Below are 182,043 nucleotides of genomic sequence, written 5' to 3'. Positions count from 1 at the left end.
CTATCGGCCCGACCGGCCCGGCTGGTGCAACCGGCGATACGGGTCCGCAGGGAACTATCGGCCCGACCGGCCCGGCTGGTGCAACCGGCGATACGGGTCCGCAGGGACTCATCGGTCCAACCGGCCCAACTGGTGTGACCGGAGATACAGGTCCGCAGGGACTCATCGGTCCAACCGGCCCGACTGGTGCGACCGGAGATACAGGTCCGCAGGGAACTATCGGCCCGACCGGCCCGGCTGGTGCGACCGGAGATACAGGTCCGCAGGGGCTCATCGGTCCAACCGGCCCAACTGGTGCAACCGGCGATACGGGTCCGCAGGGACTCATCGGTCCAACCGGCCCAACTGGTGCAACCGGCGATACAGGTCCGCAGGGACTCATCGGTCCAACCGGCCCGACTGGTGTGACCGGAGATACGGGTCCGCAGGGGCTCATCGGTCCAACCGGCCCGACTGGTGCGACCGGCGATACAGGTCCGCAGGGACTCATCGGTCCAACCGGCCCGGCTGGTGCAACCGGCGATACAGGTCCGCAAGGACTCATCGGTCCAACCGGACCGACTGGTGCGACCGGAGATACGGGTCCGCAGGGACCTATCGGTCCAACTGGTGAAACCGGAGATACGGGTCCGCAAGGACTCATCGGTCCAACTGGACCGACTGGTGCGACCGGAGATACAGGTCCACAGGGACTCATCGGTCCAACCGGCCCGACTGGTGCGACCGGCGATACAGGTCCGCAGGGACTCATCGGTCCAATCGGCCCGACTGGTGAGACCGGCGATACAGGTCCGCAGGGACCTATCGGTCCAATCGGCCCGACTGGTGAAACCGGCGATACAGGTCCTACAGGACCGTCTGGTATCAATGGATTATCAGAATATGCTTATATTTACAATCTGGATGCTCAAGTGGTTGCTTTAGAAGCAGATATACTGTTTAGTACCAATGGGATTATCGTTGGAACAATTGCACATGCCCCCGAAACATCCATCATTCAACTTGGCAGCACAGGAAACTATGCTGTTTGGTTTTATGCGGCGGGCGTTGAACCAAATCAGTTTACTGTCTTTCAAAACGGAGTGCCTGTTGCCGGAGCAGTATATGGATCAGGTGCCGGTACTCAAGCAAATCCGGGGATGGTCATTGTTACCGCAGCTGCGGGGGATGTCTTAACTGTGCGAAATCACACAAGTGCTGCTGCGGTTACACTGCAAACTTTAGCCGGAGGAACACAAATCAATACAAATGCCTCCGTATTGATTCAAAAAATAAGCGCTTAAGATCATGTGATTAATCAAATAGTGCATTAACAGAGAAAAAGCATACCAAACAACACATTAACAGTTCAAGAGGTGAGCCGCCAGAAATCGCTGGCGGCTTCAGCCTGTCGAAAAAGGCGCAGCATAGGCTGTGCTTTTTTGCCGTTAAGATGGTAAAATAGAAGCAGGTGATGAAAGATGTTGGAACGAGGAAAGCTGAACAGAGAGGCAGTGGAATTTGTAAATACAGACCTGCTGGTACCCCAGGCTCATTTGCTGAGAAAGATAGACAGCGGGGTAGACTTTGGGTGCATTTATGAGTTTGTGGAAGGGACGCTATTCCCTCCCTATTTCTCCTTCTTCTGCGTCATTATTTTTCTCCATACGTAAAGAACCCATCCTTCGCTTAGCGCGACGGGTGGGTTCTTCGACAAGCTGAGAGCTCCTTTAATGCAGGGCAAAGGATATGGAGTTGTAAATAGTAGAGGAGAATAATCCTGTCATTAAAAATATATTACAAATAAAATTGAGGCCGTTCAAAAAACAGTTGACAAAATTTGTTTATTCAGATAAACTAAATGCAGATGGTTTATCGCGATAAACAGAGGGGTGCTTGTATGGAAGATTTAAAATTGTATGACGCTGAATTTAAGTTTATGAATATCGTATGGGAATTTGAACCTATTAGTTCTAAAGAGCTTTCTGTTGTTTGCGGGGAACGGCTTGGCTGGAAACGTCCAACAACATATACCGTTATTCGCAAACTGTCAGAACGTGGTTTTGTTAAAAACGAAAACGCCACAGTTACGGCACTTGTCAAGCGAGAGCAGGTGCAACAATATGAAGCCCATAACTTGTTAGATAAAGCATTTGACGGCTCAATACCGTCATTTATTGCAACTTTTCTTAAAGGAAAGTCATTGACCGAAGCAGAAGCCCATGCCTTGCAACAACTGATTGAGGGGGCGAAAGAATGACAGAAATATTGATTAGTGTTCTCAATATGAGTATTGCGGCAAGTATCGTCGCTGTTGCGGTTATGTTAGTGCGTGTACCACTTAAAAAAGCGCCAAAGATATTTTCCTATGTTTTATGGGCTGTTGTTTTTTTGCGCCTAATATGCCCGCTCAAATTTGAAAGCTCGGCAAGTCTCATGCCGATAAATGCTGAAATTATACCACCTACTGTAACGACCACAACAAAACCACAGATAAATAGTGGTATTGTTGCAGTTGACGAAGACGAACAAGTAAATTTATTTATGGAAAGAGCTATGCCACAGGCAGACTACACTGCAAGCGTCAACCCGATACAGATTGTTCTATCAATCAGCGCATATATATGGCTTTGCGGTTTAATAGCATTGGTTATATATGCGATAGTTGGATATATCCGAGTAAAACGACAAGTCTATGACGCTACGATTAAACAGGATAATGTCTTTGAAACAGATAAAATATCCACAGCCTTTGTACTGGGATTCATTCGTCCTAAAATCTATCTTCCCACAATAGTAAGGAACGAACAGCTTGACCACATTCTGAAACATGAGCAAGTCCATATCTCACGAAAAGATTATCTGATTAAGCCTGTCGCTTTTCTTATTCTTACCATACACTGGTTTAATCCGATTGTATGGGTGAGCTATTACCTTATGTCAAAGGACATGGAAATGTCATGTGACGAAGCCGTTTTGCGTAAATCAAGCGAAGATATACACAAATCATACTCAACGTCACTTGTCGCTCTTTATACCCCAAAATCAAAGCTGTTAAGCCCCCTCGCTTTTGGAGAGGGCAGTTATAGGAATAAGAAAGTGAGGATAAAAAACGTGTTGAATTTCAAAAAAGCGCCTAAATGGGCGATTGTGCTTTGCTCTATTCTTTCCGTTCTTTTCATGGTAGGATTTACGACTAATCCACCTCAGATAGCAACAGATAATTTAATAAATTCCAATAATGCCAGAGTAGCAGACCTGACCACAGAATATGCACAATGGAATATTACAATTTCAAATGGAGTTTACTATTATAACGATACCCATATTCGTATATTTTTAGATATGAGGGCAAATAACTCCTTTGAAAGGGCATTTATAGACAAGGACGGAAATACAGATATTCGCTTAATTAGGGATAATAGCGGAAACATTGTAAAACTTGAGTTAATTAGCAGAGATGAAGCTATCGAACTTATGAAAGACTTTGATAGCGGCAGTAGCATTGAGCGTGAAAACAATAAAGAAAAAGGCGGCGAAATTGAAGATGTTAAGCGTTTGGAAGTAGCAGAAGCCCCTAATAATATACAAGCGGCGATTCTTTCCTCTTGCACAGGAAATGGATTTTATATCATCAAGGGAAATGACCGTCAGTATGTTTATTACAATAATCTAACAGGCGGATATGCTTATCAAGTAACAGGTTCCAATGTCAAAATTGTTGACCTAATACGCTTACCGAAATGCCCTATACTTCTGTCACTTCCTGCTAATTTGGATATTAGTCTTGAGTACAATTCCAACACAGTAGTCTACACAGTGATACCAGTACAGCAAGAGGAAACATCAGACAAGCAAACTATTCAGCAGGAACAAAACATCAAAAATCAATATGCTATCTATGAGCCATACGGCCTAACCTATCGTGAGAATGAAGATAAGCTATATTACAAAGACCAAATTGTGCGGTACTTTATTGATAAATATAACAATGGACCAGGCATATTAAATATGTGGGCCTATGACCTTGACGGTACGATTGACCTGCATACCACCCGTAACAATGTAGGCTTACAGGGGATTTTGACAGGAATAGAGGCATATAGTCAAGAAGATTTCAATTTGCGGACAAAAGAAATTGAAGCTGAAAAAAATAATATTCCAAACTATGATGTTCTAACATTCCGGTTCAGAAAAAGCGAAGCCCCGGATAGTTTACAGTTATGGATTAAGGACTGTGAGAGCAATATTTTTGATTTTGCGACCACGGAGCAAAATGGGCGCTATTATATTTATGTGCGTGGTGAAACGGAATTTAACTTTGGCGTTAAGGTTGACGGTGATAAGGCAGTTATGGAAATATCCCATATAAATGGCGTTAAAGGCGAAGGGTATGCTTTATTCTCTGCTCCACTGTACAAACAATTTACTGTTACCTACAATGGTACTACAAAAAGTTTTATTCAATGATGAAAAGTAAAGAATAGCTACCCGCCGCACAAGTGGAAAAGAAAAAAACGTTGCACGGTGGGTGGATAGCTATGCCATAAAACTTAGTACCAATGGACAGCGGTTTTGAAAATCAAAGCCGCTGTCCTCTGCATATAGGGGGCTTTGTTTCATACGCCCTTTTCATAGGACATGGCGGCGGTAGTGTCAAGAGTTATGCGTAAATATCCTCCACACGGCGTACAGACACGCCGGCCAAGTACATCTCGATCAGGGCTTCCTCTACACTGCTCTCCCAGCGGCGGTAGCGCTCAATGATGGCAGTTTCAAAAGAAATCCCTTTGAGCCGCGGTACATGTAGTGTTACATCTCCAGAGGTTGTCGTGAGATTCCGGCTGTAATGTCCGCTGCGGTAGCCCTGGCGTTTCTCGCTACGCTCATATTTGGCTGCCTGTGTCAGCTTTTGTGCTTCTGCCTCCAGCAGGCCATTGAGTGTTTCTTCAACACTCCCACGGACTAATTCCTTGATTACTTCCTCATTTAGCTGTACAATTTTCTCAGACATGGTTTGCTGTCTCCTTTCAGAATGGTGGTGTGGTAACTTCACTCTATCAAAGACTGCAAATCTTGTCTCTTTTTATCCCTTTTTCAATTTGCGCAATTTATTCTACCTTATCCAAACATCACTTTCTTAATATAATACAAAATCAGGTTGAAATAAATGGATAAGGTAGAATAAAAAGACATAACTTCCCCTTGGCGGAAAGCTATGTCTTTTTGATGCGGGTAACAGGACTTGAACCTGCACGGTCTCCCACCAGAACCTAAATCTGGCGCGTCTGCCAATTCCGCCATACCCGCAGACAACAATATAGATAATACCATTGGAAATGGGAATTGTCAATAATGAATCAAGCTAAAGTAACTCAGATGAAGCGGAAATCAAATTAGAAGCAGACAAGGAAATAAAATTCAGATGAAAGCAGGAGAGAAGTGGAACAAAAAAGCGGACTCTGTGATCAAAGTCCGCTTCTTAAATAATGAGACACCGGGGATTCGAACCCCGGACAACTTGATTAAAAGTCAAGTGCTCTACCACCTGAGCTAGTATCCCATACTGGGCTAGTTGGATTTGAACCAACGAATGCAGGAGTCAAAGTCCTGTGCCTTACCGCTTGGCGATAGCCCAATAAAACAATAAAACTCCTGGTAAAAAAAAATTCCCTAAAAGGGAAAGGTGAGTACAGGGATTCGAACCCTGGGCCTCCAGAGCCACAATCTGGCGCGATAACCAACTTCGCCATACCCACCATAATTCCGCATTGTGGTTAAAAATGCGGAATGAGCCTGAAGGGATTTGAACCCCCGACCCACGGCTTAGAAGGCCGTTGCTCTATCCAACTGAGCTACAGACTCAAGAGCGGGTGATGGGAATCGAACCCACGTATCTAGCTTGGAAGGCTAGTGTTCTACCATTGAACTACACCCGCAAAAACAAACAATAGAGATGAGCATGTCTTTGACAGTTTTATCTCAGTCGGGGTGACAGGATTCGAACCTGCGACCTCCTGGTCCCAAACCAGGCGCTCTAGCCAAGCTGAGCCACACCCCGAGGTAATCAGTATTTCTTTTCTTTGTTCGTTTGCTTTTCAGCAACGCAAGAGTTATTATATATGATGGTTATAGTTTTGTCAACAATATTTTAGAAAAAATTTCAAATTCCTTGAAAAGCTTGTATTTACGTGGTTATTTGGAGTTTTTTGTCCAGAAAGGGAGGAACCGGCAGAAACAAAATTGCTGTTCCTGCCGGTTGAGTATGAAAAATAAAAAGTCAATATTAAAAGGGTGGGGTTCCTTTACATTTACTAGTATATCCATTAAATGTGACGGAAGTTTGACCAGCCCATAAACATTTCATAAATATTCGAAAGGAATTATAATGAATGTTTAAAAACAATCGGATGATTGAAGTTTTTATGGTAAAATAGAAGAATCATAAAATTAAATAAAGAGTTGAACCGTTAAAGGACTCACAAAAGAGAAGGGAGAGAAAGAATATGAAGTATTATGATACTTTGGACAGTCCAATCGGAACACTGACAGTGATCTGTGATGAGAAAGCTTTGGTCGGGGTGTATTTTTTTGAATACGAACCAGAAGGTGCAGTAAGAAAAAGGACGGAACTTTTGGAGCAGGTGATGTTTCAGCTGCAGGAATATTTAAAAGGGGAAAGGAAGGAGTTTGATCTTCCGCTGAATCCGGCTGGAACAGAATTTCAAAAAAAGGTCTGGAATGCTCTGTGTGCCATTCCCTATGGGGAAACCAGAAGTTATAAGGATATTGCGGCTGCTGTTGGCAGTCCCAAAGCCTGCAGGGCTGTTGGGATGGCGAATAACCGTAATCCTATCTCCATTGTAATTCCCTGTCACCGGGTGATTGGTGCCAATGGAGGACTGGTGGGTTATGGAGGAGGACTTCCTATTAAGATTCATCTTCTTGAAATGGAAAGCCCGGACAGAAGCTGGAAAATTTATTAAGAATTCTTTGGGATTCTTTCAGTTCCTTTAATCCCCTATACTTTTCTTTTCCTGCGTGCTATAATTCACCTCGTCACCAGTAATGAATCAGATGATAAGGAGTGATTGTTATGAGAAGAAAAAAAATGTTGGCAGTAATTGTTCTTGCCATGACTGTTATGGCAGCAGCTACCGCTTGTGGATCAAAGAAAAATACAAAAGAGCAGGATGCTTCCAAAGAAGCAGCGGCTACTGTAGCAACCAATGAGACAACGAATGCAGAGAGTTCTCTGGCAGAATCAGAGAGCGAAGATGCAGACGAATCAGAAAGCGAAGAAACCACAGCATATGTACAGAAGACTGCTGCTGATTCAGGAAGCATTACATCAGGGGTATTTACCTCCAAATCGGGGAAATACCAGATTACACCTCCGACGAACTGGAGTGTTGATGAAGATGGGGATGAAAGTGTAGCAGCATTTACTTCTCCTGGCGGCAATGACATTTTAGAAGTTACTTATATAGAGGGAGAGGGTGCCAATGATGCCCGTGAAGTCTATCCCGAATCCATGGAAGAGTATAAGAAGCTGGTGAGCAGAGGCGATGATCTGGAATTCGTTCGTTATGAAGTGGAGAACGGAGCCAACGGAAGCCAGAAGTTCCGTTACGCAATCCGCTATACAACTCCTCAGGATGGAGTCCGCTATTATGCAATTACAGGTTCTTATGATGCAGCAGCAAAGAAATATATCAGCGCCTCCGGTTCTGTAGAGTCCGAAGATAAAGCAGTGATTGATCAGATTGAAGCCGCTCTTGATACCTTAAAGTTAAAATAAGATTATGATAAAATGATAAAACAGCCGTTGCAAATGTTGCAGCGGCTGTTTTTATAAGTGGATCAAGGTGCTTTTTAAAAGCGCAGCATCCTCTTTCTGGTGAGTGCTGATGAGGACCAGCTTCTCAATGGAGGATTCTGTAATCTGCTTTATTACTCTGTGTTTTGTTTCTTCATCAAGTCCTGTAAAGGGTTCATCCATTAAGAGAATATCCGAAGGAACCCAGAGTGCTCTTGCAATAGAGACTCTCCGTTTCATGCCTCCGCTTAAGGTGGAGACAGGACGAAGCAGGGATTCTTCCGGTAAAAGCCGTGCAAGCAGTTCTTTTGCCTTTGCCCGGTCCTCCTTTTTGTATCCATGGTTTACCATGATTAAATTATCCACAGGTGTGAATTCCTCACACAGCCTGTTTTCCTGGAAAACAGCACCGATTCTGCTGCCGGAAAGTCCATGGATTTCTCCCTTGTCCGGAGTCACAAGGCCTAATAGAATCTGAAACAAGGTTGTTTTTCCGGACCCGGATGGTCCCATCAGGCAATAAATCTGACCGGAATGAAGGGAAAGGTTTACATCATCTAAAACGTTTAAGTTTCCAAAAGATTTGGACAAATGTTCTATTTTTAATTCCATGTTTCCCTATCACCTTCCTTTTTGATGGTTCTTGGAGATGCCAAGGTTAAAAGTTTTAAAAAGAATGTCTCAAAGATGGCGCTGATGATCAGGATCACCAGTGTCCATGCAAACAAATCGGCTGTGCTTAAATAAATCTTTGCCATATAAAGTTTTTCTCCGATGGAATGGTCTGGTACTCCGATTACTTCTGCGGCAATTCCGGATTTAAAGCTCATGCCCAGTGCCACGCGGCAGCCGCTTATCAGATAAGGGAGAAGGGCGGGGCGATAAATGTAAAAAAGTTTTTTTCCCACTGGCATGGAAAATACCTGTGCCATCTCAAGGAGTTTTCCATCTGCACTGCGGATCCCAGACATGGTGTTAATATAGATCACTGGAAATACAACAATAAATGCAATGAAGACAGATAGATTCTCCGATCCCATCCAGATTAGTGCCAATATGATAAAAGAAGCAACAGGAACGGATTTAAAAAAAGAAATAAGTGGTCTTAGAAGCTCCTCCAGAAGAAGGAACCGGCATGCGGTTCCCCCAATCAGGATTCCAGATAGAAAAGCCAGACAAAACCCCAGACTGATTCTTCCGAAAGAAAACCAGATGGTCCCCCAGAAATCAGCCTTCAACACCTGGGGCAGCAGTGCTTTTATCACTTCTGCAGGTCCTACCAAAATAATGCTGTTGGCAAAAAACAGACTTATGGTCTGCCAGAGAAGAAGCCAGAACAGGATCATACCGGCACGCCTTAAAGGAAAGAGAGAATACTTCATATTAAGGCATATAATAGAAGCTGTCATCAGGCAGTGTACCGCCTACAGAAGCAGCGTCCATCTCGTAGAGAACCTTTAAGTAACCGCTTAAAAGAGATTTCATATGTTCTCCATCCACATAAGTGATGCTGCAATACGGAATGGCTTTTTCTGCAATGAGTGCTTTCTCTATGATTCCTGCAGAAGCAATGGAAACAGCAGCTTCCCCAGGATTGGAATTGACAAATTCAGCAGAAGCTTTATGTTCGGACAAAAATGTGTCAATGGCGTCTTTGTGTTCCTTTAAAACATCATTGCGGCAGATTGTGACACCAGTAACAAGGCTTCCTCCGTCTTCCCCTGCTTTTGCATCCCATTCTTTTGTCATATCTAATACAATGCTTAAGCTGTCATTTTGAGCCAGGGCAACGGTTACAAAAGGCTGTGGGAGCAGTCCGATGGCATCTGGTTTCTCTTTTAAGGTAGAAACCACTTCTGCAGGTTCGGATTTGTATTCTAAAGTCACATCATCGGTTGTCAGGCCATTGGCTTTTAGTACATGGCGCAGGACATAATCCGGTGTGGTTCCTTTTCCAGTAAGGTATACGGTTTTCCCTTTTAAGTCCGAAACGGATTCAATGGATTTGTCGGAAGAGATTCCGTAAAGGACACCCAGAGTGTTAATATCAAGAACTGTGATTTCATGGTTTGTTTTTTCATAAAGAATGGAAGCCATGTTGGCGGGAACCAGTGCGGCATCCAACTCATTTTTCATTATTTTTCCAAGAAGTTCATCTGCACCGGTGACCATGGTAAAGTCATAAGAACCTTTGGATGAACCTTGTCTGGCATTATCCATTAGCGGAACCAGTCCCATGGAAGTAGGACCTTTTAAGGAACCTATTTTTAAAGTGTAGGGTTCTGTTTGCTGGGTGGATGCGGATTCTGCCTGGACCTTCATCTCTTCTGGCGTATCGCCGTTAGAATCCGATGCGGCAGTTCCGGCACAGCCGGCAAGTAATGCAGTTACCATAGCAAAAACTGCACATAATAATCGTGTTTTTTTCATCATAATTCCTCCTTCTAAAAACGCCTTCTTTTAGAAGGCATTGTCTGCCTTAGTATAGCACCGGCAAGAGGGATTTGTCAAAATGTGGATGCAGAGACCGGGGAATTTGTGATATACTGAGAATACCTGTGTTAATTTGAAAAACAGGAATGTGAAGGGAGAAAGAAATCATATGAATCAGGTATATGAAAAATTACAGAATTGTTTAAAAAGTGTCCGGGAAAAGACAGATTTCGTACCGGAAGTTGCACTGATCCTTGGTTCCGGTCTTGGAGAGTATGCAGAAGAGATTGAGGTAGTTTCTACCATTGATTATAAAGAGATAGAAGGATTTCCTGTATCAACCGTAGCCGGACATAAGGGAAGATTTATCTTTGGTTATGTCAATCAGGTTCCGGTTGTGATTATGCAGGGACGGGTTCATTATTATGAGGGATATCCCATGACTGATGTGGTGCTTCCTGCCAGACTGATGGGGCTTTTAGGAGCCAGAGTCTTATTTCTTACCAATGCTTCCGGCGGTGTGAATAAAGATTATAAGCCAGGGGATTTCATGCTGATTAAAGACCAGATTGCAAGCTTTGTCCCTTCTCCTTTAATCGGTGAAAACATAGATGAGCTGGGACCCAGATTTCCTGATATGAGCGATATTTATAACAGGGACCTTCGAAAAATCATCAAAGAAGCTGCCAAAGAAGAAGGCATTGAGATGAAAGAAGGAGTGTACATGCAGCTTTCCGGTCCTGCATATGAATCTCCGTCAGAAGTCCAGATGTGTCGGATTCTGGGTGCCGATGCAGTTGGAATGAGTACTGCATGTGAGGCGCTTGCCGCCAATCACATGGGGATGAAAGTCTGCGGAATCTCCTGTATCACCAATATGGCATGCGGAATTACAAAAGAACCATTAAGCCATACAGAAGTGCAGGAAACAGCAGACCGGGTGGCACCGCTGTTCAAAAAACTGATTACAGCTTCCATTACAAAGCTGGCAAAGAGATAAAAGCAGGGACCGGATGAGATGCCGGTCCTTTTGCATGTTAAAAAGTACACCTAATCGGTGAAAATTTATTGATAACCCAACGTGAATATGCGATAATAGTCGAATAAAGGGATTGTATACACGCCCTGAATGCAACAAATACATGACGGCGCCGGTAAAGGGCGCTTTTTTCGGGGGGCATGGTCAGCTTTCCCGGAAAAATTTACAGGAATACGGGTAAAAGGGTTACAATCACATATTATGAAGTAAGTAGAATATTCACATGCCACAGCAGTGGCAGTAGCAGGAGGAAGATTATGGCAACGAATGACGCAACATTGCAACGTATCACTCATCAGGTATTACTGGAAGTGGCAAAGCTTGTATGGGAGGACAAAATAGAAGAGAACAAAAACGAGATTCCCTATCACATTATTCCTGGTCCCAAGGCTCAGTTTAGATGCTGTATCTATAGAGAACGAGAGATTATCCGGGAAAGGGTAAGACTTGCGGAGGGGATCTGTCCAAGCGGTAAGGACACTCCCAATATTGTTCAGGTTATTAACTCTGCCTGTGAAGGCTGCCCTATTGCCCGTTATGTGGTGACGGACAACTGTCAGCTTTGTATGGGAAAAGCATGTCAGAATTCCTGTAACTTTGGTGCGATTACCATGGGACATGACCGTGCTCATATTGATCCGGAAAAATGTAAGGAATGCGGAAAGTGCTCCCAGGCTTGTCCTTACAATGCAATTGCAGACTTAACACGTCCATGCAGGAAGAGCTGCCCGGTCAATGCCATTACCATGGATGAGAACAGCATTGTTGTAATTGATGAAAAGAAATGTATCCAGTGCGGAGCCTGTGTTACAGGCTGTCCATTCGGCGCAATCGGAACCAAGACCTTTTTAACAGATGTAATTCGTCAGATTCAGGCAGGAAAAAAGGTGGTTGCAATGGTTGCTCCGGCTACAGAAGGACAGTACGGACCGGATATTACCATGGCAAGCTGGAAGACTGCGTTGAAGAAGATCGGATTTGCGGACATGGTTGAGGTTGCTTTGGGCGGTGACTTAACTGCAGCAGCAGAAGCGGCAGAATGGTCAGAAGCTTATAAGGAAGGAAAGAAGATGACCACTTCCTGCTGTCCGGCTTTTGTAAATATGATCAAACAGCATTATCCAACACTTCTTGATAACATGTCCACCACCGTATCTCCGATGTGTGCGGTATCCAGAATGTTAAAGGAACAGGATCCTGAGACAGTAACGGTATTTATCGGACCATGTATTGCAAAGAAGAGTGAGAATCTGGACCCCAATGTAAAGGGCAATGCGGACTTTGTTCTGACACTTGGGGAAGCATATGCCATGATGCAGGCAAAAGGCGTTGATTTAGAGCCGGAAGAGAATACATATCAGCAGGCATCTGTATTTGGAAAACGTTTTGGGAATGGAGGCGGTGTAACCGCGGCTGTTTTGGAATGTTTAAAAGAGACAGAGCAGAATACGGATATTAAGGTAATGAAGTGCAACGGTGCAGCAGAATGTAAGAAAGCACTGATGCTGTTGAAAGTTGGCAAATTGCCGGAAGATTTTGTGGAAGGCATGGTTTGTACCGGAGGCTGTGTAGGCGGTCCTGCAAGATTTAAGAATGAAAATGAGGCAAAAAAGGCCCGTGATCTGTTAATCGGTCAGGCGGACGCCAGAGAAGTACATGAGAATTTAAAGAGTCAGGGACTTGAAACGGTTCCAATGCACAGACATTAAAACAATGGGCTGATTCCTTTCGGGATCAGCCCATTACCATTACATTCCAGCGTACTGATTTTTAACTTTTGTTATTTTCTGCTGTTCTGCCTGTTCTGTGGGATACCATCCCTTTGCGGACATTTTTTTATAAATACTGTCCTGCATGCACAGACTTTCTTTTAAAGCGTTATCAAAAGTCTGGTGCACATTCATGGTAGCGGATTCAATGGTTCCGTGCATATAAAGATCACACACACCTTTGGTGGTGTTAAGCAGGTTTTCCATGATACACTTGTCATCCATTTGCGGTTCCTCCTTACACTAAGTTATAAAAACTGTCAAAGATCTGCTGATGCTTCTGCATGTATTCCTGCACGCATGATTTCAGTTCAGGGTCCTGAAGATTCTGTGCTGCATCCTGGAACTGTGTTTTTAAAAATTTTTCATGTCCGAGAGCATCTTCAATATAGATTAATTCCTTTGGGCTCATGTTCTATCACCTCCAATCTTAGTATGGTGGTTTTCCTATAATCCATGCACTTTTTCCTAATTCTTTCTTAAATTTTTCTTGTAAATCCGAAGATATCCCTTAATACACTTTTCATATTCCATTCTTTCCTGTATAGTAGAATGGAGAGACAGGCAGAGGAGGGAAAGAGAATGAAACGATTTTTACAATGGATCAGTATTTTAATGGCAGTTACGCTTGTGATTGCGTTTGTACCTGCAGTTCCGTTTTCGTCAATGGCAGATGAGACGGCTCCGGCTCCTGATGGAACTGGGATACGAAGCGGCTGGATTGATGAAAATCTGGGGCCTGGAGTTGCAAGGTGGGTAGATGAGAACGGAAATGTTTCCGAGAAGCCAGGTAAGGCGGAAGAGGCGACCAAAGAAGAGAAGGAAACTGCCCAGGAGGAAACTTCTGGAGAAAAGGAAACCACAGAGGAAACAAAGGGGGAACCCCAGGAGACATCTTCTGAGGAAAGCGGACAGGCAGAAACCCAGCCTGCAGGAAGACAGATTGACCCATCAAAACCTATGGTGGCTCTGACCTTTGATGACGGACCTTATGCACCTGTTGGAAATCAGATTATGGATTGTCTGGCACAGTATGGCGGAAAGGCAACCTTTTTTATCGTAGGAAACAGGGCGGCTTCATATAAGACCGAGCTTAACCGCATGGTAGCGGAAGGACATGAGATCGGGAATCATACTTATGAACATAAATATTTAACAAAACTAAGTGCAGCACAGATCCAGAGACAGATTAACCTGTGCAACGATGCAGTATTCGCCGTTACGGGAACAAGACCGGCGCTGGTAAGACTTCCGGGAGGACTTAAGAACAGTACAGTTCTTGCAAATGTAAAACAGCCTATTATTATGTGGAGCATTGATACTTTGGACTGGAAGACGCGGAATGCGCAAAAGAGTGTGCAGGCGGTTATGAGCAAAGTTAAGGATGGAGATATTGTTCTGATGCACGAATTGTATTCCCAGAGCGGAGCGGCTGCTCTTGAGATTATTCCTCGTCTTGCAGAGGCGGGATATCAGATGGTCACGGTCAGTGAGATGGCTCAGTACCGGGGAGGCGTTGTGCCTGGAGGGGTCTATTCGCAATTTCGAAAATAAACAGGTTTAACAAAAAAGGGTTCACACAACGCTCCAGCAGATCTGCATCGGAGCGTTGTGGAATCCTTTTTATTTTTCTTCACAAATCTGGAAGATATAGAATTTTAAATAATAAGAAGTTTCTTCACCTGCCCACAAAATAGGATGGTCGGCTGCCTGGGTACGGTATTCTACCTGACGGAGACGTCTGTGGACGCTTGTGGCGGCTTCCCGTATGGTTTTGGTAAAGAGTTCGGGAGTCATGAAATGGGAGCAGGAACAGGTAGCTAAATAGCCGCCGTCCCGGACCAGCTTCATGCCCCTGAGATTAATCTCCCGGTAACCTTTGACTGCGTTTTTAACGGAATTTCTGGATTTTGTAAAAGCGGGCGGATCCAGAATCACCACATCGAATTGTTCTCCCTTTTTCTCCAGCTCAGGAAGAAGTTCGAATACATCGGCACACTGGAAAGTAACCCGGTCAGACAGGTTATTTATACGGGCATTCTCCATTGCCTGTGCAACACCAAGTTCGGAAGCATCCACGCCAAGAACTTCCTCTGCTCCTGCATATCCGGAATTTAAGGCAAAAGAGCCGGTATGGGTAAAGCAGTCTAAGACCTTTTTCCCTTTGCAGATTCTCTGCATGGCAAGCCGGTTATACTTCTGGTCAAGGAAGAATCCTGTTTTCTGCCCGTCCTGAACATCGACTAAGTATTTAACACCATTCTCTGTAATCTCCACTTTGGTATCAAAGGGTTCTCCAATAAAGCCTTTTACCCGTTCCAGCCCTTCTAAAAGGCGGACTTTGGCGTCACTTCGTTCGTAGATGCCCCGCACATTGATACCGTCTTCTGCCAGAACTTTCTTTAAAATCTCTAAAATAACAGGCTTCATCCGGTCGATTCCAAGCGCAAGGGATTCTACCACCAGTACGTCTGCGAATTTATCAATAACAATCCCGGGAAGAAAGTCAGCTTCCCCAAAGATAATGCGGCAGCTGTCGGTGTCTGTTGTGGTTTTTCGGTATTCCCAGGCATTGCGCACCCGCATTTCCAGAAATGCTTCATTAATCTCTGTATCTTTTTTTCGGGTCATCATGCGGATGGCGATTTTAGAATTGGTATTAATAAAACCTTTTCCCAGGGAATAACCGTCAAAATCTTCTACAGCTATGATATCTCCGTTTGTAAAATCTCCGGTAATGGTATCAATCTCGTTGTCATAAATCCACATACCGCCTGCTTTTAAGGCGCGAGCTTCCCCTTTTTTTACTTTTGCAATTGCTGATTCCATAAATGCTTACTCCTTTTTATGAGTGAATACGTGTTAGTTTGTGAAGAAGCTGGTGCAGAGGCCGAAACAGAATAAGAGCTAAGATAAAATTGCCGGCTCCATGAACCAGGTCAAATAAAATTCCGGCAGTCCACCAGATAAAAGCGGCTTTCGGCCCTGCTGTTACCACATAGGACAGGGAACAGAAAAAGCCGAACAGCATTCCAAATACGCCCGAAAGCAGTGCCACCGAAAAAGGGTTCTTCGTGCCTGCCCGGAAGAAAAAGGAGACCATGGCGATGAGAATTGCCCATACATATAAATAGGAAAACCACCAAAGACCAAATCCATAGACCAGCCCTTCCAAAGCAACAAACACGTACAGGATCAGCCATACGTGTTTTTTAAATACCAATGTGTATACAATTAATAACAGGGAAACCAGTTCCACATTGGCGATTCCTGCAAGACTGATCTGGCTGATAAACAGGATAGCAGCCAGAAGCGCGTCTAAAACCAGTTCCCTGGGGCTTAACCGACGGGAATTGTTCATTGCTTTTTATCCTTAACCGATTCTTTGGTATACTGGAATGTATATCGTTCCCCATCTTTTACCGGCTGCTGGCTGACACCATAGCTGCATGGCTCTCCGTGCAGCAGCAATGCCCAGTAGGCCTGGTCTTTCTGATAATCCGCCATCTTGCCGTTGATGGTTGTAACCATAAGCCCGAATTCCTGGCTGGTGGTTCCTTCCAGTTTCAGATCCGGAATGGATTCCAGTGCTTCCAGAAGAAAATGAGCTTCTGTTGTGGTCTGGTAATGTTCGGTGATTCCGTTTTCATAAACAACATCAATAGAGATGTTTTTTGTGCCTGCCATAGGGACGGGTCTGGTCAGATTATATACGACTAACAGCAGTGCCAGGACTGCAATCGCTGCAAAGAATCCCAGTAAGGGAGAAAGCTTTCTTCTTTTATTCATCATTCACTTACTTCCTTTTATTATGTTAAATCCATTGTTCAGTATACCATAGATTAATAGGACGGGGCAAGAATAGAATTTTTTGTCTTTTCTTACAATCCTCCCTGTTGTATAATAGATAAGGACTTTCAATAAAAGGCGGATAAGATTATGACAAAGAACTGGAATGACAAAATAAAAGAAGAGATAGACTCCTGTGAAAAACTTTTAATTGGAATTGGAGAAGAGTGGGGAGGACAGGATCAGGAGGAAATTAAAGCTCTTTATAATAAGCTTGGAGATATGATCCGTGAAAAGGATTATTTTATAGTTACCACACTGACAGACGGAGAGATCAGGAACTCTCTTTTAGACCAGAGCCGCATTACAGCTCCTTGCGGCAATGTGACCTGGAGGCAGTGCGAAAAATCCTGTACCAAAGATATATGGGAGCCGGGAGAGATACCAGACGACATCTGTCCTCATTGCGGGGCACCGCTGACGGGCAATACCATTGAAGCAGAGAATTATATCGAAGAGGGATATCTTCCCCAGTGGAGGGCATATACAGGCTGGATTGCCGGTACACTCAATAAGAAGCTGCTGATTCTGGAACTTGGAGTGGGATTTAAGACTCCCACAGTAATCCGCTGGCCATTTGAGAAGACTGCGGCATTGAATCATAAGGCGTATCTGTACCGGATACATGGAGAGTTTTACCAGCTTCCTGAGTCGGTAAAAGAGAAGGCTTCTTCTGTTTCAGAGAATTCTTTGGAATTTTTCCGAAATTTATAACCCTTTTTTGCGTTGTGCATGAAAGGGGATTGTGCTAAAATGTTGAAAAAAGGCGAAAGAGGAGACTGCCATGATTGCGATCATAGACTATGATGCGGGTAATTTGAAAAGTGTGGAAAAAGCACTGGTTTCTCTTGGAGAACAACCGGTTATAAGCCGGGATAAGGAAGTGATTCTTGCTGCAGATAAGGTCATTCTTCCAGGGGTAGGTGCCTTTGGTGATGCAATGGAAAAGCTTCATCAATATGGACTGGTGGAGGTGATTCATCAGGTAGTTAAAAACAAAACTCCCTTTCTTGGAATCTGTCTGGGTCTCCAGCTTATGTTTGAAAGCAGTGAGGAATCCCAGGGAATAAAGGGGCTTGGTATTCTTCCTGGAACCATTGTCCGTTTCCCTGATTCCCTTGGAATTAAGGTTCCTCATATGGGGTGGAACAGTCTGACCATTGCACCGGAAGCAAAACTTTTTAAGGGAATTGAATCCGGGGCATATGTTTATTTTGTCCACTCATATTATTTAAAAGCAGGGGAGCAGTCTGATGTGGCGGCAACGTCAGAATATGGTCTGTCCTTTGGTGCCTCCGTGGAACGGGGGAATATTTTTGCCTGCCAGTTCCATCCGGAAAAGAGCAGTGACACAGGACTTAAGATTTTACGAAACTTCATTGAACTTACCTAAGGAGGAGCCGGATGCTTACTAAGAGAATTATACCCTGTCTGGACGTGCATGAGGGACGGGTGGTAAAGGGCGTTAATTTTGTGAATTTAAAGGATGCAGGTGATCCGGTAGAGATTGCTGCCGCATATGATAAGGCTGGAGCAGATGAACTGGTTTTTTTAGATATTACTGCATCATCGGATAACCGGAGTACCGTGGTGGACATGGTCCGCCGGGTAGCGGAAAAAGTATTCATTCCCTTTACCGTAGGCGGAGGAATCCGTACCACAGATGATTTTAAGATGCTTTTAAGAGAAGGAGCGGATAAGATCTCCATTAATTCTTCTGCCCTTAATACTCCCAGACTGATTTCTGATGCGGCTGAAAAGTTCGGCAGACAATGCGTGGTAGTTGCCATTGATGCCAGGCGCAGGGCTGATGGAAGCGGCTGGAATGTATTTAAGAACGGCGGAAGGATTGATACCGGTCTTGATGCCGTGGAATGGGCGAGACAGGCAGATGCGCTTGGAGCAGGGGAGATTCTTCTTACCAGCATGGACTGTGACGGTACAAAGGCAGGTTATGATGATGAATTAAACCGCATCATTGCGGAGACGGTATCTGTGCCTGTGATTGCTTCCGGAGGTGCAGGAACAATGGAACACTTTGGCCATGCGCTTTCAGAGGGAAAGGCAGATGCTGCACTGGCGGCGTCCTTATTCCATTATAAAGAGATGGAGATTATGGATTTAAAACAATATTTAAGAGAATCGGGAATACCGGTTCGGATCTAAAGCAAAGGAGAAAACATGGGAGCAATTGAGAATGACTGGCTGGAACCTTTAAGTGGAGAGTTTAAAAAGCCATATTACAGGGAACTTTATCAAAAGGTGAAACAGGAATATGAAACTGGCAGAGTATTTCCGGAACCGGAGGATGTGTTTAACGCATTTCAGTTCACGCCTCTGTCAAAAGTAAAGGTTGTGATTCTGGGGCAGGACCCTTACCATAATCATGGTCAGGCGCATGGGTTGTGCTTTTCCGTAAAACCAGAAGTAGATATCCCGCCATCCCTTGTGAATATCTATCAGGAATTAAAAGAAGATTTAGGCTGTGAGATCCCAAATCATGGATATTTAAAAAAGTGGTCAGATCAAGGTGTCATGCTGTTAAATACGGTTTTGACGGTTCGTGCCCATGCGGCTAATTCCCATCAGGGAATTGGGTGGGAACAGTTTACAGATGCGGCAATTAAGGTATTAAATGAGCAGGACCGTCCTATGGTTTTCCTTTTATGGGGGCGCCCGGCACAGAGCAAAAAAACCATGCTTCATAATCCGAAACACTTAATTCTGGAGGCACCTCATCCCAGTCCCCTTTCCGCATACAGAGGTTTTTTTGGCTGTAAACATTTCAGCAAAGCAAATGCCTTTCTTGAGTCCAACGGAATGGAGCCTGTTGACTGGCAGATTGAAAATATTAAATAAAGCAGAGGAAATGCAATGAATATTTTAGAGATTTTAAAAGTGATTGTACTTGGGATTGTGGAGGGATTTACCGAATGGCTTCCCATAAGCAGTACCGGACACATGATTCTGGTGGATGAGATTATTCATATGAACCAGCCGCCTTCATTTATGAATATGTTTCTTGTGGTGATCCAGCTTGGAGCTATTTTGGCAGTGGTTGTGCTGTACTTTGATAAGCTGAATCCCTTTTCACTTGGGAAAAAACCGGCTCAGAGAACATCTACACTGGTTTTGTGGAGCAAAATTGTTCTTGCTTGTATTCCTGCGGCAATAATCGGATTTTTGGTTGATGATATTTTAGAAGAATACTTAATGAATGGATATGTGGTGGCAGCCACTCTGATCATCTATGGCGTGCTCTTTCTGGTGATTGAGAACCGGAATAAGAATCAGAATTTTGAAGTTATGAAGGTGGGAGATATCTCCTATCAGACTGCACTTTATATTGGACTATTTCAGCTTCTTGCATTGATTCCCGGTACTTCCAGATCTGGTTCCACCATTCTGGGCGCTATGATTTTAGGCTGTTCCAGAGCGGCATCCGCTGAGTTTTCTTTTTTCCTCGGTATTCCGGTTATGTTCGGTGCCAGTCTTTTAAAGATCGTCAAATACGGCGCTAATTTTAACGGAACTCAGGTGTTTTATCTGATTCTTGGTATGGTAGTGGCGTTTGTAGTTTCTGTTTATGCCATTCGCTTTTTAATGGGCTATATCAGACAGCACGACTTCAAGTTCTTTGGATATTACCGTATTGTTTTGGGAATTATGGTATTCATCTATTTTGGGGTTACAGCAATTCTTGGATTGTAAAAAAAGAACTGATGAGAGATTTTTCTTTCACCAGTTTTTTTTTATCCATTATATCAGTTCTGCAATCTCGTAAAGAAGGCGTTCAGAGTCTTCCCAGCCCAGACATGGGTCTGTGATGGATTTACCGTAACAGCCTTCTCCGACTTTCTGTGCGCCTGGTTCGATGTAGCTTTCGATCATCAGACCTTTTACCAGAGTGTGAATCTCGTCGGAATGTCTCCGGCTGTGAAGGACTTCTTTGGAAATGCGGATCTGTTCCATATATTTTTTGTTGGAATTGGAGTGGTTGGCATCTACGATGCAGGCAGGATTCTCCAGGTTCCGTTTCGCATACATTTCATGAAGAAGGGACAGGTCTTCAAAATGGTAGTTGGGAATGCACTGTCCGTGCTTATTCACTGCACCTCGTAAAATGGTGTGTGCCAGTGGGTTCCCGTCGCTTTTAACTTCACAGCCCCGATAGGTGAAATCGTGAGGCTGCTGAGCGGCAACCACGGAGTTTAGCATAACAGATAAATCTCCGCTGGTGGGATTCTTCATTCCAACCCCCACATCGCATGCGCTGGAGGTTAGACGGTGCTGCTGGTTCTCTACAGAACGGGCACCAATGGCAATATAGGACATAATGTCATCCATATAGCCTAAATTCTCAGGATAAAGCATCTCGTCAGCCGTTGATAATCCGGTCTCTTCAAAAACTTTCATGTGAAGCTTCCTGATTGCAATCAGACCTTCGTGCATGTCCGGTTTTTTTTCAGGGTCTGGCTGATGAAGCATTCCCTTATAGCCTTCGCCTGTTGTTCTTGGCTTGTTGGTATAGATTCTCGGAATCAGAATCAGACGGTCTTTTGTCTTTTCCTGGACTTTTACAAGACGGTTTACATAATCACATACAGATTCTTCATTATCAGCGGAGCAGGGACCAATAATAACAAGAAATTTATCGCTCGCTCCGGTGAGTACATCGCTGATTGCATGATCTCTTTCTATTTTAAGAGCCTTTAATTTCTCCGGAAGGGGAAAGCGTTCCTTGATTTCTTCCGGGCTTGGCAGATTGTTAACGTATTGAAATCCCATAAGTATCCTCCTGTGCATGTGGTTATTCTCGTGTTTTTGCAGTTGATTATATAACAGATCCATAGAAAAATCCAGTAAAGGATGAAATTTTGTCAATGTGTATGGATCTGGGTTTCTTTTTAAGAAAGAATGGTGTATGATGTTTAGGAATAATGAAGAGGAAAGGTGTGGAAACGATGACAAAATACTGGAGCTGGGGAGGAACCTATATCGGCGTGAGACAAAAAGACTATTTGGTAGCCTGTGACGGAACCATTCTGGGGAAATTTTATGGAACAGAACTCTATGACCAGAATGGAAACTACATAGGAGAACTGGGAAGAAATGACCGTCTCATCAAAAACCCCATTAAGGCAAATAACCGCCGTCCGGCTTTTAGCTTTTATGTGAAAGGCACTCTGACCGCCCCGTTTATAGACTGTGCTCCTTATCCCATGATTCAGGGATTTGAAGACTTTTCCTGATGATAGTTTCTGATCTTGCATCACTCCGGCATTGCCGTTATTATACGAATTGGAGAAAGTAACATGAAAGACTTAACAAAAGGGAATCCAACAAAAATTATGCTGCAGTTTGCGGTTCCCGTGGCACTTGGGAATCTCTTTCAGCTTTTTTACAGTCTGGCAGATACCAGGATTGTGGGAAGCGTGCTGGGGGATCAGGCATTGGCAGCAGTAGGTGCCACCACGTCCATCAGCACACTTTTTATCGGATTCCTGTCTGGTCTGACTGCAGGGTTTGCGCTTCTGACTGCAAAAAGCTATGGGGCAGGAAAAGAAGAGGGAGTCCGCAGGTATTCAGCAGGAAGTCTTTTGCTTGGAACGGTAACATCCTTGTTTCTGACGTTGATGTGTATCGCGGGGCTGCCGTTTTTTCTTCGTATTCTTAACGTACCAGAAGAACTTTATAACGATGCAAAAGCATATATCAGACTGCTTTTACTGGGAATGTTTATGACGATGCTCTATAATGGCTGTGCCAATATCCTGCGGTCCGTAGGCGATACAGTTGCTCCTTTAATATTTCTTATGGGTTCCAGCCTTTTTAATATTGTATTGGCGCTTTTGTTTGTCTTAAACCTGAATATGGGAGTCTCCGGTGCGGCGCTTGCCACGGTGATTGCCCAGTCGGTTTCTGCACTTTTGTGCCTTTTTTATATGGTGAAGCGTTATCCTGTTTTTCGGTTCCGGTTAGAGGATTTTAAGATTACATGGGCAGAGGCAAAGGATCTTTATTCCTCAGGGCTGTCCATGGCACTGATGATGTCTCTGGTGTTCTTTGGAACCCTGTCTCTGCAGAGAATGATCAATACGTTTGGTACGGACATTATTGTGGCTCATACGGCTGCCCGGAAGATTACAGAGTTTTTCATGCTTCCTTTTTCTGTTATGGGAGTGACGATGGCGACTTTCTGCGGTCAGAACATGGGAGCCGGCAGGCAGGAACGGATTGTGCTTGGAATACGCAATGCCCTTGCCATTACCTGGGTCTGGTCCGGTGCAATGATTTTATTAAGCTATGCGGCATCTCCTGTTCTCGTATACCTGATTACAGGATCTAAAAGCCCGGAAGTATTAAGTACTGCTTCCCTTTATTTAAAAGTCAATTCTGTCTTTTACATGGTGGCATCCTCCATCACCATATTCCGGAATGCGCTGCAGGGGTGCGGAGATCATAAGACTCCGGTGGTATCCAGCCTCATTGAACTGGCTGGGAAAGTAGCCATAGCCATGTTTCTGGCTCCTGTACTTCAATATATGGGAATTATTGTGGCAGAACCCATTGTATGGGTTCTCATGGTGATTCCTCTGGTTGTAAAGATCAGAAAGATTGGCAGAAAGGAAGGAGAATCTCCTTATGGAAAGTCCTGTAACATTAAAAGAAATGCTCTGCTTCCGTGAGGGAAAAGTGTTTTTGCAGAATCAACTGCGGAATAAACACAAAGAAGCAGTGATCGTAGCACTGGGCATGAATATTCCAGGTCCGACGAAGAGTTCTTCTATTATATCAGAAGCATTTGCAGCAGGAGAAGATGCTTTGCTTCTGGCATTGGAGAAGAATGGTCTTAACATACTGGAAGAAATTGAAGTGAAGAAAAAAGAAGGCTATTTAAAAATTGCGGCGGTAGAAAGTAAAGATGCCACAGCGGTAAAACGGATCACCGTTTCTATCGAAGAGTCCCATCCCCTCGGAAGACTATTTGATATGGATGTTTATGACCAGGAAGGAAAAGGGATCGGAAGGGAAGTGCTTGGTGCACCAGTTCGCTCCTGTCTCTTATGCAAAAAAGAAGCAAAGGTATGTGCAAGAAGCCGGAGCCATACGGTAGAAGAACTGTATCAGTATATTGAAACGATGATAAAAGCATGGCTTCGTGAAAAATAGAGAATGATTCTCCCCCAAAACAAAGAAAGTGCTGTAAGATTGATGTTGTCTGATAAATACATTAATTTTGCGGCACTTTCTGTCTTAACAAATTTTAAGGTTCCTTTTCACCCTGGTTAAGATTGTGCATTTACAATGAAATCATACGAAAACAAAAGGGAGGATATAAGCAAAATGGAGATAAAAAAACCAGCCGTGGCGGGAACATTAGAATCCAGTGATTGTCAGGTAACCGTAGAGCCAGGCGATGGAACCATTGATTTTGTGCTGGAAAGTTCCGTCATCAACCAGTATGGGAATCAGATCCGGAAAGTAGTAATGGAAACGCTTAACCAGTTAGGAATCAGCAGCATTAAAATTGCCGTTGTTGATAAGGGCGCTCTGGATTGCACGATTAAGGCACGGGTGGAAGGCGCAGTCAGCCGTTCCACAGACCATTTTGAAAATCATCTTTGGGGAGGTGCAAAAAGCGATGAATCCAAATAAAAAACGGTTAAGAAGAACCATGATGTTTTTAAATGCACAGAAACCAGGACTTGTTAAGGACCCCTATATCTATAAACCCGATTCTCTGATGCTGGACTTAGAAGATGCAGTTGCAGAGAACCAGAAGGATGTAGCAAGATTCTCGCTTTATCACGCATTAAAGGAGATTGACTATAGAGGCTGTGAACGCGTTGTCCGGATCAATGGTCTGGATACAGAATACTGGAAAGAGGATATCCGCTGTGCTGTTGCAGGAGGCTGTGACGCAATCCGTATTCCAAAGACAGAAAGACCTGAAGAGGTCCGTGCAGTTGAAGCAGAGATCGCAGCGGCAGAAAAAGACTTTGACATTCCCGAAGGAAGAACCCTGATTATGGCGGCGATTGAGTCTGCCAGAGGTGTGATGAAGGCATTGGATGTATGCGAAGCTTCGGAACGTCTCTTTGGTATTGCATTATCCGGTGGAGATTATACCAAGGATTTACAGACCCATATTACAGGAACCGGTGTGGAATTAATGGGCGCAAGACAGAACATGATTATTGCCGCAAGAGCAGCAAAGGTCCAGTGTTTTGATACGGTATTTACAAACCTTGATGATATGGAAGGATTCCGCAAGGAAGTTGAAACCATTCATCTCATGGGCTTTGACGGCAAATCCATTGTAAATCCACGCCAGATCCCGGTTGTTCATGAAATATTTACACCAACCCCTAAAGACATTCTGTTTGCAGAGAAGGTCGTAAAAGAAATTGACGATAAGAAAGAGAAGGGGATTGGTGTATTTACAGTAGATGGAAAAATGATCGACATTGCTTTTTATGACGGAGCGAAAAGAACCATAGAGCTGGCGAAAGCCTCCGGTGTATATAAAGGAGATTTATAAGATGATAAATGCAGTAGGGAGAGATATTCCGGAAGAAATCTTAGAACAGACAGGCAAGAAACCCTTTATGGGGAATCATTATTTTGATGGGTATGAATACAAAAAGGATGGCCCGGTTACCAAGTGCGTAATGAATTCCGGAGGCAGTAAGCTGGTGGAAAGTATTCACGATGTTTTGGTGAAATGTGGAATTAAAGACGGTATGACTCTGGGATTCCATCATCACTTCCGTGAAGGTGACTATGTTGTGAATATGGTTATGGAAGAGATCCACAAGATGGGGATAAAGGATATTACCATCTGTGCCAGTTCTCTTGGAAAAGCCCATGATAAACTGGTTGAGATGATAGAAGATGGAACCATTGTAGGAATCCAGTCCTCTGGTGTAAGAGGAAAAATCGGGCAGGCAATATCCGAAGGAAAACTAAAAGGGCTTGCAGTAATGCGCTCTCACGGAGGAAGAGTCCGTGCGATAGAGACGGGTGAAGTGAGAATTGATATTGCATTTGTTGGTGCGCCTACCTGTGACGATTACGGCAATTGCCGGGGAATCGGTGGCAAATCAAATTGCGGTGTGCTTTCTTACTCGATGGTAGATGCGGATTATGCGGACAAGGTAGTTGCCATAACGGACTGTCTGGTGCCATTCCCCAACTTCCCCGCTCATATCTCCATGACAAAAGTGGATTATGTGGTTGTAGTTGATGAAATCGGCAATCCAGATAAGATTGCAACTGGTGCAGCAAAACCAACCAGCGATATGAGAAAACTGATGATGGCAGATTATTGCACTCAGTTCGTTGTCAATGCACCTTACTTTAAAGACGGATTTTCTTATCAGACAGGAGTTGGGGGTGCATCCATTGCCTCTACGATTTCCCTTGCCAAGATTATGAAAGAACGGAACATCCGTATGCGGTTTGGCGTGGGCGGACTGACCAAACCCATGTGCGATCTCTTGGAGAATGGTCAGGTTGATGCTTTGCTTGATACCCAGGATTTTGATTTAAATGCAGTGGAATCTGTTATGAATCAGAAACATTTCCGCATTAGTGCAGGAGAATATGCGGATCCCTTTAATAAAGGCGCCATTGTGAACAAACTGGATTTTGTAATCCTGGCAGCTTTAGAGGTTGATGTGCACTTTAACTGCAATGTGGTAGTGGGTTCTGACGGTGTGATCACAGGTGCCCAGGGCGGACATCCGGATACGGCAGCAGGTGCAAAATGCACCATCGTGATCTCTCCCCTTCTTCAAGGCAGAATCCCGGCAGTCTGTACCGATGTAACGACAGTAACCACTCCCGGAGAGTCGGTTGATGTTGTAATTACTGATTATGGAATCGCCATCAATCCAAGGAGACAGGATCTGATTGAAGCCATGAAAGGGGTGGATCTTCCTTTCAAAACCATTGAAGAATTAAGAGACATTGCTTATTCTATCGTAGGAGAGCCAGAGCGGGTAGTTTTTGATGATCAGATCGTTGGAATCATTGAAGGACGTGATGGAACTGTGATGGATGTGGTGCGTAAGATCAAGGACTTTGAATTTACAGGAGAGTAAACATGCAATTCTGTTCTGGTTTGGATCAGGAGCAAGGATATGAAGCGGCCCTGAGGATCGGAGATATGGCTTACCGGGCATTATTGGAGGAGGTTTATACCTCCCCAAAGCCGGGGCTGGTTGATTTATATTCCAATGGCGCTCATAGAGACATGGATGTTTTTACATTTGAGCGAAGTGCGGCAGCACTAAAGCCCTATTTTGCGGATATGGCGTTGGAAGGTGTGAAAAGTCCGGAGATTCCAGGACTGTTGTTTTCCAATATCAGGAGACTTGGATTAGCCGCAGAAAATGCCATGTTTCAGGCTACAGATGGGGTAAATACTCACAAGGGACTTATCTTTCATATGGGAATACTCTGTGCGGCTGTGGGGGCATGCATCAGAGCAGATAAAATAGTAACCATAAAAGCTCTGATAGAAATGGAGCAGGCAATGGTACGAAAAACCCTGTTAAAAGAGGTCAGTGAGATGCGTGACTTTACCACCAATGGCGAAAAAAATATGAGAAGATATGGAACCATGGGCGCCAGAGGAGAAGCCATAAGCGGCTATGCTTCCATACGTCAGATCTCCCTTCCGGTTATGCGGAAGGGACTTTTGAAAGGGAAGGACTGGAACAGAATCAAGCTGGAGACTTTATTTGCCCTTATGAGTCAGGTCGATGATTCTAATATTATAGCAAGACATGACATAAAGGTACTGAGAGCGGTTCAGAAAAAAGCAGAAGCATTTTTAAAAGACGGTGGAGCCTATAAAAAAGGGGCTCTTACTGTCTTAAAACGTATGGATGCCGAGTTTATAGAGAAGAATATCAGTGCAGGAGGCTGTGCAGATCTGATGGCAATCACCATTTTTTTAACAGAGCTATTGCAGAAATATGGAAAAAAATAAAAAAGGCAGAGGCCTATGGGACAAACCGGTATCCAAGACCTCTGACTGTTACGATGTGGACCGGCTTCTGCCGGTTTTTTTCGATTTTACTGCGCAGACGATTGATATATACCATAATTGCGTTATCGTCAATGGCAATGCTGTTTCCCCATACATGTTCATAAATCATATCCTTTGTGAATACCTGATTGGGCCGTTTGATAAACAACAGCATCAGACTGCTTTCTTTGGAGGAGAGAACAATCTCTTCCCCATCTTTATAAAAGCGCATGGTAGAGGTGTTATAAGAAAAAGGTCCGCACTCAATCACTTCGGAACTATCAAACATCTGATTCTTATTGCGCCGGATTAAAGCTTTGACTTTGGCGCCCAGGACCAGCGGACGGAATGGTTTTGTAATGTAGTCGTCGGCACCAAGAGAGAGACCGTAAAGCGAATCATAGTCTTCGTTTCTTCCGCTGACAATCATCACCGGAGTCTGGTCACCCTGACTGCGGATTCGTTTGATGACTTCAAAGCCTTCCATATCCCCTAACATGACATCCATAAGAATAACATCATAGGAATGATTCTTTAATAAATTCAGTGCTGCAAGGCCGCTGTCTGCGACCGCGGTTTCCAGATCATTGCTGTGCATGACTTTTTCCAATAGTTTATAGACAGCCGGATCATCGTCCACAATTAATACTTTATCAGACATAGCTTCCCCCAAAATTGAAATTTTTGTAGAAATATATCGATATTACTTATGAAAATATTATAATATTAACCTGGAGACAAGTCAATGAGGAATGGGCAAACAAAGAGGCATTCATGAACATTTTAATAGAAATCAGAAAATACAGAGCTGCATTTTTATCCTTTATGATGGCAATCGTGTTGATTATTTTTTCTTTTCTTGTGTTTGGTATATGGAAAGAGTACAAAGATGCAATTATAGACAATCAGAAAAAACAGATGCTTTTAACAACCCAGAGCATGGGAGATAACTTAAAGGCATTTATTGAGGGATATCAGGCTGATATCAATTCCCTTTGTGCCATGGAAGAGGAAAATTACAAAAAAACAGGAACGAAAAGCTGGAACACTCTGGAGGAATATGTCACGTACCATACCCGATATGTATACGATGCCATTTTAGAAGACAGAAACGGCAATCTCTTAAAAAGCCGTCATGGGTATGCGGTGAAACAGGTGTATTCCATTACGGGAATTGATGAAGAGATGAGTTTCCGCCAGTGCAGGCTGGAAAATGGAGAGATGTATCTGCTGATTCGAAAGGAGCTTCCTGACGGAAATGCGGTTTCCATTGTAATCAATACAAAAAGCTATTATGACTCCCTTGTGTCCAATATCCGGCTTGGAACCAATGGTTATGTGGTGATCAAAGATGCCGAAGGAATGATTTTGGTCCATCCCCAGAAAAGCCAGTGGGGAATCAATGTTATATCAGGGCGTAAGCTGATGTTCCCGGAGACAGACTTGACCAGTCTGGAAAAGATGATTGCAAGGCAGAACCGGGGAGAGACAGGGGTTGCTGAATACTATTCCTACTGGTGGGAAGAGCCCGGTGTGCCTGAGGTGAAAAAAATCAGTGCGTTTTCTCCCGCATTTATCGGAAGAGGATTTCTGGTTGTCAGTGCAGTGATTGACTATAATGATATTTATATTCCGGTTGCATCCGGATTTTTTAAGCTGGGTCTGGTTTCTCTTGGAATTGTTGCAGGAGTTTTGGGAATGGTATTTTATATTGGAGCTTTATGGCTGCAAAAGAGAAAGGACCGGGAGGAAATCGCATACCTTCTGGAACTGAACAAGATATTAGAGGAGATGCACCAGAGCGAAGAAACCATTGCCCATCAGCAGAGACTTCAGATTATGGGTACCATGACTGGAGGAATTGCCCATGAATTTAACAATCTGCTGACACCAATTATGGGATATTCAGAGCTTTTAATGCTGGATTTAGCAGACGAATCAGAAGGGTATGAAAATGCCATGGAGATTTATGAAGCCTCTGTAAAGGCGAAAGAGATCATTCAGCAGATATCTTCCCTCAGCCGCAAGAATATGGAGACTGCATATAAATCCATTCATGCGGTAAAAGTACTACGACGTGCCATCAAAATGGTGAATTCAGTCTGCCCCACCAACGTACAGGTGGAGGAGGAGCTGTTTTTAAACAATGAATGTTTCCTGGGTAATGAAACCCAGATGAACCAGGTGATTTTAAATATCTGCGTCAATGCCATTCATGCCATCGGCCATGCAGAAGGAAAAATACAAATCAGGGCAAGCAAGGTCAGTTCTTCTGATTTAGAGCAGTTTAAGCAAATATCCGCATCAGGAGAGTGGAGTTCCTATATCCGGATTGATATTTCGGACAATGGGGGCGGAATGAATGAAGCGGTATTGAAGCAGATTTTTGACCCATTTTTTACAACAAAGAAAAATGGTGCAGGAACCGGACTGGGACTGTCTCTTGTAGAACAGATCATTCATTCCCACAAAGGCAGTATATTTGCGGAAAGCAGTGTAGGAGAGGGAAGCGTATTCCATATCTTTCTTCCGGTCAGTGAACATAAGCAGGAAGTGGTTTCGTCCGCAGGTGCAAAAAGCAGTGAAACTTTAAAACTTCTTATTATAGATGACAATCCGAAAGTGCTGAAACTACTGGAACGGAATTTCAGCAAATTAAAAGTAACCATATTCTCGTGTATGGATTTTAAAGAAGCAAGGAAAACTTTAAAAGAACAGGAAATTGATGCGGTTGTGACCGAACAGTACGTTGCAGGGAAAAGCGGAACGAATTTCTGTATGTCCCTAAAAGGAACGTATCCCCAATTGATCCGCATAATTATGGCAGACCGGGTGACAAAAGAAATAGTGGAAGCAAAACAGCGCAGGATTATTGATGATTACATTGATAAACCGGTATCTGATTCTGCCATTTTAAAAGCGGTCAAAAATTGCCTGGAAGGGATGGAATAGATGGTACTTATTGACAAAATCTGTAGAAAGATTGTATATTAATGAGAGTATATAAATAATGTCCCAATAGGAGAATGAGATGCAAAAAGAATATTTAATGGAATCAGAGGAAGTCTTAAGTCAGTTGGGGTCATCCCACCAGGGACTTTCTGAATTACAGGTAGAGGAAAGACGGACCAGATATGGTCCTAATAAGTTGACGGAAGGAAAAAAAGAAAGTCTGTTCCACAAGTTTTTGAAAGAACTTGGGAATTTTATGACTATTATTCTGATTGCTGCAGCGTTTATTTCCGGCGCAACCTCTCTTTATGTAGGGGAAAGCATGATTGATACCGTTATCATCCTTTTTGTGGTTGTCATTAATGCCATTCTTGGAGTTTATCAGGAATCAAAAGCAGAGTCTGCCATTGAATCTCTGCAGGAGATGGCTGCCGCTACTTCAAAAGTCATCCGCCATGAAAGACATCTTACCGTTCGTTCGGAAGAGCTGGTTCCTGGTGATGTTATATTATTAGAGGCTGGTGATTCTGTTCCGGCTGATGCAAGAATTTTAGAGTCTGCCAGTCTGAAAGCAGAGGAAGCAGCATTAACCGGTGAGTCTTTGTCTGTATCAAAGACAGCGTCTGTAGTGGGAAAAGACGGGGCAGAGGTAGCTTTGGCTGACCGCAAGAATATGGTATACACCGGTTCTACCATTGTCTATGGAAGAGGAAAGGCTGTGGTCTGCCATACCGGAATGGACACAGAGATCGGTCATATTGCTGATGCGCTGAATGCAGCAAAAGATGAAGAAACACCTCTTCAGATTAAATTAAACCAGTTATCAAAGATTCTTTCCATACTGGTCCTTGTAATCTGCGCCCTCATGTTTGCCATTGATCTTGCAAGACTTGGTTTTTCGGGACAGGGAATACATTTAAGGGAATTAATTGATACCTTCATGGTTGCCGTATCACTGGCAGTGGCAGCAATTCCTGAAGGACTGGCTGCGGTTGTTACCATTCTCTTATCCATTGGTGTTACCAAGATGTCCAGAAAACAGGCTATTATCAGAAAGCTGACAGCCGTGGAAACCCTTGGCTGTACCCAGATTATCTGTTCGGACAAGACAGGAACCCTTACCCAGAATAAGATGACGGTGGTGGAACATGCCTCTGATAACGAGTCCATGCTCATAACAGCGATGACTCTCTGTTCCGATGCGGAACTTGACCCGGATAAGAAAGAAGCAGTAGGCGAACCTACCGAATGTGCTTTGGTTAACGATGGATTTAAGCAGGGTCTTTCCAAGAATGATTTAAAGAAACGTTATGTGCGAATTGGAGAGGCGCCTTTTGATTCTGTAAGAAAGATGATGTCCACCGTTCATAAAAAAGAGGATGGCACACTGGTTCAGTTCACCAAGGGTGCACCGGATGAAGTGTTAAAACGATGCAGCAAGGCATATATAGGCGGAGCAGAAGTGGAAATGACAGAGGATATCCGAAAAGGTATTCTGGAATCCAATAAATCCATGGCGGACAAAGCGCTTCGGGTGCTCTGCGGTGCCATGAGAACGTGGGAAGAAAAACCATCTTCCTATGAGCCGGAGGTACTGGAACAGGATCTGGTGTATTTAGGCCTTTCCGGCATGATTGATCCGGTTCGTCCTGAGGTAAAGGCAGCAATCAAAGAGTGTCAGGAAGCAGGAATCCGCCCGATTATGATCACTGGAGATCACAGGGATACAGCCGTTGCCATTGCAAAAGAACTTGGTATCCTGGAAGGCGACCATATGGCAATTACCGGTGCGGAGCTTTCTAAGATCAGCGATGAGGAGCTTTTGGAAACCATTCAGAATTACTCCGTTTATGCCAGAGTACAGCCGGAGCATAAGGTGCGGATTGTAAAAACCTGGAAAAAGCTTTCTAAAGTCACTGCAATGACTGGGGATGGAGTCAATGATGCTCCTTCCATTAAAGAAGCGGATATTGGTGTGGGAATGGGAATTACGGGAACTGATGTAACAAAGGACGTGGCAGATATGGTTCTTGCTGATGATAACTTTGCGACCATTGTATCAGCAGTTGCAGAAGGACGGCGGATCTATGACAACATTAGAAAAGCCATTCAGTTTCTTCTGTCCTCCAATCTGGCAGAGGTGATTTCCGTGTTTGTTGCCAGTCTCCTTGGATTTACCATCTTAAAACCGGTTCATCTGTTGTGGATCAATTTAATTACAGATTGTTTTCCTGCCATTGGACTTGGAATGGAAGCAGAAGAAGCCGATATTATGAAGAGAAAACCAAGAAATCCCAAGGACGGAATCTTTTCCGATGGGGTTGGCAGGGAGACTCTGTTTCAGGGATTTGTAATTGCACTGCTGACGTTAGCGGCTTACTTTATCGGACATTATATGGAAAGTGGTGTGTGGGAGATTGCAGAAAGTGCGGATGGCATGACCATGGCATTCTTGTCCCTGTCCCTGCTTGAGATGTTCCATTCCTTTAATATGAGGTCCAGGACAGATTCCATTTTCAGACTGAGAACAAGAAATGTCTTTTTAACGGTTTCCCTGTGCTGTTCTTTTCTTTTGACAACGGCTGTGATTTATGTACCGTTTTTAAGAGAAGCTTTTTCTTTTGAGTATATTTCCTTTAAGGAATATGTGGTGGCTGTGCTGATTGCCGTATCGATTATTCCAATTATGGAGATTTTAAAATTAATGAAAAGAAAGAAATCTTAAAATTTTTTAAGTATGTTTTTATTGCCCCTTAAGATAGTCCGTTTAATATGATTACATGATACTTTAAGCATCAATATTAAAAGGGGGATCATTTTTATGATTACTATCTTAGCATGGCTCATGATAATCGTTTTTCTTGGATTAGTCATGACCAAAAGGCTGCACCCGTTTACGGCACTGATCAGTGTCCCGCTGGTGTTTTCCATTGTCGGTGTGTTCACCGGCACAATGAAGGAACCAATTGCCAAATATCTTGAAAAAGATGCTGCAGATTCTTTGTCCATTATGGATCAGATCGTAGCTCTTGGTAAGATGTCCCAGGACGGTCTGGTAAAGAGTTCCAAAACCGCATTCATGCTGCTCTTTGCAATACTATTCTTCTCCATTATGCTGAATGCTGGACTTTTTGACCCGATTGTCAACACAGTTATCCGGATTGCAGGGGGAGATCCGGTTAAGGTTTTAGTGGGAACTGCAATTGTGGCTGCAGCCGTTTCTTTAAACGGTGATGGCACCACAACCACTCTGATCTGCTGTACTGCTTTCATTCCGATTTATAAAAAGCTCAACTTAAAGATGCTTTATCTTGGTGTTCTGGTCATTCTTATGAATACCATCATGAACCTGCTTCCGTGGGGCGGACCAACTGCCCGTGCGATGGCGGTTATGGAAGTGGAAGGCGGTCCGGTGCTTGCAGCTCTTGCGCCAGGTATGGTTATTTCCATTATTTACATGCTGTGTGTTGCAGCCTACCTTGGTCTTAAAGAGAGAAAAAGAGTTGGAATTCAGAAACTTTCCGCAGCCGAACTGGCACAGACCACCCAGTCTGATCCGGAAGCGGAAGCATTAAAACGTCCAAAACTGATCTGGTTCAATGCCATTTTAACCATTGGAACGGTTGCTCTTTTGGTTACGGACAAACTTCCATCCTCTTTTTTATTCCTGGTTGCATTAGTAATTGGTCTTATGGTAAACTACAGACAGATCAAGGAACAGAAAAACCGTATTCAGGATAATGCAGGCGATGCGTTACAGGTAGTTATTCTGGTTATTGGTGCAGGTATGTTTTCCGGTTTATTCGGAAATACAGGTATGAGCGATGCGCTGGCACACAGCATGGTAAGTGCACTTCCTTCTTCTCTTGGAAGATGGTGGGGACTTGTTACTGCAGTGGTTTCCGCACCCGGTACCTTCTTCTTATCAAATGATGCTTACTATTATGGTATTTTACCGGTTTTTGCTGAGGCTGGAGCAAAGTATGGCTACACGGCTCTCAACATGACAGTAGCATCTTTATTAGGTCAGGCATTCCATTTATTGAGCCCGCTGGTAGCTTTCATCTATCTTCTGTTGAACATGACAGGACTTGAGATGGGCGAGTGGCAGAAGGAATCCGCAAAATGGGCACTGGGAATTTTCGTAATTTTCATTGGTGTTGCGGCAATTACTGGAGCTTGTCCATTATTTATTTAAAGAAATTACAGGCAGATTGAGATTGGAGACAAACATGAGCATATTATTAGAAGGGCTACTCTCGTTTACATGGCAGCAGGCAGTGATGATGCTGATTGGCTGCGCCCTCATGTATCTGGGGATCAAAAAAGAGTATGAGCCGACACTTTTGGTCCCCATGGGACTGGGCACGATTTTGGTTAATTTCCCGTTGTCCGGTATTATTACACAGCAAAGCACCGGAGTTGAAGGAGTACTGAATGTGCTTTTTGATGCCGGAATATCGACTGAACTTTTTCCGCTTCTTATTTTTATCGGAATTGGAGCGATGATTGATTTTGGTCCGTTACTGCAAAACCCTTTTATGATGTTGTTTGGTGCTGCTGCGCAGTTCGGTATTTTTGCTACGATTGTTATTATCGTATGCTTTACAGATTTAAGCCTTCCAGAAGCTGCTTCCATGGGTATTATCGCAGCAGCAGATGGTCCTACCAGCATTTTTGTGGCTGGTAAACTGGCGCAGAATCTCCTGGGACCGATTACGGTTGCGGCGTATTCTTACATGGCTCTGGTACCGATCATCCAGCCGCCTGTCATTAAGGCACTGACAACGGAAAAAGAACGTAAGATTCATATGAAATATGAACCAAAGAATGTATCAAAGACAGCAAAGATTCTCTTTCCGTTAATTATTACTTTTGTAGCTGGTTTTGCTGCACCGATGTCCCTTCCATTGATTGGATTTCTGATGTTCGGCAACCTTTTAAGAGAATGTGGTGTATTAGACCGGTTAAGTGATTCTGCACAGAATGAGCTGGTTAATATTATCAGTATTTTACTTGGACTTACGATCTCCTTAAAGATGACAGCAGATGAGTTCTTGAATTTCAAGACTCTGTTAATTATTGCTTTTGGTCTGTTAGGTTTTGTGTTCGATACCGCAGGCGGTGTTATCTTTGCAAAGATTTTAAATGTATTCCGCAAAGAGAAGATCAACCCAATGGTGGGAGCTGCCGGTATTTCTGCATTCCCAATGAGCAGCCGTGTCATTCAGAAGATGGCAACTAAAGAAGACCCGCAGAACTTTATTCTGATGCACGCAGCCGGTGCCAACGTGTCCGGTCAGATTGCGTCAGTAGTGGCTGGTGGACTTTTACTTTCTTTCTTCATGTAAAAGGAACTTCTTTCACATGTAACTGCGCTGTCCCGTAAGGGGGAATGGAGGAAATGATGTCAGATATTTTAGCAAAGGCATTGGAATTAATGGGAGTTGGAATGGGCGGTATTTTCATTGTTATGATCCTGCTCTATGTGATTTCCCAGGTGCTGTTGAAGATGACTGCACCAAAAGAAGAAAAATAAATAAAAATCCTAAGAATAAAATAATTGTGAAAAAAGGTTCCGTATCCGTCCTGGATATGGAACCTTTTTTTTATGATACGGGAGATAATCTTCCGCAGGAAATATCCATGATAAATCCCTGTATGATCACATTGTTTGGAATGAGAGGATGGTCTTTTATCAAGGTGACCGATTGCTTTACTGCAGTTTTGATGCTGTCCATTCCCTGAAGCCAGGAATCCAGATCAAAGCCTTCCTCTTTCAGCTTTTGTATGGTATCCCGCTCAATGCCCCTTTGAACCAGGTGGGTAATCAGAGTTTCCGAAGATATGGTGGCGGACAGACAGTCTGTATGTCCGATCACCATGACTTCTTCCACACCAAATTCTAAAATAGCAATCAGAAGGCTGCGGATGGTGCTGTCGTAAGGATTTATAATTACGCTTCCGGCGGTCTTAATCAGTTTTACGTCTCCGCTATGTACACCCAGTGCAGCCGGAAGAAGCTCTACCAGACGGGTGTCCATACAGGTAATAATAGCCAGCCTTTTCTTCGGGTATTTGTTGGATGAAAAGTGCTTATAAAAGCCGCTGTTCACAAAAGTATCATTGTACTTTAAGATTTGATCAATCATAGTATTCCTCCATTATAATTGAATTATATTTATTATAATTATGGAATCTTAATGTGGTCTTTCATGATGCCTTAAAGATTGTTTAGCTGGTCTGGTTATTCGATGCTAACTATTTTATACTTATATGAGTTGGTAAAATATGCACAAAAATACTTCTGAAAATTAAAGAATTATTTTGTTAAAATAGACATTAAGTTAATAAAAAATAATAAAATAATAGTGATAATTAATAAAAAGAAATGTAATAATTCAATAAAAATTAAGCATATTTCAAACTTTGGTTGAATAATTCCATGGCAGCTTGTAGAATAGACGTGTAAGTGCTTTCACAATAATTTGGGAGGGAACCAGAATGAAAGTTATCTTGAAACGAAGCAGAAAAGCATTAGCACTCTTTCTAGCGGCAACCATGCTGCTTCCGGTTATGATGCCTCAGGGAGGGGCAGCTTATGCAGAACAGCTCATGGGACAAGCAAAGGAGAAGGGGAGTGTGGCAACGCCATCTCAGGCAACGCCATCCCAGGCTGTGATATCCCAGGGGGATGAGAAAGCCTCATCCCAGGTGGTGGTATCCTTAGACAACCTGGCAAGCCCGTCTCAGGCAACGGGAATTTTAGAGGCGGAACCCCGGTTTGACCGGACAAGGGGAAGTCAGGACGTTACCGGGTTAAGAGTTCCAACCCTTGCTTATGATGACACATCTCTTACTCTGGTATGGGAGAAACCGGAGAATTATGAGAGTGTGGCGAATTACAATGTGTACCTGGGTGGGGAAAAAATCGGGGATGCAAGAAGTAATTTTGCCAGACATGCGGACTGGGCAGACACTTATATGAAGTCCTTTTATGACTACTATGAGAGTAAGTCCATTGACATGGTAAAGGTGGACATCCATACATTCCGTGCAGATGGATTAAAGCCAGATACCAGTTATACGTTTTCTGTCATAGCCGTTGACTCTTCCGGCAATGAACTGGGAGAAAGCGCATCAATTACCTGCTCTACAGCTAAAGCTCCGGAAATATTTGACATCAGGGAGTACGGTGCAAAAGCGGTAGAAGAAGGATTTGTCTCTCTTAATGAGGAGCAGGAAGCTTTTGTCAGAGCCAACACAGAAGCGATCCAGGCAGCCATTGACGATTGCAGCGAAGGCGGAAAAGTGGTGATTCCGGAAGGAATCTACATGTCAGGTGCGCTGTATTTAAAGAGCAATATGACATTGGAACTGGAAGAAGGCGCTGTGCTTTTCGGTTCACCCGATGTGAACCATTACGACCAGAACTATCTTTTGTATCCCTATTCCACAGATACCAGATCCTGGGCGCTGATTAATACATACAGTGCAGACGAAAACGGAGGTTTTGAGAATATCCGTATCGTGGGAAAAGGAACTGTCTATGGAAACGGATGGAAGTATGGAACAAAAGGTGATGTGGCTGGAGATGGATATGGAGTTCATCACCAGGAGAGACAAAGCGGAGATCCGGACTGGAAACAGGGAGATCTAAAAAAGTATGCACTGAAACGCTGGGTTGCCGGAAAGAGCGGAAGTGCAACAAATCTGGGAATTCTTGCAAAGAATGCCTATGACAACGGAAGGGCAAAGGGACTCAATGAAACTGGCGCCTATTCCACAAGACCGAATCTGATTGTATTAAGAAACGTAAATGGGGTATATATTGAGGGAATTACAGCAGAAAACCCTGCCATGCACACCATTGCAGTCTTAGACAGCGAAAATGTGGTATCAGAGAATGTAAAATATATTACATACGATGCAAATAACGCAGATGGAATTGAGCTTGGCAATACGCAAAATGCCATGGTCTATAACAACTTTTTTGATACGGGAGATGATGCAATTAATTTCGCAACCGGTATGGGAAAAGGAGTGCAGGACACCGAGCAGAAGCCTTCCAGCGGAATCTGGACATTTAATAACTTCTTAAGAGAATGTCATGGAGGAGCCATTGCGGCAGGAAGCCATACAGGAGCAGGAATCGGCGATATGCTGGTGGAGGATAATGTATTAAACCACAGCGATATGCCTTTCCGTTTCAAAAGTGCACCGGCAAATGGAGGAGGGGTATACAATGTTCTGATTCGTGATTGTGCTGTTGGAGATTCAGAAAAGGTATTTACCTTTAACACCACCTATAGCGATGCCAATCAGTCCACTTCTGTGGAACCGGCGGATAAACCCGCAGAATTCAGCAATATCAGTGCCTATAATATTACGGCTGATACAGTGACAAAGAATACCCTGGATATTATGGCGGATGTAGGTTATGAAAATCCCCATAAGACCTGGCATAATCACCACGATCTGTATTTCCAGGACATTACATTTACAAACATTAATAAGAAATTATCATCTTCCTCAGAAATTATTAATGGGGCTTCCAATGTAACCTTCCACAATGTGGTTATGAACTGGACTGGAATTGAAAAGGAGGAAGATGACGGGGCGGCAACCGGCTATAAAGCCTGGGGAACTATTAACTCCAGCAATGACTTAATGTTTACAGGAACCACAACCCAGTCGGTGAACTCCTATGATGCCATGGCAAAACCTGTATGGCCGGAGAATACGCCAAATCTTGCCAGTGCCTCAGAGGCGGAAAGAGCGGGGGGAGAACATCGTGTAACATTAAAATGGCCGGCAGCTACAGACGGAGAGCAGATATACGGAAAAGGAAAGGTTACCGGTTATATTGTAGAGACTTATGTAGATGATCAGTTGGTTGATGTAACAAAACCAGATCCCTCTACAACCGTTGAGTTAAAAGGGCTGTCCTCCGATACTTCCTATGTATTTGTGGTGTATGCAGTGGATGGACCAGGGAACCGGATTGCTGGACCCAGATATGATTTTGTGACATCTACTGGAGACTCCAAAGAAATTAAGGAACCTTCAAGCGATAAGGTAAGCGTATCCGGAACCGGCTATACCTGGGGAACTGCCAAGTTTAAGTCAGCCAAAGCTGCTGATCCAAGGGTTCGTGGATACCGGGCTTATGTAAACGGAGAACTGACAACAACGGTATATAATTATCAGTTAACAAAACCAGATGCAGAGGACATCTCCATCACTGTGGGACGGATGCTGGAAAATGAAAATGAAGTAGCATTGGAAGCGTTTACCGATGGAGGGGAATGTTACGGATACGAGGAAGTAACCGTAAAAACCACAGCAAACTATGATTTCCATGCACCAGAATGGGGCTCCAACCCATTAAAGGCAAGTCTGGAAGGGGATTCTGTGCGGCTGAGCTGGAAAAAGCCTGCAGATGAATCCGGAATCTATGCTTATCGGATTTATGTTGATGGCAAACCTCTTTATACAACAGAAGGAGATTACTTCAATCATGTAAATGGGACTTATACAACAACGGATATGTCCTTTTTGATAACGGATCTGGATTTAACCATTCCTCATACATTCCGGGTTGAAGCAGCAGACAACTGGTGGAAAGCAAAAAATGGAAGCGGACCTTACCACTGGACTAATAGCGGACCAGAAATTACCTGGGACCGGTCAATGGGAGAACAGCTCTGGAGGTCTTCTGCTTTCGGGCAGTCTACGGATTTGAATTTTAAATCCAACATTCTGCCAGACAAAGTGGGGGTTAACTACACCTGGCCGATTGATTCTGAGATTCCCCTTAATTTAGAGGGAAAACCAGTGGAAGATGTGGTAATTGAATCAAGAGGCGGAAAACTGCAGGCAGGCCACGACGGACTGACTTTTTATTACACAGAAGTTCCTACCAGCAAGAATTTCTCTCTGACTGCAGATGTTACGGTAGAGCAGCTTGGACCGGAGGAAGGCTCTAAGGCAAATCTCCAGGAAGGTGCTGGACTTATGGTTCGTGATGTGGTTGGAAGCCCGAGAAAAGACCCTCTGGAAGAAGGGTATGAAGAATATCCGGCAGCTTCCAACATGGTAATGCTGAGTATTCAGGCAGCTTCCAAAGGGTTAAATGCGGATTTGAATCTTCTGGCAGCAGCCCGCTACGGGGTAAACAGCCCGGCTGGAAACTTAAAATCAGTAAAAACAACCTCCACGTTTGCTCAGTCCGTATCCAAAGCAGATAAAAAATATGCGCCTGCGGATGCTCCTTATATTTCTAATTTTTATGGAACGGAATTAAAACTGAAACTGATGCGGACAGACCAGGGCTTCTTTATGGAATATCTGGATGACCAGGGGAATGTAGTTTCTTTTTATACGTTTAAAGACACAAATGTAACCCCTAATATTGTGTCCCATCTGGATGAGGAAACCATGTATGTAGGCTTTTTCGCAGCGAGAAATGCCAGAGTGGCAGTAAGGAATATTTCACTGGAACTGTCTGATGTGGTAACACCGGACGAATCACCGGCTTATGTGGCACCGGATCGTGAAAACGGATCTGTATATGTGGCTTCTTCGTCTTATAGCAATGACTCTTCCTATACCATACAGGCGCTGACGAATCAGTCCGGAACCATGACTGTCAGCCAGAATGGCAAAATACTGGTATCTGGAAAGCCGGTTACAGCAGGAGTTCAGTTCACTCATCCGGCAGTTGTTGAAGAAAATGAAGCACAATTTGAATTGAAATTTGTTCCATCAGAAGGCGCAGCAGCTGGAAGGGAGCAGACAGAAACCTTTAAGGTTATAAGAGAAGATTATGGAACCGATCTCTATGTGTCTCCAAAAGGAGGTGAGGAAGCTTCTGGAACAAAAGAAGATCCCATGTCCATAGAGGGTGCCATAAAACGTCTGGTGCCAGGAGGAACGATTTATATGGCAGAGGGGACTTATGATTCCTTTACCATTCCTCTTACTTCCTCTGGCAATGAGTCCGGACGGAAAGCTTTAAAGGCACAGGGAGCGGTAAAAGTCACCGGTAATGGAAAGATCTTTGTTCTGGATTCGGATTACTGGGATGTGACAGGTCTTGATGTGGATGGGAAGCAGATCGAAGGAAGCAGAGGAGTGATGATTCACGGAAGCCACAATGTGTTAAAAGACACTCTGATCCATCATACTTCCAGTGATGCAGGACTTACCATTACAAAGAAACGGGGCAGCCGTACATTATGGCCTTCTTACAATCTGGTGGAGAACTGTGAATCATTTAACAATATTGACGGCTCAAGGATCAATGCGGATGGGTTTGCGGCGAAGTCCTGTTCCGGAGACGATAACAAGTTCTTAAACTGTGTATCCCATGATAATGCAGACGATGGCTGGGATACCTATAACACCCTGGCTGACGGACCAAACGGCAGAACCATTATTGAGAACTGTATTGCATACAACAATGGAAATAATGGATTTAAGATGGGGGGAGAGGGCAGAGAAGTACCTCATATTTTAAGAAACAGCATTGCATTCCATAATAATCTGGATGGAATCACAGATAACTTTAATCCGGGAGAATTGCTGATTGAGAATAATACTTCCTTTGACAATGTTCGTTTTAACTTCATCATGCGTCCCAGTCCTTATAAAAAGGATGCAGAGGGCAATCTGACCGCCGATGGAACTGCAAGAAATAACGTTTCTTACCGGACGGACGGCTACAGTGCTTCGCTGAAAAAAGTGTACGATGATAAGATTGCGGCAAAAGTTCTAGAGAATAACTATTTTTATCAGAATGGAACCAATGCAGCAGGACCGGAAAACTTTATTTCCTTAAATCCGGCAGAAAGTTTCTACCGGGAAAATGGAATCATCATGTTTGGCAATTTCCTTCGTCCGGCAAAAGGCAGTATGCTGGAAAAATCTGGTGCAGGAGCGGTCCTGCCGGGAATTGACATTCCAGAACCGGAACCAAACCCAGAACCGGTAAAACCAGAACCAACAGAAAGAGACAGTGATTCTGACCGGGATTACGGTATTCCGTCAGCACCTCAGACCCCGGATACCCCTGGTGACTGGCAGAAAGATTCTTCTGGCTGGCGCTTTAAAAAGAGCAATGGAACAGAAGTGAAGGCAGACTGGGTGAAAAAGAACGGAATCTGGTATTATCTGGCAGAGAATGGATATATAGTAACTGGCTGGAATCAGGTAAACGGAATCTGGTATTATATGGATGAAAGCGGAGCCATGCAGAAAGGCTGGTTCTTAATCAATGGAATCTGGTACTATGCACACCTTGACGGCGCAAGAGCAGTTGGCTGGATTTATGTAAAAGAACACTGGTATTATCTCAACGAAAAGGGAGAGTGTCTTATGGATACAGTCACACCAGATGGATACCAGGTGGATAAAAACGGAGCATGGATCAGGCAGTAACAGCAGTTTTTGGTTTTTCGCAGGTTTGCCCTTGACAAACCTGCGAAAAATCCATATACTAATTTATAACTTCATAATACCATGAAAAGCATTGATAAGAACAAGTAGCAGTACGAAGAACCACACAGAAAGCAGCCGGTTGATGAGAGGCGCGTGGAACTCGGATTGTGAATACATCTTTGAGCTTCACACCCAACGGCAGATGCCAAGTAGGCTGTGACGGATTCCTGCACCCGTTATTGTGCTAGAGTATCAGATCAGGTACTCAAAAAGATAAACAGTGTGAACTGTTTATGAAAAAAGGTGGTAACACGGGATTTCAACCTCGTCCTTTTATTAGGACGGGGTTTTTTGTATTGATCAGAGAGGAGAATTGCAATGACAATTTACGAAGAATTAAAAGCAAGGGGACTGATTGCCCAGGTAACCAATGAAGAAGAGATCAGCAAGATGGTAAATGAGGGAAAAGCTATATTTTACATTGGTTTTGATCCCACAGCCGACAGCCTTCATGTGGGACATTTTATGGCTCTGTGCCTGATGAAACGTCTTCAGGAGGCTGGGAATAAGCCGATCGCTTTAATTGGAGGAGGTACCGGAATGATCGGAGATCCTTCCGGCAGAAGTGATATGCGCCAGATGATGACGGTGGAGATGATACAGCATAACTGCGACTGCTTTAAAAAGCAGATGAGCCGTTTTATTGACTTTTCCGAAGGAAAGGCGATGATGGTCAACAATGCTGACTGGCTTATGGAACTGAATTATATTGAACTTCTTCGTGAAGTAGGCTCTCATTTCTCTGTTAACCGTATGCTGACGGCAGAGTGTTATAAACAGCGTATGGAAAAAGGGCTTAGTTTTCTGGAATTTAACTATATGATCATGCAGAGTTATGATTTCTATGAGTTATTCCGCCGTTATGGATGCAATATGCAGTTTGGCGGAGATGATCAGTGGAGTAATATGCTTGGCGGTACAGAACTGATTCGCCGCAAATTAGGCAAAGATGCCCACGCCATGACCATTACTCTTTTGCTGAATTCAGAAGGTAAAAAGATGGGCAAGACCCAGTCTGGTGCAGTGTGGCTTGATCCGGAAAAGACATCACCTTTTGATTTCTTCCAGTACTGGAGAAATGTGGGAGATGGAGATGTTTTAAAATGCCTTCGTATGCTGACCTTTTTACCTCTTGAGCAGATTGATGAGATGGATCAGTGGGAGGGCAGCCAGTTAAACAAGGCAAAAGAGATTTTGGCATATGAACTGACAAAACTGGTACATGGAGAAGAAGAGGCAGAAAAAGCCCTGAAAGGAGCCAGAGAATTATTTGCCGGCGGCAATGCGGCAAATATGCCTTCCTATGAGCTGGAAGACTCTGATTTTACCGATGGAAGTGTGGATATTCTGACCATTTTACAGAAATCAGGTCTTGCACCAACTCGTTCCGAAGCAAGACGTAACGTGGAACAGGGTGGTGTTTCTGTAGATGGAGATGCAGTAACTGATGTAAAGGCAGTATTTACAAAAGAAGCATTTTCCGGAGAGGGACTTGTTGTAAAACGAGGCAAGAAAAAGTTTGTAAAAGTATCTGCAAAATAGAAAAAAGCTGGTACCCAGGATATTATCCCGGCGGTACCAGCTTTTTTACGGCCAGAAATAAGGCGGATCAGGCACTTTAATGGAAAGGGCAAAGGAAAAGCGTTCTTCACTGGTCCTTAAATTAAGAAAATGGTCATATTCATTCCAGAGCTTTTGATAGACATTTAAAACCGGAAGGCAACGCTTGTCCGTAGTATCTAAAATTCTGTCCAGATTCCAGACTGCCATATCAACTAAAAAGGAATCGAGAAATCCTGCTTTTTTCATATGAACCAGTATGGTTTTAATCTGGTCTCTTGGAAAGGGTTCCTTATAGCTTCTTGTTCCGGTAAGAGCACTGATAATATCTGCAATGGCAACAAGACGTTCTTCTGTGTTTAAGTCCTTTCCCATAAGTCCTTTCGGATATCCGGTGCCGTTAATCTTCTCATGATGCCGCAGAGCAATCCGGGCAATGGGCTCATCAATCATGCCTCCGAATATTTCTTCTGTCAGATCCACATGGGTGCGCATGATGGCCATGTCTTCCTCATTTAGTTTGCCTGGATTTTCCAGGATTTCTACGGGGATTGCGATTTTCCCCAGGTCGTGAAGCAGGGCGCCGCACAGTACCAGATTAAGTTTTTCTTCGCTCAGATTAATCAGTTTTCCCAGTTCATAGCTGATGCTTGTAGTGGTTATGGTATGGGTCACGGTGTAATGGCTTCTAAAATCTATAATAAAAACCAGCATTTTTAAATAGTCTGTGGTGTCTTTCGGGGAAAGAGGGATTCTGGTTAAGAATTCCAGGTAGGCGGAGTCCTGACGCCATTCTTGCTCAATGGAATCCTGAAAGTCCAGATCCGATGCCAGCTTTAAAATATGGGGAGCAAACGCGGAATTGGTCTGATTGTTCAGCATTTTCAGGGTTTGTGCCCAGGTTTTCTTCTCCAGGGAAATGGAAACATCAATCCGGTCTGCCAGGTGAATGAGCTGGGCAATCTCTTTTAACTGCTCGCTTAACTGATCCTGGTCTTTTAGCAGATCCCAGCGGATATGATGCAGAAGAACGGCAGGTGCCAGTTCTTTAAGGGGGGAAAAATAAAGGATAAAGAGGTATCCGTAAAAGGAGTGGTTCCAGATATCATTTGTCTCAAATTTCAGCATCTTGGATACTTCTTCTGTTTTAAAAGCCCCAATGTCATGGAGCTGGGCGGCAAAACAGATGTTGCGCAGTTCTTCTTCTGAATACCTTCCTGTTTTGTGTACCATACAAAAAATAATATAAGCAACGTGGCTGCCGTGTTCGGTGAGCCTTGGGTCTACATAGTTGCAAAAGCGCCGGATAATTCCCAGGATACTTTCGTTGTTAATCGTTTGTGTATATTGGATCTGCATCATGTTCCTCCTCTGGAATCACTGGTCTTAGGATAGTTTACCATAAGGTATAATACTTGAAAAGAAGAAATAAAAAGCCCTGATTGAAATGGTTGAGAATCATACTGGTGAGAGGTATAATTATACTAGGGCGCATATAAAAGTATAGGGGGTATTTACGGATGGAAGAAACTTTGATTTACAGCAATCCTCTTTCCAAAGAGACTGATATCAAAGATTTTATTCTGGAGGGAAAAGCAAAGATCAGTTTTGAAAACGGGTCTATGTGTCTGGAAAATCAATGGAGTGACCGGCTGGGCCAGAGAGCGAATTATGTGCTGTGGTGCCCCAGAGATTTTCCGGAGAATGTGAAGGTTACCTGGGAGTTTAAACCATTAACCGATCACGGTCTTTGTATTTTGTTCTTTGCGGCTTCTGGAAAAGATGGAAAAGACCTTTTTGATGCTTCCCTTTCCAAAAGAACAGGGGAGTATCCCCAGTATCACAGCGGAGATATGAATGGGTATCATGTCTCGTATTTCAGGAGAAAAGAGCCGGAAGAACGTGCCTTTCATACCTGTAATCTAAGGAAGAGTAGAGGGTTTCATCTGGTGTCACAGGGGGCTGATCCCATTCCGGATTCAGAGGATGCCAGAGATTTCTATGAGCTTTCCATAGAAAAATATCAGGATCACATCACGTTTTCTATTAACGGTTTAACGGTGTTTCAGTTTGAGGACGATGGAAAAACCTATGGAGAACCGTTGGCCGGGGGAAAGATTGGGTTTCGTCAGCTGGCTCCGTTGAAGGCGGAGTACCGAAATCTGAATGTGTATCAGTTAGGATAGGAAAAAGAGAAGTCCGGGGGGCAAAGCAGCATTACTATAAAAAAGAAGGACAGAGGAAATTGAAGAAACGTGTAAAATTCGAAAACCGCCTGTTTTTACAATTTCTTTTGCTGGTAACAGTACCTCTGATCGTTATGGGGATTGTTTCTTATGATATTTATATCAAGGGGGAAACCGCAAAAAGCAGACAGGCTCTGGAATCTTATTGTGAAAGTGTAGCAAATGAATATGAAAATGTATTTTCGTCCATTCGGGAGTATTATCTGGACAGCACCGGAAGTACATCGGTGAAATGGCTGGTGAACCAGCAGGAGGTTCCTTATTCCAAGTATAAGGAGCTGAGACAGGCACAGAATCTCCTTCAGGGAAATTACTTTCTTTCCAAATACATCAGTTTCTATAACTTTGTAAATGTAAAGGAAGGCTGGGTGCTCAATAAGTATGGAATGTATTCCATAAAAGATTTAAAGAACAAAAAAGAGCTGGAGCAGTTTATTGGCCAGCAAAAGGATGTACTGCTGTCGTTATACTGGCTGAACCGGACCGATGTGATCGGACCATACCATGGAACCGTAAAGGAATCAGGATTTGTGGATCTGTCGGGAGAGCTTCTTGTTGTAAAAGAGGAATACAGCAGTGTGGGAATGGTATATCTTCTGACGGTACGTCTGAATACGGATCAGCTTTCCCGTCTGTCAGAGCCTTATCAGAAGATGGGGTATGATGTAACGGTTTTAAGCGGAAAAAAGGTGTTAATGGAGACCAATCAGGGTCTTACAGAGACTTATCTGAAAGCCGCAGAGAAAGGAACTTTAAAAAGCGGAATCTATACTTCTCCCGGTGGGAAGAAATACCGGCTAAGTGTAAAGGAATCCGGGGGAAACAATCTTACCTATATTACCGGTATGGATATGGACAAGATGAACCGGGGCGGCATTCCTTATGTGCTGGCATCTGCTGCCATTATTGCTGTATTCGGAATTCTTCTGGTGGGATTGAGATTTGCGGCAGTGGCATTTTCAAAACCAGTTCTGATGTTACAGAAGTTTGCAGACGATCAGAATGTGCAGATCAAGGAGTTATTTTTAACAAATCTTTTGAAAGGCGAACTGAATATGGAAAAGATTCAGGAGACCATGAAAAAGTATGAGATGGAATCCTGGAATTCCTATCGTCTGATTGCCATTGCCTGTAAATTCGAGGAGAAGGGGGAACCCCTGCCTCAGGAGGAAAAGGACCGGATCAATAAAGAGATTATTCTCCATCTGCCTGATTATGTGAAAGAAGCATTCTTTGTTTCAGCAGTTTTATATAACCACATGGCTCTTTTTATGATTGGTGAGAATGATGATGTGGAAGTGGATAACAAAACAGCTCTGGTGTATAAGCAGATCAAAGATCATGTGGTAGACCAATACGGTTATCCGGTTGCCTTTGGCATCAGCCGCACCTTTCATAACTTAACCCATGCGGGGAGGGCTTGTGAGGAGTGTTCCGAGGCGCTTCACAGCAAAAACCATGACCGGAATGAAAACGGTGCTTCTTTGGTTCTTTACGACGATTATTCCCTTATGGATCCTGCTGGGAATATATACGATAAGATTATGGAGGACGAGTTGTCCGGGGCAGTGGATAGCTGCAACGAGGAAGAGGCAAGACGTTTTCTGGAACTGATCGTGGGGAGAATGGAAGTAAAAGGTGCGTCCGGCATGGAACGGACATACTATGTTACCAGATTGCTGACCGCTATTTTAGAGATTCCGGCAAAGGCTTCCATCTCTCTTTCTGATATATTTGGCAATGAACAGTATAATGTTCTGACAAAGGCTGCCAATGTTTATGGGCAGAAAGAACTGGTATCGTATATGATGGACGAGATCCTAAGTCCGGTAATGAACGTTTTAATGGAATCCAGACAGGCAAGTGCTTCGGATATTGTAAAGGAAGTGACCCGGATGATTAAGGAAAGCGGTGGAAATATCAGTCTCAATGAATGTGCAGAGACACTGAGTTATCATCCCAATTATATCAGCCGGGTATTAAAGAAGGAAAAGGGAATTTCTTTTACGGATTTGATCAATGAGGAAAAACTGAAGATTGCCAAATATATGCTCTTAACCACCACCGATTCCATTGCTGTAATTTCTACTAAATTAAACTATAATAATGTACAGAACTTTATTCGATTTTTCAAAAATCAGATTGGAACAACCCCATCTGCTTATAGAAAAGAGCATAAAGAATAGAAATATTCTGGGAATAAAATGATAATTCTGTGGGATATGCCCCGAGGAACCCTTTTGATTATAAGGGAATCGGGGCTTTTTTTATTAGAAAAACAGGTTTGATAATGATTATTTACAAATGCTGGAAGTATGAGGTACGATAACTTCACAAACGGGGAGGAAATAAGAGAACCCAAAACAGTTGAGGAGGAGAGTGCATGAGTCAAAAATCATTATCTGGCGGACAACGGCCAAGAGCAGGAACGATAAAACATGCTGTGCAGGCCCATAAGTGGCTGTATATTATGATTATTCCTGGTGTGATTTATATGCTGGTTTTCAGTTATCTGCCAATGGGCGGGCTGGTTATGGCATTTCAGGAATTCAGCCCTTATAATGGGGACAGCATGTTGGGGGCATTTTTGCACAGTCCATTTGCAGGACTGTCTGTTTTTAGAAAGTTTTTTACAGGACCGGATTTTTTAAAGGTCCTGACCAATACCTTATCCATTTCCATTGCCAACCTGGTTTTTTATTTTCCGGCACCAATCATATTGGCTCTGCTGCTAAATGAAATCAAAAATATGGCATTCCGCAGAGTGGCGCAGACCATGGTATACATTCCGCATTTTATCTCTATGGTAATTGTAGCAGCGTTAACCGCTCAGTTATTCAGCACAACCGATGGATTGGTATATCACTGGCTGGTGGAAATTTTCGGAAGAAACCATGCACCGGATATTATGTCTAATCCCAAATTGTTTGTATCCATGATTGTTGGTCAGAGCATGTGGAAGGAAACCGGTTACGGAACCATTATTTTCCTTGCGGCATTATCCGGGGTTGATGTGCAGCTTTACGAGGCGGCAGAAGTAGACGGGGCAAACCGCTGGCAGAAGATGTGGCATATTACCCTTCCTGCAATCCGTTCTACCATTGTAATCATGCTGATTTTAAGAGTCGGAACAATTTTAAATACCGGATATGAGCAGATTTTTCTGATGCAGAATTCCATGAACCGGGGCGTATCCGATGTTTTTGACACTTATATCTATATGAAAGGTGTTGTAAATGGCAATTATTCTCTGGCAACGGCAGCGGGCATGTTCAAATCCTTAGTCAGCATGATTATGGTGCTTGGAGCTAACAAGCTTGCAAAGATGTTTGGGGAATCGGGATTTTATTGATGGGAGGGGTTTCAATGGCAAAAACGAAGACGTTAAAAATTAAACGAAGTCCTGGAGATCAGGCGGTGCAGGTTATTATTTATATATTTGTGGGTGCGTTTGCGCTGATCACACTGCTTCCTTTTGTATATATTGTTGCAGGTTCCTTTGCAACAGAGCGGGAATTGACGGAGCGGGCATTCTTTTTATTCCCCCGCACCCTTTCCTTAAACGCATATCAGTATATTTTCAAAACAGGTGATGCGATCAAGGGACTGCTCAATTCAGCAATTGTTACGATTGTAGGGGTTATCATTAATATGACTTTATCTGCCACCCTTGCCTATCCCCTTTCCAGACCCTATTTTAAAGGGAGAAGGTTCTTTACCAATATGGTAATTATTACCATGCTGTTTTCTGGAGGAATGGTACCCTCCTATATGCTGGTGGCAAATGTTCTTCATTTAAAAAATACATTCTGGGCATTGTGGCTTCCAGGAGCAATCAATCCCTTTAACATGATTATTATAAAGAATTATTTCCAGGGACTTCCCTCTGAACTTGAAGAGGCTGCCAGAATGGATGGCTGTAATGATGCCCAGACATTTATTAAGATTATTCTGCCTCTTTCCAAGCCGGTTCTTGCCAGCGTTGCTTTATTTTATGCAGTTACCCATTGGAATTCTTATTTCAATGCAATGATGTATATCTCTGACAGTTCCAAGGAAGTGATTCAGATTGTATTAAGAAGAATTATTTTTCTCACATCCAGTGTTGCCAATGACAGTGGATTTGACTGGGGCGCATTTGGAATGCCGCCTCAAAAAGCAGTAAAGATGGCGACAACTGTGGTTGCCACCGTACCGATTCTGCTGATTTACCCTTTTGTTCAGAAGTACTTTACGCAGGGCGTTATGGTTGGCTCTGTAAAAGGATAAATAAAATTGTTAAAGGAGAAGTGTTATGATGAAAAAGGTATGGAAAAAAGCAATGGCAGTCACTCTTGCAGGTTCCATGGTAATTCTTGCGGGGTGCGGGACAAAAACAGGGGGAGCGTCTTCCCAAACGGAATCGGGGGCTTCATCAGGGGCTGGTGATGGAAAACCCACGGTTTCCATTATGGCACCCCAGTTTTATGGGACAGAACTGAAAAATGACCATTCAGATGAAGTAATTAAACGATACGAGGAACATACGGCAACCCATGTGGACTGGAGATGGGAGGCAAACGATACCTATAAAGAAAAGCTGGGGCTTGTTCTGATGGATAAGGACAATATGCCAATGATTGTGACGGGAAGCGGGGATATGACTGCCAATGTAGTGGATGCAGCTAAAAAAGGCGCTTTCTGGGATTTGACAGAATACTTAAAGGACACAGAGAGTTATCCCAATCTGTCAAAGGCTGATCCAAATGTATTAAAGGCAGTAACCGTAGACGGAAAGGTTATTGCATTATACCGGGCAAGAGAGATTGGACGGTATGGTTTTTCCTATCGTACAGACTGGGCGGAAAAAGTGGGGATTACAGAAGAGCCAAAGACCGTTGAGGATGTCTATAACATGCTTTATAAATTTACCTACGAAGATCCTGACGGCAATGGAAAAGACGATACCTATGGCCTTGAGATGACCAAATATGTGGGACCTCTTGATATTATGCAGACCTGGTTTGGAACCGGCAATAAGTGGGTAGAGGAAGATGGGAAACTGATTCCGGTTCATCAGACCAAAGAGTATAAGGAAGCACTAAAATGGATGAAAAAGATCTATGATGACGGTCTGATCCGCAAAGACTGGGCAACCGTAGATTCCGGAACCTTTGGTGATGCAGTGAAAAAAGGGGAAGCAGGTGCATTCATTGATGTTATGGACGGAGGAAAAAGAATCTGGAATTATTATATCCAGAATGATGTAAGGTCTGTTGTAGAGCCGGATAAGATTGCAACCATGACTCTTGTGGGTCCGGTTGAGGGGAAAACTCTTGCAACCAGCGGATTTAACGGCTATTACCTGATCACAAAGGCAGGAGCAAAAACAGAAGAAGATGTGAAGAATTGTCTTCATTTTCTGGATAAAATGTGTGATGATGAAATGCTTGTGTTAGCAGATTATGGTCTTGAGGGTGTTACTTACGATATGTCTGATGCCGGGAAAGTTGTGATGAGAAACCAGTTGGAGGTACAGCAGACACCTCATGTGGGATTGAATTCAGCCATTGCCTATATTCCCAATCTGACTTCCACCAATCCGGAGTTAGATAAACTGGAGAGCACCATTGCCCAGGATGAAGCAATTGCAAGAAATAAAAAAGTGGCAATCTTTAATCCCGCACTGGGCTATCTGGCAAATTCCAGCGTGAATGCAGAGGTAGGTACTGATATCGAACAGATCATTGACGATGCAAGAACCCAGTATATCTGCGGTCAGATTGATGATGCAGGCTTTGAGGCAGCAGCAAAGCAGTGGTTAGACCGGGGCGGTGACAGACTGGTGAAAGAAATCAATGAATTATATCAGCAGGATACTGCGAAGTAGTAAAAAGAAAGGCGGTGCGTACTCTTTGCAGGAGCGGTACCGCCTCTCCTTATTTTCCAACAGCATGAATCAGACAGCGGCATCAGGCGCAGAGGGAGGAAAACGTGAAACTGCATAATCTGGCAGACAGGCAAAAAAAAGGATATACTACATGGGGGTGTATGTGGAAACAGGGGCAGTGCAAGGAGGATACAAAATACATTCTACAGGATAATATGGGGCAGATTGTGCCCATGCAGTCCAGAATCACGGCATACTGGCCGGACAGAACCATAAAATGGACGGCTCATACGGCTTGCGGGGATCATTTGACAGAAGAAATTGAGGTTCTTCCGGTAACGTGCACAGGAGGCAAAGAAAGAGAATCCCGGTTTTCTCTAAAAATAAAGGAAGATGGACCAGGCTATGTGATCGAGGCAGGAACATTAGAAATTCACATTCCAGGTCCCGGAGATTGTCTTTTTGACCGCATTCTATCGGAGGGAAAGGTTCGGGCATCCGGGGGCTGTCCGGTTCTTCTGCTGGAAGAACCAGTGATTGTTGACGGAGCAAAGGCAAAAGTGGAAAAAGAATACCGGGGCATGGTGGAAAAGGTGACTCTGGAAGAAAAAGGACCGCTGCAGGCGGTTGTGAAATACCAGGGCTGTCATATTTCAGACTCAGGGGAAAAGAAGATTCCCTTTATCATCCGCATGAATGTGGGGCTTGACAGCAGGGAACTTTCTTTTACCCATACTTTTTTATATGATGGAGAGGAAGAACGGGATTATTTAAAAGGAATCGGTCTTTTGTTTCGGGTGCCGTTAGCCGGTGCCATGTATAACCGCCATGTAATGTTTGAAGGAGATCATGGGGTGTTTCATGAAACAATGGCAGAACTTTTAACCTGGCGTCCCAGGGTTCCGGAGGAGCTTTATCAGGCGCAGATAAATGGAGTGCCTCTTGAATTAGATGAAAAGGACAGAGAGATTGTAGAAACGGTTATGAAAGATATGCCTTTCTGGGATGAGTATGATCTATGTCAGGATAGTCCCAGCCACTTTCGGATAAAGAAGAAGACCGATTATTCAAGTGGGTGTTATCTGGACTGCCTTCATGGACATCGAACAAAGGGGGGAGCCGCTTTTGGCACGGAAAATGGAAGCGTCGCCTGTTCCATCCGGGATTTCTGGCAGACTTACCCATCAGGCTATACCATAAAAGGACTGACAAAGCAGGAAGCGGAAGCGGTAATCTGGTTATACAGTCCAGGCGGAGAAACCATGGATTTCAGACACTATGCGGACCGGGGCTACAACCAGGTTTATTACGAAGGATATGACTATAAAGGGGCAACTCCTTATGGAATCGCCTCCACCAGCCAGTATTCCATAGCTTTCTTTGATAGTCTGATTCCGTCGGAAGAGGAGCTGCTGCAGTTTTCTGATGGTGTTGAGCATCCGGCGCAGTACGTTGGGACACCTGAATTTTACCATGAAAACCGGGCATTCGGATATTGGTCTTTGCCGGAAGAGAATACGGAAATGGAGCGCTGGCTGGAGCAGCAGCTTAACCAGGCCGTTGATTTTTACAGGGCAGAAGTGGAGCAGAGAAACTGGTATGGTCTTTTTAATTATGGTGATTTCATGCACACTTATGATAAGGTACGCCACCAGTGGCGTTATGATATGGGGGGATATGCCTGGGATAATACGGAACTGGTTCCCACCCTGTGGCTGTGGCTTTCCTTTCTCCGGTCAGGCAGAGCGGATATTTTCTCCCTTGCAGAGCGGCTTACACGTCATGCCTCCGAAGTGGATGTATACCATATGGGGAAATACAAAGGGCTGGGTTCCCGTCATAATGTCCGGCACTGGGGCTGTCCCTGTAAGGAAGCACGCATTGCCATGGCAGCCCATCACCGGTATTATTACTATCTGACAGGAGATCACCGGCTGGAGGATATTTTTGATGAATTAAAAGAGAATGAACAGACTTTTTTCCAGAAAGATCCTCTTGCAGATTTTTACGACAAAAGTGAAATGGTCTATAAAAGTCATGCAAGAAGCGGTCCTGACTGGTCTTCTCTTTGTTCCAACTGGCTGACCCAGTGGGAGAGGTTTCACGATGAAAAATATTTAAAGAAGATGAAAGTAGGAATGGAGGATATAAAAAAGGCTCCGTTAAAACTGATATCCGGTCCTGATTTTGAATTTGATCCGGACACGGTTCATCTCCGCTACATTGGAGAACGAGCGGCTGGAGGAACCCATTTACAGATCTGCATGGGAGCACCGCAGATATTTATGGAAATGGCGGATCTGACGGGAGATGAAGAGTGGAAACAGATGATGGCGGATTATGGCAGATTCTATTATCTTCCCCGGGAACAGCAGGTAAAAGAATCAAGGGGGCTGATTGGAGACCGGGAATTTTCGCTTCCCTTTATGGCAGCAACCATGGGAGCGTACGGTGCCTGGTATAGAAATGATAATAGTCTGGCAAAAACCACCTGGTGCCATCTGATCCATACGCTTCTTTGTGAAGAAAATCACAATGGTTTTCTTCCCTTCATTCAGCAAAATAAGGGAAATAAGAAGGAGCTTTCTGAGATTCCGTGGATCAGTACTAATTTTGCCGCCCAGTGGTGTCTGAATGTGATCTGTGTGCTGGATTTTATCAGAGACCATCTTCCTGAAACATTAGAAGAAGCAGATGAACTGGTTGCAGCCATGCCAAAAGGAAGTTTCCGGAAAGCATAAAGCCAGAAAAGACGGAGGAGAGACATGATTTATATTGTATCCATAAACAGAGAAAGCGTCACCATCGGCTGGGAATTGCCGGAAGATGCCGTTGCAGCAAGAATCTACTGGTCAGACCGGGAAACAGCTTGGGAAAATTACCGTTATCTCGGAGAGATTTCAGAAGAGAAGAAGCAGAAGTTCTGTCTGAAAAAGTCAACCCATATTCCTCATTATCTAAAGGTTGTTTTTGTGGATAAAGAGGAAAAGAAAGTACAGGAAGAGACACTTATATCACCAGTTCATTACATGTTAGAGGAACAGCTGGAGACACTGAACCGGGGGCTGGTGGCAGTAAAAACAAAGCAGGGAATCTTTTTAAGCTGGCGTTTCTTTGTAACAGAAGTAACAGGATTTGATCAGAAGCTGGGTGGACTGACCGGTGTAAACTTTAAGGTATACCGGGATGGAGTGCTGATTGGAATGGTTTCAGACAGTACCAATTATCTGGATAAAGAGGGCAGCGATAAATCTGCATATCAGGTGGCTGCCGTAATTGGAGAAAAAGAGGAATTTGCCTGTGAAGCTGTAAATATCTGGGATCAGGGCTATCTGGACCTTTCTCTGAGAAAACCGGAAGATGGGGTGACTCCAAACGGAGAAGTCTACACGTATTCTGCCAATGACATGTCGGTAGCAGATGTAGATGGAGACGGGGATTATGAGTACTTTGTAAAATGGGATCCGTCAAATTCTCAGGATGTCTCCATAAAAGGTTATACCGGTCCCTGTTATATTGATTGTTATAAACTGGATGGAAGACTGCTGTGGCGTCTGGACATGGGACCTAACATCCGGGCAGGTGCCCATTACACCCAGTTTATGTGCTATGATTTTAACGGAGATGGGAAAGCGGAGATGGCGTTAAAGACAGCTCCCGGAACCCGTATGACAAGGTTTGATGAGGCTGGAAATGTGCGAGATACATATTTTATTACCATGCCGGAAGAGGACTTAAAGAAAGGATACAGCCATAATGATTCCTATGTATCCAGTGCATCTGATTATCGCTCCCATTTAATCAAAATGTTCGGTAACTGGCAGGACCATCCGGAAGTAAAACAAGGGCATTGGCCAAAGACGTTAGAGGAATGTTTTCAGATTCCTGCCATGGCTTCCTACCCTCTCTCAAAAGAAGATGCAGGCAGTCTGGCAGATTATTTTCTTGATGTCTATGCCCCCGGCAAAAGTCCCAGAAACAGACTTCGGGAATTTGACGGATTTATCTATGAGGGCCCGGAATATTTAACCATGTTTTCAGGTGACGGAAAAGAGATGGAAACTATTCCTTTCCCTTTCTTACGGGAAGATGACGGGCTTTTATGGGGAGATTATGCGGGAAAAAGAATCGAACCCTGTAACCGTTCAGATCGGTTTTTATCCGCAGTTGCTTATCTGGATGGAAAGCGTCCTTACCTGGTTGTCTGCCGGGGATATTATACCCGGTCGGCTGTGGCTGCTTACCAGTTTTTTGAGAATCGTTTTCAACAGGTGTGGTCTGCTGACAGTGGATTTGTTCCCATGAATAATCCTTTTAATGATACACTTGGGGCGGAAGATGGAACTGATCCGGTCTATGGTGCACTGGCAGGACAGGGCAATCATTCAGTAGCAATCTGCGATGTAGACGGGGACGGCTGTATGGAGATTATCTACGGCGGTGCCTGCATTGACCATGACGGAAATCTGCTTTACAGTTCCAAAGACAGGCTGCCGGACGGGAGAGAGGCAAAGCTGGGACATGGCGATGCCATGCACGCAGCCGACATTGACCCGGACCGGCCAGGTTATGAGATCTTTAACGTATTTGAAGGCGCAGAGCATGCTCCCTATGGCTATGCACTTCGTGACGGGGAGAGCGGAGCCGTGCTTTTTGGAACGTATGCCGAAACAGATTTAGGACGTTGTATGATTGGAGATATTAACCCTCAGGTAAGAGGATTACAGTGCTGGATCAATGGTGTGGGAACCTATGACTGTCACGGAAATCTGATCAAAAAGGAAACTCTGGGAACCAACATGTCCATTCGGTGGGCAGGAGATTTAACCACTCAGATTACAGATGGTGAGGATTATTTAAAGCAGCATCCCACTGGAGTAATCCGGGATTTTATCCATGGGATTATGCTGACGCCAAAGGATACAAAAACCAATAACGGCACAAAGGGGAATCCCTGTCTGGTGGCAGATATCTTTGGAGATTTCCGGGAAGAAATTCTTCTTCGCACAGAGGACAGTCAGGCTATCCGTATCTATACCAATACGGAGGTCACCGATCATAAACTCTTTACTCTCATGCAGGATGCCCAGTACCGCTGTGGAGTCGCCTGGCAGAATAATTGTTACAACCAGCCCTGTTACCCCAGATTCTATTACGCTTCTGACATGGAATTTGACCGGGTTCTCCCTTATATGAAGAGAAAAATCGTGGTGCATCTGGCAGGAGATTCCATCAGCCAGACCGCATCCAGGGAGGAATCTCCAAGAACCGGACTGGGAGAGAAATTAATAAAGTATCTGGACCCGGGAAACAGGTATCAGATAAAAAAAGAGGAAAATTCTTCTTTTTCCAACCAGGTGCGCTACGAAAGCAGACATCTTGTTGTTAATAACTGTGCCATGGCAGGTCGTTCTTCCAGAAGTTTTATAGAAGAAGGCAGGCTGGAGGAAATGGAAAAGCAGCTAAGATGGGGAGATTATCTTCTGATTCAGTTTGGGCATAACGATGCGTCAAAGGAGAAGCCGGAACGGTATGTACCTGTTTCTGAGTTTTCGTGGTATCTGAACCAGTATGTCCAGGCAGCCAGGAAGCAAGGCTCTATTCCAGTTCTTCTTGCTCCGGTCTGTCTATGTCCCTGCAAGGACAATGAAGAGGGAGAAAAGGGCAGGATAAACCGCCTTCTTCCTGATTATACAGAGGCAATGAGGGCTTATGCCCAAAGGGAACAGGTTCTTTTTGTGGATATGTATGCCATAACAAAGAAATGTTGTGAAAAAGCCGGAGAAAAACAGGCGAGAGAATTTTATCTGGAAGACCTTGTTCATCTTTCGGAAAAAGGTGCGAATAAGTATGCCGGCTTATTGGCAGAACAGCTAAAATCACTTATAATAGAATAAAAATATGGAGGTATAGCAGATGGGGAAGCTTACATTTGACAGAGTGCAGATGGAAGATGCCATAGACCGGATTTTTGAGAGAACCAAGCGGATGGACCTGTCCTGGGACTGGCCATGTGGTGTGGCATATTATGGGCTGGCAGAAGCCTATGAGATCACAAAAAAGAAAGAGTATCTGGATTTCTTAAAAGACCGGGTGGATGAATTAATGGAGCTGGGGCTTCCGGTGTGGACGGTCAATACCTGTGCCATGGGGCATTGCCTGATCACTCTTTATGAAGCTACAGGAGAAGAAAAATACATGGATGTCATTCAATCCAAAGTTGCGTATTTAAGGCAGGAAGCTCTGCGGTTCGCAGATCAGGTGCTCCAGCACACCGTATCTGCTTCCAATGATTTTCCGGAACAGTGCTGGGCTGACACCCTGTTTATGGCTGCATTTTTTCTTCTCCGGGTAGGCGTTATGACCAAAGACGGGGATCTGATTAAAGATGCTTTAAACCAGTATTACTGGCACATCCAGTATCTCCAGAATGAAAAGACCGGGTTGTGGTATCATGGCTATAATCATATGACAAAAGATCATATGTCCGGTTTTTACTGGGGAAGGGCGAATTGCTGGGCGGCCTATACCATGAGTAAGGTGGGGCATATTTTACCAGAGTGCTATCTCTATCCGGAGTATCTGGAAATTGTCGGCAGTTTAAATGAACAGCTTTCTGCTTTAAAGCAATTGCAGACAGAAAACGGTCTGTGGAGAACCATTCTTGATGATGAAGAATCCTATGAGGAATTGTCAGCTTCTGCAGGGATTGCAGCAGCCATGACCATAAAAGGGAATCCCCTTCATATCAAATACATCAATAAGTCTATAAAAGGAGTGCTCTCCCATGTGGATACCGACGGGAGACTGACCGACGTATCCGGCGGAACAGCGGTGATGAAGGACCGGGACGGATACCGGAATATTTCGAAGAAATGGATTCAGGGGTGGGGACAGGGAATGGCTCTGGCATTCTTTGCCGCCGTCTTAAATTTTGAAAATGTTGCAGGAGATGGTGCATTATGACAGATCAATTAAAAAACATATATATCTGTTTTCCAGAGGGAAAACATAAGGTTCTTACCATGAGTTATGATGATGGAAGAGTGGAAGACAGACGGCTGGTAGATATCATGAATGCCAATGGAATCAAGGGTACTTTCCACATTAATTCAGGTCTGTCGGATCTTGAAAACAGGCTGAAGCCAGAGGAGTGGAGTACCGTGTACAAAGGGCATGAGATTTCCTGCCATACCGTGCTTCACCCCACCATTGCCAGGTGTCCTCTCCCCCAGGTGGCGCTGCAGATTTTAGAAGACCGGAGAGCACTGGAACGGGTGGCTGGATATCCGGTCAGAGGAATGTCCTATCCAAACGGTTCTTATACAAAAGAAATTGTGGATATGCTTCCAGGGCTTGGCATTGAATACTGCAGGGTCGTAGGCAGTACCGATGGGTTTGAAATGCCGGAGAATTATCTGGAGTGGAAATCCACCTGTCATCACAACCACAATCTACTGGAAAACGGAAAACGTTTTATTGAGCTGTTTAAAACCCAGTACCTCTATATGATGTATGTGTGGGGACACAGTTTTGAATTTCCAAGAGATAATAACTGGGAATTAATGGAGGAATTCTGCCGAATGGCAGGAGGAAGAGATGATATCTGGTATGCCACCAATATTGAAATCGTGGATTATATGAAGGCAGCGGCCAATTTGAAATTTTCCATTGATAGCTCCATGGTATATAATCCTTCGGCCTCCAGTGTGTGGATCAGTGTAGACAACACCCAGATAGAAATTCCCGGAGGAACGCAGGTAAATCTGCCGGAATGCGGACATTAATTTTCAATCATAAAATAAAAGTAAGATGTTTACATTTCTTCTTTTTTATGGTATACAACTACAAAAGAGTAGAAAGGAGAATGCAAAACAATGAATACAGTTACAACAATTATTTTATGTATAGCAATTATAGCAATTGCGATGTTTGTTTTCAGTCTGTATAGTAAATTGCTTGGCACCATTACCCAGAACAGCATTCGAAAGAGAATTGCAAAGGGAAAGATCAATGACAAGCAGTTGATGAATCTTTATAAAGCCTCCGAGCGGGGACGCAGAAGTAAAATACTGGCAATCTTTATGTATGGAATCTTTTACAGCTCATTTTTAAAGATGCAGGAAGGCACTTATCTGTTATACCGTGATGAGATGGAGCGCAGAGGTTTATTAGAAAAAGCAAGCTGATCGTACATAGAAGGGCAGGCAGTTTTATTTAGCCATGTCCTTCTTTTTTTGTTTCAGGAAACCGGATCAGACCAGAAATTTATTCCCATAACGTCTGTTCCAACAAAATTTTTGTTCCCATCAGTATTAGAATCGCGCCTCCAAAAAATTCAGCCTTTGATTTAAACCGGATGCCAAATAAATTCCCTATCTTTACCCCAAGGACAGAAAAGAGAAACGAAGTAAGACCAATAATAAAAATAGAGGAAATAATGTGAACTTTAAGAAACGAGAAGGTAACCCCTACCGCCAGTGCATCAATGCTGGTAGCGAGGGCGAGCATAATCATCTGTCCCGGCTCCAGGGAACAGTTGACACAGTCTTCCAGGTCAGAACAAAACGATTCTTTCATCATATTGATTCCAATGCCTGCAAGAAGAATGAAAATGATCCACTGGTCAAAGACGGCAATCACATCTTTAAACTGAGAACCTAGAATATATCCGAGAAAAGGCATTGCCGATTGGAAACCGCCAAAGTAAATTCCGATTACCAGTGCATGTTTCCAACTCATTTTTGACAGGCTGAGACCCTTGCATACAGCAACTGCAAAGGCATCCATGGAAACACCGGTGGCGATCAGGAAAAGTTCGATTAAGGTCATGATGAAGATGGACTCCTGGGAGGATTTATTAAGTATATGCTTTTTTTTGAGGGGGTAGAACGAGGGGAGGGGGAGGGAAAAAGGCGGTGGGGAGGAGAGAGGGGAAATGGTTTCGGCAGGGAGGGTTACTAAGAACAAAAGAGCACAGAAAACATGGGATCGGAAACACTTCGTCCGAATTTCTGAAAGAAATTCGCACTCCGGGTTTCCTTGAGGAATTGGCTTGGAAGCCAATCCTCACCCATGTTTTCTGCACCCGTTTGTTCTAAGTAACTCTAACCCTGCCTGCAAAATCTTCCCTCTCTCCTCCCCTCATTTTTTTCCTTTCCCCTTATTTCCCCCCTTTCCCTTATTCAACCGAATCCCTTCCAGATATTCAAACAATTCCGGGTCTACATGATCAAAGAGCCAGTTTTTCTGGGAGGGCATTCGTTCCAGGTGTTCTTTTTTTATCTCGGAATTAGTCTCATCAATCTCTTTTTTTAAATCTCTTGCGGATAGTCTGGTACATCCTTTTCCCAGAATGATAATCTGTTCCAGTTTATCGGAAGTTGCTACCCGTACCTGATATTGTCTGCCGATCTGCTGGCTGACTTTTTCAATATACTGGTCTGCAGTTTCTGCTTCTTTTGTAAAAATTACATGGATGTTATGGTATTCTATAACTGTTCCTGGATTTCCTTTGACTTTATAACCGTCGAAGACCAGAATCACTTTGCATTTTTTATAACCCTGATAATTACAGAGAATATCCTGAAGCTTTGTTCTGGCGGAGTCCATGTTGGTCCCTGCAAGCTCTTTTAATTCAGGCCAGGCAAATATGATGTTGTAGCCATCTACCAGAAGATAATCAAAACCCATTGGACGCTCACCTCAGTCTTATAATTCGTATTAAAAAATTGTAACCGTTTCGACAAGAAAAGTCAACATGGGGGTATTTGGAGAGCATAGTTCATCCTTTTTTTGAAAATAATTCTTGCAGGATAAAAAAGATTGTGATATTATAAGTGAAATTCATTGTGATGAAGTGATAAATTATTTAAAAACAGGGAATCATACATCACAGAATTGAAAATCAGATATAAAAAAGGCAGAGAAGGAGACTCTGGCCTATGGACCTCGACAGGAAGAGGGCGTCACCGACTGAGAGCGCCGTCATGTGGGACTTGGCTATGGGAACACTCCGGAGCCGGTAGATCGAAGCGGCCGGAATTTTATTATTCCGGTGTCATGGGTAGATTTATCCGTAAGCATGCGTTAAATGTCAGAGTGGAGAGATATGTCCTTTTGCATATGTCTCAATGCGGGTGGTACCGCGGGAACTTATAGCCATATAAATCCCGTCCCGGAATATGTAACTGTATTCCGGGACGGGATATTTTTATTGTAAAAATCCTTTTCTCCGGAATCAAAGCAATTACATTTACACACAACCAGGTAAGGAGAAAGAAAGATGGAATTTATCAAAGGTGTGAAACAAAAGGAAACGGTAGGAATTATGGAGATCTGTTCCGGTGATTATGAAGGAAAGACCGTTCAGATGGAAGGCAGTGTCCATACCATCAGGGATATGGGAGATGTGGCATTTGTCATTCTGCGTAAGGCAGAGGGGCTTGTACAGTGTGTGTTTGAAGAAGGAAAGACAGCATTTGATTTAAGTCTTTTGAAAGAAGAATCGGCTATCCGGGTTACCGGAATGGTTTCGAAGGAGGATCGTGCGCCCCGCGGATTTGAACTGCGTCTGACAGCCATTGAAGTATTATCCCAGCCGGCAGAGGTGATGCCCATTGCCATCAGCAAATGGAAATTAAACACCTCACTTGAAACAAAGCTGGCGCTGCGTCCCATTACATTAAGGAATCCCATGGAACGGGCAAAGTTTAAGATTCAGGAGGGAATTGTACGGGGATTTCGGGATTTCCTGCATAAACAGGGATTTACGGAGATTCGCACACCTAAGATTGTAGCACGGGGAGCAGAAGGCGGTTCCAATGTATTCAAACTGGATTATTTTAATAAAAAAGCAGAACTGGGGCAAAGCCCTCAGTTTTATAAACAGACCATGGTCGGAGTCTATGACAGGGTATTTGAGGTGGCACCGGTATTTCGTGCGGAAAAGCATAATACTACAAGACATCTGAATGAATACACCAGTATGGACTTTGAGATGGGATATATTGACGGGTTTGAGGAGATCATGGAAATGGAGGCTGGTATGCTAAAGTATACCTTTGCCTTACTTTCGAAAGAGTATGAACAGGAATTAAAGATGTTAAAAGTGGATCTTCCGGATGTATCTGCGATTCCGGCTGTCCGCTTTGATGAGGCAAAAGAACTGGTTTCCCAAAAGTATGACAGAAAGATTCGTAATCCTTATGATCTGGAGCCGGAAGAGGAAGCGTTGATCGGAAGATATTTTAAAGAGGAATGCGGAAGTGATTTCGTATTTGTTACCCATTATCAGTCGAAAAAACGTCCTTTTTATGCCATGGATGATCCGGCTGATAACAGGTTTACTTTAAGCTTTGATTTACTGTTTAAGGGACTTGAGATTACCACAGGCGGACAGAGAATCCATGATTATGACACCATAATTAAGAAAATGGAGTCAAGAGGTATGAACCCGGAGGATATCTCTTCCTATTTAATGATCTTTCAGTACGGTATGCCTCCTCATGGAGGGCTGGGAATTGGTTTAGAGCGTCTGACCATGCGGCTTCTTGATGAAGCAAATGTAAGGGAAACTACGTTGTTTCCAAGAGATGTAACAAGACTGGAACCATAGAAGGAGGTTAAAGTATGGGACACATAATTGACGATGAAACCATTGAGTACGTTGGAATTCTGGCAAAGCTGGAATTAAAGGAAGAAGAACGGGAAGCTGCCAAGAAAGATATGGGGCGGATGTTAGATTATATTGATAAATTGAATGAGCTGGATACAGACAATGTAAAACCCGTATCCCATGTATTTCCGGTGCACAATGTTTTCCGGGAAGATGTGGTGGAGCATGGTGATGACAGAGAGAACATCTTAAAGAATGCTCCTGAGAAAAAAGACGGAGCCTTTAAGGTACCAAAGACAGTGGAATAGGGGGAAATCAAATGACACAACAGGAAATATTGTCCCTGACCGCAGTAGGTCTTGGAAAGAAAATAAAAGACGGAGCAGTAACCTCTGTGGAAGCGGTAAAGGCTGTACTGGAGCAGATGAAAGCCATGGAGCCGGAACTGAACAGTTTTGTAACCATCGACGAAGCATATGCTCTTGCTCAGGCCAAAGAAGTCCAGAAACGGATTGAAGCCGGAGAGCTTAACGGACCTTTAGCCGGTGTTCCGGTTGCAATAAAAGATAATATCTGCGTGGAAGGAATGAAAACCACCTGCAGTTCTAAGATTCTGGAAGAGTTTGTTCCTACTTATACCGCACAGGCAGTGGAAAATTTGATTCAGGCAGGAGCGGTTATTCTTGGTAAAACCAATATGGATGAATTTGCCATGGGAAGTACGACAGAGACTTCCGCTTTTGGAGTCACAAAAAACCCATGGAATACCAATCATGTTCCGGGAGGCTCATCCGGCGGTTCCTGTACAGCAGTGGCAGGAGCAGAATGTTTTTACGCACTGGGATCTGATACCGGCGGTTCCATCAGACAGCCTGCCTCTTACTGCGGTGTAACAGGGTTAAAGCCAACCTATGGAACCGTTTCCCGTTATGGACTGGTGGCTTATGGATCATCTCTGGATCAGATCGGACCAATCGCAAAGGATGTAACAGACTGTGCGGCAATTTTAGAGGTTTTGGCTTCCTATGACAAAAAGGACAGCACTTCTGTAGAATGTGAAGATTACCAGTTTACCAAAGCTTTGACCGGAGATGTAAAAGGGCTGAGAGTGGGAATTCCAGGTGATTATCTGCGGGAAGGTCTTAATGAGGAAGTGAAGGAAACCATTTTCCGGGCAGCCAGGGTGCTGGAAGAACAAGGGGCTGTTGTAGAAACCTTTGATCTTGGTATGGTAGAGTTTGCCATTCCGGCTTATTATGTGATTGCATCTGCAGAAGCAAGCTCCAACTTATCCCGGTTTGACGGGGTGAAGTACGGTTATCGTGCCAAAGATTACGAAGGACTTCATGGTATGTATAAAAAAACCCGTTCCCAGGGATTTGGACCGGAAGTAAAACGACGGATCATGTTGGGATCTTTTGTGCTTAGTTCTGGCTATTATGATGCTTATTATTTGAAAGCACTGAAGACAAAGGCACTGATTAAAAAGGCATTTGATGATGCCTTTGCAAAATATGATGTAATTCTTGGACCGGTTGCTCCCACAACTGCTCCCAGGCTTTCCGAAAGTCTGACGGATCCGCTTAAGATGTATTTAGGAGATATTTATACCATTTCCGTTAATTTAGCCGGGCTTCCAGGACTTTCTGTGCCATTTGGTAAAGACAGCAAAGGGCTGCCCATCGGTGTACAGTTAATTGGTGACTGTTTCAAAGAAAAGACCATTCTTTCAGCCGGTTATGCGCTGGAGCAGGGAAGATCTTATGAGATGGCGCCCATGGCAATGGATGCGATCTCCGGAAGGGAGGAGAAGTAAATGAGTAAACAATATGAAATCGTTATCGGTCTGGAAGTTCATGTGGAACTTGCCACCAAAACAAAGATCTTCTGCTCCTGTTCCACAGAGTTTGGAGGAGCACCCAATACCCATACCTGTCCGGTATGTACCGGAATGCCCGGGTCCCTGCCTGTTTTAAATAAGCAGGTGGTGGAGTATGCTCTTGCAGTAGGGCTTGCAGCAAATTGTGAGATAAACCAGTACTGCAAGTTTGACCGAAAGAATTATTTCTATCCCGATAATCCACAGAACTATCAGATATCCCAGCTCTATCTTCCGATCTGTCATGACGGATATGTGGAGATTGATACGGCAGCAGGAAAAAAGAAGATTGGTATTCATGAGATTCATATGGAAGAAGATGCGGGAAAGTTGATTCACGACGAATGGGAAGACTGTTCCCTGGTGGATTTTAACCGAAGCGGAGTTCCTTTAATTGAGATCGTTTCCGAGCCGGATATGAGAAGTGCAGAAGAAGTGATTGCTTATCTGGAAAAATTAAGGCTGATCATTCAGTACCTGGGAGCTTCGGACTGTAAGCTTCAGGAAGGTTCCATGAGAGCAGATGTGAACTTATCGGTACGGGAAGCAGGAGCAAAAGAGTTTGGAACCAGAACAGAGATGAAAAACTTAAACTCCTTTAAGGCAATTGCCAGAGCAATTGAAGGGGAGAGAAAGCGTCAGATCGAATTGATTGAGGAAGGAAAACAAATCGTCCAGGAAACCAGAAGATGGGATGATAATAAGGAGTCTTCTTATGCCATGCGTTCCAAAGAAGATGCAAAGGATTACCGTTATTTCCCTGACCCGGACCTGCCGCCGATTGTAATCAGCGATGAGTGGATTGAAACCATCCGCTCCAGACAGCCTGAACTTCGAACGGAGAAGATGAAACGGTATCAGGAGGAATATCTTCTTTCGGAATACGATGCAGACATTATTACTGGTTCCAAGCACATGGCGGATCTTTTTGAGGCGGTTACGGCTCTTGGTGGCAAGGCAAAAGAGGCGGCAAACTGGCTGATGGTGGAAGGGATGCGTCTGTTAAAGGAGCATGAGATGGAACCGGAAAATATGTCTTTTTCCCCGGAAAACCTTGCAAAATTGATTCAGTTAGTGGATAATGGAACCATTAACCGAACCGTGGGAAAAGAAGTGTTTGAGAAGATTTTCTCAGAAGATGTTGATCCGGAGCAGTATGTGGAGGAACATGGACTAAAGGTAGTCAATGATGAAGGTGCACTTCGCACTGCCATTGAAGCCATCGTGAATGCCAATCCTCAGTCTGTGGAAGATTTCCACAATGGAAAAGAAAAGGCAATGGGATTTTTGGTTGGCCAGACCATGCGGTCCATGAAAGGAAAAGCTGATCCGGCGGCAGTCAACCGGATTATAAAGGAACTGCTGGGTTAATGGAGTCTATATGAGGAGGATAAGGTGTCTATGAAACCGTATGTTGAGATGACAAAGGAAGAATTACAGGAGCTGAAAAAAGAACTTTCTGAACAGTATAAGGAGTTTCGGGGAAGAGATTTAAGGCTTGATATGTCAAGAGGAAAGCCTAACACAGAGCAGCTTGACATATCCATGGGTATGATGGATGTGTTAAGCAGCAGTGATGATCTGACCTGTGAGGACGGCATGGACTGCCGTAATTATGGAATTCTTGATGGGATTAAAGAGGCAAAGGAACTTGTTGCCGATATGATGGAAGTAGCGCCTGACCACATTATTATCTATGGAAATTCCAGTTTAAATGTCATGTATGATACGGTTTCCCGCTCCATGACCCATGGAGTAATGGGCAGCACTCCCTGGTGCAAGCTTGACAAGGTGAAGTTTTTATGTCCTGTGCCCGGATATGACAGACATTTTGCCATCACCGAATATTTCGGAATTGAGATGATTAATATTCCCATGACCCCTTCTGGTCCTGATATGGATCTGGTGGAGAAACTGGTGGAAAATGATGATTCCATAAAAGGAATCTGGTGCGTGCCAAAGTATTCCAACCCTTCTGGGATTTCCTATTCTGATGAGACCGTAAGACGGTTTGCCCGCCTGGAACCGGCAGCCAGTGACTTCCGTATTTACTGGGATAATGCCTATAGCATTCATCATCTATATGACCACGACCAGGACCACTTAATTGAGATTCTGGCGGAATGTAAGAGAGCAGGCAATCCGGATCTGGTATATAAGTTTGCATCTACATCCAAGGTGAGTTTTCCAGGCTCTGGAATTGCGGCCATAGCAGCCAGTCAGAATAATCTGGTGGATATTAAAAGGCAGTTAAGGATTCAGACGATTGGACACGACAAAGTAAACCAGCTTCGTCATGTGCGTTTCTTTGGAGATATTCATGGAATGATTGAGCATATGAGAAAACATGCGGACATCATCAGACCGAAGTTTGAAGCGGTCATCCACAGTCTGGAACAGGAACTGGGCGGTCCTTCTATTGGGGAATGGACCAATCCCAAAGGCGGTTATTTCATCTCCTTTGATTCCTTACCTGGCTGCGCAAAGGCGATTGTTGCAAAATGCAAAAAAGCCGGTCTGATTATGACCCCGGCAGGAGCTACTTATCCATATGGCAAAGATCCACAGGATACAAATATCCGTATTGCTCCTTCCTATCCGACTTTAAGCGATCTGCTACTGGCATTGGAACTGTTTACCCTGTGTGTGAAGTTGGTGAGCATAGATAAGATTTTATCAGAGAAAGAATAGCTTGGTTTTGATGTACCTTAAAATGGTTATAAGCTGCCATTTTAAGGTACTTTTTATATAGAATTCCTATTCGAATAAGATCAGGTTAATAAACGCCTGGAATGCTTCTGTCTGGAACTTGTCCTTTTGAAAAACCACATGGTTCATGCAGCTCAGTTCCAGGTCTTTCACTTCAATCTCAACCACATCTCCCTGCTTGATGGATTCGTCAGCGAAAATCCTTGGAACCACACCGATGCCGATATTCTCTTTCACTGCCTGCAAAATCACATCAGAATTGGTGCTGGACCAGAGTGGTTCTGCAGAAAGGTTATTAAGGGCAAGGGCATAATCAAAAGTGTCTCTTAATGTACACCCGGATTCTCTTAAAAGAAGAGGCTCTTTCATCAGTCCGTCCAGAGCAACCGGCTGGGCAGTCCTCTTTGCAAAGGGATGGCAGGGAGCGCAGATAACTGCCATGGGATAGGAAGAAAATGGAATCTTTTCTAACTTATCATCTGAGATTACCCCTTCGATCAGACCGATGTCCAGTTCATTCTTTAGGAGCTTTGCAGTAATTTCCTGTGAGTTGGAGACGGTAACCCGGGTCTGAATATCCGGGTTTGCTGCTGTAAAACGGGAGACTGCACCTGGCAGCAGGTAACTGGCAAGGGTGACACAGGACCCAATGCGCAGAGGTGCCTGGAGGTGAAGCATACCAGAATACTTCTCAAGGTCCTGATAAAGTTCTAAAAGGGGAATAACTTTTGAGAGATAGAATTTTCCGTTTTCGTTAATCACCACTCTTCTGGATACCCGGTCGAATAAGGGGGAACCAACGGTTTCTTCCAGTTCATTGATGGCGTGGGAGACAGCAGGCTGCGTCATGGACAGAGCTTTTGCCGCTCCTGTAATGCTGCCTTCCTCACACACCGTTTTAAAGATAGTAAGATGTCTTAAATTCATGATTGCGATCCTTCCATTACCAACATGACATATGATAATACTCATTATATCATTTTGATAATGAGATGAACAGATATTTTGAGAATAATGTCGAAATTTTTAAACCTTTCTCATCATTAAGTATTCAGAAGCATAGGTTCCGTCTCTGTATTTAAAACACTGTTCTCTGGTTCCGTAAGTGTAAAAACCAAACTTTTCATAAAGGGCAATAGCGCGTTCATTGGTGCATACCACCTCCAGTTCCAACTGTTCAAATCCGATTTCCCTGGCACCGCTTAAGGCGGCAGTCAGCAAATGGGAACCGATTCCAAGTCCCCAGTAATCTTTGCAGATGGAGATGCCGAAGGAAGCCCGATGGGCATACCGTTCGTGCAGTGCAATGGGATTAATCCCCACACTCCCCACCGGATTGCCTTGAATGAATGCGCAGATCATCAGATCTTGTTTGCTTTTTAAACAGTGCTGCAGAAATTGCTGTTCCTGGATTATGGTAATATCAATCTCATCAGGGTATCGGGAGAGGAAGCTGGTTTCCTCTGATGTTGTGTAAAGCATACGGAGTACAGTGGGAGCATCTTCTGGTCCCGGACTTTTTAAGATACAGGAAATACCATTTTTTAGTGTAACCGATTTTGGCTTATATTTCATACATACCTCCTAAAAGAAAAAGAAAGCGGCAGTTATGCGGCTTTCTTTTTTTCAGTGATTAACCGACTGGATTAAAGACGTTTTGCAATAGCTTTGATAAAATCTTCACTATTTAAAACAGTTGGGTTAGAAATAGTGGTAATGATTGCCAGGTCTTTGGTCATCTCACCGCCTTCAATGGTGTCGATGGTGGCTTTTTCCAGTTTGTCAGCAAATGCAGTGAGTTCCGGGTTTTTATCCAGTTCTCCACGTTTCCTTAAAGCACCGGTCCATGCAAAGATTGTGGCTACAGAGTTGGTGGAAGTCTCCTGACCTTTTAAGTGATTGTAGTAATGGCGTTGCACGGTTCCATGTGCTGCTTCGTATTCAAAGTCGCCGGAAGGAGAAACCAGCACAGAGGTCATCATGGCAAGAGAACCAAATGCGGAAGAGATCATATCACTCATTACATCGCCATCATAATTCTTACATGCCCATATGTATCCGCCTTCTGATTTCATAACCCGGGCTACTGCGTCATCAATTAAGGTGTAGAAGTAAGTGATGCCTGCTTCTTCAAATTTGTCTTTAAAATCAGCTTCAAAAATCTCCTGGAAAATGTCCTTAAAGGTGTGGTCGTATTTCTTTGAAATGGTATCCTTTGTGGAGAACCACAGATCCTGTCTGGTGTCCAGCGCATAACGGAAACAGCTTTTTGCAAAGCTTTTAATGGAATCGTTTAAGTTGTGCATACCCTGCACAATTCCGGAACCCTGAAAGTTATGGACCAGCTCTTTTGTCTCTGCTCCGTCCTCTGCAGTATAGACCAGTTCTACCTTTCCGGCCCCGGGAATCTTCATCTCGGAACCCTTATATACATCACCGTAAGCATGTCTTGCAATGGTAATGGGTTTTTTCCAGTTTTTCACACATGGTTCAATTCCTTTGACAACAATGGGAGCACGGAATACGGTTCCATCTAAGATCGCACGGATTGTGCCGTTGGGGCTTTTCCACATCTCCTTTAAATTGTATTCTTTTACACGGTCGGCATTGGGAGTTATGGTAGCACATTTGACAGCAACCTTATATTTCTTTGTGGCATTGGCGGAATCAATGGTTACCTGATCATTGGTTTCTTCCCGGTGGGCAAGACCCAGATCGTAATATTCTGTCTTTAAGTCAATGAAAGGAAGCAGGAGATTATCTTTAATCATCTGCCAGAGAATCCGGGTCATCTCATCGCCATCCATTTCAACGATGGGAGTTGTCATTTTAATCTTATCCATGTGTTTGTCCTCCTGAAATGTTCCTGTTTTGCTCTAGTATACGACATAATCAGAATTCACACAAGTCTGTCTATGCAAATTTATTCAACCATTTTTGTATATTATACACGGTTTCCGGGTCCATGAAATGCTCCACTTTTTCCACCTGTTCCAGCTCGTTGGTATTTTGATTGATATAGCAGAAAAAACGATGAAGCACGTCGTGGCGGAAAAGAAGGTATTCTCCCAGTTCAAGCCCTCCATCCGTAAGGGTGACAGCACCGTATTTTTCAAAATCCACCAGACCCTCTTTTTTTAGATTTCCAGCCATTTTTGAGGCTGATGACGGTTTTACATGGAGACATTCCGCCAGCTCTTTAATCCGTACGGTGTGTCCGTTATGATGAAGCCGGCAGATCATTTCCAGATAATCTTCCATAGAAGAAGTGATTTTTGTCTGCTCCAGAAGAGAATAGCCCTTCAGCGTGTAAAAATTATCTGTCTGAGTCATGGGAATCAGTCTCCTTTCTTTTGCGTAGTCCCTGTTTATTACTATTCTAAAAGCGATGGTTCTATGAGTGGGAGAGGGAAAAAGCTTATTTGATTTTTTTGGAACCTGATTTTTCCTTTCTGCATATGTTAGGATATGGAAACATTGCGGAGGTAATCGAGATGAAGGAAAAAATAAGCTTATCCAATTTAAAGAGAGGCCAGAAGGCAGTCATTTTAAAACTGGCGGCCTATGATGATATGAGAAGACGATTGCAGGACATCGGGCTGATTGAAGGAACTATTGTGGAATGTCTGGGGAAAAGCCCTCTTGGTGATCCAACTGCATTTTTAATAAGAGGTGCAGTTATTGCTCTTAGAAGCGAAGATGCAGGACGTGTTTTAATTCGTGTGGAGGACGAAACAGTGCTGAAGCGCCATTATGAAGAAGAAGTAGCAGCGGCGGCAGTTCCTCAGGAGGAGGAACAATGGGATTAAGCAGAGATTCGGTTGGAATTAAATCTGTAGATATGGGGCTGGAAATTAAAAAGCGAAGTGAAACGGATAAAGTCATTGCTCTGGCAGGAAATCCCAATGTGGGAAAGAGTACCGTGTTTAACCAGCTCACAGGCATGAACCAGCACACGGGAAACTGGCCGGGAAAGACGGTTGCCAATGCCCAGGGCTACTGCAGCGACGGCGGTCAGGGATATGTAATGGTTGACATTCCGGGCTGCTATTCCCTTATGGCTCATTCCACAGAAGAAGAGGTTGCCAGAGATTTTATCTGTTTTGAAAATCCAGATGCAGTGGTGGTAGTCTGTGATGCCACCTGCCTGGAACGGAATCTGAATCTGGTTTTGCAGGTATTGGAGGCCTCTCCTTATTCGGTAGTATGCGTCAATCTGATGGATGAGGCAGAAAAGAAGCAGATCACAGTTCGTCTGGATCTGTTGGAACAGCGCCTTGGAGTTCCGGTGGCAGGTACGGCTGCAAGAAGCAAAAAAGGGCTGGATCAGATTTATACCAGTCTGTCCCGCTGTCTGGAAGAGAAAGAGGAAAAAGCCTTTCGTCCCAGACTGATCAATTATCCGGAATATATTGAAAAAGCCATTGAAAAACTGATTCCCATTGCAGAACCCCTGTCTTCTGATAAAATTAATACCAGATGGCTCTGTGCCAGACTGTTGGACTCCAATGAAAATCTGATGACAGCAGTAAAAACCTATGTAGCGCCGGTTGCAGAATCCCAGGAAGTTATGGCGTGTCTGGAAGAGATCCGCAGCCAGTGGAAGGAAGAAGGCTATGACCAGGAGAGAGTCAGCGATGATATGGCAAATGTATTTATAAAAAAAGCAGAATATTTATGCAAAGATGTTGTGATTTATGAAAATCAGACGTATAACCGGAAAGACCGGAAACTGGATTGGCTTTTTACCAGTAAATCCACTGGCTTTCCCATTATGTTTCTGGTTCTTCTTGGAATTTTCTGGCTGACCATAACTGGTGCCAATTATCCCTCCCAACTGCTTAGCAAGGCATTATTTTCCGTAGAAGACTGGCTGAGCAGTGCTGCAGACTGGGCAGGAGTGCCCTCAATTCTGTCCAATCTTCTCATCCATGGGGTCTACCGGGTTCTTGCCTGGGTAGTATCGGTAATGCTTCCTCCTATGGCAATCTTTTTCCCAATGTTTACTCTTTTGGAAGACTTTGGATACCTTCCCAGAGTAGCATTTAACCTGGATCGCTGCTTTAAGAAGTGCTCTGCCTGCGGGAAGCAGGCACTGACCATGTGACAGAAGAAATTTATGCTTTTCATACTTGACACTTTTTGTCTAAAATGGTATAGTTACACCAATAAAACTGTAACTAAAATTAGTACAGAAGTTTCGGAAAAAGGATACATTTTTCAGTATTTAAAACCAAAAAGGAGGTATAGGAGTGGGTTTTTCCCTAGATATAAGTATTCCTGTTTTAACGGTGTTTTTGCAGGGGATTGTAAGTTTCTTTTCCCCTTGTGTTCTTCCGCTGATCCCTCTTTATATTGGATATTTATCCGGAGGGACCGGTGTTGCAGGAGAAGATGGACAGATCATCTATAACCGCAGAAAGGTCATTATCCACACCATTTGTTTTGTCCTTGGAATCAGCTTTACTTTCTTTTTGCTGGGGCTTGGAGTTACGGCACTTGGAAGCTTTTTCAGATCCCATCAGCTTTTATTTGCCAGAGCAGGCGGTGTGGTGATATTCTTGTTTGGCTTGTATCAACTGGGACTTTTAGGAACATCAACTTTGATTGAACGGGACAGAAGACTTCCTTTTTCCTTTGACAAGCTTGCCATGTCCCCGCTGACTGCACTTTTCATGGGATTTACATTCAGCTTTGCATGGACACCCTGCGTTGGTCCGGCACTTGCAAGTGTACTGCTCATGGCAACCTCCGCCTCATCAGGAACACTCGGATTTCTTTTGATTGGAGTGTATACACTTGGCTTTGTTCTTCCGTTTCTGTTTGTTGGATTTTTCACCACAACGGTGCTGGCATTTTTTAAAGCTCATAGGAATGTAACAAAAAATGCGGTGAAAGCCGGAGGCGCTCTTTTGATTGTAATAGGTGCCTTGATGTTTACAGGAAAGATGAATGGAATCAGCGGGTATTTATCAGTTCTTCCTTCTTCGCCTCAGGCCAGAGAGGAAGCCGGGGAGAAAGAGACAGAAAACATAACCCGGGAAGAAACAGAGACACAAAGGGAAACAGAGTCCCAAGAGGAAACCACGGAAAAGGAACCCCTTCCTGCCATTGATTTTACATTAAAAGATCAGTTTGGGAATACCCATTCTATGTCTGACTATAAAGGAAAAACAATCTTTTTAAACTTCTGGGCTACCTGGTGCCCTCCATGCCGTGCAGAGATGCCGGACATTCAGGAACTATATGAGACACAGGAGACAGACGGAGAAAACGGGGTAATCATTCTGGGAGTGGCAGCTCCTGACTATGGAGATGAAAAAGACGAACAGGGAATTAAGGATTTTCTTAAAGAGAATGGGTATGCTTATCCGGTTTTAATGGATACGAACGCAGAATTATTTGAAGCTTACGGCATCTACTCTTTTCCAACTACCTATATGATAGACCGGGAAGGCAATGTGTTCGGTTATGCAAGCGGACAGTTGACAAAAGACATGATGCACAGCATTATAGAACAAACATTAAAAGGGGAGCGTGATTGATACGATGGATAAAAACAGGATTAGAAGGCGGCGGTCCAGAAGGAGAAGAAGAAAACTGGGAATTGGTGTATTGGCTTTTTCCATCCTGTTATCTGCATGGCTGCTATACTCTAATGTATCGGCTGGCCGCCAGGCAAAATCAGCCAGCTACCAGGAAGGAAAAGGACCGGAACCAACCGGGAAGGAAGTTGATCTGACGAAGAAACTGACTTCTGCCAGAGTTGGAACCACAGATTTAACAGGTCTGACCATAGAAGAAGCAGAAGAGACCATAGAAGAACGGTATCAATGGGGGCTGGCAGCAAGTGATGGTTCGGATTTCGTCTTACTGGATAATCTTTTGGACGGTCAGATTAAGGCGATTAGAAAAAAGCTGGAGGAAACCTCCCCCGAAGAATCCCAGCAGTATGACATTGATTATGAAGCCATGCAGGCGCCATTTGCCGCAAAGGCAGAGGAACTGGCAAAAAAATGGAATCAAAGCCCGGTAGGAGCTGAATTGGAGTCCTTTGATAAAGAAGCAGGAGCATACCATTACACAAACGGGCAGAATGGGCGTACACTGAATCAGGAAAAGCTGGTTGAAGAACTGATGAAGGCAGTGAAAGCAGAGGATTTCCAGTCAGAAATAAAGGCAGAGTTTGAAGAGATACCTCCAGAACGGACCGAAGCACAGGCAAAAGAACTCTATAAGGTGATCGGAACCTTTACCACTACAACCACTGATAATAAAAATAGAAACCAGAATATCAGGCTTGCTGTGGATTCCATCAATGGAATGGTTTTAAAACCAGGACAGGAATTCTCCTTTAATAATGCCACCGGCAACCGGACAAAGGAGAAAGGTTACCAGCCTGCAGGTGCATACCGGAATGGAATTCTCATAGAAGAACCTGGCGGAGGTGTATGTCAGGTGTCCACCACCCTCTACCATGCCATTATTGAAAGTGGCTTTAAGACAACAGAACGTAATTCCCACAGCTTTGCCCCTTCTTATGTAGAAAAGGGACAAGATGCCATGGTCAGCTTTGATGGTTATGCCGGTCCGGATTTAAAATTTAAGAACACAAGTGGAAGTGCCGTTGTGGTCCGTGGGTCCCTGGAAGGCAGAACCCTTAAGATCTCCATCGTTGGAATCCCATTTTTAGAGGCTGGTGAGACTGTGACCATTCGTTCGGAAAAAGTAAGAGATCTGGCTCCGGTAGCCCCAACTTATGAAGAGAATCCCTCCGTTCCATTTGGGACGGAAAAGGTTGTAACTCAGGGAAGCACAGGATCGGTATATAAGAGCTATCGTGTCTTAAAAAAGAACGGTACCGTTATAAAGGAAGAACCGCTGCACAACAGTTCCTACAAGGGAAAGCCTGCAGTTATTCATAGAAACACAACACATAAGCCAGTGGAAACAGAGCCTGAGACAACACCAGAAACCCATTCACAGGCACCTGTGGAGACACAGCCGGCTCCGTCTGTAGATGGACCAGGTGCAGCCATGACAGTGCCTGAGGTCCCTGTTCCTCAGCCTTAATTTCATACAAAAAAAGATCTGATCAGAGACATGGTTCTCTGGCAGGTCTTTTTTTGTGAGAGGCGTATACGGTACGAGCCTTCTGGAATAAGCTTTTTCAGGAGGTGTTTCCAATGAAGACAATCAAACAGACTGCCAGGAAAAGACCACATCCGGACGAAAATGTGAAACGGATCTATGTGGGAGAAAAAACGGTTCTGGAGCTGGTGGTTGAACGGCTGAGAAAGTCCAGGGAAACCGGAGAGCCTTTTCCATGAGAAAGGAGTATCAGGCTGGTTTATATATGAGGTTATCAAAAGACGACGAAGGAGCGGGGGAAAGTGCCAGCATCAGCACCCAAAGAAAGATGCTCCGTTCCTATGCAAAAGAAAATGGGTTCCCCATTTATAGGGAATATGTGGACGATGGGTTCAGCGGAACCAATTTTGAGCGTCCTGCCTGGCAGCAGCTTATTGGGGATATTGAAGCCAAACGGATCAACCTGGTTATTACAAAGGATTTATCCCGTCTGGGAAGAGACTACATATTGACGGGGCAATTGACAGAGCTTTATTTTCCTTCTAAAAAAGTCCGCTATATTGCCATTAATGATGGATATGATTCCGACAACTCCTATAACGATATTGCACCATTTAAAAATATTATGAATGAAATGTATGCCAGAGACACTTCAAAGAAGATTCGAAGTGCATTTCAGACAAAGATACGGGAAGGGGCTTATATTGGAAATTTTGCTCCCTTTGGTTATAAGAAAGATCCCATGGATAAGAACCATCTCCTGGTGGACCCGGTGGCAGCTTCTGTGGTAATTGATATATTTAAAAAGGCACAGGAGGGTAAATCTCCCGGTCAGATCGCCGCAGATTTAAATGAAAGAGAGGTGTTTACTCCTCTGGATTATCGCTTTTTAAGACAACCGGAGCAGACTGCAGAAAGACCAGATCACCAAAGAAAATGGCGGTCCGGTACCATCTGTAAGATACTTGGAAATCCAGTGTATTTAGGTCATGTGGTCCAGGGAAAGACTTCCAAACTTTCATTTAAAAGCAACATCACCCTTTCCATTCCAAGGGCTGAGTGGGTTGTGGTAAAAAATATGCACGAACCCATTATTTCCCAGGAGGTCTTCGACCAGGTAACGAAAAGAAGCGTTCCACGAAAACGTTCCCAGACAGGGAACATGTTTCATCTGTTTTCTGGAATTGCCTTATGCCGGGATTGTGGAAGAAAAATGTCTGTAACAGGAAAACCGGGAAAAATGGAAACATACCGCTTGGTGTGCGGAGGATATAAACAATATGGGACGAGAGTGTGTACCAGTCATTCCATTGGATATTCTTTTTTATATCAGGTAATAGCCGGAGAATTAAACTCTCTTTTGACGTTTACCAGTCGGCAGAAAGAAGAAATTCGTTTATCTCTGGAACAAAAAAATGATAATAGAAGAATCTCCTCCTCAGAACGGACCGAAAAAGCATTAAGAAAAAGAGAGAGAGAACTTTTTCTTATTACCACTCAGCTTTATGAAGATAAAGTCAATGAGAGAATTTCCGAGGAACATTTTTTCCATATGCTGAAAGCTTTTGAGAAAGAAAAAAAGGACATTGAATCCAGGCTTTTGGCAGTCCAGGAAGATAAAACGCTGACAGAGGAAAAGGGGAAGGGGGATGCTCTTTTTGACTGGTTAGAGGATATTGGAAATCAGGAGAAGATCACAGCCGGATTGATGCGTCTTTTGATTGATAAGATTGAAATTGGAGAAAATCAGGAAGTATGGATTTATTTTAAAACCCTTCCGCCGGAAATAGATCAGCAATCAGAACCATAGATTTCTCTTGTCATGTGTATGGGATTTGGATGCAATGCGGCTGGTATCGTGGGCTGCCGTATTATTGATTCTCCACGAGAACGGCTGATTGCCATGATTACCAATAATTTTGTGCCATGTAATGGCAGGTTTCCAACCATGATTGCAATTATTGCCATGTTTTTTGTAGGAGGAGCTACGGGTTTATTTTCCTCTGTTTTGTCTGCGGCAATCCTTTCCGGGGTGATTGTTCTTGGAATCATTATGACACTGGTTATTTCAAAGCTATTATCCGCCACCATATTAAAGGGAATTCCTTCCTCCTTTACCCTGGAACTTCCCCCTTATCGAAGACCGCAGATCGGAAAAGTGATTGTACGTTCTATTTTCGACCGGACCTTATTTGTTCTTGGGCGGGCGATTGTGGTTGCCGCTCCTGCAGGTATGGTTATCTGGCTGATGGCTAATTTAACAATAGGGGATACTACATTGCTTTCCCTATGTTCTGGTTTTTTAGATCCGTTTGCCAGAATGATTGGCATGGATGGGGTGATTTTGCTGGCTTTCATTCTGGGATTTCCGGCAAATGAAATTGTAGTTCCTATTATGATTATGGCGTATATGGCAGAAGGAAAACTCCTGGAGATCAGTGATTTATCTGTTTTAAAGGATCTTTTGGTGAATAACGGCTGGACCTGGATTACAGCCGTCAGCACCCTGTTATTCTCCCTGATGCACTGGCCCTGTTCCACCACCTGTCTAACCATACGCAAAGAGACGCAAAGTGTGAAGTGGACAGCAGTATCCTGGCTGGTACCAACTGCAACCGGAGTGGTTGTGTGCTTTTTATTTACCACTGTTGCCAGACTTTTTCTCTGATTGAAGAACTGATTTTTCAACAATAAGCTGCGTTTTGAACATTATAGTGTCAAAAAACCATGGTACTGTGCTGCCATGGTTTTTTGTGGCTCAGGTTATGAAATTAACAGAATAGCTGGGATTGAGACAATGGCTGAACAGACGTATAATAAAAGCAGGAATGATTTTGGCAAAGGAGAAAGTACATATGAAAGCCTATGAACGTGAAACCGCTATGTGGAATAAAGTCTTCCAGGAATATGAACCTCTTGATTTGAGAGGAGTAAATTTAAAGGTAGAGCCGATGTTTGATGAAGCACTGAACCTATTTTCCAGTATGACAAAACGTGTCCTTGATTTTGGGTGCGGGGCAGGCGATATTTCTTTTCAATACCTGCAATATGAACCGGAGCATCAGGTTGTGGGAGTGGATAAAGCGGAAACTGGTATTCAATTTGCGAAAAAAACTGCCAGATTAAGTCAATATAGGAAAGCTCACTTTTTTGTTGGAGGGGAAGAATTTCTGGACCAGTTTGAGCAGAGTGAATTTGATGGAATAATTGTATCAAATGTTCTGGATGTCATGCCTCGAGAGGTATCTTGTGAGACAATGGACAAATTAAATAAAATATTAAAACCAGGCGGCTGCTGGTTCATTAAAATGAATCCTTATTATTCAAAGGAAGAACTGGATATTCTGGGTTATGAAAAGGTAGGGGAGGACCTTTATGAGGAAGAGGGGATTCTCCGGCTTCGGCAGGAGGATACAAGATACTGGAAAGAACAGTTGTCTGTATTTGGAGAGCTTCTTATTTATCTGGAATTTCAGTATCCCTGGCAGGAAGGAATGAATCGGTTGTTTGTGATTCGGAAATAGGTGGTTTTAGTTGAAGGAAATTTAGGCTAGCGTAAAGTTTTATTCGGATAATGGAAAATAAATAAAAAGAGAACACCACTTTGTGATAAAGTATTTAGCGACAAACTAATACAAAACAAAGGATTGGTGTGCTCTATAATTAATAGGATACGATATTTTGAGGAAGAATGCATCAACAGATTTGAAAAACTCGAAAATAATTTTATAAAAAACCCACTGCAAATGGCAGAGTACGTAATCAGTATGACTGCGGAGCTCCATAATCTGGGACTGCGAATGATACAGGATTCTCTAGAAGCAATGAATTAAACTGAATTAAAATGGACTAAATGTTTATTCGTACCAATAGGTTTTCTGTGTTATGATGGAAGTAACGGTTAGCTACTAAAAAATTAAGCATTATTGAGTATGGAGTAAAGTGAAATGGATGCTGATAGAAAAAAAGTCACATGGAGACATTTGTATTCACACATATATAAATCACAAATTTGGATATTTTGGAAGTACAAAGATTTTAATGAGAAGAATTTATTAGGTAAAAATCAAGCAAGAATTATTAAGCAGGATTTTGATAATAAAAAAGATTTTAAAGAAATTGAGTTTAAAAAAAATATAGTGACATTTTTACGATGTCATGTAATGTAGACTTTACTGTAAAAGATTCGAGTAATATGCATATGTTAAAAAACTTTTTGTTAATGCCTTGTACGGGTGGATTAAATAATGCAAAAGGTCAAAAACGATTCACAGATTTTTTGAGAATTTTGGATCAATATTTTACAGATAAGAAAATAGAGCCATTGTTTAGAAGCATGGGGCGCAAATATAAAGATGAAAAGAGACAAGAAGAAATGACAGAAAGAAAGCGACAATGTTTAATTGATTATTTTGAATTATTTGATGGTATATATGATTACTGTAAAAAAAATATGTTTAATTGGAAATACAGAGTTTATAGATGCAATGATTGGAGATAATATAGACACTGAAAAATATTGCAAGTTAATGAATGAATATTGGAAAATTAATTCCGGTAGAAGAACAGAAATGGATGAAAATTGATATTAATAATATCACGGCAGCACAAGATAAAAATGATTGTTTTCCAGCTATAATGGACTATTAAATTGAAGTCGCTCTAGGGGGCGGTGTTGTTGATATCCAAAAGCAGAGGAAGCCATTTTCCCCTGCTTTTTTGTGCTGTATTTAACTTTCGTTTTCCTTGTATTTTTGATAGTGAATCTTCATATAGTTTTTCATTCGGTCATTAAGAGAAAGATTAAATCTATCAGGAATACGCAATGAGGTTTTTTGCGCGACGCTAATGGAATCTGATATGCAGATATTCCCTGTCTTAGGATTGAAGGAAATGAGATGCCGGTCAAAAAGAGCATCATGATTAGCGCAAAGCAGTAATCCATTTGCAGCATCTATTCGTTCTTCACGTGAGGATTCAGACCATTCTTTTATATGACTTGCACGTAATACGGATGTGGTTGTAACATCGCATAATAGACATTGATGGCGTTCCAAAAGTAGTAATCTACGAAAAGCTCCTTGTGAGATACGTGTTTTAATAAGTTTAGGAATATCCGTTCCAGCAGTAGGGCTATTGATTAATGAGTTTTGTAACATAGACAAATCAACTTCATCATACATAAGATCCTGTGATATTTCATTGAACTGGATTTGTTTTGCGTTTTCTCTATTATAAAAAGGGTTATCAACAGTGACATTTACATTTTGATAGCCATGAGTGTTGGTGATTGAATATAAAATGTCACATAGTTCGAAAGGAATTATAATGGCCAGATAATGAAAATAATCATATTTCAATAAAACTAAAGCGTCGTCTTGAAAGGCCAAATGATGAAATTTGGTAAATATCTCATCTGAATCAGGGATGTTAATCTGAATCTGATCGCCTGTGTGTCCGTATTTTTTGTATGCAGAACTATATATTTTTTTGTTCCATCCAGACAAATGAGGAGGTATAGAAACAGAAGAACGGACAAAGCAGGTGTTTCCATCTGTATCAAAGGACTTTTGTGCAATGTCTATATCGTTAAGGTATTTATAATTTGTTTCAAATAAGTCAATAGCTATGTTCTGAATAGAAGTAGTTTCGTCATTTAAAGATTCAAAGAAAAACAACATACTTTGCCGGCCTGTAATATCAAGATGAGTCTGGTTTACAGTGGAAACAGTAGCTCCTGCGTTTATTCTGCGTTTGTCTTTTATGATATTCTGATTCGACAATTTCTTTACAAATATAGCTTGAAATTCATCTGGATTTACTGGATTATCACTTATATTCAAGCTTCTAAGATAATTATTTAGTTCGTCAATTATTTGTGCGTACATATAAAACCCCTTTCTTGTAATAGTAAGAATATTATATCAAGCGGTTTGGGCAATGTATAGAAATATAATAAAAATATGTTTACACCCTGATAAAAACACTATATAATAAGGGTGTTAAATGGAGGGAAACTAAATGACTGGAAAAAAAAATAGTAACTGTGGAAGGCCGGCAGGTCGAAAAAAAACAGCGAAAATTGAAATTGCGATTGAACCGATGGTTAAAGATGAATTCATGGACTTATTACATAGTGAAGGAAAAAGCGCCTCTGTTGAAATTGGATTATGGATTAGAGAATATATACGTAATAATAGGCTTAAGGAGGAAAAATAAGTGAAAGTCGTATCATTTTTTAGTGGACTCGGGGGCCTTGATAAAGGATTTGTTGAAACGGGATATGAAATCATTTGGGCGAATGATTTTGATAAATATGCGGTGCAAACGTATGAAACTAATTTTGGTAAACATATTGTACATGGAGATATAAATGAAATTCCTTTAGATAAGATTCCAGATTGTGATGTCTTGATAGGTGGATTTCCATGCCAGCCATTTAGTATGATGGGACAGCAAAAAGGATTTGAAGATACCAGGGGAACATTATTTTTCAGAATAGCTGAAATTATTAATGATAAAATTGAAAGAGGTAAAAAACCGAAAGCAGTTATATTAGAAAACGTAAGATCTCTAAGAACACATGATAATGGAAGAACCTATCAAGAAATACAAAGAATTCTGGAAGAAGAATTGGGATATAAAGTATATTGTGATATATTGAACTCGGCGGATTACGGAGTTCCACAGACTAGAAATAGAACATACATAGTTTGTTTTGCGAATGATAGTGCAGATTATAAATTTCCAGAGAAAAGGGAGCTTGATAAAACCTTACAGGATTTATTGGAACAAGAGGTAAATCCAAAGTACTTTTTATCGGACAGGATATTGCCTACAATATTATCTGATGGTACTGGTGGTTATAAGGCAAAGTCTGAAATTGATTTAAAAATAGCGAGACCTTTGTGTGCTACTATGGCTAAAATGCACAGAGCCTGCCAAGACAACTATGTTACGCAAAAAGGTCGAGTGAGACGATTAACACCTCGTGAATGCGCAAGATTACAGGGGTTTGAAGATACATTTAAAATACCTGTATCTGATTCTCAGGCATATAAACAGTTTGGGAATGCAGTAACAGTAAATGTTTCCAGAGAAGTAGCCCAGTCTGTTAAAAATACATTAAAGGAACTTGGAGAGTGGGTAGACTAATGAATTATAAAAATGATAAAACAGAATTTGAAGCATTTGCGGTTTCTGGAATAGGGTTAACTAAGAATGATAATATAGATTTGTGTGTACAACGAGTAACACAAAAAACAGGTGAATATTTTTTAGATAACAGAGCGGAATTCTATAAGAAGGAATTACTAGTTGATTCTGAGTTCGAAAATGCATTTAGGAACATAGCAGCAATATGTAATAGTGAATGTCAGAATTGTAGTGTCTGCACAGTAAGCAAGTATTGCAATACTTATATTATGAATGCAAGAAAGAATGTGCCTGAAAATGCACTTAGGATGATAGATTTATTTTGTGGAGCAGGAGGATTATCACTTGGATTCACTCAGGAAGGTTTTATTACAAGTCTGGCAAATGATATACAGGATTGCTGTGTGGACACGTATGCGCATAATCATCCAGAAACACCAAGAGATCATATTGTATTAGGAGATATCAATGATGTTGTTAATAATCTGAAAGAATTATTAGCTGGTAGAAAAGTTGATGTTGTTGTCGGTGGACCACCTTGTCAAGGATTTAGTATGGCTAATAGACAGCGTTTAATAGATGATCCAAGAAATCATTTATATAAGAGTTATTTGGAAGTTGTAAAAAAAGTGAATCCTAAATTCTTTGTAATGGAAAACGTAAAGGGGATGCTATCAGTTGCGGAACAGGTGAAGGAAGATTTTATAAACATTGGTTATACAGTTGAGTGCCGGATACTTAATGCGAAAGATTACGGAGTACCACAAAATAGAGAGCGTTTGATTTATATTGGAAATCGTATTGGAATAGACAATGAGTTCGTTTTTAAAGAAATATTTGCTTTAAGTAAAAACATTCCAGATTATACTTTGGGGGATGCATTATTTGGACTTAGAGAATTACAGGCCTCAAGAGTCAGAAATTCGACTGAAGAGGGTTCACAAGAATGTGGATATAAAATAGAGAAAAATATGGAGACAGACGCTAATGCGTATATTACTTATATCAATCAAGGACGCATAATAAATACAGTTATTAACCACAAGGCACGTTACAATAATGACAGAGATATAGAAATATATGGAAGAATGGAGCCAGGAGACAGGTCAGATGATCCTAAAATAGCGGATATTATGCCATATGCAAGAAGAAATGATATTTTTAAAGATAAATATTTTAAATTGGAAAATGATAAAATATGTAAAACAATTACTGCACATATGAAGTTTGATTGCAATATGTATATTCATCCAAATCAAGCAAGGGGGCTGACTCCAAGAGAAGCAGCACGTGTTCAGTCGTTTCCAGATGATTATTTCTTTAGAGGGGCATATACAAAGACATATATGCAGATAGGTAATTCAGTTCCTCCTTTATTAGGAAGGGCAATTGCACAGGTTATAAAAAAATATATGAAGGGTGGGAATGAATAATGGAATTTAACGAGGCATTAGAGATAATCCATCATGTAGTAGGTGGGTCAAGTAAAAATGAATATGATGGCATTATTGTAAAGCGTCTTGAAACATCTAATACGTTAGGTGGAGGTCGTACAACCAATCAGACTCATATCGCAATTTCGGGAGAACAAATGAATATGTTTCCCTATCTGAGGGCTGATGGATACTTTGAGTGTGAGTACGATAATCGAGACGAACAATTAAAAAAATATTTTATCACACGGATTCCGCTGTATTTGTATAAAGAAAATACCAATTATCTTGGAGCTGATAATCTTGAAAATATTTATGATGGAAATGAAAGTGTCTGTGTTAACGCAAGTATTGTTAGGAGCAGGAGAAAAGCACAATCGGATCAGGTGCAGTTATCACTTAAAACTATTGACGATGAGTCGTTTGTCGAATTTAGAAAGAATTTGCATACGGGCGATTACTTGGTTTTATTAAAACATAAGGAAAGCCTGGAATATGATTGTATCGGAGTCAAAGCAACAGATGAAACACAAGGTGATTATCATTTATCGAAATTAAATAATAAGTTTTATAAACTTCCAACAAATACAAAGGTTGATATTAAGAAGCTGATTGAAATAAATGATAGTGAAATTACTGATAAAAAATATACATTACAGCAGCTTGGAACAATTCTTAAGGATATGTATGATAATGCAGAAGATAAGATGCGGGTGGCTTCCATACATATTTTCGGAATCAAATATGGAAAGAATATTTTGGAGAAAAATTTTCGTGCGCCTGATATTATCAAGGAATCGGGATTAAATGATTCATATTCAACTGAATTACAAAAAGCCTTAAACATTTATCGTTGCCTAAACAAAAATACATATGGGATTTCTATATTAGGAGAAAATGATAAAATTATGAGCAGTGATTTGGGATCTGCAAAAAGGAAAACAGGAGCAGAGAATATTTTATTATATGGTGTTCCAGGAGCTGGAAAGAGCCATATAATTAAAACAAAATATTGCGCAGATGAAAGATATATAGAAAGGGTAGTTTTTCATCCAGATTACACATATTCTGATTTTGTGGGGCAGATTTTGCCAAGAGTTGAGAAAACAGAAAATGGGGATAAATTAAAATATGTATTTACGCCTGGACCATTTACAAAAATGCTTAAAAAGGCAGTAAATGATCCGATAAATTACTATTATCTCATAATAGAGGAGCTTAACAGGGGAAATTCACCTGCTATATTTGGTGAAATATTTCAATTGTTGGACCGGAAAGATGACGAAGAGGAGTTTTCCACCGAAGAAATAGGGGAAAGTGAGTACGGAATAGCCAATTACGATGTTGCATACGAAGTGTATGGTAATGAAAATCATTTTGTTAAAATTCCATCAAATATGTTTATTCTTGCTACAATGAATACAGCAGATCAGAATGTTTTTACACTAGATACCGCGTTTCAACGAAGATGGAATATGAAACAGATAGAAAACAATTTTGATTCCGCAAATCATTCAAAGTCAATAATTGCTGGGACAGAGTTGAGCTGGGGAGCTTTTGCAACGGTTATTAATGACCTTGTTGTAGATATAAATCTAGATATGGCAAGTTCTGAAGATAAGCGACTTGGTGCATATTTTGCAAAAAAGAAAGAATTGGAAGTAACCCGTTTTCCAGAAAAAGTATTGAAATATCTGTGGGATGATGCTTTCAAAATGGATAAGGTGGCAATATTCAGAGATGAATATAAGTCACTGGAAGATGTAATTACTGCTTATGAAAATTCAACGACAGATAAACTGGCAACAGTTTTGAGATTAGATATATATAATAAAATGATTGCAAAAATGCAGATGGATAAAAAGGAAGGTTTGGATAATTAGGCCAGGTGGTGACGAGATGCAGGAGATTGATATAAGAAGTAAATGTTCTATCAATTCAAATAGAGATATGGATACTTTTGTTGGATTAAAGTGTAACAATGGTGATTTGAGTATCAATTTTCCTCTGGGGTACCATGTGTCAGAAAATGATAAGGATTTAAGAAAAGATATTTTGTTGTTATTTTCAACATTAGGATCTAATACAGAACGTAAAGATTCAGAGATTCTTAACCAAGGGGATAAATTTGATGAAGTAGATTTTCCTATTCAATCCTATATGTTCATAATCCGAGATTATTATGACAGGGGTTATTTCAAAGGACAGGAAATGGTCTATGAAGTATCGAAAACAGGAAAGATAAACTGGGGAAGAACAATTAAGACGCAGCATCCATATGTGCAAGATAATGACATATTTTATCTGGACTTTATGACAAAGAAAAACACGATCAAAGAAAATGAGCTAATAACCTTAATTCACGAGTTGTGCGTGTATGAAAGCTTTGATAAAATTGGATGGCTGTTTACGAAATCAATGCCTAAAAAAGCAAGAGTAAAGAAAAACAAAAAGCTGTTTATCTCAGTTATAAAGACAAGGCTGGCAGATACATTTAATGATCGTAATAGAATTTTATTAAAACATATGATAGCAATTATAAAATTTCAAGGTGACAATGAGGCAGATAAAATTTATAGGTATGGTACATACCGTTTTGAATATGTCTGGGAGAAAATGATAGACAAAGTATTTGGAATTGAAAACAAAGCAGATTATTTCCCGAAAACATCATGGCTTTTACCACAGAAAATATATAATAATGCTTCACTAGAGCCAGATACAATCATGCTGTATGAAAATAATATTTATATTTTAGATGCAAAGTATTATAAATATGGGGTTACTGGGAAGACATGGGATTTGCCGGGATCAACCTCAATTAATAAGCAGATCACATATGGGGAGTACGTAGCTGGGGAAGAAAAAATCAAAAAAATTCATGGAGAAAATATGAGGGTGTTTAATGCCTTTGTCATGCCATTTGATTCTTTGAAAAGTAGATATAAAGAAAATTTGAAAATGATAAAAGCTGGTTGTGCAATTAGTAACTGGAAAGATAATAAAAACGACTTTGAAATGATACAGGGAATCCTTATAGATGTCAAAACACTGATGAACATAAATGTGCGACAGGATGAAAATGAAATTATGAAACTTGCAAAATTAATTGAACGAAAATAGGAGGTGTTTTATGGATGTTTTAACAAAAGAGCAGAGACATAAAAATATGAAAAATATCCATGGAAAAGATACCAAAATAGAAGTGATTCTGAGAAAGGCTTTATGGAAGAAGGGATACCATTATCGTAAAAATTATAAAAAGATACCAGGCTGTCCGGATATTGTTCTAACAAAATATAAAATAGCAATTTTTTGTGATGGTGAGTTTTTTCATGGAAAGGATTGGGAAGTTTTAAAGCTAAAATTAGAAAAAAGCAATAATAGTGAATTCTGGATCAGTAAAATTTCAAGAAATCGTGAAAGAGATGACGCAATCAATAAAAAATTACTGTTCGAAGGCTGGACCGTAATTAGATTCTGGGGTGAGGATATTAAAAAACATACAGATGAGTGTGTAAAGGTAATTGAAGAAGCGATTTTTACTATTTTAATAATGTAAGATACAGGATAGAATTAACAAGATAATGAAATAAGCATGGATTGTTTTTATGCAATATGAAAAGTAGTGATTTTGTACTTAGAGAACATGAAGCAGCAAAATGGTTGACAGTTGAAAATTTATATACTGTACAATGGCTTCCAGCGGATTTAGGGCTTATAGATAAAATTAAAAAAGTTTTAACAAAGCCCGGCCCTACCGTTTAAACACCCTCCCCCATGTCTACAATAGAAGTAGAATAACATGTGGAAAGGAGGGGGGAGCGTGAACCGGAGTTACCACGTTTATGCCTTGTCAGACCGGAAAAAAGCCAGAAATATTGAAACAGAGATTGCCAAGGTCGACGGAGTAGAGGATATTAGGATCTCAAAGGATTTAAAAGAAATGAATATCAAAGTAGAAAATGGAAAGACCGCCGCTGTTATGGAGCGGGTGGTAAATATCTGCAACCGCATCTCTTATGGCTGTGAAGTAAAGTATAAGTTTGTATAAGTAAATTGGGGTAACAAAAAAAGCGTCATAGAAACTGAAAATCCAGGAAGCTATGGCGCTTTTTCATTGCACACTTTCTGCACTCTTTGCTTTTTCGAGCAATTCAGGCAATTAATGAGGTTTCTTTGCATATTCCCCAATTTTCTTATCCATATTGGAAATATGCTTTGTAAGCCAGTCCAGAATCATCTGGTTGGCATTTAAAATTACCAGTAAATTACCGCCAGAAGCATTATAATCACTTTTTAATTTAGTAAGCTGTGAAATAAAAGCGGTATGAGCTTTTTTCTGCTCGTCATATCCCGGATAATGGATACTCAACATATACTTTTCTTCATCAGAAAAATGCTTTTTTGTATAGTCATCCAGAAAGGAAAGAAGTTCCCCTACATATTCTTTGGCTTTGTTATTCTTACCTGCTTCAAAAAGTGCCTCAGCTTTCTCGAACCACATCTTGTGCTGGTCGTCAATCATTGAAATTCCTACGGATAAATTAGATGTCCATGGCATACCTGTTACCTCCTCATTGGTAATAAATCTTGTCTTCTCTTATTATATATCCAGCAATTGGAAAAATCAAATCAATTTGATTATAAGAATAATAAAAATTATTATTGATATTTCCTCTGATATAGATAAAACCTAAGTCTAAAAGCAACGTTTAAAATTGACGTACCCCGTTTGCAATGCTATAATTTTTATCTAGTACACAATAAGGGAGAAAAAATATGGAGGCAGAGGGAATCCGTCTGAATAAATTTTTAAGTGAAGCAGGAATCTGTTCCCGGAGGGAGGCAGACCGTCTTGTTGAAGCAGGAAAGGTCCGGATTAACGGAAGCCTGGCAGTCACAGGGCAAAAGGTTCTGCCGGGGCAGTCTGTTGAGGTAAAGGGCCGGGTTATAACGTCTGCCGGGGAGAATAAAAGCCATAAGGAAAAGCCGGTTCTTTTAGCGGTTCATAAGCCAAAAGGAATCGTATGCACGACATCAGACAAAGACCGTGCCCCTAATATTGTAGATATGGTAGGGTATCCCGTACGCATTTACCCCATTGGACGTCTGGACAAGGACTCCGAGGGATTGATTCTTATGACCAATCAAGGCGATCTGGTGAATAAAATGATGCGCAGCGGAAATGCTCATGAAAAGGAGTATTTGGTAAAAGTAAACCGCCCAGTCACCGATGATTTTATTCGTAAAATAAAAAAAGGAGTTCATCTTTCTGAACTGGATGTGACGACCAGACCCTGTTTTGCAGCTAAGACAGGAGAAAAATCATTCCGTATTGTCTTAACCCAGGGACTGAACCGGCAGATCCGGCGCATGTGCAGTGAATTAGGGTTTGATGTACGGCTTTTAAAACGGATGCGGATTATGAATATTGAACTGGGCGATTTAAAGCCAGGAGCCTACCGGGAACTTTCGAAGAGAGAATACCATCAGATGAAAGAAGCCTTAAAAGGCTCAAGCAGTCTTTCCTATAAAGAACAGAAAAAGGAGTAATCTGATGGATGCGAAACAAAACAGAATGAAGGAACTGATTCAGATACTGAATGAAGCAGGAAAAGCTTACTACCAGGAAAGCCGGGAGATTATGAGCAATCTGGAGTATGACAGCCTTTACGAGGAACTGCAGAAACTGGAGCAGGAGACAGGAATCATCCTTTCCCAGAGTCCAACCCAGAACGTAGGATTTCAGGTGCTTAGTGAACTTCCAAAAGAAGCGCATGAAAGCCCAATGCTTTCCCTGGATAAGACAAAAAGCGTAGATTCCCTTGTTCAATGGCTGGGAAGCCAGAGGGGGCTTTTATCCTGGAAACTGGACGGGCTTACTGTAGTACTGAATTATAATCATGGAACGCTTCAAAAAGCTGTTACAAGAGGGAATGGGGAGATTGGTGAGGTGATAACCAGCAATGCCAGAGTGTTTTCAAACATTCCTCTGCAGATCAGTCATCAGGGAGAACTTGTTCTCCGTGGAGAAGCGGTGATTAAATATTCCGATTTTAACCGGATCAATGAAGAGATTGAAGATGTTGATGCCAAATATAAAAATCCCCGCAACTTATGCAGCGGTTCTGTCCGTCAGCTGAACAACCAGATTACAGCACAGAGAAATGTAAACTTTATGGCTTTCACCCTGGTATCCGCAGAAGGGGTTGATTTCAAAAACTCCAGAGAAGTTCAGTTCCAGTGGTTAAAAGAACAGGGGTTTGATGTGGTTGATTATGAGATGGTTTCGGCGGATACTCTGCCGGCTATGGTGGAAACATTTGCAAAAGCGGTCAGTGACTACGATGTGCCCTCAGACGGACTGGTTTTATTGCTCGATGATATTGCTTATGGAGAGTCTCTTGGACGCACAGCTAAATTCCCCCGGAATGCGATTGCTTTTAAATGGGCAGATGAGATGCGGGAGACAAAGCTTTTAAAGATTCTATGGAGCCCTTCAAGAACCGGACTGATCAATCCAGTTGCCATCTTTGAACCGGTGGAACTGGAAGGGACAACCGTAAGCCGGGCAAGTGTCCACAATTTAAGCATTATGGAAGCCCTTCAACTGGGAGAAGGAGATACCATTACGGTGTATAAAGCGAATATGATTATTCCTCAGATCGCTGATAATTTAACCAGAAGCCACACCATTGAGATTCCAAAGGAATGTCCGGTCTGCCAGGGACAGACGGAGATCAGACAGGTTAATGACGTACGAAGTCTATATTGCATAAATCCTGAATGTCAGGCAAAAAGAATCAAAAGTTTTTCTCTTTTCGTCAGCCGGGATGCGTTAAACATTGACGGACTTTCAGAAGCAACTTTAGAAAAATTCATAGGTGCAGGATTTATTAAGGAATTTGCTGATATATTTCATCTGGAACAATACGGAGAAGTCATTACCCAGATGGAAGGATTTGGAAAAAAATCTTATGATAATTTGATCCAGGCGGTAAAAAAGGCATCGCATACCACACTTCCAAGACTCATCTATGGGCTTGGAATTGCAGGAATTGGTTTGTCCAATGCCAAGATGCTTTGCAAGGAGTTTCGCTATAATTTTGAAAGGATGCGCCATGCGGAGGAAGAAGAACTGATATTAGTATCAGGAATTGGAAAGGTTCTTGCAGATGCCTGGATTAAATATTTTGAACAGGAAGAGAACAATGAGATGGTGGACCGTCTTCTTCGGGAACTTACCATTGAACAGGAAGAAGAAGAAGAAGGAAATAAGAAGCTGGAAGGAAAGGTATTTGTCATCACTGGTTCTTTAGAATACTTTGAAAACCGCAAAGCTCTGGAGGCTGTTATTGAATCCTATGGCGGAAAAACCACTGGTTCCGTTACCTCCAGGACCTCATATCTGATTAATAACGATACCACATCCAATTCTTCTAAAAATAAAAAGGCAAAAGAGCTGGAAGTGCCAATTATTTCGGAGGAAGATTTTAGAAAACTACTGGAGGAATAGATATGCCCATTAAAGTACAAAAGGACCTGCCTGCAAAGGTCATATTGGAAAAAGAGAATATATTTACCATGGATGAGGACCGGGCTCTCAGTCAGGACATCCGGCCTCTGGAAATCCTGATTGTAAATTTAATGCCCATAAAAGAAGAGACGGAAACCCAGCTTTTAAGGGCTCTTTCCAATACACCACTTCAGGTAGACTGTTCTTTTTTGATGTTGGAAAGCCATACATCAAAGAATACCTCCGCCAGTCATCTAAATAAATTCTACAACTACCTGGATGATGTCCGGAATAAAAAATATGATGGAATGATCATCACGGGTGCTCCGGTAGAGAGTATGGAATTTGAGGAGGTCAATTACTGGAACGAACTGGCAAAGATCATGGAATGGAGTAAAACCCATGTCACCAGTACCCTGCACATCTGCTGGGGTTCCCAGGCAGGACTTTACTACCACTATGGAATCAAAAAGTATAAAATGAAAAAGAAACTTTCAGGAATCTACAGCAATAAGATTCTGGACAGAAAGGTTCCGCTTGTGAGAAGTATGGATGACTACATCATGGCACCTCATTCCCGTAATACAGAAGTGCGCAGGGAAGATATTGAAAAGCACCCGGAGCTTAAGATTTTGTCAGAATCGGAAGAGGCAGGAATTTTTCTTGTTATGAGTGAAGATGGTAAACAGATCTTTGTTCAGGGACACCCGGAGTACGACCGTATGACTCTTGACGGAGAATATCACAGAGACATGGAAAAAGGGCTTAATCCTGACATCCCCTGTAATTATTATGAGAACGATGACCCTGCAACAACTCCTGTTTTAAACTGGAGGAATGCAGCAAATACGTTATATGCCAACTGGCTCAATTATTATGTATATCAGGTGACGCCTTATGAGTTGGGAGAAGCAGAACCGGAATACGTGATTTAGCAGAGTTTACAGCGATGAAAGATGATTATAGCAGTAATCTGTGATGCAGGAATCGGTATATGAAATGTATAAAACAGCAGTGTGTTTTTAAGCTGCCCATTATGGGAGGCTTTGGCATGCTGCTATTTATTATACTAAAAATCGTATTTTTATAAAGAAACAATAGATTCTGAATCAAAAATATTATACTAAATTGTAGGGATCATTGATATGAATTTCAACAATAAAAGATTTTAAACAAGAATAATCACCAATTTGTACTTGCTTTTTCAACAAAAAATGGTAAATATTGGCATTCCCATCCATGCGAAATCTGTCGATATATATTAGTAAATTTGTTTTAGATCGAAAGGGGATACATCGTATGGAAGCACAAATAGAACTCCGGTCTCGTGAGTATAAGCAAATCAAAATAGCAACGAAGTTACTTTGGATTTCTGTTATTTTAGGCGTTATATGTAACTATTTTGGAGGGTCGCCTATGAATGTCATTGTTGTTTTATTGACACTGGGCGCTGCAGTAGCAATTATTCTCTCTATTATTACATGGAAAAAAATATTTATATCTTTTACCAAGTATTTTGCTTTTGTTGGTTTAATTGTCCATGCAATAGTCATTACATTGGTTCATCCTAGTCTTGATTCTGTGTTTTTGTTGTTTTTTAATCTGATATTTATCAGCTTATTCCAAAAAAGAGTTTTGATTGTTTTAATTTATTTGTCCAATGTGATTATGCTAATCACGTTTTATTTTGTTTACGGAACTGAAATGTATGTAAATTATGATAATATCCAAGGTATATTAATTATTCTGTTTTATATGCTTCTGGGGTGTATTGTTTTATGTGATTTAGTAAATTTAATTAACAATTTGCAAAAAGAATCTGAGAAACAGATGGAAAAAATTCAGAAAAATAACCAGTCCATTAAAACCTTACTTATAAAAGTGTCAGACTCTGTAAACTTCTTGAAAAGGTTTAGTGAAAAAGTAAAAGGATCTGTTGGTGAAACAGCAGCGGCTTCCAGAGAAATTAATAATTCATTTACCAATGCAGCGGCTATTACAGAGGAACAGGCATCATCAGCAACGTCCATTTATCAATATATGGAAAAGAATTATGAATATACAACTTCTGTTTTTCATGTTTCAGGGGATTTGGAAGAGTTGTCCGCAAAGAATGTAGAAGTCATAAGAGAAGGAGATATCTCCGTTAAATTAATGGCTGATAAGTTTAAAGAATTAGACGGCATTATAGAAGAAACGGCAGTACTGATACAGGCATTTAATAATCAGACCCGTAACATCGAAGATATTCTGCAAAGCATAGACGGCATTGCACAGCAGACCAATTTACTGGCTTTAAATGCAAGCATTGAAGCTGCAAGAGCTGGTGAGAAGGGGAGGGGATTTGCTGTTGTAGCCGAAGAAATCAGGATGCTGGCAGAAAGAAGTGCCGGCAGTGTAGACCGGATTGGTGAGATTTTAAGACCCCTTTTGAACAGTTCCACGATTATTTCAGAAAAAATCAATCATGGACAGGAAGCGATGAAAGAAAGTCTGGTGCGAACAGACGAAACCGTTATGACATTTGCTACGGTACATGATTTTATTGAAAAAGTAGAAAACAGTGTTATTGATATTCATGAGAAGATAAGTGAATTAGAAGAGAATGCCAAGCTGGTAAAAGAACAGACAAAGGAAATTTCCGAATCAACAGATGCGATGTCACAAAATATTACCGAAGTAGCGGTAAAGTCAGACCAGCAGAATACGAATATTCAAAGTATCTATGAAAACTTCTATCATCTGGATGAAAGAATCCATGAACTGTTAGAATTAATATCTCAAATGGAAGAGTAAACAGAGAATAAACAATTGCATTGCAAAAGGGGAATTTATAACATTACGTTATTCCCAATAGAAAGGAGATTATTATGCCAAGAAATATCATAATAAAGTCCACAGGAATTTATCATCCGGAACATAAAGTTTCAAATGAGTATTTTATCAATCACTATTCCAAAATGGATGAAAATCTAGGAACCCGGGTTGAACATTTATTAGCGCACTTAGGCAGAAAAAACAGATTTATCAGCAAAGATAAACAGGAAAATGTATTAACAATGGGAGAAGCAGCAGCAAAAAACGCATTAGAATCTGCTGGTTTATCCCCGTTAGATTTAGATGGCATTATTTTCAGTACAGATACACCGGAATATACCTCCCCTTCCAATGCACTTATGTTATGCAGTGCACTGGGGGCAGAGAATGCACATACTGTCTACGATTTAAATGCCAATTGTGTGGGAATGGTGGTTGCACTGGATCAGGCCCAATCGTTTATGAAAGCAAATCACAGGATCAAACGGTTATTAGTTGTAGGTGCTTCCATGATTCATCACTATGGCTCGCCCTCTGATCCTCTTACCTATGCCTGTGTAGGGGATGCTGCCGCTGCCGCAGTCTTAGAAGTGCAGAATGGGGAAAGCAGGACGGGATTTTTAGATTCCGTATATGCAACCAAAATTGATTTGCGTGATTCCATTCTGATGCCAGAATGTGGTTTGTCAAATGTATATGATGACAGCATTCCAAAGGAAAAGAAAAAGTGGAAATGGCTCCCATTTGATACAACAGAACCAGAAGGCAGATGTGCAAAAATCATTGGTCAGGTGGCATCTGATAATGGACTGGATATGGCTGGAGTCAGGATGGTGTTTATGACACAGTTTTCAGAAGATGCACTGGATCATGTGGCTTCCCAGTTAGCTTATCCAAGAAAGAAAATGAAATATGTTGGAGATATTTATGGTTATACAGGTACAAGCAGTCCCGTTCTTGCGTATAGCCATGCAGTAGAAGACAGAGAAGTGAACCATGGAGATTATTGTATCTTTTGCAGTGTAGGCTCAGGTCTAACGGCTTCCGCCCTGCTATACAAAGCATGATAAAAGAAAAAACAGATTTTAAGTACCGGCTGAGCCGGTACTTTTTTTAGCTTCATAGACCCAAAACCATTGTGGAGAATGTCTTCATAATGGTTTTTTTTATAAAAGCACAAGGCAAATTTATACATTTTAAAAAAGAAAAAATAATATTTACACCACTTTTACCAAAAATACAACTCATAAATATAGAAAAACTTATGTTATACTGATTTCAATAAAACACAAGGAGGATTTAGCAAAAATATATACAAATAAGTTTATTTTGTGAAAATGTTTTGCTACATTTTTCCAGCCGGCGGAAAACTAAATTTTTGTACTATCTAACACTTAGAAATAAAAATCAGACTTTGCCAGAATGAAAACAGGCAGGAAAAAAGGGTTTGAACAATAAGAAAAATAATGTATTCTGCGTCAGGTGGGGGAACAGATTTTAAAAGGAGATGCACAAATGAGTGATAATCAGATAAGACCATTTGGTCTTAGAGATAAGCTGGGGTATATGTTTGGTGATTTTGGTAATGATTTTACGTTTGTATTTGCCAGTTCGTTTTTAATGGTTTTTTTACATGAAGGTTCTGGGAATTCCAGGAGCAGTAGTAGGAACGATGTTCCTTGTAGCCAGAATTGTGGATGCGTTCATGGATATTACCATGGGAAGCATCGTAGATATTTGTAAACCAGGAAAAGACGGTCGTTTCAGACAGTGGATCCGCCGCATGGCAGGACCGGTGGCAATTGCCAGTTTTTTAATGTATCAATCCTCCATGGCAGGTGCTTCCATGACGGTGAAGATTGTTTATATGTATGTAACTTATCTGTTATGGAGCGGTGTATGCTATAGTGGAATCAACATTCCTTACGGTTCCATGGCATCAGTAATTACGGACAAACCAGAAGAACGTACAGAATTATCAACATTTCGTGGAATAGGTGCTAATTTTGCTCAGTTGATTATTGGAGTAATCTCTCCCCTTATTATTTATACAAGCAATGCAGACGGGGTACAGGTGATTCGGAATAATGGACACATTTTTACTCTTGTATCAGGAATATTTTCAATATGTGCGGTTATCTGTTATTTTATTTGTTATAAGTGTACCACAGAGCGTATTAAGATTGAGAAGGATCCCAATGCACCAAAGGTATCACTAGGAAAAACATTTATGACGATTTTCTCCAGCAGAGCGATGCTTGGTATAATTTTTGCAGCATTATTCCTGCTTTTGAGCCAGATGATGATTATGGGCTTAAATACATACCTTTATGCTGATTTCTTTGGAGATATCAAAGCACTTTCCAGCTTTACTTTTATTAACAGTATACTTGCGTTGATTCTGGCAGCATTTGTTGGAAGAATTACAAAAAAAGTTGGAAAAAAAGAATCTGCAATTATTGCAACCATATTTACCGCAATTGTATATGTGGTGTTGTTTTTAATAAAAGTAAGAAATCCCTGGGTTTATATGATTGCAGCAGCAATTGGTTTTCTGGGTACTAACTTTTTCAACCTGGTTATCTGGGCAAACATCACCGATGTAATTGATGATGTAGAGGTAAAGAGCGGCAAAAGAGAAGACGGTAAGATTTACGCAGTGTATTCTTTTGCAAGAAAAGTTGGTCAGGCTCTGGCAGGCGGTTTAAGCGGATATGCACTGTCCGTAATCGGATATGAATCCGCAGCTAAGGTTCAGACACCGGAAGTACTAAATGGTTTGTATACGGTTTCAACCATTGTTCCTGCAATTTTGTTTTTATGTGTTGCCCTGACATTAATGTTTGTGTATCCTCTGGGCAAAAAGAAAGTGCAAGAAAACTCTGAAATTTTAAAAGAGAGACGGCTCAGTAAATAATATGGTCTGAATCTTGTGTAATAAGCGGAATTTCGTGAAAATCAAGGAGGCATAATGAAAAAAAATATAAATATTTCTGGCTTCTCAGACGAAATCTGCAAGGATTTTGTGGAGCAGTTGGAAACAGTGGTCAGGCTTGGGATGGAGTATATTTCCTTGCGGTCAGCAAATGGGAAAGGAATTTCAGATTATACCGTTGATGAAGCAAAGGAGCAGCTTCTTCCAAAACTGAATCAGTTTGGTGTAAAGGTATCTTCTCTGGGTTCCCCCATTGGAAAGGTCCAGATTGAAGATGAAGATGGATATCAGAAGCAGCTTCAGCAACTGGATACGCTTTGTGAAGTCTGTAAAGTTCTGGACTGCAGATATATCCGTATATTCAGCTTCTATATTCCGTCTGGAAAAGATCCGGATGATTACAAAGAACTGGTAATGTCCAGAATGAAAGGCTTTGTGGAAGTTGCAAAGAAACATAAAATCATTCTGATTCATGAAAATGAAAAAGATATCTATGGCGATACAGGAAAACGTTGTAAAACGCTGATGGAGGATTTATCAGACCCCTGCCTTCGCAGTGCATTTGACTTTGCCAATTTTGTACAGTGCAAAGAAAATCCTATGGATTGCTGGAATATGTTAAAAGATTATGTGGCTTACATACACATTAAAGATGCAGTGGAAACAAGTAAAGAGAATGTGGTGTGCGGCACTGGTGAGGGGCAGATTAAGGAGATTCTCAAGCAGGCGATTGAAGAAGAGGGGGATGAAGGATTTTTAACTCTGGAACCTCATCTGGTTCTGTTTGATTCTCTGGCTCAATTAGAACTCGAGGATGCCAAAGAAATTATCAAAGAGAACAAAGCAGAAACAGGTGCAGACGGATACGCAATGCAGTATAATGCGTTGCGCGAAATATTAAAAAAAATAAATTTGGACAAAACAGGAGGAAGATAAAATGGAGAAAAAAGTTCGATACGGATTGATCGGCGTTGGAGTACAGGGCAGTGCTTATGCAGGATTTTTAAATGGCAGTTCCGGTTTTGAAGGAATGCCGGCAGTGGAATGCCCACCTCACTGCACCCTTGGGGCATTATGCGATATTGATCCTGTGAAAGAGGAAGCATGCAAGGAGAAATATCCGGATGTTCCTTTCTATAAAGACTGGAAGGAACTGGTTAACTCCGGAGATGTGGATGCGGTAATCACCACAGTTCCTCATTATCTTCATACTGAAATTGCTATTTATTGTCTGGAGCATGGGATGAATGTACTGGTAGAGAAACCAGCAGGAGTTTTTGCCAAATCAGTTCGTGAGATGAATGAGTGTGCTGCAGCTCACCCGGATGTGGCATTTGGAATCATGTTTAACCAGAGAACTAATAAATTGTACCAGAAGGTAAAAGAACTGGTTTCCTCTGGAGAATTAGGAGAGATCCGCCGTTCAAGCTGGATTATTAATTCCTGGTGGCGTCCAGACAGCTATTACAAACAAAGTGACTGGCGTGCAACCTGGGTCGGAGAAGGCGGAGGTGTTTTAGTGAATCAGGCACCTCATCAGTTGGATCTGTGGCAGTGGATCTGCGGAGTTCCTGAAAAGGTATTTGCAAAATGTATGTACGGCAGCCATAGAGACATTGCTGTGGAAAATGACGTAACGATTGTAACAGAATATAAAAACGGTGCCACAGGCAGCTTTGTTACCTGTACTCATGATCCTATTGGAACCGATCGTCTGGAGATTGACCTGGATGGAGGAAAGATTGTTATAGATAACAGTAAAACCGCCACCGTTTATCGTCTGAAAAAAGATGAAAAAGAAATGAATGCAACCATGAATATGATGGAAGTATACAAACTGACAAGCGGCAATTCTGCTGGTGCAGGAGACATGGTGACAATAGAAACATTTGAAAATACCGATGGCTGGGGATATCAGCATTGTTCCGTTATGGAAAACTTTGCTCTGCACCTGTTAGAGGGAGAACCTCTTCTGGCACCTGGTTCTGACGGAATCAACGGAGTAAATCTGGCAAATGCAGCTCTTCTTTCTTCCTGGCTGGGAACTGAGGTAGAAAATCCTGTTGATGAAGAATTATACATACAGGAATTAAATAAGAAAATTGCTGCAGAAGGGAAATTTGAAACCAGATAATTACAACAAGGAGGCGTTGAGATGAAAAGAGCGGCTGTCATTGGTCTGGGAGATATATCTTCCATTCATATAATGTGTATTCAGAACAATCCTGAGATTACTCTGGTTGCTGTCTGTGATATAGATGAGGGCAGAAGAGATCAGGCGCCAGAGGGAGTACCATTTTACACCAGCTATCAGAATATGATTTCCAGGGAAAAACCAGACGTGGTACATATCTGTCTCCCTCATTACCAGCATGTGCCTGTTTCTATGGCGGCGGCAAAAATGGGAGTTCATGTGTTCTGCGAAAAACCTGTGGCTTTGAATGCAGTACAGGGACAGGAGTTTGTTGACTTTGAAAAAGAGCATCCGGATATTCATATAGGAATCTGCCTGCAGAATCGGCTGAATGAAACGGTGGAGATGCTCAAGACCATGATTGACAGCAAAGAATATGGCAATGTGTGCGGTACGAAAGGAATTGTACCATGGTCAAGACCAAAGGAATATTATGACTGCAAACCATGGCGGGGGAAATGGGATACCGCAGGTGGCGGCTGTATGATCAACCAGTCTGTGCATACGCTGGACCTTTTGTACTATCTTGGCGGACCGGTGTCCGGTGTGAAAGCATCGGTAAGCCAGCTTCTGGATTATGGGATTGAAGTGGAAGATACGGTTACCGCAAGTCTTATTTATGAAAATGGTGCAAGAGGTCTGTTCATGGCAACCAACGCCAACTATAAAAACGAAGCGATCCAGTTATCCATTCAACTGGATCAGGCAGAATTTGCCATTATTGAAAATGTGTTATACCGCATGTTGCCGGATGGAAGCAGAGAGCGCCTGACAGAGGATGCCAGATTGCCTGGTACGAAATTCTATTACGGAGCCAGCCATGGAAAACTGATCAATAAATTCTATGATTCCATTGAAAAAGAGAATCAGGATTATATTCATGTAAAAGACGCTTTCATGAGCATACGTCTGATTGACACCATACAGGAATCAGGGCTTAAAGGTACTTATACTTCATTGCGGTGACAATAAAAATAAAAAAAGATGGGAGAGTTACAGTGAAAAAAGGATTAATTGGAATTCAGATGAGCACCATTAAAAAGAAAGTGGATGAATTAGGGGCATATGAGACATTGAAAGCCTGTGCGGAATTGGGCTATCATTGTGTGGAGATCAGCCAGATTTCCATGACTCCTGAAAATGTCAGTGATATGAAAAGGGCATGTGATGAATACGGCATTAAAGTTGCCGCATGCAGTGCATCTCTCGAACCCATGATGCCGGGGATGCCGGGCGATTATCTGACCACTGATTTTGATAAAGTTGTGGCAGATTGTAAGACATTGAACTGTGATTTGCTGCGTATCGGTATTCTGCCTTTTACCTGTATGGGCAGCCGGGAGAAGGCATTGGATTTTGTGAAAAGGGCGGATGAGGTCGCAGCAAGACTGAAAGAACATGGAATTGATCTATATTACCACAATCATCATGTGGAATTTATAAAATACAATGGACAGTTCTTACTTGATATTATCAAAGATAATACAAAACATATGGGATTTGAACTGGACATTCACTGGATTCAGCGCGGAGGAGAAAATCCCGTGGAATTCGTAAAGAAATATGCAGGCAGAATTCGTTTGCTTCATCTGAAAGATTACCGCATCAGAGAGGTGAAACTTCCGGAAGGTGACTTTGATATGAAAACCTTTATGCAGGCGTTTACTGATACCATTGAATTTGCAGAATTAGGAGAAGGCAGCCTTCCGATTAAAGAATGTATAGAAGCAGGACTTGAAGGCGGAAGTGAGTATTTCTTGATTGAACAGGATGATACTTATGGAAGGGATCCGTTTGAGAGCTTAAGGATCAGCCGGGATCACCTGATTGAGTTAGGTTATGAGGATTGGTTTCATATTTAAATAACTTCTGAGAAGTCGGATTGGTGGAAGAGTGCCTCTTAGAGAAATGGATAAAAGGCTGATTTTCCCTTTTCAGAAGAGCATAGTATGTATTAGTTCATACTATGCTCTTCTTTGTAGTCTTTCTAAAAATATTTTATAGAATAATGCTTGCAACAAAACCAGTTAGCAATTAGACTCTAAATTAAGAAGGGTTATTTTCGGATATCGTCAAAAACATAGAACCGGTTTTCGTAATTTAATATAAAACGTAATCACTCATGCTAAATGGCTGTTTTTAAATCAAAATAATAAGGAAATGGAAGGGAGCTAAAATGTGTATGTTAATTGATTTCTTTGATATATTGAAAAAAATGGCAAAATGCCATAATGTAAATATGACAATTATAAAAAAAGAGATGGAAGAATTTCCTGATTTTGATTTGGGAATTCGTCGCATGATATATGCTCAGGAGGAAGAAAAACGATTTCTCAAGATGATCAGCCAATTAAACAAAAAAGATACGTTATATTATATATTTGATTATTTTGAGACCGAGTATTGCCTGATGCCAATTCCAGAGGAACAGCGGGAAAAAGGGGATTATGTTATTCTTGGACCTTATCGGAATACGATTTTAGAGGAAGGGAAGCTTCAGGAATTGATTGATTCCAGATTGATTCCCCGAAAACATACCGATGATTTCAGGGAATATTATAATGTAATACCGGTGATTTCCAATCTAACCCAATGGAAAGAGATTTGTCTGATCCTTTACCGGATACTGAGTCAGAACGAGATGATACAAACCGAGTATGTCAGCCAGATTGCTCCAGTAAGTGATTTTCAAATGGAGTCTCTGAAAGATGGTCTTACTTTAAAAATAATAGAGGAACGGTATGCCATCGAAGGAGAGCTTATGAAAGCGGTTACCAACGGTGACATAGAAAGTGCGTTTAAAATCAAAAATATTATGGGAGGATACAAACCTGCCAGACGCTATAAAGACCCTGTCAGAGATGGGAGAAATTCTTTGATTATAAGTAACACTCTGTTTAGAAAGGCTGCAGAAAAGGGAGGAGTGAACCCTGTATACCTGGATGCCCTGTCAACTCAGATCGCAAAGCATGTGGAAACAATAAGCAATGATCACGAGCTGGACCGGTTTATGTTTGAGATGCTGAGAAAATACTGTATGCTGGTGAAGAATTACTCCCTGAGAGGATATTCTCCTATTATCCAGAAGGTAGTAAATCATATTAATTTAAATTTAACAGAGGAATTGTCTTTAAAATGCCTGTCAGAAGATTATTCGGTCAATGCCAGCTATTTGTCTACATTATTTAAAAGGGAGATGAAGATTACACTGACGGATTATATCAATCAGCAGCGTATTCGAAAGGCAATCACATTATTGAACTCCACCAATATGCCGATTCAGGATATTGCATCAAAATGCGGTATCTATGATGTGAATTATTTTCGTAAGCTGTTTAAAAAGATCACGGGAATGACACCTACGGAATATGCCAGACAGATACGGAGTCATTGCGCGCTGGACAGCAGCTATTAATTTCTCTTTTAATTATACTGGTCAGCAATCAAGTGCCTGATGGAGTGTTAAGCGTGGGATAATCTGATCACTCATGACACAAAGATTGACAAACAGATTTTGGTATAGTAGTATTTAGTCAGAGAATAATCTCTTAAAAGGAGAAGAAAATGAATTTTTACTTAACCAACGAACTCAAAAGGAAGCTCAGCTCTGTACAATCCGGACCGGTGAAACATTGTGCAGAGTATAGTATATAGATACTACATTAAGATTTCATCGGGAAACAAACGTAGAGGTGCTTATCCGCAGAGAAAGTATGTCTATTATTTGGTTTCCCTATGTATTTTGTGAGTATAAAAGGCTATGGACAATGTTTTGTCTGTAGCCTTTTGTTACTTATGACCGATTACGTCTAAAGGCAGAAGGCATATACCATTGTGTATGAGCTTTCTGCCTTTTTTGATGAAATTTTTAAAGCTTATTTATGAAATAAGAAAAGGAGTTCTTATGAGTTTGTTAGAGATTAAAGAATTAACCCATGGATATGGAGACAATTTACTATATAAAAATGCCCATTTACAGCTTAATAAGGGAGAGCATCTTGGAATTGTAGGTCAGAACGGTACTGGTAAGAGTACACTGATTAAGATCTGCATGGATCAAATCATCCCCGATCAAGGCAATATTGTCTGGCAGCCCAGGATTACCATCGGCTGTCTGGACCAAAACGCTTTTATTGATGGTCGGATGACAATGAGAGAATTTTTAGAGTCCGCTTTTTCTGATTTATATGAGATGGAAAAAAGTTTGAATCAGTGTTATGAGAGATTGGCACAAGGAGAGGAAGGCATTCTTCATATTGCAGCACAATATCAGGAGACTCTGGAGAAAAATGATTTTTATACCATTGATACAAGAATTTCAAAAGTGGTTTCTGGTCTTGGATTGTCAGTCATAGGCCTTGAGCGGCACATTGCCCAGATGAGCGGAGGACAAAGGGCAAAAGTTATACTGGCTAAGCTATTGCTGGAGGAACCGGATGTACTGCTTCTTGATGAACCTACGAATTTCCTGGACAAGGAACACATTGAATGGCTGGAGGAATATCTATTTAACTTTCAAAATGCTTTTATGGTAGTTTCCCACGATTATGATTTTCTGAATAAAGTTGCAAACAAAATAGCAGATATTGATGACAAAAAAATAACGAAGTATTCCGGCACATATAAATGTTTTTTGGAGAAGAAACATCAATTGCGTGAAGATTATGTACGCCAATATTCTGCACAGCAAAAGGAGATTAAAAAAACAAAAGAATTTATTGAAAAAAACATTGCAGGGAGAAAATCAAAAATGGCAAGAGGTCGACAGAAGCAGCTTGAACGAATGGATAAAATGGAGGCTCTTCAAGAAAAAGAGATGAAACCACATTTTCAATTTCAAGAGCTGCCTTCTACCAACACAATTAAACTGTTGGTAAGGCAGCTTTCGGTTGGGTATGAAGATCCGGTGCTTTCCAATCTTAATTTTTCGGTTAAAGGAGGAGAAAAAGTAGTGATTACAGGGTTTAACGGAATTGGAAAGACAACCTTACTAAAGACTTTGGTTGGGCAATTGCCAGCGTTATATGGAACCTTTTTATTTTCGGAACAGACAGTAATTGGATACTTTAAACAGGATTTAACCTGGGAAGATGAAAACAGAACACCAATTGAGATTGTATCCGAAGAATATCCGGTATTGTCCAATAAGGAGGTAAGAAAGAACCTTGCACGATGTGGTGTTTCAAGTGAACATGGAATGCAGGCAGTTGGTTCATTAAGCGGAGGAGAACAGACAAAGGTAAAGATCTGTATTTTATCCCTGAAACCCTGCAATTTTCTGATTTTGGATGAGCCTACCAATCACCTGGATATTCAGGCAAAAAAAGCATTGAAAGAAGCCCTCCATAATTTTAAGGGTACTGTAGTGCTGGTCTCCCATGAAGAAGAATTCTATAAGGAACTGACCAAGGTGAGTCTAAACGTTCATTGATGCAATCCCCATGCCCCGGTTTCACTATTTGACTTCCTTCTTTTTCAATGTGCAGTTGAAAAAGTGAACCCACAAGGTTATGATAGAAAGAGAAGAGGCTTTTGTCTCCGTAAAATTTACTTATGGAAAAGAGGTGCATTTGTTTGAAAAAACACAATAAACTGGTAAGAGATAATATTCCTGAAATTATTGAAAAGGCAGGAGGTAAGGCAAGATTCCGAATACTATCAGAAAAAGAGTATAATTCTGAGCTGGACAGGAAACTTTTGGAAGAAGTGAAGGAGTACCAGGAAGATAGGAATCTGGAGGAGATGGCAGATATTTTAGAGGTTTTATATGCCATATGTACTGCTCATGGATACACGATGGAAGCTTTAGAGGAAAAGCGGAGGCAAAAGCATCAGGAGCGGGGTGGTTTTGAAAAACGTCTGTTTTTAGAAATGGTAGAAGATGATAAAGAAGATAAAGTGGGAATGGTTTCGGATATAAAGGCATTGAAACTGTGGAGTGGAGTTCCACAGGAATGGAGGGAAATCCTTCTGAATAATGTTTTCTGCAGCAATTGCAAGCTGACATCAATTGTTAATTATGCAGTCAAAATAGAGAAACATGGGCTGATTCTTGAGGGTGAGTGCGCCAAGTGCGGGAAACCTGTTACAAGAGTTGTGGAAAATGAGTAAAACAGATCTGCTATACTATTACATAAGACAACTGATCAGGCAAGATCAGACCAGAGTAAAAGGAATTTGTTAAGGAACAAAAAAGGAGCGATACATGACAATACTGATTATTTTAAGTGCGGCAATCCTGATTGCAGTGATCATTAACCTGATTGTAGCAGTGAAACAATCTTCGTCCGCAGATATGGAAAAAGTGAAACGGGAATTGTTAAAAGAATTTGCCAATCAGCAGACCATGATTCTTAGTTCTATGAAAGGCGAGCTGATCAATGAGATTCGTTCTTCCAGAACGGAAATGGGCACAATGATTCAGGGAACCATGAAGAGTTTTGCAGATTCATTTACTTCCATGCAGACCCAGTCAACCGGCAGACAGGATATCAGACTGCGGGAACTGACAGAAAGTATCTCAAAGAATCAGAATTTATTAAAGGTGGATATTGGAGAAAAATTATCTCTCTTACAGGCAAGTCAGGCACAGAGTATTGCTACCTTCCAAGATCAGGTAAAAGAGACCACCACCATGCTTTCCCATGCACAAGGCAGACAGTTTGAGATGCAGGACAAGCGGCTGGGCGAGATTACCCAGACCTTAAAACAGGCACAGGGAAACTTAGAACTGTCAGTATCAGAACGTCTGAAGTCTGTGGATGAACAGTTTAAACTATTTTCGGCTCAGAACAAAGAGTCCATGGATGGAATCAGGAGTACGGTTCAGGAGCGGCTGGAGTCCTTGCGGAGCGATAACAATCAGCAGCTTGAAAAGATGAGGGAAACGGTTGATGAAAAACTCCAGAAAACTCTGGATGAACGGATTACCCAATCCTTTAAGATGGTAAACGACAGACTGCAGGAGGTTTATACAGGGCTGGGAGAGATGAAAACTCTTGCTACCGGAGTAGGAGACTTAAAAAAGGTTCTGTCAAATGTCAAGACAAGAGGAATTTTAGGAGAATATCAGTTAGGTGCGATTATTGAAGAGCTTCTTGCAAGAGAGCAGTATGAGGAAAATGTAGTGACCAAGAAAGGGACGGCAAACCGGGTGGAATATGCAATCCGTCTTCCGGGAGAAGACGAAGGATGCGTATATCTGCCCATTGATGCCAAGTTTCCGGGAGATACATATGGGCAGTTGGTGGATGCTTACGAATCTGGAGACAATGAGGCAATTGCCACAGCGCAGGCGGCTCTTGAGACAAGAATCAAGAGCTGTGCCAAAGATATTCATGATAAATACATTGATCCTCCTTATACCACCGATTTTGCAATTATGTTTCTTCCGTTTGAAGGATTATATGCTGAAGTGGTAAGAAAGGGGCTGATTGATACGTTACAGAGGCAATACCGTGTCAGCATAGCAGGACCAACTACCTTTGCAGCATTGTTGAACAGCCTGCAGATGGGATTTAAAACTCTTGCCATTCAGAAGCGGTCCAGTGAAGTCTGGAATGTTCTGGGAGCGGTTAAAACAGAATTTGGAAGGTTTGAAGAAGTCTTGACAGCAGCCCAGAAACGAATCGAGCAGACCGGTGCAGAGCTTGATAAGCTGATTGGAGTCAGGACCAGGAAAATTAACAGTAAATTAAGAGAGGTATCCCAGCTACCTTCCACAGAATCTGAAGAACTGTTAGACAGCGCACCGGAAATAGAAGAATTATAGAAATTATAAGAGAATATTAATGAAATTAAAGGTTATTCTATCGGTAACAGCTTTCGAGCGTATAGCAAGGAAAGAACAAAATTTATAAATAGGTATATTAAGAAAAAAGGAGATTTTCATGGAGTATAAAAAAAGCAATGAAAAGGCACAGATTCTTATTTTTCTGGCAGTGGCATTTCTTCTGCCTTATGCAGCGGGGATTTTGATGGGATATGGGTATTCCAAAGGGTTTGATGTGTCTGTGTTCCCTACGGTCCAGATGTTTTATCCAGCCGCAGGTGTAATGTTAGCGGCATGGATTACCCGTAAGAATGATCCCATGATTCCCAGACGATTTTTTGCGGGATTTTTAATTCTTACTCTGATTCTGCTGTTTTTTGCAGTAATCAGTATCCTTGTTCCAGAAATAGGCTGGAACATGCTTTCCCAGTATTTGCTGATTGCAGGTTCTGTTGTTCTTTGGATATTACTGCTGACAGAGAAGAAAGAGAAGCGCATTGCTTATGGATTAAAGGGCGGACGCTGGAAAGCGGTATGGCTGATTGTTCTGTTATATCTGGTTCTTTATTTAGGGAGAACTGCAATCATGTATCTTTTGGGCGGAGAAACAGAAACAATGATTGGAATTATAAGAGATCCTTTTACCTGGATCATGTTGGTTTCTTTAATTATCAATTATTTTTTGGTATTTGCAGCATTTTTTGGAGAAGAGTATGGCTGGAGGTATTATCTTCAGCCGGTTTTGCAAAAAAGATTTGGCATGGTATGGGGAATCTTAATACTGGGATTGGTATGGGGATTGTGGCATCTGCCCATTAACTTTTTTTATTATTCTTCTCCTTCTGTTGGTCTGATCAGTTTGAGCGGGCAGTTAATCCTGTGTCTTGCCTTAGGTATATTCTACGGCTGGGCGTATTTAAAGACCAATAACATATGGGTGGTTGTTATCATGCACTTTGCCAATAACAATCTGGTTCCTATTATCAGCGGGAATTATTCCCCGGATGTTCTTCAAAACCAGGACGTAACATGGAATAGTGTTTTGGCTTCCCTGGTAATCAACGGATTGCTGTTTGCAGGTGTTATTTTTACAAGTTATTATAGGAACTCCAGCCGGAGACTTCCCACCATGAATGAGCGGGCAGACAGCCATCAGATAAAGGAGAACCAGGAGTAAGGTTTGACTGACGGATAAATTCCTGTACCAGACCAGCGGTTTGTTCCTGCTGGTCTTCGGTACTGATTGCAGCATCTAAGTCCCCTTTTTGCCTGCCGTAATTACCAAAGTTGCCGTGATTGCCTCCTTCTATGGGGAAAACCTGTTTCTTGTAGTTTATTTTCTCCCGGTTCAGTACTCCATCCAGAGTCCCATATATGGTAATGGCTTTTGAAGGAGTGACATCGCCGTACCGGTAAGCACCAAGGAGAATCACCCCTTTTAACCGGGCGGGATTCTTTGCCATATAGCTGCTTGCCATGGCACCCCCCAGAGAATGACCGCCAATATACCAGTTTTTGATCTCCGGCAGGATCCCATAGATCTGGTCCGCAGCCTGGGGATTAAGGACTGCCAGGTGAAATGGCATCTTTACCAGAATACAGGTAATTCCCCGCTGGGACAAATCCGACAGCAGAGGGTAATAGGACGCGGCTTCCACCTTGCCGCCCGGGTAAAAGATCAGAGCCGAATCAGTCTGTTTTTTTGCTGGTATCACAATAAAGCGGTCATAAGCAATTGCTTCTCCTGTTTTCAGTCCTTCTTCCAGAGCAGCTTTTGCAGTATCATCAGCCCTGTAATAATCAGATACATAGATATAAAAGCCTGCAGCAGCCAATAAAAAGACAATACTGACTGACAGCACAATTTTTTTAAACCATTTCATATTTTTAGTCACTCCTCTCACCATCTAATGTTCCCTGTTTCATAAAGTCAATACTTATCATGATTCTATCATGCCTGCTGAATGGTTTCTACATGTTTTACCCTTATATGGTAAAATAAGGATGTTATGCCTATGATTTTATTACAAGATATGCTATGATTTTATATAGAAGAAAGGGTGAACGATTAACAGATACAGGGGTGGGAGATATGACGAATATAGTAGGTATTACAGCTTACGGAATCATATACATAATAGTTATGGTTCTGTTATTTATTCTATTCTTTTTAGGAAAGGAATGGGTGATGTTTACCGGGCTTTTTGGTTTTCTGACCATGGGTCTTGTGCTGTCTGTTACGATTACCAGATATAATTATGTAGATATGGTTCATAACAGGAATATGGTTGAAGTCAGCAGAACCAACCAGATACCGGAGATCACAAAAGTAGGTACCATATATCGGAGTAATTGGAAGACCGTACAGATTGTGTATGGTTTATCTCGTGGAGAACAGGAATATTACTCGGTGATGCGAAGCAAAGGCGGTTTGTTTACCATTGAAGGTGGTGTTCTTCATACAAGGAATATGGCAGGGAATGAGTAACATGGAATATAGAGAAAGAACTCCAGATTGTCGGAATGAGATTAACCGACGATCTGGAGTTCTTTTCATTGAGGAAAATAATCCTTCTTATTCTCTTATACCTTCGAAAAAGCCCTGGAATTCAGCAAAATAAGTTTCTTCCACTTTTCTCATCCAAAGGGTAACCGCTTCATCAGACAGCTTTAGCATGATGTGTATGGAGCCAACCGATTCCCCTACAATCTGCACTGGAAGATACAAAGAAGTGGAATCTGCCCAGACAGCTTTTACTGCAATTCGTTCTTCATAACCCTTTAGAACACTCACTTTAGCTTCTGTAAATGAAAATGGAATGTAGAACGTTTTTTTGACGCCGGATAGTACAAAGACTCCTTCTGAATGGTCAAAGGAAAGGGAGATGGACTTAAATCCCTTTTCATTTTCTAACAGGCGGTAAGTTCTGCTGCCGCAAATAGGGGGAATGACGGTTTCTTTCATAGAAATGGAACCTATGGAATTACTAATGGTATCCAGTATGATCTGATTGCCCCCTTTTATATTCTGGGTGTCAGCGGTGATGGCAAAGACCAGATTCTGTTCTGGATAAAAGAGTACATATTGACCGCCCATGCCATACATGGCAAACCCTTTGCGAATGCGCCAGAACTGATATCCATACCCCTGTTGTTCCTCAAAGGTCTGACCAAAATGGAGGGTAGGAACCTGGAATGAAACCGCTTCTCGCAAATAATCTGCAAAATCGCCCTGTCCTTCTAAAATTTCATTCAGGCAGTATCGCCCGAGCTTTAATAAATCAGAAGGAAGAGCCATTAGCCCGGAACCTCCCATCTCTGCACCGAAAGGATCCTTGAGAAGGTAGGATTCTTTGGAGAAACCGATCTGATCCAGGCATTTGTCCCTTAAGTACTGTAAGACCCCTTTTCCAGTAAGCTTTTGAACCAATGCGGCAAGAGTATGACTGGAGGAGGTATCATAAAGAAAGATCTGTCCGCTTCGGTGAGAAGGCGGAGTAATAAAAAAGCTTTCCACCCAATTTTTTTCCGAATGAATCTTATAGGTGGTGGAAGTGTGGCAGGTTTCCATGGTTAACATGTGGCGGATGGTCATCTCTTTTAGCCATGGGTGAGTTTCCCCGGAACAGTATTCTGGAAAATAATCCACAATAAAGTCTTCCAAAGTGATCTTTTTGTCAGCACATAAAAAACCAATGGCAATAGAACAGAAGCTTTTGGTAATGGAAAACATCCGGTGCAGATCAGAAGGTCCATAAGGAGCCTGATAGGCTTCTTTTATGGTTGTCCCCTGATAATCCATAAGAAAACTGTGAATGGGAAGTCCGCTGTTTTGAAGTCTGGTCCATATGGTTTCTGCTTGTTCAATCATGAGCTTTTTTTCATTTTGCATTTACTTTATCTCTCATTTCTTTTGGTGAAACACCAAAATTCTTTTTAAATGCCCGCCGGAAAGAGGCGGCATTGTTATAACCCAGGTACTGGTATAAGGTGGAAAGGCTTGTATCTGTTTCTGATATGATTTCCTTTGCCTTTGCCATGCGCAGGCGCTCCAGATAGTTGGAAAAGTTTTCGGATACTTCTTTTTTAAAGAGGTAGCTGAAATAGTTTTCGGATATTCCAAATTCATCGGAAATCTTAGTCAGTCCCAGGTCTGGGTCATGATAATTGTTATTAATGTATGCCTGAATCTTAAGGATCAGTTCGTTCCCCTCTGAACCGCATACATCGCACAGCTCTAAAGCGATGGTTTCCAGAATACTTAAACTCATATCTCCTTCAAACTGTTTGTCAATCATATCAAGAAGTTTTAGTTTTTCCGGAGGAAGATTATCTGTCAGAAGATTATGCCGTTTTTTAAATACGGTGGAGCGGACATCGGCAACCAGCCAGTTTCTCTGGGTATAGGATAAATTTTTCTTTTTCGTGTTTTCATTTCGTATCAGTTTAAATAATTCCTGGACCTGATCTCTGTTTCCGCTGGAGATAAATCCGCTTAACTGTACGGAAAGACTTTCCGGATAGTAGTAAACATCATTTGAGTGGTTTACATCACAGCTTAAAATATAATTATCTGCTGTTGTAATGGATTGTGCCTCTTTTGCCTGCTGATAGGATTTCCATGTGTAAGATACCATTCCGTTTCTGTCTCCGAATCCTCCGCTGATCCAGATTCCGTATTTTTCAAGAAGCTCTGTGTGAAGTTTGATAAAAGTTTCTTTTTCCCGTGCCATAATTGCATCGTAAGGCTCTGATTTGTCGGAAGCAATCAATATGGCAAAGATTCGGTCAGATGGTTTGTAGATGTAACCAGGGTCAGGGTAATAGCGTCGGAGAGCTTCCCTTACAAGGGTGTCATAATTTTGTATCAGCAGTTCCATATCGTGAGAATTAATATTAGAATCCTCAGAAGGAGACACCTCTGTATAGAGAACATGGTATTTAATCTCTGGTTTTTCCAGGGACAGCTCATTGATGATGTAATCTTTTTCTTCGTTGGTCGTGATGCTGCCTTCCATGATTCTTCTCATATAGGATTCCAAAACCATAGGTTTTTGCTTTTCCACAAGAGTGTTTAAGGAGGAAGCCATGGATTCGTTTAAAACCAGTTCATTATATAACTGGGTTAAATACCGGCTTCCAAAGGAGGAAAAGACAACAACAAGAGCTCCGCCTGCCATAAAAGAAGCGATGGTAATGATGGTAAAGAATCTCTGGTAAGGCATAATGGAGTAGTAAGCCTTATCTTCTGGCTGAATCAGATAGTAATTCCAGTTATTATAGGAAGAGGAAGCAGAAGTCACTAACATCTCCTGTCTGCTGTCTTCTGATACCATGTGGGCAATCTGATTATGGTAATCTAAGCCTTTTAACTGATCAAAAGAAACTGGTGAAGCCCCATCGGTCAGAAAGAACATCTGGGAACCATTCTTATCATAGGAAACAACATATCCCTGGTCATATAAGTTAATTCCGGAAAAATATTCTGTAACCAGGTCATAATCAAATAAATAGCACAAAACGGATACAGGTTTACCGTCTGTGCTTACCGGGTTAAACAAAGGATAGAGATACAGGTAGTTCTTAGAATTGCCCTCAATATCTGTCATGGGAATAAAACGGTTCCAGTTCTTTGCATTAACCAGAATTTTAGAAAAGGATTCCGGTTCCAGGCGGTATTTGGTGTTGGTGGCTGCAAAGAAGCTTAAGTCAGAAAAAGTGGTAGAAGATACTACATATCCGGATTTTTCCATGTAAATAAAGGAGTTGCTGATTGGCAGCAGCAGCTCCACCGGTGTGACAGATTTTAAACTGAGCTGGGTCTGATAACCCTGATAATAAAAGTCTACGCCTTCTGTTCCCGAATAGTCTGCCAGATCAATGAAAAGACGGTTGGCGGAAATCTGCCTTGCTGCGGCATTCATCAATTGCATACTGCTGTCAAGCTGAGTAACGGAGGCAGACATGGAAAGACGGTTCTGCTGATTGATGCCGTTTTTAACCTGCCTGGAGGAAATGAAATATAAAAACACCCCAATGATCAGGATAATAGCCAATATAATAGTATAGGAAAATATCAGTTGATTCTTAAATGGAATTCCATGTTTGTGTCTGTTGCGATTTTTCATAAGCACCGTTCCTTTGTTCATATGAGAAAATTATAGTATGAAATGCTTCTAAAATCAATCAAATCAGTGAATAATTTAAAATCTGTATACTGAGAGTAAATAATGTATGCTTGGAAAATGCCTGTTTTTTCATATAAATTTTAGGTATAAACCAGATATATCAAGCATCAAATATAAAAAGTTCCCAATAAAGGCGTCGATAAAGAGAGCATTAAGTGAAAAGTGAACAATGAAAGTAAAAAGTGTTCGTTGCCATTGAACATTATTGATGCTATGATCATATTGCGTTACCGAAACGCACCAGAATATTAATTATTGGGAGGTTTAAAATGAGAATTAAGAAAATGCTTGCAGTCGGTATGGCTGCAACAATGGTGGCATCTGTTGCACTGAGCGGATGTTCCTCAAATTCTAAAAAAGGAACAGAAACAACAAGCGCAGAAACAGGCTCCGCTGGGGGAGAATCAACAGCTAAGAGTGAAGTAAAGAAACCGGAGAAGATTACTGTTATGGTAAACGGCACGGTTACAACAAAGGCAAATAACAGAGATGCTTTTGTAGCACGATGGGAAGAACTTACCGGAATTAAGTTAGAGATCATTCAGCCAGACCATGATGCTTATTATGATGTATTGGGTCAGACATTTGCTTCCGGTCCAGAGAACTGGCCTGATGTCATTTTACTATCTTCTACCTACTATGCAGGATATGCACAGGAGGGTGCACTCTGGGATATGACAGACACCTGGAACAATTCTGAATTAAAGGCTTCCGGACGTGTAACCAGTGAAGATGTAATTGATAATATGAAAATAGATGACAAGTTATATGGTCTTCCTGTAACAAGAGGAAACGGCTGTATCACTTATGTAAAGAAGAAATGGCTTGATAATGTAGGTCTGAAAGCACCTGAGACTTATGATGAGTACTTAAATATGTTAAAAGCATTCACCGAGGGTGATCCAGACGGAAACGGAGTTAACGGAGATACTTATGGTGTGTCTGCTTCCAAGTTCATCGGAGAGGAATCACCATTTACCAACTACTTCCCAGAATTTTATCAGGATGCATATCCTTCCTTCATGAAAGGTGAAGATGGTGTCTATTATGATGGATTCACAAAAGACAACTTTAAAGAAGCTTTAACCCGTTTAAGAGATGCTTATTCAAAGGGTTATATTGATAAAGAAACTTTAACAAACGGAACCAATGACTGCCGGAACAAGTTCTACGAAGATAAATTTGGCGTATTTACTTACTGGGCAGGTACCTGGGGAACCAACTTAAAGAACAACTTAGAAGTGAATGGATTAGATGGCGAATTAGTAGCCTTAAAGCCAATCAAAGAAGTTGGATCTTATGTAGAGAGAACTGCACCAGTATGGTGTATTACCTCTTCTGCAGAGAATCCAGAAGGCATCTATAAATATTTCATTGAATCCATGTTAGATGGTGGTGATATGCAGACTCTCTGGAGTTATGGAGTAGAAGATGTACACTGGTCAACAAAGGCTGAGACCATTCTTGAGAACACATATTCAGAAGGTCAGTTCCACCAGAGAGAGAGTCTGGAGAGACCAGGAACTCAGTATACAAAACAGCATATTGATCCAATGCTTTCGATTGTTAAATGGGATGGAGATCCAGGAAAAGACACCATTGATGAAACTGCTGAGATATCTCAGACAATTTTCAATGAAAACTGCCGTCAGGCAAGTATCGTACCGTCAACCGATGCGATGGCTACTTACAACGGAGATTTAACAACACTGAAGAATTCCATTATTGCAGACGTAATCGTTCAGGGAACTTCGATTGAAGATGCTTATAAGAGATTTGAAAGCGAAAGCGGAGCAAAATGGTCAAAGATGATTGTAGATTCTTTAAACGAAAAGGCTTCTGCAAACTAGAATTAGGAAGGTAAACTATGATTGGAAATAAGAAAGGGCCTGCAGCGAAAGCTGCAGGCGACAATAAACGGCCTCTGCTGGTTTCACTACGCTACTACAAGGGATTTTACATGATGTTTTTACCAGTGCTGTTATTTGCAGTGGTCTTTCATTACCTTCCCATGATTGGTATCCGGTATGCGTTTTATTCCTATAAGGGAATCAAAGATCCTGTATTTGTGGGTCTTCAACATTTTGATAAGATGATTCATATGCCAGGCTTCTGGAGTGCATTTAGCAATACAATAACCTTAAGTATATTAAAGTTATTACTGAATACGTTCATGGCAGTTATTCTTTCCATTATGCTCAATGAACTTCGATCCGTTATATTCAAAAAGATTGCTCAGACAGTGGTATATCTCCCTCACTTTATGTCATGGGTAGTTACTGCTTCTGTATTTACCTTGATTCTTTCTCCTACCAGTGCCGGACTGGTAAACTCTTTACTTATGAAGTTCGGAATTGTAAAAGATGGTATTTACTTCCTGGGAGATCAGAACTGGTGGACTTCCATGTTCTATGGCATCAATATCTGGAAAGATACCGGATGGGGAACAATTATATTCATGGCTACCCTTTCAGGAATTAATCCGGAGCTATATGAAGCCGCTTCCATGGATGGTGCAGGCAGATGGAACAAACTCCGCTATATCACCATGCCAGCTCTTTATAATACGATTATAACAGTACTGATTCTGAATCTGGCTAAAGTAATGAACCTGTTTGAATCCGTGTTCGTATTACAGAATAGTGCAGTTATTCAGAAGGCAGATGTACTTCAGACATATATTTACACACAGACATTTAATTCCGGAGCACTTCCTGATTACGGCTATACAACAGCGGTTGGTTTGGTTTCCTCACTGGTTGGTTGTGTCCTGGTATTGATTTGTAACAGGGCAAGCTATAAAGTTAGAGGACGGGGAATTGTGTAGGGAAGGAGAAAAACATGAAAAAGAAAGCAACCGCATTTGACTATGCGCTGGTGATAATATTCGTGATCATAAGCCTTATCATGATTATTCCCATCTACAAAGTTTTGATTGACTCATTTGATTTAAAGACAGCCTATGGAATGAAACTTTTTCCTGAAAAGTTTGGTCTTGCCGGATATATTTCCGTATTTACCAATCCTACGCTTTACCGCCCGTTTTTAGTATCCTGTTTTACAACGATAGTAGGTACTGTTATCGGTCTTATTGTTGCCACATTAGGTGCATATGTACTGATCCAGTGGAAGATGCCTGGAAGAACTCTGTTCGCAAACTTAATGTTGTTTACCATGATATTCAACGGTGGTATGATTCCTACTTACCTGGTTATGAAGTCTCTTCATATGACCAATACCCTGTTTGTAGTAGTCCTGCTTCCTGCAATCAATGTTTATAATATGGTTCTGATGAGAAACTTCTTTGAGGGAATCCCGGCAAGCCTTTTTGAATCTGCTGAGATTGATGGATGCCCTCCTATGGGAATCTTCTTAAAGATTGTTTTACCTCTTTCCAAAGCAGCACTTACTGCAATTGGTCTGATGTATGCAGTATCTTACTGGAATGATTATACGAACTACAAACTCTATATTACAAATGAAAACTTATATAACTTCCAAATGAAGCTAAGGTCTGTTATACTGGGAAGTGACTTGCCTACTGCAATTGGCGGAGCAACGGAGAATACGGTAAAGAATGCGGCAGTTATTGTTGCAATCCTTCCATTCATGATTATTTATCCGTTCTGCCAGAAGTATTTCATTCAGGGTGTTAATATCGGAGCCGTAAAGGAATAATGGTTTCGGGCAGAAACAAGGGGCAGAATGTCTGCCTCTTTTTCTATATTAAAATAAAATTACTCAGGGGGTAATGACATGTACCAAAATCCGATTTTGTATGCAGACTATTCAGATCCGGACGTGATCCGGGTGGGAGAAGACTATTATATGGTAGCTTCTTCTTTCAGCTATCTGCCAGGGGTTCCTCTTCTTCATTCCAAGGACCTTGTGCACTGGGAGATCATCAATTACTGTGTAAAGTCCCTTCCGTTTGAAAAGTACGACCGCCCTTCCCATGGTTCCGGGACCTGGGCACCCTCCATCCGCCACCATGAGGGTACATTTTATGTATTTATTCCTCTTCCGGATGAAGGGATTTTTGTTGCCAGCAGCAAAGACCCTTATGGAGAATTTGAACTCCACTGCCTTCATGCGGCGAAAGGCTGGATTGACCCATGTCCAATCTGGGATGATGATGGGAAAGCATACATGGTATTTGCTTATGCCAACAGCCGGTCTGGAATCAAGCATCGCCTGGATCTTGTAGAGATTGATCCGGAATGCAGAAAAATCCTGGGAGAGCCGGTTACCATCTTTGACGGAGAACAGCTTGGACCAACCACTGAGGGACCGAAGTTCTATAAATATGAGGAAGAGTATTATATTTTAATGCCTTCCGGCGGAGTGGCAACAGGCTGGCAGTCTGTTCTTCGTTCCAAGTCTGTAACAGGTCCTTATGAATACCGGATTGTGATGCACCAGGGAGAGACGGATGTGAACGGACCTCACCAGGGCGGCTGGGTTACAGGTGTGGATGGAAGACACTGGTTTGTTCATTTCCAGGATGTGTACGAGCTTGGAAGAATCACCCACCTTCAGCCTATGTGCTTTAACAATGGCTGGCCTTTTATCGGTTGTGAGCAGAATGGGGATGGAATCGGAGAACCGGTAAAAGAATGGCATATGCCGGCAGAGGGACAGCCTCAATACCACATTGCCCAGTCTGATGAATTTAAGGAAGAGCGTCTTGGTCTTCAATGGCAGTGGCAGGCAAACCCAAGGGAAGCTTTTTATTCTATAAAAGGACATTCAGGGCTTCGGCTGTTCTGCCTTTCCAATCAGGAAAGGGAAAATTATCTGTGGTATGCGCCCAATGCCTTAACTCAGATTCCACAGCATTGTGCATTTTCTGTGGTTGCCAAAGTAAAACTTTACGGTGCAGAGGCTGGGGACATGGCATCCATCGGAATGATTGGTCATACCTATGCGTATATGGGAATCCGGAAAACGGAAAAAGGTCATGACATCTCCCTGTACAGCGGAAATGTGACAAAGACTACATATGAAGGAGAGGCAGAAGAGAAGCTTCTTGTTACCTTCCCTCTTGACCATGATACTGCGTACCTCAAATTTGAAGTATTTAAGAATAAAACGTACCGCTTTGCATGGTCTGGTGATGGAATCCGGTTTACTCCTGTGGGGGGAGCCAACCCTCTTCACAGAGCAACCTGGACCGGGGCGAAGTTATGTCTCTGGAGTGCCAACAAAAATAATGTGAAATCAGAAGGATATGGGGAATATGAATTTATACACATCGAAGACAGAAGCAACTGCGAAGAAGGCATTTGATGCCGCTCTTAATGGGGATGAAGCACTTGTAAAACGTATGATCGCCCATTCGTTTAATACAGAAGACTGCGACGAGGAAGGCAACAGCATTCTCCATTATGCCGTAAAAGGAAAGAATCAGCAACTGGTGGCTTATCTGGTGGAACAGTGCGGGCTTGATCCTACATGGTCCAATCAGAACATGGTTACCCCTTATGATCTTGCGGAGAATACTCCGCTGGAAGAGTATTTTCAGTCGGTCTGTGGATTTGGATTAAAAGACTGTTACCGGAATCCGGTGCAAAGGGGGATGCATCCGGATCCCAGCATCGTCCGGGTTGGGGATGATTATTACATGGTTAATTCCAGTTTTATTTATTTCCCCTGTATTCCCATTTCCCATTCCAAAGATCTGATCCACTGGAATATCATTGGTTATGCGGTGACTGACGCCGGCTGGGCGGAAGAGAATCTGGGAAAACTGGAGGGTGGAAGAGGTTTCTGGGCGCCTGATATCAGTTATCATAACGGTCGTTTTTATATCTGTGCTACTTTAAGACAGAATGACGATGCACCTTATATTCAGACTCAGATGGTTACAAGCTCCGAATTTCCGGAAGGACCTTATGAAACTCCTGTAATCCATAACGTTTTAGGCATTGATCCTTCTATTTTTACAGATGATGATGGAAGACGGTACATGCTCATCAACCGGGGTGCCAGAATTATGGAGATATCCGAAGACGGAAAGAGGATTCTTTCGGAGCCGTCTCTTATCTGGTACGGGCATTCCGGTCATGCACCAGAGGGACCGCATATTGTGAAAAAAGACGGATATTATTATTGCTTTCTTGCAGAAGGCGGAACAGGGAAAGGGCATATGATTACGGTTGCCAGATCGAAAAATCTGATGGGACCTTATGAGCCTTGTCCCCATAACCCGATCATGCACCAGAAAGATGAGATGGCAGTGATCCAGTGCACTGGTCATGGAAAACCGGTTCAGACGAAAGACGGCAGATGGTTCATTGTTTATCTGTGTTCCCGGTTCCTTGACGGACAGTGGGGGATGCTTGGAAGAGAAACCTGTGTTGATGAGATGACCTGGAATTCAGATGGGTGGCCAGTGATCAACCGTGGAAAAGGACCTTCTTATATGGCACCTCTTCCATACACTGCTGACGGGGCAGAGAAATCAGGAAAGATAAACCAGGAACTCTGGCTGTCTCCAAGAACCAGGGAATATGAACGGGTTCGGGAAGAGGAAGACGGAACCATCTGGATTCGGGGAGATGGACTGGATTTGTGTAAAAAGGAATGCAAAAGTCTTTTGGTTAAATGTCAGCCTGACTTTCAGTTTGCCGCAGAATTTACCATGGATCTGCAGGAAGAAGAGGAAAAGGCATTTACCTCAGATGCAGGCATGACTCTTTACTACGATGAGAATACCTATATTAAATTTGGTGTTACAAAAGATGAGGTTTTTATTTCGGAATATGTGGACAATGCTTATGTGAGAACGGAGAAAAAGCCGTTTTCCTTCCAGGGGCAGGTTACCTTCCGGGTGGAGACTGACGGACTGAAACGAAAATTTCTATTAAATAACAGCTTCCTGTGGCAGTGGACCGATGTAACTTCTATTTGTTCTGAGGGTCTTGTAAAAGGCAAACGCTTTACAGGGGCGATGTATGGAGTGTACGTAAATGGCAGCAATCTATTACGCTGGAGACAGCACAGTTAAATATAACAAGATATCCACCTATCCCCAGACGGGAATCTCCCAGGGACTGCTCTGGTATTTAAGAGATTCGGTGGAGATGAGAAGCTATGCACAGAACGGGCGAAGCACCAGATCTTTTATTCATGAGGGACGGCTTGCGCTTATCGAAAAAGAAATAAAAAAAGGGGATTTTCTCTTTGTCCAGTTTGGGCATAACGATGAAAAGCCAGATCTGGAGCGGCATACAGAGCCAGATACTACTTTTTCTGAGAATCTGCTGCTTTTTATTGAAGCGGCGCGAGCAAAAGGTGCTCATCCTCTCTTGATTACGCCCATTGCCAGAAGACATTTTAATGAGAAAGGTGTATTTTTGCCTGGAAGCCATGGTGCTTATCCGGAGGCGATGAAAAGAACGGGAGAAAGGGCAGGAGTCCCAGTAATTGATTTAACAACCATCACGGAACAGTATTTAGCGGTTGTGGGAGATCTTGCTTCCAAGGCATATTTTATGTGGCCAAAGGACGATACCCATTTAAAACCGGAAGGAGCCGTGCTGATTGCAGGATTTCTTTGTCAGGAACTGAAAAAGCTGGGTTCTCCTTATGCAGACCTTCTGGAAGAGGAAGAGATTACGAAAGAAAATGAAGGGCTTGATGTATCTTAAGAGGTGAGTCATGGATAAATACGAAGAGATTGAGCACAGCTTTGTAAATTGCTACAAGAAGTACGGGAATCGTTCCGTTATGGTGCTTCTTGGGTTTTATAAGGGGCAATACCACAAATTTTTAATTTCCACCTTCTTTTTCCTGGTGAAACATGCCCCCAGTCTCTTTTCCGCCCTGTTGATTGCCAATGTAATCAATGGGGCGTTGGAGGGCGGAGATGCCGGAAAACGGGTGATTTTTATCAATGTAATGATCTGGTTTGCTCTTTTGATCATTCACCTTCCAGCTAACTGGCTTCACAACAAATATAAAAGCCGGGTGATCCGTAAAACGGAAGCAGGTCTTCGGGGAGCGCTGGTAAGAAAACTTCAGGAACTGTCAATTCCTTATCATACGGAGATTCAGTCAGGCAGGCTCCAGTCAAAGATCATACGGGATGTGGAAGCGGTTGAAACCCTTTCTTCCCAGCTTTTTGTAAATGCCATGAACATTGTGATGAATCTGGTGATTACTCTGTCTATTACAGCCGTGAAGAACAGGGTTGTACTACTGTTCTTTTTGCTGGTTGCACCGGTTACTTCCCTTATTGTGGTCGCTTTCCGCAAGCGAATTCACAGAGAAAACCGGGCATTCCGGCAGGAGATGGAAGAAACCAGCGCCAAAGTGATGGAGATGGTGGAACTGGTGCCGGTTGCAAGGGCGCATGCCCTGGAAAAGATTGAGGTAGAAAAGATTAAGGAACAACTGGAGGAGACTGCCGACAAGGGATATCGTCTTGATATGATCCAATCCCATTTTGGTGCAGTGAGCTGGTGTATCTTCCAGGTCTTCCAGGTACTCTGCCTTGGATTTTCCGGTATTATGGCGTTAAACGGTCTGATTAAAATCGGAGATGTAACCTTTTATCAATCCAGTTTTACCACCGTAGTCAATCAGTTTTCAGCTTTGATTAACCTGCTTCCCATTCTGACCAAAGGGCTTGAGTCTGTGTCCTCCATCGGTGAGGTTTTAATATCCGATGATGTGGAGCACAACGAAGGAAAAACAGAGATGAAGGAGCTGAAAGGCGGTTATTCCTTTCACAATGTTCAGTTTTCCTACAAAGGTTCAGAAGAAGCAGTTCTGGACGGGTTTGACTTGAAGGTAAAAGAAGGAGAAACCATTGCACTGGTGGGAGAATCCGGTTCTGGAAAGACCACAGTGCTCAATATGATCATTGGTTTTATTACTCCTACGGATGGAAGACTTTTTATTGACGGGATGGACGTTAGTGATATTAATTTAAGAAGTTACCGCAGATTTATTTCCATGGTTCCCCAGACACCGGTGCTTTTTAGCGGTACGGTCAGGGAGAATATTATTTACGGCATGGATCATGTAACGGAGGAGGAATTAGCTCATGCGGTAGAAGCGGCTAATTTAAAATCCGTGATTGCCAAACTGCCCAAAGGGCTGGATACCATGATCGGCGAACATGGAGGAAATCTAAGCGGCGGGCAGCGGCAGAGAATTTCCATTGCACGGGCGATTATCCGGAATCCCCGGGTGATTATTCTGGATGAAGCCACATCCGCTCTTGATACCATTTCAGAAAAGGAGATTCAGGATGCACTGGATCGCCTGATCCGCGGAAGAACCACATTTATTGTTGCTCACAGACTTTCTACAGTCCGTGGTGCAGACCGGATTGTTGTTCTGGACAAAGGGAGGATTCGGGAGATGGGAAACTATCAGGAGTTAATGGATTTAAAAGGCGAATTTTATGAGATGGAGCGTCTGCAGATGGCGTTGAGATGATGTATGGGTGACATACCTTTTTAGAGGATGTCACCCGTTTTTTTATATGGTAGAAACTCTGCAAAATATAATCCTGATTTATTTTAGTATATTGTAAGAATTAGAGTTGCGAAAACAGTTTACATATAAATGAAATCAGTGTATAATTTGGTCTTACAGACGTAGTATTTAAAACGCTTTGTGTTTCAAATACTACAACCGTAAGATTAAAGGAGAATTAAGGTGCGCAATCATAAATTATTCAGAAAAAAAGATAGTTCAGAGCTTCAGCTCATAGATCGTATTCCGAGACTTGCTGTCCTTGGTGCGTTTTTTTCATTTTTATTGCTGGTGCTTGTATTTCGTTTATATAAGCTTCAGATTATGGAGGGAGCCTCCAATCAGCAGGCATTTATGAGTTCGATTATTAAGACCCAGCGGCTTTCCGGAAGCAGAGGTAACATCTATGACAGGAATGGAAAACTGCTGGCCTCCAACCGGTTGTCTTATGATATCACGCTGGAAGATTCCATGAATTATAAAAACAAAAAGGAGCGTCAGAGGTCTCTCAATGGAATTGCCTATCGCCTGATCCAGATGGTGCATGATGAGGACAAGCTGAACGTAACGCTGCCGATTGGAATTGATGAACAGGGCAATTATTACTATACAGCCGACGGATTTAAGTTAAACCGTTTTAAAGCGGATTATTTCGGCAGGGCAGAAGTTGGAGAAATGACGGATGAGGAAAAAGAAGAGACAGCCGACGGTCTCATGAGCAAGCTGACAGGGAACAAAAAGTTTATGATTGATGAAACCTATGCAGATAAGGATCAGGAACTTTATGGACTTCCTGAGTCTCTCACCAAAAAGGAGATTCTTCAGATTGCGAATATCCGCTATGGACTTTCTCTTAATTCCTACCGAAAGTATCTGCCGTATCTGGTGGCTTCTGATGTGTCCGATGAAACCATGGCGGCCGTTCTTGAGAATAAATCCGCTCTGCCAGGTTCCGATATTCAGGAAAGCAGTATCCGGACTTACGAAGGTGGAGAAAGTCTGGCATCAATCCTTGGATATATCGGTGGAATATCTTCCAATGAACTGGAGACTGCCAATCAAAACAATAATATTTACACCAACCAGTCTGTCATAGGAAAGAGCGGAATTGAAAAATCCATGGAGGAATGGTTGAGAGGCGAGGATGGAGCAGAACAGTTTTATACGGATGTGGTGGGGAATAAAAAGACCGATCCAGTGGTCATAAAAGTTCCTGCAACAGGAAAGAATGTGTATTTAACCATTGATAAAGATCTGCAGGATGCCGTGTATCAGATGCTGGAGCAGCAGATCGCCGGAATTTTGCTTGCCAATATGGTGGACAGCAAACGGGCAGATATGCCAAAGGCAGATAATGCAGCACAGATACGGATTTCTTCTGATGAAGTTTATTTTGCCCTGTTTAAAAACCATATTATTGATACGGAAGCGCTAAAGCATGAGAATGCCACAGATCTGGAAAAGTCTGTTTATAGCGGATTTACAGGAAAGAAGGAGTCCGTTCTCACCCAGTTGGAATCAGCCTTTGGGGCTGCCGATGATTCCTATGACGGATTAAGCCCGGAGATGAAGGGATATCTGGACTATGTAGTCAGCGAGATAAAAAAGTCAAAACTGATTACTGGTAATGCAGGCTCTCCAGACTGGAAGAATCAGAGTTTCCGTCAATATTTAACGGATTGTATTTCCAACGGTCTGGTGGATTTAAGTAAGATTGATAACAGCGAAGCTTACGTTGCCATTGAAGAAGAGGAACGTCTGGCAGAGAAAAAAATTCTGGAAGATTTAAGAGACAGCCGGGAATTTGATTTAAAGGTTTATGAGGCAATGATCGAAGAAGGTTCCATCTCCGGGGAAACGGTGGAGAATCTTCTATATGAACAGGGAATTCTATCCAAAGACGATCCGGACTACGGACTTTTGCAGACGGGACAGCTAAGTGCCTGGTCTTTTATGCAGAAGAAGATTAAGAATCTGGAGATTACGCCTGCACAACTGGCATTAAATCCTTGTTCCGGTTCGGCGGTGGTTGTCAATCCCCAGGATGGAGAAGTTCTGGCATGTGTCAGTTATCCGGGCTATGACAATAACCGTCTTGCCAATCAGATGGATTCGGAATATTACAATAAACTGTCCAATGATCTTTCGCTTCCCCTGTTTAACCGGGCAACAAGCCAGTTGACAGCTCCTGGTTCGACCTTTAAGCCGGTAACGGTTATTGCCGGTATGAATGAAGGAGTTATTGATTCAGCTACCAGCATTGTTTGTACCGGTATCTTTGACAAAGTGGAGCCGGCTCTCCGGTGCTGGAAGAGAAATGGACATGGCATTATTAACTCTCCTGCTGATGCACTTAAGAATTCCTGTAACGTGTATCTGTCTGAAATCACTTACCGTCTGGGAACAGAAGCAGATGGAACATTTTCAGAAGGAACGGGTCTTAATAAGCTGCAAAAATATGCAGAACTTCTGGATTTAGATAAAAAGACCGGAATTGAGATTGGAGAAGCGCAGCCTCATGTAACGGATCAGTTTGCAATCCCGTCTTCAATCGGACAGGGAACCCATAACTATACCACCACCCAGCTTGCAAGATATACGTCTACTCTTGCCAACCATGGAAAGAGCTTTGAACTGTCACTGGTAGGAAAAATTACAGACTCAGAAGGCAATGTAGAGAAATCATTTACTTCTGTGGAACAAAGCCATGTGGAATTACCGGAAGCAGTGTGGGGGGAAGTAACAAAGGGTATGAATGAACTTGCAATTTCCAATGCGACCTTAAAAGATTTAAAGGTCAGTGCAGCAGGAAAGACCGGAACTGCAGAAGAAGCAAAGAACAGACCAAACCACGGACTCTTTATCGGATACGCTCCGTTGGAGAATCCCCAGATTGCGGTTACTGTAAGGATTGCCAACGGATACAGTTCTGGTAACGTAGTGGGAGTTGGAAAGAATATTTTTGAATATTATTTCCAGTTAAAAGATCCTGCATCTATTTTAACCAATACAGCATCCAATGTATCCAACAATCTGCGTACCGATTAAAAGGAGGGAATCATGAACCGGGGAAAGAAGAGGATTTTATTTCGCAGTGTTGTCACTTTCTTTATTCTGCTTGCAGCATTAGCAGGTGCCTTTTTGTTTTTTCAAATTCAGAAAAAGCTGGCAGAAACAAAAGAAAAGCCAGAGGATTTATTCTTCCAGTATATTGATTATTTGAAAAAAGAAGATTACGCTTCTATATATGAGATGCTTTCCGAACAGAGCCAGCTTAATATCAGCCAGGAGGATTTTACAGCCAGGTATAAGAATATTTACGGAGGGTTGGAAGCTTCTGACATTACAGCGGAGGTTACAGGAGAAGATCTTGTGGATAAAAAGTCTACCCTGTCTTTTCAGATGAGATTTAAGACCATCGCGGGAGATATGGAATTCCGTAATAAGGCGGAGTTTCAAAGGGAAGATAAAAAGGGATACAGACTGGTGTGGAGTGACAATCTGATCTTTCCCGAACTTGGAAGAACGGATAAAGTACGCATTACCACGGATAAAGCAGTCAGAGGCAGTATTTTAGACCGGAACGGACAGGTTCTGGCTGGAAAAGGAACGGCATCTGCTGTGGGGCTTGTTCCTGGAAAAATGAGCGAAGATCCTTCCACAGACCTTACAACCCTGTCCCAGCTTCTTGGAATATCAGAAGAAGGGATTAAGAAGAAGCTATCAGCCAAATGGGTAAAGGAGGATTCTTTTGTTCCTTTAAAAACCTTAAAAAAGGTCAGTGATGCCAATTTAAACGGGCAGAATCCCAGCGAAGAGAATGTGAAAAATAAAGCCTTTCAGGATCAGCTTTTACAGATTCCAGGGGTTTTGATTGCAGATACACCTGTCCGTTATTACCCGCTGGGAGAAGCCGCCTCTCATCTGGTGGGTTATGTTCAGAATGTGACGGCAGAGGATATGAAGGAACATGCAGGTGAAGACTATCTGACTGACAGCGTGATCGGAAGAAGTGGTGCGGAGGCTCTTTATGAGAAGGAGTTGAAAGGAACCAATGGACGGACTGCTTCCATTGTGATGGCAGATGGAACAGTGAGAAAGATTTTGGCTGCGAAGTCAAGAATTGACGGAAAAGACATGACTCTCACCATTGACAGCAATCTTCAATCGGTTATCTATCAGAATTTAGCGGAAGATAAAAGCGGTACGGTAGCCATGAATCCTTATACAGGTGAGGTGCTGGCTCTGGTGAGTACACCATCTTTTGATAACAATGACTTTATTCTTGGAATGTCACAGGAGAAATGGTCTGCTTTAAATGAGGATGAGCGAAAGCCTATGTTTAACCGGTTCCGGCAAAAATTTGCCCCTGGTTCTTCTTTTAAGTCCATTACGGCTGTGGTGGGGCTGGAGAGCGGCGCCATTAATCCGGCAGAAGATTATGGAGGCGGAGCGCTGAGCTGGAGAAAAGATGAAAGCTGGGGAAATTACTATGTGACAACTCTTCACGACAGTAGTCCGGTGAATTTGGAAAATGCTTTTATATATTCCAATAACATTTATTTTGCAAAGGCGGCATTGAAGATTGGAAGCAAAGAATTTATGTCGGGTCTGGACCGCCTTGGATTTGGGCAGCAGATTCCATTCGAGATTGCGCTCGCCAAATCCCAGTATTCCAATGGAAAGGGAATTGAATCCGAAGTTCAACTTGCTGACAGTGGGTATGGACAGGGACAGATGCTTGTGAATCCGGTTCATCTGGCGGCTTTGTATACCATGTTTTCCAACGATGGAAATGTAATAAAACCATATCTTCAGTATAAGGAAAATCCAACACCTGAGATCTGGATAGCAAACGCCAGTTCACCAGAGAATGCCAGGTTGATTGAAGAAGATTTAAAAAAAGTAGTACAGACGGAGCATGGCACCGGACGTGCTATTAACCGCAGTGATATTTCCCTGGCGGGTAAAACCGGCACCGCTGAGATCAAGGCATCAAAAGGAGACACCACAGGTACCGAGTTGGGATGGTTTGCTGTTTTTACAACAGACCCTGATGTTCAAAAGCCTGTTCTTCTTATCAGTATGGTGGAAGATGTAAAGAACCGGGGAGGAAGCGGTTATGTGGTAAGAAAACAAAAAGAAGTATTAAGTTCCTATATTCCCCAGCCATAATAAAAATAGCTGTCACAGGTCTTGTGATAGCTATTTTTATTGCCTGTATATAGGAGATTCCCTGCTTCCATTAAAAAGAAGTTTTCGAAGTTCATTCATATCTTCCTGGGTCATATGCCCGCTTTGAATATAGCTGGTCACCATTCGGGAGATCCTGCCATTGTAAAAACGCTTCAAAAAATCATCGTTTGCCTTTTCTAAATATTCCTCTTCCTTGATCAGAGGAGTATATACGAAAACACGGCTTTCCTTCTGATAGGTAATTGCCCCTTTTTGTACCAGCCTTTTTAGCAGCGTATGTACGGTTTTGGGGCTCCATTCGCTTATCTTTGTAAGGCGTTCAGCCACTTTGGTGGTGCTGATGGGAGCATGTTTCCACAGTATTTTCATTACTTCATATTCAGCTTCAGAAATCTGCGGCAGTTGGTTCATAAGGATTCTCCTATTCTTACATTTGTAATACATACATTATACAAAGGGAGAAAGAACAATGTCAATAGACTTCTTTAACCTTTTACGACAGTATACCTGCCGGTGTTGGCAGTATGGTATCCGGGAAAATGCAGAAGGCTCTTTTTGAATTCATCTGACTGGACGATTTGAACAATGGATTGGAAAGCAGGATGATCGGAATCGGATTTAAAAAACACCAGGTCCATGGAAGCGGAGGTTAAAAATACCGGTTCCAACTGCGGATAGGAAACCAGATGGGACAGATCCCCTATGCTTACATCAGCAGCTCCTAAAGCAACTCCATTGGCGGCAGACATATGAGACAGACATTCTTTCTGGAACTTGCCTGCTGTTTTTGACATTCCCATTTCAACAAAACAGGAATCCATATACATTCGGTATCCGCTTCCCATCTCCCTGTTTAGAAATCTTACATCAGGGCGAAGAAGGTCTTTGGGGGAATGAATGGACATGGGATTTCCTTTTTTTACATAGAATCCGCAGGAAACGCTGCACAGAGATAGAATTGCAAGCTCTCTTCCAGGCACAAGGTTTGTAATTCTATTATGGATCTGTTCCGTTTCCTCCAAAAGAAAGCAGGTCAGTGCCAGATGGGTTTTTCCATAATAAAGGGAATAGAGACTGTTATAATCGTTCATATAGGAATGAAGCAAAGGCAGGCCTTCCGGTGTCTGGTCCAGACCGCTTCGGATCAGTTCCACGATTCTTGATTCCTGACTGCTGAGAATCAATCCATTTGTATTTAAAAGATAATCGGTCTGCCGGATCGCAGAACTTGCTGTAAAAGGCGGAATATCACTAACTGGCACAAGCGGTTCTTCCGGCACAGGCGGTTCTTTTAAATACAGGTTTAGTTGCTCCTGACTGATGCGTATCTGCTTTCCGATCTTTGTGGCTTTTAATTCACCCCGCTTAATCAGCTCGTATACGGTGGCTTTTTTTATTCTGAGCCGATCTGCTACCTCTTGTGGCGTAAATACATGATCCATGTGAATCCCCCAATTCTTTCCGATTTATTTATAAATAGTTATAACATATTTCAGTGTATTGTCAATAAAAGTTAGTACAAGAGAGAAATTGTAATAATTACATAAAAAATATCTGATTTTTAACTTGTATATTATGAATATATCAACATTGATTCAAAAATAGAAATCAACTAGAATAAACGAAACAAAGTCAAACGCAACAATACAGAACAAAAGTGATGAAAAACAATGAGGAGGAAATGCGATGAAGAGAGGAACAAGGTTATTGGCACTGGGATTTGTTATACTGATGCTGTGTCTGATGGCAGGATGCAGCACAGTTATGTCTGACAACACAAGGAGCAGCCCAAAGAAACAAGATGTCTATGTATTTATTGCAGCCAGTTTAAAAAATACCATGGATCAGATCAAGGAAAATTATGAAAAAGAGCATCCTGATGTTACGATTATTTACAATGCGGACAGTTCCGGTGTGTTAAAGACACAGATTGAAGAAGGAGCCAGATGTGATGTGTTCTTTTCAGCAGCAACAAAGCAGATGAATGAATTAAAGGAAAGCGGATTTGCATCAGAGGAGTCAGTTCATAATGTGCTGGTCAATCAGGTGGTGCTGATTAAACCAAAGGGGGCTGCAACATCTGTTACAGGATTTAATAATATCACCAATGCTTCCAGTCTTGCCCTTGCCGGGGAAGATGTGCCTGTAGGTCAATATGCCAGAAAACTGTTTACCAATATGGGGATTTTGGATCAGGTTATGGCAATGGAAGTGAATGAAGGCTCCAATGTAACCGCTGTGCTCACTTCCGTAGCAGAGGGAAGCAATGAGGTGGGGGTGGTCTATGCTACAGATGCCGCCTCCATGCCCGATAAAGTGGAAGTGATTGCAAAAGCAGGAAAAGACCTTGTGGAACCTGCGGTCTATCCGGTGGGGCTGATTCATAATAAAGAGTCTTCTGAAGATGAGACAAAGGCGGCGGCAGACTTTGTGAAATATATCACAGAAGAGAACCGCGTGAAGCAGTTGTTTGTGGATGCCGGATTTGAACCTTACACGGAATAAACATATATGAAGAAAGGAGAGGAACGGGGTGTCAGAGATGTTACATACCATAGATTTCAGCCCACTTTATCTATCCCTTAAAACGGGAGTTATAGCCACTGTATTAACTTTTTTTCTTGGGACAGGTGCTGCCCGTTTTATGATGAAACAAAATCACAGAGTAAAGGCAGTTCTTGATGGGATATTAACCCTTCCACTGGTGCTTCCGCCTACGGTAGCCGGTTTTTTCCTGCTTCTGGTGTTCAGTCTGCGAAGACCATTTGGGGCATTTTTGGCGGAGCAGTACCAGATCAGGCTGGTCCAGACCTGGTCCGGATGTGTGCTGGCGGCATTTGTCATCGCATTTCCCCTTATGTACCGCAATGCAAGATCCGCCTTTGAACAGGTGGATGTAACCATGATTCATGCGGGAAGAACTCTGGGGCTTTCTGAAAGAAAGATATTCTGGAAAATTGTTGTTCCCATTGCAGCACCTGGACTGGCATCAGGAACGGTTCTTGCTTTTGCAAGAGCAATGGGGGAATATGGGGCGACCACCATGCTTGCAGGAAATATCTTAGGAAAGACCAGAACCATATCCGTAGCAATTGCCACAGAAGTTTCGGCAGGCAACTGGAATAGGGCAGGTTTCTGGGTCTGTGTAATTATGGCTCTTTCTTTTTTGATGGTGGCATTGATTAATTTAATTTCCGGCAGAAGCAGCAAAGGTGAGAAGGGGTGGCGTTGATATGTCATTGCAGGTGAATATAAAAAAGAAGTTTTGTGGATTTGATCTGGCTGTGGATTTTTGTACAGACCGGGGATGTATGGGAATTCTTGGAGCCTCTGGCTGCGGAAAGAGCATGACTTTAAAATGCGTGGCAGGGATTGAAACACCGGATGAAGGGAAAATTGTTTTAAATGGAAGGATTCTTTTTGATTCGGAAAAGAAGATCAATCTGCCGGCAAGGAAACGTCAGGTTGGATATCTGTTTCAAAACTATGCCCTGTTTCCGACCATGACAGTGGAGGAAAATCTTGAAATTGTAATTCCCCAAAAAGAAAAACGCCAGAAACTTACTCATGAAATACTGCAGCGGTTTCAGTTAAACGGGCTGGAAAAACGAAAACCTTCCCAGCTTTCCGGAGGTCAGCAGCAGAGAGTGGCATTAGCCCGGATGCTTCTTAGTGAACCGGAGGTGATTCTTCTTGATGAACCTTTTTCAGCGTTGGATGGCTTTTTAAAAGATGCGCTGCAGACCGATATGCTTACATTTATCCGGGAATATGGAAAGGAGGTTTTACTGGTTTCCCATTCCAGAGATGAGATCTACCGGTTCTGTGATCACATGGTGGTAATTGCAGAAGGGAAGCTTCTGCTGAAAGGCTCCACAAAAGAATTATTTAAAGACCCGGAGAACAGGGAGGCAGCACGGTTGACTGGCTGTAAGAATATCTCAGCCATTCAACGGGTCAGCGATTTTGAACTCTATGCCATTGACTGGAAGATCAGACTGAAAACCAGAGAGAAAATCAAAGAATTCGTAAAATACATTGGAATCAGGGGGCACAGCCTGATTCCGGTGGAAGGACCGGGGGAGAATGTGATGCAGGTCCGATTAAGGGAAGTAACAGACAGTCCCTTTGAACGTCAGGTTTTATTTCACAATGCGGCTCATGAATCCTCGGAGCGGCTTTGGTATTTACAAGATAAAAAAGAGAGTATTCCTTTATTTTTACAGTTTCCGAAAGAAGAAATACTGCTTTTATCTTAATTAATAGAAGTACTTTGTAAAAGAGATTGACAACAGGCATAAAATTGCTTACCATGTGTCAAAAGAAATGGGTGGGGAGGAGCAGTTGAATATGAAATTAAGTGCCAGAAATCAATTGAAAGGCAAGATTATAGGAATAGAACCTGGGGCAGTCAATGCCATGGTAACCATGGACGTGGGAGGCGGTAATATCATATCGGCTACGGTTTCCATGGCAGCAGTAAATGATCTGGAGCTGGAGGCAGGTAAAGATGCTTATGCCATTATCAAAGCCAGTTCTGTAATGATTGGAGTCAATGAAAGATAGGAGCTGGAGATCCAGCTCTTTTGTGGTTTATGAGAGCAAAACAGTCTATTTGTATAAAAGATGGAAAAAACATGTATTTGTATTTGTACATAGTGCTGTATTGAAAGTGAGAAAAAAAACCGATATAGTTATACCAACCTAAGTGGTCGACAAAACTTAGTGGCGTTTTCATTTTCTATTCACAAAGAGGTGGAATGGCAGGATACCCGGTGTATCTGCCTTCTGCCTCTTTTCTTTTCAGTTAAGGAGGAATTGTTATGAGACAGGTTGCGATCTATGGAAAAGGCGGAATTGGTAAATCAACGACAACCCAGAATCTGACTGCAGGTCTTGCAGAGATGGGAAAGCACATTATGATAGTTGGATGTGATCCAAAAGCAGATTCAACCAGACTGGTTCTTGGGGGTCTGGCACAGAAGACAGTTCTGGATACTCTTCGTGATGAAGGAGATGACATTGAACTGGAAGCTGTTATGAAAGAGGGGTACGGCGGTATCAAGGGTGTGGAATCAGGAGGTCCGGAGCCTGGAGTTGGCTGTGCGGGGCGTGGAATCATCACTTCCATTAATCTGTTAGAGCAGCTTGGTGCCTACACCGATGATCTGGATTATGTATTTTATGACGTACTTGGTGATGTTGTATGCGGAGGATTTGCAATGCCCATCAGAGAAGGCAAAGCACAGGAGATTTACATTGTATGTTCCGGGGAAATGATGGCGTTATATGCTGCCAACAACATTTCAAAAGGAATCTACAAATATGCAAAGGCAGGCGGAGTAAGACTTGGGGGTCTGATTTGCAATTCCAGAAAGGTAGACAAAGAGCAGGATCTGGTGGAAGCGGTGGCAGCAAAGATCGGAACCCAGATGATTCATTTTGTTCCTCGTGACAATGCGGTTCAGAGAGCGGAAATCAGAAAGAGAACGGTGATTGATTTCTCTCCAGAGGAAGTCCAGGCAGATGAATACCGTACTCTGGCAAGAAAAGTGGATGGCAATGAGAGATTTGTGATTCCAAATCCGATGAATATTGATGAACTGGAAGAGATTTTAATGCAGTACGGAATCATGGATTAAGAGGGGAAAAGGAGAGGCAGATATGGTATTGGTGAGAGCGATTATCCGGCCGGAAAAGGCGGATTATGTCATGAAAGAGGCGGCAGAAGCAGGATTTCAGGCAGTGACGAAAATGGATGTATATGGACGTGGAAAACAAAAGGGAATTACCGTAGGAGAAGTCCATTATGACGAGATTCCGAAAGAAATGCTTTTATTTTTCTGTAACAAAGAGGACAAAGAGGATCTGGTGAAAGTTATTTTAAGAACTGCAAAGACTGGAGAGGGCAATTACGGTGACGGAAGAATCTTCATCTCTCCTATTGAAGAAGCTTATACCATCAGCACAGGAAAAAAAGGACTTTAAGAAAAGCTTTTAAAAGAAAGGAAGGATGAACATGAAAGAAGTAATGGCATTTATCCGTGTGAATAAGATCAATCCGACCAAAAAAGCTTTGGCAGAAGGCGGTTTTCCGGCAGTTACCTGCAGATCGGTAATGGGCAGAGGGAAAAAAAGGATTGATCCCGAACTGGTTACTCTGGTTCTGGAAAATGGAGCACTTCCCATATCGCCCCAGGGAGAACATTTGACAGAAGTGTTCCGGTGGATTCCCAAAAGGCTTCTGACAATGATTGTGGAAGATGAACAGGTAACAGAGGCAGTTGATATTTTGATAAAAGCAAACCAGACAGGAAATCCAGGTGATGGAAAAATCTTCGTGCTTCCCATTGAGGAAGCGTATACCGTTAGAAGCGGAGAACACACCATGGATGCTTATTGATGGGAGGTGAAGGCAGTGGCAAAAGAAAGAGAATTGTTGTTGGATCAATATTCAACCAGAGTGTTTAAAAACAGAAAGAGTCATATTACCCAATTGGAATTTGCAGAAGAACCCGATGAGATTACTGCCAATACCAGGGCAATACCGGGAATCATAACCGCAAGAGGCTGCTGCTATGCAGGCTGTAAGGGAGTTGTTGTAGGTCCCATGAAGGATTCCGTTGTAATTACCCACGGACCGATTGGCTGTGCCTTTTATTCCTGGGCGACCAGAAGAAATAAAGCAAAATCTTCCTATGAGGGAGAGCCTAACTTTGTTCCTTATTCATTTTGTACTGATATGCGGGCGTCTGACATTGTATTTGGGGGAGAGAAGAAGCTGGAAGAAGGAATTGACGAGATTATGCGGCTCTTCAATCCGAAGTGTATCTTCATCTGCTCCACCTGTCCCATTGGTCTGATTGGAGATGATGTGCAGGCAGTGGCGAGAAGAACAGAGGAAAAATACGGAATCACGGCAATTGGTTATTCCTGTGAAGGGTATAAGGGTGTATCCCAGTCTGCCGGGCATCATATTGCGAATAACGGTCTGATGCGTTATGTGATCGGCAAGGGGGAAGAAGCCCCAAAGAGCAAGTACAGTGTCAACATTCTTGGAGAGTATAATATCGGCGGTGATGGCTGGGAGCAGGAGCGGATAATAAAGAAGATCGGGTATGAAGTGGTTTCGGTATTTACCGGAGACGGTTCCTATGAAACCATTAAAAATTCCCATCTTGCGGATTTAAATCTGGTTATGTGCCACCGTTCTATTAATTACATAGCAGAGATGATGAAGACCAAATACGGCGTGGACTGGATTAAGGTCAACTTCATCGGAATCGGAGCTACCTGTAAGTCCCTTCGCATGATTGCAACATACTTTAATGACCCGGAGCTTACAAAGCGCACGGAGGAAGTCATTGCAGAAGAACTGGCAGAAATCAGCGAAGATATGGAGTATTACAAATCCAAGCTAAAGGGAAAGACAGCCGGTATTTTTGTAGGCGGTTCCAGATCCCATCATTATCAGATGTTACTGCGGGACTTTGGCATGGAAACCACAATTGCCGGGTATGAATTTGCCCATAGAGATGATTATGAAGGCCGTGAGATCATTCCCCAGATCAAAGCCGATGCAGACTCTAAAAATATCGAAGAAATCTCTGTCAGCAGGGAAGCCGGGTATGAAGACCGCTATTCCGAAGAAGAGATGAAAGAGATGCGGGCAGCCGGTGTGGAACTGGATACTTATGATGGAATGTTAAAGGATATGAAAAAGGGCTATATGGTTGTGGACGATTATAACATGTTTGAAACCGATCAGTTAATTGAGGCATATAAGCCGGATATTTTCTTTTCCGGAATCAAGGATAAATACGCCATACAGCATGGTGGTGTGGTATCCAGACAGATGCACTCCTATGATTATTCCGGACCTTATGCAGGGTTCAGAGGAGCGGTCATCTTTGGAAGAGATGTGGCAATGAGTCTTTATACCAATGCCTGGTCCCTGGTAAAACCACCGTGGAAAACCACACCAATGATTGAAGGAATGTTAGGAGGTGCAGGCTGATGCTCGAATTAACCCCAAAAGAAATTATGGAAAAACGGCATATGACCATTAATCCCTGTAAGACCTGTGAACCGGTAGGTGCCATGTTCTGTGCACTGGGTGCAGAAAAATGTATGCCCCATTCCCATGGTTCCCAAGGATGCTGTTCTTACCACAGGACAGTGTTAAGCCGTCATTTTAAAGAACCCGCAATTGCCTCCAGCAGCTCTTTTACCGAGGGAGCCTCTGTATTTGGCGGGCGGAGCAATATTACAACAGCCGCCAAAAATGTGTTTGATCTCTACAACCCGGACATTATGGCGATTCATACCACCTGCCTGTCAGAAACCATTGGCGATGATGTTGGCTCCTATATTTTTGACATGGAGATTCCGGAAGGAAAGACGGTGTTATATGCCAGCACTCCTTCCTATGAAGGATCACATATCCAGGGATTTTCCAATATGATGATTGGGTTTATGAAGTACATGACAAAAAAGACCGGAGTGTCCAATGGAAAATTAGCCATCTTCCCAGGCTGGGTCAATCCTGGAGATGACAGGGAAATAAAGAGAATCGCCGGACTTATGGGAGCTGATTATATCTATTTTCCAGATCATGACGGCACGCTGGATCATCCCATGGATGGGAAAAATGAATATTTCCATAACAATGCCGGAACCTCAGGAGAAGAGATCAAAGCTCTTGGCGACTGTAAAAAGCTGATTTCCATGGGAACTTATTGCAGTACGGAACCATCGGAATACATGGAAAAGGAATTTAAGGTTCCTTTTTCCAACATTCCCGTTCCCGTAGGAGTAAAGCTGACGGATCAGTACCTTTTAGAACTCCAGAAATTTACCAAACAGGAGGTACCAAAAGTTCTTGAGGATGAACGCGGAAGACTGGTGGATTTAATGTTAGATGCCCATCAGTATGTATATAAGAAGAAAGCCGCCATCTACGGCGATCCGGACATTGTGTATGGATTTACGGCTCTTTGTCTGGAACTGGGAATGATCCCCAGATACATCATTACCGGAACACCAAAAGAACGGTGGGAGAAGGAAATCAAGGCACTGATGGATCAGTATGGAGTAGATGAAAGTGAATATGTGGTAAAGGCGGATACGGATTTATTCTATCTTCATCAGTTGATTAAAAATGAATCCGTGGATATTCTAATTGGCTCCAGTTATGGAAAACAGATTGCAAAAGCAGAGGATATTCCTCTTGTCCGTATGGGATTTCCGGTTCTTGACCGGTACGGAAACCCCATTCAGGCAACCGTTGGATATTCAGGCGGAATCCGTTATGTGGAAAAAATCGTGGATGCCATGATGGACCGGCAGGACCGGGATGCGGCAGATGAAGACTTTGAAGTGGTAATGTAAACAAAAGAACCAGGGAACCAGGGAGGGCGCCGCACCCTCCCTCTTGTGGTATTCACCGGGTTCGCATTTGAAAGGAGTATGGTCATGGGAACGGAAAAATCAAGCAATAATATTCTGGATGCCAGAAAGGGTTCCATTGTAATCAAAGAGGGATGCGGCGCCAAAGGCGGTATTTGCTGCGACAGCAACAGTGTATCCGGTTCCGTATCTCAAAGGGCCTGTGTGTACTGCGGGGCAAGGGTGGTATTAAATCCCATTACGGATGCCTATCATATCGTCCATGGTCCCATTGGCTGTTCCAGCTATACCTGGGATATCAGAGGGTCGTTATCAAGTGGAGAGGATATTTACCGCAACAGTTTTTCCACCGATTTGCAGGAGACGGATATTATATTCGGGGGAATTAAAAAACTGGAGGCAGCCGTTGATGAACTGATGGAAAAACAGGAGAACGTAAAGCTTATCTTTATTTATGCCACCTGTATTGTAGGTGTAATCGGAGATGATGTAGATGCACTGTGCAGAATGAAATCCGAGCAATATTCCATTCCGGTTATTCCCGTTAAATCCCCTGGGTTTTCCGGGAACAAATCAACAGGATACCGTATGGCATGTGATGCCATTATGAGCGTTCTTCTTCCATATAAAAGTCTGCATAAAAAGAAAGCCATTAATATTTTGGGGGATTTTAATCTGGCAGGTGAGATGTGGATCATAAAAAATTATTTTAAGGAGATTGGCATTGATGTGATCTCTGGTTTTACAGGGGACACCAGTTATGCGGATATGATAGAAGCTCCAAAGGCATCCTTTAATATTGTCCAGTGTGCCGGATCAAGTACCTATCTGGCAAATCGGATGGAGGAGGAGCTTGGCATTCCTTTTATCAAAGTCAGTTTTTTTGGTGTTGAGGATACTACCGCATCTTTAATCCGTGTGGCAGATGCGCTTCATGATGATGAAGCAAGAAAAAAAGCCATTGGGTTCTGTGGAAGGAAAACGGCAGAATTAAGTGGATTTTTAAAGAAATACCGAACCAATCTGGAAGGGAAAAAAGCAGCCATCTATGTGGGTGGAGGGTTTAAGGCGATTTCCCTGATCCGGCAGTTTCAGACCATGGGAATACAGACCGTTGTGGTGGGAACCCAGACTGGTAAAAAAGAAGACTATGAGATTATAGAAAGTCTGGTGGAACCGGACACCATTATTTTAGATGATGCCAATCCGGCAGAACTTGAGCTGTTCATGAAAAAAAAAGGTGCGGATATTTTGGTGGGAGGTGTGAAAGAACGGCCTCTGGCTTATAAACTGGGAATCGCATTCTGCGATCACAATCACGAGAGAAAATTCCCTTTAGCTGGTTTTCAGGGAGTTTATCACTTCACTGAGGAGATCAATCGAAGCATCAACAGTCCTGTATGGGAATATGTAGGCTGACAGAAAGGTGGAATAACCATGAAAAGTAAAGTAGAACCTCTGGTAAATCTAAATATCAATCCCTGTAAAATGTGTATGCCAATGGGCAGTGCCACTGCATTTTACGGATTGAAAAACTGCATGACCATTCTTCACGGTTCTCAGGGATGTGCCACTTACATCCGGAGACATATGGCAACCCATTACAATGAGCCGGTTGATATTGCTTCTTCTTCCTTAACTGAGCAGGGGACCGTATATGGTGGGAGCGATAATCTGAAAAAGGGACTTAAAAATCTGATTGAGCTGTATCATCCGGATATGATCGGAATCATGACCACCTGCCTTGCGGAAACCATTGGAGAAGATGTTCCTGGAATTTTAGAAGATTTTCTGGAAGAAAATGAAGAATACCGGAACATTACCCTGATTCCGTGCAGTTCTCCCGGATATGGGGGAAGTCAGTATGAAGGTTATTTTTCCGCACTCCATGCAATTGTTTCTTCCATTCCGATGGATAAGGAAAAAAATCATCTGGTTAATGTGGTAACTGCCCCTTTAAGCCCTGCTGATACCAGGTATATAAAAGAAATGTTAGCCCTTTTTGGAATCGAAGCCATACTGTTACCTGACTTATCGGAGAATTTAGATGGTGCTCATGAAAAAGAATACAACCGTCTTCCCCATTATGGAACCAGCTTAGAGGAACTAAGAAAAATGGGCGGAGCAAAGATTACCCTGGAATTATCAGGGTTTGAACGGAAGAATTCCGTAGCGGAATACCTGCTTCATACTTACAAAGTTCCTTATATCCGTCTTCCCCTTCCGGTAGGACTAAGAGATACGGATATTTTCTTAAAAACTCTTTCGGATATTTCTGGAAAAGAAATTCCAGAGAAACTCAAAAAGGAAAGAGGCCGGTATCAGGATGCTATGATTGATTCCCACAAATATAATTCTTCCGGAAGAGCCGCTGTCTTTGGGGAACCGGATCAGGTGTATTCCATGGTTCGTATGATGTGTGAGTGCGGAGTGATGCCTGTGGTATGTGCCGCCGGGTCACATTCCCCGGAACTGATGAAAAAGATTGCTCCGGAGATCGAATCCCTGGCACAAAGGTATTTCATCGAAGAATACAGAATTACGGATCAGGCAGATTTTAAAGAGATTGAAGCTATGGTTATTGCATGCAATGCCAATCTTTTAGTTGGTAATTCTGATGGAAGAAGAATTGCAAAAGATCTTTCGCTTCCTCTTGTGCGGAGGGGATTTCCTGTTCATGACCATGTAGGGGGACAGCGCTTAAAGATGCTTGGGTATGAAGGTTCCATGGAACTGATGGATGAGATTTCCAATCATCTTCTTGAAACGGTTGAAACCACATTCCGGGAGACACTTTATGATACTTATTATAAAGAAGAACCAAAATCTCCCAAACCAGTAAAAACACCGGAATTTACAGAACTTGCAGACCGGGAAGCCGTTATGAGAAAAAAGACGCTGGAACACCCCTGCTATAACTGTAAAGGACACAAGTTTGCCAGAATTCATCTGCCTGTAGCACCTGCCTGCAACGTTCAGTGCGGATATTGTGTCAGAAAGTTTGACTGTCCCAACGAAAGCCGTCCGGGAGTGACCTCGGCGATCTTAACTCCCAATGAAGCATTGGAACGGTATCTGAAGGTAAAGGAAAAGATGCCAAACTTAACTGTAGTGGGTATTGCAGGACCGGGAGAGGCACTGGAAAACTGGGAGAGTGTAAAGTCTGTTTTTGAACTCATAAGAGAAGCGGATCCGGATGTGACATTCTGTCTCTCCACCAACGGATTAAAGCTTCCGATGTATGCCCAGGAACTGGCACGCCTTTCCGTATCCCATGTAACCGTAACTCTCAATGCTGTAGATCCCCATATCAGCGGACAGATCTATCAGTATATCCGGTTTATGGGAAAAGAGTATCGGGGAGATGCTGCAGGAGCCATCATGGTAGCAAATCAGCTTGCAGGAATCCGTCTCTTAATTGCCAACGGGGTTTTGGTAAAGGTTAACATTGTAACGGTAAAGGGAATCAACGACCATCATGTACCGGAAGTGGTAAAAGCTGTGAAGGAAATGGGCTGTTTTATTACCAATATCATGCAGATGATTCCGGTAGAGGGAAGTGCCATGGAGCAGGTGGAACCCATCTCCAACAGGCAGTTGACGGAATTGAGGAAAGAATGCGAAGCGATCATGCCACAGATGTATCATTGCCAGCACTGCCGTGCCGATGCGGTGGGAACCCTGACGGATGATAAATCCATTGAATTAAAAGGGTTCTTATCGGAAGAATCAAAAGAGGCACTTTCCGTGGAAAAACAGTACCGGTTTGCAGTTGCTTCCAAAAGCGGAGTGGTGGTGGATACCCATTTTGGTCATGCAAAAGAATTCTACCTGTATGACTACAAAAACGGAGAAGTACGGTTTGCAGGAAAGAGAAAGGTGGAACAGTACTGCAGCGGTGAAGAATTCTGCGGAGAGCAGGAAGATAAAATGAAATCAATTTTAAATGCCCTTACCGGCTGCAACGGGGTCATTGCCATGCGGATTGGAATGGAGCCAAAGAAAAAGCTGGCACAGATGGGGATTACGCCGGTAAATACCTACGATATGATTGAAGATGCGGTGAAAAAAGCGGCAGCAGCAATGTAAAAGGAGGAGGAGTCAGATGGTACAGCCCAAATATCATGTCTTTATCTGCACAAGCTGCAGAATAAATGGCACTCAAAAAGGAATGTGTTATCAAAAAGGAGCGGTTGATTTAATCCAGGCATTTATGCAGGAGATTGAGGACCGGGAATTGTCCGGAGAGGTTGTTTTAAACAATACAGGATGTTTTGGCATCTGCGACAAAGGACCTGTTGTGGTGGTATATCCGGAAGGCGTATGGTATGGCAATGTCACCGGACCTGATGTGGAGCGGTTATTTGATGAACATTTTGAAGGAGGAGTTCCGGTCAAAGATCTGATGATATAACAGATTTACGAAAAAAGGGAGGGGTGCCGGTTGATGAAGATCATTGATGCTACGCTGACTATGGTTGATGGAAGTTGTTTGACAAAGAAACTGGTAAAAGATTTTTTAAAAGGGCTTAACAGTCTTTCTGTGTCGGGAGCAGTTCTCTCCCCCAGAGTTTATCATGTGTTAAATGGTGAACTGCCGGAAGGCATCATCTATTATATGGAACTTCCCAGTATGGGAGAATGCGGAAAATATCCGGGAATCCAGTTTTTCTTTTCTTCCTTTTCTGATGGGACTGGAAAAAGTATCCGCAGCATTCAGGTAAATGATGTATCGGAATTAAAAGGCCTGGCGGATATTGGCTGTGACAAAAAGCTAAGGCTTACAGGGCTTGACGATCTTCTGATTTATGAAAGCAGGGATATATATGAACGGGGAATGAAGCTTTTGATGCAGGTATCCCCGATTCTTTATCCCGAGAATTCCTATTACTGTGCCTCTGCCATTGCCGCAGATTATCTCCAATACCATCATAACGGTACGGTGATGACCACATTTACAGGAATCGGCAACAAAGCCGCCACAGAACAGGTGATTCTTGCCATGCGTGTGGTCGAGCGTTACAAACCAAACCACAACTTCGAACCTCTGGCAGAGCTTCGGGGAGTTTTTGAGCAGATGACAAAGAAAACCATATCCGGTCATGCTCCCGTGATCGGCAGCAAAATTTTTCATATTGAATCCGGTATCCATGTAGACGGAGTTTTAAAAAAGCCATCCAATTACGAATCTTTTCCTCCAGAGCTTGTGGGAGCAGCCAGAAAGGTGGTGCTTGGAAAGCACTCGGGCAAGATATCCATACGCTATAAAATGAAACAGCTTAAAGTTGAGAAGCAATACGATGAAGGGCAGCTGCTTGAGATGGTAAAACGAAAAAGCATGAAAAACAATGGAGAAGTAACCGATGAAGAATTTTTAACTATAATGAGTGAGTGTGATAAGAATGAAAAGACGAATTAAAATAGTGGATACAACCCTTCGGGATGGAGAGCAGTGCCCTGGAATCGTATTTTCACCAGAAGATAAAATCAAACTGGCTCTGTTCTTAGACAGCATCGGCATTGATGAAATTGAAGCCGGAATATACGATACAGGGACAGAAGGAATTCATTATATCGCAAGGATCATGAAGGAAAAAAGGCATGCAGACATCTCTGTCTGGTCCAGACTGAATGCAAAGAATGTGGAAGAGGCAGCCAGACAGAAACCAGATCTGATTCATGTTGGTACGCCGGTATCCTATACCCAGATTTACACCAAGATTGGAAAGAATAAGAAATGGATTGAGAATACCTTAATGGAATGTATCCAGGTTGCAAAGGATTATAACATTCCGATTACAGTAGGGCTTGAAGATTCTTCCAGAGCCGATGTGGCATTTTTGATTTCTCTCATCCGACAGATTCGGAAAAAAGGTGTGGAGGTAATCCGGTTAGCGGACACGGTTGGTGTTTTATTCCCAAGAAGAGCAAGGGAGATGATTCAGGAGATCCGTCAGACTGGAATTCAGGTGGAGGTTCATGAACATAATGATTTTGGAATGGCAGTTGCCAACTCCATGGTTATGGCGCTGGCAGGAGCAGATATGGTAGATGGAACTTTATTGGGAATTGGGGAACGGGCAGGTAATTGCAACCTTTATGAATTCGTACATGGAGCCGGAAGAAAATTCGATCTGGGGGTAACCAGTCTGGACATAAAAAAAGCGGAAGAACTATTAAGAGGGATGAGCAAGGGAGGAGAAGCCTATGATACGTCAGATAAGTTATGAAGACGGAAAAAGGAAGATGGCACAGGGAATTGGAACTCTTTGCCATGTCCTCTCTGCGGAAGGTAATATTTTAGTCAATGGAAGATTCAGTATGTCTGCGTCTGAGGTGGCAAAAGAGCTGGAAGGGAAGGATTATTATGTCAACCAGGGGATCCGCCTTGCCAGTGCAGCAATTCAGGAGATTAACACGTTGTCAGGCTGCGGCACCAGAGAGACTGCGTCTATGATGAAGTTTTTGCTCCCCGTATGCCAACGCAGGGAAGCATCCGGCATCAGTCCGGTGTATTTTGCAAAATGTTTAAAATCTGCCGCCCTGTCTCTGGAAGAATCAGTCAGACAAAGCACCCATCCTGCCAGGGATTCCAGGAAAGAGCTTCTTACCCGGATAACAAATGATCCCAACTTGGCGGATTTGATTCTTTCTGGCATGGAGGCTGGGGAATTGGTAGTAAAAGAGTCCATGAATGCAGAAACAAAGCTGGAAATCACAGAAGGAATGCGCCTTGATGGGCCGTTGGCTGTGGGAACCTGTGGAACGTTTTATGATGTCCGTGTTCTGGTGGTAAACCGTTCCATATCCTCCTTTCAGGAGATCTATCCGCTTTTAACCAGATTAAAAGGAGAGAGGCTTCTCATTCTTACAGACCAGATAGAGGGCGAAGCAAAGAATCTTCTGGCTGTCAATACTCAGAAAAACCATCTTCCCGTATGGGCGGGGAAAATCCCCGGAATAGGAAGGCGAAAAGAAGATCTCATGGGAGATACGGCAGTTTTGACAAATACTACGGTGTTTGACGGCATCTATCCCTGCCCCATGAAAGAGATTTCCCTCCATATGCTTGGAAAAGCAAAGACTCTTACCGTAACACCTGGGTACATTATTATAGAAGGAAGTCTGAAAAGAGAACCGGTTTTCAATCGGATTCATTCCATAGAAGAACGGATAAACCAGCCGGAAACCAATTATTATGATAAGCAGAAACTCAGGGAACGGATTGCCGGTCTAAAGGAAAAGGCGCCGGTCATCTATGTGGGTGGGCAGACCCTGACCCAGTCAAAGGATGAAAAAAGAAAAGTGGAATATGCAGTTGCGTATGCCCAGACCATGGACCAGTACGGAATTGTTTCCAAAGAGGATCTTGCCTCTGTTTTCCCAGGTTCTGAAACAGAGACCATACTTCTGGAATCCATAATCAGAAGTTTAAAAGAGGAAGCAGTAAGCACCTGGCTTCTTATTTTGATGATCAAGAAAGTAACTGGACTTTTGGTGATGTGGCTGACAACAGGAGCCGTTATGGTGAGTACCGGATATGACAGGGAAGATCTGGAACTGATGAAAAACGGTGTGGATATAGAAAGGTTAAGAGGCTGAAATGAAAATTAGAAACGTAAAACTAAAGCCTGGATTTGTCTTAAAAGAGCTTGGCGGGGAATTCTGTATTTTTGATGAAAGGGACAGCCAGAACGGCTCCCTAGACGGTCTTCCGTCTGTCAATGAAACCTGTATCTTTTTATGGAACAGTCTGGAGCGGGGAACAGAGGTTGGCAGGCTGGTGTCTCTTTTGTCAGAGGAAAAAAATATTGATGAAGAAGAAGCCCAACTGGAACTGGAAGAATTTCTTGCAAAGCTGATTCACGGAAATGTAATTGAGTTTGACCGCTAAACAAAGGGGGAATGTCTATGGATAAAATAGCAGTATTTAGCCGTGATGAAACAATGGAAGCTTTTCTGCGCTGCAATCTGGTACAGATTTATGAAGAACAGGGTGGGATTTGGGAACGGGTCAGTTCCATTTCTTTTGTCCCTCTAAAGGGGAGTTCTGTGGTGGAGTTAAGACAGGAGACAGAAAAAATAGCTGGTTATGCAGGGAATGCCAAAGCAGTGATCTGTAAAGAAATCACAGGAATTCCCTTTTCTGTCATTGATAGAAAAGGCTATGGTATTTTTCTTACAGACCAGGTGGATGAAGAAACCCTGAACGGAGTGATAGAAGATTTAAAGCAGAGTGAGGAACGCAAAAAAGGGAAGGCAGAGATGGTGAAAAACCTGCGTCCGGTACAGGGGGACACTCCAGGTATATATTATTTTAATCTTCTGGAGGTGCAAAAGGAATGTCCAGAAGTGTCTTCTAAAAAAGCGCTTATGCCCTTTTTGGCAGAAACCCCTTTTCTGGAACTTCATCTGATCTGTGCCCATATTCCTCCTTGGCTGGAGAATCAGAAAGATTTTGAAAAAACGGTACAGCTTAAAAAAGGAGCTGTTCATGTAACCATAACAAGAAGTTTCTGTTTAAAGGAGGGGTAACAATGCAGAATTATATGGTGATTGATGATAAGACGCTGCAGACACCTTTTGGTATCTTAGGAGGCGTGGCTTCTTTTACCTGCCATCCAAAAGGAGAACTTTTTGGCGTAAAGCTTTCGGAAAAAAATATGATTGTTACAGAAGTTGGAGAACTGGTTCCGGCTTATACGGAAACACCCAGAAGAAAGAATAAGCTTGCTGTGGAATTTGACAGAAAGGGAATGGTGGTGGCTGTGTCCCTGGAACAGCAGCAGGAGATTATAACACCTATTGGAGGACTTCCTGCAGAACTGGTACGGTTTTATCCAGGCGGAGAACTTCACCGTATATTCATGGTTGATGGTCAGTTAAGCGGATTCTGGTCAGAGGAAGATGAACGGAAACACAATATTCCTCTTTCCTTTGACCTTGGTATTTGTCAGTTTAAGGCAATGATCAGCGGCATCTGTTTTTATGAAAGCGGAGAGATTAAGAGCATTACTTTATTTCCTGGAGAGAAGATTGCAGTAAAGACACCTTTGGGAACGGTAGAAACAGAAGTTGGGTTATCTCTCTGGCAGTCAGGAAAATTAAAATCTGTAGAACCTATGGAAGCGGTAATGGTGCCTACACCCATCGGAACCCTTGCAGCCTTTGATCCGGATCATAACGGGATCAATGCGGACAGCAATTCCCTTTCCTTTACCCAGGAGGGAGAGATTAAGTCGCTGATTACCTGCGACCATTCCATCTATGTCCAGACCGAAGAGGGGAGCATTGTGAAATACACCCCTGAACAAAAGATGCATCCCCTGTATGATGATGTACTTACTGTATCCGGGCTGAAAGTGGAATTTGATTATAATTCCAGACAGGTTACAATGGGAGGTCAAAGCTATTGTTTAAACCGCTGCGGTTTTACCATAGAAGCCTTTCAAAGACCGGGGATGCACTGCAGTCCATCGGATTGTGCAAACTGTTCTTTGTGTAACAAAGGATAAGAATAGGGAGGAAGGAGAAGATCTGCCTGGCAGATCTTCTTTCCATATTTAAAAGTTCTCATCTTCTCCTCCCTTCATCACATGGGCGGCAAGAAGCAGAAGCAGATACAGCAGACATAATATCAGAATATGTACAGCAGTTTTTATAAACAGGGGCAGGCCTCCAAATGGATCAGCCAGGGAAAATACAGCATAATAGATTCCGATTGCCAGAATCATAAGGAGGGCAGGCTTTACGATCATATCCAGTGCATTCCAGTCAAAGGAGATCTTTTTCTTTAAGGTCAGAACGTGCATGAGAGCCAGTAAAAGCTCACTGACCAGCGTTCCGATTAAGTAGGCCAGAATTCCAAATCGGGGAATTCCAAAGAGAACAAAACAAAGACGGATTACCATGGAACAGGCATTTTGTATAAAGGTTACGGAAGTCCGCCCCAGTCCGTTTAAGATGCTGCCCATAGTGGTCACCAGATAGAGAAAAGGACAGAGCCAGGCAAGAATGGTCATATAACTGCCAGCAGTAGGATCTTTAAAAACACTTTGCCCCAGATCATCTCCAAATAAAGTGAAGATACCAATGCAGAGAATCCCCACATACAGGCAATAACGAAGAGACATGGAAACGGCTGCTCCGATCCTGCGGTCATTTCCCTCTGACTGGGCTTCTGCTACCGTAGGAAGTAAAAGAACCGCCAGTGAATTAAAAACGGTAGAGGGGAACAAAATAAAGGGCAGAGCCATTCCGGTTAAAACCCCATAAACCGATAGGGAATCAGAACCAGACAGCCCAGACATCTGCAGACGGCTGGGAATTAAGATGGCTTCTGCACTAGCTAAAAGATTTAGTACCAGACGGTTTCCCATAAGCGGAAGGGCAAGTTCCATCAGCTCCGGTGCTGTTTCCCGGAATCCCGAATGAACGTGATTGACCCCTTGTGCCATTTTAGGTGGAAAAAATCGGTAAGCAGTAATTGTATAGAGGGAAGAGGCGATTTCTCCAACCAAAAGCCCTAAAACTGCAAGCTGTACTGTGATTTTAATTCCTGATTTCAGCATAATATCCGCAATCAGAAATACAGCCCCAATCCGAATGGTCTGTTCCACAATCTGAGCAACAGCAGGAACCTGGGGACGCTGCATACCATAATAATATCCATTGATACAGGCATGAATGGCTGCACAGGGAATTGCAACCGCAATAAAAATCAGAAGCGGGGCACACCTTGGCTCCATTAAGATGTTGGTTGCGATCAGCTCCTTAAACTGAATAATCCCATAGGCAAGAACAAAGGAAGTGGCAACAGAGATCAGCAAACCTGCCCTGAAAATGGAACGGCCTTTTTTTACATTGGCAGCTACAGACTGGGAAATGGCGGTCTGTATGGACCCGGCGCATAACGCAAAACAGATGCCGAAAACCGGATGAATCAGGTTGAAGACTCCAAGCCCTTCCGCGCCAATGGTCCTGGAGAGAAAGATTCTGTAAAAAAAACCAAGTACTCTGGTAACCAGCCCGGCAGAAGTCAGAAGAAGAGTTCCGGTCAGCAAAGCGTATTTGGTGGGAGACAATTTCCGCACAATTTTTAGGGTATCATTCATGGAATCTCCTGGAAATGAGAATTATTATAAATATATGGAAGGAATTCTTTCTTCATGACAGATTCATAACGAGAATCATTCCTATTGAAATTCTATGAAATGTGTGTATAATAGAATTTGTAGATGAAGCTTTTAACTTTAGAACTACAGAAAGGCGGAACTAACAATATGAAGCAACTGATTTATCTTGACAACGCAGCAACGACCAAAACACGTCCAGAGGTCGTAGAAACCATGCTGCCGTATTTTACGGAATATTATGGGAATCCATCTTCCGTATATGAGTTTTCCGGCATCTCAAAGAAGGCGATTGTAGGAGCCAGAGAGACGATTGCCAATGCCATAGGCGCCAAATCCAACGAGATTTATTTTACCGCAGGAGGCTCTGAGTCAGATAACTGGGCATTGATTGCCACTGCTGAAGCTTATTCGGCAAAAGGGAAACACATTATCACCAGTAAAATTGAACACCATGCTGTGCTTCACACCTGTGAATACTTAGAGAAGCGCGGTTTTGATATCACCTATTTAGATGTAGATGAGTATGGTGTTGTAAAACTGGATGAATTAAAGAAAGCCATTCGTCCAGACACCATTCTTATCTCCATAATGTTTGCGAATAATGAGATTGGAACCATTGAACCCATTAAAGAAATCGGTGAGATTGCAAAAGAACATGGAATTTTATTCCATACCGATGCAGTCCAGGCGTTCGGACATGTGCCCATTAATGTGGATGAATATCACATTGATATGCTCAGTGCCAGCGGACATAAGATCAACGGACCAAAGGGAATCGGTTTTCTCTATATCCGTACCGGAATTAAGTCCCGTTCTTTCGTCCATGGAGGCGGTCAGGAGAGAAAGCGCCGTGCAGGAACAGAGAATGTACCTGGCATCGTAGGCTTTGGCAAGGCAGTTGAGCTTGCAGTGGCAGAGATGGATGAGAGAATTAAAAAAGAGTCCGGACTTCGTGATTATCTGATGGAACGTGTTATGGAAGAGGTTCCTTATACCAGAATCAACGGGCACAGGAAGAATCGGTTATCCAACAATGTGAATTTTGCATTCCAGTTTATTGAGGGAGAATCCCTTCTTATTATGTTAGATATGAAAGGTATCTGCGGCTCCAGCGGTTCTGCCTGCACCTCAGGTTCCTTAGATCCATCCCATGTACTCCTTTCCATCGGACTGCCTCATGAGATCGCGCACGGATCTCTCCGCCTTACACTGGATCAGGTCAATACCAGGGAAGAGATGGATTTTGTGGTAGAATCCATTAAGGAGATTGTAGCAAAGCTGCGCAGCATGTCTCCTTTGTATGAGGATTACATGAAACATCAGGATCGTCATTCGTAACAGTCGGGAATTATTACCTTGAAATGGAGAAAATAGAATATGTATACAGAAAAAGTAATGGATCATTTTGAACATCCCAGAAATGTTGGGGAGATAGATAATGCAAGCGGTATGGGTACCGTAGGCAATGCCAAATGCGGAGATATTATGAGAATGTATCTGGATATTGATGAGAACCAGATAATCCGTGATGTAAAGTTTAAGACGTTTGGCTGTGGCGCTGCAGTTGCAACCAGCAGTATGGCTACAGAGATGGTAAAAGGCAAGACGGTGAGAGAGGCAATGGAAGTTACCAACAAAGCCGTTTGCGAGGCACTCGACGGACTTCCTCCAGTAAAGATCCATTGTTCCTTACTGGCAGAGGAAGCGATTCACGCCGCTTTATGGGATTATGCAGTGAAGAACGGAATCGAGATTGATGGTTTGAAGAAACCAAAGTCCGATATCGGTGAAGAGGAAATCGAAGAAGAATATTAAGATGCCTTCTATACCCAAAAGCATGGGCGAGAAAGTGGAAATGATAAAGCGATGAGTAAATCAAAAGTAGTAGTGGGGATGTCAGGAGGAGTTGATTCCTCTGTGGCAGCCTGGCTATTAAAAGAACAGGGATATGACGTAATCGGAGTTACCATGCAGATCTGGCAGGATGAGGATACCAGTACCCAGGAAGAAAACGGAGGCTGCTGCGGACTAAGTGCCGTGGACGATGCCAGACGGGTTGCCTGGGATCTGGGAATTCCCTACTATGTTATGAACTTCAAAGAAGAGTTTAAATCCAGTGTGATTGACTACTTTGTGGAGGAATACCAGAAGGGACGGACTCCCAATCCATGTATTGCATGCAACCGCTATGTCAAATGGGAGTCTCTGTTAAAGAGAAGTCTGGATATCGGTGCAGATTATATTGCAACCGGTCATTATGCGCAGATAGACAAGCTCCCAAGCGGCAGATATGCCTTAAAGAAATCAGTAACGGCTGCAAAAGATCAGACCTATGCTCTCTATAATCTGACCCAGGAACAGTTGTCCAGAACCTTAATGCCAGTTGGTGCCTATACGAAGGATCAGATCAGGGAAATTGCAGGTCAGATTAATCTGCGGGTAGCTCATAAACCGGACAGCCAGGAGATCTGTTTTATTCCTGATAATAATTATGCTGAGTTTATTGAGGAAAATGCCGGAGAAAAAGCACCGGAAGGCAATTTTGTGGATTTGGAAGGTCAGGTGATCGGCAGACATAAAGGAATTACCCATTATACGGTAGGTCAGAGAAAAGGTCTGAATTTATCCATGGGGCATCCGGTCTTTGTGGTGGAGATCCGCCCAGAGACCAATGAAGTGGTGATTGGCAATGGAGAAGATGTGTTTTCCAATTCTCTGCGTGCCGGACATTTAAACTGGATGGCAATTGATGGGCTTCACGGACAGGAGCTGCAGGTAACTGCAAAAATCCGTTATAGCCATAAAGGTGCCCTTTGTACCATAAGAGAAGTGGAAGACGGTGTGGTGGAATGTAATTTTACAGAAGCACAGCGTGCCATTACTCCTGGACAGGCAGTTGTATTTTATGATGGGGATTATGTTGTAGGAGGAGGAACCATACTGTGAGTAAGATCAGAATGAGAAAAGGGTGGTTCCTCCTTTTTTCTGTCCTTTTTTCTATGCTGCTGCTGTTTGGCTGCGGGAAAAAGTATGAGGCAGTAAAAGCCCCTGTGGTAGAAGAAGCCGGAGGCGGTCTGCCAGAAGAAAAAGAGACCAGACCGGTATTGATTGGAGATGGACAGCAAGCGGAGACCAGTTCCCATGAGGCATCGGTTACCAAAGAGACGGCACCGGCTTTTCAGGGAGCTGATGAAACGGTTTATGTGACCGGTTCTTTCGTGAATATCAGAAAGTCTCCTTCCACTGGCGGTGATGTTATAAAAAAACTCAAAAAAGGAACTTCTTTAAAACGAACCGGATACAGCAGTGCCTGGAGCCGTGTTGTTTATGAAGACAGGATCTTATATATTTCTTCTGACTATGTATCAAAGGAGAAGCCGCAACCAGAGACAAAGCCTGAGTCAATTGCAGGAAATGGAACTGGAAAAATGATTGCCATTGATCCGGGGCATCAGGCAAAGGGGAATTCAGGCAAAGAACCTGTGGCACCTGGCTCCACTCAGATGAAAGCAAAGGTAGCTTCCGGGACCCAGGGTGTGAAAACAGGAATTCCAGAATATAAGCTTACCCTTTCTGTTTCCCTGAAATTAAAGCAGGAGCTTTTAAACCGGGGCTATCAGGTTTATATGATCCGGGAAACCAATGAGGTAGATATCAGCAATGCTGAACGGGCAGAGATGGCGAATAAAAGCGGGGCAGATCTATTTGTCCGGGTTCACGCCAATTCCTTAAATGACAGCAGTGTCCATGGAGTTCTGACCATGTGTCAGACCGCGAAGAATCCATATAATGGGACTCTTTACGGAAAAAGCCTGGCTTTGTCAAAAGCTGTGGTCAATGGAATTGCAGGAACCACCGGGTTTAAGAACAGGGGAGTCCAGGAGACGGATTCCATGAGCGGAATTAACTGGTGCAAAATTCCTGTAACCATTGTGGAGATGGGCTTTATGAGCAATCCAGAAGAAGATGAGAAGATGGCGACTGAGGAATACCGGGATAAGATTGTAAAAGGCATTGCAGATGGAATTGATGCCTATTACGCAAAATGAGAATGAGATATCAGGAAGAACAGTCTTTGGCAGTCTTAGACCTGTTCTTCTTTGTATATGGAGAGCAGGCATATTTTCCCTTAGTCAGGCATAAATTTTTCTGAAACCTGGGTGTGCCTGAACACTCATTGTACCTCCGGCACAAGCATTTTCAGACACACCCTGCAAAAAAGCGAGGAAAAGGGAAATGGCTGATTATGGACTGGCGCTGGCTGGGGGAGGGGCAAAAGGAGCGGCTCATGTAGGCGTTTTGACCGCTCTTGAGGAAGCCGGAATTCTTCCAAGCCATGTTGCAGGGGCAAGTGCCGGAAGTATTGTGGCAGGTCTTTATGCAGCAGGAATGGAAGTAGGAGAGATGCGGGATACGGTGCGTTGGCTTGCAAAACATGGAAAAGGGCTGATTGATCCGGATATTCTTGGCATTGTATTGTTTCTGCCTCAGATAATTCTTGGAAAGGAAACCACCTTAAAAGGTCTGATTAAAGGAAACCGGCTCCAGCGTTTTCTCTGTGAGCTGACAGAAAAACTGGACATTGAGGGGCAGTGTAAAGGGCTGTTGATTCCAGCGGTGGATATTAACAGCGGAGATACGGTTGTGTTTACCAATCTTTTTAAAGAGCAGATTCCTTTGTCCGCTCTGACTTTGGAGCATGTGAAATGGGAGAGAAGCGGACTGTTGTGTGATATTATGATGGCAAGTTCTTCTGTTCCCGCAGTTTTCTGTCCCAGACCCATGAAGAATTTTCTGTTAGTTGATGGCGGTGTAACCAATAATCTTCCCGTGGATTTACTGATTGCTGCCGGAGTGCCTAAAGTCTTAGGCGTAGATCTGGGAGATAAGTATGAAAAGCCCCATGATGAATCCTTGATTGAGATTGCATATCATTCTTTCTTTGTTATGAGCCGGGATTTAAAAAACTGCGGCAGCGGTGGAGAGCGTATGTTATTAAAACCACCTCTTCCCAAAGATGCAGGATTGCTGACGTTTGACTGCATGGAGGAGTGCATGGAAAGTGGATATCGTTACACCAAAAAGATGATTCCCCGCATTAAAAGGGTATTATTCGGTATTTAAAATAAAAAAATGATATTATAGAAGGAGGAAGCGGAATGGAAGTAGCATTTCGATATGCACAAAAAGAAGATGTACCTGTGATTCTGGGTTTTATTAAGGAACTGGCGGAGTACGAAAAACTGCTTCATGAAGTGGTTGCTACCGAAGAGATCCTGACCGAATGGATATTTGAAAAGAAAAGGGCAGAAGTGCTTCTGGTCCAGGCAGATGGGAAAACGGTGGGATACGCCCTGTTTTTCCATAATTTTTCTACGTTTCTTGGAAGAGCCGGTATTTATCTGGAAGATCTTTATATCACACCCAAAAGCCGTGGGAACGGACTTGGGAAAGCTCTTATTAAGAAACTGGCATCCATAGCGGTTGAACGTGGCTGCGGAAGGCTTGAGTGGTCCTGTCTGGACTGGAATACCAAAAGTATCATGTTTTACCGTTCTTTAGGAGCGGAGCCAATGGAGGGCTGGACGGTTTACCGTGTAACAGGTGAAACGCTGAATCACCTTGCACAATAGAAGAGAACGCATCTGGAGATATAATCCGGATGCGTTCTTTTTAATGGTATTATTTATTTTTTTCTGCTTCCTGCATCTTCATTGCACGGACCTTTAAAGGCAGTCCGAATAATGTGATGAAACCGTCTGCATCGTGATGGTCATAAAGGTCTCCTGTGGTAAAGGAAGCCAGTGATTCACTGTATAAAGAGTACGGAGAGGTGGTTCCTGCTTTGATGATATTTCCTTTGTAAAGCTTGAATTTTACTTCTCCGGTTACATATTCCTGAGTAGAGGTTACAAAAGCCTGAACCGCTTCACGCAAAGGAGTGAACCATTTTCCTTCGTAAACGATCTGGGCGAACTTATTGCCCATGTCTTTTTTCACTTCTGTAGTAGCACGGTCAAGAACCAGTTCTTCCAACTGCTGGTGTGCTTCCATTAAGATGGTTCCGCCTGGAGTTTCATAAACACCTCTGGATTTCATGCCCACTACACGGTTTTCTACAATGTCAACGATACCAATGCCATGCTTGCCGCCCAGTTCATTTAAGGTTGTGATGATGTCAGAGACTTTCATCTTCTTGCCGTTGACGCTGACCGGAATTCCCTTTTCGAAAGTCATGGTTACATACTCCCCTTCTTCCGGTGCTTTCTCCGGTGAAACACCAAGGACAAGAAGATGGTCATAATTTGGTTCATTCGCAGGGTCTTCTAATTCAAGACCTTCGTGGCTGATATGCCATAAGTTGCGGTCACGGCTGTAACTGCTGTCTGCAGAGAACGGAAGATCAATTCCGTGTTGTTTGCAGTAATCAATCTCGTCTTCCCTGGACTGCATGGTCCAGATATCTGTCATACGCCAAGGGGCGATGATCTTTAAATCTGGAGCCAGCGCTTTGATTCCCAGTTCAAAACGGATCTGGTCATTGCCCTTGCCGGTTGCTCCGTGGCAGATGGCAGTGGCGCCTTCTATTCTTGCGATTTCAACCAGTCTTTTTGCAATAGCAGGACGTGCCATTGAGGTTCCCAGAAGATATTTATTCTCATAAATAGCATTTGCCTGAACGCAGGGAACGATGTAATTGTCACAGAAGTCATCAACCAGATCTTCAATGTATAATTTTGACGCACCGGATAATTTAGCTCTTTCTTCCAGCCCGTCCAGTTCGTTGCCTTGTCCGCAGTCGATGCAGCAGCAGATCACGTCATAATCAAAGTGTTCCTTTAACCACGGAATGATAGCAGTAGTATCCAGTCCACCGGAATAAGCTAAGATAACTTTTTCTTTCATTTATAGTTCCTCCTCTGTTTTAAATGGATATTTATTAATTAAACTTTCATAAATATACACCAAAACAGGGTATATTGCAAGTGTAAAATGAAATTTATAAAAAGAACTTGCATAATATGCAAACGGGATGTATAATTATGAACTACTAGAATATGGGTATGAATCCTTGCCCGCAGGTGAAGAATGAAAATAAGAAAATACAAAAAGGAGAGATGGCTATGATAAAGGCAGGAATCATTGGTTCAACCGGTTATGCAGGGGGAGAACTTGCAAGACTGTTGCTCCAGAGAGATGATGTGGAAATAATATGGTATGGTTCCAAAAGTTATGTAGATCATAAATATTCATCCGTTTATCAAAATATGTTTCAGATTACAGACGAAATCTGTCTGGATGATAATATAGAAGAACTGGCTCAAAAGGCAGATGTAATTTTTACAGCAACTCCCCAGGGATTTTTAGCCTCTTTATTAAATGAAACAATCTTATCCAAAACTAAAGTAATTGATTTAAGTGCGGATTACCGGATTAAAGATGTGGAAGTTTATGAGGAGTGGTATAAGATGGTACATAAAACTCCCCAGTATATAAAAGAGGCTGTCTATGGGCTTCCGGAACTGAATCGGGAGAAGATTAAGAATGCAAGGCTTATCGCCAATCCAGGCTGCTATCCGACCTGTTCCATTTTAACCATTGCACCATTGCTGGAAGAAGGACTGATTGAACCCTCCAGTATTATTATTGATGCAAAATCAGGAACCACCGGTGCAGGCAGAGGGGCAAAGGTGGATAATCTTTACTGTGAAGTCAATGAGAACATCAAAGCTTATGGAGTAGGCGTTCACAGACACACACCGGAGATTGAAGAACAGTTGTCCTACTGTGCAGATGAATCCCTTACTCTCAGCTTCACTCCCCACCTGGTTCCAATGAATCGTGGGATTTTAGTTACTTCCTATGCTGCCTTAAAAAAGGGAGTTACAGAAAAAGAAGTGAGAAACGCTTATGCAGAACGTTATAAAGATGAATTCTTTGTTCGTGTCCTGGAGGGGGATCTGACTCCTCAGACCAAGTGGGTGGAAGGAAGCAATTTTGTGGATGTGAATGTTAAAGTTGATAAAAGAACCAACCGGGTGATTATGATGGGAGCCATTGATAATCTGGTAAAAGGAGCAGCAGGCCAGGCAGTACAGAATATGAATCTGCTTTTTGGACTGCCGGAACAAAAAGGGCTGAAACTGATCCCCATGTTTCCATAAGGAAGGAATCCAAATGATAATTCGAACAATGACACCCAATGATTATGAAAATGTTTACAAACTCTGGACAGGAATCAAAGGATTTGGAATCCGGGCAGTCGATGATTCAAAACAGAGCATAATCCGGTTTTTACAGAGAAATCCAGACACCAGTGTGGTGGCAGAAGAAGACGGCAGAATTATTGGAAGTATTTTAAGCGGACATGACGGAAGACGGGGGAATTTTTACCATGTTTGTGTGGCAAAAGAAGACCGGGCAAAGGGTGTTGGCAGAGAGATGGTTTTAGAGGCAGTGAAAAGGCTGGAAAAAGAAGGAATCTGCAAAGTGGGTCTTGTTGCATTTCAGTCCAATCAGGTGGGGAATCAGTTTTGGAAAGATATGGGATTTACGTTCCGGGAAGATTTGAATTATTACGACTTTTCTTTGGATGAAGAAAACAGAACTACTTTTATAAAATAAAGGGACAAAAAAACAGGGAGGAAAACCAATGAAAGAGATTCATGGAGGAGTAACGGCGGCAGCAGGATTTAAAGCAGCTTCCACAGCGGCAGGAATTAAATATAAAGACAGAAAAGATATGGCAATGATCTACAGCGAAGTGCCATGTAAGGCAGCAGGAACCTATACCACCAACGTGGTAAAGGCGGCTCCGGTCAAATGGGATAAAAAAATGGTGGATCATGCTCCTGCAATTCATGCCATTGTAATCAATGCAGGAATTGCCAATGCCTGTACCGGAAGAGAAGGAGATGCTTATTGTGAGGAAACAGCCAATGAAACAGCCACATGTCTCTCCATTCCTTCTGATTCTGTCTTAGTGGCATCCACGGGAGTGATCGGAAAACAGCTTCCCATGGACCGCATTACAGCAGGAATCAATGCCATGGTTCCCATGCTTTTAGAAACCATCGAAAGCGGTACGGATGCAGCCACCGCCATTATGACCACAGATACGGTTAAAAAGGAAGCAGCAGTCCAGTTCCAGGCAGGCGGAAAAACCATTACCGTTGGAGGCATGTGCAAGGGTTCCGGCATGATTCATCCGGACATGTGCACCATGTTAAGTTTTGTTACCACAGATATTTCTATTTCCAAAGAACTGCTTGGGGAAGCTTTGCGGGAAGATATTAAAGATACCTATAACATGATTTCCGTAGACGGCGATACTTCCACCAATGATACGGTGCTGCTTCTTGCCAATGGTCTGGCAGGAAATGAAGAGATTACAGAGAAAAATGAAGACTACTATGCCTTTTTAAATGCGCTTCACTATATCAATGAAACTTTGGCAAAAAAGATTGCCGGAGACGGGGAAGGCTGTACAGCCCTGTTTGAAGTAAAGATTGTGGGAGCACAGACAAAGGAACAGGCAGTAACCCTTTCTAAATCAGTTATTACTTCAAGTCTGACCAAAGCAGCTATCTTTGGACATGATGCCAACTGGGGAAGGATTCTTTGTGCCATGGGGTATTCCGGTGCAGAGTTTGACCCGGAACAGGTGGATTTATATTTTGAAAGCGCAGCAGGAACTTTAAAGATTATTGAAGACGGTGTGGCATTGCCTTACAGCGAAGAGGAAGCCACAAAGATCTTGTCAGAGCCGGAAGTAACAGCCATTGCAGACATTAAAATGGGAAAAGCTGCCGCAACAGCCTGGGGCTGTGATCTGACCTTTGATTATGTGAAAATCAATGCAGATTACCGTTCGTAATCCAGCCAGGGAGGAAAAAACATGGAATTAGATCAAAGTATCATGCAGAAGGTGGAAGTACTGATCGAAGCACTTCCTTATATCCAGAGGTTTAACCGGAAGACCATTGTGGTAAAATACGGCGGAAGTGCCATGGTTGATGAAGAATTGAAAAAACAGGTAATCCAGGATGTTGTTTTATTAAAACTGGTTGGTTTTAAGCCCATTATTGTTCATGGAGGCGGAAAAGAGATCAGCAAATGGGTGGAGAAATCCGGCATGGAGCCTCATTTTATCAATGGGCTGCGGGTTACAGATGAATCCACCATGGAGATTGCGGAGATGGTTCTCAACCGGGTAAATAAAAGTCTGGTTCAGCTTGTCAATGAGCTTGGAATCAAAGCGGTTGGCATCAGTGGAAAAGACGGGATGATGCTCAAGTGCAAAAAACGTCTTTCCAATGGAGAAGACATCGGGTATGTAGGTGATATTACAGAGGTTGATCCTCAGATCATCCACGATCTTCTGGAAAAGGATTTTCTTCCCATTATCTGTCCCATTGGATTTGATGAAGACTTTAAGACTTACAATATTAATGCAGACGATGCTGCCTGCGCCATTGCCACGGCTATGGAGGCAGAGAAACTGGCTTTTTTGACTGATGTTGAGGGAGTTTACCGGGATTTTAAGGATAAAAATTCTCTCATCTCTGAGATGACCATACAGGAAGCAACTGAGTTTGTGGACAGCGGAACTTTGTTGGGTGGTATGCTTCCAAAGCTTCAAAATTGTATTGATGCCATGAACCAGGGAGTGTCCCGGGTACATATTATGGATGGCAGAATTCCTCATTGTCTTCTGCTTGAGATATTTACCAATAAAGGAATCGGCACTGCAATTATAAGTCATGGAGAGGAGCGCTATTATCATGCTGAGTAAACAGGAATATATCAAGAAGACGGAAAAAAATATCTATAAAACCTATAACCGTTATCCCATCGTGTTTGATCATGGAGAAGGCGTTTATCTTTATGATACAGAGGGGAAAGAATATCTGGATTTTGCCGCTGGAATTGCGGTAATGGGCTTGGGGTATCATGACAAAGAATTTGATGAGGCATTAAAAAACCAGGTGGATAAACTGCTTCATACCTCCAACCTTTTTTATAATGTTCCGTCTGTGGAAGCAGGAGAACTGCTTCTAAAAGCGTCTGGTATGGAGAAAGTGTTTTTTACCAATAGTGGGACAGAAGCCATTGAAGGAGCATTAAAAATTGCCAGAAGGTATGCCTACAACAAAGACAAAAGCCATGATCATGAGATCATTGCCATGAATCACTCTTTTCATGGAAGAAGCCTGGGTGCTCTTTCTGTAACAGGCAATGACCACTATCAGGAGCCGTTCAAACCGCTGATTCCTGGAATCCGGTTTGCCGAATATAATGATCTGGACAGTGTAAAAGCATTGATGAATGAAAAAACCTGTGGCATTATTCTGGAAACCATACAGGGAGAAGGCGGAATTTATCCTGCTTCGGAAGAATTTTTAAAAGGAGTAAAAGCTCTGTGTGAAGAATATGATGCTCTTTTGATTCTGGATGAGATCCAGTGCGGCATGGGACGGACCGGCTCCATGTTTGCATGGCAGAAATTTGGTGTGAAACCCGATGTGATGACAACCGCAAAAGCGTTGGGAAATGGGGTACCCATCGGAGCGTTTTTAGCCACTGGAAAAGCGGCGACTGCCATGGTCCCCGGTGACCACGGAACCACTTACGGAGGAAATCCCTTTGTAACAGCAGCGGCAGCAAAGGTTTTAGAAATTTTTGAAAAGAGAGAGATTGTAAAACATGTCAGAGAAGTGGGAGAATATCTGTGGGAAAAGCTGGAAGATATTATGGCAGAACATGATGTGATTCTTGCACATCGGGGAGCTGGTCTGATCCAGGGGCTGGAGTTCTCCATTCCGGCAGCGCCTCTTGTGGAGCGGGCACTATTAGAAGAGCAACTGGTAATTATCAGTGCAGGTGCCAATGTCATTCGTATGGTTCCTCCTCTTATTGTTACAAAAGAGCAGGTTGATACGATGATTAAAAAAATGAAAACTATATTAAAAGAGCAAATTTAGAACAGCCGCTCTTGCAGACCGTCTTCACAATATGCGCACCATAGAATTTGTTGATCCGGCAACCTGGAAAAAGAGGTGCGAGGAAACCATCCGTCTTTTTTCTCCCCTTGCAGCAAAATACAAAGATGTGCGGCTTCAATCCGAACTTCAGGAGCTGTCCATAAAACACCTTTCCAGATAGCCTTGTAATTTTTTCAAAAGCCTTATATAATGATAAATAAAATTTTCAGTCTGAAAGGCGGTATTACAAATGACACAGGATCTTACGGTTTCTTCCTTTCTAAGCCAGCTATCTTCCAAAAGTCCCACTCCGGGCGGCGGCGGAGCGGCAGGCCTTGGCGGGGCAGTTGGAGCAGCCCTTGGGGAGATGGTGGTGAATTTAACCCTTGGAAAAAAGAAATATGCAGAGGTGGAAGATGAGATGAAGTCCAGCCTTATCCGCCTGGAGGATATCCAAAAGGCATTTTTAAGGCTTGCAGATGAAGATGCGGCTGTCTTTGCCCCTCTGGCACAGGCTTATTCCCTTCCTTCAACCACAGAGGAAGAAAAAGCCAGGAAAAAAGAAGTCCTGGAAGGCCATCTGATTGCGGCTGCCCAGGTTCCTCTCGCTGTTATGGAGTGTTCCTTAAAAGCACTTGGTGAGATGGAGATTCTGGCGGCAAAGGGAAGCCGTATGGCGGTAAGTGATGTTGGAGTTGGAGTTCAGTTTTTAAGATCCGCCCTGTTAGGTGCCAAAATGAACGTTTCCATCAATACCAAAACAATGGTTCAAAGAGAAAAGGCGGCAGAGTTAAATAATAAGGCCCAGTCCATGGCAGAGGAAGGAATTTTGCTGGCAGATGGAATATACGCTCAGGTAGAAGCGGCGTTAAAGACAGAATAAAGGAGGCAGAAAAGCCGTGATTACATTAAAGGGAGCAGCAGTGTCTGCAAAGATAAAAGAACAGGTAGAAGGTCTTTTAAATGGGGTTCAGGGACAGATTCCAAAGCTGGCGATCGTAAGGGTTGGGGAACAGCCTGATGATTTGTCCTATGAGCGGGGAGCTTTAAAGAAGATGGAAGCCTTTGGGCTGAAAGCAGAAAGTTTTGCCTTTGCGGCAGATATCTCTGATGAAGCGTTTAAACAGGAATTTGCCCGGATCAATGATAATCCGGAGATTGATGGAATTCTTCTTCTGCGTCCCCTTCCAAAGCAGATTAAAGAGACGGACATCGAGAGGATGATTGACCCGGGAAAGGATTTAGACGGTATTTCTCCCGTTAATATTGCAAAGGTATTTGCCGGAGATGACAGCGGATTCGCTCCCTGTACGGCAGAAGCTGTAGTGGAAGTATTAAAAGCCAATGAGATTCAAATGACTGGAAAACGGGTTACCATTGTAGGAAGAAGCATGGTGGTGGGAAGACCTCTTTCCATGCTGCTGTTAAAAGAGAATGCAACGGTCACCATCTGCCATACCCGGACAGAAAACTTAAAAGAAACCTGCCGTCATGGCGAGATTTTAGTTGCAGCAGCAGGACGTGCAAAGATGCTTGATTCTTCTTATGTGGGAAAGGATGCCATTGTCATTGATGTGGGAATCAATGTAGATGAGAACGGAAAGCTGTGCGGGGATATGGATTTCGATACTCTGGAAGGAACTGCTTCCATGGCAACTCCTGTGCCTGGCGGGGTGGGAGCTGTGACAACCGCTGTGCTTGCCAAACATCTGGTAACGGCTGCTCTTGCAAGATAAATACTGCATAAACATACGTCTTAGACCTGGAATTCCCATGAAAAAGGATATTCTGGTCCAAGACGTATTTTTATACTGCTTTAGAGTTTCTCTGCCTTTACCAGATACTGGTATGCTTCAAATTCATTTGCCGGGCTTTTACTGATGTCACACAGGGTCTTTACCAGGTTTTCCTGGTCTTTGGTCATATAGGCTCTGGTGTTTCCAATATCCTTTATCTCATATCCTGCTCTGGAAAACATCTTAACAATCTCTGCCTTTGTAAAGAAACGCAGATGGGTCCGGTCCAGAATCCCGCTTTCCTGGTAGGTAAAATGCCCGTTCAGTAAATCAGCAAGAACGGATATGTGCATAATGTTGGGGATGCTGGCGATAATCCTGCCGCCTGACTTTAAATACCGTTTCATATTAATAAGCACTTCTTCCGGCTGGTGAAGGTGTTCCAAAACGTCTCCGAAGATAATATAGTCAAAGAATTTCTCCGGATAATCCAGATCTCCTTCTACATTTCCCTGGGTTACAGGAAAGATTTTTGATGCAATGTTCCAGGAACCAGGGTCAAGTTCAATACCATAAAGCTTTGCATGAGGAAATTTCTTTTTCATGGAAAGGAGAGAGGCTCCGCAGGCACAGCCCACATCAAGGATACGGATGGAGGCTTCCGCCGGCTCATCAATCAGTCTTAAAATTTCCGGACGGGCAAAAAGAGAGTAGTTCAGCCTTACATCCCATTTTTTATGAAAATACTCGCTGTCAAACCACTGAAAAGAAGAATTGTTTGGCTGAATCAGGGTGTATACATAACCATGGTGGCACAGATAAGTGAGTTTTCTTAGCTGCAGCAATTGAAAACAGTAATCCTTCTGCGCTGTTTCCAGAGTGAGAAAAGAGCCATCAAGCCCTCCGGTTTCTTCCCAGAATTCCCTTTTCACAAGGAGGGTTTTGCAAGAAGGAAGAAGAACCGGGTCCATGCGTTCATCCCCTGGCAGACTGTGTTCCACCGCATATCCGTCAGCTCTTTTAATTGGAGTTTCAAATTCTGTTAATCCCTGGGCTGGTCCGTTGGTAACCGCATTGACAGCTCCAATGTCATTACTTTTATAAAGAGACATGCGAAGGTGGAACAGGGCATGGCTTAAAAGTGCAGCTCCCCGGTCTAACAGGAGAAGGTCGTCATTTTTGTCTGCTTTTTCTGCTGCTTTTTCATAAGCGTTATGGAGATTTTCTCCTTTTACCGATACAACGGTCAAGTCTTTCTGTTCCAGAATCCAGTCGGTCACTTCTTTGGACTCTTCCCAATCAAGGACAATCACCCGGCTGCTGTCTTCTTTTCGCAAAAGACAGGCAGCTATGACCGCTTTCATCTGTTCCAGGCTGGTAAGAGCCGGAATGATAAGGGAAACAGATGGAACAGGGTTTTCAGAACTGCTTTTCCAGTCAGTTAAACGTTTTTCTAAAAACAATTGCTCCTCTTTGTCATCACACAAAAAATAACTGTGCTCGTAGCAGAGATAGGCACGGTTTTTGTTTCCCTCCTTTTCATAATATTTTCCTAACTGATAGTAAACCCTATGATCAAGGCTGTTATGAGCTGCTTCCTCATAAAGCGTTTTTATGGTTCTTAAGGCTTCCGCCTCCATCATCGTCATGTCTCCTTTTTCCTTTTTACTTCATTATATTCCCGGGATGGAGCAAGACGTGATTAAAACAGTATTTTAGGGAAATATAGTTGATACATCAACAAGTCTGGGCTATAATATCTGGAGTACAATTTCCAGATGAAAATAAAAAAGGAGATGTTTCAGTGGAAAAGAAGAAAAAATTATACACGGTATAGAACGGAATGGAGAAATAACATGGAAGAATCAAATGAAAAAGTATACAAAAACCGTATGCTGATCTTAATTAACGTTGTTTTACTTACCTTTATGGCTACTTTGGACAGCAGTATTGTGAATGTGGCACTTCCTCAGATGTCCCATATTCTGTTGGTCAGCTCGGAATCCATTGCCTGGGTTGTTACCATCTATCTGCTGGTGGTGGTAGGAACGATTTTGATCTTTGGACGTCTGGGAGATATTGTTGGAAAGACAAGAATCTTTTTATATGGTGTTCTGGTGTTTACGGCAGGTTCTTTGCTGTGCGGTATATCCAACAGCTTTCTGCAGCTTATTATTTCCAGGGCAATACAGGGACTTGGGGCAGCGGCTGCCATGGGAACCAATCAGGGAATTATAACAGAGGTGTTTCCGGTTCATGAAAGAGGAAAAGCGCTGGGAATATCCGGAACCTCCGTGGCACTTGGTTCCATGGCGGGACCTCCTCTGGGCGGGCTGATTATCCACTCTTTTGCATGGGAATATATTTTCTTAATTAATGTACCAATTGGAATTATCGTGTATGCTCTGGGAATTCGAACACTTCCCAAAGCAGGAAAGGCAACTGGAGAGAAATTCGATGTAAAAGGGGCAGTTCTCTTTTGCATTTCCATCGCTTCGTTATTTTTGTCCCTGATTTTAGGAAAAAGTTATGGATATGGAAATCCGGTTATTGTGGCAGGAGTCCTTGTGTTTCTGGTTTCATTTCCCCTGTTTCTTTTTCTGGAAAACAGAACAAAGGTGCCCCTTCTGCCCCTGTCCTTATTTAAGAACAGCCTGTTTTCCATCAGTATATTGTGTGCATTCTTATCCTTTGTGGCAATCAGCAGTTCCACCATTATTCTGCCGTTTTACCTTCAGGATACTTTAAAATATTCTCCTGCATTTACGGGTATTATTCTTATGGTATCTCCTGTGGTCCTGGCAGTGGTGGCACCGGTAAGCGGTCATTTGTCTGATAAAATCGGATCAGAGATTCTCACCTTTTTGGGGCTGATATTTACCGGAATTGGTCTGGGGCTGATGTCCACATTGACAGAAACGTCTGATCTTGGTTATCTGATTGCATACCTGGCAATTATGTCTGTGGGAAATGGATTGTTTCAATCCCCTAACAATTCCCTTACCATGTCAACGGCTCCAAAGAACATGCTTGGAATATGCGGCAGTGTCAATGCACTGATCCGGAATCTGGGAATGATCAGCGGAGTATCCTTTGCAGTGGTGATTTTATACAGCCGTATGAGCCATAAGATTGGTTATAATGTTACAAATTACATTGTGGGGCGAGATGATATTTTCATTTATGGAATGAAGTGGGTCTATATAATTGCTGCCCTGATCTGCGCAGTGGGTGCACTTCTTACTGCACTTCGTCTCTATAACCGTAAGATTAAAAAATAAAAAAACGGTATCTTCTCTGGGTCTGATTCCAGTGGAAGATACCGTTTTTATTTAGCCGTTCACTGCCTGTCGCTTGACCTGATTGATGGCATTGAGCACAGGTGGCATATATAAGATGATAATGGTGAGGACCAGTTCTGGAACAATGTAGGTGGCATTGTACAACAGAGTATAAATCATAGGATTGCTTCCTTCCGGCGCATAAGCTGCGAAAAAAATGTAACCGGACAGGACATGGAACACATACCGGCCAAGTACACCAGCGATATATCCCAGAACCAGACCGTGTTTTTTGTTAAAGAACAATCCGGAAAGTCCCAGAGCGCCAAAAGCAACCGGATAGTCCAAAAGTACCTGCAGGGGGGCATAGATATAAGGTCCCATAATAAATTGAAGAATTCCGTAAGCGACGCCGGTCATGATTCCAGTCTTTAAGCCGAATACATATCCGGTAAGACAGATGAACATCATGGAAAATAAGGTGATGGAGCCGCCAAAAGGCAGAGAAGCAAATTTAATAAACGAAGTGACAAGGGCAAGCGCCATAGCACCTGCACAGCATACCATCTCCCTGGTTCTCTGTGTTTTTGATTTATCCTGGGATTTTGACAGAAACTGGAATCCAAAGAAGATTGCAGCAAGCAAAATAAGAACAGCCGCATACCCTCCGGGTTTTAATATGTATTCTGCATCCTCCGCAGAATAGGTTAGAAAAAATGACATAAAAATACCTCCTTTTTGCGCAGGAGGGGACCGAAATAGCTTCCTTCCGCCGGCATTATCCGGTTCAAGTAGTGAGGGTTTGGTTTTTACCAATCTCAGCCCAAGGCTCCCCTAGCGTGTGAACGTTATATGATTTTCTGTGAGTATAGCTCATATAAAAAGAATTGTCAAGTCGTGTCAAATGATAATATTTGCATAAAAAAGCAGATAAAGCACAACCTAGGATATAGAAGAAAAATACAAAAATGGAGGTTATCTATGACAGGCTTTGTGATCGCCCTTATATCCGGGGCACTTATGAGCATTCAGGGCGTTTTGAATACAGGAGTGACCAAACAGACCAGCATGTGGGTATCTACTGGCTGGGTCCAGCTTACAGCATTTCTCACCTGTATTATATTGTGGTATTTTTCAGGAAGGGAAAATATTGGAAGCCTTTTGGAAGTTCAGCCGAAATACCTGCTTCTTGGAGGAATTATAGGTGCATTTATTACTTATACGGTAATTAGAAGTATGGGAACACTGGGACCGGCGAAGGCTGCTCTTGTCATTGTTGTATCCCAGATTCTTGTGGCTTATGGAATTGAACTTTTTGGCCTGTTCGGGGTGGATAAAGCAGGCTTTGAATGGAAGAAACTTCTGGGTGCTGTTGTTGCAATCATCGGAATCATGATATTTAATTAATTTGGAAATAGTGCTTGTATTTGCCTATGTCTTTCGGTAGAATAGTAGCATAGGCTGAAGGTGGTATCCCATTTGCATGATTATGCAGACAGGAGGATATCATGAAATACAAAAAAGTGAAGATTGCAGTCATTGTTGTATGCGTTTTGGTTTCTGGATTGTGTTATAGTTTCAGCAGAAGTCAGAGAACTGCGGCAGTTGAGGAGTCACTTCTTTATCTGGCTGATGAGAACGAAGAAGCTGGTAAGGAGCTGGCAGAAGCAGGTCTTAATCCTGGGTCTGCCGGTTCTTTTGAAGAAAAAGACCGGGAAGAAACACAATCACCGCCCTGCTATGTACATATCTGCGGAGAAGTTGCCTCCCCGGGAGTCTACCAGCTTTCAGAAGGAAGCCGCGTGTTTGAAGCAGTGGATCAGGCGGGAGGACTGACTCAGAACGCAGCCGCAGAAAGTCTTAATATGGCAGAACGGGTAAAAGACGGCATGAAGATCGTCGTCCTCAGCAAGGAAGAAGCCCGTTTAAAACCGCCATTCCAGGGAGATTCTCCAAAGGAACAATCACAGGTAAATTTAAATACAGCCGCCAGGGAAGAGCTGATGACCTTACGGGGCATCGGGCAGTCCAGAGCAGAGGATATCATACGATACCGGGAAAGCCATGGCGGATTTAAAAAGATTGAGGATATTATGAAGGTACCAGGGATCAAGGATTCAGCATTTCAGAAGATAAAAGACAACATAACGGTTTGAGATTGAAGACAGAGGTGTGAGATGGCAAGTGTTTTAGTAGTTGATGATGAAAAACTGATTGTAAAAGGAATTCGCTTCAGTCTGGAGCAGGATGGCATGGAAGTGGACTGTGCGTATGATGGAAAGGAAGCCATAGATTTAGCAAAGCAGAAGGAGTATGATGTGGTACTTCTGGATGTGATGCTTCCGGAGTTTGACGGCTATGAAGTCTGTCAGGCAATCCGTGAGTTTTCGGAGATGCCTATTATTATGCTTACGGCAAAAGGCAATGATATGGATAAGATCTTAGGGCTGGAATACGGTGCGGACGATTATATTACAAAGCCCTTTAACATTCTGGAGGTAAAGGCAAGGATCAAGGCGATTATGCGCCGGAATGCCAAGAAGAGCAGGCGGGAGCAGCAGAATGAGAACCGGCTTGTTACGGCAGGAGATTTAAAACTGGACCGGGACAGCAGACGGGTATTCATTGGAGAGAAAGAGATTAATTTAACGGCAAAGGAATTTGATTTACTGGAACTTCTTACCTGCAATGCAGGCAAGGTATACAGCCGGGAACAGCTTCTTACTTTTGTATGGGGCAACAAAGCCATGGATACGGGAGATGTCCGTACGGTGGATGTTCATGTCCGCCGTCTCAGGGAGAAGATTGAGCCAAGTCCCAGCGATCCCAAATATGTGCATACCAAATGGGGCGTAGGATATTATTTCCGCGTCTGAACAATGGGGCGGATTTCCTGCCGGTTGCCGGGGAATCCGCCTTTATTATCGTAAGAAGAGAAAAGAGGCACAGACGGTATGAAACGAAGCCCCCAGGGGGAAAGATGGAGAAGACTTGATAATACAGCCAAGATCTTTCCCGTGATAGCAAGTGAAAATTTGAGCAGTGTTTTCCGGCTCTCTGCCACTTTAATGGAGGAAATAGATCCGGGAACCCTGCAGAGAGCATTGGAAGAGATACTGCCTCAGTTTGAGGGATTTTCCGTAAGGCTCGGAAGAGGATTTTTCTGGTACTATCTGGAGAATAATAAGCGAATGCCAGTGATTGAGCGGGAGACCACTTATCCATGCAAATACATTGATCCAAGAAGCAGCCACCAGTTTTTATTCCGGGTCAGTTACTATGACAGGCGGATTAATCTGGAAGTGTTTCACGCAATTACCGATGGGCTTGGGGCGGTGAATTTCCTTAAGGCGCTTGTTTACCGCTATCTGGATATTGAGAGAGGTTTAAAACCGGGACACAAGCTTTTCCAAAAGATTCCCTCTGATCTTTCCATGAATGTGGAAGACAGTTATGTCCGTCATTATAAAAAGGTGGTAAAAGCCAGGTACAGTTCAAAAAAAGCATTTCATATCAAAGGAGAGTATCTTCCTCTTGATGAAGAGAATGTCATTCATGGCTATGTTGGGTTAAAGGAATTAAAACAGACAGCAAAGCGTTATGGAGTGAGTATCACCAGGTTCCTTACTGCCGCTCTTATCTGGTCTGTTTATGTGGAATATTTAGAAAAAAAATCCTGGGAAGAACCTATTGGAATCAGCATTCCCATTAACCTGCGGACCCTTTTTGATTCCAAGACCATGGCGAACTTTTTTGCAGTCACTCTCATTGAATTTTTATCCGACGGCAAAGAGCATACCTTTGAAGAGATATTAAAGACGGTCAGTCTGCAGATGGATGAAAAGATCACAAAGGAAAAGATGGAGGAAGTGATCTCCTATAATGTTTCCAATGAAAAAAAATGGTATCTGCGTATTGCCCCCCTTTTTATTAAATGGGGAGCAATGAATCTGATTTTCCGAAAGAATGATAAGGCTTATACCATGACCCTGTCAAACATTGGACCCATAGACATTTTAGATGAATATAAAGACGATATTGAACGGTTTCATATGTTGATTGGTGTGTCCAAAAGACAGCCGCTTAAATGTGCAGTCTGTTCCTATAAAGATGAGGTGATCGTTACCTTTACTTCGGTGTTTCACGATGTCAGACTTCCGAACTGTTTCTTTGGCTTTCTAAAAGAGGAGGGAATTCCGGTTCAGATGGAAAGCAATGGAGTGGGAGAAAGACAGGAAGACAAAGGCATGTATCCGGAGATTGGCTATGATAAAGAGAAGCTGAAAAAGCTTGCCAACTTATTTTATGGCTTAATGGCTTTTATGGCGGCGGTTTTAGGACTGATTAATTATGCCACTTATTCCGATTCCCTGTGGTCTGTCATTGTTATCGGTCTGATGGCTTATGCCGCCATGACGGTCCGTTATTCCCTGATGCGGCATGCCAATCTGGCGTCTAAGATTCTTATACAAACCAGCGCAGCGCAGTTATTGTGGGTTGCCATCGACCATTCTTCTGGATACAGCGGGTGGTCTTTGAATTATGGTGTTCCATCGACCATTTTGTTCGCAGATCTGGCGGTGGTATTTCTGATTCTGGTCAACCGGATGAACTGGCAGAGTTATTTTATGTATCAGATTGCCATAACCGTGTTTAGTTTTATTCCTTTGATTCTGTGGGCAGCAGGGCTTATTACAAGACCGCCTCTGACCATAGCAGCAGTTACGGTAACGGTTCTGATTCTGGCTGTTACCATTGTGCTGGGGGACCGGAGTGTGAAGAATGAATTAAAGCGGCGGTTTCATGTTTAAAGACTGGAAGGAGTTGGCCTGAATGAGAAAAAAGAAAGTGAGTATAAGAGGAAATCTGGTGAGAGAGATGATGCAGAACGTGATGGAAACCTCATTAAAAGACCCAATAAGAACTGGAGAACTGCGGAAAAACCCTGTGGAGCCGGCATGGGTCTGTCCTTCTGGATATGAATATGAGATCATTGGGCTGGAATCATTTCAAATGGAGTATTTGCGCCCCCAGGGTGTGGTGACAGGGCGGGTGATCTTACAGCTTCACGGCGGCGGATATATTGGTCCCATGAAGAATATCTATAGAAGGTTTGCAGTCCGTTATTCCAAAATCAGCTACGGAGGTGATGTACTGACTCCGGATTACCGGGTGGCTCCGGAGAATCCCTATCCCGCAGCGCTTCACGATGCAGTTGCAGCCTATCAGTGGCTGCTCCATGAAAAAAAGTATGAACCGGAGAACATTGTGGTAGCAGGCGATTCTGCCGGAGGCGGTCTGGCACTGGCACTGGGGCTATATTTAAGAGATCATGATCTGCCTCTTCCGGGTGGGTTTATAACCATGTCTGCCTGGACGGATTTAACCAACAGCGGAGAGAGTCATCAGACCAACTACGAGATTGATCCACTGTTTGGCAATTCCAGAGACAACATGCTTTACCATTCTTCTTACCTTGGAGAGGAATCTCCCGAGAATCCTTATATCTCACCGCTCTTTGGAGACTTCCACGGATTTCCTCCCGTTCTTTTGCAGGCAGGCAGTTACGAAGTGCTTCTAAGTGATACGCTTTCACTGGCGCAGAATTTAAAAAAGACAGGCATCAGGCACCGGATTTCCATATACGATGGGATGTTCCATGTATTTCAGATGGGACTTGATTTAATCCCGGAAAGCAGGGAAGCCTGGGAGGAAGCAGAGGAATTTCTAAGAATTATTTACCACATAAGTGTAAAGCCCGAGGGAAAAGTGGTCAAAAAGGTAAAAAACACTCAGAAAAAATCGGCAGGAGATGTAACAAGATTTCTCATTGCCATGATGAAAAAGGAACTTGATGGATAAGGAGTTTTATGAAGATAACGCTTATAACAGTGGGAAAAATCAAAGAGAAATTCTTTGCGGATGCCATTGATGAATACAAAAAGAGACTGAGCCGTTACTGCAAACTGGAGATCATTCAGGTAGCAGACGAGAAGACGCCGGACAATGCCAGTGAAATTGCAGAACGCCAGATTAAGGATAAAGAGGGGGAACGGATCATATCTTTTATCAAAGAAGGTGCTTATGTGACCGCACTGGCAATTGAAGGAGAGATGCTTAACTCCGTGGAACTATCGGAAAAGATCAGTTCTTTGGGGGTAAGAGGGACAAGCCATCTGGTTTTTATCATCGGTGGTTCACTGGGACTTTCAAAAGAAGTATTAAAACGGGCAGACTATAAGCTCAGCTTTTCCCCAATGACATTTCCCCATCAGCTTATGCGGGTTATTTTACTGGAACAGATCTATCGGAGTTACCGGATTATAAATGGGGAACCGTATCATAAGTAAGAAGATAAAAGGGGGAACATATGAAGCAGAAATTTCTATCCCCTGTTTTTACAGGGGAGACAGAGTCTGTTTTTCAGAAGCCGGATCAATTGAGGAAGCTTAAGGAACTTGATGAGCTGGTTGGACATGTCCGGTTTCAGAACTTAAATATAACAGAAGAAGATTTTTCCCACATGCGTTTTCATGGTGTGATTTTTGAAAATTGCATGATTCAGGGCTGTGATTTTAAACAGGCAGAATTCTGTGATGTTAGATTTCATTCCTGTGATTTATCCAACTGCTTTTTTCCGGACAGTTACTGGAACCGGGTGGAGCTGAAAGATATAAAGGGAATTGGCACAAACCTATCTGGAAGCACGTTTGTGCATGTTTCTGCTGCCGGTGTTAATTTTGATTATGCCAACTTTGACGCATCCAGGTTCGATCATATCCGTTTTATGGAAAGTCAGTTTCAAGGGGCGTTTTTTACCCAGTGCAATATTAAAGATATCTTATGGGATCAGGTTATTTTAAATGAGACCAGTTTTTTCAAAACCTCCTTAAGAGGAATGGACTTTACCAAAAGTACAATTCATGGACTGATGCTTTCTGACGATGGAAGAGAGCTGCAGGGAGCAATGGTGGATTTATATCAGGCGGCGGAACTGATACGGTATCTTGGTGTGATTGTGAAAGAGTAAAAGCGCCCTGGGCATAACAAGGGGAGTTGACGCATTGACAAATGGTTAAAAAAACGGTATATTATTCTTAGGCAACGGCGCTGTTTGGGCTTTCGTTGCCTTTTTTGTTTGCAAAAGGGAAACTGTATTTTAGGAGCAGAGAAACAAAAGGCGAGGGAGATTATGATAGAAACGGTTGTATCTGTAGGGCTGGCAGTAGGAGAGAACTGGAACATATACAAAAACAGAATTCAGCCGGAAGTGTTAAAAGGGGATGAAAAACGGTTAAGCATTGTGACCGGGGTTCATGGAGATGAGTTGGAAGGGCAGTTTGTATGTTATGAATTAAATCGGATTTTACAGGAGAACCGGGAACATCTCAAGGGGATTGTTGACCTGTATCCGGCTTTAAATCCTTTAGGAGTGGATTCGATTACCAGAGGAGTACCTGGATTTGATATAGATATGAACCGGATTTTTCCTGGAGATGAGGAGGGAGCTGTAACAGAGCACATTGCTTCCAGAATCATGTCAGATATATCCGGTTCTGACTTTTGTGTGGATATTCACGCAAGCAATATATTTCTAAGGGAGATTCCACAGATCCGCATGAGTGAAAAACGGGCAGAAGCGCTGATTGATTATGCAAAGCTGATGAATGTAGATCTGGTATGGATTCATGAAAGTGCTGTGGTGTTGGAATCCACCCTTTCTTACGGGCTCAACAGCATTGGAGTTCCCACATTTGTTGTGGAGATGGGCGCCGGTATGCGGATCACACAAAGCTATGGGCATCAGTTGACCGAAGGGCTTTTCTGTCTGATGAAAGAGCTTGGCATATGGGAGGGAGAGACGATAACACCCAGAGAACCCATGATCTCTTTAAACAGAAAGCTGGGACTGGTCAATTCCCATAAGGCAGGAATTTTTCTTCCTAAAGTGGAACATTTAGGTACGGTCTGTGAAGGACAGCCCATGGGGCAGATCCTGGACCCTTTGAATGGAACAGTAGCAGAAGAGATTATCTCTCCCATCTCAGGACTTGTGTTTACTTTGAGAGAATATCCGGTAGTATCCACCGGATCTTTACTGGCAAGGGTGTTGGGGGGAGAAGAGGGATGAGAAAAGAAACCATTATTACGCTCAGTAACCTTTACCGTGATAACATGGATATATACGGTTACTATTTTGGAAAAGGAGACAAGTCTGCCTGTGTGATAGGTGCATGCAGGGGAAATGAGATCCAGCAGCTTTATATCTGTTCCCAGCTCATAAGAAGGCTAAAAGAGCTGGAAGAACGGGGGGCCATTGTAAAAGGCAAGGAGATCATGGTCATTCCTACGATTAATACGGCTTCTATTAATCTGGGAAAACGGTTCTGGCCCACGGATGATTCGGATATTAACCGGATGTTTCCCGGTGACAGGGAGGGTGAGACGACAAAGCAGATCGCTGCCGGAATCTTTGACAAGGCAAAGGAATACAGCTATGGAATCCAGTTTACCAGTTTTTATATTCCAGGTGACTTCATTCCTCATGTGCGGATGATGGATACTGGTCATCAAAACCCCAGTCTTGCCAATTTATTCGGTCTTCCCTATGTCATTATCCGGGAAGCAAAACCCATTGACAAGGTGACTCTTAATTACAACTGGCAGTTAAATGATACCAATGCTTTTTCCGTTTACACCAGCAGTACCGATCAGATTGATGAGCCTTCCGCTCAGATGGCAGTGGCATCGGTTCTCCGGTTTCTGACCCGCATGGGAATGATCCGGTATTCCAGCCACAGCGGATATATAGCTTCTGTTATCCACGAACATGATCTTGCAAGTGTCCGGACAGACTGTGCAGGAATCTACCGTCCCCACTTTCAGCCAGGACAGGAAGTCCGCAGAGGAGAGGTGCTTGCAGAGATTTTAGATCCTCTTGAAGGGACTGTAATCAGTCAGATTCTGGCACCGGCAGAGGGCATCGTATTCTTTGCCCATGCCCAGCCTCTGGTCATGGAAGGAGTCATCATTTATAAAATTATCCGGAGACTGCATTCTTAGAAGAAACATGCTTGACTGGCAGGAACAGTCTGTCTATAATAGATAGGAAAGCAGTCTGATAAAAGACGTTTAGTTGGGAGAATGGATATGCAATACGGGTTTCTGGAGCAGATGCTCATTAATTCCATTAAAGAAGTACAGATTAAATTAGGATACGAGAGAGAAGCAATCCGGTTTTATTACCCGGAGACAGCTCTGTTTCACATGATTGGAATAGATGGAGAGTCAAAAGAAGAGGTCAAGGCATTTATGGAGGGATTTAAAGACTCTGTAAAGGACAAGCTTGGTGCTGTCAGAATCACAAAAAATCAGGAACGCTTTTGTTTTGAGATCCCTGGAGAAGGCGTGGAATACGTCTATAAGAATGTGGAAGATAATGGATTTTTAAGAGAATTTATTAAGACAGTAGAAAAGCCTGAAGTAACCCTGGAAGAGATTCTTACCGTGTTTGGTAAATTTTCAGACGGCAGGATTATTTGTGAGAAGTCAGAGGAAGAAGAGTGCGACTATATTATATTTTTTGAAGACTCCTCTTTCGACTGTTACCGGTATTATTTAAAGTTTCACGGAAACCATGCCACCTATCATCGCTTTTTACTGGAAGAAGCGGTGGAAATGGCATGAAAAACATATCAGACAGGGAGAAGAATTAATGCAGAGAAAAAAAATCACAGGAGTTTTGCTTTCTGGTTTTCTAATTGCTCTTTCAGGGAGCTTCCCAGCAAAAGCCGACACCATTCCGTTAGTACCCCCTATGCCATTTGAAGCGCCGGCTGCCGGTCCTGGGATGAATGTAAGAGGTCCCTCCATGCCGGGAACAGGAGTCTCATCCGCAAGAGGAGAAGAGGTAGTATCCTTTGCCAGACAGTTTCTAGGCAATCCATACGCATACGGTGGGACAAGCCTGACAGAAGGTGCTGATTGTTCCGGTTATGTCCTGAGTGTGTATAAGAACTTCGGAATCAATCTCCCAAGAACTTCCGGAGAGCAGGGACAAGCAGGAATGACGGTAGAGGGAATAGAAAGTGCCAGACCTGGAGATCTGATCTCATACATAGGGCATATCGGGATTTATGTGGGAGACCGCAAGGTGATTCATGCCAGTGGTCCAAAGGACGGAATCAAGATATCCAAAGTGGATTTTATGCCAATTCAGTCCATAAGAAGAATTTTAAGCGAATAACAGAAGAAGCGTTTCAGACAGAATATGAAGTGGTTTGATACGCTTCTTTTTTTCGGAATAATTTGTCCCTCTTTACATATATTGAGGTAAGAGGAGGGATGATGGTGGAGAAAAAAGACGAGCTTATTCATATATTTTCAAAAAACATAAGACAGATTCTTAACCGGGTACCCGCAGACTTTGAAGAAGTGCAGGAAATAAGGCTCCGGGCGGCTGGTCCTCTTTTGATTCTGTACCGGAATGAGGAATTTTATGTGACTGAAAACGGGGCGTTAAGCAAAGATCAGACCAATGCTTACATTGCTTCCAAACGTGAGCTTGGAGAAACCATGGAATACATGAGCAACCATTCTCTGTATGCCTTTGAAGAAGAGATGAAACAGGGATTTATCACCATACAGGGCGGTCACCGGATTGGAATCGCAGGAAAGACGATTTTAGATGAGAACGGAATTAAAACCATGAAATACATCTCTTTTATTAATGTCCGTTTGTCCCATCAGATTAAAGGCTGTGCCCTTCCTGTTCTCCCTTATATATATGAGGAAAGAGAAGAAATCTGCCATACTTTGATTATCTCTCCTCCAAGGTGCGGTAAAACCACGTTATTAAGAGATTTAATCAGGCAGGTCTCCAACGGTTCCAGTCAATATCCTGGCATTACCGTAGGAGTGGTGGATGAGCGGTCGGAAATCGGAGCCTGCTATCAGGGCGTTCCTCAGAATGAACTGGGCATACGGACCGATATTTTAGATTGCTGCCCCAAGGCAAAAGGTATGATGATGCTGATCCGGACCATGTCTCCAAGAGTGATTGCAGTAGACGAGATTGGAAGCCGGGAGGATTTAGAGGCAATGGAATATGTTATGAACTGCGGGTGCAAGCTGATTGCTACGGTTCACGGCAGTTCTATTGACGACATCAGGCAGAAGCCGGTGCTGAGGAAGCTGGTAGAAGAACGGGTTTTTGAACGGTATATCATTCTTGGCAGTCATGGAAAGATTGGAAACATTGAACAGATTTATAATTCCAGGGGAACCCAGTTGTATAAAGCACCTGTAAAGACAACGATTCCATGGGACAGGCAGGAGCGGGCGTATGGATAAGACCTGGTTTAAAATTGCAGGAGCGGTTTTGGTTATTATTTCCTCCACGGGTCTAGGATTCTATATGGCAGCCCAGTGGAGTGAACGTTTAAAAACGTTGGAAAAGTTAAAAAAAATGATTTTTTTATTAAAAAGTGAGATTGTATATGCCAATTCCCCGCTGACAGAAGCTTTTGAACGAACCGGAAAAAAAGCAGGCGGCAGTCTTGGAGCTTTGTTTTTAACTGTTTCGGAACGATTAATCAGTCAACAGTCAGAATCGTTTTTTACAGTCTGGCAGGAAGAAATTGATAAACTTCCAAAGGAAGTCTGTCTGTCAGGGGAAGATAAGCAGAACTTAAAGGGGCTTGGAGAGCATCTGGGGTATCTGGATATGGAAATGCAGGAAAGAAACATTCTTTTGTATTTAGAACAATTAGATTTAACCATCGGTTATTTAAGAAAGCATAAGCAGGAAAAAACTCGTCTTTATACCAGCCTTGGAATCATGGGCGGACTATTTCTGACCATTGTAATGTATTAAGGAGGAATTGCATGGGGGTCAATTTGATTTTTAAAATTGCAGCAGTTGGAATCCTGGTTTCCGTCATCTGCCAGGTTTTAAAACACAGTGGGCGGGAAGAACAGGCATTCCTAACAAGTCTTGCAGGGCTGGTCCTGGTGCTGTTCTGGCTTGTACCTTACATATATCAGCTATTTGAATCCATTAAAAATCTGTTTGCATTGTAGGAAAGCACCTTGCAGGCATACCCTTATGCCCTTAGAAGCAGCTCAAAAAAAGGGGGAAGCATGACAGTCGTAACCATAGCCATAACAGGAATTGTGGCAGTGCTTTTAGCAGTTTCTATCAAAGGAATCAAAGGAGAATACGGAACTTATATCGTTCTGGCAGCAGGATTTTTTATTTTTTTCTATGGTATGGGGAAACTTTCAACAATTCTGGATACCATGAAAGAAATCCAGTCTTATATTAAGATCAACAATGTTTATTTATCCACGCTGGTAAAAATGATTGGTATTACCTATATTGCAGAATTTGCTGCTGGAATCTGCAAAGATGCCGGATATGGAGCGGTGGGAACCCAGATTGAGATATTTGGAAAACTATCGGTACTGGCAGTCAGTATGCCCATTCTTCTGGCATTAATTGAGACATTACAGGTATTCTTAGCATAATTACGGTGTATATTTATCAAGAAACCATTGGAATGGAATTATAATTGACATACACTGAAATGTTGGTAGAATAATAGAAGAGATCTTTATTGATTGATTTTCATACCAAATTCTATGAACAATCAGTCTCCGTGGATCTTAACACGTATCCATAAACTCGAAAACACAAAAGGGAGAAAAGTATGATAGAATTAATCGTGCCAATTGTTTTAGTTATTGCCGTATTAGGAATTCTTGCATCTGGTTATGTAAAAGCACCGCCGGATACAGCCTATATTATATCCGGTCTGAAAAAGAAAACAAAGATATTAATCGGTAGGGCGGGAATTAAGATCCCGTTTTTAGAAAGGCTGGATAAGCTGAATTTAAAACTGATTCCTCTTGATATTCAAACCAAAGATCCCGTACCAACTCAGGATTGTATCAACATCTATGTGGATGCTGCTGTTAACGTAAAAATTAAAGCGGAAGATGTATCCATTGACCTTGCTGCACAGAATTTCTTAAACAAAAGTGCAGAGGAGATTGGATCAATTGTTTCCGAGGTTTTAGAAGGAAATGTCAGAGAAATCATATGTACCATGAAGCTGCGGGAACTGATCGGTGACAGGAAGACGTTTGTTACCAAAGTTTCTGAGAATGTAATCCCTGATCTGGAAAAGATGGGAATAGAACTGGTCAGTTTCAATGTCCAGAACTTCCGTGATGAAAATGAAGTCATTAACAACCTTGGTATTGACAATATTTCTCAGATTAAAAAAGATGCGGCAATCGCAAAAGCCAATGCAAATAAAGAGGTAGCCATTGCCCAGTCCTCCGCAGACAGAGAAGCCAATGACGCCCGGGTAAATGCAGAAACAGAGATTGCTACAAGAAATAATGAATTAGAGATTAAGAAAGCCGAATTAAAGCAGATATCAGACTCTAAAAAAGCGCAGGCAGATGCGGCATATGAGATTCAGCAGCAGGAACAGCAAAAGACCATCCAGACTGCAACCGTCAATGCCCAGATTGCCAAGACCGAAAGAGAAGCGGAATTAAAGGGCAAGGAAGTTGCCGTTATGCAGCAGACCTTAGAAGCTGAGATTAATAAAAAGGCTGATGCTGACCGTTATTCTGTAGAGCAGAAAGCAGCCGCAGATTTATCCAGAAGGCAAAAAGAAGCAGAAGCAAGAAAGTATGAGCAGGAGAAAGAGGCAGAAGCCAAAAAAGCTCAGGCAGAAGCCCAAAAGTATGCCATGCTTCAGGAAGCAGAGGGTATAAAGGCAAAGGGTGAGGCAGAAGCTGCAGCGATCCAGGCAAGAGGTTTGGCAGAAGCAGAAGCAATGGAGAAAAAGGCAGAAGCTTACCAGAAGTACAACAAGGTTGCCATGGCTGAGATGATGATTAAAGTTCTTCCTGAAATTGCGGGCAAGATTGCAGAGCCGCTGGCTCAGATTGACAAGATCACTATCATTGGCGGAGGCAATGGGGATTCTGGTAATGGAGTAGGCTCTGTTGCTGGCAATGTGCCGGTTGTAATGGCAAAATTGTTTGAGTCAATGAAAGAAGCAACTGGCGTGGATCTTTCTGAGATTATGAAAGCCGATACATATGACGCCAAAGTAACCAAGAATTTAAATATTACAGGTATTCCAGAGAATACATCAGCCGTAGATGCAGCAAAGGTGGTAGCGGCTGGAGAAGCTTTGAATGAAGTGACGGAAGACGCAGATAGCAAGGATGAAACGGATAAAACTTTATAGAATCAGGATTGTTGTGGAAAGAAGACTGGGTGAAGATTCAGTCTTTTTTTAATGCTTGTTATAAAATAAAAAATAAATTTTGACGAGTATTGTTAATATAATGTAAAAGTATAAAATTATTGTACTTATTTGTCGTAATCTTTGATATACTGAATGGAGGATAATTCAATATTATC

At 42.6% G+C, this 182,043-nt stretch carries 163 protein-coding genes, 7 tRNA genes, 2 pseudogenes, 1 riboswitch and 1 other annotated feature; of the genes and pseudogenes, 133 read left to right on the top strand and 39 right to left on the bottom strand.

The features are described from left to right. Positions 1-328, bottom strand: a 328-nt coding sequence (locus FAY33_RS20125) for a DUF4573 domain-containing protein (protein ID WP_347562663.1), incomplete at its 3' end; no start/stop codon positions are given. A gap of 1,132 nt (positions 329-1,460) precedes the next feature. On the opposite strand from FAY33_RS20125, the gene FAY33_RS05435 reads away from it, so the two are divergent. The 3 genes from FAY33_RS05435 (at position 1,461) to FAY33_RS05425 (ending at position 4,449) form a co-directional block, all read left to right on the top strand. Next, the gene (locus FAY33_RS05435) at positions 1,461-1,652 is read left to right on the top strand and encodes a hypothetical protein (RefSeq protein ID WP_143319754.1); all 192 of its coding nucleotides are present in this window, start codon (positions 1,461-1,463) and stop codon (positions 1,650-1,652) included. Between the two features lie 227 nt (positions 1,653-1,879). Beyond that, positions 1,880-2,239 (top strand): BlaI/MecI/CopY family transcriptional regulator, encoded by a 360-nt coding sequence (locus FAY33_RS05430; RefSeq protein WP_143319753.1) that lies wholly within the window; start codon positions 1,880-1,882, stop codon positions 2,237-2,239. Then, complete coding sequence (locus tag FAY33_RS05425; RefSeq protein ID WP_143319752.1) at positions 2,236-4,449, top strand: M56 family metallopeptidase; 2,214 nt, start codon at positions 2,236-2,238, stop codon at positions 4,447-4,449. The genes FAY33_RS05430 and FAY33_RS05425 overlap by 4 nt, the downstream gene beginning before the upstream one ends. 202 nt (positions 4,450-4,651) lie before the next feature. On the opposite strand, the pseudogene FAY33_RS05420 reads toward FAY33_RS05425, so the two are convergent. From FAY33_RS05420 to FAY33_RS05385, 8 genes and pseudogenes are all read right to left on the bottom strand, one after another. Next, positions 4,652-4,993, bottom strand: a pseudogene (locus FAY33_RS05420) (transposase); the annotation flags it as partial. Between the two features lie 216 nt (positions 4,994-5,209). Continuing rightward, positions 5,210-5,289: transfer RNA gene (locus tag FAY33_RS05415), tRNA-Leu, on the bottom strand. 180 nt (positions 5,290-5,469) lie between these two features. Continuing rightward, positions 5,470-5,542: transfer RNA gene (locus FAY33_RS05410), tRNA-Lys, on the bottom strand. A 3-nt stretch (positions 5,543-5,545) separates the two neighbouring features. Further along, positions 5,546-5,617, bottom strand: a tRNA-Gln gene (locus FAY33_RS05405). A gap of 46 nt (positions 5,618-5,663) precedes the next feature. Next, positions 5,664-5,739, bottom strand: a tRNA-His gene (locus FAY33_RS05400). A 31-nt stretch (positions 5,740-5,770) separates the two neighbouring features. Then, a tRNA-Arg gene (locus tag FAY33_RS05395) sits at positions 5,771-5,844 on the bottom strand. 3 nt (positions 5,845-5,847) lie between these two features. Beyond that, a tRNA-Gly gene (locus tag FAY33_RS05390) sits at positions 5,848-5,918 on the bottom strand. A 47-nt stretch (positions 5,919-5,965) separates the two neighbouring features. Continuing rightward, positions 5,966-6,040: transfer RNA gene (locus FAY33_RS05385), tRNA-Pro, on the bottom strand. Positions 6,041-6,485: 445 nt separating this feature from the next. Between FAY33_RS05385 and FAY33_RS05380 the strand changes: the two genes are divergently transcribed. Together FAY33_RS05380 and FAY33_RS05375 are read left to right on the top strand one after the other, a co-directional pair. After that, complete coding sequence (locus FAY33_RS05380) at positions 6,486-6,965, top strand: methylated-DNA--[protein]-cysteine S-methyltransferase (protein WP_143319751.1); 480 nt, start codon at positions 6,486-6,488, stop codon at positions 6,963-6,965. Between the two features lie 110 nt (positions 6,966-7,075). Continuing rightward, positions 7,076-7,780, top strand: a complete 705-nt coding sequence (locus FAY33_RS05375; RefSeq protein WP_143319750.1) for a hypothetical protein — start codon at positions 7,076-7,078, stop codon at positions 7,778-7,780. 51 nt (positions 7,781-7,831) lie between these two features. Here FAY33_RS05375 and FAY33_RS05370 read toward each other — a convergent pair whose 3' ends face one another. From FAY33_RS05370 to FAY33_RS05360, 3 genes are read right to left on the bottom strand one after another with little or no spacing between them, the layout of a single operon-like run. Continuing rightward, positions 7,832-8,410: an ABC transporter ATP-binding protein gene (locus FAY33_RS05370; RefSeq protein ID WP_143319749.1), complete on the bottom strand. Its 579-nt coding sequence runs from the start codon at positions 8,408-8,410 to the stop codon at positions 7,832-7,834. After that, positions 8,401-9,180, bottom strand: coding sequence for an ABC transporter permease subunit (locus tag FAY33_RS05365; RefSeq protein ID WP_143320035.1), 780 nt, complete (start codon positions 9,178-9,180; stop codon positions 8,401-8,403). Before FAY33_RS05365 ends, FAY33_RS05370 begins: the two co-directional genes overlap by 10 nt. Position 9,181: 1 nt before the next feature. After that, the gene (locus FAY33_RS05360; protein ID WP_347562660.1) at positions 9,182-10,231 is read right to left on the bottom strand and encodes an ABC transporter substrate-binding protein; all 1,050 of its coding nucleotides are present in this window, start codon (positions 10,229-10,231) and stop codon (positions 9,182-9,184) included. Between the two features lie 169 nt (positions 10,232-10,400). On the opposite strand from FAY33_RS05360, the gene FAY33_RS05355 reads away from it, so the two are divergent. Together FAY33_RS05355 and FAY33_RS05350 are read left to right on the top strand one after the other, a co-directional pair. Then, positions 10,401-11,231 carry a purine-nucleoside phosphorylase gene (locus tag FAY33_RS05355; protein WP_143319748.1) on the top strand — a complete coding sequence of 277 codons (831 nt, stop codon included), beginning with the start codon at positions 10,401-10,403 and terminating at the stop codon, positions 11,229-11,231. Between the two features lie 296 nt (positions 11,232-11,527). Further along, the gene (locus FAY33_RS05350) at positions 11,528-12,979 is read left to right on the top strand and encodes a 4Fe-4S dicluster domain-containing protein (protein ID WP_143319747.1); all 1,452 of its coding nucleotides are present in this window, start codon (positions 11,528-11,530) and stop codon (positions 12,977-12,979) included. Between the two features lie 39 nt (positions 12,980-13,018). Here FAY33_RS05350 and FAY33_RS05345 read toward each other — a convergent pair whose 3' ends face one another. Both FAY33_RS05345 and FAY33_RS19290 read right to left on the bottom strand, forming a co-directional pair. Next, positions 13,019-13,264, bottom strand: coding sequence for a spore coat protein (locus tag FAY33_RS05345; RefSeq protein ID WP_143319746.1), 246 nt, complete (start codon positions 13,262-13,264; stop codon positions 13,019-13,021). A 13-nt stretch (positions 13,265-13,277) separates the two neighbouring features. After that, positions 13,278-13,451 (bottom strand): hypothetical protein, encoded by a 174-nt coding sequence (locus FAY33_RS19290; protein WP_185967501.1) that lies wholly within the window; start codon positions 13,449-13,451, stop codon positions 13,278-13,280. Between the two features lie 170 nt (positions 13,452-13,621). On the opposite strand from FAY33_RS19290, the gene FAY33_RS05340 reads away from it, so the two are divergent. Further along, positions 13,622-14,593: a polysaccharide deacetylase family protein gene (locus FAY33_RS05340; protein WP_243126608.1), complete on the top strand. Its 972-nt coding sequence runs from the start codon at positions 13,622-13,624 to the stop codon at positions 14,591-14,593. Positions 14,594-14,662: 69 nt separating this feature from the next. On the opposite strand, the gene FAY33_RS05335 is transcribed toward FAY33_RS05340, so the two are convergent. The 3 genes from FAY33_RS05335 to FAY33_RS05325 are packed head-to-tail and all read right to left on the bottom strand — an operon-like array spanning position 14,663 to position 16,831. Next, a complete protein-coding gene (locus FAY33_RS05335) occupies positions 14,663-15,868 on the bottom strand; it encodes a class I SAM-dependent rRNA methyltransferase (RefSeq protein WP_143319744.1) in 1,206 nt (401 codons plus the stop codon). A 16-nt stretch (positions 15,869-15,884) separates the two neighbouring features. Beyond that, entirely contained in the window at positions 15,885-16,400 is a 516-nt protein-coding gene (locus tag FAY33_RS05330; RefSeq protein ID WP_143319743.1) for a hypothetical protein, read from the bottom strand. Beyond that, a complete protein-coding gene (locus FAY33_RS05325; RefSeq protein ID WP_243126605.1) occupies positions 16,397-16,831 on the bottom strand; it encodes a DUF4430 domain-containing protein in 435 nt (144 codons plus the stop codon). Before FAY33_RS05325 ends, FAY33_RS05330 begins: the two co-directional genes overlap by 4 nt. A 147-nt stretch (positions 16,832-16,978) precedes the next feature. On the opposite strand from FAY33_RS05325, the gene FAY33_RS05320 reads away from it, so the two are divergent. The 5 genes from FAY33_RS05320 to FAY33_RS05300 all read left to right on the top strand — a co-directional run bounded on the left by FAY33_RS05320 (position 16,979) and on the right by FAY33_RS05300 (position 20,599). Further along, the gene (locus FAY33_RS05320) at positions 16,979-17,602 is read left to right on the top strand and encodes a hypothetical protein (RefSeq protein WP_143319742.1); all 624 of its coding nucleotides are present in this window, start codon (positions 16,979-16,981) and stop codon (positions 17,600-17,602) included. Between the two features lie 70 nt (positions 17,603-17,672). Continuing rightward, entirely contained in the window at positions 17,673-18,281 is a 609-nt protein-coding gene (gene hisH, locus FAY33_RS05315) for an imidazole glycerol phosphate synthase subunit HisH (protein WP_143319741.1), read from the top strand. An 11-nt stretch (positions 18,282-18,292) separates the two neighbouring features. Next, entirely contained in the window at positions 18,293-19,054 is a 762-nt protein-coding gene (gene hisF, locus FAY33_RS05310; RefSeq protein WP_143319740.1) for an imidazole glycerol phosphate synthase subunit HisF, read from the top strand. A gap of 15 nt (positions 19,055-19,069) precedes the next feature. Beyond that, a complete protein-coding gene (ung, locus tag FAY33_RS05305) occupies positions 19,070-19,747 on the top strand; it encodes a uracil-DNA glycosylase (RefSeq protein ID WP_143319739.1) in 678 nt (225 codons plus the stop codon). Between the two features lie 15 nt (positions 19,748-19,762). After that, the gene (locus FAY33_RS05300) at positions 19,763-20,599 is read left to right on the top strand and encodes an undecaprenyl-diphosphate phosphatase (RefSeq protein WP_143319738.1); all 837 of its coding nucleotides are present in this window, start codon (positions 19,763-19,765) and stop codon (positions 20,597-20,599) included. Positions 20,600-20,647: 48 nt separating this feature from the next. On the opposite strand, the gene FAY33_RS05295 is transcribed toward FAY33_RS05300, so the two are convergent. After that, positions 20,648-21,676 carry a 3-deoxy-7-phosphoheptulonate synthase gene (locus FAY33_RS05295; protein ID WP_143319737.1) on the bottom strand — a complete coding sequence of 343 codons (1,029 nt, stop codon included), beginning with the start codon at positions 21,674-21,676 and terminating at the stop codon, positions 20,648-20,650. Between the two features lie 176 nt (positions 21,677-21,852). Between FAY33_RS05295 and FAY33_RS05290 the strand changes: the two genes are divergently transcribed. From FAY33_RS05290 to citG, 7 genes are all read left to right on the top strand, one after another. Next, positions 21,853-22,140, top strand: coding sequence for a hypothetical protein (locus FAY33_RS05290; RefSeq protein WP_143320032.1), 288 nt, complete (start codon positions 21,853-21,855; stop codon positions 22,138-22,140). Positions 22,141-22,203: 63 nt separating this feature from the next. Continuing rightward, on the top strand, positions 22,204-23,577 hold the full coding sequence (locus FAY33_RS05285; protein ID WP_143319736.1) for an MATE family efflux transporter: 1,374 nt from the start codon (positions 22,204-22,206) through the stop codon (positions 23,575-23,577). Continuing rightward, positions 23,534-24,061, top strand: a complete 528-nt coding sequence (gene citX / locus FAY33_RS05280; protein WP_143319735.1) for a citrate lyase holo-[acyl-carrier protein] synthase — start codon at positions 23,534-23,536, stop codon at positions 24,059-24,061. Before FAY33_RS05285 ends, citX begins: the two co-directional genes overlap by 44 nt. Positions 24,062-24,235: 174 nt before the next feature. Continuing rightward, positions 24,236-24,547 carry a citrate lyase acyl carrier protein gene (gene citD, locus FAY33_RS05275; protein ID WP_143319734.1) on the top strand — a complete coding sequence of 104 codons (312 nt, stop codon included), beginning with the start codon at positions 24,236-24,238 and terminating at the stop codon, positions 24,545-24,547. Continuing rightward, positions 24,534-25,433 (top strand): aldolase/citrate lyase family protein, encoded by a 900-nt coding sequence (locus tag FAY33_RS05270; protein WP_143319733.1) that lies wholly within the window; start codon positions 24,534-24,536, stop codon positions 25,431-25,433. The genes citD and FAY33_RS05270 overlap by 14 nt, the downstream gene beginning before the upstream one ends. A gap of 1 nt (position 25,434) precedes the next feature. Continuing rightward, on the top strand, positions 25,435-26,997 hold the full coding sequence (gene citF / locus FAY33_RS05265; protein WP_143319732.1) for a citrate lyase subunit alpha: 1,563 nt from the start codon (positions 25,435-25,437) through the stop codon (positions 26,995-26,997). Between the two features lie 2 nt (positions 26,998-26,999). Further along, positions 27,000-27,890: a triphosphoribosyl-dephospho-CoA synthase CitG gene (gene citG, locus FAY33_RS05260; protein WP_143319731.1), complete on the top strand. Its 891-nt coding sequence runs from the start codon at positions 27,000-27,002 to the stop codon at positions 27,888-27,890. Between the two features lie 13 nt (positions 27,891-27,903). Here the strand turns inward: citG and FAY33_RS05255 are convergent, their stop codons facing one another. After that, positions 27,904-28,590 (bottom strand): response regulator transcription factor, encoded by a 687-nt coding sequence (locus FAY33_RS05255; RefSeq protein WP_143319730.1) that lies wholly within the window; start codon positions 28,588-28,590, stop codon positions 27,904-27,906. A gap of 113 nt (positions 28,591-28,703) precedes the next feature. Between FAY33_RS05255 and FAY33_RS05250 the strand changes: the two genes are divergently transcribed. From FAY33_RS05250 to FAY33_RS20045, 5 genes are all read left to right on the top strand, one after another. After that, the gene (locus tag FAY33_RS05250; RefSeq protein ID WP_143319729.1) at positions 28,704-30,881 is read left to right on the top strand and encodes an ATP-binding protein; all 2,178 of its coding nucleotides are present in this window, start codon (positions 28,704-28,706) and stop codon (positions 30,879-30,881) included. A 79-nt stretch (positions 30,882-30,960) separates the two neighbouring features. Beyond that, positions 30,961-33,606, top strand: a complete 2,646-nt coding sequence (locus tag FAY33_RS05245) for a calcium-translocating P-type ATPase, PMCA-type (RefSeq protein WP_143319728.1) — start codon at positions 30,961-30,963, stop codon at positions 33,604-33,606. A 96-nt stretch (positions 33,607-33,702) separates the two neighbouring features. After that, entirely contained in the window at positions 33,703-35,079 is a 1,377-nt protein-coding gene (locus tag FAY33_RS05240) for a citrate:proton symporter (RefSeq protein ID WP_143319727.1), read from the top strand. A 34-nt stretch (positions 35,080-35,113) separates the two neighbouring features. Then, positions 35,114-36,232 carry a sodium ion-translocating decarboxylase subunit beta gene (locus FAY33_RS05235; RefSeq protein ID WP_143319726.1) on the top strand — a complete coding sequence of 373 codons (1,119 nt, stop codon included), beginning with the start codon at positions 35,114-35,116 and terminating at the stop codon, positions 36,230-36,232. Positions 36,233-36,285: 53 nt separating this feature from the next. Next, positions 36,286-36,420: an OadG-related small transporter subunit gene (locus FAY33_RS20045; protein WP_279231734.1), complete on the top strand. Its 135-nt coding sequence runs from the start codon at positions 36,286-36,288 to the stop codon at positions 36,418-36,420. Positions 36,421-36,490: 70 nt separating this feature from the next. Here the strand turns inward: FAY33_RS20045 and FAY33_RS05230 are convergent, their stop codons facing one another. After that, positions 36,491-37,033: a carbonic anhydrase gene (locus FAY33_RS05230; RefSeq protein ID WP_143319725.1), complete on the bottom strand. Its 543-nt coding sequence runs from the start codon at positions 37,031-37,033 to the stop codon at positions 36,491-36,493. A gap of 352 nt (positions 37,034-37,385) precedes the next feature. Between FAY33_RS05230 and FAY33_RS05225 the strand changes: the two genes are divergently transcribed. Both FAY33_RS05225 and tyrS read left to right on the top strand, forming a co-directional pair. Then, positions 37,386-43,322, top strand: a complete 5,937-nt coding sequence (locus FAY33_RS05225; RefSeq protein ID WP_143319724.1) for a glycosyl hydrolase family 28 protein — start codon at positions 37,386-37,388, stop codon at positions 43,320-43,322. Positions 43,323-43,404: 82 nt separating this feature from the next. Further along, positions 43,405-43,658: a binding site (T-box leader), on the top strand. 42 nt (positions 43,659-43,700) lie between these two features. Continuing rightward, entirely contained in the window at positions 43,701-44,924 is a 1,224-nt protein-coding gene (tyrS, locus tag FAY33_RS05220; protein WP_143319723.1) for a tyrosine--tRNA ligase, read from the top strand. Positions 44,925-44,969: 45 nt separating this feature from the next. On the opposite strand, the gene FAY33_RS05215 is transcribed toward tyrS, so the two are convergent. Then, positions 44,970-46,304, bottom strand: a complete 1,335-nt coding sequence (locus FAY33_RS05215) for an HD domain-containing phosphohydrolase (RefSeq protein WP_243126603.1) — start codon at positions 46,302-46,304, stop codon at positions 44,970-44,972. A 158-nt stretch (positions 46,305-46,462) separates the two neighbouring features. Between FAY33_RS05215 and FAY33_RS05210 the strand changes: the two genes are divergently transcribed. The 11 genes from FAY33_RS05210 to FAY33_RS05165 all read left to right on the top strand — a co-directional run bounded on the left by FAY33_RS05210 (position 46,463) and on the right by FAY33_RS05165 (position 61,246). Continuing rightward, the gene (locus tag FAY33_RS05210) at positions 46,463-47,128 is read left to right on the top strand and encodes a DUF1961 family protein (protein ID WP_143319722.1); all 666 of its coding nucleotides are present in this window, start codon (positions 46,463-46,465) and stop codon (positions 47,126-47,128) included. Between the two features lie 59 nt (positions 47,129-47,187). Beyond that, complete coding sequence (locus FAY33_RS05205; protein WP_143319721.1) at positions 47,188-49,374, top strand: helix-turn-helix transcriptional regulator; 2,187 nt, start codon at positions 47,188-47,190, stop codon at positions 49,372-49,374. Positions 49,375-49,571: 197 nt separating this feature from the next. Further along, entirely contained in the window at positions 49,572-50,540 is a 969-nt protein-coding gene (locus FAY33_RS05200) for an ABC transporter permease subunit (RefSeq protein ID WP_143319720.1), read from the top strand. A gap of 14 nt (positions 50,541-50,554) precedes the next feature. Then, positions 50,555-51,457: a carbohydrate ABC transporter permease gene (locus tag FAY33_RS05195; RefSeq protein ID WP_143319719.1), complete on the top strand. Its 903-nt coding sequence runs from the start codon at positions 50,555-50,557 to the stop codon at positions 51,455-51,457. Between the two features lie 25 nt (positions 51,458-51,482). Beyond that, positions 51,483-53,057 carry an extracellular solute-binding protein gene (locus FAY33_RS05190; RefSeq protein ID WP_143319718.1) on the top strand — a complete coding sequence of 525 codons (1,575 nt, stop codon included), beginning with the start codon at positions 51,483-51,485 and terminating at the stop codon, positions 53,055-53,057. Then, positions 53,026-53,175, top strand: a complete 150-nt coding sequence (locus tag FAY33_RS19285) for a hypothetical protein (protein WP_185967499.1) — start codon at positions 53,026-53,028, stop codon at positions 53,173-53,175. Before FAY33_RS05190 ends, FAY33_RS19285 begins: the two co-directional genes overlap by 32 nt. Next, positions 53,162-55,798 (top strand): hypothetical protein, encoded by a 2,637-nt coding sequence (locus tag FAY33_RS05185; protein ID WP_143319717.1) that lies wholly within the window; start codon positions 53,162-53,164, stop codon positions 55,796-55,798. Before FAY33_RS19285 ends, FAY33_RS05185 begins: the two co-directional genes overlap by 14 nt. A gap of 24 nt (positions 55,799-55,822) precedes the next feature. Continuing rightward, a complete protein-coding gene (locus tag FAY33_RS20040) occupies positions 55,823-58,954 on the top strand; it encodes a GDSL-type esterase/lipase family protein (RefSeq protein ID WP_143319716.1) in 3,132 nt (1,043 codons plus the stop codon). Between the two features lie 19 nt (positions 58,955-58,973). After that, the gene (locus tag FAY33_RS05175; RefSeq protein ID WP_143319715.1) at positions 58,974-60,023 is read left to right on the top strand and encodes a glycoside hydrolase family 88 protein; all 1,050 of its coding nucleotides are present in this window, start codon (positions 58,974-58,976) and stop codon (positions 60,021-60,023) included. Continuing rightward, positions 60,020-60,844, top strand: a complete 825-nt coding sequence (locus FAY33_RS05170; RefSeq protein ID WP_143319714.1) for a polysaccharide deacetylase family protein — start codon at positions 60,020-60,022, stop codon at positions 60,842-60,844. The genes FAY33_RS05175 and FAY33_RS05170 overlap by 4 nt, the downstream gene beginning before the upstream one ends. 90 nt (positions 60,845-60,934) lie before the next feature. Beyond that, a complete protein-coding gene (locus FAY33_RS05165; protein ID WP_143319713.1) occupies positions 60,935-61,246 on the top strand; it encodes a hypothetical protein in 312 nt (103 codons plus the stop codon). Between the two features lie 79 nt (positions 61,247-61,325). On the opposite strand, the gene FAY33_RS05160 is transcribed toward FAY33_RS05165, so the two are convergent. Next, positions 61,326-61,889: a manganese efflux pump MntP family protein gene (locus tag FAY33_RS05160; RefSeq protein ID WP_143319712.1), complete on the bottom strand. Its 564-nt coding sequence runs from the start codon at positions 61,887-61,889 to the stop codon at positions 61,326-61,328. Positions 61,890-62,201: 312 nt separating this feature from the next. Then, positions 62,202-62,750: an NYN domain-containing protein gene (locus tag FAY33_RS05155; protein ID WP_143319711.1), complete on the bottom strand. Its 549-nt coding sequence runs from the start codon at positions 62,748-62,750 to the stop codon at positions 62,202-62,204. Positions 62,751-63,342: 592 nt separating this feature from the next. On the opposite strand from FAY33_RS05155, the gene aspS reads away from it, so the two are divergent. Genes aspS through FAY33_RS05130 form a run of 5 tightly spaced genes read left to right on the top strand, consistent with a single transcriptional unit; the run spans position 63,343 to position 69,244 of the window. Further along, a complete protein-coding gene (gene aspS, locus FAY33_RS05150; RefSeq protein WP_143319710.1) occupies positions 63,343-64,674 on the top strand; it encodes an aspartate--tRNA(Asn) ligase in 1,332 nt (443 codons plus the stop codon). Between the two features lie 14 nt (positions 64,675-64,688). Next, positions 64,689-64,982: an Asp-tRNA(Asn)/Glu-tRNA(Gln) amidotransferase subunit GatC gene (gene gatC, locus FAY33_RS05145; protein ID WP_143319709.1), complete on the top strand. Its 294-nt coding sequence runs from the start codon at positions 64,689-64,691 to the stop codon at positions 64,980-64,982. Positions 64,983-64,993: 11 nt separating this feature from the next. Continuing rightward, on the top strand, positions 64,994-66,490 hold the full coding sequence (gene gatA / locus FAY33_RS05140; protein ID WP_143319708.1) for an Asp-tRNA(Asn)/Glu-tRNA(Gln) amidotransferase subunit GatA: 1,497 nt from the start codon (positions 64,994-64,996) through the stop codon (positions 66,488-66,490). Then, positions 66,491-67,924, top strand: coding sequence for an Asp-tRNA(Asn)/Glu-tRNA(Gln) amidotransferase subunit GatB (gene gatB / locus FAY33_RS05135; protein ID WP_143319707.1), 1,434 nt, complete (start codon positions 66,491-66,493; stop codon positions 67,922-67,924). Between the two features lie 30 nt (positions 67,925-67,954). Then, complete coding sequence (locus FAY33_RS05130; RefSeq protein WP_143319706.1) at positions 67,955-69,244, top strand: aminotransferase class I/II-fold pyridoxal phosphate-dependent enzyme; 1,290 nt, start codon at positions 67,955-67,957, stop codon at positions 69,242-69,244. Positions 69,245-69,310: 66 nt separating this feature from the next. Here FAY33_RS05130 and FAY33_RS05125 read toward each other — a convergent pair whose 3' ends face one another. From FAY33_RS05125 to FAY33_RS05110, 4 genes are all read right to left on the bottom strand, one after another. After that, positions 69,311-70,189 (bottom strand): LysR family transcriptional regulator, encoded by an 879-nt coding sequence (locus FAY33_RS05125; protein ID WP_143319705.1) that lies wholly within the window; start codon positions 70,187-70,189, stop codon positions 69,311-69,313. Between the two features lie 99 nt (positions 70,190-70,288). Further along, a complete protein-coding gene (locus FAY33_RS05120; RefSeq protein WP_143319704.1) occupies positions 70,289-70,837 on the bottom strand; it encodes a GNAT family N-acetyltransferase in 549 nt (182 codons plus the stop codon). 71 nt (positions 70,838-70,908) lie between these two features. After that, positions 70,909-72,105, bottom strand: a complete 1,197-nt coding sequence (locus tag FAY33_RS05115) for an NADP-dependent isocitrate dehydrogenase (protein ID WP_143319703.1) — start codon at positions 72,103-72,105, stop codon at positions 70,909-70,911. Positions 72,106-72,175: 70 nt separating this feature from the next. Beyond that, a complete protein-coding gene (locus FAY33_RS05110; protein WP_143319702.1) occupies positions 72,176-72,595 on the bottom strand; it encodes a metal-dependent transcriptional regulator in 420 nt (139 codons plus the stop codon). 161 nt (positions 72,596-72,756) lie between these two features. On the opposite strand from FAY33_RS05110, the gene FAY33_RS05105 reads away from it, so the two are divergent. The 10 genes and pseudogenes from FAY33_RS05105 (at position 72,757) to FAY33_RS05060 (ending at position 81,854) form a co-directional block, all read left to right on the top strand. Further along, on the top strand, positions 72,757-73,071 hold the full coding sequence (locus FAY33_RS05105) for a FeoA family protein (protein WP_143319701.1): 315 nt from the start codon (positions 72,757-72,759) through the stop codon (positions 73,069-73,071). Further along, positions 73,062-74,369, top strand: coding sequence for a ferrous iron transporter B (locus FAY33_RS05100; protein ID WP_143319700.1), 1,308 nt, complete (start codon positions 73,062-73,064; stop codon positions 74,367-74,369). The genes FAY33_RS05105 and FAY33_RS05100 overlap by 10 nt, the downstream gene beginning before the upstream one ends. Before the next feature lie 145 nt (positions 74,370-74,514). Then, positions 74,515-75,807 (top strand): cytochrome c biogenesis protein/redoxin, encoded by a 1,293-nt coding sequence (locus FAY33_RS05095; RefSeq protein ID WP_143319699.1) that lies wholly within the window; start codon positions 74,515-74,517, stop codon positions 75,805-75,807. Between the two features lie 4 nt (positions 75,808-75,811). Further along, positions 75,812-77,335, top strand: coding sequence for a VanW family protein (locus FAY33_RS05090; RefSeq protein WP_243126601.1), 1,524 nt, complete (start codon positions 75,812-75,814; stop codon positions 77,333-77,335). A 113-nt stretch (positions 77,336-77,448) separates the two neighbouring features. Continuing rightward, positions 77,449-77,592, top strand: coding sequence for a hypothetical protein (locus FAY33_RS19280; RefSeq protein WP_185967498.1), 144 nt, complete (start codon positions 77,449-77,451; stop codon positions 77,590-77,592). Beyond that, positions 77,589-79,163 (top strand): recombinase family protein, encoded by a 1,575-nt coding sequence (locus FAY33_RS05085; protein ID WP_143319698.1) that lies wholly within the window; start codon positions 77,589-77,591, stop codon positions 79,161-79,163. Before FAY33_RS19280 ends, FAY33_RS05085 begins: the two co-directional genes overlap by 4 nt. Positions 79,164-79,166: 3 nt before the next feature. Then, positions 79,167-80,021 (top strand): annotated as a pseudogene (locus FAY33_RS05080) (nucleoside recognition domain-containing protein); the annotation flags it as partial. Between the two features lie 187 nt (positions 80,022-80,208). Continuing rightward, complete coding sequence (locus tag FAY33_RS05075; RefSeq protein ID WP_243126599.1) at positions 80,209-80,877, top strand: class I SAM-dependent methyltransferase; 669 nt, start codon at positions 80,209-80,211, stop codon at positions 80,875-80,877. 423 nt (positions 80,878-81,300) lie between these two features. Beyond that, a complete protein-coding gene (locus FAY33_RS05065; RefSeq protein WP_143319695.1) occupies positions 81,301-81,522 on the top strand; it encodes a hypothetical protein in 222 nt (73 codons plus the stop codon). Between the two features lie 32 nt (positions 81,523-81,554). Further along, entirely contained in the window at positions 81,555-81,854 is a 300-nt protein-coding gene (locus FAY33_RS05060) for a hypothetical protein (protein WP_143319694.1), read from the top strand. Positions 81,855-82,083: 229 nt separating this feature from the next. Here the strand turns inward: FAY33_RS05060 and FAY33_RS05055 are convergent, their stop codons facing one another. Then, positions 82,084-83,241: an HNH endonuclease gene (locus FAY33_RS05055; protein WP_143319693.1), complete on the bottom strand. Its 1,158-nt coding sequence runs from the start codon at positions 83,239-83,241 to the stop codon at positions 82,084-82,086. A 133-nt stretch (positions 83,242-83,374) separates the two neighbouring features. Between FAY33_RS05055 and FAY33_RS05050 the strand changes: the two genes are divergently transcribed. The 7 genes from FAY33_RS05050 to FAY33_RS05020 all read left to right on the top strand — a co-directional run bounded on the left by FAY33_RS05050 (position 83,375) and on the right by FAY33_RS05020 (position 89,995). Then, on the top strand, positions 83,375-83,572 hold the full coding sequence (locus tag FAY33_RS05050; RefSeq protein WP_143319692.1) for an antitoxin: 198 nt from the start codon (positions 83,375-83,377) through the stop codon (positions 83,570-83,572). After that, the gene (dcm, locus tag FAY33_RS05045; RefSeq protein ID WP_143319691.1) at positions 83,573-84,508 is read left to right on the top strand and encodes a DNA (cytosine-5-)-methyltransferase; all 936 of its coding nucleotides are present in this window, start codon (positions 83,573-83,575) and stop codon (positions 84,506-84,508) included. It begins immediately after the preceding gene. Continuing rightward, positions 84,508-85,941: a DNA cytosine methyltransferase gene (locus FAY33_RS05040; protein ID WP_143319690.1), complete on the top strand. Its 1,434-nt coding sequence runs from the start codon at positions 84,508-84,510 to the stop codon at positions 85,939-85,941. The genes dcm and FAY33_RS05040 overlap by 1 nt, the downstream gene beginning before the upstream one ends. After that, positions 85,941-87,824, top strand: coding sequence for an AAA family ATPase (locus tag FAY33_RS19870; RefSeq protein ID WP_243126598.1), 1,884 nt, complete (start codon positions 85,941-85,943; stop codon positions 87,822-87,824). Before FAY33_RS05040 ends, FAY33_RS19870 begins: the two co-directional genes overlap by 1 nt. Positions 87,825-87,840: 16 nt before the next feature. Continuing rightward, positions 87,841-89,064, top strand: a complete 1,224-nt coding sequence (locus tag FAY33_RS05030; protein ID WP_143319689.1) for an LlaJI family restriction endonuclease — start codon at positions 87,841-87,843, stop codon at positions 89,062-89,064. 10 nt (positions 89,065-89,074) lie between these two features. Further along, positions 89,075-89,503, top strand: coding sequence for a very short patch repair endonuclease (locus FAY33_RS05025; protein ID WP_143319688.1), 429 nt, complete (start codon positions 89,075-89,077; stop codon positions 89,501-89,503). A 264-nt stretch (positions 89,504-89,767) separates the two neighbouring features. Next, a complete protein-coding gene (locus FAY33_RS05020; protein ID WP_143319687.1) occupies positions 89,768-89,995 on the top strand; it encodes a hypothetical protein in 228 nt (75 codons plus the stop codon). Positions 89,996-90,106: 111 nt separating this feature from the next. Here the strand turns inward: FAY33_RS05020 and FAY33_RS05015 are convergent, their stop codons facing one another. Next, positions 90,107-90,505 carry a bacteriohemerythrin gene (locus FAY33_RS05015; RefSeq protein ID WP_143319686.1) on the bottom strand — a complete coding sequence of 133 codons (399 nt, stop codon included), beginning with the start codon at positions 90,503-90,505 and terminating at the stop codon, positions 90,107-90,109. A 218-nt stretch (positions 90,506-90,723) separates the two neighbouring features. Here FAY33_RS05015 and FAY33_RS05010 point away from each other — a divergent pair, with 218 nt between their 5' ends. Genes FAY33_RS05010 through metA form a run of 3 tightly spaced genes read left to right on the top strand, consistent with a single transcriptional unit; the run spans position 90,724 to position 94,395 of the window. Continuing rightward, the gene (locus FAY33_RS05010; RefSeq protein ID WP_143319685.1) at positions 90,724-91,497 is read left to right on the top strand and encodes a pseudouridine synthase; all 774 of its coding nucleotides are present in this window, start codon (positions 90,724-90,726) and stop codon (positions 91,495-91,497) included. Positions 91,498-91,501: 4 nt separating this feature from the next. Next, positions 91,502-93,460 carry an NAD-dependent DNA ligase LigA gene (gene ligA / locus FAY33_RS05005; RefSeq protein ID WP_143319684.1) on the top strand — a complete coding sequence of 653 codons (1,959 nt, stop codon included), beginning with the start codon at positions 91,502-91,504 and terminating at the stop codon, positions 93,458-93,460. Between the two features lie 2 nt (positions 93,461-93,462). Next, positions 93,463-94,395 carry a homoserine O-succinyltransferase gene (metA, locus tag FAY33_RS05000; protein WP_143319683.1) on the top strand — a complete coding sequence of 311 codons (933 nt, stop codon included), beginning with the start codon at positions 93,463-93,465 and terminating at the stop codon, positions 94,393-94,395. 462 nt (positions 94,396-94,857) lie between these two features. Here metA and FAY33_RS19270 read toward each other — a convergent pair whose 3' ends face one another. Next, positions 94,858-95,013, bottom strand: a complete 156-nt coding sequence (locus FAY33_RS19270; RefSeq protein ID WP_185967496.1) for a hypothetical protein — start codon at positions 95,011-95,013, stop codon at positions 94,858-94,860. Between the two features lie 277 nt (positions 95,014-95,290). Between FAY33_RS19270 and FAY33_RS19265 the strand changes: the two genes are divergently transcribed. The 12 genes from FAY33_RS19265 (at position 95,291) to FAY33_RS04940 (ending at position 110,354) form a co-directional block, all read left to right on the top strand. Further along, complete coding sequence (locus tag FAY33_RS19265; RefSeq protein WP_185967495.1) at positions 95,291-96,256, top strand: methyl-accepting chemotaxis protein; 966 nt, start codon at positions 95,291-95,293, stop codon at positions 96,254-96,256. Between the two features lie 74 nt (positions 96,257-96,330). After that, positions 96,331-97,344 carry a 3-oxoacyl-[acyl-carrier-protein] synthase III C-terminal domain-containing protein gene (locus FAY33_RS04990; protein ID WP_143319681.1) on the top strand — a complete coding sequence of 338 codons (1,014 nt, stop codon included), beginning with the start codon at positions 96,331-96,333 and terminating at the stop codon, positions 97,342-97,344. A 566-nt stretch (positions 97,345-97,910) separates the two neighbouring features. Then, complete coding sequence (locus FAY33_RS04985) at positions 97,911-99,194, top strand: glycoside-pentoside-hexuronide (GPH):cation symporter (RefSeq protein WP_347562659.1); 1,284 nt, start codon at positions 97,911-97,913, stop codon at positions 99,192-99,194. Positions 99,195-99,248: 54 nt separating this feature from the next. Next, positions 99,249-100,148, top strand: a complete 900-nt coding sequence (locus tag FAY33_RS04980; protein ID WP_143319680.1) for a sugar phosphate isomerase/epimerase — start codon at positions 99,249-99,251, stop codon at positions 100,146-100,148. Position 100,149: 1 nt separating this feature from the next. Next, positions 100,150-101,346 (top strand): Gfo/Idh/MocA family oxidoreductase, encoded by a 1,197-nt coding sequence (locus FAY33_RS04975; RefSeq protein ID WP_143319679.1) that lies wholly within the window; start codon positions 100,150-100,152, stop codon positions 101,344-101,346. A gap of 21 nt (positions 101,347-101,367) precedes the next feature. Next, positions 101,368-102,372, top strand: a complete 1,005-nt coding sequence (locus FAY33_RS04970) for a Gfo/Idh/MocA family oxidoreductase (RefSeq protein WP_143319678.1) — start codon at positions 101,368-101,370, stop codon at positions 102,370-102,372. A gap of 32 nt (positions 102,373-102,404) precedes the next feature. Further along, a complete protein-coding gene (locus tag FAY33_RS04965) occupies positions 102,405-103,268 on the top strand; it encodes a sugar phosphate isomerase/epimerase (RefSeq protein WP_143319677.1) in 864 nt (287 codons plus the stop codon). A gap of 320 nt (positions 103,269-103,588) precedes the next feature. Then, positions 103,589-104,821, top strand: a complete 1,233-nt coding sequence (locus tag FAY33_RS04960) for an AraC family transcriptional regulator (protein ID WP_207706003.1) — start codon at positions 103,589-103,591, stop codon at positions 104,819-104,821. Between the two features lie 489 nt (positions 104,822-105,310). After that, on the top strand, positions 105,311-106,837 hold the full coding sequence (locus FAY33_RS04955) for an ABC-F family ATP-binding cassette domain-containing protein (protein ID WP_143319675.1): 1,527 nt from the start codon (positions 105,311-105,313) through the stop codon (positions 106,835-106,837). Between the two features lie 143 nt (positions 106,838-106,980). Next, positions 106,981-107,517, top strand: coding sequence for a nucleoside triphosphate pyrophosphohydrolase (locus FAY33_RS20120; protein WP_347562658.1), 537 nt, complete (start codon positions 106,981-106,983; stop codon positions 107,515-107,517). A gap of 94 nt (positions 107,518-107,611) precedes the next feature. Continuing rightward, positions 107,612-109,177, top strand: coding sequence for a DNA recombination protein RmuC (rmuC, locus tag FAY33_RS04945; RefSeq protein WP_243126597.1), 1,566 nt, complete (start codon positions 107,612-107,614; stop codon positions 109,175-109,177). A gap of 118 nt (positions 109,178-109,295) precedes the next feature. Beyond that, the gene (locus FAY33_RS04940; protein ID WP_143319674.1) at positions 109,296-110,354 is read left to right on the top strand and encodes a CPBP family intramembrane glutamic endopeptidase; all 1,059 of its coding nucleotides are present in this window, start codon (positions 109,296-109,298) and stop codon (positions 110,352-110,354) included. On the opposite strand, the gene FAY33_RS04935 is transcribed toward FAY33_RS04940, so the two are convergent. Next, entirely contained in the window at positions 110,266-111,060 is a 795-nt protein-coding gene (locus FAY33_RS04935) for an alpha/beta hydrolase (protein ID WP_243126594.1), read from the bottom strand. The two genes, FAY33_RS04940 and FAY33_RS04935, sit on opposite strands and share 89 nt — an antisense overlap. Positions 111,061-111,269: 209 nt before the next feature. Here FAY33_RS04935 and FAY33_RS04930 point away from each other — a divergent pair, with 209 nt between their 5' ends. Further along, the gene (locus FAY33_RS04930) at positions 111,270-111,665 is read left to right on the top strand and encodes a hypothetical protein (RefSeq protein ID WP_143319672.1); all 396 of its coding nucleotides are present in this window, start codon (positions 111,270-111,272) and stop codon (positions 111,663-111,665) included. Positions 111,666-111,752: 87 nt separating this feature from the next. On the opposite strand, the gene FAY33_RS04925 is transcribed toward FAY33_RS04930, so the two are convergent. Together FAY33_RS04925 and FAY33_RS04920 are read right to left on the bottom strand one after the other, a co-directional pair. After that, positions 111,753-113,069, bottom strand: a complete 1,317-nt coding sequence (locus FAY33_RS04925) for a serine hydrolase (RefSeq protein ID WP_143319671.1) — start codon at positions 113,067-113,069, stop codon at positions 111,753-111,755. Beyond that, positions 113,059-115,305 carry an AraC family transcriptional regulator gene (locus FAY33_RS04920; protein WP_207706002.1) on the bottom strand — a complete coding sequence of 749 codons (2,247 nt, stop codon included), beginning with the start codon at positions 115,303-115,305 and terminating at the stop codon, positions 113,059-113,061. The genes FAY33_RS04925 and FAY33_RS04920 overlap by 11 nt, the downstream gene beginning before the upstream one ends. A gap of 329 nt (positions 115,306-115,634) precedes the next feature. Between FAY33_RS04920 and FAY33_RS04915 the strand changes: the two genes are divergently transcribed. From FAY33_RS04915 to FAY33_RS04875, 9 genes are all read left to right on the top strand, one after another. Next, the gene (locus FAY33_RS04915) at positions 115,635-117,215 is read left to right on the top strand and encodes an extracellular solute-binding protein (protein ID WP_143319669.1); all 1,581 of its coding nucleotides are present in this window, start codon (positions 115,635-115,637) and stop codon (positions 117,213-117,215) included. A 17-nt stretch (positions 117,216-117,232) separates the two neighbouring features. Continuing rightward, on the top strand, positions 117,233-118,192 hold the full coding sequence (locus FAY33_RS04910) for an ABC transporter permease subunit (protein ID WP_143319668.1): 960 nt from the start codon (positions 117,233-117,235) through the stop codon (positions 118,190-118,192). A 14-nt stretch (positions 118,193-118,206) separates the two neighbouring features. Beyond that, a complete protein-coding gene (locus FAY33_RS04905) occupies positions 118,207-119,043 on the top strand; it encodes a carbohydrate ABC transporter permease (RefSeq protein WP_143319667.1) in 837 nt (278 codons plus the stop codon). Positions 119,044-119,121: 78 nt separating this feature from the next. After that, entirely contained in the window at positions 119,122-120,654 is a 1,533-nt protein-coding gene (locus FAY33_RS04900; RefSeq protein WP_143319666.1) for a glycoside hydrolase 43 family protein, read from the top strand. Then, entirely contained in the window at positions 120,605-122,374 is a 1,770-nt protein-coding gene (locus FAY33_RS04895; RefSeq protein WP_185967492.1) for a family 43 glycosylhydrolase, read from the top strand. Before FAY33_RS04900 ends, FAY33_RS04895 begins: the two co-directional genes overlap by 50 nt. Beyond that, positions 122,337-123,017 carry a rhamnogalacturonan acetylesterase gene (locus FAY33_RS04890; protein WP_143319664.1) on the top strand — a complete coding sequence of 227 codons (681 nt, stop codon included), beginning with the start codon at positions 122,337-122,339 and terminating at the stop codon, positions 123,015-123,017. Before FAY33_RS04895 ends, FAY33_RS04890 begins: the two co-directional genes overlap by 38 nt. Before the next feature lie 10 nt (positions 123,018-123,027). Next, on the top strand, positions 123,028-124,815 hold the full coding sequence (locus FAY33_RS04885) for an ABC transporter ATP-binding protein (protein WP_143319663.1): 1,788 nt from the start codon (positions 123,028-123,030) through the stop codon (positions 124,813-124,815). Between the two features lie 222 nt (positions 124,816-125,037). Continuing rightward, positions 125,038-127,902 (top strand): penicillin-binding transpeptidase domain-containing protein, encoded by a 2,865-nt coding sequence (locus FAY33_RS04880; protein WP_143319662.1) that lies wholly within the window; start codon positions 125,038-125,040, stop codon positions 127,900-127,902. A 12-nt stretch (positions 127,903-127,914) separates the two neighbouring features. Further along, positions 127,915-130,029 carry a penicillin-binding transpeptidase domain-containing protein gene (locus tag FAY33_RS04875; protein WP_143319661.1) on the top strand — a complete coding sequence of 705 codons (2,115 nt, stop codon included), beginning with the start codon at positions 127,915-127,917 and terminating at the stop codon, positions 130,027-130,029. 36 nt (positions 130,030-130,065) lie between these two features. Here FAY33_RS04875 and FAY33_RS04870 read toward each other — a convergent pair whose 3' ends face one another. Both FAY33_RS04870 and FAY33_RS04865 read right to left on the bottom strand, forming a co-directional pair. Beyond that, positions 130,066-130,461: a BlaI/MecI/CopY family transcriptional regulator gene (locus FAY33_RS04870; RefSeq protein ID WP_143319660.1), complete on the bottom strand. Its 396-nt coding sequence runs from the start codon at positions 130,459-130,461 to the stop codon at positions 130,066-130,068. A 74-nt stretch (positions 130,462-130,535) separates the two neighbouring features. Beyond that, a complete protein-coding gene (locus FAY33_RS04865; protein ID WP_143319659.1) occupies positions 130,536-131,492 on the bottom strand; it encodes a helix-turn-helix transcriptional regulator in 957 nt (318 codons plus the stop codon). A 244-nt stretch (positions 131,493-131,736) separates the two neighbouring features. Between FAY33_RS04865 and modA the strand changes: the two genes are divergently transcribed. The 18 genes from modA to FAY33_RS04775 all read left to right on the top strand — a co-directional run bounded on the left by modA (position 131,737) and on the right by FAY33_RS04775 (position 148,973). Continuing rightward, complete coding sequence (modA, locus tag FAY33_RS04860; RefSeq protein ID WP_143319658.1) at positions 131,737-132,555, top strand: molybdate ABC transporter substrate-binding protein; 819 nt, start codon at positions 131,737-131,739, stop codon at positions 132,553-132,555. A gap of 37 nt (positions 132,556-132,592) precedes the next feature. Then, on the top strand, positions 132,593-133,282 hold the full coding sequence (gene modB / locus FAY33_RS04855; RefSeq protein ID WP_143320027.1) for a molybdate ABC transporter permease subunit: 690 nt from the start codon (positions 132,593-132,595) through the stop codon (positions 133,280-133,282). 1 nt (position 133,283) lies between these two features. Beyond that, on the top strand, positions 133,284-134,309 hold the full coding sequence (locus tag FAY33_RS04850; protein WP_143319657.1) for an ATP-binding cassette domain-containing protein: 1,026 nt from the start codon (positions 133,284-133,286) through the stop codon (positions 134,307-134,309). Positions 134,310-134,400: 91 nt separating this feature from the next. Further along, a complete protein-coding gene (locus FAY33_RS04845) occupies positions 134,401-134,616 on the top strand; it encodes a TOBE domain-containing protein (protein WP_143320026.1) in 216 nt (71 codons plus the stop codon). Between the two features lie 257 nt (positions 134,617-134,873). Beyond that, positions 134,874-135,692 (top strand): nitrogenase iron protein, encoded by an 819-nt coding sequence (gene nifH / locus FAY33_RS04840; protein ID WP_143319656.1) that lies wholly within the window; start codon positions 134,874-134,876, stop codon positions 135,690-135,692. 22 nt (positions 135,693-135,714) lie between these two features. Further along, entirely contained in the window at positions 135,715-136,038 is a 324-nt protein-coding gene (locus FAY33_RS04835; RefSeq protein WP_143319655.1) for a P-II family nitrogen regulator, read from the top strand. A 31-nt stretch (positions 136,039-136,069) separates the two neighbouring features. Continuing rightward, positions 136,070-136,453, top strand: coding sequence for a P-II family nitrogen regulator (locus tag FAY33_RS04830; protein WP_143319654.1), 384 nt, complete (start codon positions 136,070-136,072; stop codon positions 136,451-136,453). Between the two features lie 15 nt (positions 136,454-136,468). Next, complete coding sequence (locus tag FAY33_RS04825; RefSeq protein WP_143319653.1) at positions 136,469-138,067, top strand: nitrogenase component I subunit alpha; 1,599 nt, start codon at positions 136,469-136,471, stop codon at positions 138,065-138,067. Continuing rightward, on the top strand, positions 138,067-139,440 hold the full coding sequence (locus FAY33_RS04820) for a nitrogenase component 1 (protein WP_143319652.1): 1,374 nt from the start codon (positions 138,067-138,069) through the stop codon (positions 139,438-139,440). The genes FAY33_RS04825 and FAY33_RS04820 overlap by 1 nt, the downstream gene beginning before the upstream one ends. 84 nt (positions 139,441-139,524) lie before the next feature. Further along, entirely contained in the window at positions 139,525-140,877 is a 1,353-nt protein-coding gene (gene nifE / locus FAY33_RS04815) for a nitrogenase iron-molybdenum cofactor biosynthesis protein NifE (protein ID WP_143319651.1), read from the top strand. 18 nt (positions 140,878-140,895) lie between these two features. After that, positions 140,896-143,547 carry a nitrogenase component 1 gene (locus tag FAY33_RS04810; RefSeq protein ID WP_143319650.1) on the top strand — a complete coding sequence of 884 codons (2,652 nt, stop codon included), beginning with the start codon at positions 140,896-140,898 and terminating at the stop codon, positions 143,545-143,547. Between the two features lie 16 nt (positions 143,548-143,563). Beyond that, the gene (locus FAY33_RS04805; RefSeq protein WP_143319649.1) at positions 143,564-143,872 is read left to right on the top strand and encodes a 2Fe-2S ferredoxin; all 309 of its coding nucleotides are present in this window, start codon (positions 143,564-143,566) and stop codon (positions 143,870-143,872) included. Positions 143,873-143,905: 33 nt separating this feature from the next. Further along, complete coding sequence (locus FAY33_RS04800; protein ID WP_143319648.1) at positions 143,906-144,877, top strand: hypothetical protein; 972 nt, start codon at positions 143,906-143,908, stop codon at positions 144,875-144,877. Continuing rightward, positions 144,861-145,688, top strand: a complete 828-nt coding sequence (locus tag FAY33_RS04795) for a homocitrate synthase (protein WP_143319647.1) — start codon at positions 144,861-144,863, stop codon at positions 145,686-145,688. Before FAY33_RS04800 ends, FAY33_RS04795 begins: the two co-directional genes overlap by 17 nt. Beyond that, complete coding sequence (locus tag FAY33_RS04790) at positions 145,666-147,060, top strand: hypothetical protein (RefSeq protein WP_143319646.1); 1,395 nt, start codon at positions 145,666-145,668, stop codon at positions 147,058-147,060. Before FAY33_RS04795 ends, FAY33_RS04790 begins: the two co-directional genes overlap by 23 nt. Position 147,061: 1 nt before the next feature. Further along, positions 147,062-147,352: a PqqD family peptide modification chaperone gene (locus FAY33_RS04785; RefSeq protein ID WP_143319645.1), complete on the top strand. Its 291-nt coding sequence runs from the start codon at positions 147,062-147,064 to the stop codon at positions 147,350-147,352. Positions 147,353-147,369: 17 nt separating this feature from the next. Further along, the gene (locus tag FAY33_RS04780) at positions 147,370-147,993 is read left to right on the top strand and encodes a Fe-only nitrogenase accessory AnfO family protein (RefSeq protein WP_185967490.1); all 624 of its coding nucleotides are present in this window, start codon (positions 147,370-147,372) and stop codon (positions 147,991-147,993) included. Between the two features lie 2 nt (positions 147,994-147,995). Further along, positions 147,996-148,973: a hypothetical protein gene (locus tag FAY33_RS04775; RefSeq protein ID WP_143319643.1), complete on the top strand. Its 978-nt coding sequence runs from the start codon at positions 147,996-147,998 to the stop codon at positions 148,971-148,973. Between the two features lie 48 nt (positions 148,974-149,021). Here the strand turns inward: FAY33_RS04775 and FAY33_RS04770 are convergent, their stop codons facing one another. Beyond that, positions 149,022-150,572, bottom strand: coding sequence for a polysaccharide biosynthesis protein (locus tag FAY33_RS04770; RefSeq protein ID WP_143319642.1), 1,551 nt, complete (start codon positions 150,570-150,572; stop codon positions 149,022-149,024). Between the two features lie 168 nt (positions 150,573-150,740). On the opposite strand from FAY33_RS04770, the gene nifS reads away from it, so the two are divergent. The 6 genes from nifS to FAY33_RS04740 all read left to right on the top strand — a co-directional run bounded on the left by nifS (position 150,741) and on the right by FAY33_RS04740 (position 156,226). After that, complete coding sequence (gene nifS, locus FAY33_RS04765) at positions 150,741-151,931, top strand: cysteine desulfurase NifS (RefSeq protein ID WP_143319641.1); 1,191 nt, start codon at positions 150,741-150,743, stop codon at positions 151,929-151,931. Between the two features lie 39 nt (positions 151,932-151,970). Then, positions 151,971-152,408 carry a Fe-S cluster assembly scaffold protein NifU gene (gene nifU, locus FAY33_RS04760; protein ID WP_143319640.1) on the top strand — a complete coding sequence of 146 codons (438 nt, stop codon included), beginning with the start codon at positions 151,971-151,973 and terminating at the stop codon, positions 152,406-152,408. Positions 152,409-152,459: 51 nt separating this feature from the next. Next, the gene (gene mnmA, locus FAY33_RS04755) at positions 152,460-153,539 is read left to right on the top strand and encodes a tRNA 2-thiouridine(34) synthase MnmA (RefSeq protein ID WP_143319639.1); all 1,080 of its coding nucleotides are present in this window, start codon (positions 152,460-152,462) and stop codon (positions 153,537-153,539) included. After that, a complete protein-coding gene (locus FAY33_RS04750; protein WP_243126593.1) occupies positions 153,536-154,642 on the top strand; it encodes an N-acetylmuramoyl-L-alanine amidase in 1,107 nt (368 codons plus the stop codon). The genes mnmA and FAY33_RS04750 overlap by 4 nt, the downstream gene beginning before the upstream one ends. A gap of 187 nt (positions 154,643-154,829) precedes the next feature. After that, positions 154,830-155,717, top strand: a complete 888-nt coding sequence (locus FAY33_RS04745; RefSeq protein WP_143319638.1) for a patatin-like phospholipase family protein — start codon at positions 154,830-154,832, stop codon at positions 155,715-155,717. Between the two features lie 35 nt (positions 155,718-155,752). After that, positions 155,753-156,226: a GNAT family N-acetyltransferase gene (locus FAY33_RS04740; RefSeq protein WP_143319637.1), complete on the top strand. Its 474-nt coding sequence runs from the start codon at positions 155,753-155,755 to the stop codon at positions 156,224-156,226. Positions 156,227-156,275: 49 nt separating this feature from the next. Here FAY33_RS04740 and FAY33_RS04735 read toward each other — a convergent pair whose 3' ends face one another. Next, positions 156,276-157,499 carry an argininosuccinate synthase gene (locus FAY33_RS04735; protein WP_143319636.1) on the bottom strand — a complete coding sequence of 408 codons (1,224 nt, stop codon included), beginning with the start codon at positions 157,497-157,499 and terminating at the stop codon, positions 156,276-156,278. A gap of 218 nt (positions 157,500-157,717) precedes the next feature. Here FAY33_RS04735 and argC point away from each other — a divergent pair, with 218 nt between their 5' ends. The 7 genes from argC to FAY33_RS04695 all read left to right on the top strand — a co-directional run bounded on the left by argC (position 157,718) and on the right by FAY33_RS04695 (position 164,313). Further along, complete coding sequence (argC, locus tag FAY33_RS04730) at positions 157,718-158,758, top strand: N-acetyl-gamma-glutamyl-phosphate reductase (protein ID WP_143319635.1); 1,041 nt, start codon at positions 157,718-157,720, stop codon at positions 158,756-158,758. 13 nt (positions 158,759-158,771) lie between these two features. After that, entirely contained in the window at positions 158,772-159,218 is a 447-nt protein-coding gene (locus tag FAY33_RS04725) for a GNAT family N-acetyltransferase (protein WP_185967489.1), read from the top strand. A gap of 28 nt (positions 159,219-159,246) precedes the next feature. Next, complete coding sequence (argJ, locus tag FAY33_RS04720; protein ID WP_143319634.1) at positions 159,247-160,470, top strand: bifunctional glutamate N-acetyltransferase/amino-acid acetyltransferase ArgJ; 1,224 nt, start codon at positions 159,247-159,249, stop codon at positions 160,468-160,470. A 21-nt stretch (positions 160,471-160,491) separates the two neighbouring features. Further along, positions 160,492-161,388: an acetylglutamate kinase gene (gene argB, locus FAY33_RS04715; protein ID WP_143319633.1), complete on the top strand. Its 897-nt coding sequence runs from the start codon at positions 160,492-160,494 to the stop codon at positions 161,386-161,388. Continuing rightward, positions 161,378-162,577 (top strand): aspartate aminotransferase family protein, encoded by a 1,200-nt coding sequence (locus tag FAY33_RS04710; protein WP_347562657.1) that lies wholly within the window; start codon positions 161,378-161,380, stop codon positions 162,575-162,577. The genes argB and FAY33_RS04710 overlap by 11 nt, the downstream gene beginning before the upstream one ends. Before the next feature lie 250 nt (positions 162,578-162,827). Then, positions 162,828-163,460, top strand: a complete 633-nt coding sequence (locus FAY33_RS04700) for a cyclodeaminase/cyclohydrolase family protein (protein WP_143319631.1) — start codon at positions 162,828-162,830, stop codon at positions 163,458-163,460. 16 nt (positions 163,461-163,476) lie between these two features. Then, positions 163,477-164,313, top strand: a complete 837-nt coding sequence (locus FAY33_RS04695) for a bifunctional 5,10-methylenetetrahydrofolate dehydrogenase/5,10-methenyltetrahydrofolate cyclohydrolase (protein WP_143319630.1) — start codon at positions 163,477-163,479, stop codon at positions 164,311-164,313. 80 nt (positions 164,314-164,393) lie between these two features. On the opposite strand, the gene FAY33_RS04690 is transcribed toward FAY33_RS04695, so the two are convergent. After that, positions 164,394-165,956: a methyltransferase domain-containing protein gene (locus FAY33_RS04690; RefSeq protein ID WP_185967488.1), complete on the bottom strand. Its 1,563-nt coding sequence runs from the start codon at positions 165,954-165,956 to the stop codon at positions 164,394-164,396. 213 nt (positions 165,957-166,169) lie between these two features. On the opposite strand from FAY33_RS04690, the gene FAY33_RS04685 reads away from it, so the two are divergent. Next, complete coding sequence (locus FAY33_RS04685; protein WP_143319628.1) at positions 166,170-167,594, top strand: MFS transporter; 1,425 nt, start codon at positions 166,170-166,172, stop codon at positions 167,592-167,594. A gap of 51 nt (positions 167,595-167,645) precedes the next feature. Here the strand turns inward: FAY33_RS04685 and thiT are convergent, their stop codons facing one another. Beyond that, positions 167,646-168,317 carry an energy-coupled thiamine transporter ThiT gene (gene thiT, locus FAY33_RS04680; protein WP_143319627.1) on the bottom strand — a complete coding sequence of 224 codons (672 nt, stop codon included), beginning with the start codon at positions 168,315-168,317 and terminating at the stop codon, positions 167,646-167,648. A gap of 24 nt (positions 168,318-168,341) precedes the next feature. Then, a riboswitch (TPP riboswitch) is annotated at positions 168,342-168,440 on the bottom strand. Positions 168,441-168,575: 135 nt separating this feature from the next. Here thiT and FAY33_RS04675 point away from each other — a divergent pair. The 16 genes from FAY33_RS04675 to FAY33_RS04600 all read left to right on the top strand — a co-directional run bounded on the left by FAY33_RS04675 (position 168,576) and on the right by FAY33_RS04600 (position 181,867). Beyond that, positions 168,576-169,001, top strand: a complete 426-nt coding sequence (locus FAY33_RS04675) for a DMT family transporter (protein ID WP_143319626.1) — start codon at positions 168,576-168,578, stop codon at positions 168,999-169,001. A 101-nt stretch (positions 169,002-169,102) separates the two neighbouring features. Continuing rightward, complete coding sequence (locus FAY33_RS04670) at positions 169,103-169,750, top strand: helix-hairpin-helix domain-containing protein (protein WP_143319625.1); 648 nt, start codon at positions 169,103-169,105, stop codon at positions 169,748-169,750. A gap of 21 nt (positions 169,751-169,771) precedes the next feature. Continuing rightward, positions 169,772-170,470 carry a response regulator transcription factor gene (locus tag FAY33_RS04665; protein ID WP_143319624.1) on the top strand — a complete coding sequence of 233 codons (699 nt, stop codon included), beginning with the start codon at positions 169,772-169,774 and terminating at the stop codon, positions 170,468-170,470. 78 nt (positions 170,471-170,548) lie between these two features. Then, positions 170,549-172,405 carry a DUF6320 domain-containing protein gene (locus tag FAY33_RS04660; RefSeq protein ID WP_143319623.1) on the top strand — a complete coding sequence of 619 codons (1,857 nt, stop codon included), beginning with the start codon at positions 170,549-170,551 and terminating at the stop codon, positions 172,403-172,405. A 22-nt stretch (positions 172,406-172,427) separates the two neighbouring features. Continuing rightward, the gene (locus FAY33_RS04655; protein ID WP_143319622.1) at positions 172,428-173,456 is read left to right on the top strand and encodes an alpha/beta hydrolase; all 1,029 of its coding nucleotides are present in this window, start codon (positions 172,428-172,430) and stop codon (positions 173,454-173,456) included. 8 nt (positions 173,457-173,464) lie between these two features. Next, positions 173,465-173,944 (top strand): 23S rRNA (pseudouridine(1915)-N(3))-methyltransferase RlmH, encoded by a 480-nt coding sequence (gene rlmH, locus FAY33_RS04650; RefSeq protein ID WP_143319621.1) that lies wholly within the window; start codon positions 173,465-173,467, stop codon positions 173,942-173,944. 20 nt (positions 173,945-173,964) lie between these two features. Further along, on the top strand, positions 173,965-174,624 hold the full coding sequence (locus FAY33_RS04645) for a pentapeptide repeat-containing protein (RefSeq protein ID WP_143319620.1): 660 nt from the start codon (positions 173,965-173,967) through the stop codon (positions 174,622-174,624). 162 nt (positions 174,625-174,786) lie between these two features. Next, the gene (locus tag FAY33_RS04640) at positions 174,787-175,725 is read left to right on the top strand and encodes a M14 family metallopeptidase (protein WP_143319619.1); all 939 of its coding nucleotides are present in this window, start codon (positions 174,787-174,789) and stop codon (positions 175,723-175,725) included. Continuing rightward, positions 175,722-176,657 (top strand): M14 family metallopeptidase, encoded by a 936-nt coding sequence (locus FAY33_RS04635; protein WP_143319618.1) that lies wholly within the window; start codon positions 175,722-175,724, stop codon positions 176,655-176,657. The genes FAY33_RS04640 and FAY33_RS04635 overlap by 4 nt, the downstream gene beginning before the upstream one ends. Before the next feature lie 87 nt (positions 176,658-176,744). Then, the gene (locus FAY33_RS04630; protein WP_185967487.1) at positions 176,745-177,281 is read left to right on the top strand and encodes a DUF3877 family protein; all 537 of its coding nucleotides are present in this window, start codon (positions 176,745-176,747) and stop codon (positions 177,279-177,281) included. A 28-nt stretch (positions 177,282-177,309) separates the two neighbouring features. Continuing rightward, positions 177,310-177,840, top strand: coding sequence for a C40 family peptidase (locus tag FAY33_RS04625; RefSeq protein WP_243126592.1), 531 nt, complete (start codon positions 177,310-177,312; stop codon positions 177,838-177,840). 98 nt (positions 177,841-177,938) lie between these two features. After that, positions 177,939-178,946, top strand: coding sequence for a stage III sporulation protein AA (spoIIIAA, locus tag FAY33_RS04620; RefSeq protein ID WP_347562656.1), 1,008 nt, complete (start codon positions 177,939-177,941; stop codon positions 178,944-178,946). Continuing rightward, positions 178,939-179,469 carry a stage III sporulation protein AB gene (locus tag FAY33_RS04615; protein WP_143319615.1) on the top strand — a complete coding sequence of 177 codons (531 nt, stop codon included), beginning with the start codon at positions 178,939-178,941 and terminating at the stop codon, positions 179,467-179,469. The genes spoIIIAA and FAY33_RS04615 overlap by 8 nt, the downstream gene beginning before the upstream one ends. A gap of 11 nt (positions 179,470-179,480) precedes the next feature. After that, a complete protein-coding gene (gene spoIIIAC, locus FAY33_RS04610; RefSeq protein ID WP_024838702.1) occupies positions 179,481-179,675 on the top strand; it encodes a stage III sporulation protein AC in 195 nt (64 codons plus the stop codon). A 60-nt stretch (positions 179,676-179,735) separates the two neighbouring features. Next, positions 179,736-180,122: a stage III sporulation protein AD gene (gene spoIIIAD, locus FAY33_RS04605; protein WP_143319614.1), complete on the top strand. Its 387-nt coding sequence runs from the start codon at positions 179,736-179,738 to the stop codon at positions 180,120-180,122. 182 nt (positions 180,123-180,304) lie between these two features. Continuing rightward, positions 180,305-181,867 (top strand): flotillin family protein, encoded by a 1,563-nt coding sequence (locus tag FAY33_RS04600; protein WP_143319613.1) that lies wholly within the window; start codon positions 180,305-180,307, stop codon positions 181,865-181,867. Positions 181,868-182,043 lie beyond the last annotated feature (176 nt).

The organism is Clostridium sp. HBUAS56010 (genome assembly GCF_007115105.1).
GTDB lineage: Bacteria > Bacillota > Clostridia > Lachnospirales > Lachnospiraceae > Lacrimispora.
Note: the sequence above shows the minus strand (reverse complement) of the source record. Positions and strands in the feature narration are given on the sequence as shown.

Excerpts from the sequence above, each read along its gene's own strand:
- FAY33_RS05435 (WP_143319754.1), top strand. The coding sequence starts at position 1,461 with ATGTTGGAACGAGGAAAGCTGAACAGAGAGGCAGTGGAATTTGTAAAT.
- FAY33_RS05430 (WP_143319753.1), top strand. The coding sequence starts at position 1,880 with ATGGAAGATTTAAAATTGTATGACGCTGAATTTAAGTTTATGAATATC.
- FAY33_RS05425 (WP_143319752.1), top strand. The coding sequence starts at position 2,236 with ATGACAGAAATATTGATTAGTGTTCTCAATATGAGTATTGCGGCAAGT.
- FAY33_RS05380 (WP_143319751.1), top strand. The coding sequence starts at position 6,486 with ATGAAGTATTATGATACTTTGGACAGTCCAATCGGAACACTGACAGTG.
- FAY33_RS05375 (WP_143319750.1), top strand. The coding sequence starts at position 7,076 with ATGAGAAGAAAAAAAATGTTGGCAGTAATTGTTCTTGCCATGACTGTT.
- FAY33_RS05370 (WP_143319749.1), bottom strand. The coding sequence starts at position 8,410 with ATGGAATTAAAAATAGAACATTTGTCCAAATCTTTTGGAAACTTAAAC.
- FAY33_RS05365 (WP_143320035.1), bottom strand. The coding sequence starts at position 9,180 with ATGAAGTATTCTCTCTTTCCTTTAAGGCGTGCCGGTATGATCCTGTTC.
- FAY33_RS05360 (WP_347562660.1), bottom strand. The coding sequence starts at position 10,231 with ATGATGAAAAAAACACGATTATTATGTGCAGTTTTTGCTATGGTAACT.
- FAY33_RS05355 (WP_143319748.1), top strand. The coding sequence starts at position 10,401 with ATGAATCAGGTATATGAAAAATTACAGAATTGTTTAAAAAGTGTCCGG.
- FAY33_RS05350 (WP_143319747.1), top strand. The coding sequence starts at position 11,528 with ATGGCAACGAATGACGCAACATTGCAACGTATCACTCATCAGGTATTA.
- FAY33_RS05345 (WP_143319746.1), bottom strand. The coding sequence starts at position 13,264 with ATGGATGACAAGTGTATCATGGAAAACCTGCTTAACACCACCAAAGGT.
- FAY33_RS19290 (WP_185967501.1), bottom strand. The coding sequence starts at position 13,451 with ATGAGCCCAAAGGAATTAATCTATATTGAAGATGCTCTCGGACATGAA.
- FAY33_RS05340 (WP_243126608.1), top strand. The coding sequence starts at position 13,622 with ATGAAACGATTTTTACAATGGATCAGTATTTTAATGGCAGTTACGCTT.
- FAY33_RS05335 (WP_143319744.1), bottom strand. The coding sequence starts at position 15,868 with ATGGAATCAGCAATTGCAAAAGTAAAAAAAGGGGAAGCTCGCGCCTTA.
- FAY33_RS05330 (WP_143319743.1), bottom strand. The coding sequence starts at position 16,400 with ATGAACAATTCCCGTCGGTTAAGCCCCAGGGAACTGGTTTTAGACGCG.
- FAY33_RS05325 (WP_243126605.1), bottom strand. The coding sequence starts at position 16,831 with ATGATGAATAAAAGAAGAAAGCTTTCTCCCTTACTGGGATTCTTTGCA.
- FAY33_RS05320 (WP_143319742.1), top strand. The coding sequence starts at position 16,979 with ATGACAAAGAACTGGAATGACAAAATAAAAGAAGAGATAGACTCCTGT.
- hisH (WP_143319741.1), top strand. The coding sequence starts at position 17,673 with ATGATTGCGATCATAGACTATGATGCGGGTAATTTGAAAAGTGTGGAA.
- hisF (WP_143319740.1), top strand. The coding sequence starts at position 18,293 with ATGCTTACTAAGAGAATTATACCCTGTCTGGACGTGCATGAGGGACGG.
- ung (WP_143319739.1), top strand. The coding sequence starts at position 19,070 with ATGGGAGCAATTGAGAATGACTGGCTGGAACCTTTAAGTGGAGAGTTT.
- FAY33_RS05300 (WP_143319738.1), top strand. The coding sequence starts at position 19,763 with ATGAATATTTTAGAGATTTTAAAAGTGATTGTACTTGGGATTGTGGAG.
- FAY33_RS05295 (WP_143319737.1), bottom strand. The coding sequence starts at position 21,676 with ATGGGATTTCAATACGTTAACAATCTGCCAAGCCCGGAAGAAATCAAG.
- FAY33_RS05290 (WP_143320032.1), top strand. The coding sequence starts at position 21,853 with ATGACAAAATACTGGAGCTGGGGAGGAACCTATATCGGCGTGAGACAA.
- FAY33_RS05285 (WP_143319736.1), top strand. The coding sequence starts at position 22,204 with ATGAAAGACTTAACAAAAGGGAATCCAACAAAAATTATGCTGCAGTTT.
- citX (WP_143319735.1), top strand. The coding sequence starts at position 23,534 with ATGGAAAGTCCTGTAACATTAAAAGAAATGCTCTGCTTCCGTGAGGGA.
- citD (WP_143319734.1), top strand. The coding sequence starts at position 24,236 with ATGGAGATAAAAAAACCAGCCGTGGCGGGAACATTAGAATCCAGTGAT.
- FAY33_RS05270 (WP_143319733.1), top strand. The coding sequence starts at position 24,534 with ATGAATCCAAATAAAAAACGGTTAAGAAGAACCATGATGTTTTTAAAT.
- citF (WP_143319732.1), top strand. The coding sequence starts at position 25,435 with ATGATAAATGCAGTAGGGAGAGATATTCCGGAAGAAATCTTAGAACAG.
- citG (WP_143319731.1), top strand. The coding sequence starts at position 27,000 with ATGCAATTCTGTTCTGGTTTGGATCAGGAGCAAGGATATGAAGCGGCC.
- FAY33_RS05255 (WP_143319730.1), bottom strand. The coding sequence starts at position 28,590 with ATGTCTGATAAAGTATTAATTGTGGACGATGATCCGGCTGTCTATAAA.
- FAY33_RS05250 (WP_143319729.1), top strand. The coding sequence starts at position 28,704 with ATGAACATTTTAATAGAAATCAGAAAATACAGAGCTGCATTTTTATCC.
- FAY33_RS05245 (WP_143319728.1), top strand. The coding sequence starts at position 30,961 with ATGCAAAAAGAATATTTAATGGAATCAGAGGAAGTCTTAAGTCAGTTG.
- FAY33_RS05240 (WP_143319727.1), top strand. The coding sequence starts at position 33,703 with ATGATTACTATCTTAGCATGGCTCATGATAATCGTTTTTCTTGGATTA.
- FAY33_RS05235 (WP_143319726.1), top strand. The coding sequence starts at position 35,114 with ATGAGCATATTATTAGAAGGGCTACTCTCGTTTACATGGCAGCAGGCA.
- FAY33_RS20045 (WP_279231734.1), top strand. The coding sequence starts at position 36,286 with ATGATGTCAGATATTTTAGCAAAGGCATTGGAATTAATGGGAGTTGGA.
- FAY33_RS05230 (WP_143319725.1), bottom strand. The coding sequence starts at position 37,033 with ATGATTGATCAAATCTTAAAGTACAATGATACTTTTGTGAACAGCGGC.
- FAY33_RS05225 (WP_143319724.1), top strand. The coding sequence starts at position 37,386 with ATGAAAGTTATCTTGAAACGAAGCAGAAAAGCATTAGCACTCTTTCTA.
- tyrS (WP_143319723.1), top strand. The coding sequence starts at position 43,701 with ATGACAATTTACGAAGAATTAAAAGCAAGGGGACTGATTGCCCAGGTA.
- FAY33_RS05215 (WP_243126603.1), bottom strand. The coding sequence starts at position 46,304 with ATGATGCAGATCCAATATACACAAACGATTAACAACGAAAGTATCCTG.
- FAY33_RS05210 (WP_143319722.1), top strand. The coding sequence starts at position 46,463 with ATGGAAGAAACTTTGATTTACAGCAATCCTCTTTCCAAAGAGACTGAT.
- FAY33_RS05200 (WP_143319720.1), top strand. The coding sequence starts at position 49,572 with ATGAGTCAAAAATCATTATCTGGCGGACAACGGCCAAGAGCAGGAACG.
- FAY33_RS05195 (WP_143319719.1), top strand. The coding sequence starts at position 50,555 with ATGGCAAAAACGAAGACGTTAAAAATTAAACGAAGTCCTGGAGATCAG.
- FAY33_RS05190 (WP_143319718.1), top strand. The coding sequence starts at position 51,483 with ATGATGAAAAAGGTATGGAAAAAAGCAATGGCAGTCACTCTTGCAGGT.
- FAY33_RS19285 (WP_185967499.1), top strand. The coding sequence starts at position 53,026 with ATGAATTATATCAGCAGGATACTGCGAAGTAGTAAAAAGAAAGGCGGT.
- FAY33_RS20040 (WP_143319716.1), top strand. The coding sequence starts at position 55,823 with ATGATTTATATTGTATCCATAAACAGAGAAAGCGTCACCATCGGCTGG.
- FAY33_RS05175 (WP_143319715.1), top strand. The coding sequence starts at position 58,974 with ATGGGGAAGCTTACATTTGACAGAGTGCAGATGGAAGATGCCATAGAC.
- FAY33_RS05170 (WP_143319714.1), top strand. The coding sequence starts at position 60,020 with ATGACAGATCAATTAAAAAACATATATATCTGTTTTCCAGAGGGAAAA.
- FAY33_RS05165 (WP_143319713.1), top strand. The coding sequence starts at position 60,935 with ATGAATACAGTTACAACAATTATTTTATGTATAGCAATTATAGCAATT.
- FAY33_RS05160 (WP_143319712.1), bottom strand. The coding sequence starts at position 61,889 with ATGACCTTAATCGAACTTTTCCTGATCGCCACCGGTGTTTCCATGGAT.
- FAY33_RS05155 (WP_143319711.1), bottom strand. The coding sequence starts at position 62,750 with ATGGGTTTTGATTATCTTCTGGTAGATGGCTACAACATCATATTTGCC.
- aspS (WP_143319710.1), top strand. The coding sequence starts at position 63,343 with ATGGAATTTATCAAAGGTGTGAAACAAAAGGAAACGGTAGGAATTATG.
- gatC (WP_143319709.1), top strand. The coding sequence starts at position 64,689 with ATGGGACACATAATTGACGATGAAACCATTGAGTACGTTGGAATTCTG.
- gatA (WP_143319708.1), top strand. The coding sequence starts at position 64,994 with ATGACACAACAGGAAATATTGTCCCTGACCGCAGTAGGTCTTGGAAAG.
- gatB (WP_143319707.1), top strand. The coding sequence starts at position 66,491 with ATGAGTAAACAATATGAAATCGTTATCGGTCTGGAAGTTCATGTGGAA.
- FAY33_RS05130 (WP_143319706.1), top strand. The coding sequence starts at position 67,955 with ATGAAACCGTATGTTGAGATGACAAAGGAAGAATTACAGGAGCTGAAA.
- FAY33_RS05125 (WP_143319705.1), bottom strand. The coding sequence starts at position 70,189 with ATGAATTTAAGACATCTTACTATCTTTAAAACGGTGTGTGAGGAAGGC.
- FAY33_RS05120 (WP_143319704.1), bottom strand. The coding sequence starts at position 70,837 with ATGAAATATAAGCCAAAATCGGTTACACTAAAAAATGGTATTTCCTGT.
- FAY33_RS05115 (WP_143319703.1), bottom strand. The coding sequence starts at position 72,105 with ATGGATAAGATTAAAATGACAACTCCCATCGTTGAAATGGATGGCGAT.
- FAY33_RS05110 (WP_143319702.1), bottom strand. The coding sequence starts at position 72,595 with ATGACTCAGACAGATAATTTTTACACGCTGAAGGGCTATTCTCTTCTG.
- FAY33_RS05105 (WP_143319701.1), top strand. The coding sequence starts at position 72,757 with ATGAAGGAAAAAATAAGCTTATCCAATTTAAAGAGAGGCCAGAAGGCA.
- FAY33_RS05100 (WP_143319700.1), top strand. The coding sequence starts at position 73,062 with ATGGGATTAAGCAGAGATTCGGTTGGAATTAAATCTGTAGATATGGGG.
- FAY33_RS05090 (WP_243126601.1), top strand. The coding sequence starts at position 75,812 with ATGGATAAAAACAGGATTAGAAGGCGGCGGTCCAGAAGGAGAAGAAGA.
- FAY33_RS19280 (WP_185967498.1), top strand. The coding sequence starts at position 77,449 with ATGAAGACAATCAAACAGACTGCCAGGAAAAGACCACATCCGGACGAA.
- FAY33_RS05085 (WP_143319698.1), top strand. The coding sequence starts at position 77,589 with ATGAGAAAGGAGTATCAGGCTGGTTTATATATGAGGTTATCAAAAGAC.
- FAY33_RS05075 (WP_243126599.1), top strand. The coding sequence starts at position 80,209 with ATGAAAGCCTATGAACGTGAAACCGCTATGTGGAATAAAGTCTTCCAG.
- FAY33_RS05065 (WP_143319695.1), top strand. The coding sequence starts at position 81,301 with ATGGATGCTGATAGAAAAAAAGTCACATGGAGACATTTGTATTCACAC.
- FAY33_RS05060 (WP_143319694.1), top strand. The coding sequence starts at position 81,555 with ATGTTAAAAAACTTTTTGTTAATGCCTTGTACGGGTGGATTAAATAAT.
- FAY33_RS05055 (WP_143319693.1), bottom strand. The coding sequence starts at position 83,241 with ATGTACGCACAAATAATTGACGAACTAAATAATTATCTTAGAAGCTTG.
- FAY33_RS05050 (WP_143319692.1), top strand. The coding sequence starts at position 83,375 with ATGACTGGAAAAAAAAATAGTAACTGTGGAAGGCCGGCAGGTCGAAAA.
- FAY33_RS05040 (WP_143319690.1), top strand. The coding sequence starts at position 84,508 with ATGAATTATAAAAATGATAAAACAGAATTTGAAGCATTTGCGGTTTCT.
- FAY33_RS19870 (WP_243126598.1), top strand. The coding sequence starts at position 85,941 with ATGGAATTTAACGAGGCATTAGAGATAATCCATCATGTAGTAGGTGGG.
- FAY33_RS05030 (WP_143319689.1), top strand. The coding sequence starts at position 87,841 with ATGCAGGAGATTGATATAAGAAGTAAATGTTCTATCAATTCAAATAGA.
- FAY33_RS05025 (WP_143319688.1), top strand. The coding sequence starts at position 89,075 with ATGGATGTTTTAACAAAAGAGCAGAGACATAAAAATATGAAAAATATC.
- FAY33_RS05015 (WP_143319686.1), bottom strand. The coding sequence starts at position 90,505 with ATGCCATGGACATCTAATTTATCCGTAGGAATTTCAATGATTGACGAC.
- FAY33_RS05010 (WP_143319685.1), top strand. The coding sequence starts at position 90,724 with ATGGAGGCAGAGGGAATCCGTCTGAATAAATTTTTAAGTGAAGCAGGA.
- ligA (WP_143319684.1), top strand. The coding sequence starts at position 91,502 with ATGGATGCGAAACAAAACAGAATGAAGGAACTGATTCAGATACTGAAT.
- metA (WP_143319683.1), top strand. The coding sequence starts at position 93,463 with ATGCCCATTAAAGTACAAAAGGACCTGCCTGCAAAGGTCATATTGGAA.
- FAY33_RS19270 (WP_185967496.1), bottom strand. The coding sequence starts at position 95,013 with ATGACTATTGCATGGACAATTAAACCAACAAAAGCAAAATACTTGGTA.
- FAY33_RS19265 (WP_185967495.1), top strand. The coding sequence starts at position 95,291 with ATGGAAAAAATTCAGAAAAATAACCAGTCCATTAAAACCTTACTTATA.
- FAY33_RS04990 (WP_143319681.1), top strand. The coding sequence starts at position 96,331 with ATGCCAAGAAATATCATAATAAAGTCCACAGGAATTTATCATCCGGAA.
- FAY33_RS04985 (WP_347562659.1), top strand. The coding sequence starts at position 97,911 with ATGAAGGTTCTGGGAATTCCAGGAGCAGTAGTAGGAACGATGTTCCTT.
- FAY33_RS04980 (WP_143319680.1), top strand. The coding sequence starts at position 99,249 with ATGAAAAAAAATATAAATATTTCTGGCTTCTCAGACGAAATCTGCAAG.
- FAY33_RS04975 (WP_143319679.1), top strand. The coding sequence starts at position 100,150 with ATGGAGAAAAAAGTTCGATACGGATTGATCGGCGTTGGAGTACAGGGC.
- FAY33_RS04970 (WP_143319678.1), top strand. The coding sequence starts at position 101,368 with ATGAAAAGAGCGGCTGTCATTGGTCTGGGAGATATATCTTCCATTCAT.
- FAY33_RS04960 (WP_207706003.1), top strand. The coding sequence starts at position 103,589 with ATGTTAATTGATTTCTTTGATATATTGAAAAAAATGGCAAAATGCCAT.
- FAY33_RS04955 (WP_143319675.1), top strand. The coding sequence starts at position 105,311 with ATGAGTTTGTTAGAGATTAAAGAATTAACCCATGGATATGGAGACAAT.
- rmuC (WP_243126597.1), top strand. The coding sequence starts at position 107,612 with ATGACAATACTGATTATTTTAAGTGCGGCAATCCTGATTGCAGTGATC.
- FAY33_RS04940 (WP_143319674.1), top strand. The coding sequence starts at position 109,296 with ATGGAGTATAAAAAAAGCAATGAAAAGGCACAGATTCTTATTTTTCTG.
- FAY33_RS04935 (WP_243126594.1), bottom strand. The coding sequence starts at position 111,060 with ATGAAATGGTTTAAAAAAATTGTGCTGTCAGTCAGTATTGTCTTTTTA.
- FAY33_RS04930 (WP_143319672.1), top strand. The coding sequence starts at position 111,270 with ATGACGAATATAGTAGGTATTACAGCTTACGGAATCATATACATAATA.
- FAY33_RS04925 (WP_143319671.1), bottom strand. The coding sequence starts at position 113,069 with ATGCAAAATGAAAAAAAGCTCATGATTGAACAAGCAGAAACCATATGG.
- FAY33_RS04920 (WP_207706002.1), bottom strand. The coding sequence starts at position 115,305 with ATGAAAAATCGCAACAGACACAAACATGGAATTCCATTTAAGAATCAA.
- FAY33_RS04915 (WP_143319669.1), top strand. The coding sequence starts at position 115,635 with ATGAGAATTAAGAAAATGCTTGCAGTCGGTATGGCTGCAACAATGGTG.
- FAY33_RS04910 (WP_143319668.1), top strand. The coding sequence starts at position 117,233 with ATGATTGGAAATAAGAAAGGGCCTGCAGCGAAAGCTGCAGGCGACAAT.
- FAY33_RS04905 (WP_143319667.1), top strand. The coding sequence starts at position 118,207 with ATGAAAAAGAAAGCAACCGCATTTGACTATGCGCTGGTGATAATATTC.
- FAY33_RS04900 (WP_143319666.1), top strand. The coding sequence starts at position 119,122 with ATGTACCAAAATCCGATTTTGTATGCAGACTATTCAGATCCGGACGTG.
- FAY33_RS04895 (WP_185967492.1), top strand. The coding sequence starts at position 120,605 with ATGAATTTATACACATCGAAGACAGAAGCAACTGCGAAGAAGGCATTT.
- FAY33_RS04890 (WP_143319664.1), top strand. The coding sequence starts at position 122,337 with ATGGCAGCAATCTATTACGCTGGAGACAGCACAGTTAAATATAACAAG.
- FAY33_RS04885 (WP_143319663.1), top strand. The coding sequence starts at position 123,028 with ATGGATAAATACGAAGAGATTGAGCACAGCTTTGTAAATTGCTACAAG.
- FAY33_RS04875 (WP_143319661.1), top strand. The coding sequence starts at position 127,915 with ATGAACCGGGGAAAGAAGAGGATTTTATTTCGCAGTGTTGTCACTTTC.
- FAY33_RS04870 (WP_143319660.1), bottom strand. The coding sequence starts at position 130,461 with ATGAACCAACTGCCGCAGATTTCTGAAGCTGAATATGAAGTAATGAAA.
- FAY33_RS04865 (WP_143319659.1), bottom strand. The coding sequence starts at position 131,492 with ATGGATCATGTATTTACGCCACAAGAGGTAGCAGATCGGCTCAGAATA.
- modA (WP_143319658.1), top strand. The coding sequence starts at position 131,737 with ATGAAGAGAGGAACAAGGTTATTGGCACTGGGATTTGTTATACTGATG.
- modB (WP_143320027.1), top strand. The coding sequence starts at position 132,593 with ATGTTACATACCATAGATTTCAGCCCACTTTATCTATCCCTTAAAACG.
- FAY33_RS04850 (WP_143319657.1), top strand. The coding sequence starts at position 133,284 with ATGTCATTGCAGGTGAATATAAAAAAGAAGTTTTGTGGATTTGATCTG.
- FAY33_RS04845 (WP_143320026.1), top strand. The coding sequence starts at position 134,401 with ATGAAATTAAGTGCCAGAAATCAATTGAAAGGCAAGATTATAGGAATA.
- nifH (WP_143319656.1), top strand. The coding sequence starts at position 134,874 with ATGAGACAGGTTGCGATCTATGGAAAAGGCGGAATTGGTAAATCAACG.
- FAY33_RS04835 (WP_143319655.1), top strand. The coding sequence starts at position 135,715 with ATGGTATTGGTGAGAGCGATTATCCGGCCGGAAAAGGCGGATTATGTC.
- FAY33_RS04830 (WP_143319654.1), top strand. The coding sequence starts at position 136,070 with ATGAAAGAAGTAATGGCATTTATCCGTGTGAATAAGATCAATCCGACC.
- FAY33_RS04820 (WP_143319652.1), top strand. The coding sequence starts at position 138,067 with ATGCTCGAATTAACCCCAAAAGAAATTATGGAAAAACGGCATATGACC.
- nifE (WP_143319651.1), top strand. The coding sequence starts at position 139,525 with ATGGGAACGGAAAAATCAAGCAATAATATTCTGGATGCCAGAAAGGGT.
- FAY33_RS04810 (WP_143319650.1), top strand. The coding sequence starts at position 140,896 with ATGAAAAGTAAAGTAGAACCTCTGGTAAATCTAAATATCAATCCCTGT.
- FAY33_RS04805 (WP_143319649.1), top strand. The coding sequence starts at position 143,564 with ATGGTACAGCCCAAATATCATGTCTTTATCTGCACAAGCTGCAGAATA.
- FAY33_RS04800 (WP_143319648.1), top strand. The coding sequence starts at position 143,906 with ATGAAGATCATTGATGCTACGCTGACTATGGTTGATGGAAGTTGTTTG.
- FAY33_RS04795 (WP_143319647.1), top strand. The coding sequence starts at position 144,861 with ATGAAAAGACGAATTAAAATAGTGGATACAACCCTTCGGGATGGAGAG.
- FAY33_RS04790 (WP_143319646.1), top strand. The coding sequence starts at position 145,666 with ATGATACGTCAGATAAGTTATGAAGACGGAAAAAGGAAGATGGCACAG.
- FAY33_RS04785 (WP_143319645.1), top strand. The coding sequence starts at position 147,062 with ATGAAAATTAGAAACGTAAAACTAAAGCCTGGATTTGTCTTAAAAGAG.
- FAY33_RS04780 (WP_185967490.1), top strand. The coding sequence starts at position 147,370 with ATGGATAAAATAGCAGTATTTAGCCGTGATGAAACAATGGAAGCTTTT.
- FAY33_RS04775 (WP_143319643.1), top strand. The coding sequence starts at position 147,996 with ATGCAGAATTATATGGTGATTGATGATAAGACGCTGCAGACACCTTTT.
- FAY33_RS04770 (WP_143319642.1), bottom strand. The coding sequence starts at position 150,572 with ATGAATGATACCCTAAAAATTGTGCGGAAATTGTCTCCCACCAAATAC.
- nifS (WP_143319641.1), top strand. The coding sequence starts at position 150,741 with ATGAAGCAACTGATTTATCTTGACAACGCAGCAACGACCAAAACACGT.
- nifU (WP_143319640.1), top strand. The coding sequence starts at position 151,971 with ATGTATACAGAAAAAGTAATGGATCATTTTGAACATCCCAGAAATGTT.
- mnmA (WP_143319639.1), top strand. The coding sequence starts at position 152,460 with ATGAGTAAATCAAAAGTAGTAGTGGGGATGTCAGGAGGAGTTGATTCC.
- FAY33_RS04745 (WP_143319638.1), top strand. The coding sequence starts at position 154,830 with ATGGCTGATTATGGACTGGCGCTGGCTGGGGGAGGGGCAAAAGGAGCG.
- FAY33_RS04740 (WP_143319637.1), top strand. The coding sequence starts at position 155,753 with ATGGAAGTAGCATTTCGATATGCACAAAAAGAAGATGTACCTGTGATT.
- FAY33_RS04735 (WP_143319636.1), bottom strand. The coding sequence starts at position 157,499 with ATGAAAGAAAAAGTTATCTTAGCTTATTCCGGTGGACTGGATACTACT.
- argC (WP_143319635.1), top strand. The coding sequence starts at position 157,718 with ATGATAAAGGCAGGAATCATTGGTTCAACCGGTTATGCAGGGGGAGAA.
- FAY33_RS04725 (WP_185967489.1), top strand. The coding sequence starts at position 158,772 with ATGATAATTCGAACAATGACACCCAATGATTATGAAAATGTTTACAAA.
- argJ (WP_143319634.1), top strand. The coding sequence starts at position 159,247 with ATGAAAGAGATTCATGGAGGAGTAACGGCGGCAGCAGGATTTAAAGCA.
- argB (WP_143319633.1), top strand. The coding sequence starts at position 160,492 with ATGGAATTAGATCAAAGTATCATGCAGAAGGTGGAAGTACTGATCGAA.
- FAY33_RS04710 (WP_347562657.1), top strand. The coding sequence starts at position 161,378 with ATGCTGAGTAAACAGGAATATATCAAGAAGACGGAAAAAAATATCTAT.
- FAY33_RS04700 (WP_143319631.1), top strand. The coding sequence starts at position 162,828 with ATGACACAGGATCTTACGGTTTCTTCCTTTCTAAGCCAGCTATCTTCC.
- FAY33_RS04690 (WP_185967488.1), bottom strand. The coding sequence starts at position 165,956 with ATGATGGAGGCGGAAGCCTTAAGAACCATAAAAACGCTTTATGAGGAA.
- FAY33_RS04685 (WP_143319628.1), top strand. The coding sequence starts at position 166,170 with ATGGAAGAATCAAATGAAAAAGTATACAAAAACCGTATGCTGATCTTA.
- thiT (WP_143319627.1), bottom strand. The coding sequence starts at position 168,317 with ATGTCATTTTTTCTAACCTATTCTGCGGAGGATGCAGAATACATATTA.
- FAY33_RS04675 (WP_143319626.1), top strand. The coding sequence starts at position 168,576 with ATGACAGGCTTTGTGATCGCCCTTATATCCGGGGCACTTATGAGCATT.
- FAY33_RS04670 (WP_143319625.1), top strand. The coding sequence starts at position 169,103 with ATGAAATACAAAAAAGTGAAGATTGCAGTCATTGTTGTATGCGTTTTG.
- FAY33_RS04665 (WP_143319624.1), top strand. The coding sequence starts at position 169,772 with ATGGCAAGTGTTTTAGTAGTTGATGATGAAAAACTGATTGTAAAAGGA.
- FAY33_RS04660 (WP_143319623.1), top strand. The coding sequence starts at position 170,549 with ATGAAACGAAGCCCCCAGGGGGAAAGATGGAGAAGACTTGATAATACA.
- FAY33_RS04655 (WP_143319622.1), top strand. The coding sequence starts at position 172,428 with ATGAGAAAAAAGAAAGTGAGTATAAGAGGAAATCTGGTGAGAGAGATG.
- rlmH (WP_143319621.1), top strand. The coding sequence starts at position 173,465 with ATGAAGATAACGCTTATAACAGTGGGAAAAATCAAAGAGAAATTCTTT.
- FAY33_RS04645 (WP_143319620.1), top strand. The coding sequence starts at position 173,965 with ATGAAGCAGAAATTTCTATCCCCTGTTTTTACAGGGGAGACAGAGTCT.
- FAY33_RS04640 (WP_143319619.1), top strand. The coding sequence starts at position 174,787 with ATGATAGAAACGGTTGTATCTGTAGGGCTGGCAGTAGGAGAGAACTGG.
- FAY33_RS04635 (WP_143319618.1), top strand. The coding sequence starts at position 175,722 with ATGAGAAAAGAAACCATTATTACGCTCAGTAACCTTTACCGTGATAAC.
- FAY33_RS04630 (WP_185967487.1), top strand. The coding sequence starts at position 176,745 with ATGCAATACGGGTTTCTGGAGCAGATGCTCATTAATTCCATTAAAGAA.
- FAY33_RS04625 (WP_243126592.1), top strand. The coding sequence starts at position 177,310 with ATGCAGAGAAAAAAAATCACAGGAGTTTTGCTTTCTGGTTTTCTAATT.
- spoIIIAA (WP_347562656.1), top strand. The coding sequence starts at position 177,939 with ATGATGGTGGAGAAAAAAGACGAGCTTATTCATATATTTTCAAAAAAC.
- FAY33_RS04615 (WP_143319615.1), top strand. The coding sequence starts at position 178,939 with ATGGATAAGACCTGGTTTAAAATTGCAGGAGCGGTTTTGGTTATTATT.
- spoIIIAC (WP_024838702.1), top strand. The coding sequence starts at position 179,481 with ATGGGGGTCAATTTGATTTTTAAAATTGCAGCAGTTGGAATCCTGGTT.
- spoIIIAD (WP_143319614.1), top strand. The coding sequence starts at position 179,736 with ATGACAGTCGTAACCATAGCCATAACAGGAATTGTGGCAGTGCTTTTA.
- FAY33_RS04600 (WP_143319613.1), top strand. The coding sequence starts at position 180,305 with ATGATAGAATTAATCGTGCCAATTGTTTTAGTTATTGCCGTATTAGGA.